The sequence below is a fragment of the Sphingomonas sp. IC-11 genome (genome assembly GCF_021043365.1).
GTDB lineage: Bacteria > Pseudomonadota > Alphaproteobacteria > Sphingomonadales > Sphingomonadaceae > Sphingomonas.
Genome location: NZ_JAJNDU010000001.1, coordinates 995,951 through 1,218,104, shown reverse-complemented (window position 1 = coordinate 1,218,104; position 222,154 = coordinate 995,951). Strand labels below are relative to the sequence as shown.

The following is a 222,154-nucleotide window of genomic DNA, read 5'->3' as shown; positions in this document are numbered from 1 at the left end:
ATCTCTTCGCCAAGCACCCGCGCCTGCTCACGCGTCAGCCCGCCGCCGCCGTACTCGCTCGGCCAGGTCGGCACTCCCCAGCCCTTTTCGCCCATCGCTTCGCGCCAAGCCTTCTGCTCCGGAGTTTCATCCGTCGGCCCGTCCACCGCGGACATAGCGTTGTCCTTGCCGCGAAGACTTTGCGGAAAATTGGCCTCCAACCAAGCGCGCGCTTCCAGGCGGAAACTATCGAGCGAGTCGGTCGGACGGTCTAGTTCGGCGGCACTTGCCATTAATCGGTTCTCCGGAGCCCATTCTGAAGATCGGGTATGGTCGAGACATGGCACGTTTTACGTGCCAAGCAAAGGGACAAGGTAAGCCTGCTCGGCTAGTGGAACCATGGGAGCGCCAGAGCGATGCGATTCGAACACCGAGCCGTCCCGGTGGCTGTTATTGCCATGCTGATCGACTCGATAGGCTTCGGGATCGTATTGCCGGTACTGCCCTCACTGATCGTTGAGCTCGGGAAAATATCCCTTGCGGACGCCTCTAGGATCGGCGGCTACATGTTGGCCGTTTATGCGGTCACGCACTTCTTCGCCGGGCCGGTGATCGGGAGTCTTTCGGACAGATTTGGTAGGCGGCGTGTATTGCTCGCCAGCTTGGGTTGCTTCGGCATAGACTATGCCCTCATGGCGGCCGCACCTTCGCTCAACTGGCTATTTGCGGGGCGCGCGATCGCTGGCATCGCAGGGGCGACGTACGGGCCGGCGAATGCGGTGATCGCTGACGTCACTCCGCCCGAAAAGCGCGGCGCTGCATTTGGGCTGCTGGGCGCCGCATTCGGAGGAGGCTTTATCCTCGGTCCGGCGATCGGCGGACTGTTGGCGGATTTCGGCTCGCGAGCGCCGTTTTTGGCCGCCGCCTCATTGGCGTTTTTCAACATGGGCCTGATTGTGGCGTTCATGCCGGAAACCCTGCCGGAAGAGCGTCGTCGCCCCTTTGATTGGAAGCGTGCCAACGCCATCGGCGCCTTTGCTCCACTGTTCCAGAGCCGGGGAGCCGCCGCCCTGCTCGCGGGCGCACTTGTCTGGCAAATCGCTCATATGGTTTACCCCTCCACCTGGACTTTCTTTGCCGAAATTGCACTTGGCTGGGACGCGAAAGCGGTCGGCTGGTCGCTCGCCGCCAGCGGGCTGGCAATGATGTTCGCCCAGGTCGCCCTGATCCGTCCGGCCATCAAGCATTTCGGAGAAGAGCGCACCGTGCTAATCGGGTTGGTCAGCGGCGCACTTGTATTTGGCGGATACGTTTTCGCGCGCCAGGGCTGGCAGATATACACTCTGATCGGCGCGGGAGCGCTCACCGGCCTCGTTTTCCCGTCAGTCAACGCGCTCTTGTCCTCTCGCGTCGACGTTTCGAACCAGGGGGCGCTTCAGGGCGGAATGGCCAGCCTAGCGAGCGTCGCTGCGATTGTCGGCCCGCTGGCAATGACTCAGGCTTTGGCGTTCGGAGCGGAACGAGGGCAGCCAGGCAGCGCCTTTATCCTCGCCTCCTCGCTGTGTTGCATTACTTTTTGCATCTTCTTGTTTGGCGTCGGTCATCAGCGAAGACAGCTTGCCTGACAAACCATGCCCGACCATCTGTTGCGAGACGTGAAGGAGGGACGCATGATCGATCTATATTATTGGCCCACGCCGAATGGTCACAAGATCACGCTTTTTCTTGAGGAAACTGGCCTCGATTATACCATCAAACCAGTGAACATCGGCACTGGTGAGCAATTCCAGGCAGACTTCCTGAAGATCGCTCCGAACAACCGTATGCCCGCCATCGTTGATCATTCGCCCGTCGACGGGCGCGCCCCGGTATCCGTCTTCGAGTCAGGCGCGATACTGCTGTACCTCGCCGAAAAAACCGGGCTGTTCGGTGGCGGCGATGTGCGTGCCCGTGCCGAAGTGAACCAGTGGCTGATGTGGCAAATGGGCGGTCTGGGCCCCATGCTCGGACAGAACCACCATTTCCGGAATTATGCGCCGGAGAAGGTGCCTTACGCGATCGAACGCTATCTGAAGGAAACCAATCGCCTTTATGGGGTGCTTGATCGGCGATTGGCCGACCGGCCGTACGTGGCGGGGGAACGATATTCCATTGCCGACATGGCCAGCTATCCTTGGATCCTGCCCGAAGCGCAAGGGCAAGACCTTGCCGACTTTCCGAATGTGGCTCGTTGGCATGCCGACATCAAAGCACGGCCTGCGACCGAACGAGCCTACGCCAAGGGCAAGGAGGTCCAGCCGCAACCATCGCCGATGAGCGACGAGGCAAAGAAGGTGCTGTTCGGACAGACGGCGAAAACTGGACGCTAAGCATTGCGATCTAGCTGGAGGGTGACCGCATCTCCTTAACGCCAGAGATGCGGTCATCGTCAGTGGATCACGCCTGCCTTCGTGTGAGTTTCGGCCCTCGCCTCTTGTTCAACCTTCACGTCCAGGTCGTCGGCTTCCACCGGTATCCAGATGGAATCCGGCATCTACCCGCAGGACCTCTCCAGTGATCGCCTTGCCTGCGGGTTCCAGCAACATTTGGATCGGCCCGGCAATATCCTCCGCCTGCGGTGCCATTGCCATCGGCGTGCGGCGGACGATCGTCTGGTCCAGCTTGGCCTTTCCTTCCTGGCCTAAAGCTTTCTCGAACCATCCTGTTCCGACGTAACCAGGCGCTACGGCGTTAACACGGATAGCTGGGGCAAGAACGCGCGCCAGACTTTGCGTCATGGTGATCAGCGCCCCTTTGGACGCAGCATAGGCGATGGACGAGCCGACCCCATGAAGACCGGCAATAGAGGCCACATTCACAACGGCGCTCATTGGACCTTCCTGCATGGCCGGCACGCACGCCCGTACCATCTGAAAGGCGGCAATGGTGTTCAGCCTGTAGATATCGACAAAATCTTCCGCATCGAGGCCATGCAGATCCTCATGAACAACGTGCTTGGTTCGGCCTGCATTGTTCACCAGAAAGTCGATGCGCCCGAACGTCTCCTGGGCCGCCTCCGCAAGTTTCCTGCACTCCGCGTCGTCAGCGATATCGGCCTGAACCGCGATGGAGCCGTTCGCGAGTTCGCGCGCCAGTGCCTCCGCTTCGTCGCGGCTATGTGCGTAGTTAATGACGCATCGCACACCGCGCGCTGCAAGCCGGCGGACCACCGCGGCACCGATCCCGGTTCCGCCACCGGTTACGATCGCAACCCCTCCCTGCATATCACCCTCCATGAATTTGAATGTCGCGTATGGCATTCGGAAGAGCCTGCCGCTAGCGACGTCGCATGGAGAGTATCGCAGACCAGCTGGCACAGCCTTTCGGCACGCTGCCCGATCTGATCCGGCGCCACGCCGCCGTTCAGCCAGACAAGATCGCCATAACCGATGGCGATGACGAACTGACCTATCGCGAGTTGGACTCGGTGATGGATCGCGGTGCAGCAGCGCTCCAGCGCCACGGCACAACTCAGGGCCAGGCAGTTGCGATGGTGAGCTATCCCAGCGTAGCGCAAGCGGCTGTGTTCCTCGCAGCTGTGAGAGCGGGCTCGATCGCCGCGCCCATTCAGCCGTCGGCAACCCCCGAACAAATCGCGGGCATGATCAGGGACAGTGGCGCGAACCTCGTGTTCCTTGATGCCGCGAATGCCGGAGCACTTGCTTCCGAAAGTCTGGACGCGAAAGTCGTGATGCTTGAGGAGCTTGAGGGCTGGCTGGCCCCCGAGGGAACAAGCGCGGAAGCAGTGACGATCAAGCCCGACGATGGCTTCAACATCATCTACTCTTCTGGCACCACAGGTATCCCGAAAGGGATCGTTCAAAGCCACGCAATGCGGTGGCAGCATCTGTCACGTAACAGCGCAGCTGGTTTTGACACTGCGGTGACACTGCTCGCCACGCCACTCTATTCGAACACTACGCTCGTCAGCTTCCTTCCCACCGTCGCATGGGGCGGCACCGCAGTGCTGATGAAGAAGTTCGACGCTCATCGATATCTGGAGCTCGCCCAGCATTATCGCGCCACGCACACGATGCTCGTGCCGGTTCAATATCAGCGGATCATGGCGCTGCCGGATTTTAGCAGCTTTGATCTGTCATCGTTCCGGTTCAAAACGTGCACGTCTGCCCCATTCAAGGCCGAACTGAAGCGCGATGTGGTGAACCGCTGGCCCGGCAAACTGGTCGAATATTACGGTATGACCGAAGGAGGAGCTTCATTCATTCTCGTCGCGGACGAGTTTCCGGACAAGCTTCACACGGTAGGTCGCCTGTCGCCCGGACATGAAGCGATCCTCCTGGACGACGAGGGGCGCGAAGTTGCGCCCGGCGAAATGGGCGAGATCGTGGGCCGCTCACCGGCGATGATGAACGGTTACCACAAGCGCGAAGGCGCGACGAGAGATGCCGAATATTATGACGCCGCTGGGAACCGGTGGATCAGGCATGGCGATGTCGGCAGGTTCGATGAAGACGGCTTCCTGATCCTGATGGATCGCAAAAAGGATATGATCATCTCGGGCGGCTTCAACATCTACCCGTCTGATTTGGAGGCTGTCCTTGCCGAACACCCGGCCGTGGCGGATTGCACCGTCGTCGGGGTGCCCAGCGACGAGTGGGGCGAAACGCCCGTCGGCTTCTATGTGCCGCGAGCAGGCGCCACCGAAAGTCCGGAGGAAGTTCGCGCAACAACGAACGCCAAGCTCGGGAAAACGCAGCGACTTTCGGCGCTTTACGTCACGGACGAGTTGCCACGCAGCGCGATCGGCAAGGTGTTGAAGCGGGAGCTGCGCGACCGGCTCGCGGCAGGGGAATTTCGGGGGAAGACTGCATGACAAGCCTGAAGACGATTTTGGACAATTTGGTGCCAGTGGCCGATGGCACCGGGTGGCGCGGCGAGATACCGGAAAGCTGGCTGCAAGGCCGCACGGCCTATGGTGGAATGTCAGCGGCAGTGGCGCTTCATTGCGCGATGCAGTCCGATGTCGATCTACCGCCACTTAGGTCCGCGCAGGTCAGCTTCATTGGCCCACTCGCCGGTCCCATCCTGGTAACGACCCACCGACTGAGGCGTGGGAAAAACGCGGCATTCATTCAGGCAGACATAGAAAGCGAAGCCGGCCTTGGGCTGCGTTGTACTTTCGTCTTCATGCGCGCAATCGACAGCGAAGTCGATTACGCCACCACCACTGTGCCGGACTTCCCACGTCCGGGTGCGGGGGAAAAAACCTTCAAGGGCAATGCCCATGTAGCCTTCACCCAAAACTTCGAGTTCCTTGATCGCCGGGAAGGTCCCAATCTGCAGCCGGCCGAGTGGCTGCGTTGGACACGCCTTAATGAGCGTGAGGGTATCGACCCGATGGTAGAGCTGATCGCGGTGGGCGATTGCTTGCCCCCAGCAGCTCTGCGTCTGCTCGGCCGGAACGTCCCGATGAGCTCAATGACGTGGATTCTCAACGTGCTCGGCCCGACACCTAGCACGCAGGACGGATGGTGGCTGTTACGATCAAACGCTGACTACGCCCGATCCGGAAGCTCATCGCAACAGATGGGGATCTGGAATAGCGCGGGTGAGATGGTGGCGGAACAGATGCAGTCGGTTGCCGTGTTTGCCTAAACGGGTGAGGGTTCGCGCGCAGTCGCGACCCTCTTGTCCCGCCTCCCAGGGCCGACTTGGGCGCGACAAGTTGCGACAGTTTGTATGCGGCACGGCACAGTCGTGCGACAGAGTGGTTTCATATCGGGCCTCATCGACGGACATCTGCTCCGTTCAGACAAAGGACCTGTAGTTAATGAAACGCTTCATCATCGCCGCCGCGCTTAGCGCCACAACCCTTGCCGGGGTGGCGGTTGCACAGAACGTGCCCCAGCCGGGTACCATTTCAGCACGTGGGCCAGCCAAGGCAGACACCAACAGAGATGGCATTGTCACTCGTGCGGAAGCGAGCGCGGCCGCAGATGCGATGTTCGCGCGCATGGACAAAAATCGCGACGGCAAGATCTCCGCGGACGAGCGACGGGGCCGTGGTGGAGCAAACGCGCCGGAGATGACGCAGCAGCAGTTTCGTGAGCGGGCGCTGAAGCGCTTCGAACTTGCTGACGCCAACCGCGATGGTCGCCTTGATCAAGCGGAGCGCCAAGACCTCCGAGGCAAGCGCGGGGAGCATCGCCGCGGTCGCATGGCGCATCAGGGTGGCCGCGGTGAGCACGGCATGGGAATGATGATGCGGGCTGATACCAACCGGGACGGAGTCCTGACGAAGACGGAGGTGATTGCCGCTGCCACCGCGATGTTCGACCGGGTTGATACCAATCGCGACGGCCGCATCGACCAATCCGAACGCGGGGCTGCACGCGCGAAGATGGGACATCGGCCGAGCGCAAGTACCGACGCCCCGCTAGCGAAATAAGCTCAATCACAATCAGCGCGCCGGGCGACAACGCCCGGCGCTTTTCGTCGGAGAGCGACATGCTAGACGGCAATCCCATGTCCGATACGCCTCACCTGCTGCTCGTGGATGACGAGCGTTCGATCCGCGAGCCACTCGCGCAATATCTCACGAAACAGGGCTTTCGCGTTACGCAGGTCGGCGACGCCGAGGCAGCTCGCACTCGGCTGGGAGCTTACGCCATCGATCTGGTGGTGCTCGACATTATGATGCCTGGCGAGGATGGGCTCAGTCTCTGTCGTTACATCCGTGCGACCAGCGATACGCCAGTTATCCTCCTTACCGCTCGAACAGAAGAAACTGACCGGATCGTCGGACTGGAGATGGGCGCCGACGATTACATGATAAAACCCTTTTCGCCGCGCGAGCTGGCCGCACGCATCAAGGTAGTGCTTAGGAGGCTTCAGGCCGGAGGCACACGCCAGCACGCGCCCGACGCCGCGGCTTACGCGTTTGCGGGCTGGGTACTGAAGACCGGAGAACGCACGCTGGTGGACCAAGAGGGCGTCGCAGTTCCGCTTTCCACAGGGGAGTTCAATCTGCTGCACGCCTTGGTGACACGCCCCCGCCAAGTGCTCACTCGCGATCAGTTGCTGGACCTCACCCAAGGGCGAGAAGCCGCGGCTTTCGACCGAGCCATCGACAATCAAGTGAGCCGACTTCGCAAGAAGATCGAAACCGATGTGAAAAATCCGCAACTGATCAAGACAGTATGGGGTGGTGGTTACACGCTGGCTACGGAAGTCACTCGCTTGTGAGACTACCCTTCCCTCGTAATCTCTCGGGTCAGCTGGCACTTCTGCTGGCATTGGCGCTATTCGCTGCCCAGGCGATCAATCTGGCGCTGGTACTACGGGAGCGAGCGAGCTTCCGATTAGCGCAAGCGACGCGCCCAGCAGCGGTTCGCATCGCTGATGCCCTCGATCACAGTGGTAATCGGACCGCCGTTGCCGAGCGTAGCCGCGTGCGCCGGCACAACATCAATCCGATTCCACCTGAACTTCAGAGGATGCCCGAAGTTGCGGCAGAACTGAAAGCCCAGCTGTCGGAACTGGGCGTCTCTGTGGATCGCATCGACACAGGCATCCGTCCACGCGAGGTAAGACCAAGCCGTCATGATCATCGTTTGATCGGCCGCACCTCTGACACGCTGATGATCGCCGTGCAGCTGCGTGGAGGTACATGGATCACGACGAACTCATCCTGGCCCCGGCGAGACAATCGAATTTTGTGGGCCCTACTATCCCAAACTCTCATCATCTATATCCTTATTCTGTTGCCGGTTCTGTGGATTGCGCGGCGGATCTCACGCCCCTTGAGAGGTCTGGCGGGCGCAGCGCGAACCTTTGCTCCGGGCAAGGGAATGCCGGCACTAGCTGTAGAAGGCCCGGGAGACGTGCGGGACTTGATCCTTGCATTCAACGGGCTCGCGCAGCGCGTAGCCGCCATGCTCGATGAAAAAGATCGGATGTTGGGAGCGATCGGGCACGATCTCCGCACTCCGCTCGCTGCGCTGCGCGTCCGCATCGAATCGGTCGAGGACGAGCAGGATCGTGCACGAATGGCGGAAACAATCGCGGAAATGAGCCGAACGCTAGACGACATCCTTTCGCTCGCGCGACTGGGACGCCCCAGCGAACCGATCACCGAAGTTGATCTGGCGGCGTTGGTCGATGCCGTCGTGGAAGACTTTCGCGATTTGGGCGCAGAGGTGCTGTTCGAAGACAGCGAGCGGTTGCGTATGCAGCTGCGCCCGACTCTATTTCGACGCGCAATACGGAACTTGATTGAGAATGCGATCAAATACGCGGGATCTGCCGAAGTGATGATCTCACCGGAAGCAAGCCAGATCCGAGTGAGTGTAGCCGATCGAGGACCAGGTATTCCCGAGGCCGGCCTTACATCCGTTTTTGATCCGTTCACTCGCCTGGAAACGTCCCGAAATCGTGAGACCGGCGGTATCGGTCTTGGTCTCGCGCTGGCTCAAGCCATTGTACAGGACGCGGGCGGTACAATCCGCCTTTCCAACCGAGCGGGTGGTGGGTTGATGGCGGTTATCACTCTCCCGCTTCCCCCAACTGCGCACCCCTGAGCGCACTCGCGCCGACACTGGTGCAGGGACTTGCCAGCAGGCCGATGGACAGCGAAGAGCGCCGCCAAGGGAGCCTGCACATGTCCATCCTATCCGACCGCTGGATTCGCGAACAAGCGCTTGCGCACGGCATGATCGAGCCGTTCGTCGAAGCCCAACGGCGGGATGGATGCATCAGCTTCGGCCTCAGCTCTTATGGCTATGATGCTAGAGTTGCTGACGAATTTAAGATTTTCACTAACGTCGATTCTGCAACGGTTGATCCCAAGGACTTCGCCGCCAACAGCTTCGTCGATCGTAAGACCGACGTATGCATCATCCCGCCGAACAGCTTTGCCCTTGCCCGTACGGTCGAGTATTTTCGCGTGCCGCGCGATGTGCTGGTGATCTGCCTCGGGAAATCGACCTATGCACGCTGCGGCATTATCGTGAACGTGACCCCGCTGGAACCAGGATGGGAGGGGCATGTGACGCTGGAGTTTTCGAACACGACCCCGCTGCCGGCCAAAATCTATGCCAATGAGGGAGCATGCCAGTTCCTGTTCCTGCAGGGGAACGAGCCCTGTGAGATCAGCTATGCTGATCGTGCCGGCAAATACATGGGACAGCTTGGGGTCACACTGCCGCGACTTTGACGCCGCGGGCCAGAGCGGTTCAACTGCAACGCGAAAGCTTAGCCCGTCCTGCCCGACGAAAGAGGGTCTCCGCGCGCGAAAGCTCCGCGTCAGGTACCGCGCCCGGTCGGCTCGGCCCGGCTCGCATGATCAGTGCGAGTTAGCGCGGCTCTGCACCTAATCAGTTAGTTCGTCGACCTTGATCGGGAAGGTGATCGAGCAAAAGGCGCAATCAACGCCGATCACCCCGTTCGCGTCCGCCATTGCAAGCCGTTCATCATGCGGGAATTTCGCAAGAACCGAACGGATGTATGTAGCGTCGCAGCGGCAGCCACGGGAAAGGTCCGTGCTCGCCAACACGCGAACTTCGTCCTCCTCGTTGAACAAGCGCCAGATCAACGTTTCCAGTGGCAGTGTCGCGTCCGCAAGCTCCTCTGAGCCAACCGTAGCGCCCAGGGCGGCGACATGCTCCCACTCGGGATGATCCATTTTAGCGTGTAGCCGCTCGCGGCCTTCTTCGCCCTCCGGCAGATGCTGGAGCAGCAGTCCACCTGCTATGCAGCGGCCATCCTGTTTCGCAAATCCGACCCGCACCTGCGTTGGGATCTGTTCCGACTGAGCGAAATAGCTTTGCACGGCGTCTGCAAGCCGGTCACCGTCGAGCGGCACTATGCCCTGATACCGCTCCCCAGTGGCCGCAAGGTCAAAGGTGATTGCCAGGTAACCTTGGCCGAAAAGGGCAAACAAGGTGGGGTCGGCCGGCGCTTCGGCGAGGCGATCCGCATCGAACTGAACATAGCCCCGGATTTCGCCGCCACGATAATCGCAAACCAGCAGCCGCACCACGCCCTGCTCGCTCTGCGTCTGCAGAGTAAGCTGCCCGTTCACATCCTTCAGAGTGGCGCCGACCAAGGCAGTCAGCGTCAGCGCCTCCGCCAAAAGCGCTTCGATCGCAGGTGGATATGCGTGAACGGAAAGGATGGTGTCGAGCACCGGACCAAGGCGCACCATCCGCCCGCGCGCGTTACGCGCCGGGATGGTGAAGCCAATGGCGCGGTCGAAATCGGTCCTGATTGTGTTGGGCATGTCCACCATTGGGGCTGAGCTTGTCGAAACCGCGCCCGCTTCCTTCGACGAGAGAAGTGCAGCGCCTCGACAAGCTTAGCGCGGACCGGAAACTTGTTGGCCTTAGATGGGAAGCAGCCAGCCTGTGATCAACCGATCTGGCCCAAGCACCAACGCAGAATGGACTTTTGCGCGTGAAGGCGGTTTTCCGCCTCTGCCCAGATGAGCGATTGCGGGCCATCGATCACATCGGTGGTGACCTCCTCCCCACGATGCGCCGGGAGGCAGTGGAGGAACTTGGCATCGGGCTTGGCAGTGGCCATCAGCGCGGCGTCGACCTGGAACGGCATCATCGCCGCCAGCTTGGTGTCGGCGTGCGCCTGCCCCATCGAGATCCAGGTGTCGGTCACGACGACATCGGCACCCTCGACCGCTTCGCGGGCATTGCCCACGACCTTCGCCCGGCCCTTTCCCAGGGCGAGATCGGCGTCCGAGGGCTGGAAGCCCTGCGGGCAGGCGGCGACGACGTCGAAGTGCATCAGGCCGGCTGCCTCGACGATCGAGGCGAGCACGTTGTTGCCGTCGCCCAACCACGCGACCTTCAGGCCCGGCAGCGCCTTGCCCTGCTCGATCACGGTCAAGAGGTCGGCAACGATCTGGCACGGGTGCGAGGCGTCGGTCAGGCCATTGATCACCGGAACGCTGGCGTAATGCGCCATTTCCTCGACCTTGGCATGGTCGTCGGTGCGGATCATGATCGCGTCGACATAACCCGACAGGACGCGCGCGGTGTCGGCCACTGTCTCCCCGCGGCCGAGCTGCATCTGGCCCGCTTCCATCACGATCGACTGGCCGCCGAGCTGACGTACCGCCATGTCGAAGGAGACGCGGGTGCGGGTGGAATTCTTCTCGAAGATCATCGCCAGGACGTGGCCGGCGAGCGGGGCGTCGGCGTCCACGCGGCCCTTGGTCCAGCCGGCGCGCGCGTTCTTGCGATCGAGGGCGTCCGCGAGGATGGCGGCGAGGCCATCGGCACCGGCGTCCGACAGGTTCAAGAAATGGCGGGTCACTTCAGCTCCTCCAATGGCCTCATGCGCATCATGGGCGGCCGCTATCCGGCGAAGATTGGCCTCGATCGCAAAGGGGTCGGCCAGATCAGGTCGAACGGCCCCGGCGCGGTGCGCCAGAGCCTGTTCCATCAATCGTCGCTGGCGGGAACGTAGACGCGCGCCGCCTCGCTCAGCTTCTCGATACACTCGGCGATGTGGCGTTCGTCGATCACCAGCGGCGGCAGGACGCGCACGACATTCTCGCCGGCCGAGACCAGCAGCAGGCCGTGGTTGTCGCGGGCGAATTCGACGAAACGACGGCTGTCGCTCTTGAGCTTCAGGCCGAGCATCAGGCCATGGCCGCGCACGCTGTCGAACAGGTGATCGTAGTTCGGGAGCATCTGTTCGAGACCGGAGCGCAGCCGCTCACCCATCTGCGTCACGCGATCAAGGAAGCCGTCTTCCAGGATCACGTCGAGCACGGCCTCGCCCGCAGCCATCGCCAGCGGGTTGCCGCCATAGGTGGAGCCGTGCGTGCCGATCACCATGCCCTTGGCCGCTTCCTCGGTGGCGAGGCAGGCGCCGAGCGGGAAGCCACCGCCGATCCCCTTGGCCGAGGCCATGATGTCGGGCGTGATGCCGTACAGTTCATGCGCGAACAGCTTGCCGGTCCGGCCGTAGCCGGCCTGCACCTCGTCGAGCACCAGCAGCAGGCCGTGTTCGTCGCACGCCTTGCGCAGCCCCTGGAGGAACTCCGGCGTGGCGGCACGGATGCCGCCCTCGCCCTGGATCGGTTCGACCAGGAAGCCGGCGGTGTTCTCATCGATCAGCGCCAGCGCGCCTTCGAGATCGTTGAACTCGGCATATTTGAAGCCGGGCAGCAGCGGTTCGAAGCCGTCACGCATCTTGGCCTGGTTGGTGGCCGAGATGGTGCCCATGGTGCGGCCATGGAACGCCATCGAGAAGGTGATGAGGTCGTGGCGCTGCGGATTGCCATTGGCGAAGTGATAGCGACGCGCGGTCTTGATCGCGCATTCCACCGCCTCTGCGCCCGAGTTGGTGAAGAACACCGTGTCGGCAAAGGTGTTGTCGACCAGCCGCTGCGCGAACTGTTCACCCTGCGGGCTGCCGTAGAGGTTGCTGACGTGCATCAGCGTGGCGGCCTGATCGGCGATCGCCTTCACCAGCTTGGGATGGCCATGGCCGAGCGCGTTCACCGCGATGCCGCTGGCGAAATCCAGGAAACGGCGGCCATCCTCGCTGATCAGATGGCACCCCTCGCCTCGCACTGGCCGCACCCCGCAGCGGGGATAAACGGGCATCAGGGCGGTGATCGACACGGGGCGTCTCCTTGAAAGAGCAAGGGCGGCCCAACAGGGACCGCCCTGCCCCCTGATACGGATTCGGTGCGGGGGGCGTCAACACCGCGAAAGGGCGTGACGCCATAACCCCGGGGGATCAGCCCTTCGCCGCGTCCAGCGCCTGCGCCAGATCGGCGAGGATGTCGTCGATATGCTCGAGCCCGATCGAAAGGCGGACGTAGCCGGCCGAGACTCCGGTCGCGAACTGTTCCTCCTCCGACAATTGCGAATGGGTGGTCGAGGCGGGATGGATCGCGAGGCTGCGCGCGTCGCCGATATTGGCGACATGGTAGAAGAGCTGAAGCGCATCGATGAAGCGGCGGCCGCCGTCGCGACCACTGGCAAGCTCGATCCCGATCAGGCCGCCGAGGCCGCCGGTGAGGTAACGATCCGCGCGGGCGCGCTGCTCGCCCTCCTGCACCGAGGGGTGGATGATGCGGGTGACGTCGGCGCGGCCCTTCAGGAAATCGACCACCTTCAGCGCATTGTCGCAATGGCGCGGCATGCGCAGCGGCAGCGTTTCCAGCCCCTGCAGGATCTGGAAGGCGTTGAACGGCGAGAGCGCGGCGCCGAGATCGCGCAACAGAACCGTGCGGGCGCGCAGCGCATAAGCGATCGGGCCGAGCGGCTTGGCCGCCTCCGCCCAGACAGCGCCGTGATAGCTGGGGTCAGGCGTGTTGAGCAGCGGCTGACGCTGAGGGTGCGCCGACCAGTCGAAATTGCCGCCGTCAACGATCATGCCGCCGATCGAGGTGCCGTGGCCGCCGATATATTTGGTGGTCGAATAGACGACGATCGCTGCGCCATGATCGAGCGGGCGGGCAAGCAGCGGCGCGGCGGTATTGTCGACGATCAACGGGATGCCGAGGTCGCGGCCCGCGGCGGCGATTTCCGCGAGCGGCGAGACGACCAGCTTCGGATTGGGCAACGTCTCGACATACCAGGCGCGGGTGCGGTCATCGGACGCCCTGGCAAAGGCGCCAGCGTCGCTCGGGTCCACGAAGCGCGTCTCAATCCCCATGTCGCGCAGCGTGTTGGCGAAGAGATTGTAGGTGCCGCCGTAAAGGTCGGTCGCGCTGACGATATTGTCGCCGGCGCGGGCGAGGTTCTGCACCGCATAGGCCGAGGCCGCCTGGCCCGAGGCAACCGCGACCGCCGCCGCGCCGCCCTCAAGCGCGGCGATGCGCTGTTCGAGGATGTCGGTCGTCGGGTTGCCGATGCGGGTGTAGATGTTGCCGAGTTCCTGCAACGCAAACAGCCCGGCGGCATGATCAGCATCGCGGAACTGGTAGGAGGTGGTCTGGAAGATCGGCGGTGCCACCGACCCGGTGGCGGGATCCGCGCGCCAACCGGCATGCAGCGCCAGCGTTTCCGGACGGTATTGGGCCTTGCTCACGAACACTCTCCCTTGGCTTGGTTGCGGTGAGGCTATCGCCTCGCGCCGCGATCGCGAACCTAGAAAGGGTTTCGATCCCCCAAGATGGGATCGCCGTGACGCCAGGGCGAGCGGGGCGCGCGACGATCGGCCCTTTCCCGCCGATGCCTCGTCGCGCTATCCCCCGTGTGTTAAGTGATCAACACAGACGAATGGAGCATGTCACATGGCCGGTCCCTGGTCCCATCACGCCCGTACCGGGCTGTCGGACGACATCGATTTCGAGATCAAGGGACAGGAACTGCAGTTCGTCGAGATCGAGCTGGACCCGGGCGAAAGCGCCGTGGCCGAAGCCGGCGCCTTTGTGTGGAAGGATGCGTCGATCGAGATGACCACCGTGTTCGGTGATGGATCGGGCGGCAGCGACGGCGGGTTCATGGGCAAGCTGCTGGGCGCGGGCAAGCGCCTCGTCACCGGCGAGAGCCTGTTCACCACCGTCTTCACGCATCGCGGATCGGGCAAGGCGCGGGTTGCCTTCGCCAGCCCGACGCCGGGCACGATCCTGCCGATCCGGCTCGCCGACCTGGGCGGCACGCTGATCTGCCAGAAGGACAGCTTCCTTGCCGCGGCGAAGGGCGTGTCGATCGGCGTCGCGTTCCAGCGGCGGATGATGACCGGGCTGTTCGGCGGCGAAGGCTTTATCATGCAGAAGCTGGAGGGCGATGGCTGGGTGTTCGTGCAGATGGGCGGCACGCTGGTGGAGCGCGAGCTTCGCGCCGGCGAGCAGTTGCACGTCGACACGGGCTGTCTTGCCGCCTTCACCCCATCGGTCGAGTTCGATCTGGAGATGGTGCGCGGCGTCAAGAGCATGATCTTCGGCGGCGAGGGCATGTTCTATGCCCGGCTGACCGGGCCGGGGAAGGTGTGGGTCCAGTCGCTGCCGTTTGCGCGGCTTGCCGGCCGGATGCTGTCGGCGGCGCAAGGCGGCGGCGGAAATCGCGGCGAAGGATCGGCGCTGGGGGGCCTCGGCGACCTGATCGGGGGGAACCGCTAACGTCAAAGCTCGGGCGGCGGCCGAGCCGTCGTCCGCTATTCAGGGAGGTAACCATGCTGGATCATGTGAGCATCGCGGTGGGCGACATCCGACGCTCCCTCGCCTTCTATGACCAGGCGCTGGCGCCGCTCGGCATCACCCGCGTGATGGTGCAGGGTGGCACCGATGAGCTGCCCGACCAGGTGGGCTATGGCGTCGGACCCAAGCCGTTCCTGTGGATCGCCAGGGGACGCGCGATCAGCGGCAATATCCATATCGCGGTTGCGGCGCCCGACCGGGCCAGCGTCGATGCATTCCACGCGGCGGCGCTGGCGGCGGGCGGACAGGACAATGGCGCGCCCGGCCTGCGCCCGCAGTACCACCCCGGCTATTACGGTGCGTTCGTGCTCGATCCCGACGGATGCAACCTGGAGGCCGTTCACCACAGTTTCTGACGAGCGGCAGAGGCGCTTGCCGGGCTGGCGGTGCTGTGACTGACATCGTTGCGGCCGCCATCGCGCAAGTAAGCGGACGGCATCACGCGCGGGAGAATGCGATGGCCCGGTGGCATGGTGTGCAGCGATACAACAATGTCGCCATTGCCCTTCACTGGATCATCGCCGCCTTGCTGCTGACCCAAATCTATGTTGGCTGGACGTTCGAGGACATGCCGCGCGGCCCCTCGCAAGGCATGTGGTTCACCTGGCACAAGACGCTTGGCATGCTGATCCTGCTGCTGAGCGTGGCGCGGCTGGCATGGCGGTTCATGAACCCACCGCCCCCGCTGCCCGCCGAGCTGCCGCAATGGGAGCGGACGGTGGCGCGGATCAACCATACGCTGTTCTATGTGGTGATGATCGGCCTGCCCCTGACGGGATGGGCCGCAATTTCGACGGTTCGGGCAGCAGCGACGAGCAGCGCGACCACGATGCTGGGCAGCATCCCGCTGCCGTTCATTCCGGGCCTGCCGCTATCGAGCCATGACGCGTTCGAATTCGGCCATGGCGCGCTCATCAAGCTGACCTACGCGCTGATCATCCTGCATGTGGGCGCCGCCTTGCAGCACCAGTTCGTGGACAAGCGCGCGACCGCCGGGCGCATGCCGCCATTTGGCACCGGCAGGCGGTAAAGCCGGCGCGCAGCGGGTCGGAGCTACCGGAGGACCGCGCCCGCGCTGCCTGCTCGGCGTGCCGGCAGCCCTCAGCCGTCGGCGGCGTCGATCACCGCGGCAAAGGATCGGCGCTGGGGGCCTCAGCGACGTGATCGGCGGTAACAACTGACGCCCGGATCGAACCATGATGCGAATAGCCGGCGGAAAGGGCGGTTTACCCGGTCGTTAGCTTTGTTTCTTCAGACAAACCTCAGGCTCCTTTTGTAACGTCGGACATGAGGGGGCCTGACAAAGATGTTGATATTACTGGCTATTCATAGTCTGTCCGCTCAGACGGCGAACGTACCTGCGTTGCCGCCCACCGTATCAACGACACGGTTTATAACCGGACGGAGCACGTTCGATCGGCAAACGCCATCTCGAACGACAGATGTCGAGATTGTGATCCGCGGGCCGGCCGGTGTGCTTTGGCAAGGATCGCTTCGCGTCAGCGAGCAGGGGCGGCAGAGCAACTGGTCTCAGAGCCGCTCCGAGCCGCCGTCCGCCGACTGTCCGGCAGCGCCTAATCAATTCGGTAGCGAGCCGGAGATGCTCAGCCTGTCGCTATTACCCAGGGAAACGGACGGCGAAGATACCTTCGTGATCAACATCAAATGGGCGCGTCGGGATGGGCGCGGCTGCGATGGCTTAAGAACGGTTGAGCTTCGCCAAACCGTTGCGTTGCCTGAGCGCGAGACAGTTGCGCTCACCGCCGACGGCGGATTGCGCGTGGAGCTACGCCGCAGGTCGTAATCGATCACGCACGTAGATCGCCGATGCACGCAGCCAACCGAATGACATTTCAGGGCCGCCCTCCGAGCCGCAGCACGACGGCGCATTACCCCGCCGCGGCGTCGATCACCGCGGCGGTCATACGCGAGAGGCAGATGAGCTTGCCCGCATCATCCTCGATCCGGATCGTCCAGACCTGAGTGGTGCGGCCGAGCTGTTCCGCCTTTGCGGTGGCGTGGACATAGCCGTCGCGCGCGGCGCGGACGTGATTGGCGTTGATGTCGAGCCCAACCGTCACCTTGCCCTCCGGCACGGCCATCGCACCGGCGACCGAGGCGACGGTTTCAGCCAGCACCACCGAGGCGCCGCCGTGGAGGCGTCCGAACGGCTGATGCACCTTCTTGCCGACCGGCATGCGGGCACGCAGCCAATCGTCTCCATGGCCGGTGAACTCGATCTCGAGCAGCCCGGGGAGGACGCCCTCCCCCAGGGTGTTGAGCTGCGCCAGGTCGATCGGGCGGGTCCAGATCGCCATCAGTAGGAGCGTCCGATCAGCACCCGCTCGACCGCCGGGCCGCCGGTGAAGATGCAAGGCGCGCCGGGGTGGCCGGTCTGCCCCATCGGCGCGTTGCGGATGGTGAGCTTCAGCGCCTTCAGCCGCTCGACCACCTTGTCGAGCTCGGCGCCGGTCGGACGCGACCAAGCGACGTCGGCCCAGCCGGGCTTCGCGGCGCTGTCGGCGAACATCGCCTCGACCCCGGCCCAGTCGTCGACCGGGCTGATGCTGGCCTTCAGCCGCTCGGACGCCTCGGCATGGAGCGCGACCTGAATGTCCTCGAGCATGGCGCCGGCCTGTTCGACGAACGTGTCCTGCGTGACGATCGCGCTGTCGAGCTTGCCATCCTCGCGATAGAGGCAGTCGCGGCGGACGACCGAGACGTTGCCGCCGGCCATGTCGCGCGGGCCGACCTCGACGATGATCGGCGCGCCCTTCTTCACCCAGCCCCAGCGCTTCGTCGCGGCCTTGGCGGGCTTCAGGTCGAGCAGCGCGCGGACCGGCTCGCCCAGCGCGGTCTGCTTCGCCAGCGCCACCTGCAGCGCCTTGCAATAGTCGACCAGTTCCGCGTCCTCGGGCTTGTCGCGCAGCATGGGGACGATCACGATCTGCCACGGCGCGATGCGCGGCGGCACGCGCAGGCCATCGTCGTCGCCATGCACCATGATGACGCCGCCGATCATGCGGGTCGAGACGCCCCAGCTGGTGGTGTTGGCGAACTCAAGCTCGCCACTGGCATTTTGGAAGCGGATGTTCTGGGCGTGCGCGAAATTGGTGCCGAGGAAGTGGCTGGTGCCGGCCTGGAGCGCCTTGCCATCCTGCATCATCGCCTCGATCGAATAGGTCGCGACGGCGCCGGGAAAACGCTCATTCTCCGGCTTTTCGCCGGCGACGACCGGCAGCGCGAGGCAGTTTTCGGCGAAGTCGCGATAGACCTCGAGCATCTTGAGCGTCTCGTCGCGCGCCTCGTCGGCGGTGGCGTGCGCGGTGTGCCCCTCCTGCCAGAGGAATTCGCTGGTGCGCAGGAACATGCGGGTGCGCATCTCCCAGCGGACGACATTGGCCCATTGGTTGATGAGCACGGGGAGGTCGCGCCACGACTGGACCCAGCGCGAGAAGGCAGTGCCGATCACCGTCTCGCTGGTCGGGCGCACGACGAGCGGCTCCTCCAGCTTGGCCTCGGGATCGGGAGTCAGGCCGCCCTTGCCGTCGGCGACGAGGCGGTGGTGAGTGACGACCGCCATCTCCTTCGCGAAGCCTTCGACATGCTCGGCCTCCTTTTCGAAATAGGAGAGCGGGATGAAGAGCGGGAAGTAGCAATTTTCGTGGCCGGTCGCCTTGATGCGGTCGTCGAGCAGGCGCTGGATGCGTTCCCAGATGCCATAGCCCCATGGCCGGATGACCATGCAGCCGCGCACGCCCGATTCCTCGGCGAGGTCGGCTTCCGAAATGACGGCCTGGTACCAGGCGGCGAAATCCGCCTCGCGCGTGACGGGGAGTGCATGCTTGATCATCAGGCGCGGATAGCGGTGGTTCTCGTCATGTGCCAGATGGGACGTCTTCACGTGCCGCGCTTAACCAAAAAGTTGCGGATCACCTGGAGGCGGCACGGTCACAATTCCTGCCACCATTTGCGCACGGAAGAACCGAAGGCGCTTGCGATCCTGGTAATCGGCCTCGTGGACCATCCAGCCTAGGTCGCGCGTCTCATTGATCGGCACCGCCTCTTCCGGCGCGACGTCCTCCAGTAATCGTATCTCTCCTAGATGCTCCTCTCCCCCCAAGAAAACGGATGCGCCGCTTCGAACCTGTCGTCTGAACATGCCTCGGTGGCGTTCCGGTTCGTCCGAGGGGCCGGCCCTCGCGGTCAGATCGAAATGGGCGTCGATAAGGTAACTCACGTCGCGCAAGATGATGGAGCGGGAGTGAAGTTGCCTATCTGCGGAGGTGCGATCCTCGAAAGTACAGATCGGACGAAGAACGCTGATCGCATTGATCACCCAGCGGATTGCCGGACGCCAGTGCACACGATCTAAAATACCCCGTGCCGCCGAAGGTGTCAGTACGTCGTAGGTGACTTCATCACGGCGGAAATCAGGCCTCGGGAAGCACGCGCTATCGCAGTGAGCAACACCCGAACTGCCCTTAAATTCTCCATACGTTCTTTGTATGTTCATCCCCGGCAGCCGCAAACAGGTAGCTGATCCAATCCGGAGCTTTTCTCCGTTGCGTCGACTCTGATCCGTAAGGGGCACATTTCGATAGCCCTATGGCTTTGATCAGGAGGTTGCTGTGAGTTCAGCCAAGATTGTGGTGACCATCGTGGCAGATAGCCCGTCGGCATACTCAATCGGCATACTCAATATGTATCGCGACCGGTCCGCAGCCCTCAACCGCTCCATTCGGCGTCCGCAGAACCACTCGCGTAGCGCCGAAATCAAAATCCTGCGGATGCTAGCGGCGATACAGTTTTCCTAAGCAACAATCGTCGCCTATGCGCGAGCGCAATGCCCGCGCCTCCCGAGTCTCTTTCGCGCGCCATCGGCCTGCGCCTGATCTCGGTTGCGCTATTTGCGACGATGAATGTCGTGATCAAGGTGGCGGAAGCGCAGGGTGCGGGCCTCGGGGAGATCCTGTTCTGGCGGCAGTTCGGCGCGGCGTTGCTGGTCGGGGCGATCGTCGGTGCGGGGCCGGGGTTCGCCTCGCTCAAAACGCAGCGGTTCGGCGCGCATGTGCTGCGCTGCGTGATCGGCCTCACCGCGATGTCGCTGACGTTCTGGACGCTGCTGCTACTGCCGCTGGCGGAGGCGACGACGCTTGGCTTCTCGATGCCCATCTTCGCCACGGTGCTGGGCGCGTTGCTGCTGCACGAGGCGACCGGGTGGCGGCGCTGGGCCGCGGTGCTGGCGGGGTTCATCGGCGTGCTGATCGTGACCCAGCCCGGCGACGGGCATATCCCGCCGCTCGGCATCCTGACCGGCCTTGGCGCGGCGTTCTGCACCGCTTGCATCTCGATCCTGCTACGCACCATCGGCAAGACGGAAGCGGGGCTGACCACCGTGTTCTGGTTTTCCAGCCTGTCGCTGGTGCCGCTGTCCGTCGTCTATGCCGCGTCGGTGAAGGCGCACCCGCCGCTCGTCTGGGCGCTGCTGCTCGCCATCGGGCTGCTCGGCGGGGCGGCGCAGATCGCGATGACGCGGTCGCTGCAGCTTGGTGACGTCAGCCTGGTGGTGCCGATGGATTATACCGCGCTGCTGTGGGCGACGCTGTTCGGATGGCTGGTGTTCGGGATGCTGCCGGTGCCGAGCACGTGGCTGGGCGCGCCAGTGATCATCGCGTCGGGGCTGTACATCGTGTGGCGCGAGCATGTGCGGCGGCAAAAGGATACGCGCGGGGCCATTCCGCAGGAGTGAGCGCTTGCGATCGGCGCGCTGATCGGACACCTAGCCTAGCCATGCCCTTCCTTGCCCCGCTGGCACTCGTCGCCACCGCCGTCGCCCTTGCCCCTGCCGCCACACCCGCGGATGCCGCCTTTGACGCGATCTGGCGCGCGGAATGGGCGTGGCGACAAAGCGAAGGACTGGCGGATGCCGGCCCGGGCGTGGTCGATGACCGCCTGCCCGACGTGTCGGCCGAGGCGCATGCGAAGCGGCTCGCCTATTGGAAGGGCACGCTGGCGAAGCTCGACGCGGTCGACACCAAGCGCCTGTCGCCCGACACGCTGATCGACTGGCAGGTCTATCGCGCGCAAATCGCCGCGCTGATCGACGAGGAGCAGTTCCGCGAGTGGGAAAAGCCGCTGAACGGCGACAGCGCATTCTGGAGCGACCTGCATTATTCCGCGCGCGGCAACTTCGCCGGGGGCGAGAAGGATTACCGCCGCTACCTGAGCTGGCTGCGCACCGTGCCACGCTACCTGGGCCAGCAGACCGACAATATGCGGCTGGGCCTGAAGCGCGGCTTCACCCCGCCCGCCGTCATCATGAAGGGCCGCGACAAGGCGGTGGAGACGATCGCGACGGCGACTGATCCGACGACGGTGGTCTATTACGAGCCGTTCGCCAAGCTGCCTGCGTCGATCCCGGCGGATCGCCGCGCGGCGTTGCAGGCCGAGGCGCGCGCGATCATCGCCGAGCAGATCGTACCCGCGCACAAGACGCTGCTGACGTTCCTGCGCGGCGAATATTTCCCGGGCATGACCGACGAGCTGGCGGCGACGCGCTACGACAATGGCGCGGACTATTACCGCAGCCGGATCCGCGCCTTCACCACATTGGACATGACGCCCGACGCGATCCACGCGCTGGGCTTGGCAGAGATCGCCAAGATCCGCGCCGAGATGGAGCAGGTGAAGAAGGACGCGAAGTTCGACGGCGACCTGCCGGCGTTCCTGAAGTTCCTGCGCACCGACCCGCAATTCTACCCCAAGACCGCCGACGAGCTGATGAAGGAGGCGGCGTGGCACGCCAAAAGGTTCGACGCGATGTCGGGCAAGTGGTTCGGCCGGCTGCCGCGGCAGCGGTTCGCGATCATCGAGGTGCCGCCCGATATCGCGCCTTTCTACACCGCCGGGCGCGGCGGGCCGGGGACGTATCTGGTCAACACCTATGACCTGCCGTCACGCCCGCTGTTCCAGCTGCCGGCGCTGACGCTGCATGAAAGCGCGCCGGGGCACGCATTCCAGATGCCGTTGTCGATCGAGAACACGACGCTGAAGCCGTTCCGGCGCAACAGCTATATCTCGGCGTTCGGCGAAGGATGGGCGTTGTACACCGAGCGGCTGGGCGACGAGATGGGTTTCTATCGCACGCCCTATGAGCGGTTCGGGATGCTTTCGTATCAGGCGTGGCGCGCGGCGCGGCTGGTGATCGATACCGGCATCCACGCCAAGGGCTGGACGCGCGATCAGGCGCTGCAATATTTCCGCGAGAATACCGCGCTGAGCGAGCATGAGATCACCACCGAGGTCGATCGCTACATTGGCTGGCCGGGCCAGGCGCTGAGCTATTATCTGGGCCAGCTGGCGGTGCAGCGATCGCGCGCCAAGGCGGAGAAGGCGCTGGGCGACCGGTTCGACATCCGCAACTTCCACGATCTGGTGCTGAGCCTTGGCAGCGTGCCGATCCCGGTGCTGGAGGCGCGCGTCGACCGCTTCATCGCGGAGGGCGGCCCGTCGCCCTACCCCAAGGAACCCGCCGCCTGACGCCAAGCGTTTAGCCCGGCATGGATGACAATCTGGCGCTGGGCCTAAAACGGTCGGCCGAAATGGCCGCGGTGTTCATGATCGGCGACGATCTGCTTGGGCTGCTGCAGCCCAAGCGCCATGTTGCGCTGTGGCGATCGGAGGTGGACGCGGTGGACGCGCTGGTCCGCCCGTTCGGCGGCCATCCTGGACGGCGGCGGCTGTACGGGTTGGCGCAGATCGGCGCGGGGATCGTGCTGGCGGCGTCGCTCAGGCCGAAGCGAAGCAGCGACTGACGGTTGTCCGTGTGGCCGGCGTACTGATCAGGAGATGATCGCGATGAGGCCGGCAAGCGTGACGGCAAGCGCGAGGCCGAACAGGATCAGCCACGGCCGCAAGGACTGCCCACGCCGCACGCGGCGCACCATCCCGATGGTGCCAAGTAGCGCACCCAGCGCCATCGAGATCGGCACCACGCCGCCGAGCATCGCAATGCCGGGCTTGGGATCGTCGTTGAGCGGCGGCAGGCCCAGCACATTGTGCCACAGGTGAACGAAGAGCAGCGCGGCGAGCAGCCCCAGCGCCGCGCCGCCGACAAGGCCGGCGGTGCCCGCGAGCACCGCCCTGCCCGTCATTTACTCGGCCGCCTCGCTGGTGACGACCGGCGGTTTCCACACCAGCTTCGGCTTGCGCGCGGCCAGCGTCTCGTCGAGGCGGCTGCGCGGCGCGAAGTGCGGCGCGGTCTTGAGGCTCTGGTCGCCGGCCTTCGCGCGTTCGGCCACCGAGCGCAGCGCGCCGATGAACTGATCCAGCGCGGCCTTTGACTCCGTTTCCGTCGGCTCGACCAGCATCGCGCCATGGACGACCAGCGGGAAATACATGGTCATCGGATGGAAGCCCTCGTCGATCAGCGCCTTGGCAACGTCGATCGTCGAGAAGCCCTCAGGGAAGCCTTCGTCGGAGAAGATCGCCTCGTGCATGCACGGGCCGGAGAAGGCGAACGGCGCGTCGAGCGTGTCCTCGAGGCTGCGCAGGACGTAGTTCGCGTTGAGCACCGCATCCTCGGCGACCTGACGCAGGCCGTCGGCGCCGTGGCTGAGGATATAGGTCAGCGCGCGGGTGAACATGCCCATCTGGCCGTGGAAGGCGGTCATGCGGCCGAACGTGTCGGGGTGATCGTCGCCCGCCGTCTCTTCCTCGATCAGCGCGATATGGCCGTCCTTCATCCGCGCGGTGAAGGGCAGCGGGCCGAACGGCGCCAGCGCCTCCGACAATACGGTCGGGCCGGAGCCGGGGCCGCCGCCGCCATGCGGGGTGGAGAAGGTCTTGTGCAGGTTGATGTGCATCGCATCGACGCCAAGGTCGCCCGGACGCACGCGGCCGACGATCGCGTTGAAGTTCGCGCCGTCGCAATAGACGTAGGCGCCCGCCGCGTGGACCGCGTCCGAGATCGCCTTCAGGTCACGCTCGAACAGCCCGCAGGTATTGGGGTTGGTGATCATCACCGCCGCCACGTCCGGCCCGAGCCGCGCCTTCAGCGCCTCGGTATCGACGCGGCCCTCCGGCGTTGCGGGGATATCCTCGACGCTGAAGCCGGCAAAGGCCGCGGTCGCGGGGTTGGTTCCGTGCGCGCTTTCCGGGACCAGCACGACCTTGCGATGCCCCTCGCCGCGCTTTTCCAGCGCTGCCTTGATGCACAGGATGCCGCACAATTCGCCATGCGCGCCGGCCTTGGGGCTCATCGCGACGCCGTGCATGCCGGTCAGCTCGATCAGCCACACCGCCAGTTCGTTGATGACGCCGAGCGCGCCCTGCACCGTATCGACCGGCTGGAGCGGGTGAACGTCGGCGAAGCCGGGGAGCCGCGCCATCTTCTCGTTGAGGCGCGGATTGTGCTTCATCGTGCACGAACCGAGCGGGAACAGGCCGAGGTCGATGGCGTAGTTCTGCCGGCTGAGACGGGTGTAGTGGCGCAACGTTTCGGGCTCGCTAAGGCCCGGCAAGCCGATCGGCGCCTTGCGCGTGAGGTTGCCGAGCCGAGAGCCGGCGACATCCCCTCCCGCGAAGTCGACGCCGGTGGTCTGATCGTCGCCGATCTCGAAGATCAGCGCCTCTTCCAGCATCAGCGCCTTGTTGCCGGTGAAGGTGGCGGGGGCGCCGCCTTCATTGGCCTGGGGCGACGTGGGCTTCCAGCCGCTCTGGTTGATGGTCATGCCAGCACCTCCTGAAGCGCGGTGGCCAGCGCCTCGATATCCTCGTCGGTCACGGTTTCGGTCACCGCCACGACCAAGCCATTCTCCAGCGCGCCTTCGCCGGGATAGAGCCGGCCGAGCGATACGCCGGCGAGCACGCCGCGATCGGCCAGCGTGCGGACCAGCGGCCGCGCCTCCTGGCCGAGATCGAGCGTGAATTCGTTGAAGAAGCTGTCGTTGACGACGCGCACGCCGGGCACCTTCGCCAGGCGGTCGGCCGCGCGGCACGCCTGGGCGTGGTTGATCCCGGCCAGCCGGCGAAGGCCAGCCTCACCCAGCAGCGTCATGTGGATCGAGAAGGCCAGCGCGCAGAGGCCGGAGTTGGTGCAGATGTTGCTGGTCGCCTTCTCGCGGCGGATGTGCTGCTCGCGGGTGGAGAGCGTCAGCACGAAGCCGCGGCGGCCGTCGGCGTCCACCGTCTCGCCGCACAGGCGGCCCGGCATCTGGCGGACATATTTGTCCTTGCAGCCGAAGAGGCCGACGTACGGTCCGCCGAACTGGAGGCCGACGCCGATCGACTGGCCTTCGCCGACGACGATATCGGCGTCCATCTCGCCGGGCGACTTGATCGCGCCCAGCGCCACCGGCTCGGTGACGACGGCGATCAGCAGCGCCTTCTTGGCGTGGCAGGCGTCGGCCAGCGGCTGGAGATCGGTGATGCGGCCGAGGATGTCGGGATATTGGACGACGACGCAGCTGGTGTCGTCATCGATGCTGGCGATCAGCGCGTCGACGTCGGTCTCTGCGGTCAGAGCAGGGACCGAGGTTTCCAGCGAGTCGCCGGTGTATTTGGCCATCGTCTTGGCGACGGAGACGTAGTGCGGGTGGAGGCCGCCCGAGAGGATCGCCTTGGCGCGCTTGGTGATGCGGCGCGCCATGCCGATCGCTTCCCAGCAGGCGGTCGACCCGTCGTACATCGAGGCGTTCGCCACATCGGTCCCGAGCAGGCGTGCGACCTGCGTCTGGAACTCGAACAGCATCTGCAGCGTGCCCTGCGCGATTTCGGGCTGGTAGGGCGTGTAGGCAGTCAGGAACTCGCCGCGCTGGATCAGGTGATCGACGCTGGCGGGGACATGGTGGCGGTATGCGCCGCAGCCGAGGAAAAACGGCGCCTCGCCCGCGGACAGATTCTGCCGCGCGAGCTTCGTCATGTGGCGTTCGACCGCCAGCTCGCTGGCATGCGCGGGCAGGTTCGCGATCGGGCCGGACAGGCGCGCGGATTCGGGCACGTCGACGAACAGGTCATCGATCGAGCCCGCGCCGATGACGGCGAGCATCTCGCGGCGATCGTGGTCGGTAAGCGGTAGGTAGCGCATTCACATGTCTCCGCACTTACCCCGAAGGGAAGCGCTGCTGGATCGGCGTCACCGCACCAATCTTGTGCGGACAGGCCCCACCCCGGCCCCTCCCCCGAAGGGAGCGGCCGGTTAAATCTTACAGCTTCTCGACGAACGCCTTGTAGGCGGTTTCGTCCATCAGCCCGTCGAGCTGTGACGCGTCCGACAGGGTGAGCTTGAAGAACCAGCCCTCGCCTTCCGGATCGGTGTTCACCAGGCCAGGCTCATCGGCGAGCGCCGCATTGCCCTCGATCACCGAGCCCGAGACCGGCGAATAGACGTCGCTGGCGGCCTTCACGCTTTCGACCACGGCGGCCTCGTCACCCTTGGCGAGCGACTTGCCGGCTTCCGGCACGTCGACGAACACGATGTCGCCGAGCTGGCCCTGCGCATAATCCGAGATGCCGACGGTGCCGACATCACCGTCGACGTCGATCCACTCATGATCCTCGGTGAAATAACGGCTCATTTACTTCGCTCCTCGGACATAGCGGTGGGGGACGAATGGCATAGCGGTGACGGTGCCGGCGTGGACCTTGCCACGCTGCGACAGCTGGATGCGGGTGCCGGGGGTGGCCATCGCGAGCGGAACGTACGCCATGGCGATCGGTGCCCCGACGCTGGGCGCGAACCCGCCGGACGTGACGCTGCCGACGGTGCTGCCGTCTTCATCGAGAACGCTTGCGCCCTCGCGCACCGGCTGACGCCCCTCGACCAGCAGGCCGACCCGCTTGGTGATGGGGCCGCTCTCGCGTTCGGCGAGGATGCGCTCGGCACCTGGGAAGCCACCTTCCTCGCGGCGGCGCTTGAACAAAGCAAAGCCGAGGTCCGCCATCACCGGGGTCGTCTCGGGCGAGAGGTCATGACCGTAGAGCGGGAGCCCAGCCTCAAGCCGCAGCGAATCGCGGGCGCCAAGGCCGATCGGCTTCACCTCGGGCTGTTCCAGCAGCGCATCGGCGAACGCCTCGACGGCTTCCGCCGGGATCGAGATCTCAAAGCCGTCCTCGCCCGTGTAGCCCGAGCGGCTGATCCACAAGTCATGCCCCTGCCAAGTGAAGGGCGCGGCCTGCATGAACACCAAAGCGTCGACGCCCGGGACGAGCCGGACCAGCGCCTCCACTGCCTTGGGCCCCTGCAGCGCCAGCAGCGCATGGTCCTCCATCAGGTTCAGCGTGATGTCGTCCGGCAGATGATCGAGCATGTGCGCGATATCGTCATACTTGGTCGCGCCGTTGACGACCATGTAGATGCGCTCGCCATCCTCGTCGGCGGGGAGGCGCGTGAGCATCAGATCGTCGAGGATGCCGCCGTTTTCGTCGAGCAGCAGCGAATAACGCGCGCGGTTGAGCGCGAGGCCGGCAATGTCGGCGGGCATCATCGCCTCGAGCGCGGGCACCAGCCCCTCGCCGCGGAAGGTGATCTGCCCCATGTGGCTGACATCGAACAGGCCGGCGCTTTCGCGCGTCCACAGATGCTCGGCCATGATGCCTTCGTACTGCACGGGCATCCAATAGCCAGCGAACTCGACCATCCGGCCGCCGCGCGCACGATGCCAGCCGTCGAGCGGCAGCGTCATGGTTTCGATGATTACGTCTTCGTCGTCGTGATCGCTCATCGCGGATCGTCCGTCTTCAAGGGCGATCGTCCCGCCGTGGTGGCGAAACGAACCGAACCCCCTCTGTCACGGAACCTGAGAGCTTTCGCGCGAGGAGGCCCGCGCTTACACCTTCGGTGGGCCACGCGCGTCGGCGGGGCCGCTTTCCAGAGCGTCGATGGGTATGCGCGGTCCCTGCTGCCTGAGAGATTCCGGGGTGGTTGCTCCTTCGGCGGCGGATCGTGCCTGAAAGGCCATCCGCGCTCTCCCGCGCGCCCACGCCGGTTGCCCGGCATCGACATTTGCGCCTGTGGCGGGGTGCGCGGGGCGAGTCAATCGCCCACGCACGGCCGCTACATTGGGTAAGCCTTCAGCGCTGCGCGTTGTAGCGCAACTGATCCGGTGTGAGCTGGAAACCGACCAGTGCCTCGAAGCTGGCGGAAAGCACCGCCTGCCGCACTTCCGGCGTGGAAAGCGGATCGATGGCGGCATCCTGATCGCCCGCCTTGCGCTTGCGGGTGAGCTGTTCGCGCACCGATTCGGGGAGAGTCGCCGCCGCGCGGTTCACATTGGCGCTCGCCTGAGCCGACGTGCTGGCAAGCGCCTGGCCCGGCTCGAACCGGATCGCGACGGCGCCGACGCGCTTGGCCACCACCTGGCTGCCGCCGCGAACGACGGTGATGAAGTACGGCAGGGTCACTTCACGCGGGCCGTCCGTCCGAGTGCGACGAGCGCGAACGTCGAAGGTGACAGTGCTGACCACTTCGGCACCGCTGTCGTCGCAGGTGCTGCGAACATTGGTGATCGCGGCCGTTACGTCGATGGCGCTGGCGTCCTGGCTGGTCGCCGGGTCGAACAGGGTGATGTCTCCCGTACCGGTCGGCACGCCGACAACCGGGCAGGCGGTACGCACCGCGGTAATCCCGACGCCGCCCTCCAGAGAGATGTCGCCGCTCTTGGCGCAACCGCCAGCGAGCAGGACCAGGGCGAGCGGGGCAACGCCAAACGCGGGGCGAAACGCGGAGGTGCGAAAGGACACGTGCGGAGAAACCTTATGCGAACGGGTACGAAGTGCCCGCGCGCTCATAACCGCCTTCCGTGCAGGCAGGCAATCGCGTAAGCGGCAGGGATGACCGACAAGCCAGCGCTCGAACTGCTGATTGCCGCCCCGCGCGGCTTCTGCGCCGGAGTGGACCGCGCGATCCGCATCGTCGAACTGGCGATCGAAAAGCACGGCGCCCCCGTCTACGTCCGCCACGAGATCGTCCACAACAAGTTCGTCGTGGACTCGCTGAAGGCGAAGGGTGCGATTTTCGTGGAGGAGCTGGACGAGGTGCCCGATGGCGCGCCGGTCGTCTTTTCCGCACACGGCGTGCCCAAGTCGGTACCCGCTAATGCCGAGGCGCGCGGGCTGGAATATCTGGATGCGACCTGCCCGCTGGTGTCGAAGGTCCATCGCCAGGCGGAGCGGCTGGTAGCGGCCGGCCGGCATATCCTGTTCATCGGCCATGCCGGCCACCCCGAAGTGATCGGCACGTTCGGGCAGGTGCCGGATGGCGCGATGACGTTGATCGAGGACGTGGCCGACGCCGAAGCGCTGCAGCCCGCAGATCACGACAACCTCGCGTTCCTGACGCAAACCACGCTGTCGGTGGATGATACCGCCGAGGTGGTGCGCGTGTTGCAGCGACGCTTCCCGAACATGCAGCCGCCGCGCGGCGAGGATATCTGCTACGCCACCTCAAACCGGCAGGCGGCCGTAAAGGCGATCGCCAGTGCGTGCGACGCGGTGCTGGTGATTGGCGCGCCGAACTCGTCCAACTCGCTGCGGCTGGTCGAAGTGGCCGAGCGCGAAGGCGTACCCGCGCGGCTGATCCAGCGTGCCGCGGATCTCGATTGGTCGTTCCTTGAGGGTGTCGGTACGCTGGGCGTCAGCGCGGGGGCGTCGGCTCCCGAGCTTCTGGTGCGCGAACTGGTGGACCTTTTGTCCACTCGCTACGAGGTGACCGAGCGCGAGGAAGAGACGACGCGCGAAACGATCGCGTTCAAGCTGCCGCGCGCGCTCGACGCGGCTGCCTGACGCGCTGCGTCTGACGGCCGGCAGGCGAGCGGAAGATCGGCCTATTGATGTGTCAGGGGGATGCCGGCGTGCCGGCATGACGATCGCATATGGCGGTTTATACTCATGTGTCGGCGGAAGCACTTTCCGCCTTTCTGCGGCGCTATGACGTTGGCGAGCTGGTCTCCGCGAAGGGGATCGCAGAGGGGGTCGAGAACTCCAACTATCTCGTGGATACCACGCGTGGGCGGTTCATCCTGACGCTGTACGAAAAGCGGGTCGCAGCGGACGACCTGCCCTTCTTCATGAGCCTGCTCGATCATCTGGATGCCAAGGGCTTGCCAGTCCCGCCGGCGATCAAGGATCGCGACGGACGCGAGATCCAGGAGCTGGAAGGGCGTCCGGCTTGCCTGATCAAGTTCCTGTCGGGCGTATCGCTGTCCCACCCGACCGCGGCGCAAGCGCTGGCGGCGGGTGATGCCATGGGCGCGATGCACCGCGCCGTCGCCGACTTCACGCCGACACGCCCGAATTCGATGGGTGTGGAGACATGGCGACCGTTGTTCGAACGGTGCGGGCGCAGCCTTGATGATATCGCGCCGGGGCTCCACGACGATCTCGCCTTCGCCTTGGACAATGTGGAGGCGAATTGGTGCGGCGCGGACTTCGAGCGCAGCGCGATCCACGCCGACCTCTTCCCCGACAATGTCCTGATGCTTGGCGACAGGGTCACCGGGCTTATCGACTTCTATTTCGCGTGCACGGACATCCGCGTCTATGACCTGGCAGTGATGCACACCGCCTGGTCGTTCGATGCAAAGGGCGGCAACTATGATGCACAGGTCGGCGATGCGCTCATCGCCGGGTACGAGCGGCACTTCTCATTGTCCTCGCTTGAGCGGGCAAGGTTTGGCACGTTCGCCAGCGGCGCCTGCATCCGCTTCGCCCTTTCGCGTGCATGGGACTGGCTTAACACCCCGGCTGACGCGCTGGTCGTTCGCAAGGACCCGCTCGCCTATATGCGGCGCCTCAAACATTATGATCCGGAACTGGTGACACGCGTTCGATGACCGAAATGACGAAGGTGGAGGCGTTCACCGATGGCGCGTGCAAGGGCAATCCGGGACCGGGCGGCTGGGGCGCGGTGCTGCGCATGGGCGCGCATGAAAAAGAGCTGTCCGGCGGCGAAGCGCTGACCACCAACAACCGGATGGAGCTGACTGCCGCGATCGAGGCGCTGAACGCTTTCACGCGGCCCTGTCACGTCACCTTGTACACCGACAGCCGCTACGTGATGGACGGGCTCACCAAGTGGATCCACGGCTGGCGGCGGAATGGCTGGAAGACGGCGGACAAGAAACCGGTGAAGAATGCCGAGCTATGGCAGGCGCTGCTTGAGGCGGCGGCACGTCACCGCGTGGAGTGGCAATGGGTGAAGGGCCACGCCGGCCATCCGGAAAATGAACGCGCGGATCGCCTGGCGAGCGACGCCGCTGTGGCCGCCGGCAAGCGCGGCTGAAAGGCCCTGGCGCTCCGGCGGGCCCCGTCCGCCACCCTCGCCGCGACAACGTGGCTCAGACGCGGGCGAAGCGGGTCGGGGCGTAGCGTTCGATGTCGATCGTACCGGCGAGCGCAGGAACTTCGCTAAGCAGAAGCGCGGCCCCGATCATGGCAGCGGCTGGTGCGGTCTGAATACCGAAGCCACCCTGCCCCGCAAACCAGAAGAAGGCGGGTGTGTCGGCAGCAAAGCCATAAACGGGCAAGCGATCCGGCGCGAAACTGCGCAGTCCGGCCCATTTGCGCTCAAGCTGGGTTATCCGCCAGTCTACCGCCTGTTCGAAGCGATCGATCGCAATCGCGACATCGAGTTCTTCCGGCTGAGCGTCCGCAGGATCGGAAGGCGTTTCATCGTGCGGGCTGAGCCACAGGCGACCGCCAGCCTCGGGCTTGAAGTAGAAATCCCCGCCGATGTGAACAACGTGCGGAACACCCGGCGCTGGCGCGGGATCGGTCTTCAACTGCACCATGGTGCGTCGGTAAGGCTGAATGTTCAGGGGCGATGCACCAGCCAAGCGCGCTACGTGGTCGGCCCAGGCCCCGGCGGCGTTCACCAGCACCGCAGCCTCATACACGCCAGCCGTGGACTCCAGTCGCCAGAGGCCGCGAGTGCGGGTTGCACCCGTCAGCGCGGCACGCAGGACCAGTTCCGCACCGGCCCGGCGCGCGCGCGTCAGGGCCTCGGCATGGAGCGCGGCCACGTCGATATAGGCGCAGGTCGGCTCCATGATGCCGATGGTCCAGCCAGGGCGAAGCCCGTGCACGTGATCTCGCGGATCAACTGGGACAAGCGGAACGCCGCTGTCCGCGAACGCCGCGAGGAAGGCCTCGGCCTCGGCAGCTGCCGAGGCGCGGCCGATGTGAAGCGAGCCCAGCGGATCAAGGAAGCCTCCGGCCCGGAGGCTCTCGCCCGAGGCGGTGGTGAGCGGCTGTATTCCGGGCCCGCCGTAGGTTTCGGACCAGAAGGCCGCCGATCGCCCGGTCGCGTGGTAACCCGGAACCTCCTCAGCCTCGATCAGCAGCACGCGGGCGCGCGCGCCAAGTTCCGCCGCAAGCGACGCTCCCGCCATGCCGGCGCCGACGATGGCGATGTCGTAGGTCACGGCAGACGAGTCGCGAGGTATTCGTCGATAGCGGCGAGCGCGCGGTTCCTGACAGGATCAGCCTCGCGCAGGATCTCATGGGCGCATTCGCGACCAAACTCACGCAACTCCGCGTTCGGGAGCTTGCCGGCCACCCTCGCCGCTGCGCGAGGGTCGACCAGCCCGTCTTCGGCCGCGATCAGCATGAGGATGGGAGTGCTCAGCGTTGCCAAGCGGGGGTCACTACGCTGCCGGCGGGTCGAGGCGAACGCCTGAACCAGCCAGGACCAGCTGGGCGGCCCCAATCTGATCTCGGGCACCTGATCATACCACCATTGCTCGTCGGCATAGCGGCTGGCGTCGCTGGTCAGGAGTTGTTGCCGCTTTCTTCGGCTCGCGGGCCGCTCATTGCCCTTCCAAGCGGCGCGCGCCGGATCGCCCAACCTGCACATGATCTGCGCCAATCCCTCGCCAAGCCGCGCGGCGATCGGCGCCTTCAGCCCGAGCATCGGAGCGATCAGGACCGCTGCGTCTGGATCGATCACCTGATCCAGCAGCGCTTGCAGAATAAGGTGCCCGCCCATGGAATGACCAATGGCGACGCGCGGGCCGGCAACGTCCCAGTCGTCCCAGAAGGCGGCGAGATCACTGAGAAACGGCGCGAAGTCTTCGGCATGGCCGACATGCGGATCGGGAGAGAGCCGGCCGGAGCCACCCTGCCCTCGCCAGTCGAATGCCGCGATCGACCAGCCCGCCCGGTGCCAGTGTTCGAACGATTCGAGATATTTCTCGAACACGTCGCCGCGCCCCGTCTGAAACAGGATCCCGCCACGACCGGAGCCGCGCCAATCGAAGCGACGAAGTTGCCACCCGTCCGGAGCGGACCAGCACGCAACGGTCGCGTCGGCCGGGATGGCCCGGCGGATCGGAGCAGGCATATTCATGGCGAGGCGGCTTGGTTACGGTTTCGCAAGCCATTCCGTCTAGTGCCGCCTCTTCATGGGGTTGAATTTTCTTTCCTGGGCGCTGCCGGTGATTCTCGGCCTTCTGCTCCTGTCGGCTGGCATCGAAGACGCCCGCGTGCGTGAAATCGCCAATTGGAAGAATGCAACCATCGCGCTGCTCGCGCCGCTGTGGTGGTTCGCGATCGGTATTGCGCCCTGGCCCGGCATGGTCGTTCAGATCGGGGTGGCGCTGGTGGTGCTTGTGCTCTTCTGCGTGGCTTTTCACTTCGGCCAGATGGGCGGCGGCGACGTGAAGCTGATCGCTGCGCTGGCGCTTTGGATGCCGGTGGGAGCTTTGGTTCAGCTTTTGCTGGTCATGTCCATCATCGGCGGCGCTCTCACAATAGTGATGCTGATTGATCACAGGATCCGTAAAAACAGCGGAAATCCCGAGATCCCTTATGGGGTGGCGATAGCTATCGCCGGACTGATCGGGCTGCGCGAACCGCTTCTTAACCACTTCACCTAATCATACGCCAGCATGGGCAACACTGGCCAGCGCTGATGCGAAAGGCACGATAATTCATGGATAGTCGCAAGGTCATATTGCTGATTGGCGCGTTGTTCGTCGCAGCGATCACTGCCTTCATGGCGCGCTCGCTCATCATGGGCACCAGCGCGCCGCAGGCCGGTGCCGTTCCCGGCGCACCGGCGCCGGTCCCGGCCGGGCCCAAGGTGCTGGTCGCCACGCGCGCCCTGCCCGTCGGGACCATCCTGGACCCCGGTTCGGTGAAGTTCCAGCCTTGGCCAGCCGAGCTCGTCGAAGGCGCCTATTATCAGGAAACGGCCGATTTCGACATGCGCAGCGTGCTCGGCACGGTGGTGCGCAATCAGATCACCGCCGGTCAGCCGATCACGCAGGGCGCGCTGGTGAAGCCCGGCGATCGCGGCTTCCTGGCGGCGGCACTCGGCCCCGGAATGCGGGCGGTGACCGTTCCCGTCTCGACCCAGTCCTCCGTCGCCGGCTTTGTATTCCCGGGCGATCGGATCGACCTGCTGCTGACGCAAAGCGTGGAAGGTGGCGGCGACGGCCCGCCGCTGCGCGTCGCGGAAACGATCCTGCGCAACCTGCGCGTGCTCGCGACCGACCAGCGCACCAACCAGGAGAAGGACGAAACCGGCAACACGGTGGTCCACGCCTTCTCCACGGTGACGATCGAGGCGACGCCGAAGATCGCCGAGCAGATTGCGGTTGCCCAGACCATGGGCACCATCTCCCTGTCGCTTCGCTCCATCGCGGACAACACAGCCGAGCTGGAACAGGCGATTGCCTCGGGGGACGTGAAGGTGCCGGAAGGCAGCGATCCCAAGGCCGAACGAGCGATGATCCTGCAGCTTGCGAGCGCGCCCCAGGCCGGCGATCCCACCTATGCCGTTGGCGCCGACGTATCGCGCTTCCAGCGTCGGACGGTTCCCGGTCGCCCGCAGCAGCAATCAATGATGGTGCCAAACGCCCCCAGCGCGGTCGGACCGACGCCCTACCCCGGCGCACCGGCACGCGTGTCCGGCCCGGTCGTGAGGATCGCGCGCGGCAACAACGTGACCGAAGTGCCGGTCGGAGGGAAGAACTGAGATGCGCGCTTTTTCAAAGCCGGTTCGCCTGTCACTCGCGATCGCGCTTGCAGCAACGACCAGCGCGATCGTGCCAGTGGCAGCGTCGGCGCAGACCGCTGCGGCTCCGGGCACCACGCTTCAGGTCGCGACCAATCGCGGCCGCCTGATCAATCTGCCCCGCCCCATGAGCGATCTGTTCGTGGCCAATCCAGACATCGCCGACGTTCAGGTCCGCTCGCCAACGCAGCTTTATGTGTTCGGCAAGAAATCCGGGGAAACGACGATCTCGGCCACGTCAAAGGCGGGCGCGGTGGTCTATGCCGCGACGGTTCGGGTGGGCAACAATTTCGATTCGCTCGGGCAGATGCTGTCGATGGCGATGCCGGAAGCGGACATTACGCCGACCACGATGAACGGGGTCGTGCTGCTGACCGGTACCGTCGGCAGCCCCGAAGATGCCGCCGAGGCCGAACGGCTGGTGCAGGCATTCGTTGGCGAAGACACCAAGGTGATCAGCCGGCTGCGCACCGCCACCCCGTTGCAGGTCAACCTTCAGGTTCGATTTGCGGAGGTCAATCGCAGCTTCGTGAAGAACATCGGCGCGAACCTCACCACGATCGACGGCACTGGCGGGTTCAAGTTCGGTATCGGCAGCGGCCGGCCGGTCGGCAGCATTACTACCGACCCGCGTCTGCCACTTGGCATTGGCGGGACCGTGCAGGGCTACACGATCGATCCAACCGCGATCACGCTTCTTCCCAACGGCCAAATCGACCCAGCGTCGATCAAATGGGTTCAGAAGGCGGGCACGACCATCACGCCGGGCACGCAGCGCACCACCGTCGGCTTCCTGACGAAGCTCCTCGGTCTCGATCTCGCCGGCGCGCTGGATCTGGGCGAGCGGATCGGCCAGGTCACGAGCCTCGCCAATCCGAACCTGACGGCGCTGTCGGGGGAAACCGGCACCTTCCTGGCAGGCGGTGAAATTCCTATCCCAATCACGCAGGGGCTGGGCGGCGTTGGCGTCGAGTACAAGCAATATGGCGTCAGCCTCGCCTACACGCCCACCGTTCTGTCGGACGGGCGCATCTCGCTTCGCGTGCGCCCCGAAGTGTCGCAGCTGGACTATTCGAACGCAGTGACGGTCGGCGGCGCGCAGGTGCCTGGCCTCACCACGCGCCGGACTGAAACCACCGTGGAACTCGGGTCCGGCCAGAGCTTCATGATCGCCGGCCTGCTGCAGAACAGCCATAACAACTCGATCGAGAAGACGCCGGGCGCGGGCGACATTCCGATCCTGGGTGCGCTGTTCCGCTCCAACGGGTTCCAGCGCAACGAGACCGAGCTGGTGATCGTGATCACCCCTTATCTCGTGCAGCCGGTGAACGGTAATGACATCAAACTGCCGACGGACGGATACAAGTCACCGACCGACGTGGAACGGGTGCTGCTTGGCCAGCTTTCATCAGGCACCAATGGTGGCGAACGGCCCAAGCCGACGATTGAGGCCGGGCCACCGGCCGCACCGGCGATCGGCGCGACCACGCCGATCATGCCGACGGCAGCCGTGCCCCTGGCCGGCAACGGTGCGGACGAAAAGGCCGTCAGTGCCGCAAACGGCGGCAAGGGCAAGAAGAACAAGAAAAACGATGCGCCCGCCCCGGGCTTTTCGTTGAACTGATGGTGACGGTGAGGAACAGCAACATGCTCAAGCGCACTCTCCTCCTCGGCATGGCGCCGGTTCTGATGATCGGCGGATGCGGCGGCGGCACCATCAATCGCGGGCTGGAATCGGTGCACCAGCCGGTCGTTGCCCGCGCTGATTACGCGTTCGACGTTGGCTCTGGTCCGGGCGGGCTTGCTCCGGGTGAGGCAGAGCGGCTGAGCGCGTGGATGGGTTCGCTGAGGGTCGGCTACGGCGATCGCGTCGCGGTGGACGATCCGGCCCGCGACGCGGCGACGCGCGCCGACGTGGCGGCTGCCGCTGCGCGCTTTGGCCTGCTGGTTTCGGACGAGGCGCCCGTCACGCCAGCGTCGATCGCCCAGGGCACCGCTCGCGTCGTCGTCAGCCGTGCGCGCGCCTATGTGCCGGGTTGCCCCGATTACAGCCGCATGTCCGAGCCGAACTTCGGGGCGCACACCTCCTCCAACCATGGTTGCGCCGTGAATTCCAACCTGGCCGCCATGGTCGCCAACCCGACCGACCTGGTTCGCGGCGAGGGCACCAACAGCTCCTATGATCCGGCGGTTGCCAGCAAGGCCATTGACCGGTTCCGCAGGGCAGAGCCGACCGGACGCGGCGGCACCGTCGTCAACGGCGAAAGCACCAGCGGAAACGCGGGGGGCCGTTAAGATGAACGCACCATGGAAGCTTGCAGGCGCTACGAACCGGGAGCCGTTCGTTGCCTATGTCTGTGATGAGAACACCGCCGAGACGCTGCGCCCGGTGGTCAGTGAGATGGGCTGGTCCGCCGAGAAAGTGAACAAGGGCGGCCTGCGCAACGCGGTGCAGTCACTCTCGGTATCCGCCTCCCCGCAGATCCTGTTCGTCGATCTTGCCGAATCCGGCGATCCACTGAACGACATCAACTCCCTCGCCGAAGTCTGCGAGCCGGGCACGATCGTCATCGCCTCTGGCCAAGTGAACGACGTCCGCCTGTATCGCGATCTCGTTTCCAGCGGGATCCAGGACTATCTGCTGAAGCCGCTCAGCCCCGACATGCTGCGCGACGCGTTCAGCCACGCGCAGTTGCTGCTCAACACGCCCAAGGTCGTGGAGAGCGCCAGCGAGCACCCGCATTGCTCGGTTGCGGTGATCGGAACTCGCGGCGGCGCAGGCGCGTCTACCATCGCGACCTCCCTCGCCTGGCTGATGAGTGAGCGCGAGCGCAGGTCCACCGCGCTGCTGGATCTGGATGTCCATTTCGGCACGGGCGCCCTGGCGCTTGATCTCGAACCTGGCCGCGGGCTGACCGACGCCATCGAGAATCCCAGCCGCATCGACGGCCTGTTCATCGAACGGGCGATGGTCCGCGCCTCGGAAAAGCTGGCGGTATTGTCGGCAGAGGCACCGATCACCGCGCCCATCGTGTCCGATGGCGGCGCCTATCTGCAGTTGCAGGAAGAAATGCGCGCGGCATTCGAATGCACGGTGGTGGACCTGCCGCGCAGCATGCTGGTGAGCCATCCGCAGCTCATGAACCAGATGCAAACGGTGGTGATCGTCACCGAGCTGACCCTTGCCGCGGCGCGGGACAGCATCCGCCTGCTCTCCTGGCTGAAGTCCAACGCTCCCGAAGCACAGGTCCTGGTGCTCGCCAACAAGGTGCACCCGTCGGCCCAGCTGGAAATCAGCCGAAAGGACTTCGAAACCTCCATCGAGCGCAAGATCGACTATGTCGTGCCGTTCGACCAGAAGCTGGCCGCGCAGGCCGCGAAGCTGGGCAAGCCGCTCGTCGAAGCTGGCAAGACCACCAAGACGGTCGCGGCAATCGCCGAGATCGTAACTCACCTGTGCTTCATCACCCAGGACGACGCGACGCTCGGCAAGGGTGCCCGCCGTGGCAAGGCCGGCACGTCGCTGATGGGCAAGTTTGCGGATCTTAAAGGGTTGATGCCCAGAAGGCCGGCCAAGAGCTGATCGCGCTCAGGCCCGGAACGTAGGAGAACGGAACCCGACATGCCCCTGTTACCGGTGATTACCTTGGCGGTCGGCGCGCTCGTCACCTTGGGGCTGGTGTACTTCGCCCTGGCCGGCCCTTCCCCCGAACGAGTGGCATCGCGCCGCCTGGATGCCGTGCGGCAGCGTTATTCCGAGGCGCCCGGCGACGCGGTTGAGGCGCAGTTGCGCCGCATCACCGGGCGGGGCGCCACCAAGGCAGACCGCGCGGCCATGCGGTTCCTGCCGCGGCCCGAAGAGTTGCAGAAGCGCCTGAACATGACGGGCAAACCGTGGACGGTTGGCCGCTACGGGGGCATTACCCTTGGCATCTTCGTCGCAACATCGCTGCTCCTGCTGCTGCTGGGCTTTCCCCTGTTACTTGCCCTCTTCCTTGGCTTGGCAGCCGGCGGCGGCATCCCGCACTTCGCCGTGAGTTATGTCATCGGCCGGCGCATCAAGGCCTTCAACGCCAAGTTCCCCGATGCCATCGAGCTCCTGGTCCGTGGTTTGCGCTCGGGCCTGCCGATCACCGAAACCATGTCGGTGGTGGGAAGCGAAGTGAGCGGGCCGGTGGGTGAGGAATTCCGCGCGGTCGCCGACAAGATGAGGATCGGCCGTTCCATGGACGTGGCGCTTCAGGAAACCGCGGATCGCCTCGGCACCGCTGAATTCCAGTTCTTTGTCATCACCATCGCCATCCAGCGCGAAACCGGCGGCAATCTGGCGGAGACGTTGCAGAACCTTGCCACCGTGCTTCGTCTGCGTGGTCAGATGAAGCTGAAGATCCGCGCGATGTCGTCGGAGTCCAAGGCGTCGGCAATGATCATCGGCGCGCTGCCGTTCATCGTGTTCGGCCTGATTTGGTTCATCAACGGCAGCTACATGCAGAAGTTCTTCATGGACGAGCGCCTGATGGTGGCCGGCGTGGGCGGCCTCATCTGGATGAGCATCGGCGCCTTCATCATGTCCAAGATGGTCAATTTCGAGATTTGATGATGGATCCGACACAAGGCCCGACGCTGCTTGGCGTGGACGTAATCTGGGTGGCCACCATCCTTGCGGCGGTCGCGGCGGCAGCGGTGTTCGTCGCCATCTATGCCGCGGTCAGCGTGCGCGATCCGATGACCAAGCGGATCAAGGCGCTGAACGATCGCCGTGAACAGCTGAAGGCTGGCATCACCGCCTCGACCAGCAAGCGGCGGGCGAAACTGGTGCAGAAGAGCGAAAGCGCAGATCGCATCCGGCAGCTGCTGGAGTCGCTCAAGGTCCTTCAGGACAGCCAGCTGAAGGAGGCGCAGACCAAGCTGCTGCAGGCCGGCATTCGAAAGAAGGAATGGGCGGTCGGCGTTATCTTCGGCCGAATGATGCTGCCGATCGTGTTCGGCGGCTTCATGCTCTTCCTGGTTTATGGTACCGACAATTTCGCCCATTGGTCGGCGCTCAAGCGCTACCTCGTCGTCGCGGGCACGTTCATCCTGAGCTACAAAGCGCCGGACATTTACCTCAAGAATCAGATCACCAAGCGATCCGACGCGATCCGCAAGGGATTGCCCGATGCGCTGGATCTGCTCGTCATCTGCGCGGAGGCTGGGCTTACTGTCGATGCTGCTTTTCACCGGGTGGCGAAGGAACTTGGCAAAGCGTACCCCGAACTCGGCGACGAATTCGCGCTGACCGCGATCGAGCTGGGCTTCCTTACCGACCGACGTCTCGCCTTCGAAAACCTTGCTGGCCGCGTCGCGCTGGAGGAAGTGAAAGGCATCGTCACCACGATGGTGCAGACGGAGAAATACGGCACCCCGCTTGCGAGCGCGCTGCGGGTGCTGTCGGGCGAGTTCCGCAACGAACGGATGATGCGCGCGGAAGAAAAGGCAGCCCGCCTGCCCGCCATCATGACGGTGCCATTGATCCTGTTCATTCTTCCGGTGCTGTTCGTCGTCATCCTGGGCCCAGCGGCCTGTTCGATCAGCGACGCGTTCATCGGCGGCAACTTCTAAGGCCTCGCGCCGGCGGAACGCGGACCGTGAACCATCGTTTGACCTGCGTAACAGGAGGAACGCGATGCTCTTCACGACGCCTACGCAATGGCTGGCGCTCGCCGTAGCGCTGATCGCTGGCTGGCTGCTGGGACTGGCGAGCCATCCGGGCGGCCGCAAATGGAAGCAGCGCTACGCCGACGAGCGTGATGTGCATGGCCGCACGCGCAAGGATCTGGACGCAAGACTGGCGGAACGAGACGCGCGCATTGCGGAACTCGAACGCGAGAACGCGCGGTTGGCGCACGCCGCCCCGGTTGCAGCGACGACAACCACGACCACTCCTGTCGCGGCCACGCGGGCGCCCTTGGCGCAGAGCGCGGCACGGCCCGCCGGCACCATGCGCCCGCGGTGGTTTGACTGGAAGAACCGGGTAGGTGCGAACGGCTGAGCGGCCGTTCGTGATCTGAGCTTTGGCTGGTGCCGGGTGGAACTGCCATTCACTCCTGCAATAGCCTGTTTGTGACTTAGGGTCGTGCCCGCCGGAGAGCCGTGGGCTCCGCGGCTGCGCTGCCTACTACGCCTGAAGCCGTGATGAGCGTGCGCGCGGCCTGATGCGTCAAGCGCACTGGACGCCCGCATCGGCTGAGAGAGCTCAACCGCTCGGGCGGACGCCGGTGAACGGCCCCCGCCCTTACCTCTCGTATCAGCCGCGAGCCTTCAACGCTGCCTGCGCTGCGGCGAGGCGAGCGATCGGCACGCGATAAGGCGATGCCGACACGTAATCGAGCCCGACGCTTTCGCAGAAGGCGATCGATGCCGGGTCGCCGCCATGCTCGCCGCAAATGCCGAGCTTCAGCTTCGGCTTGGTCGCCCGGCCGCGCTCAGCCGCCAGCTTCACCAATTCGCCCACGCCCTCGACATCCAGGCTGACGAAAGGATCCTTGGCGTAAATACCCTGCTCCACATAGGAGCCGAGGAACCGGCCAGCGTCGTCGCGGCTGACGCCCAGCGTCGTCTGCGTCAGGTCGTTGGTGCCGAAGGAGAAGAACTCTCCGGCTTCAGCGATCTCCCCGGCGCGCAGCGCAGCGCGGGGCAGTTCGATCATCGTGCCGACCAGATAGTCGATGGTCTTCCCACGTTCCGAGAAAACCGCCTTTGCGGTACGATCGACCACGGCCTTCATCAGCTCCAGTTCGCGCTTGGTGGCGACCAGCGGGATCATGACCTCCGGGATCGGCGCCTCGCCGGACTTGTCCGCGACATCCAGCGCCGCCTCGAAGATCGCCCGAGCCTGCATCTCGTAGATTTCGGGATACGTCACACCGAGCCGGCAGCCGCGATGGCCGAGCATCGGATTGAACTCGTGCAACTCGGCAGCGCGACGCTTCAGCACGTCAATGTCGACACTGGCCGCGGCGGCCACCTCGCTGAACTCCGCCTCTTCATGCGGCAGGAATTCGTGCAGCGGCGGATCCAGCAGGCGCACCGTTACGGGCAGGCCAGCCATCACCTCGAAGATCTCGGCAAAGTCGCTGCGCTGCTCGGGAAGCAGCTTCTCGAGCGCAGCACGGCGACCGGCCTCATCCTCCGCCAGGATCATCTGGCGCACAGCGGTGATCCGGTCAGCCTCGAAGAACATATGCTCCGTGCGGCACAGACCAACGCCTTCCGCGCCGAAATCGCGCGCGGTGCGGCAGTCCAGCGGAGTCTCCGCGTTGGCACGCACCTTCAGGCGGCGAACTTCGTCGGCCCATTCCATCAGCGTCCCGAAATCGCCCGCCAGCTCCGGCTGGATCGTCGCGACTTCGCCCGCCATCACCTCTCCGGTGGCGCCGTCGATCGTCAGGAGGTCACCCTCCCTCACTTCGCGTCCGCCGACACGGGCGATCTTTGCCTTGCTGTCGATCGAGAGCGCACCCGCGCCCGACACGCAGGGACGGCCCATGCCGCGCGCCACCACGGCCGCGTGGCTGGTCATGCCGCCGCGCGCCGTCAGAATGCCCTTCGCGGCGTGCATGCCGTGAATGTCCTCCGGCGAGGTTTCGGTGCGCACGAGGATCACCGCCTTGTTCTCGGCAGCCCACTTCTCGGCGGTGTCCGCATCGAAAACCGCCGCGCCGCTTGCCGCGCCCGGTGATGCCGGCAGGCCCTTGGTCAGGACGTCGCGCGCGGCCTTGGGATCAAGCGTCGGGTGAAGCAGCTGATCAAGCGCCTGCGGGTCGACGCGCGCGATCGCTTCCTCGCGGGTGATCAGGCCTTCGGCCGCCATGTCGACCGCAATCTTCAGCGCGGCCTTCGCCGTCCGCTTGCCCGAGCGCGTCTGGAGCATCCAGAGCTTGCCCTGCTGCACCGTGAACTCGATGTCCTGCATGTCGCGATAATGACGCTCAAGCCGGTCGAACACGGCAGCGAGCTCCGTGTAGGCGTCAGGCAGCGCTTCTTCCATGCTGAGCGGCTTGGCACCCGCATCTTCACGCGCTGCCTTCGTCAGATATTGCGGCGTGCGGATGCCGGCCACCACGTCTTCGCCCTGCGCGTTGATCAGGAACTCGCCGTAATAGGCATTGTGGCCGGTGGACGGATCGCGCGTGAAGGCGACGCCAGTCGCGGACGTATCGCCCATGTTGCCGAAGACCATCGCCTGCACATTAACGGCAGTGCCCCAGCTGCCGGGGATGTCGTTCAGACGGCGATAGACCTTGGCCCGGTCCGACTGCCACGAGCCGAACACCGCGCCAATCGCGCCCCAGAGCTGGTCGTGCACATCCTGCGGGAACGGCTTGCCCTGCTGTTCCTCGACCAGGCCCTTGAACTCGGCGACAAGCGCCTTCCAGTCGGCAGCGGACAGTTCCGTGTCGAGCGTGAAGCCCTTGTCTTCCTTGGCAACCTCCAGCGCTTCTTCAAAGGCACCGTGGTCCAGGCCGAGCACCACGTCCGAATACATCTGGATGAACCGGCGATAGCTGTCCCACGCGAACCGCTCGTCGCCGCTCGCGCTGGCGAGCCCCTCAACCGTCTCGTCATTGAGGCCGAGGTTGAGAACGGTGTCCATCATGCCTGGCATCGACACGCGGGCGCCCGAGCGAACGGAAACCAGCAGCGGGTCCGACGCATCGCCGAACTTCTTGCCAGTGATCCCCTCGATATGGGCGATGCCGTTGGCCACTTCGTCGCGCAGGCTCTGCGGGAAGGCTTCGCCCTCCTCGTAATAGCGCGTGCACATGGCGGTGCTGATGGTGAAGCCCGGCGGCACCGGCAGGCCGATCGACGCCATTTCGGCGAGGTTCGCACCCTTGCCGCCCAAGAGGTTCTTGTCCCCGCTCCCGCCGTCGGACACGCCGCCCCCAAAGCGGTAGACGTACCGTTCATCCGCCTGGGTCTTAACCGCGGTTGCCATGGGTTATCGCCTCCTGAATCTCGTTATTGCGCCGCAACACACGTCCAGACGCCGGATTGCAAGCGCAAAGCGGCACCTAAGTAGATGTAACCGTTTACCCGCTCATCCCTCGATGCGGGAGAAATCGGCAACACCGTGAACGGCAGCCCGAACCCGCGCCAGCAACGCCAGGCGGCCGGCACGCTTGTTCGAATCTGCATCGTTTACGGTGACTTGATCGAAGAACGAGTCAATGGGGGCGCGCAAGGTGGCCAGTGCCGCCATTGCTGCTTCGAAATCCTCGTTCGCGATCGCGTTGGCTGACGCAGGTTCGGCCGCATCCAACGCGGCGACCAGCGCCGCTTCGGCCGGTTCGCGGTCATAATCGGCCCCGGATGGCGCGCCGTCGGCCAGATAATCTTCCTTCTTCAGGATATTGGCCGCGCGCTTGTATCCGGCGAGCAGGTTCGCGCCATCCTCGGTCCCAACGAACGACTGCAACGCCTTCACCCGCGCGAGCAGGCGGACGAGATCATCCTCGCCGCCGAGCGCGAACACCGCGTCGATCAGGTCGTGGCGAACGCCGGCTTCGCGCTGTTGGACCTTGAGGCGGTCGGCGAAGAAATCGAGCACGTCGCCGTTGGCGATCCGCGACAGCGAGAAGCGGAGGCCGTTGTCGAGGATCAGCGCAAGGATGCCCAGCGCGGAGCGGCGAAGCGCGAACGGATCCTTGGAGCCGCTGGGCTTCAGATCGGCGCCGAAGAACTGGGTGATGCTGTCGAGCTTGTCCGCCAGCGAGACCGCGACCGTCACCGGGGCGGTGGGGACGTCGTCGCCCTGCCCCACGGGCTTGTAGTGGTCGCGGATCGCCTCGGCGACCTCGGCGGGTTCGCCCTGCGCGGCGGCGTAATAGCCGCCCATCAGGCCCTGGAGCTCGGGGAATTCGCCGACCATGCCGGTGACGAGATCAGCCTTGGCGAGGCGCGCGGCGCGTTCGGCGAGGTCGGGGTTGGCGCCCTTGACGATGCCTTCCTCGGCCAGCCAGCGGGCGAGCTTCGCCACGCGATCGACCTTGTCGGCGACGGTGCCGAGCTTTTCGTGGAAGACGATCTTTTCGAGCTTTGTCGCCTGATCGGCGAGCGGAACCTTCAGGTCCGTCTCGTAGAAGAAGCGCGCGTCGGAGAGGCGCGCGGCGAGCACCTTGCGGTTGCCCTCCACGATCCGCTCGCCGCCATCGGCCGCGTCGATGTTCGCGGTGCAGACGAAGGCGTTGGCGAGCTTCCCGCCGGCGTCGCGGCAGACGAAATACTTCTGGTTCACGCGCGCGGTGAGCTGGATCACCTCGGGCGGCACGTCGAGGAACGCCTCGTCGAAGCGGCCGAGCAGCGGCACGGGCCATTCGGTGAGGCCGGCGTTCTCGCTGACCAGCCCCTCATCCTCGATCAGCGTGAGGCCAGCCATGTTCGCGGCAAGCTTCGCGCCGAGCGCGATCGTGGCCCGCCGCTCGTTCTGGTCGACGATGACGTGGCAGGCGCGCAGCTTCTCGACATAATCGGATGCGCTGCCGATGGTGAGGACGCCCGGGTGGTGGAAGCGGTGGCCGACGGTGGCCGTGCCGCTTTCGACGCCGGCGATGGCGCACGGCACCACATCGACACCGAACAGCGCGATGATGCCCTGCAGCGGGCGAACCCAGCGCAGGCTTTCGGTCGAGATCGAGGCATCGCCCCAGCGCATCGACTTGGGCCAGGGGAAGGCGCGGATGATCGCGGGGATGGTCTCCGCCAGCACGTCGGCGGTTGCACGGCCCGGCTTGTCGATCACCGCGAACAGGGTGGCGCGGCCCTTCACCTCGCGCGTCTGGAGCGCGTCGCGGGTAAGGCCCGCCTTGCGGAGGAAGCCTTCGACGGCAGCGTCAGGCGCGTCGGCGGGCGGGCCCTTCAACTCCTCGCTCACCGCTTGCGTCTGCGCGGGTAGATCGCGGGCAATCAGCGCGAGACGGCGCGGGGTCGCGTAGGTGACGAGTTCGGCGGCCTTCAGCCCCGCCTTGTCCAGTTCAGCGGCGAACAGGCGGGCGAGATCCTCGCGCGCCTTGTCCTGCATGCGCGCCGGGATTTCCTCCGAGCGCAGTTCGAGCAGAAAATCGGTCATGCCGCGCTCCAGTTCGGGAAGCGGGCTTTCCAGCCCTCGGCATTCTTTTCCATATACGCCGTGCAGGCACCCTTCGCGAGATCGCGGACGCGGCCGATATAGGCCTGACGCTCGGCGACGGAGATGACGCCGCGCGCGTTCAGCAGGTTGAAGATGTGGCTTGCCTCGATCGCCTGCTCATAGGCCGGGATCGGCAGCTTCGCGGCGAGGCAATTCTCGCACTCGGCCGCGGCCTTGCGGAACAGGTCGAACAAGGTGTCGGTATCGGCGACCTCGAAATTCCAGGTCGACATCTGCCGCTCATTCTCGAGGAACACGTCGCCATAGGAAACGCCTGCGTCGTTGAAGCGCAGGTCGTACACATTGTCGACGTTCTGGATGTACATCGCCAGCCGTTCGAGCCCGTAGGTGAGCTCGCCCGCGACCGGCTTGCAGTCAAAGCCGCCCATCTGCTGGAAATAGGTGAACTGGGTCACCTCCATCCCGTCGCACCACACTTCCCAGCCGAGGCCCCAGGCGCCCAGGGTAGGGCTTTCCCAGTCATCCTCGACGAAGCGGATGTCGTGCCGTGTGAAATCGATGCCGATCGCCGCGAGGCTGCCGAGATACAGCTCTTGAAGGTCGGGCGGGCTGGGCTTCAGGATCACCTGATACTGGTAATAATGCTGCAGCCGGTTCGGGTTCTCGCCATAGCGGCCGTCGGTCGGGCGGCGGCTGGGCTGGACAAAGGCGGCGTTCCACGGATCGGGCCCTAGGGCGCGCAGCGTCGTCGCCGGGTGAAAGGTGCCCGCGCCCATGCGCATGTCATAGGGTTGCAGAATGGCGCAGCCCCGCGCTCCCCAATAGGAATGGAGGCGCAGGATCATGTCCTGGAAGCTCAATGGCGCGTCTGTTGAGGTGGCGTTCATCGCGCGGCGGGCAATGGCGGATGGCTCGCCAACAGGCAAGGGCCACGCTAGGCTCGTCCGTGCCCCGATCAGGAAGGTTGCATAAACCCGTGTTCCGTCCCTTCATCTCGCTATTCGCTTCCGTCGGCCTCGCCTTCACCCTGCCCGCATGTGCACAACCCGCCCCGGCGCCGCAGAAGGATGCCGATCCCGCGCTCTGGGTCGTGCGGGACAAGGACACGACGATCTACCTCTTCGGCACCATCCACGTCCTGAAACCTGGACTGACGTGGTTTGATGAAGCGGTGAAGAAGGCGTTCGATCGTTCGGGCACGCTGGTGCTGGAAATGGTGGAGCCGGACCAGGAGACCCAGCAGAAGGTGGTCGTCTCCAAGGCATTCGATCCGGTCGGCCCGACGCTTGTCGAAAAGCTGCCGGCGGAAAAACGGGCGGCGTTCGTGAAGGCGCTGGAGGACAACAAGCTCCCGCGTGCCTCGTTCGAGCGGATGCAGCCGTGGTTCGCCGCGATCAGCCTGTCCGTGCTGCCCGTACAGAAGCTCGGCTATGACGCCGGAAACGGGCCGGAAGGGGTGCTGACCCGCGCGGCCAAGGCGCAGAAGAAACAAGTGATGGGCCTGGAAACGTTCGAGGGGCAGATGTCGATCTTCGACTCGCTGTCGCAGAAGGCGCAACTGCAACTGCTCAGCTCCACCGTCGAGGAACTGCCGAAGGCAGGTGAGACGATGGACCGGATGGTTGAGGATTGGGCCAAGGGCAACCCGGACGGCCTCGCCGCGACCATGAATGAAAGCCTGAAGGACTCGCCGGAGGTGAGCAAGGCGCTGCTGGTCGATCGCAACGCCAAATGGGCCGAGTGGATCGCGGAGCGGATGCGGACCCCCGGCCGGGTATTCATCGCGGTCGGCGCCGGCCATCTGGCCGGGCCGCAGAGCGTCCAGGCACAATTGGGCAAGTACAAGCTGAAGGCGGTACGGGTGAAGTACTGACCGCTGACGCCATGCCGGGAGGATTGCCTTTCGCGCCCCTCCCCGCTATGCGCGCCCGCTTCCGGCCATGGTCATCCCTGGAGGCGTGGCGCGGAAGGACAAACATGAGTTTCGGAGAATATTGATGAGCGACCAGCTGACGCTCGCAGCCGAGACGCGTGACCGGGTTGGCAAGGGAGCCTCCCGTGCACTGCGTCGTGCAGGCCGCGTACCCGCCGTGATCTACGGCCAGAACAAGGAACCCACCTCGATCCATCTCGAGGAAAAGGCGCTTGTGAAGGCGCTGGGCACCGGCCACTTCATGAACACCCTCGTGATGATCAACGGCGAGCGCACCCTGCCCAAGGACGTGCACTTCCACGCCGTGACTGACCGTCCGGTCCACGTCGACTTCCTGCGCATTTCCGCGCACACGACCGTCACCGTTGCAGTGCCGGTGGTGTTCGTTGACGAGGAAGAAGCGCCTGGCCTGAAGAAGGGCGGCGTGCTGAACGTCGTTCGTCACGAGCTGGAGCTGGTGTGCGACGCGGCCGAAATCCCGTCGGAAGTCACCATCTCGCTCAAGGGCCTGGACGTGGGCGATTCGCTCCACATCTCCGCCGTCACGCTGCCGAACGGCACGCAGTCGGCGATCGACGATCGCGATTTCACCATCGCGACCGTTGTTGCTCCGTCGGCCCTGAAGTCGGCCGAGGGCGACACGTCGACCGAAGCGGCTGAGGACGCTGCTGGCGAGTAACATCGCCGTTCGCCGTCTGTTGGCGGCGCGGTTTCGCGGGCGGGTGGCGGCAACGCCCCCGCCCGTTTTCGTTTGGGCGCCAGTGATACGCCAGTGATACGCCAGTGATACGATGGGATCGGTGATGCAGCTATGGGTCGGCCTGGGCAATCCGGGCCCGCAATATGCGATGCAGCGGCACAATGTGGGCTTCATGGCGCTCGACGCGATTGCCGAAGTGCATGATTTCGGCGCCACGGCGAAGAAGTTCCAGGGCTGGGTGCGCGAGGGCCGGCTGGGCAACCAGAAGGTGCTGCTGCTGAAGCCCGCGACCTTCATGAACGAGAGCGGCCGCAGCGTTGCCGAGGCGCTGCGCTTCTACAAGCTGGGCGTCGAGGCGCTGACCGTGTTTCACGACGAGCTCGACCTTGCGCCGATGAAGGTGAAGGTGCGGATGGGCGGCGGCCTCGCGGGGCACAATGGCCTGCGCTCGATCGACCAGCATCTGGGGCCGGAGTTTCGCCGCGTACGTATCGGCATCGGGCATCCAGGGCACAAGGACCGCGTGACCGGCCATGTCCTTGGTAACTACGCCAAGAATGAGGTCGATCCGCTGAGCGATCTGCTGGGGGCACTTGCTGCGGAGGCACCGACGCTGGCGGCCGGGGATGATGTGCGGTTCATGAACGACGTGGCGCTGCGGTTGCAGGGCTGACGGCGCCGCCCGCCCTTCCCGCGGCCTTTCCCATTGACGCGACGCGCGATAACGGATCGAGCCATGTTGTTTCCGCCTGCTTCCTGCCCGCGCCTCGTGGTGAAGATCGGCTCGGCGCTCCTCGTCGACCCATCGGGCGCGGTGCGGCGGGACTGGCTGGCGGGCATTGCCGCCGATGTCGCGGCGCGCGCCGAGGCCGGCCAGCAGGTGGCGATCGTTTCGTCGGGCGCGATCGCGCTGGGCGCGCGGCGGCTGGGGCTGCCGCGTGGCGGTCGGGCGAGCCTGGAGGATGCGCAGGCGGCGGCGGCAACGGGGCAGATCGCGCTCAGCCAGACTTGGGCCGAGGTGCTGGCCGCCAACGGACTGACCGCCGCGCAGATGCTGGTGACGCTGGACGATCTGGAGGATCGCCGGCGCTATCTGAACGCCGCGGCGACGCTGGGCCGGCTGCTGCAGCTTGGTACCGTGCCCGTCATCAACGAGAATGACAGCGTGGCGACGGCCGAGATCCGCTTTGGCGACAATGATCGCCTTGCCGCGCGGGTGGCGCAGGCGGCGGGGGCGGACGGCGTGGTGCTGCTGTCCGACATCGACGGCCTCTACGATCGCAATCCGGCGCAGCCCGGCGCGGTCCACATCCCGGAAGTGGCGCAGATCGACGCACGGATCGCCGCGATGGCGGACGATGGCTCCGCCTCCGGCATGGGATCGGGCGGGATGGTGTCGAAGATCGCCGCGGCGCGGATCGCGACCGGCGCAGGCGTTTCGCTGGCGATTGCCTCGGGCCGGGTTGACCGGCCGCTGTCGACGCAGGCGCGGCACACGATCTTCCTGCCCGAGAAGCGCGCGCGGGCACGCAAGGCCTGGCTGGCGGGACGGCTGACCGCCAATGGCGTCATTACGGTGGATGCCGGCGCGGCGCAGGCGCTGGCGGCGGGGCGCAGCCTGCTGGCGGCGGGGGCGACCGCCGTCTCGGGCGATTTCGCGCGCGGCGACGTGGTGACGATCGCCGGCCCCGACGGGCCGATCGCGCGCGGGCTGGCGGAATATGACGCGGGCGAGATGCAGCGCCTGCTCGGCCGGCGCAGCGAGGAGCAGGAGGCGTTGCTCGGCTATGCGCCGCGATCTGCGCTGATCCACCGCAACCATATGGCGCTGCTGTGATCCTGGCGCTTACCGGCGGGACCGGCTTTGTCGGCCGGGCGACGATCGAGGCGGCGCTGGCGGCGGGGCATGAGGTCCGTGCGCTCACACGCCGACCGCAGCCGGCGCGCGACGGCGTTACCTGGGTGGCAGGCGCGCTGGACGATGCCGCGAGCCTCGCGGCGCTGGTCGAGGGCGCAGATGCGGTCATCCATATCGCGGGCGTGGTCAATGCGCCCGACAAGGCGGGCTTTGTCGCCGGTAATATCGAGGGCACGCGCAGGCTGGTGGCGGCGACGGGCGTGCGGCGGCTGGTGCATGTGTCCTCGCTGTCGGCGCGCGAGCCGCAGCTGTCGATCTACGGCTGGTCGAAGCGCGAGGCGGAGACGATCGTTGCTGAGAGCGCGAGCGACTGGACGATCGTGCGCCCGACCGGCGTCTATGGCCCGGGGGACACGGAGATGCGCGACATGTTCCGGCTGGCGCGACTGGGCCTTGCCTTCCTGCCGCCGCCGGGACGCGTGTCGCTGATCCATGTCGAGGATCTGGCGCGGCTGCTGGTCCTGCTCGCCGAACGACCGGGCGAGCATGAATTGTACGAGGTCGACGATGGCGAGACGCTGACGCACGCCGATCTTGCCGCCGCGATCGGTCGCGCGGTGGGGCGGCGGGTGATGCCGATGCATTTGCCCAAGCCGCTGATGCGGGTCGCGGCGCGGATCGACCGCAAGTTGCGCGGCGACGGCGCCAAGCTGACGCTCGACCGGGTCGAGTATCTCAGCCACCCCGACTGGACGGCGCGCGCCGATCATCGCCCGGCGCCCACGCTGTGGACCCCGCAGATCCCACTCGACCAGGGCATGGCGCAGACCGCGCGGGCGTACGCCATCGCAGGATGACCACGCTACCGCCGCATTCGATTGGCACCTCGCCCGCTTGCAGCTAAGGACCCGGCATGAGCGACCGCGACAGCATCTTCGACACCGTGAAGGCCCAGATCGAACCCTTCAACAAGAAGGGCGTGACGGTGACCGAGGCCACCACGTTCCAGGGCGATCTCGAATGGGATTCGCTGACCGTCATGGATTTCGTCGCCGCGATCGAGGACGAATTCGACATCATCATCACGATGAACATGCAGGCAGAGATCGAAACGGTCGGCCAGCTTGCTGATGCCGTCGCCAAGCTGAAGAGTTGAGCGCCCGTCCCGCGGGACGGACATTGATGACATTCGGCCGGGCGCGTGGCGCCCGTTGAACCGACACGACCCGAGTTGAACGGTTGGGAATTGAACACATGACCGAAACCGGCCTCCAGGCTGAAGCCCTGCCCGTCGAGCCTGCCACCGTGGCTCCGGAACGCGACCTGTTCGACAAGTTCGCACCATTGATCGCCGAGCGCCAGGCGCTGCTCGACAGCGGCGTGCGCGATCCGTTCGGCATCGTGATGGAGGAGGTGAAGAGCCCCACCGTCGCGGTGATCAAGGGGCGAGAGACAATCCTGCTGGGCACCTACAATTACATGGGCATGACGTTCGATCCCGACGTCATCGCCGCCGGCAAGGAGGCGTTCGACAAGTTCGGCAGCGGCACCAACGGGAGTCGCGCGCTGAACGGGACGTTCCACGACCATATGGAAGTCGAGCAGGCGTTGCGCGACTTCTACGGCATGTCGGGCGCTATCGTGTTTTCAACGGGTTACCAGGCGAACCTCGGCATCATCTCAGCCATTGCGGCGAAGGGCGAGTATATCATCCTGGATGCCGACAGCCATGCGTCGATCTATGACGGGTGCGCGATGGGCAATGCGGAGATCGTCCGCTTCCGCCACAATTCGGTCGAGGATCTCGACAAGCGGCTGGGCCGCCTGCCCAAGGAGCCGGGCAAGCTGGTCGTCCTGGAAGGCGTTTACTCGATGCTGGGCGACATTGCCCCGCTGAAGGAGATGGTCGCCGTCGCCAAGAAGCATGGCGCGATGGTGCTGGTCGACGAGGCGCATTCGATGGGCTTCTTTGGCCCCAACGGTCGCGGCGTCTATGAGGACCAGGGGCTGCAGGACCAGGTCGATTTCGTGATCGGCACCTTTTCCAAGTCGGTCGGCACGGTGGGCGGCTTCTGCGTGTCGAACCACCCGAAGTTCGAGATCCTGCGCTTCGTCTGCCGCCCCTATATCTTCACCGCCAGCCTGCCGCCCGCGGTGGTCGCGTCGGCCACGGCATCGATCCGCAAGCTGATGCACGCCAAGGACAAGCGCGAGCGGCTGTGGGCCAATACGCGGCAGCTGCACGGCGGGCTGAAGCAGCTTGGTTTCCGCCTGCCGACCGAAGAACCGGAATCGGCGATCGTCGCCGTCATCCTGAACGACCAGGAACAGGCGGTGCGGATGTGGCACGGGCTGCTGGAGGCCGGGCTGTACGTCAATGTCGCGCGTCCGCCCGCGACGCCGGCCGGCATGTTCCTGCTGCGCTGCTCGGTCTGCGCGGAACATACGCCCGAGCAGATGGCCAAGGTGGTGGCGATGTTCGAGGCGGCCGGGCGCGCCACCGGAGTGATCGCCTGATCCGAACCCGGTGAGCGCTTCCGCCAGTTCCACGCATCTGCTAGGTCCCGTGCCCGTGATCGCGGACGAGGGCGTCGATGCCCCGGAGGGGGTGGCCTCGGCCTGGCGCACCCTCACGCTGCTTGTGATGGGTGTTCTGGGCCTGGGCGTGCTGGTGGCGCTGATCCTGGCGCTTGGGGAAGCCAATCGGCAACGCGACCGAGCGGTTTCGCTGCAATCCCACAGCTATGACGTGATGATCCTGGCGCGGACACTTTCAGGCACGATCGCGCAATCGGAGGCCTCGCTGGGCCGCTACGTTATCTCAGGCGACAAACAGCTGGGGCAATTATACTTCGACGATTGGCGCCGCGCGGGAGATCAGATCCAGCGGCTGGCATCGCTGACCCGCGATGATCCCGAGCAACAGCAGTTGGTGGCGCGCCTGAGCGCTGCCTATCGCGATCGCGGCGAGGAACTGTCGCTAACGGCGCTTTCGACCACCTATGGCAAGAACGAGCAGGCGCTTTCGCGCTATTACGCCGCCCGCAAGGCGCCATCGCTGGATGAGATCCGCGTTGTTCTCGACGCGATCATCACTGGCGAGCGAGCGGTGCTGGGCCGCCGCACCGCCGCTGCCATGGCGCTCGTCAACCGGTCGACCAAGGCGGCGTTCGTCTTCTCCGTTTTCGGTGTCCTGCTGCTGCTCGGGGCGATCGCGCTCGGCTGGCTCACGGTTCGCGCGCTGACCGAACGCGCGATCGCGCAGGCCGAAGCGGACGCGCAACGGGCACGCGCCGCTGAACTGGCCATAGCGGTTGATGAGGCAACCGACGAGCTTCGCACCCAGGAGGCTCGACTCCGGCAAGCGCAAAAGATGGACGCGGTCGGCCAGTTGACCGGTGGCATCGCCCACGATTTCAACAATATGCTAGCCATCATTATTGGCGGACTTGAGCTTGCCCAGCGCTCAATGCCGGGGAATGCCGAGGACGCTGTCCGCCATGTCGAAAGTGCGCGCGAGGGCGCTCTTCGGGCGGCGGAGCTTACTCGCCGGCTCCTGGCGTTCGCTCGCGAGGGGGCCATCGATCCGCAGCCGATCCATATCGGCACCCTGCTTGCCAGCATGCGCGATCTTCTGGATCGGACCCTTGGGGATGGAATACGGATCGAGATCATCGATGCCACCGAGGGCGCTTACGTCCGGGCGGACAAGGTTCAGTTGGAGAATTGCATCCTGAACCTGGCAGTCAATGCGCGTGACGCCATGGAGGGTCGCGGGCTGTTGACCATCACCGCTCGGCTTGAATGGTCCGACGACGGCGACTTCGTTGCCATCGCCGTGCGCGACACCGGCTGTGGCATGTCACCGGAGGTCGCGGAACGGGTGTTCGAACCGTTCTTCACCACCAAGCCGGTTGGCAAGGGAACAGGCCTGGGGCTGAGCCAGATCTTCTCGTTCGTTCGCCAGCTAGGCGGCGACGTGGCGATCGACTCAGCGCCGGGAGCCGGCACCACCGTCCACGTGAGGATGCCGCGAGACACCAGCGCCGCGAGCGAGTCCGAGGCCGATACGGCAGAAGAAATCGCTCCCGTCGAGATCGGGTCGCTGACGATCCTGGTGGTGGAAGATGATCCGCGCGTGCTTTCGGCCACGATCGGGGCGCTTGAGGAACTTGGCCATCGGCCGATCCCTTGCTCGGACCCGGCCGAAGCGCCTGCCAAGCTGGATCTTCATTCGCCCGTGAATCTGATCATCAGCGACGTATTGATGCCGGGGCAGACCGGACCGGAGATGGTTGCCGCGCTCGATCCCCGCCACGCAGGGGTCGCGGTGCTGTTCGTGACGGGATTTGCCGGCGAAACCCGCGATCCGGAGCTCTTCAACGGGCACCATGTCCTGCGCAAGCCATTCACGCTCGCCGGCCTGGAAGCCGCCATCGCGGAGGCGATGTCACGTCACCAATCGAATGGACCGCACAGGCTGGCTGCGGAATGACGCAGGAGCGACGGCACCAATTCGCCGTGTCATCGTTACCCTTGCGACCGGTTCGGTTTCTCGCTGTCCCATGAGCTGAAGTGTCGCGGCGACGACGCGATAGCAAAGGGGGTGGCGCTTGCCGTCTGGTCGCCTATACCCGGCCCCCCACCCGCTAGTTCGAGCTTCCCAGCCGCGCCCATGAAATCGATCGACCGCTACATGGCCCGGCTGATCGCGCTGCCGCTGTTCTCCACGCTGGTGATCGCGGCGATGCTGCTTCTGCTCGATCGCATGCTGCGCCTGTTCGACTTCGTGGCGACGGAGGGCGGGCCGGTCAGCGTGGTGTGGCAGCTGCTTGCCAATCTGCTTCCCGAGTATCTCGGACTTGGGATCCCGATCGGCCTGCTGCTTGGCGTCCTGCTGGCCTTTCGTCGGCTTGCCACCTCGTCTGAGCTCGACGTGATGCGCGGCGTGGGCATGAGCTACGGTCGGCTGCTCAGGGTGCCTTACATGTATGCGGTAGGGCTGGCGCTCATCAACCTGGCGATCGTAGGCTTCATCCAGCCACGCGCACGCTACGCTTATGAGGGTCTGCGCTTCGAGCTGCGTACCGGCGCGTTGGGCGCCTCCATCAAGGTGGGCGAATTCACCCATCTCGGCGATCGCATGACGCTGCGGATCGAGCGCAGCCGAGACAAAGGGCGTGAGCTTTCGGGCATCTTCGTTCGCGCACAGACACCGCAGGGTGACTGGATCAGCGTTACTGCCCAGCGCGGTCAGTTCTTCGCGACGGACGATCCCAACACGATCATCTTCCGCCTGACTGACGGCACGCTGATCCACAATCGCCCGAACTTTCCGGCGCCGCGCGTCCTGACGTTCAGCGCCCATGACCTGCCGATCGACCTGCCCAAGTTCGAGCAATTCCGGGCGCGCGGGGGGCGCAATCTGGAATATACCATTCCGGAGCTTGCGCGCATCGGCGCGACAAGCGGCAATGAAGAAGCCCGCGACGGCAGCCAGGCGGAATTGTACTTCCGCTTGGCGGAAGTGCTGATGATGTTCCTGTTGCCCCTGCTCGCCGTGGCTTTGGGGGTGCCGCCCAAACGATCAACGTCGGCGCTCGGCGTCTTCGTCTCGATCGTGATGGTCGTCGCTTATCACAAGGTGAACCAATATGCCGCCTCGATCGGCGAGCTGGGGCGCGTGGATCCCTTCATCGCGCTGTGGACACCCTTTGCGATCTTCGCCGCGCTGATCATCTGGATGTACTACACCCTCGCCTATGTGCCCGGCGGGCAGCCGATCGGCGCGCTTGAGCGTGGCGCGAGCAAGGCGCTGAAGGCGATCACTCGGCGCATGCCAGGCCGTCGCCCGCGAGAGGCACGCGCATGATCTCGTTTTTCCCGTCGCGCACCGTTGCTCTGTACATGGGCAAGATGTTCCTGGTCCGCACCTTCGGCATTCTGGCCGGCCTGGTGCTGGTGCTTCAGGCGCTCGATCTGCTCGGAGAGTCCGGGAAGATACTGGCGGTGCCAGGCAACACGGACGCGCAGGTATGGCAGTATATGTCGCTGCGCGTGCCGCAGATCATCGCGCGCTTTCTGCCCTTTTCCGTGCTCCTTGGTACCATCCTGACGCTGATCACGATGAACCAGAACAGCGAGATCGTCGCGCTGAAGGCATCGGGCATGTCCGCTCATCAGGTGCTGGCGCCGCTGATCACTGCCAGCATCGGCATCGCGGTTCTGAGCTTCGCCTTCAACGACCGCATTGTTGCCCGATCGACCGCGACGCTCTCGCAATGGCAGAAGGTGAATTACGGGCCGATGCCGATTGATCGGGGCGACCGAGCCAATGTGTGGGTTCGCACCGGCGACGATCTCATCCAGGTGAACCAGATCCGCGGCCGTGGAGACCAGGCACAATTGGGCGGCATCACCCTGTACGAGCGTGATGGCGGATTGCTGAGGGCGATCGTGACGGCGCCGAACGGCCGCCGTAGCGGCGAGGGCTGGTCGATCGGGCCGGCCCGTCGCTTCGATGTGGCGAGCGGAGCCATGACCGATCTCGGCACGGTCGTGGTTGCCCAAGGCGTCACGCCGGATCAGTTTACCTTGTCCACCATCAACGCCGACGGTCTGTCCTTCCGCGCGCTGAACGAGGCTATCGACGATCTCGCCGCCGCGGGGCGGCCGACGAAGGCGCTCGAGGGATCCTTGTGGCACAAATTGTCGGGGCCGCTGTCATCCGTGCTGATGCCGTTGCTGGGCGCAGTGGCGGCCTTCGGTATCGCACGCTCGGGCAAGCTCTTCATCCGCGCGGTGATCGGCATGGCGCTGGGCTTCGCCTATTTCGTGGCTGACAATTTCGCGCTCGCGATGGGCAACCTGGGCGCCTATCCGCCCTTCCTGGCCGCTTGGGCTCCGTTCCTGCTGTTCCTGCTGATTGGGGAAGCAGTGTTGCTGCGCACCGAGGAATAGCCCTGCTGCGGCTAATTCTGCGCGGCTAAGGCACCGCACAGCCGCAAATCACTGACGGTACGCTGGTGCGGGCGGAATGGCTGGCCATCGCCGCACTGCGGTCGTCCCGATCGAGCGCAGCCTTGTTGTGAATAAGCAAACGGCCTGCCCGAGGATCCGCTCAGACAGGGCCTCATCGTCCAATCATCGCCGCGTCCGCTGAGGCGGCAGCGCCGACCGGCGTTACCGCGGCAGCATGGTGCTGCGGGCGATCTTGGCGACCAGCCCCGGCATGCCTGCGTAGTTTGCCTTGTAGTAAGGCGAGTCCTTGTCGAGCACTGCGCTGAGCCGTCGATGCGCCTCGCCCAGCGCGTGATAGGGAAGCCCCGGCAGCAGGTGGTGCAACGCGTGATAACGGAGCCCGACGGGCGCCCACAGTGCCGGAAGCGTGGCAGGCGGCGGCACGTTGACCGAATCGAGATACTGCGCCGTCACCGTCATCGCCTCACCCTCATTCTCCCAGAGATGGGCAACAAGCGTCCGGAGCTGGTTGATGACAGCAACGCCCGAGGCCACCACCATGACGATCGCAAACGCGCGCAACGACATGGTTCCGGTCGCCACCAGCGCGATCAGCGACATGGCCCAGATCGCGCAGGCCGCTTCGATCCGGTTCCACTGCTTCGCCGCATCACCCTCCGGCATGCGACGGCGGAACTGCGGATTGATGGCCAGCGCCGAATAGCGCTCCACCACGACGCGGCGAAGACCCGGGATGATCACCGACAAGGGCGACAGCACGCCATAGCGGAAAATCAGCGCCACCGGCGCGAGCGCGGCGATCAACACGAACACCGGCAGGGACCAGGGCTTCATCAATGCCAGCGGCAGATATTCCGGATCTTCCGACGTGCCATAGCGGGTGCGCGCGTGGTGCAGGTTATGCACCCCTTCGTACATGAAGGATGGCACCAGCATCGGCACGCCGATGAAGGCGTTGTACCCGAGGCGGAAACCCGGCAGCGCCGCATGTTTCACATGCGTCAGTTCGTGGATGAAGCTCATACCGCGATACAGCGCGAGCATGGCGACGACGCCCGCCACCAGCGTCAGCCACAAGGGGCCAGCAGCAATCGCCACTCCCAGCGCGGCATAACCGACCAGCGCCGACGCAAGGAAGTCCGCCCAATACACGCCGGGCCGCGGCGCATTGAGGTCGCGGGTCAACTCCGCCGCCGCCTTCAGCATGGCACGATCATCTGCGATCGGCACACGAGGCGTGGTCGCAGCGTTGGTCCGGGCAAAAGTCATGGTCGTCATAGGCATGTCCATTACCGGGAGATAATGGCGACACGGTGGCTGCAACAGTGGCGCATGTCGCGGAAAGGCCGCTCGCCATGATCGCTTCAGGCGATTACAGGGCCGGTCATGGCAGGCTCCCTCACCATTCGCCCCGTTCAGACCAAGCGCGATCGCCGTGCGTTCGTCGATTTGCCGTTCCGCCTCTATCGCGACGACCCCAATTGGGTGCCGCCGCTGAAAAGCGAAGCGCTGGGCCTGATCACGCCTGAGAAGAACGGCTGGTACAGCCATGCGAAGGCACAGCTTTTTCTCGCCGAGCGGGATGGACGTGTAGTCGGCCGCATCTCGGCCCACATCGACACGTTGGCGCTGGAAATGCCTGCGACACAGGGGTTCGGACCTGGGACCGGCCAGTGGGGGCTGATGGAAGCGGAGGACTCCGGCGTCTTTGCTGCCCTCCTTCAGGCCGCCGAACGATGGCTGCGCGATCAGGGCATGAGTCGCGCGCTGGGCCCGATCTCTCAATCAATCTGGGAGGAGCCGGGACTTCTGATCGAAGGCTATGATCACCCGCCGACGGTGATGATGGGTCATGCCAAGCGCGAATATCGCGAGTGGATCGAAGGTGCGGGTTATCGGCCAGCCAAGCAGATGATGACCTATGAACTGGACATCACGCAGGACTTCCCTCCGATTGTTCAGCGCATCATCAAGTCGGGCGAGAAGAATGGCCGCATCAATGTTCGCGAAGTCGACAAGTCGCGGTTCGACGAAGAGGCGGCAATCATCCTGTCGATCCTGAACGATGCCTGGAGCGACAATTGGGGCTTTGTACCGCTGACGCCGCCGGAGATCCGGGACGTCGGGGTCAAGCTCAAGCCAATCGTGTTCAACGATCTCATCCGAATCGCCGAACTCGACGGCAAGCCTGTCGCGTTCATGATCACCCTGCCCGACCTGAACGAGCCGCTTGCCAAGCTGAACGGCTCTTTGCTGCCGTTCGGCTGGGCGAAGCTGCTGTTGTGGCTCCGCCGCCCAAAGGTACGGACGATGCGGGTGCCGCTGATGGGCGTCGTGAAGGAGCTGCAATCCTCACGCATGGCGAGCCAGCTGGCCTTCATGATGATCGAATATATCCGCCGCGCTTCCGTGACCCGCTACGGGGCGACCCGTGGGGAGATCGGCTGGATCCTGGATGACAACCAGGGGATGCGATCAATCGCCGAGACGATCGATAGCCGCGTCAACAAAGTGTATCAGGTGTACGAAAAGACGCTGTAGCGCTCAGCATCCATTACGCGACCTTGCCCTTCGCTTTGCAAATCGCGGGATGCTGTCAAACTGTCGTAAAAGCCCTGTTCGTCCCATGTATCGGCTCGGGTCCGGGCTTGCTGAGGCCCGCGGCCGAGAGCGGGGCGCTTCTCCGGTCCGGCCCCATCCACATGGATCACCGGACCGGCCGTAGCCGCTGCTCTCATCGCGAACCCCAGCGCCTTCATTCTCTCTTCTCCTGTTTGCGGCAGGCTCCGTCTTGCCCCTGATGAGGGGCGACATTCAGCGCTTCGCCAGCGGATCGGTGCCCTGCGCAACCCAAAGCGCGCGAGTCTGGCAGTAGCGGCGGGCCGAACCCGGACCAGTGATCGTGTCGACAACGCAAACGCGGCGCGTGTCGGTTTCCGGATTGATGCCCTGAGCCAGTCGCTGTTCAGCCGGTGCAGTGACAGGCGCAGGAGCCGGGGCCGGCGCGGGTTCGGGAGCAGCGGTGCCGAACGCGAGGGCAGCAGCGAGAGCGATCATCGTCATGGCAGTTCCTTTCAGGTCCGGCAGCGCTCGACTGCGCTGCCACTGAACCTATTGCAGGCACCGTGCCAAACTTGTTGCCGACGTAGTTTCAACCACTTAGCAAATGGCCCCGCGCTGGCCATCCTGATCTTCGGCGAAGTTCACCAAGTGGCGGCGGATCTTGCCAAATATCAACTGTGCGCATCCGGACGCGCGCATCGATTGCGTCCGCACACGAACGTCTCGATTCAAATATTTGGCTGACCGCCGCTCGGGCGGGCGTGCCGCCGCGCTTTTCTTCTAGCGCAGCCGAACCCAGGTGGGTGCGTGATCGCTCGCCTTTTCCCGGCCGCGATATTCCTTGTCCACGCCCGCTTCCGCCAAGCGGTCCGCCGCGGCTGGAGAAAGCAACAGATGGTCGATCCGGAAACCGGCATCTCGCTGCCACGCGCCGGCCTGATAGTCCCAGAAGGTCCAGACCCCGCCCGCCGGATTGCGCGTCCGCAGAGCATCGGTCCACCCCTGCGCCAAGAGGGCCCGATATCCCGCCCGGCTTTCCGGCTGCATCAGCGCGTCACTCGCCATCGCGCGAACGGAGAATGTATCGTCGTCATTCGGGATGACGTTATAGTCGCCGGCCAGCACCGCCGGCACCTCAGCCGACAGCAGCTCGCGAGCACGCCGCGACAGACGCTCAATCCAGCGCAGCTTGTATTCGAATTTCGGGCCAGGCTGCGGATTGCCGTTCGGCAGGTAGATCGACGCAACCGTCAGCCCGTTGACTACACATTCGAGATACCGGCTGTGTTCGTCCTCCGGCTCGCCTTCAAGCCCGCGCTGCTGCTCGACCGGATCGGCACCACGCGCGAGAACCGCGACGCCGTTGAAGCCCTTTTGCCCGTGCCAGCAGGCGCCATAGCCGGCGTCCCGCACGTCCTGGATCGGAAAGGTCTCGTCGGAAGATTTCAACTCCTGCAGGCAGACGATATCCGGCTGCTGCTCGGCGAGATACTCCAGCAGGCGCGGCAAGCGCGCCTTGATGCCGTTGACGTTGTAAGTGACGATTTTCACGCCAGCGGCATTACACCGAGAAGCTTGTCCCGCAACCGCAACCCGACGCAGCGTTCGGATTGTCGACCTTGAACGCGGCACCGCCGAGCGACTCCACGTAATCGACCGATGCACCCCGTACGAGATCCAAGCTCACATCATCGACCACGAGGCGAACGCCATCCGTCTCCGCCACTACGTCGCCGGCCTCCGGCGCATCGGCGAAACCAAAGCGGTACTGAAAGCCGGAACAGCCGCCGCCCTCCACCGAAAGCCGGAGGATGGCGGGCTTGTTCTGCTTGCCTGCAATGGCAGCAACCCGAGCCGCTGCGGCAGGGGTCAGGGCGATGTCAGCGGCGAGAGTAGCCATGGGGATGAGATAAGCCTCCCCCACCCTGCCCGCAACCCGCGATCACCGCGGGTGCGGTCTGCCAGTGGCTTAGTGGTCCAGCCCGTCCTGAGCGGCGGGCCCGCCGGTCGACACCGGGATTTGCCCGACCGTCCGGTCCTGCGCCGCGAGCAGATAGTCAGCCGTGGTCAGGAACGGCACCGGGTTCACGGCAGCGCCGTCGATGCGGACTTCATAGTGGAGGTGCGGGCCGGTCGAGCGGCCGGTCGATCCCATCAGTCCGATGATCTGCCCACGACGTACACGCGCATTGTCGCTGATGATGATCTTCGACAGGTGGCCGTAGCGGGTGGTGATCCCCTTGCCATGATTGATTTCAATCATGTTGCCATAGCCACCCTGACGGCCAGCATGGTTCACCACACCATCGGCGGTGGCATAGATGGGCGTGCCCGTCGGTCCGGGAATGTCGACGCCGGCGTGCATCGCAGCGGTACCGCGGAACGGATCGCTACGGACGCCGAAGTTGCTGGTGAAGGTAAGATGCTGAACCGGCTGAACGGACGGGATGGAGATCACCCCCTGTTCCAGCGTGTCGAGCTTCTTCCAGGTCATGAACAGCGAGCGGAACTGCGCATCTGCGTTCAGGTCAGCCGTCGCCTCGGCGCTGGCGGCGGGGATCAGCGGACCGCCCATGGCGGCTTGCTTGCGGCCCTTCACCAGGCGTTCCGGCCGCAGTCCACGCTGGCGGATTTCCTGAGTGGCGAGCTGGTAGCGCTCCTGCAACTGGTCGAGCGCGACATCGGCCAGCATTGCCTGCCGACGCTCAACCTTCCCGAACGGCGCGAGGGCGAAGGCGGCGAGACGATCGCCGGTGGGATCGATCTTCAGGGTCGCGAGCGCCAGCTTCTTTTCGTCGCCGACGCCGGTCAGCGCAGCGGCGAGCAGCGCCTGGCGCTGCTCAAGCCGGGTCGCATGCTGTTCGGCGGACTTGCGGATCGTCGCGACGCGGGTCTGCATGTGCGCCAGCTTGCGCTCCATGGTCTCGATACGCTGTTCGGACTTGGGAGCGGCCGTCAGGCCAGCGGCGACCGCAGCCTGGCCGGTCGCGGTTGCGGCACCATAGCCAGCGAAGGCGACTACAACGGCGGCAGCGCCGACGACCGCGCTCTGCGACGCCCGGCCCAGGCGCATCCGACGAACCGAGCGGCCATCGTGGAAAACCACGTTCCGCGGCGAAAACAGCAGGCGAGCGCCAGCAGCGATGCGATTAGCCGGCGCGGAAAAAGATTTAGTCATCGAACCCCAAACGAGATCGTTGATACGGCAGCCGTCGAGACACGCCCGACGCGCTTGATCTAAACTGGTCTGGATTGCGGCCCCCCGCACCCGGACGCCGATCTCTGGCTCCTTCTACGTCTCTTAGGCAATAGCGCCGTAATAATCCCGCGTTAGGCCGGCAGAGTCGCGCGCTGAGTCGTTGAATGGACCTTTCACCACGCCGCGAAAGTGCGTCCCGATCAACGATTGCCAATGAGCCGCGGGAATCAGGCCCAATTCTTCGCAGCTTGCCTCAAACCACTTCGTGCCGAAGCGAACGTGGCGGATTTCATCGGTGTAGATGCGCTGCAAAATGCGCGCGCTCGCCTCGTCGCCCGCGGTGCGGAACCGCTCCACTGTAACCGGCGTCACGTCCAGCCCGCGTGCTTCCAGCGCCATCGGCACAACAGCCAGTCGGGCAAGTGGATCTTTGGCGGTGACGCTTGCCGCCTCCCACAAGCCGGCATGAGCGGGAAGCGCGCCATAGAAGCTGCCGAGCGCCCGTAACCGCCGCTCGAGAATGGCAAAGTGCATCGCTTCATCGGCGCCAACGGAAAACCAGTCATCGACGAACGCGCGCGGGAACCCGGCGCCGAACCGCCCGGCCATGTCGAAGGCGAGGTCGATCGCCACGAACTCGATGTGCGCCAGCGCATGCAACAAGGCGAGCCGGCCGCGTTCGGAACCGCCCTTGCCGCGCTTGGGCATCCGGTTCGGCGGCAGCAATTCAGGAAGCGACGGACGCGCCGGTGCGTCGGGCATGGCCACCGCGAACGAATGGTCCAGCTTGCCGAGCCGCCATGCACGTGCAGCCGCTCGGGCAGCCTTCACCTTTTCGTATGGATCGGCAGCCTCAAGAACGCGGCGCGCTGCCTCGGCAACGCTGCTCACAGGGCGCAGGCCGCTTCCAACACAGCCGCGGCGTGACCAGCGACCTTCACCTTGCGCCATTCCCGCGCGAGCCGCCCATCACGATCAAACAGAAAGGTCGACCGCTCGATGCCCATATAGGTGCGGCCGTACATCGACTTCTCCACCCATGTGCCGAACGCTTCGCAGGCAGAGCCGTCCTCGTCGCTTGCGAGGGCAACAGCCAGATCATATTTGGCGATGAACTTCTGGTGCTTCGACGGAGTATCGCGCGAGATCCCGAGCACGGAGATGCCGGCAGTGGTGAACTCAGCCGCCAGCGCGGAGAAATCCTGGGCTTCCCGGGTACAGCCAGTCGTATCGTCCTTGGGATAGAAATAGACCACCATCGGAAGCGGGCGCTCGCGAAGGCGCAACACCGTTCCGTCAGGTGCGGTCACCGTCACGTCGGGCAACATGTCCATCAGTCACTCCTTTCCATGCCGCCGTAACCTCCTGTCGTGCACTGTCCAGCGCCGCGACCACCGCCGGCCAATCGTCCAGCCGGAGCGCGCGGGCGATCAGCGCGCGGGTTGCCGGCATGTCCGGTTGGGTCGCGTCCGGCGCCACCAGCCGCAGCGTCACGATCATGCGTGTCAGCAGGTCGTGCGCTGGACCAAGGCTTGGCGCCAGATCAAGCGCCTCGATGGCACGGCCCAGATGCGGATCGAAACCGCGGTGGGTTTGCAGCTGTCGCACATGCACGGCGAACTCCAGATCGACGAGGCCACCGGGCAGCAACTTTGCATCGAGCGGCCCGGCGGGCGGCTTGTGCGTCGCCATCTCGGCCCGCATCTTCAGTGCGTCGCCGACGATGTCCCGCTCCGGACGATTGCCGGCAAGCACATCCGATATGATCGCCTGCAACGCCGCGCGGGCGGCGGGAGAGCCGAATACCGGCCGCGCCCGGGTGAGCGCCATATGCTCCCACGTCCACGCGCTCTCCCGCTGGTAGCGCGCGAACGACTCGAAGTTGACGACCAAGGGGCCTTGGTTGCCCGAGGGCCTGAGCCTCGTATCGATCGGATACAGCGGACCGGCGGCGGTAGGCACCGACAAGGCCGCACTCACTCGCTGTGCCAGGCGGTTATAATAAAGCGTCGCGCCCAGCGGTTTAGGGCCGTCGGACTCCGCGGCGAAGTCGCCAGTGAACAGATAGACGAGATCGAGATCGGAGGCGTGGGTCAGCGCCCCGCCTCCAAGCCGGCCAAGCGCCAGGATCACGAACTCGCTTTCGGGAACCAAGCCATGAGGGCGGGCAAATTCATCAACCGCGGCTTGCGCCAGCACGTCAATGGCGGCCTCCGCTACCCGCGAATAGCCCGCAGCAACCGCGAGCGGGTCAGAAGCGCCTGCAATGATCTGGGCCCCCAAGGCAAAGCGCCGGTCGGCGACGATCCTGCGAACATGATCGAGCTGCGCCTGATAGTCGCTCCCCCTGCGAACTCGCATCTCGGCCGCGAGTTCGGCGATGTCCGGCACAGGTTCGAATGCCGACGCGTCGATCAAGCCATCCAGCAGATCCGGTCGCCGCGCGAGCTCGTCCGCCAGCGTCGGCGCATGGCTGAGCAATTGCACCAGCAGCACCGCCAGCGCGGGTCGCGCCTCCAGCAGGCGGAAGATGTTCACGGCGCTTGGCAGCCGCTCGAACAATCGATCCAGCCGGTTGAGCGCCGCTTCGGGCTCCGGCGCTTCGGCAAGCGCACCGATCAGGCCGGGCAGCACTGCCTCGAGTGCCGTCTGTGCGGCGGCGCTGCGGAGCGCCGGATAGCGACCGGCACGCCAGCTGCGTATCCGCGCCAGCGCCACCTCAGTGTCGCCAAAGCCGGCATCCGCCAACTGCCCGCACAGCTTGTCGGGATCGGTCGAGAGTGCCGCCGCCCCGGGCGCAGCCAGCCGGTCGAATATTTCCGCGACACGCGTAACATGGGGCAGCAGATGCGCGAGCAGCGCCGCACCATCCTCGCGCCCGTCGAGCCGCGCCACCCGATCCAGCGCCTCCCCGGTGGGAAGCGAGTGGGTCTGGCGGTCATCGATCATCTGCACGCGATGTTCGGCGGTGCGTAGCGCAACATAAGCGTCCGTCAGCGCACGCGCCTCCGCCGGATCGATCCGGCCGGCAGCGGCCAGCGCAGCCAGCGCCGAGCGCGTATCGCCAATGCGCAGCGCCGGATCACGGCCGCCGTGAATCAACTGGTGGATCTGGGCGAAGAACTCCACCTCGCGAATGCCGCCCCGGCCACGCTTGAGATCATAGCCCGGCCCGAACGTCTGCCCCTGCGAATGGTGGTCGCGAATCCGGCGGGTGATCTCGACGATCTCTCCAATGGCGCCGAAGTCGAGGCTTCGGCGCCAAATGAACGGGCGGATCGCGTCGAGAAACGATTGGCCTAGCGCCAGATCACCGGCGGCCGGGCGCGCACGGATGAATGCCGCCCGCTCCCACGGCAGCGCCTGCGATTCGTAATAGACGATGGCGGCGTCGACCGGCACGGCGATCGGCGTGACTTCAGGCGTGGGCCGAAGCCGAAGGTCCACCCGCAGAACGTAACCATCGGCATCGCGCGCCTGGAGCAGCTCGATGACGCGGCGGCCGATCCGCACTGCTGCGTCCACCGGCTCCTCGTTGTGGCGGGTCGGCAACGTGCGGGGATCGAACAGGAAGATCGGATCAATGTCCGACGAATAATTCAATTCACGACTGCCCTGCTTGCCCAGGGCGATGGCCACGAACCCCTTTGGGGCCGCACCAGGCGTCCGCTCGAGGATGGCCGTGTGAATTGCCTGATCCAAGGCCAGGTCGGCAAAATTCGTGAGGCGGTGCGTCACCGCGCTCAGATCGAACATGCCAGAGAGGTCACCGATCGCTACCTGAAGGGCCAGGCGCCGACGTGCGAGCCGAAGTGCCTTTCCAGTCCCCAGGTCAGCTGAGATCAGCGGCGGATCGGCGAGCGTACCCGCGCCCTGCTCCCCTTCGCGCTCAAGCAAAATCGCCAGAAATGGCGAATAGTCGCGGGCTCGCGCCACCGCATCGCTTACTGCTCGATCAGCAATAATTTCGCTTGACAAACGATCCACCACGAAAAAGACGTTGAAACCTTATGGCTTCGTCGCCCGTTCTAGCGGCTATGATGGGACATGAACATCACACAGGAGAGCGCGGCGGAGGCGGCTATTACGTCCCCCGCCCGCGCGTGACCGACGCGGTCGGCGAGTCGCTGCGATATGCCTATGCGGAAACGCGCAGGGTGCCGGATGAACTCGCCCGTATTCTGGCGCAGCTGGACCGGCTTACCACGCAACACTGACAAAGGTAGGCCAGCTCAGCGATCCCTGCTGAGCTCGTCCACCTCGTCCATGATCTCATCCAGCGTGGGCTTCACGCTGGCGATGGTGTGGTCGGTACGCGACGTCATGTCGTTACCGCTCATCAGTGTCTCGAGCGCGACACGGCCGCGAGCCACCCGGCTCTTGATCGTGCCCACCGCGACGCCGCAGATCTCCGCCGCTTCCTCATAAGCAAACCCGCCAGCGCCAACCAGGATCAGCGCCTCACGCTGGGGCTGCGGCAGATGAAGCAACGCGCGCTGCATGTCGGCCAGCTCGACATGTTTGTCCTGACTGGCCGGCGCGGCCAGCAGGCGATCCGCCACCAGATCGTCCCACTCGCCCTTGAAGCGAGCGCGCCGCATCTGGGAGAGATACAGGTTGCGCAGGATGATAAAGGTCCAAGCGCGCATGTTGGTGCCGGCCTGGAACCGCTTTCGAGCGGCCCATGCCTTCAGCAGCGTTTCCTGCACCAGATCGTCGGCGAGATCGCGGTTCCCGGACAGCGACCGGCCGAACGCGCGAAGGTGTGGGATCACCTGCGCCAACTGCTTCTTGAACTCGGGATCGGACAAGGAGACGTGTTCGACCGATACCTCATCGGCCGCGTCCGTGGCGCGCGGTTCAGCTTCGGTCATGTCGTGTCGTTCGATCCCCGCGCCGGGATGTTCCGGCGTCCTTTGCGCAAGATAGGTGTCGCCGGCGCGCTTTGCCAGCCGCTCCGTTAGCATCGGTTGTTACTTACTGCCGCGCAAACAGGATGAGGGCGAAGATCACCACAACAAGGACGAGCGATATCGGCAGGATGTAGCGCGTCATGTGCGGCGTGCTACCGGCCCGCGCCTCGTCCGTCGTCACTTCGATCCGTTCGTTTTCGTGTGCCATGCGTGCTCAACCCCTCAGCCTCGTTTTGGCTCCGTATCGAATTACGAAACGGGCGCGGTTGATTGATCGAAGAACAGAGCCTGGCTGATCGCAGCCTTAACGGTGGAACGCTGGAACGGCTTGGTGATCAGGAAGGTCGGCTCCGGCCGCTCACCGGTGAGCAGTCGTTCCGGGAACGCGGTGATGAAGATCACCGGCACCTGGAACTCGTGCAGAATGTCCTTCACTGCATCGATGCCCGAGCTGTCATCCGCGAGCTGAATGTCCGCCAGCACCAGACCGGGGCGATCCTCCATGGCGAGCGCAACGGCCTCGTCGCGAGTGACGGCAACGCCCGTCACCTCGTGACCGAGATCGCGAACGATCGTCTCGATATCCATGGCGATAATCGGCTCGTCTTCGATGATCAGCACGCGTGCACGGGTCTGCTTCTCGATCTCCGACAGCGCCTCTGCGACCAGCGCTTCCACCTCGCTCGGCGCCACGTCGACCAGATAGGCCGCGTCCTCGACGGTGAACCCCTCCATGGCGGTCAGCAGCAGGGCTTGGCGCGACAGCGGCGTCATCCGCGCCAGGCGGGCGCGGGCAATCGCCTCCTGATCGTCGACATCGCCTGGATCGGCCTGCTCGCCGTCGTTGGTCGAATTCCAGATTACCTGGAACGTGCGATACAGACCAAGCCGCGGATCCACGTCGCGCGGAAATTCGTTGGGCGCGGCAACGATGGCCTCAAGCGTGGCGCGCACATATTTGTCGCCGTGCGACTGGCTGCCGGTGAGCGCCCGCCCATATCGACGCAGGAAGGGCAGGTGCGGGGCGAGCTGTTGTCCAAGCGACATGAGGCGGAACGACTCCCAATAGATGAAGGCATGGCTTTGCGCGCCATGCCCTGATTGATCAACTTCATCGACAAACCCCCCGCGGGCGCCAGACGCCCGACGACGCAATTCGTCGCCGATATGTGGAACCAACGAGCGGCTTTTTGGTTTCACCGTCGTCAGCCTTGATCAACAGGCTGGCGCCGCGGCCCGTATCCGGCCAAGGAAATCTCATCGTCACGCGGAACGGGTGGTTCAGGGGGCTTAGAGTTGGTTTCGGATAAGGAAGCGCCAAAAAAGACGGTCAAGACGAAAGGCGGCACGGCGGTGCAGTCCAAGGACCGGGACATGGGTGCGGCGCTGCGATCGATCTATCAGAAGACGATTGACGAGGCCGTGCCCGACGAGATGATTTCCCTTTTAGGCAAGCTAGACTAGACCCACCTTATGGTTACGAAGGCGCCAGAAGAGTCGCGCGACGGCGCGATGGCGCCGACGTTCATGATGCGGTGGCCGACGGGCGCAAAGCTGCTCGTCATCATCTCCATCGCCCTCCTTCCCCTCGCGATCATTGCTGTTTTCGCGACGCTGCGCATAACGCAGATCGCAGACGCCGAGGCCCGGGCGAGCCTCCGCGTCGCCTCGGCGGAGAGCAGTCGGGCAATCGCCATTGAATTGATCGGCGACATGACGGCGCTTCGGGTTGCCGTTGACGCGCTTGAAGCCGATCCGCTCGACACGCCCAGCTGCGCCCGCGTTCAGGGCGTGTTTGCCCAACAGGCGTTCAACGGTGCACGCTTTGCCGTGTTCGACGCGCGCGGCCGCTTGCTATGCGGCAGCGGCTTTCCGCAGGCGCTGGAGGTAGCGCGCGCTGCCAGGGACTCCGCCGTCGCCGCCCGGATCGTGCCGGGGAGCGGATTGCTGCTGGGCGTGGTCGGCCGCACTGGCCGTGTCGCTGCGTCGGCCTTCTTCCCGAAGGACTTTATTGCCGACCTCAGTCGCCCAAGCGGTTTTACCCCTGCCTATGCAGCCAAGCTGACGAGGCAGGGCGAGGAACTGATCCTCGAGCCATTGCCCCGGGAAAACGCCTTTGAGCGGCGCGAAAGCAATGTGACGGATCTCGGCATCGGCGAGTTGGGTCTGGCCATGCAGGTGCGCTCGGCACCGATCACCTCGCCGCTGGTCATTGCTTTGCTTCTGCCCCTTGTCATGTGGGCCGCGGCCGCCGGCATCGCCTGGTTCGTGGTCGACCGGCTGCTGATCCGCCCGTTGCGGCAATTGCGGGCGCATGTGGCGGCCTTCACCCCTGGCGAGGAACCGGATCCAGCTGCCATTCGCGCCCTCCCCGCTCAGGAGCTTCGCGAGCTCGGCGACACCTTCCGCGCGCTTACCCGCACCGTCGCGATTCACGAGGCCGGACTGGCTGAAGGTCTTGTTCGACAGACGAAGCTGACGCGCGAAGTTCACCACCGCGTGAAGAATAATCTTCAGGTCATCTCTTCGCTCATCAACTTCCACGCGCGCGGTGCCCGCTCACCCGAGGCAGCGCAGGCCTATGCCTCCATCCAGCGGCGCGTTGATGCCCTGGCCGTGGTTCACCGCAACCATTATGCGGAGATGGAAGAAAATCGCGGTTTAGGGCTCCGCCCCATGCTGGGCGAGCTTGCCTCGAACATCAGGGCCACCGCAGCCGAGGGCATTCAGCTGCGCATCCAGCTGGATACCGATCCGTATCTGGTTTCCCAGGACGTGGCGGTCGCCGTGGCTTTCCTTGTCACGGAACTGATCGAACTGGCGGTGACATGTGATCCCGCTGCCCACCTGCGCGTGTCGGTCAAGGAAGGCGCGGAAGCCGATCGGGCCACCCTGCGGGTATCGTCGCCGGCCCTCATCGACAGTCCCGCGCTGCGCGAGGGGCTGGCCACGCGCTTCGGCAGGGTCACGGAAGGGCTCTCGCGTCAGTTGCGGGCGCCGCTTCACCATGATCCGCTTACGGGCGCTTACGAAATCTCGATCGCAGTTCTCGGCCGCGATTGATCTGCCCCGCGGGGTAGCGCCCGGCGTTAACCACGCGATAAAAAAACCTGAACTTTGTTGGAACTGCGCTTCAGAAGTCGCGTTCTACACTTCGGATAGCGACCTTATGCCCCCCCGCTCTCGCTATCCACGACATAGGCCCGGAAGCGTCAACCCTCCCCCCCCCGGTGACGCTTCCGGGCCTTATTACATCCGGGGTCGCTCATAACGTTAATGGAACGAACGGCGCCATCGCGCATTTGCGATCTTGGTAGATCATTTGCGCTCAGGAGGAATTATGAAGAAGCTGGTGGGGATGCTTGCAGTCGCGGGTGCATTGCTGGTCGCAGCGTGCAACACGGTCGAAGGCGTCGGTCGTGACGTCTCCTCGGCCGGAGACACGGTCGCCAAGACTGCCGACGACGCTAAGTAAGCCTGAAGCCTTTGGAAACGGCGGGGGCGATGAAGGTCGCGTCCGCCGTTTTGCTATTCGGCGGACAATTGCTCGCGCTCACGCGAGCGCTTCCGCTCGGTGAACCAGATCCCGATCAGCGCGAGTTCGTAGAGGAAGCACAACGGGATCGCGAGCAGCAGCTGCGAGCCAACGTCGGGCGGCGTGAGCACGGCGGCAATCGCAAACGCACCGACAATGGCGTAGCGGCGCGCGGACACCAGCTGCTGCCGGGTCACGATGCCGCCGCGTTCCAGCAGCATCAACAGCACTGGCAGCAGAAACGCCACGCCGAAACCAAACAGGAACTGCATGATGAACGACAGGTAGTTGCCGATGCCTGGCAGCGCTTCCTGATTTACCCCGCCAACTTCGCCCTGGAAGCTGAGCAGGAAATGCAGCGCCATCGGCACTGCGATATAATACGCCATCGCCGCCCCGCACAGGAACAGCACCGGGGTGGCGAGAATGAACGGCAGCAGCGCGCGCTTCTCATTGCGATAAAGCCCGGGCGCCACAAACTGCCAAAGCTGGTTTGCAATGATCGGGAACGACACCATGATGGCGGCGAAGAACGCCACCTTCACCTGAACGAAGAAGGCCTCGAAGATTTCGGTGTAAATCAGCCGGGTCTGTCCTGCCGCCAGCAGCGGCTGAACCAGGAACGAAAAGATCGCCTCGGCAAAATAATAGCAGACGAAAAACGCCACCACGATCGCGCCAATACAGTAGAGCAACCGGCGACGCAGCTCGATGAGATGATCAAGCAGCGGGGCGCGGGTGTCGTCCAGGTCGTCGGCGGTGCTCACGAGGCTGCCTTGTCTTGGGGCGGCGCAGGGCTCGTCACGGGGGCCGCAACGATCGTCGGTCGCTCAACCATCACGGGCTCGTCCGTTTCGGCCGAACGATGATGCACTCCTGAACTTGCCGGCTCGGCAGGCGAAACCTGGCTGCCCGGGAATTCTGAAGCACCGGATTGTGAGCCTGGAGCGTCGGGCAGCACCGGGTCGGAAGCGACGGGTTGAGCAGGCGTCAGCATCGGATGCTCACGCATGATCCGCTCGTTCTCCTCCTTCCACTTCTTTTCCATCTCGGCGAGCTCGGCCTCCCGGACCATTTCGTCGAAGCCGGCCCGGAACTGACGTGCCACACCTCGGGCCTTGCCGACCCAATAGCCAAGGACCCGCAGCGCCTTGGGCAGGTCCTTAGGGCCAATGACGATCAGGGCCACCAGGGCCACGACCGCCATTTCCGAGAAGTTGAAGTCGAGCATGCGCCGCGATGCTTCCGGCAGTCGTCAGATCAGCGGGCCACCTTGTCGTCCTGGACGACCGTCTCGGACGCTGGCCGTGCTGCCTGCTGAGCTTCGATGCGCTGCGCCGGCTTGGCCGGCGTCTCATCGTCATCCTCGCTCATGCCCTTCTTGAAGTTCTTCACGCCCTTTGCGACGTCACCCATCATGCTCGAGAAGCGGCCGCCGCCGAGCAGAAGGATCGCCACGATGGCGAGAACAAGAATATGCGGGAGGCTGAAGCTACCCATAAGGAATCTCCTGAAGTCCCGCCCATCTAGTCGCCCTCGTCCGGCTTTTCCACCGCGAGTTCTTCCAATGCGAGATCAATCGGGTCGAGCAGGCCCGCCGCCTTCAGATCCTCGATGCCGGGCAGATCGCGCCGCGACTCCAGGCCGAAATGCGCCAGGAAGCTCTGGGTCGTACCATAGGTTAGCGGCCGCCCCGGCACCTCGCGTCGCCCCGCCGGGCGAACCCAGCCGGCGTCCATCAGCACGTCGAGCGTCCCCTTCGAGATCTGCACGCCCCGGATCGCCTCGATGTCGGCACGCGTAACCGGCTCGTGATAGGCGATGATGGCCAGAGTCTCGATCGCCGCCCGGCTAAGCCTGCGCACTTCGTCCCGATTCCGGCGCAGCAAGTGTGCCATGTCGCCCGCGGTCTGGAAGTGCCAGCGATCACCACGACGGACCAGGTTGATCCCACGCCCCGAATAATCCTCGGCGAGCCTGGCCAGTGCGCCGCGCACGTCGCCCTCGCCCACGTGCGCACGCAAGCTGTCGATCGAAAGCGGTTCGTCCGCGGCAAATAGCACCGCTTCCACCGCGCGCGTGAAATCGTCGAGCGGGTTCACGCCGGTGCGCGCAGATACAGCGGTTCAAAGGGGCCGCGCTGCTGCAACTCCAGCTTGCCTTGTCGCGCGAGCTCAAGCGCCGCCAGGAAGCTGGACGCCAACGCCGATCGTCGGAACGATCCGGCCGCACCTTCCGGCAGGAAGCTCTGGATCGCCGCCCAGTCGATCGCCGTTCCGATCAATGCCGCAACTCGCGCGATCGCCGCCTCCAGCGTCATGACCTCTCGATCGTGCACCACGTGCATGACGGGTCGGGTTCGCGCGCTCACCTGCCCGTAAGCGGAGATGAGGTCGAAAATACCGGCCGACCAGTTCGCCTTGCGCACCCTACGCAGCCCCTCCGGAGCGCCGCGCCGGAACACGTCACGGCCAAGCCGATCACGCGCCATCAGCCGCGCCCCGGCCTCCCGCATGGCCGACAGCCGTTCCAGCCGAAGCTGGAGTCGAAGGGCAAGCTCCTCGGGGCTCGGCTCCACCGCAGGATCCCGCGGTAGCAGCAATGCCGATTTCAAATACGCCAGCCACGCCGCCATGACGAGATAGTCGGCCGCCAACTCCAGCTTCAGAGTTCGCGCCTGCTCCACATAGACAAGATACTGCTCGACGAGCGCCAGGATGGAGATCTGTTTCAGGTCCACCTTCTGCGCCCGCGCCAGGTTCAGCAGCAGGTCGAGCGGCCCCTCCCACCCCTCCAGGTCGAGCGTCAGCTGCTCTCCGCTCACGCCGCCAGGGCGAGCAGTGCGTCGCGTTTGGCGATCAGCGCCGCAAAGTCGCCCTCCTCCGCCACCACGCTGCGCATCGCATCATCCAGCCGCTGGCGAGCGCGAGGCGCGATCTCGTCGAGACGGTCGGCAATCGCGACCATCTCCTCCATCCGGGCCCAGCAATCAAGCACCAGGTCGCATCCGGCGGCGATCGCCCCGGCCGCCTTGTCCGACGGTGTGCCGGACAAGGCTTTCATGTCGATGTCGTCAGTCATCAACAGACCGTCAAAGCCGATCCGTCCACGGATCACATCCTCGATGATTGTCGGAGACATGGTGGCGGGCCGCTCGCGGTCCCATGCTTCGAAGATGATATGGCTGGTCATGCCCATCGGGGCCTCGGCGAGCGCTCGGAACGGCGCCAGATCCTCCTCCAGCTCCGCTTCGCTTGCAGTGACAGTGGGCAGCAGGTGGTGCGAATCGACCAGTGCACGGCCGTGGCCCGGCATGTGCTTGATCACGCCGACCACGCCCCCGGCTGCCAATCCTTCCAGCGTCGCCCGGCCCATCGCGCCGACCCGCATGGGTTCGCTGCCGAAAGCGCGAATGGTAATCGCCTCGGTGGTTTCCGGGCGAATGACATCGAGGATCGGATGGCAATCGACGGTAATGCCAACCTCGGCCAGCATCATGCCAAGTGCGGTGGCGTTGGCGCGCGCGGCCTCGATCGCGGACATCGGGGCAATGTCATAAAGGCGGTCGAAGTCCGGCCCTGCCGGAAACGCCGGCCACTCTGGCGGCCCCAGTCTCGCCACTCGGCCGCCCTCCTGATCGACCAGGATCGCGACGTCGTTTCGCCCTTCGAGTTCGCGCAGCGAATCCGTCAGTGCACGCAGTTGCTGTCGATCGACGCAATTGCGCTTGAACAGGATATATCCGGCCGGACGCGCCTCCGCGAAGAACGCGCGTTCGTCGGCAGTCAGGACCGGACCCGAAAGGCCGAAGATCACAGGTTTCATTCGGCGCTGTTAGCGAATGCTCGCCCGCTTTTCACTAGGGAGCAGGGCCTTCGCCGCGGCAAAAAGCCGGCCTGGCGGCGGGCGGCTATGCCGATCGGGGCAGGCGAACCGCCCGCCCCTTGGTCGTCAGCTTGTGACGAAGCACTTTTCGCCAGCCACCGTCAGTCGCCCGCAAAGATCCGCCGCGGCATCGGCGCTGCCCGCGTTCACCTTGAGGCGATACACCTTGCGCCCGTTGACCTCAGCGGACTGAACCGTCTTCCCCAGTGTCGCGACGTAGGAGAAGCGCTTCGCCACCGCGCTCCATGCGGCGTTAGCGGCCGCCTCGCTCGGGAAAGCGCCCAGCTGAACCAGCGACCCTCCGGATGCCATCCCAGGCACGGGTTTCGTCGGTGCGGACATGGGAGCCGTGGCCGTCAGGCGCCCGCCCGAGCCCGGCACCTCGGCGACGGTACGCGCACTGCCACCCGTCACAGGCGCCGGCGCACCTTCTGCACGGCGGCCGTCGATCGGCGTTTCGGGCACCGCCTTCAGGTCAATCGCCGCTGGCGCATTGGCACCGGCGCTCACGGCGATCGCAGAATCGCCTTCACCCTCCACTTTCAGGCCGCCGGGATCATCAGGCCTGACCTTGTAATCGCCCGCTGGCGCCGCGATCAGTTCCCCCTGCCCGTCGGGAGCGCGCTGCTGGAAGGTCAGCACCGCAAAGACGATAGCAGCGAGCAGCACGAGACCGACGACCACGAGAACGACGACCCTGAACAGACCAGGGCCTTCCGGCTCGTCCGCCTCGACGGTTTCCAGCCACGGAAGCCGGTCCTCGTCCCGAAGGTCGATTTCGTTGCTCGCCATGCCTTACATCTCCGAAACCGCCTCCACGCCCATGATGGAGAGGCCGTTTCGAATAATTTGCCCGACGCCTTCCGCCAAGAAAAGACGCGCAGCAGTCAGCTGATGATCGTCAGGCAACAGGAAGCGCCGGTCAGGTCGATCATTGCCCACATTCCACAGCGCGTGAAAAGCCGCTGCCAAGTCATAGAGATAGAAGGCGATCCGGTGCGGCTCACGAGCAGCAGCGGCCGTCTCCACAACGCGCGGGAACTGCGCCGCAAGCTTCACCAGCCCCAGTTCCTCCGTATCAAGGCGGGACAGGTCGATGCCGCCGGTTTCAATACCGGCTTCTGTGGCGCGGCGGCGAAGCGATGCGACACGTGCGTGCGCATATTGCACGTAGAATACCGGGTTGTCCTTGGACGCCTCCACCACCTTCGCGAAGTCGAAGTCCATCTGGGCATCCGCACGACGCGTCAGCATCGTGAAGCGCACCACGTCCTTGCCCACTTCACGCACCACGTCGGCGAGCGTCACGAAGTTGCCGGCGCGCTTTGACATCTTCACCGGCTCACCGCCACGCAGCAACCGGACCATCTGGACGAGCTTCACGTCGAAGCGCGTCTTGCCCTCCGTCAGCGCGGCCACGGCGGCCTGGATCCGCTTAACCGTCCCGGCATGGTCAGCGCCCCAGATGTCGATCAACTCGTCCGCGCCCTGCGCCTTCTGGAAGTGATAGGCGAGGTCGGCACCGAAATACGTCCACTGGCCGTTCGACTTCTTGATCGGGCGATCCTGATCGTCACCGAACTGGCTGGAACGGAACAGCGGCAGCTCGACCGGCTCCCAGTCCTCGGGCGTCTCGCCCTTGGGCGCCTCGAGCGTGCCGTCGTACACCAGATCGCGAGCGCGCAGCCACGCCTCGGCAGCCTCTGGCTTGCCCGCTGCCTGAAGCTCGGCCTCTGACGAGAATACGTCGTGGTGGATACCCAGCAGGGCAAGATCCGCCTTGATCAGGTCAAGCATCGCCGCAACCGCGCGGGTGCGGAACAGCGGCAGCCAGTCCGCCTCGGGCGCCGTTACGTACCGATCGCCGAACTCGTCGGCGAGCATTTGGCCTACCGGGACCAGATAGTCTCCGGGATAAAGGCCCTCCGGGATCGCACCAACGTCTTCACCCAGCGCTTCGCGATAGCGCAAGTGCGCCGATCGGGCGAGCACGTCCACCTGCCCGCCAGCATCGTTGACGTAATATTCGCGGATAACGCGATGACCTGCAAACTCCAGCAGGGCCGCCAGTGCGTCGCCGACAACAGCGCCGCGGCAATGCCCCATGTGCATCGGCCCGGTCGGGTTCGCGGAAACATATTCGATGTTCACGCTGGTCCCAGCGCCGCGCGCGGAGCGGCCATATTCTGCGCCGCCATCGATAATGGTGGAGAGTTCGGCACGCCAGCTGTTATCGGTCAAACGCAGGTTGATGAAGCCGGGTCCAGCAACCTCCACCGCGGACACTTCGTCACGCTGCTGCAGCTCTTCCGCAATCTTTTCAGCAAGCGCGCGCGGGTTCGTCTTCGCCGCCTTGGCCAACACCATGGCGGCGTTGGTGGCAAGGTCGCCATGGGAAGGGTCGCGCGGCGGCTCCACGGTCACGGCGCGCCGGTCAATGCCGGGCGTCAGCACACCGGCAGTTTCAAGGGCGTCCAGCGCCGCGTCGATGTGAGCGGCAAAACGTGAGTAGAGCGTCATGGCAACCAATCGTGTTCGTGAAGCCGCGCGCGATAGACCAACCCGCCGCAACCGACAAATGCCGGAGCGATTGCATCCGTTGCAACTGTCAAAAAGATTTTTGCGATCGTCACGCCGCAGTGCAGCACATATTGTGCATCTGCGAACAGATTAGGTTTTCAACCAAGGATTTCTCCAATGCGCAAGCTGATCACCACCGCCGCCGTCCTGACCGCCCTGGCGCCGCTCGCTGCGCAGGCCGAGGCTGAAAAGACGTTCCAGCACGGCAAGCAGACCTATGTGTACAAGACCAGCGAAGGCCGTGGCGGAGCCACCGTCATCACCGGCCGCCGCATTGGTGGCGATCGCTTCCGCCTGGTCCTGAACGGTCAGCGCGTGACCGGAAACGTCGGCGGCACCCCGGTTGCGTTCCGCGCACCGCAGGACGGCTCGGTTCAGGTTCTGACCGCCAACTAAGTTCGAGACTTCCCTCTCGAAAAGCGTGAGCCGTCCGCGTTTCCAACGCGGGCGGCTTTTCGTTTGAGCATTGTCGCGATCAGGCGACTAGGCCCGACATGGGTGTCCGGCGCGCCACCGCCGGGAACAACACGGCTCCCGCCCGCTCGGCGTCGAGGCCGAAATGCTCCGACAACGCGCCGGTGATGACGTCGTGGAGACCGGATGTAGGCCGAAGGTCCCGCCCTTCATACAGCTGGCCGGCCGCTATCCCGGGCCAATCCGCGACAACTCTACCGCCACGTACTCCGCCGCCGAACAGCATGGCTGCAGCGCCGGTGCCATGATCTGTACCCCCTGTCCCGTTCACGACCACGGTTCGGCCGAACTCCGTCGCGACCAGCACCAAGGTTTGCTGCCACGAAGGGCCAAGCCCCGTCTGGAGCGCGGCCAGCATCGCGTCCAGGTTCTTGAGGCCATTGGCGAGCCGCCCCCGCTGCGCGCTGTGCGTGTCCCACCCTCCGGTCTCGATCATCGCGATCCGCGCTCCGTCCGCCGGGGCCAGCAGCTGGGCGGCCAAGGCGCCGGTTGCAGCCGCCTCCCGTCCGGATCGATCCGCCAGGTCTCCGGCTAACTGGCGCGTGTCCATCGCCTCGCTCCACAGCGCGTGGAGCTGCGCATCTCCCTGATACAGCATGGTTACCCGCTGAAGCAGGTCGTCCGAGGCGTCCGGCAGCACGGATGGTGCATAGCTCGCCACCTCGTGGCCGCCTCGCAACGCTGCCGGAACGGTTGCAGAAACGGCAATCGCCCGAGAGGCATCCTTCGGAAGCAAGCTGAGCAACCGGTTCAACCAGCCGTCGCGTATCTGATAGGCACTTACCCCACCCGTCTCGAGCACATTCTGCCCGTCAAAGTGCGAGCGATCGCGGTACGGTGACGCAACCGCGTGAACGAACAGCGCCTGCCGTCTACGATACAGCTCCGCGGACGTGGACATTGCCGGGTGCAAGGCGAACAGATTGTCCAGCTTGGCACCGCTTGCCGCATCTTCCGCAAAGGCTCCTCGTACTGCGGTAAAGGCAGGATCTCCCACCGGTATCACCGTTCCCAGACCGTCTGCAGCACCCCGCTGGATGATGAACACGAAGCGTTGCTCAGTCGCAGCGCGCGCGAATGCCATGGGAGCAATCGTGCCCGCCGCCAGCGTCGCGAGCGTTCCGCGAATGATAAAGGAGCGGCGATCGAGCATGGCTTACCTCCGCATCATTTCAGGCGAGACAAGCAGAAGGGCGAGTGCTTGACCGCCGCTCTCCGCCCTCTTCAATGCCTCTAATGTCGCGACGCTGACCGCCCCGGGAAAGATCTTCTCTGCCAGGCTCACCGCATCAACAGCGCCGCTGCGCTGAGCCAGACGCTCAGCGGCCTCTACGCGGCGCATCAAGGCATCCGATCCCGCCCAGGTCGCAGCCATATCGTCAAATCCGCTCGGCTGCCCGGGCCGCCATACTCTTTGGCCAAGCTGCTCCTGCAAACCAACAGCCGACCCTGCGTCAGCAAGATGCGAACCGAGCGCTCGTAATACTGCCAGGGACCAATCCCACGGACTGCGAAACTTCACTGGCGCCGCGACCCACGCCTCGCGAGAGCTTATCAGGGCCCGATATACTGTTGGAAGGTCTCCACCCGAGCGAAGGAATGCGTGCTCCAGACGCGCAACCATCGCTGGCGCAGGTGTGTCGCCAGCGAAATGACGCGCCAGCTTGGTGGCGATGTGGCGAGCCGTGGCCGGATGGTGCGCAAGATCCTCCAGCACCGCCTCCGCCTGCGCTTGCCCCTCCTCCGGATAGGTTTTGCGCATGACTGTGCGTGCGCCCGGCTCGTGCAGCTCGGGTACGAACTCAAACCCGCCGGCCACGCCCACCGCACTGGTGCGCGGCCCGATCCCTGGCACCGTCCACCCTGTGAGGGCGCGTGCGAGTTCGACCACGTCGTTCTGGCCGTAGCCCGTCCGCACACCCAGGGTGTGCAGTTCCAGGATCTCGCGGGCCAAATTCTCGTTCAGTCCGCGGTTACGGGCAATCACGCGCGGGCGCTGCCCGAACGGGCTTCCCGGGCCAATGGAACTCGCCTGATCGAGATAGAGCAACATGGCCGGGTGCCGCTCGACCGCCTTCAGCATGTCGCTGAACTTCCCCATGACATGCGGGCGGATCGCCTTGAATTCGAATGCCCCTGCCAAGGGCGACACGCTGATCTTCTCGACGGAGACGGCGAAGTGATTGGACCAGAAGTGAACCAGGCGTTCCGCAAACGGCGTGGACGTGCTCACGGCCGATTCCACGCGCGCATTCACGGCACGCACATAGTGCTTCCGCAAGCTACCGCGAGCCTGCCGCCGCAGCTCCAGGGCAGGTCCGAAGTCATCGGGCATCGTTGCCGTCACACCGGAGACGGCGCGATCGCCCGCCGGCTGGCTATTCTTGATAGCGCGTCCCTGAGCTTGATAATCAGCCAGGTCGCTCAAGATCACTGGAGTACGAGCAGCGTTTCGGATCGGAGCAGGCTCAGGATCATAATTGTCCAACTGAGCAAGCAGCCACGTCCGAGGCGCGTCAGATCTGGAAGCAAGGTCCGGCTCGTCCGGCCGCGCTCCCAGTCCGAAGCGGTTCAGTGCGATGGATCGCTCATTCACGCGGACCTCCATTGGCAGAGGGCGCAGTCTATAGCGGGTCGCCTGTACCTGCGGTGGACGATAGCACCGCTTGCTTCAGGTAACCTTCGGCGACGTCAGCGGGCGCCCGCGTGAGAGGTCTGGCTGATCGGATGCTTGGGTTCAGGCGACAAGGTCCGCGCCAAGGTCTCGAATCGGCCAGCGTCAATCCGGATCTCATTGAAGGCCGGGGGCGAACTGCGGAGTCGTTTGGACAGGGTGCCCGCCCCAATCATCCGTACGGTCCATTCTCCGTGCTGAACCGGCTTGTCGAATGGGTCGTGGACGTGGCCGGACAGGATCGCGTGGACGCCGGCTTCTGCCAGCGCGGCCAAGGCTTTTTCCCCATTGCGCGTCTTTGCCGTGCCACGGGTTCCGCCTTCGATCAGCGGATGGTGCCCCGCTACGAAGATCAGGTTACCCTTAGGCGCCGCATCGGCCAGTTCGAGCGCGTCGCGCAACGCTCCTGAACTCACATGCCCCTTGGACCAATTCCATCGCCATTGTGCCCGCGCTGTGGTCTTCAGCGGAATGATCGACACACCTGGCAAATCGAGCGTTTTCTCGATCAGACGCTCTGCCGCACCGTATCGCTTGTACGGGCTGAACAGGCGGCGCAGCGGATCCCAATAGTAAGGCAGATCATGATTGCCGACCTCAATGGTGACCGGCACACCCAGCGACTGCAGCCACTTTCCGCCTGCATCGAACTCGCTCGGCCGAGCGCGCATCGTGAGGTCGCCTGTCATGATGACGGCATCCGGTGCCTCATCTGCGACACAGCGGGCGAACCAATCAAGCGCCTTCGGGTCTTCTGCGCCGAAGTGCACGTCGCTGACGTGGAAGAGTTTCATGGCCATGGCAAACGCGCTGCCCGCAAGAAGGTTCGCGGGCAAGCACCGCTGTCAGGGAATCGGTTCAGATACGCCGGTGTTTCCCACCGTAGTGCGCACCAATGTAGCCGCCGATCCGCGCCATCTCCGCGGCGGCATTGCGGGCTGCTTCCGCCGCGCAAGGGAACGGATCGCGTTCCGCCTGGCTGGCGCGCATCGCCACTCGATCGCACAGTGTTTCAATGTCAGCGCGGGTCAGCACGTTCTTTTCCCGGAGCAGGCAAAGCAGGCTTTGCAAGATCACCAGTGTTTCGTCGCCCGCGCGCTCTTTCGGCACCATCGGCTCTCTCCTCGTCCTAACTACGGGAGAGTATCGAATTCGTTCCCACTTGCAAGAGCTTGGCCGAACTCAGTTGAGCCCGCCTCCAAGTGAACGATAGAGTTCAACAAGATTGCTCCCGCGCGCCAGCCTAGCAGTTACTAATTGCTGCTGCGCAGCATATGCCGTTCGTTGCGCGTCCAATGACACCAGGAACGAATCAACACCTGCACGGTACCGCGCTTCGGATAAGCGAGCCGCCACGCTAGCGGCCTCTGCCCGGGCAGTCTGCGCGGCGACTTGTTCGTCAATCGTCCCACGCTGCGCTAACGCGTCCGAGACTTCGCGGAACGCGGTTTGCACCGCACGTTCATAGGTCGCCACAGCCACCTGTTGAGACGCCTTGGCATAGTCGAGATTTGCGGCGTTGCGCCCCCCATCGAACAACGGCAGACCGATCGACGGAGCCGCATTGTAGGTGAAGCTGCCACCGGCAAAGAGCCCGGACAGTGCCGTTGAAATGGTTCCAATCGTCGCCGTCAGTGAAATGCGGGGGAAGAATGCGGCGCGGGCCGCACCGATGTTTGCATTCTCTGCAATGAGCTGATGTTCGGCCTGGAGAACATCCGGACGGCGCAGCAAGATGTCCGACGAAAGATTGCCGGGCAGCACGTCACGCGTGACGGGCTCAGCACCTAACCCTTGCGGCAACATCTCCGCTGGGACCGTGGTGCCAACGAGCAGGTTCAGCGCATTCTGATCCTGCGCCACGCGCGTCTGCAACGTCGCGATGTCGTTCCTAGCCGCCTGATAGTTCGTTTCGGCCTGCCGAGCCTCCAATTCCGACGCAACGCCGATGCGGAACTGAGCGCGAGTGAGGTTCAGCGACTGCTCAAACGTCTTCAGCGTTTCGCGGCTGATCCGCAGCTGTTCCAAGTCAGACGCCATCGTCAACCACGCGGTCGCAATTTCAGCGATAAGGCTGATGCGAGCCGCCCGCTGCGCTTCCTCGGTAGCGAAATATTGCTCCAGAGCGGCCTGAGACAGGTTCCTCACCCGCCCGAACAGATCAAGCTCGAACGCCGAGAAGCCGGCGTTGACCGAATAAATCTCCAGGTTGGAAGATCCGCCACCAGTTCCGGCGCCGCCTGCCCCGGCTCCTGCGCCGACGCCGCCGCCAGTGCCAGAGCCCACACCGCCCCCGACCGCACCGGTCCCGCCCGCACCTCCGGCTCCGAAGATGTTGTTAGTGTAGGTGCCGGAGCCCGAGACTGTCGTGTTCGGCACCTGGTTGGCGCGCTGGACCCGGTATTGCGCGCGGGCTTGCAGCACATTGCCCGCGGCGATCCGCAAGTCGCGATTATTGGCGAGGCCGCTCTCGATCACTTGCTGCAAGCGGGGATCAAGAAAGAAGTCACGCCAGCCTATCTGCGAGACGTCCGGAGCGTCGCTGGCGGCACGCGGATAGATGCCGCCCTGAGGCAAGGTAGAAGGCACTGCCCCGATTGGACGCTCGTACTTCGGCGCCAGATTACAGCCCGACAATGCGGTGGCGAGAGCCAATGCTGCCAGAACGGAACGGCTCTTCATGTCAATCATGCTCCCCGCGGCGCGATCGTATCGCCCCGCGCCCCGTCACCATCACCCTCGGGATCGCGCAACGGTTCGTAATTGTTCACATTCTGATCGCCGTCATGGTCCTTCCCGTGGCCGAACAGGCGCGAGACCACGACAAAGAACATCGGCACCAGGAAGATCGCGAGCACCGTCGCGGACAGCATGCCCCCGACAACCGAGCGGCCGATCGCATTCTGTCCGCCAGCGCCGGCGCCGGTGGATAGCGCTAACGGCAGCACGCCAAATACGAAGGCCAGGCTGGTCATCAGGATCGGCCGCAATCGAAGCCGTGCCGCTTCAACCGCGGCATCGAACGGCCGCATCCCTTCGACGATCCGCTCCTCGGCGAACTCCACGATGAGGATCGCGTTCTTTGCCGCGACGCCGATCGTCGTGATCAGGCCCACCTGAAGATAGATGTCGTTGTTCAGCCCCGTCAGCGTGGCCGCCAGAAGCGCCCCGATGACGCCAAGCGGCACCACCAGCATGACGGCGATCGGCACAGACCAGCTTTCGTAAAGCGCAGCCAGGCAGAGGAACACGATCAGCAGCGACAAGGCATAAAGCGCCGGCGCCTGGCCGCCCGACAGCCGTTCTTCATAGGACAGACCAGTCCATTCCAGCCCCGTACCCGGCGGCAGCTTGGCGTGCATCTCCTCGATCGCTTCCATCGCGCCGCCGGTGCTGACACCTGCGCCAGGCGACCCCTGCAGCTGCATCGCGGGCTGACCGTTGTACCGCGTCAATTGCACTGGTGCGTTCGCCCATGAGATGGTGGAAAAGGCGGTGAACGGCACCATCTGCCCCTCGGTGCCCCGCACATAGAAGCTGGCGAGATCCTCCGGCTTCAGTCGATACGGCGCATCAGCCTGGACATAGACCCGCTTCACGCGACCGCGGTCGATAAAGTCATTGATGTAGACGCCGCCCCAGGCCGTCGCGATCGTGGAATTGATCGACGCGATATCGAGCCCAAGCGCACGTGCCTTGTCCTGGTCGATGTCGATCTTGAGCTGAGGCGCGTCCTCCAGGCTCAAGGGTCGCACTTGCGCCACCCGCTGATCCTGCATGGCCATGCCAAGGAGCATGTTGCGCGCCTGCGTCAGTCGCTCATGTCCGATCCCTGCAGTGTCGACCAGTTGAACGTCGAACCCGGTGGCGTTCCCCAATTCCTGAACGGCGGGCGGCACCAGCGCGAAGATCATGCCGTCCTTGTACTGAGAGAACGCGCCCATCGCCCGGCCCACGATCGACTGCGCCTTGTTCTCGGCGCCTTCACGCTCGTCCCAAGGCTTCAGGCTGACGAAGGCGAGACCCGCATTCTGCCCCTGGCCGGCGAAGCTGAAGCCGTTGATCGTGAAGACCGACTGGACGCCGGGCTCCTCCAGGAAATGGCTGCGGATCAGATCCAGACCCTTGTCCGTGCGCGCGCTGGTCGCGCCCGCAGGGCCCTGCACCAGCGCCACGACGGTGCCTTGGTCTTCATCCGGCAGAAAGGCGGTGGGAAGACGCATGAAGAGGAACGCCATTCCACCCACGATCAATGCATAGACCAGCATCGAGCGCTTCCAGCTGCGCGCCGTCTTCTTCACGCCCCTCTCGTAGCGGACCGTGCCTTTCTCAAAGGTCGCGTTGAACCAGCGGAAGAACCGGGCGAAGATGCCATTGCCCTCATGCTTGCTGGGATCGTGCGGCTTCAGGATTGTCGCGCAGAGCGCTGGCGTGAGGATCAGCGCAACCAGCACGGACAGGATCATCGCGGATACGATGGTGATCGAGAACTGGCGATAGATCACGCCTGTCGACCCACCGAAGAAAGCCATAGGAAGGAACACTGCGGAGAGCACCATGCCGATGCCGACCAGCGCGCCCGAAATTTCGTCCATCGATTTGCGGGCGGCGTCCTTGGGACTCAATCCTTCGTCAACGATGAGGCGTTCGACGTTTTCCACGACGACGATGGCATCGTCCACCAGCAAGCCGATCGCCAGCACCATGCCGAACAGGGTCAGCGTATTGATCGAATAGCCTGCCACCGACATCACGGCGAAGGTGCCAAGCAGCACCACCGGCACCGCGATGGTCGGGATGATGGTGGCTCGCCAGTTCTGCAGGAACAGGAACATCACGAGGAACACGAGGACGACCGCTTCGACGAGCGTGTGGACGACCTGTTCGACCGAAAGCCGCACGAACGGCGTCGTGTCGAACGGGTAAACCACCTTCACGTCAGCCGGCAGCCCCTTCGCGATCGACTCCACTTCTGCCTTCACGGCATCGACGGTCGACAGCGCGTTTGCGCCCGCCGCCAAGCGCACGCCGAAGCCCGAGGCCGGCTTGCCGTTGAACAGTGTATCAAAGCCGTAGTTCTCGGCTCCAAGTTCAACCCGCGCCACGTCGCGCAGCCGAACCACGGCGCCGTCCGCATTCGTCTTCAGACGAATGGCCCCGAACTGTTCCGGCGTTTGCAGACGCGACTGCACGGAGACAGTGGCGTTGAGCATTTGCTCGGCAGGCGCCGGCTTCGCACCAATCTGACCGGCCGATACCTGCGCATTCTGCGCGCGCACCGCTGTCGAAACGTCAGCGATCGTCAGCTGATAGTTGTTCAGCTTGATCGGATCGATCCAGATGCGCATCGCATATTGCGAGCCGAACACCTGGAGCTCACCCACGCCGGTCACACGGCTGACAGGATCCTGAAGGCGAGCCACTACCATATCGGCGAGATCGGTCGCGGTGTGCGATCCATCCTGCGAATACAGGCCGACGATCACGAGAAAGCTGGCAGCGGACTTCTGCACCTGAATGCCCTGCTGCTGCACCTCTTGTGGAAGCAGCGGCGTGGCAGCCTGTAGCTTGTTCTGAACCTGGACCTGGGCGATGTCAGGGTCTGTGCCCTGTTCGAACGTCAGCGTGATCGACAGCACACCCGCCGATGATGACGACGACGAGAAGTACCGCAGGTTATCGATGCCGCGAAGCTGCTGCTCGATAATCTGCGTGGTGGTGCGCTCGAGGGTCTGGGCGTCGGCACCGGGATAAGTGGCAGTAATCGACACCGTCGGCGGCGCGATCTGAGGGAATTGCGCGACCGGGAGTGATCGGATGGCAATCACGCCCGCCAACATCATGACGATCGCGATCACCCATGCGAAGATGGGTCGATCGATAAAGAAACGTGCCATGTGTGGTTACTTCGCCTGTGCCTGGGCGCCCTGCGCCGGCTGTCCCGCACCGCCGGGCTGTCTCCCACCACCGGGCTGCGCAGGCTTTGCGTTAGGGTTCCATGGCTGCGGCGTCACTGGCATGCCCGGGCGAAGCATGCTTCCACCCTCGATGATCACCCGATCGCCCGCCTTTAGGCCAGCCGTGACCAGCCAGTTATCACCGATCGTGCGTGGCGCCGTAAGCGTCCGCTGCTCGACCTTGTTGCCCTGCCCCACCACCATCACGGTAGGCTGGCCCTTTTCATCCCGCTGAACGGCACGTTGCGGCACGAGCAGGGCGTCAGGCTCGGTACCCTCGACCAGCTCGGCACGGACGTACATGCCCGGAAGCAGCAGACCGCGCGGATTGTCGAAGATGGCGCGGATCGTCTGGGTACCCGTAGCTGGGTCAACCGTCACGTCGGCGAACTGGAGTGTTCCTTCGATCGGATAAAGCGAGCCGTCCTCAAGGCGGAGCCGAACACGGGCAGCGCCGCCGTCCCGGGAAAGATTCCCGGCTGCAATCTGCTGACGCAGCCTCAAAAGGTCCGCACTGGATTGAGGCACATCGACGTAAATGGGATCGAGACGCTGGATGGTGGTAAGTGGCGTCGTCTGCCCGGACGTCACGAGCGCGCCCGTCGTAGCAAGGGCGCGACCGATGCGGCCGGAAATCGGAGCACGCACCGTTGTACGCTCCAGGTCGATCTGTGCGCTTCGAAGCGCAGCCTGCTGCGCGGCTACATCCGCCTGCGCCTGCTGAGCGGCAGTGATCGAGTTTTCATACTCCTGGCGAGAAATCGCATTGATCTTCACCAACTCACCATAACGCCGCTGTAGCGCCGCGCTGGAGGCAATGGCGGCTCGCGCACGCGCCAGCGCCGCCCGGGCACTAGCCACCGCGGCGCGATAAGGCTGAGTGTCAATGCGGTAGAGCGGCGCGCCCCGCCTGACCTGATCGCCCTCACGGAACAAGCGCTCAAGGATGAGGCCATTCACCTGCGGGCGCACTTCGGACGTTTCATACGGCGCAGTCCGTCCGGGCAGCGTCGTCGTAAGCGTCACCGCTTGCGGTTGCACGGCCACGAAGCTGACGGGCGGCGGTCCCGCCTGCTGTTGTCCCTGCTGCACCTGGTCGTTCTGCCCCCCGCATGCAGACACGGAGGCCAGCAGCAGCGCCGAAAGCGCGACCCTCTTGAATGACATATTGTTCTCTGTGATATGTGAGTGATCGTTCACTCACGTTTGCTGCTACTGCGAACTAGGTGAAGCGTCAAGTACGGGAGATGAGCCATCAACCAGTGCAGCACCGCCCCGCCTAGTGCGCGCACCAGCCGGGCAAACGCACGACGTGAAAACTTGATCCAGGCAGCGCGTCAGGCATTCGCCGCGCACGGTTTCCACGGAACGGGCATCGCTCAGATCGCCCAAGCCTCCGGAATTGCCGTGGGGCAGATCTATCGTGACTTCGCCAACAAAGAGGCGATCGTCGCCGCGATCGTGGAGCGCGATCTCGAGGAATTTCTGTCAGAAAGCGGCTTGTGCGCGGCGGGCGCGTCCGGTGATCCGGAAGCAGTGCGCGGCTGGATCCGCGACTTCGTGGCGTGTGAAGAGCCGGCAGATGGGGGACGCTTGGTCGCGGAGATCATGGCTGAAGCCACCCGAAACGAGCGGATCGCAGACATCGCGCGCAATCTGCAGCAGCGATTACGGCGTGAGCTTACCGCCGCCTTGCAGTTGCTGGTGCCGGCCGGCACCGATCCGGAGCGCTTCAACCGTCTGGCGGAGATGATCCACACGATCGCGTCGGGCGTTTTTCACCGCCGGATCATCGAGCCCGATGAGCCCTGCCCTGCGGTGATCGACGCGTTGATGAGCTGCATATACGCCAAGATCGACCAGCTTCGGGAGGATGCGGGATGACCTGCAACGCTCCCGAGGGCTCAATCTAACGACGCACGCGCATGCCGATCCAGAGCGTACGCGGGGTTGCCCGTTCTACGATGTCGGCGCCGCTGATGCCCGCCTCAACCTGCTGGTCGAACAGATTTTCCCCGCGGAGCTCAATAGCCAAACCCGGGGTAACGGGTACGGCCAGGTAGCCGTCCAGCGTCGTTGCGGGCGCGAGCGTCCGACTGTTCTGGTCGTCCTCAAACTGACGTGCGACGTGCCGCAAGGTTGCAGAAGCGGCCCATCCGTCCTTGTTGAATCCCAAAGTTCCGGACACCTGATCCAGAGGTGTCTGCGCCGGCCGAAGGTTGTCTAGCGCCCTCGCCGAACCTGACGATTGCACTCGCGGGTCCACGTGGCTCCAGGAGGCCGCGACCGAAACGGGTCCCGCCGCCCAGCGAGCGTCGAATTCGAAGCCTGTGGACTCGATCGCATCCAGATTTTGCCTGATCCGGTAGGTTCCACTGACAAAGCCGACGCCGGGGAAGTTGCCCGGGCCATTTCCAGCGGTCACGTTCGAAATCGCGTCTTCGAGCCGGTTCCAAAAGGCGGTAGCGCTAAGAGACAGGCCGACGACCGGCGTAATCGACAGGCCCCCGTCGACGCCGGTCAAACGCTCGGGGCGCAGCGATGCGTTGGCCGAAGTGGCATCAGCGCCGACGCGAAAAGGACGGTACAGTTCGTTCAGCGTCGGCAATCGCCATCCGCGATAGCCACTCGCGCGCAATACAACGCTGTCGGCAGCAGCAAAGGCGGCGCCCACCCGGCCCGTCCACTCCGTGCCCGTACGGTCGCGGTAGTTCGCAATCGTGATCGGAACGCCAGTCGCCAGCGTATATTCGCTCAGCCGCCCGTCGGCGATCCGCCAACGATCCACCCGGCCGCCTAGTGTGAGCGTCAAGGCACCGGTCTCCACCGTGCTGTCAAAAAACAGCCCCGCGGTGCGGCTGTTCCCGCCGGCGATGCGGCGCCGGGTCGGAAGGCCGGCTACATAAGTGTAATTTTCCTGGGTGCGCCCCTCGACATCGCGCACGTCGACGCCAAGCCGCAGGTCCCTTCCCTCACCGACAGGAGGCACGATCTCGAAGCGGGCGCCCAATCCTGTTGCAGGCGTGTTGTACTGGTCCAGCGTCTGCGTGGCGGAGGCGCGATCAGCAGGGACACTCGCAAACTGCGATGCGAACGCGCGCGCTTGCAGATAGGCGAGCGCGGAGAAGCCCCACGCGCCGCGACCAACCACGCGAATGCTGGCATCCGCCCCCTCGCTGCGATTGGCGGTAAATGCCGTCCCCCGATCACGCTTGTCGGTGAAGGCACTGACATTTGCCTGGAGCTCCGTGTCGGCTGAAAGCTGCACCACCCCCCTCAGAGCCGCGGATGCTTGCTCGTAAGCCGCGGGACGATCAGCGGCGCCTCTGGAGCGCGCAACAACCGGCACGAAGCCGTCGCCACTTGCATAAGCCGCGGAGATCGACGCAAATCCTGGACCGGCGACAAAAGCGCCAGACGCCTGGGCATCGACAGAGTCGCGGCTGCCGTAAGCGATAGAGCCCGAATATATCGACTGCTCGCGCGGGCTGGCGCTCTCCAGTTCCACCGTGCCGGCGAGTGCGCCAGGACCGAAATAGCCACTTCCGCCCCCGCGCGTCACGCGAATGCGGCCGATGCGATCTGTCGCATAAGCGGGGAATGGCACCCATCCGCCAAACGGGTCAGCTTGAGGCACGCCATCAAGCACTAGCAACGCGCGACTGGAGGCATTGCCGCCGATGCCACGAAGCGAGATGCCCTGGCTCGTCGGATTGGCGGAACGAGAATCCGATCGACGGAATTGCTGGAGGCCGGCAACGTCCGCCAGCACACTCTCAAGCCGATCACTCGCATTCGCGGCGACGCGGCCTGCGTCGATCGTCACCACGCTGGCCACTCGGTCTCCAGCTCGATCGTCAAGCCCGCGTCCGGTGACGATGATGTCGGGCGCAGTTTGCCCAATGGCAGGAGTGGCGAGAAGCAAAGCGCCAAATGCGCCGATTCGACAGGTCATGACCGCGCCTTGCCTATGACCGCTCAACAAGCGCAAGCCATACCGCGGTCCCGGGATCTAAGCTGGCGTCAACTCGACTGCGGCCAGAGCATCCGTGAAGCGGCGTCTCCACCAGATTACGTCCTCACGCCGGACATTGTCGTACATCTTCTGCCAGCGCGCGATCCTCTCGTCCCGCGGCATGGCAAGCGCGTGCTCGATGGCGTCCGCCGTCTCGTCGGGACTGTAGGGGTTGATCAGAAGTGCTTCACCCAGCTGCTCTGCCGCGCCGGCGAAGCGCGACAATATCAACACACCGGGATCTTCAGGATCCTGCGCAGCGACAAACTCCTTCGCCACCAGGTTCATTCCGTCGCGCAGCGGTGTCACGAGTGCGACACGAGCAGCGCGATACACGCCAGCGAGCACGTCCCGTGGCAAACCGCGGTTGACGTAACGAAGCGGCACCCAGTCAATCTCTGCAAACGCGCCATTGATGCGTCCTGAAAGCGCGTCGAGGCTCGCGCGGATCTCCTGATAGCTTTGAACAGTAGCGCGGGAGGGAGGTGCGATCTGTAGCAGCGAGACGTTGGTCCGCCGGTCTGGCCGGGTTTCGAGAAAGCGCTGATAGCCATTGAAGCGCTCTTCGATCCCCTTGGAATAGTCGAGCCGATCCACTCCAACGATCAGATCACGCCCGCTGACGCTTTCAACCATTCGGCTCAGTGTTGCGGCGGCCTTTTCTCCATTTGCGGCAGCAATGAATTCGCGAGCGTCGATGCCGATGGGGCAGGCTATCGCCTTGATGGTTCGCCCGCCAACGGTGACATCGTCATCCGGCCCAATCGTCCCACCCATTTCACGTTCCACGTAGTCGTGGAACGTCTCGAGCCATTCCCTGGTCTGAAAGCCGATTACATCATAGGCAAACAGTGCCTCTACCAGCCGCTTGTGTTCCGGCAATGCGATCAGCAGCCGCGTCGGTGGCCACGGGATGTGGAGAAAGAAACCGAGCCGGTTCTTGATCCCCTTCTGCCGCAGCATCCATCCGAGCGGCACCATATGGTAGTCGTGGACCCACACCAGATCATCCGGCTCGATGTGAGGGCTGATGACTTCACTGAAGAGGCGGTTCACTCTCTCATAGCCACCTTGGAAATCCCGTTCGAACTCGGTCAGCCCAAGTCGGTAGTGGAAGAGCGGCCAAAGAGTGCGGTTGGCGTATCCGTCGTAATATTCTTCGACGTCCTGTTCGGGCAGGTCGATCGTGGCCGAGGTAACGCCGTCATAGGTTTCGAAGCGGAGTTCGCCGGTATCACCGGTCTCGCCCGACCAACCGAACCAGATCCCGTCCGCCTCCCGCAGCGCCGCGGTTAGCGCGACGGCCAGTCCGCCCTGCGCACTTGGTTGTTGCGCAGTGGGCGCTGACACCCGGTTCGAGATGACGATCAGACGGCTCATCGGATTGCGCTCCACGGCTTGCTGAGAAGCACGGCACAATTGATCACGCCGACGAGGGAATAGGTTTGCGGGTAATTGCCCCACAACTCACCGGTAACCGGATCGATGTCTTCGGATAGCAAGCCGGCGGGCGTGCGCCGCGACAGCATCTCCTCGAAGAGGGCGCGCGCATCAGCATCCCGCCCGGTGAAATGAAGCGCCTCAATCAGCCAGAACGTGCAAACATTGAATGCAGTATGCGGCAGGCCGAAATCGTCTTCGGTTGCGTAGCGGAGCATGTGCGATCCACGCCTCAACCCTCCCTCCACCGCATCGAGGGTCGATCGGAAACGCGGATCGTCCGGAGCGAGGAAGCGGAGATCGAGAAGCTGCAACAGGCTGGCGTCGAGGTCATCACCCCCGAACGTAGCTGACATCCGCTCCGTTTCAGGACGCCAGGCGGCCGCTTCGATCCGCGAGCGCATCTGGTCCGCGCGGTCGCGCCAGAAAATAGCACGCTCGAAGAGGGCCAAGGCTTCGGCAGCATTTGCAAGCCGGTCACACGCCGCCCAGCACATCGCGGCCGAATATGTGTGAACGTGACTCTTGGTGCGCAATTCCCACAAACCCGCGTCCGGCTTGTCAAACTTCTCCCATGCGCGTTCGCCTACCGGCTCAAGAGCTTCGAAGTCATCAAGCCCGGCCACACGCAACAGCCGATGATCGAAAAACGCCTGAGCATTGGAGAGGACGATCTGTCCGTAGGCATCATGCTGGATCTGCTCATACGCTTGATTGCCTACCCGCACTGGCCCCATGCCGCGATAGCCATTGAGCGCCGGGGCCTCACGCTCGATGAGCGTCGCCTCTCCACCTACGCCATAGAGCGGCTGGATGTGCCCGTCCTTCGCGTTGTCCACGATATTACGGAGATATTCGAGATAGCCCTCAAGCACGTCCAGGGCGCCAAGACGGTTCAGCGCCTGCACGGTATAATAGGCATCGCGGACCCAGCAATAACGATAATCCCAATTCCGCTGGGATCCAGCATGCTCAGGGATGGAAGTAGTCAAAGCGGCAACAATCGCGCCTGTTTCTTCATGCTGGCAAAGCTTCAAGGTGATGGCCGAGCGGATGACCGCTTCCTGCCATTCATGGGGCGTGGCCAAGCTCCGCGTCCAATGCTGCCATTCCTCTACGGTACGATCGAGCATGTTCTCGAGCGACATGGCGATGTCGTCGGAAAAGCTTTCGTCAGGGCCCAGGAAGAAATAGAGCGGCCGCTCTACCCGGAACATTCGTTCGTCTTCGATCCAGCCAACGGGCGCGGTGGTCGACAAGCGGACGACGCCATTGTCCAAGAGGTAGCGGATATGGTTTGAACCGCGTGTGGTCTGCGCTTGCCTCTCGCCCCAATTTGCGGCGGGTCGCAGGCGAATACGGACCCGAGGACTGCCGGCTACTGGTCGAACGATGCGTACAAAGGCGACAGGGCGGTACTTTCGGCCGTTCCGCGCAAAACGCGGACAAAAGTCGATCACCTCAATGGCACTACCATTCTCATCCTCGTGGCGTGTCACGAGAATGGGTGTGTTTCGCAGATAGCGTTGCGTCGTTTCGCGGGGCCGATCGATGTCGATCTCCCAGAAACCGAACGCATCCTGCCCTGCAGGCGGCTTGTCGTCCAGCAACGAACAGAATGCCGGGTCGCCATCCACTCGGGGCAAGCAGCCCCACACGAAGCGGCCAGCACGATCAACCAAGGCCGAGACCTGGCAATTGCCGATTGGCCAGAGATCCATTGTGGCGGTCATGCAGCGGCTCCCAGCCATGTCCTGACAGCCGCCACATCATCTAACCGATGGTTCGCAGCCGTGGCTCTTGTCGGCCCCACCAGGACCCCAACGCCATTTGCCTCCGCAACCGCGACGAAGCCGGCTTCGTCAGTCACGTCGTCGCCGACGAAAACGGGAATATGGCCGGCAAAGGTCGGGTGGGTGAGCAAAGAGGTGATGCCGGTTCCTTTATCGTGGCCACCTGCACGAAGCTCCACCATCATCTTGCCAGATTGCAGAACCAACCCGTCCCTGCCGGCAAATTGCTGGGCCAGCCGGCGAGCGGTCGCGTCTTGCTCCGGCGCCATCCGGTAGTGGATTGCAACTCCAAGGGATTTCACTTCGATCAACACCCCCTGCTCGTCCGCGAAGGCCGCGGAAAATGTCCTCTCCGCCTCATCAAGGGCGGCGGGGCGGGCCGGAGTGATCCGTTTGCCGAGGACCTGCAGCTCGGCGCCGTGGCTGCCAACAACCGCGATCCCCGGAACCGCATGCCCGAGGAAACCCTCGATCTGCGCCACCGACCGCCCACTCACTAAGGCCAGACGCCCCTCAAAGGTTCCAGTAAGGCACTGCAGAAGCTCAATCAGAGCGCGGTCCACAACAACAGCATCGGGCCTGTCGACCAGGTCGACCAGCGTGCCGTCGAAATCCAGAAGGAGACAATGACCGGCCGAAATCAAGGCCGGTGGCGGAGGAAGCGTGGGTGCCGTCACCATGGAACATGGCTGTAGCGGCCGTTGAACCCTTAGTCAGCGCCTCATGCGCTGGCGCGATGCCGCCAACTCTGTCATCAGGATGACAAAAGCAGATGATGGGGCGGATTGCCGATGTTCCTCAACTTCCTTGATGAGCTGCGCGTGGCGGGGATACCCGCAAGCATGAAGGAGCACCTGCTCCTCCTGGAGGCGCTTCAAAAGGACGTGATCGATCGCACGCCAGAGAATTTCTACTATCTGTCTCGATCGGTTTACGTGAAAGACGAGGGCCTCCTCGACAAGTTCGACCAGGTCTTTGCCAAGGTATTCAAGGGCATCGAAACCAGCTTCGCCCAGGAAGGCGCTGAGATCCCGGCGGACTGGTTGAAGGCGATCACCGAGAAGTTTCTTACTCCGGAGGAGATGGAGGCGATCAAGTCGCTCGGCTCCTGGGAGGAGATCATGGAGACGCTGAAGAAGCGCCTCGAAGAGCAGCAAAAGCGGCACCAGGGCGGCAACAAGTGGGTCGGCACCGGCGGCACCTCACCCTTTGGCAACTCCGGGTACAATCCCGAAGGCGTCCGCATCGGCGGCGAATCCAAGCAGAAGCGCGCGCTGAAGGTTTGGGACCAGCGCGAGTTCAAGAACCTCGACAACACGCGCGAACTTGGCACGCGCAATATCAAGATTGCGCTCAGACGCTTGCGCAAGTTTGCTCGCGAAGGCGCCGCAGACGAACTCGATATCGACGCCACGATCGATGGGACTGCGCGTCAGGGATGGCTTGACGTTCACATGCGTCCGGAACGCCGGAATGCCGTGAAGTTGCTCCTGTTCCTCGACGTCGGCGGATCCATGGACCCGTTTGTGAAGCTCTGTGAGGAATTGTTTTCAGCAGCAACCAGCGAATTCAAAAACCTCGAGTTTTTTTACTTCCATAACTGCCCCTACGAGGGGGTCTGGAAAGATAACAAGCGGCGCTTCTCCGAACGCACGCCTATGTGGGATGTGCTCCACAAATTCCCGCACGATTATAAGTTGGTGTTCGTCGGCGACGCCTCGATGAGCCCCTATGAGATCACCCATCCCGGCGGCTCGGTGGAACACTTCAATGAAGAGTCGGGCGCGATTTGGATGAACCGCCTGACAACAACCTATCCCGCTGCGGTGTGGCTGAACCCCGTCGCACAGGCGCAATGGGGTTATTCACAATCGGTGAAGGTCATTCGTGAACTGATGAACGACCGTATGTACCCGCTCACTTTGGCAGGATTGGACGATGCCATGCGGGAGTTGACGCGGAAGCGCTGAACTTCTTTTGGAGCCGGCCAGCGTAGCTCGGTCCGGCTCCACTACTGTTCTTTCTGAATTCGCGCGGGCCTGGATCAGCGCGGGCCGCGCCAGATCCGAACGCGCGCGTTCGGCTTCACGCCGCCCTGATGCGCCGGGCATCGAGCATATTGAAACCGCTTGTTCATGCAGATCCACACCTCGTCGAGCCAGCCCTGGCGATCGGTGGTGATCTTCATCATGTCCGCGCGCATACCGGGGTTTACACGAGCGATGGCGGTTGCGAGCTTTCCGGCCGATAGCGGCTGACGGGACAGCGACACCATGTCCGGGTAGCGCAGCTTACGGTAAAGGCCAGTGGCCTTCGCGAAGTAGCTGTCGGGGGTTTCTCCGGCCATGCAAGTCCCGTGCTTTGCCCATTCATGCTGCAGCAACTGTGCCGAAGGAGTGGAGCAGATGTTCGCCCGCACGGTTCGCTCAGAAAGCAGCGACGTGGCTTTGCAATATTGCGGCCACTCCTTGCCCACACCATCAGGCCATAGCCCATGCAGGACAAAGCCAAAGCGATTGGAGCCGCCACACTGAAAGCGGGACCGCGCTGCCCGGTCTGGCTGGCGGCAATATTGCGGGGACCAGCTGATCGCGAGCGTGTAGTGACCGATCGGCAGCAAGCGCTGTGGCTCACGCTCGCTTGGCAGGTCCGGTCGGACCGTCAGCATCGTCGCGTCCGGCACATTGCACTGGTACGCCTGCGCCGTTGCCACACCCGGCACCATGGCAAGCGCCAGACCCAACCAACGTATCATTTACCTCACTCCACTCATTGCAGCGTCGCCAACGGCCCTCTCGATGCGGATTAACCCGCGGCTACGGCTCGAGCCTGTCATGTGCGGCGGCCACGTGAAGGCCACAATCGTCATGCGCTGCGCAACCTCGATGTGCTCGCCGTTCAAGCCAACGCGAAGTCAAGACCGATGTCTGCGGCGGGAGCAGACTGGGTGAGCCGGCCAACGCTGATGAAGTCCACACCAGTACCGGCAATGTCGCGGATCGTTTCGAGCGACACCCCTCCTGATGCTTCCGCAGGAACGCGGCCGTTGATGAGGCCAACAGCGTCGCGGAGAACCGCGGCTGGCATATTGTCCAGCAGGAGGCGTGTCGCGCCAGCGCTTATCGCGGGCTCGATTTGGTCGACACGATCAACCTCAACGATGATTTCGGCGATACCCGCGGTGCGAGCGCGACGGACTGCTTCCGCAACGTCGCCTGCAACGGCAACGTGATTGTCCTTGATCATCGCAGCGTCCCAAAGCCCCATGCGATGATTTCTGGCGCCTCCCATTCGGGTCGCGTATTTCTCCAGCACGCGAAGGCCCGGCAGGGTCTTGCGCGTGTCGAGCAAGACAGCACCGGTTCCAGCGATACGATCGACGTACAAGCTCGTCATGGTGGCGATACCAGACAGATGCTGAACAGTGTTCAAAGCCGAGCGCTCGGCAGTCAGCAGAGCACGAGCAAGCCCGTTGATCCGCATCAAGCCAGTACCGCTGGATACTCTCATGCCGTCCTCAACCAGCGGCTCTATCGTAGCTGCGGGATCGAGGTGCCGGAAAAAGGCCGCTGCGATGTCGAGCCCAGCGACGGTGATTGCATCGCGCGTGGCCATGAGCGCATCGAAGCGAGCGTCAGCCGGGATGACCGCCTCTGACGTGACATCCACGCCGGGGCCAAGATCCTCCGCCAAGGTTGCGCGAACAAACGCGCTGATGTCAAAGCCCTCGATCACGGCAGCGTCTCCTCAGGCGAAACTCCCCACAGGCGCGTTGCCTCGACATAGCCGGCTTGGCCGCGCACATCGAACCGACACCATCCTCGGGCGCACTGGCTTACCCGACCCACCACGCCGGGTTCTGCACGCCAGAGTACGCGCGCGCCAAAGGCGGGCCGGTCCCGCATCTCCGTTACTGCGCCTTGCACGATCGCAGTTCGCGTACTGCTGATCAGCGTTCCCAGCATCCATCCCTGCTCGCCGCCGGGGTCTTCCACCTTCCGCCATTCCTTGAAGACATCAACCACCCGTACCGGCAGGTCGGCACGCACATAGAGCCATGTTGCAGGGTAGGATCGGCCCGGCCCGGAACGCATCCGCGCCTTTCCGGCACTGATCGAGGCGAAATAGGGTGGCTTCGGCCGCTCTTTCCCGGCTTGCGCAGCGACATCGCCCCCCGCCAACGCGGCAATAACGGCAAGTGCCGTCAGTCCCGCGGTCCATCGCTGCATCGTTGCCCCCCTGTCGATAACACCCTCCCCTAGCCCGGTGGACTGCGGGCATTCAACCGATCGTTGACGCGGATGCACAGCTTCGCCAAGCCAGAACCATGGTTGAAACCCGCCGATGCCCCAACCCTCGGGTCGTTGTAACCCGCGAGCTGCCGGACACCACAATGAATCGGCTGGAGGCACTGTTCGACACCGTCAACAATCGCTCCGATCTCGCCATGTCGCGAGAACAACTCGCCTCCGCGATGGCCGATTGCGATGTGCTGGTGCCCACGGTCGTGGACTCCATCGACGCCGAACTGATCGCGGGCGCTGGCGAACGGCTGCGGTTGATCGCCAACTTCGGCGCGGGCGTGAACCATATCGATCTTAAAGCTGCCCGCGCCCGTGGGATCATCGTCACGAACACGCCGGGCGTGCTTACTGAAGATACGGCCGACATGACCATGGCGCTGATCGTGTCCGTGCCGCGCCGCCTCGCCGAAGGAGAGAAGCTGGTACGCTCCGGCGAATGGAAGGGCTGGAGCCCCGGCGGCATGCTGGGCCATCGCATCGGCGGCAAGTCGCTCGGCATTGTCGGAATGGGACGGATCGGACAGGCGGTCGCACGTCGGGCGCGAGCCTTCGGGCTATCCATCCATTACCACAACCGTCATCGCCTGCCCAAGGTGGTGGAGGCGGAGCTCCAGGCGCAATGGCATCCCAATCTCGACGAGATGCTGAGCGGGATTGATATTCTGACGATCCACACGCCCCGAAATGCAGATAGCGAAAACCTGATCGACGCGCGCCGGATCAGCCTTCTGCGATCACACGTCTATCTGATCAACGCCAGCCGTGGCGGGATCGTCGACGAAGACGCGATGATCGATGCACTGGAACAAGGAAAGCTGGCGGGGGCAGGTCTAGATGTCTGGACCCACGAACCGGTGATTGATCCACGGCTCTTGGCACTTCCCAACGTGGTGATGACCCCGCACATGGGATCAGCGACCTACGAGGGTCGGCTCGCCACTGGCGAGAAAGTTATCGCGAATATCCGGATGTGGGCGGACGGCCATCGACCGCCCGACCAAGTGCTTGAGGGCTGGATCTGAAATTAGCGACCGAGGCTCCGCGCCTCGCCAGCATCAGATATGGGCGGCGGACCATATTCCGCATGTCGCGGATGACAGGCAGATGAGGGGCCGTTCCCCACCTCTGCCTGCCTGAGCCAAACGGCGTCGCCGCTGCCGAAGGATCAATCGCCCGTCAGGATCCGGTCGACCAACTGCTTCACCGTCGGCACAAAGCCGTTGGAATAGAAGGGATCGCGCTTGAAATTATAGGCAGCGTGACCCGCGAACATCAGGTTGGCCTCCGTGTCACCGCCATGGGCAATTTCCTGCAGGGTTTTCTGAATGCAGAAGCTGCGCGGATCCGCCAGGCGCCCGGTGGAATTGGTTTCGGTATCAGCCCAGCTTGAGAACAGGCACTGGCTGAGACAGCCCATGCAGTCCGCCTGATCCTTCCGGATCTCTGCCTTTTCCTGCGGCGTGACAAAGACCAGCGTGTTGTCAGGCGTCTTCAGGGCATCGGTGAAACCGTGGCCGAACCATTCGCGCGCACGGAGCAGGTCGTTGCGGGTCACCCAGAAGTTCTTGCCCTTCACACCCACGTCCAACTGGAAGACGTGATCACCGGCCTCTTGTGTCGAAAAGGCGATCTGCCGCTCGGAGCGTGCTTCAAGGCTGCGCAGAAACGGATTGCGCACCGCCGAGGAATAAAAACCCGTCGGCGAGAAACGGTGCAGGAGGACGTCGCCCTCCTCGATCGTCATCAGCCGCTCCTTCCACGCCTGAGGAATCGGGCTTTCCTGGGTGAGTAGCGGACGGGTGCCATATTGGAAGGCGATCGCGCCGAGTTCAGGATTGTCGATCCAGTGGTTCCAGTCGCGCAGGTACCACACGCCACCAGCCATGATGATCGGCGTGGTATCGGGAATACCACCTTCACGCATGGTTTCACGAAGCGCCTTCACGCGGGGATAGGGATCCTCCGGCTTCAGCGGGTCTTCGGCATTGGAAAGGCCATTGTGACCGCCGGCGAGCCAAGGATCCTCGTAAACCACCGCACCAAGAAGGTCCGCGACCTTGGAATAGGCGCGCTTCCAGAGCGCTCGGAAGGCTCGTCCGGACGACACAATCGGAAGATAGTTGACGTTGTAGGAGGCAGCGATCTCGCTGAGCTTATAGGGCATGCCAGCGCCGCAGGTGACGCCCGCGACGAGCCCACGGGTCCGCTCAAGCACGCCCTGCAACACGCGCTGCGCGCCACCCATTTCCCAGAGCACGTTGATGTTGATCGCGCCCTTGCCGCCGGCGATTTCCCAGGCGCGCTGGACCTGCTGCACAGCGCCTTCGATGGCGTAAGCAATCAGTTCTTCGTGCCGCTCCCGCCGCGTCAACGCGTGGTATACCTGTGGCACAATCTTGCCCTCGGCATCGTAGCTGTCGGCATTGACGGCGCTTACCGTCCCGATGCCACCAGCCGCCGCCCATGCGCCGGCCGATGCGTGGTTCGTTGCCGCAACTCCTTTTCCGCCCTCCACCAGCGGCCAAACCTCGCGGCCGTTGTAGACGATGGGCTGCAGCCCCTTGAACACGGCAGATGCCACGACTTTGCTTTACCTCCAATGAGACGGATAAGGCGCCCTAGCCGGAAAGGTTGCGTGGCGCGAGAAAATTACGTGGATCAGGAAAGCGCACCCGACCGGCCCATCGCCGCTTCGTACAACGCGGCGTAGCGAGCGATCATGCGCTGTTCGTCATATTCGGCCTGCGCCTTGCGCCGGTTTGCCTCACCGACGCTGCGTCGAAGCTCCGGATCAGCGATGAGCGCCTGCATCGCATCACGCAAACGAACCTCACCATGATATTCAGTGATAAACGGCGCGTTCGCGGCCGACACCATTGCCGGCACGTCACCGACAGGTGGTGAGACGATCGGGAGGCCGGCGGCCATCCCTTCCACCACGGAGATCGGGAACTGCTCTGAGCGGGAAGAAAGTGCGAGCATGTCGAAGTGACCGAGGAAGCGGTAGGGACGGTCCAGGAACCCGGGCAATACCAGCTGATCCTCGATCCCCATTGCCATTGCGGCCTGTTCGATGGCCGCCCTTTCGGGGCCCTCGCCAACGATGACCAACCGGAAGCGGGAGGACAACCCGCCCGCCGCACGGACGAGCGCGGGAAGGTCTTTAACTGCCCTCAAGCCAGCTACCGCGCCGATCACCGTCTCCTTAGGCTTGCGCACGAAGCCGGGGATGCCCTTAGGGTCGGGCTTGCCGGTATACAGCCCGGTGGCAATCCCGTTGATGATACGGTGAACTTTCGACGCCGGTTGCTTCCATGTCTCCAGCGCGATCCGCTCCAGGGACGAGGATGGCACCGCCAGTCCGTGCGCGGCCGACAGCGCCAACCTGCGATACAGGTTGCGCTCCCGCTTCAGGCCATTGGCTTCATCCTCGTTGAAGCCGTCCTCATGATGCACCACCGGCGGCACACCACGGCCGAAGACGCGCCGTGCCATCACGCCATCAATGGCGCCCCAATTGTAGGTGAGCACAAGATCAAAGCGTCGCATGTAGCGGGCAAGAGCGTCGTATCGGGCCACTGATGGGCGCCCCTGCAGCGGGGGGGGATCCTGAGCGATCTCATATTTGATCCCCTTCGCGATCCGATCCCGCGCGCCATAGCGACCCGGCATTCCCGAAACGATAGTGTGGCGCGCGCGATCTCCGAAGGCGTTCATAAGCCGGACGGCGCGAGCCTCCTTGCCACCCAGATCGAAGGTGGAGTGGAGGTGAAGGATGGAGACTGGCTGAGGCATCAGGCGACGCGATGTAGCTGCGAACGGCAAAAAAGTTGAGACACTCGCGCATTGTTCTCATCATTCGTGCGGGAGCAGGGAGTACGGCCTATACTCGTAGCTTCGGCATCGCACAGAGCATGCACGTGAAACAGGGTCCGGAGCATCGAACCGACGATCCGATGCGGCCGAACCTATACCCATGTTAATGCAATTTCGCTCTTCTTGACAGGAACGGCGCCGGTCGCCGCCGGGTTGATGCTCAGGCTATTTAGGAGAGCCAAAATGCCTAAAATCAAGATGATCGGCCTGGCAGCCTTGCTCCTGCCAGCGGCTGCGATTGCGCAAAGTACCGGCGGTACTGGCGGTACTGGCGGTACTGGCGGGACAGGAAGCTCGACGGGACAGACCGGCACGACCACGGGCACCGACATGGGCCAAACAGGTATGCCGACCGGTACCGGCGGGACGATCAACCAAACGGGCCCGCTTACCGGCACGGGCAGCACAACTGGTCAGACGAGCACCACGTCACCACAAACGGATCTGTCCAGTCCCACGATGACCGATCGAGCGGGGCAGACCGGGACGTCGGACGCCACGATGAGCCGGCACGGTCACACTGACGCAACGACCTCGACATCCCGGCGCGGCTCGGAGCGCAACTCCCGCCGCTCTGGTACATCAACGACGCAATCGAGCACCGGCTCGACCAATAGCTCGGGAACCGACCGCACTGCCGAGGAACGGACATCGTCGGATCCGCGGTCCAATGAACCGCGCGGCTGATTAGCAATTCAACACCGGGCGCGGCGCGGATCCGTCTCTGCGCCGCAGCTCCCGGTCGGGTACTGACCGTAGCCGCATAGGCGATCAAGGCGCTTGATCAACGTTCAACAGCGGCAAGTTGCGCCTGAACGTGGCGCTTGCCTGGCGCTACGCTGGCGAGATCACGTCCTTCGGGATGTGAGTGATCCGGCAGGCGAGATCTGCCTCCCCGCTGGCGACGATCCAGTGATCACCACCGTCAACGAGACCCGTCGTGAATACGACGTTATCAAGGTACATCTGGTCCTTAAGCGGGGCGGTGAGTTCGGCATTCGGTTCCAGGAGCGCTTGGTGCTGCGTGTGCAACGTGCGCCACGGCTCATCCTTGTCGAGCAGGGTCCAGTATGTCCGGTAGATGCCGACAACGCCGGACGGTTCGACGCCATGCCACAAGGTAAGCCATCCCTGGTCGGTCAGGAGGGGCTGCGCACCGCCACCCATTCGTGCCGTGGCGACGGTCGCAGCGTGCGGGCGGATGCCCGGATGATCGCTGGGCTTCCAGTGCAAGGCGTCGGGCGAAGACGCGAGATTGATCGATGGCCCGGCGCGCCATTCGCTGCCGGGGGGATAGGCGAAATAGAGGTCGCCGAGCGGACGGGTCTGCGCCCAATAGCGGTCGCCGATCAATCCTTCGAAGATCAGCATGTCCTTGTTCTGATGATCGAGGACGATGCCTTCTAGCTGCCAGTCGGCGGCATCGGCACTGGTATAGAGAGTAGTAGAGTGGCGCTCCGGACTGACGGAACAAGTCGTCATCAGGTAGCGATCCCCAACCCGGCTGATGCGGGCGTCCTCGACCCCATAATTCTGGTAACTGGCTCGCGGGGCGATGGCGCGGTCGTAGTGGACAGCTTCGACCCGCCTGCCCTCCGCATCCAGCTCGACCGGGAGAAGCCATGACAGCGAGGTCAGCGCCATCACCTTCCAGCCGCCGCCCCGCATCAAGAATTTGCGCGGATCCGCCGTGTCGACGAGCTGCAGCGGCCAAGGATCGAGCCTGTAGGCGCCACGATCCCAGCGGATCGCCCGAACGTGGCCGTCGCGAATGGGAGTCCGGAGAGCCTCGGCGATGCGAACCATCAGCAGGAGATTGCCATTCGGCAACCGGGTCATGCCGGGGTTGAAGGCGCCGAGTACGTAGGTTTCCTCATCGATCTGCCCCGCCAATGGCGAGCGGGACAGATCAACGTCGTTGGGTGTGAAAACCAGATGATCGAGCGGGAAGGTCATTCCTCATCCTGCATTCGCGGCGAGATGGTCACTTGCTGCACAACGGCGCGGCGCGGCTGGGTGAGCAAATAGTGAACCCCGACGGCGATGTCCTCGGCGCGCAGCATTTCTTCCTTGCGGATACGCTCGGCCTGCTCCTCGCTGGTGCCTTCGACCATGTCGCTGCCCGTCAGGCCGGGCTCCACGAGCGAGACACGGATGCCCTTGGTTCCGAGTTCCCGCCGAAGCGCGATGGCGAAGCCCTGGATGCCGTATTTGATGCCGGCGTAGACGGTCGACTCCTTGCCGAGAACATAGGCGCTCATGGATCCAATCAGGACGATGTCCCCCTGCCCCTTAGCATCCTTGCCATGGGCACCCATCGCCTTCGTGGCGGCTTGAGCCGAGAGCAGATAGGCGGTGAAGTTGCTGCCGATCGTATAGCGCAAGTCCGCCTCGCTCGTGTCGGTCAGACCTTCGGCGCCGCGCGCGGCATTGATCACTGCGATGTCGAGCCCGCCGAGATATTCCTTGGCCGCGTCGAACAGGCGATCGACGTTGCTCTCCTCGGCAAGATCGATGGAGATACCATCGCCCTCCCCAACCTCGCGAATGCGTGTGAGGGCATCCTGTAGATGTTGTTCGTCGCGACCGCAGATGAAGACGCGCGCACCCTCGCTTGCGAGGAGGACGGCGATAGCTCGCCCGATACCCGTTGTTCCGCCAGTCACCAGGACGCGGCGGCCGGCCAGCGGCGTGACGGCGGTATGCGCGTCGGATCGATCGAACATGAAAGCTCCTTTTGAGCGGGAGCTTCCTTGACGCCTCAAGTGCTTGCCGGTTCCGCCGCCTGGGCGAGCAGTCGATCAATCGCCCCCTGAACTCCGGGTTCCGAAAGCGTTGGTGCGTGACCGATGCCCGGCAGGGTGACCAACGCCGCATTCGGTAGCGACGCCACCATGCGTTCGGCAACGCGTGTAGTGAGGATGTCGGACCTGCCTCCTCGCACCACCAGGACCGGAGCGGTGCCGAGCGCAGCCAGTGCGCGCCAGAGATCCGCACCGGCTTCATTTCCGGGAACGCGGAACGGCTCGGCGATCTTGAGGTCGTAGTCGATGACTACGCGGCCAGCACTGTTGAGCCTGTAAAGCCGCTTGGCCATCGCCAGCCAATCCTCGATGCCCCAGTCAGGGTAAATATCGGCGTGAGCCTCCTGAACGGCGCGGGCAGCATGCATCCAGGTCGGCCACGTGCTGGAGCGCCCAACATGGCCACGTACCCTTGCCAAGCCGACAGGATCGACCTCAGGCCCGACATCATTCAGCAATGCGCCCGCGATCCGCCCGGGCAACATGCCCGCGAGCAACATGGTGACGATGCCACCCAGCGACGTGCCAACCGCAATGAAACGGTCGATCTTCTGCTCTTCCAAAAAGCCGGCGATGTCCTGAGCATAGGTGAGCGGGACATAGCTCATCGGATCCTTCGCGTAGGCGCTCTCGCCTCGTCCGCGCAGGTCGATCGCCAGGACCCGATGGCGGGCGGAAATCCGCCGTGCGAGCAAATCATAGTCGCGCGCGTTTCGCGTAAGCCCGGGCAGGCACAGCACCGGCGGCGCGCCCCTTTCGCCAGGATAATCACGCGCGTGGAGCCGCAAACCATCCCTGGACCACCAATATACATCTTCAAAGGCGGTCATGCTTGCACCTTCACTCACCCTAGGCCCATATCCACTCATGGCCTTCGACCCGCAAGCGTACCGACCCGAGACGACCATCCAATCGCTCGGGAACGAGTTCTATGACGTGGTCGAGGCAGCAGCGTTCCCGCACACGATCATCCGGTTCCGCAACAATCGGGCAGCGGCCGAGATCGGCCTCGATGGACTGGATGACAGCCGCTGGGCGGAGCATTTCGGCCGCTTCCGGCCGCTATCCGGCTCGCTCCAGCAGCCACTCGCCCTGCGCTATCACGGACACCAGTTTCGCGCGTACAATCCCGATATCGGCGATGGTCGTGGCTTTACCTTTGCCCAGCTTCGCGACCTCGACGGGCGGCTGATGGACCTTGGGACCAAGGGATCGGGACAGACACCATGGAGCCGGTTCGGCGACGGTCGCCTGACGCTGAAGGGCGGAGTTCGGGAGGCGCTGGCGACGGAGATGCTGGAGGCGCTGAACGTCCCGACATCGCGCACCTTGTCGCTGATCGAAACGGGGGAAGAGCTGCGCCGCGAGGACGAACCCTCGCCGACCCGCTCGGCGGTACTGGTACGACTGAGCCACAGCCACGTTCGGGTGGGCACCTTTCAACGGCTGGCGTTCGAGCGCAACGCGGCGGACATGCGGCGGCTTGTACAATATGTGCTGGCCAATCTGTATGGCGAGGACAGCGACGATCCGGTTCAGCTGCTGAAGCTGGTGGTCGGCAGCACGGCGCGGCTTGCCGCCAGCTATATGGCGGCCGGATTTGTTCACGGCGTGCTGAACACAGACAATATCAACATCACCGGCGAGAGCTTCGATTACGGCCCCTGGCGGTTCACGCCGACATGGGAGCCCGCCTTCACGGCCGCGTATTTCGACCACAACAGCCTGTACGCCTTCGGCCGGCAACCCGAAGCGATCCACTGGGCGGTCATGCAGCTGGCCTCTTCGCTGCGGCTGCTGGTTGAGGCCGATCCTCTCATCGCGGCCCTGGAGCAGTTCGCGCCCGCCTATCAGCCGGCGATTACCGATGCCATGCTCTGGCGGCTGGGTCGCAAGGCCGTCTCGGCAGAGGCAGACCGGGCGCTGGTGCAAGCAACCGAGCGCGCGCTGCGCGAAAGCAACGCCAGCATCGACCGCTTCTTCTTCGATGCCTTCGCCCAACCACTTCCGGCAAGCTATGGCCCGGAATGGGACGAGGCACGAAAGCTGCTGGATGCAGCGCCCCTACGCAGCGACCGGTCGCATCGCTATTGGGCGAGTGAGCCGTGCTCCATGCTGATCGAAGAGGTCGAAGCGATCTGGTCAGCGATCCGCGACCATGACGATTGGGCGCCGTTTCATGCGAAGATTGCGGCCGTGCGGGCCATGGGCGAGGCTCTTCGCTGAACTTGTTTCACGCGGCCGAATACCCATAAGGCCGAATAATCGGATGTTGAGGGCAGTACGTGAGCGAAATCATCTCCTTCGAGCCCGCAACCGGCGCGGAAATGTGGCGCGGGGCGATCGGAGACGTGGATGCGGAGGTCGCAGCTGCCCGTGCCGGCTGGGCGACCTGGGCGGCGCGGCCGCTGACCTATCGGATCGAAACCCTGCGCCGGTTCGCCAATGTGGTTCGGTCCCGTCAGGATGATTTCGCCGATGTAATCGCCCGTGAGACCGGAAAGCCGCTATGGGAAGCGCGGACGGAGGTGGACACCGTTATCGGCAAGGTGGACATCTCGGTCTCCGCTTATGCGGACCGCACCGCGCAGCGGCGCCTGGATGCGCCGATGGGATCGCGCATGGCGCTCCGCCACAAGCCGCACGGCGTGCTGGCGGTGCTGGGCCCGTACAACTTTCCCGCCCACCTGCCCAACGGCCACATCGTTCCCGCGCTGATCGCCGGCAATGCCGTGGTGTTCAAACCATCCGAGAAGACGCCGGCCACCGGCGCCTTTCTGGTGGATTGCTATCGCGCCGCGGGTGTGCCGGAGGATAGCATCCGGCTGGTAATCGGCGGACCAGATGAAGGCCGCGCCTTGGCCGGTCACGACGGGATTGATGGGCTGCTCTTCACTGGCTCGGCGCGCACCGGGATCGCGCTGAACCGGGCATTTGCGGAAAAGCCGGAGAAGATCCTGGCGCTCGAAATGGGCGGCAACAATCCGATCGTCGTCTGGGACACGCCGGACCTGTACGCGGCGGCGATCATCATCATCCAGTCTGCGTTTACCACGGCGGGTCAGCGGTGCACGGCTGCCCGGCGGCTCATCGTGGACGAGAAGCTGTGTGTGCCGCTGATGGAGCAACTCAACGGATTGCTGAACCGCGTGATCGTTGGCGCTCCCCACGACGACCCCGCCCCTTTCATGGGCCCGGTGATCGACAATGAAGCGGCGGACCAGCTGACCGAAAGCTTCCTTGCGCTGTTGATGCGCGGCGGGCGGCCGATCCGCCACCTCGAGCGGCTCGTTCCGGACAAGCCGTTCCTGCTGCCGAGCATCATCGACATGACGGCGGTGACCGAGCGACCCGACATGGAGCTGTTCGGGCCGATTCTTCAGGTGGTGCGCACCAACACCTTCGACGAGGCGATCGCCGAGGCGAACAACACGCGGTATGGCCTGTCGGCTTCGCTGATCAGCCAGACCCCTGCCCTGTACGATCGGTTCTGGGCAGGCGCGCGCGCCGGCATCGTCAACTGGAACCGTCCGACCAACGGCGCCTCGTCCTCGGCGCCGTTCGGCGGCATCGGCTGGTCGGGCAATCACAGGCCGAGCGCATATTATGCCGCCGACTACTGCGCCTATCCGGTGGTCTCGAACGAGGCGGATGCCGCGCGGGCATCGATCGGCATTGGGCTGCGCGACGCCTGATCGCGGCCGCACCGTGGTCCAGCAATTGCTATCTTCCAGTCGGTCCGGGGTGGCCGGCGCGGGGTCGGGCGGCAGCGGCAGGGAGTGGCCGGGGAAACCACCTTTGCCTTCGCGGGGTTGTGTTGGCATGCGAACACTCGCCTGCGCCCTTGGCCTTAGCCTATCGCTCGTTGCCTGCTCGTCCGAGCCCGACGCGTCGAATGCTGCTCAATCGGTCGACGCAACGCAGGACGTGCCGGAGGCGGCTCCGCAGCCGGACGCGCAAGTGGCGCCCTCTCCTGCGCCTGCGCCGGTATCTTCGCCGGTGCCCACACCGACGCCGACCATGTCGAGTGCGCCTGACAGGATCCTTGCCCTAGAAGGGCTTGGTGATCTGCGCATCGGCGCCGCCGTTCCTTCGGGTGGCAGCTGGGCCGAGCGCGGCGCGCAGATCGACGGTGATTGCAGAACCGTCAGCTCACCGCGCTTCCCCGGTGTTTATGCCATCGTCACCGCCGGCAAGGTCCGTCGGATCACTGTTGGGGAACGATCGGACGTCAAGCTGGTCGAAGGCATCGGCGTCGGCTCTCGCGAGCAGGACGTCAAACGGGCGTTTGGCGGGTTCCGTGAGGAACGCCACGAATATGAGCAGGCGCCAGCCAAGTATCTGACCGCACCCAACGCACGGAGCGGCGACCCGGCGTTGCGCTTCGAGATCGGGCAGGATCGCAAGGTCAGCCTGATCCACGTCGGTACCATGCCGGTGCTCGGTTATGTTGAGGGCTGCGCGTGAGGCGCACTTAACCTTTTGGCATAGCTATCCTACGGCATCGTCAAGCATCGCTCGGTTGATGCGGACAGGCGGGCACGCCATCTTCCCGAGCATGGCAAGCCTTCTCGATCCCGATGCGCGTGGGCGCGTCATCCTAGTCGGTGCTGGCCCGGGCGATCCCGGGCTGTTGACCGTGCGTGCGGTGGAAGCGCTGAAGTCAGCGGACGTGATCGTTCACGATGGCCTGATCGACATGCGCGTGCTGGATCTGGCACCCGCCGACGCGCACCGCATTTCGGTGGCCAAGCGGCGTGCGCGGCATACGTTGCCGCAGGAGGCGATCAATGCGCTTATCGTCGCGCATGTACGTGCCGGCAGCGTGGTCGTTCGGCTGAAGGGCGGCGACCCGTTCATCTTCGGGCGCGGCGGCGAGGAAGTGGAGGCGGTGCGCGCCGCTGGTCTTCCCGTCGAGGTGATCCCGGGTGTCTCGGCGGCGCTCGGCTGCGCGGCGGAGGCGATGCTGCCGCTGACGCATCGCGACCATTCCAGCGCGGTCAGCTTCGTCGCCGGCCAGTGCAAGGGGCTGACCGAGCAGGACTGGTCGGGCCTTGCCGGCCAGGGACGCACGCTGGTGATCTACATGGGCGTCGCGACGGCGGATGCGATTGCGGACAAGTTGATCGCCGATGGCGTCGCGCCCGACATGCCCGTCGCGGTGCTGGAAAAGGGCACCTGCCCCGGCCACCGGGCGCTGAAGACGCTGCTGGCGGACCTGGGCGCGATGGTGACGCGCGAGAAGGTGGCGAGCCCGGCGATCATCGTCGTGGGCGAAGTGGTCGAACTGTCGGATGCGGAGGACAAATTGGTGGCCTGGGCGCGTGCTGCGGAGAGCATGAACGGATGAAATTGCTGACGGGGAATGATCTGGTGACCGGCGACGTCACATGGTGGACCGGCGAAGGCTGGTCGCGCCATGTCGAGGATGCCGTCGACGTGGGTGATCGCGGCGAGGCGATCGCCAAGGCGGAGGAAGGCGCCCGCCGCGTCAACGTGCCCTATGTGATCGATGCGGTGGCGACGCCCGAGGGGCCGCGGCCGGCGCATATCAAGGACCGGATCCGCGCGCTGGGCCCCACCGTCCGCCCGGACCTGACGCTGAAGCCGGCTGATCCCGACGCGGGCAGCTGGGTAATTTAACCCTCGATCCCGCCAGCGACCGGCGGGGACCAGGAAGACACGATGTATCAGTATGACCAGTACGACCAGTCGATCGTCGACGCCCGGGTGGAGGAATTCCGCGACCAGGTGAAGCGGCGCCTCGCGGGTCAGATGACCGAGGACCAGTTCAAGCCGCTGCGGCTGATGAACGGCCTGTACCTGCAATTGCACGCTTATATGCTGCGCGTGGCGGTGCCCTATGGCACGCTGAGCAGCCGGCAGATGCGGATGCTGGGGCATGTCGCGCGCAAGTATGACCGCGGCTATGGCCATTTCACCACGCGCCAGAACATCCAGTTCAACTGGATCAAGCTGGAGGATGCGCCCGATATCCTCGCCGAGCTGGCAACGGTGGAGATGCACGCCATCCAGACCAGCGGCAATTGCATCCGCAACATCAGTTCGGACCAGTTCGCCGGCGCGGCCGCCGACGAAGTGACCGACCCGCGCCCCTGGGCCGAGCTGCTGCGGCAATGGTCGACGTTCCACCCCGAGTTCACCTACCTGCCGCGCAAGTTCAAGATCGCGGTGATCGCCGCCGCGGAGGATCGCGCGGCGATGCGGCTGCACGATATCGGGATCGAGCTGCTGAAGAAGGACGGCGTGCTGGGCGCCAAGATCTTCGTTGGCGGCGGCATGGGCCGCACCCCGATGATCGCGCACGAAATCCGCGATTTCGTCACCGCCGACGAGCTGCTGAGCTACCTCGAGGCGTGCCTGCGCGTGTACAATCGCTACGGCCGGCGCGACAATATCTACAAGGCGCGGATCAAGATCCTGCTGCACGAACTGGGCCCCGACGAATATCGCCGCCAGGTCGAGGAGGAATTCGCCCATGTGAAGACGCTGGGCATCGACCCTCCGGTGGCAGAGCTGGAGCGGATCAGCGCCTTCTTTGCGCCACCCGCGTTCGAGAGCGGGCTGTCGGATGAGGTGGATCGCAGCGATCCCGATTTCGCCGTCTGGCTGGATCAGAATGTGAAGGCGCACAAGCAGCCGGGCTATGCGATCGTGAACGTGTCGCTGAAGCCGGTCGGCGGCATCCCGGGCGACGCCTCGGCCGACCAGATCGACGTGATGGCGGACCTCGGCGAGCGTTACTCGTTCGACGAGCTGCGCGTGACCCATGCGCAGAACATCGTCCTGCCGCATGTGCGCAAGGCTGACCTCTATGCGGTGTGGCAGAAGCTGACCGAGGCGGGGCTGGCCGAGGCGAACCTCGACCTCATCAGCGACATCATCGCCTGCCCCGGCCTCGATTATTGCAGCCTCGCCAATGCGCGGTCGATCCCGCTGGCGCAGAAGATCGCGCAGCGCTTCAGCGATCTCGATCGCCAGCGCGACCTGGGCGAGCTGAAGCTCAAGATCTCGGGCTGCATCAACGCCTGCGGCCACCACCATGCCGGGCACATCGGCATCCTCGGCGTCGATAAGAAGGGCAAGGAGAATTACCAGCTCTCGCTCGGCGGATCGGGCGCGGAGGACGTGAGCCTCGCCAAGATCACGGGCCCCGGTTTCGACGAGGATGGGGTCGTCGACGCGATCGAGCGCGTGACCGACCGTTTCGTTCAGGTGCGCGAGCCGGGCGAGCGCTTCCTCGACACCTACCGCCGTGTTGGCTTCGAGACGTTCAAGGAAGCCATTTATGGTTGACCGCGTGCCGCTCCCCGGCGGCGGCTACAGCGGCGCGAACGTCAGTTCGCTGTCCTGTGGCACGGCGAACACGCCCCACCCTTCGCTCCTCTCGCGTTCATCGCGCAAGTGATCAGAACATGGCAGATATGACCCAAGACAATCTTCTGCGCTTTCGCGACGATGAAGCCCATGACGAGCCGGCAGTGACGCTGGACTCGTTCCTGGACGGCCAGACCAACGCCGGGGCCGTGCGGCTGGAGGCCGGCGACGATGCGCGGGCGCTGCTCCCGCTGCTCGGTCAGCTTGCCCTGGTGGAGGTCAGCTTCCCCACGTTCCGTGACGGGCGGGGTTATTCCGCCGCACGTATCCTGCGCGAGGCCGGCTACACCGGCGAATTGCGCGCGGCGGGCGACGTGCTGGTCGACCAGATCCCGCATATGCGCCGCTGTGGCTTCGACAGCTTTGCCCCCGAGGCGCCGGTCGATGGCGAGACCCTGCAACGCAGTCTGGATCGATACGATCACCCTTATCAGCGCGCCGCCGACCAGACGGTGCCCATATGGAAGTTACGTCATGGCTAATGCCGCTCGCCGCCTCGACATGATCGACGTCGCACCCGCCTTTACGAGCGCGGATGCGGCGGCGATGGAGGCGCGCTTCGCGGGTGTTTCTACCCAAGACATGCTCGCTGACCTGCTTACCGGCGAGCTCAAGGGCCGCGTGGCCGCTGTTTCCTCCTTCGGCACCGAATCGGCCGTGCTGCTGCACATGGTGGCACAGGTCGACAAGGATGTGCCGGTCATCTTCACCAACACCCAGAAGATGTTCGGGGAAACGCTTGAATATCGTGATGAACTTTCCGAGCGGCTGGGTCTGACGGACTTGCGCGTCTTTCGGCCTGATCCCCGCATATTGGCCGCAAAGGACGCGACCGGGCTGCGCTGGTCCTATGATCCGGACGGCTGCTGCGAGATCCGCAAGGTGGAGCCGCTTCGGCGCGCGCTGCTGCCGTTCGACGCGTGGATTTCGGGACGCAAGGGTTTCCAGTCCGCAACGCGGGCCGCATTGCCGCGGTTCGAGATCGATGACGGTCGATTGAAGCTGAACCCGCTCGCCGACTGGAACAAGGAGCGACTGGAAGCTTACTTCGCGGAGCATGAATTGCCGCGGCACCCGTTGGAGGCGGACGGTTATCCCTCCATCGGCTGCAAACCGTGCACGTCCAAGGTGCTGCCCGGCGAGGATCCGCGCGCGGGCCGCTGGCGCGGTTGGGAAAAGGTGGAGTGCGGCATTCACGTGCCGGAGAAGCCGGGCGAAGAACCGGTTTTCTGAGCCACCTTCCTCAGGGAGCGGGCACCCCGGCATGGGCCGGGGTGCCACTGCCCAACAAGCGAAATGCTACGTAGCGGGATCCGGGAACCAAGTCCGGGACAACGGATGGGGATCAGTAGCCGGCATAGTCGCTGAACCGGGTTACGGCAGGGTCGAACTTCATCGTCACCTTGCCGGTCGCGCCGTGACGCTGCTTGGCAATGATCAATTCGGCAAGGCCGAAGACGCGCTCCATGTCGCTCGCCCATTGCGCGTGATCCTCGAAGATCTTTGCCGCGTCGCCCTCCGTCGGCCGCTTGGGCTCCTTGGCGGCGACGTAATAATCCTCGCGGAACACGAACCAGACCATGTCGGCGTCCTGCTCGATCGAGCCGGATTCGCGAAGGTCGGACAGCTGCGGGCGCTTGTCCTCGCGCTGCTCCACCGCGCGGCTGAGCTGCGAGAGGGCGAGCACGGGAACGTGGAGATCCTTCGCCAGCGTCTTCAGACCACGGCTGATTTCGGAGATTTCCTGCACGCGATTGCCGTCGCTGGACTTGCCGCTGCCGGACAGAAGTTGAAGGTAGTCGACAATGACGAGACCAATTTCGTTATTATGGCGACGCTGGAGGCGGCGCACGCGGGTGTGAAGCGCGCTGATCGAGAGGCCGCCGGTATCGTCGATGAACAGCGGCAGGTTCTCGAGGTCGGCCGCCGCCGCGGCCAGCTGGTGAAACTCGGCCCGGCTGATGTCACCGCGGCGCAGCTTTTCGGAGGTGATGCGCGATTGCTCCGCCAGGATACGCGTCGCCAGCTGGTCGGCGGACATTTCGAGGCTGAAGAACGCGACCTTGGCGCCGATCGATTCGCTCGGCGCAATGCCGGCCTTCATGTCCATCATCCAGCGCTGCGCGGCGTTGAAGGCGATGTTGGTGGCAAGCGAGGTCTTGCCCATGCCGGGACGGCCGGCGAGGATCATCAAGTCCGACCGGTGCATGCCGCCGATGCGCGCGTTGACCGTGTCGAAGCCGGTGGTGATGCCGGAGACCTTGCCGCCGGAGTTGAGCGCCGTTTCCGCCATCTTCAGCGCGACCTTGGTGGCCTGCGCGAAGCTCTTGATGGCGTTTTCGGTCGTGCCGTCGGCGGCGACCTTGAACAGTTCCTCCTCGGCGAGTTCGATCTGGGCGCGCGGGTTCACTTCCTCCGAGGTGTCCATCGCGCGCTCGACCAACGTGCGGCCGACCGTCACCAGCGAGCGGAGCATGGCGAGATCGTAGATCTGCTGCGCGAACTGGCGCGCGCCGATGAGGCCAGCGCCCGAGCCCGTGAGCTGGGCCAGATAGGCCGGGCCGCCAAGCTCCCGCATCCCCTCGTCCGCCTCGAACATCGGACGCAGCGTGACCGGGGTGGCCAGCATGTCGTTCGTACGCAGCGTCTTGATCGCAGCAAAGATGCGGCCGTGCACCGGTTCATAGAAGTGCGCCGGGTCGAGCCGGTCGACGATATCGTCGGCAAGCCGGTTGTCGATCATCATCGCGCCGAGCAACGCGGCTTCCGCCTCGACGTTGCGGGGCAGCTGAACGGGTTCGGCCGGAGCCGGTTGCGGGAATGCCAGAGTCGCCATGATTGATCTGCTTGTATCGCCGCCGAGCCGAAACGGGAACCGGCGGGGCTGTGGATTACGAGAATTGTCGGCGGCGCCTTTGGCCTCTATCGCGGCTTAATGCCCGATCCGCGGATCATCGACATCGAACTGGACGAGCGCACGATCCTGTGGCGCTCGGCCGATATCGAGCAGGAACGTCGGATTGCGATCTTCGATCTGATCGAAGGCAATCATTTCGCTCCGCAGAAGCAGCATGCCGATGGATATGCGGGGCCATACCGGCTCGCTCTTTCTGTCGAGGAGGGCCGTTTGATCCTGCAGATCAAGCGGGAGGACGGGTCGCACCTGGAAGCGCACATCCTGGGCATGGGCAGGTTCCGCCGTCCGATCCGGGATTATTTCGCCATTTGCGACAGCTATTATCAAGCGATCCGCCAGGCAACGCCGCAACAGATCGAAACGGTCGACATGGCGCGGCGCGGCATCCATAATGAGGGTGCCGAGCTGCTGATGGAACGGCTCAAGGGCAAGATCGAGCTGGATTTCGATACCGCACGGCGGCTCTTCACGCTGATCTGCGTCCTTCACATCAAGGGTTGAACTTACGTGTTTCGGGTGAGGCGATTCCTCCTGATCTTTGCCATGCTTGCTGTTCTGGGAGCATTCGGTTGGCGCGAAGCCGTTCGCTGGCGCCCAGCAAGCGAGAAGTTCGCCGTCCAAGGTGTCGACGTGAGCGAGGCCAATGGCGCCGTCGAATGGAAGGTCGTGGCCGGCGGCGGGGCGGACTTTGCTTATGCCGTCGCCACGTACGGTGGGCGGCGCCGTGATGCGCGATTCGAGGAGAACTGGCAGAACATGGCAGGTGCCGGGCTGCGCCGTGGCGCCGTCCACGTATGGTCGCTGTGCGAGCCCGGTATCGATCAGGCGAATGCGTTCAACACAATGGTGCCGCGCGATGATGATGCGCTGCCGACCGCGATCGATTTCGACTTTGCCGAGGGTTGCACTGCCCGTCCCGAGCGGCAGGCTTTGATCGAGGACGTGCGTCGTGCCGCGGACCTGATCGAGGCCCATACCGGAAAGCCAGTGCTGCTGCGCGTGTCGCGACAGTTCGAGAAGGAATATGAACTTGCCGGCGCGCTGCCCCGTCCGATCTGGGCAATGGGCAATTTCTTCATGCCTGATTATGCCTCCCGACCGTGGCGCATGTGGCGGGCGAGCGACATCCGCCGGATCGACGGCATCATGGGCCCGGTGAACTGGAACGTAGCAGCATCATGAACGACGAAGCGACTCACCTGATCGCGCTGGCCCGATCCGCGGCGACCAACGCCCATGCCCCTTACTCCGGATTTGGGGTCGGAGCAGCCGTGCTGCTGTCGGACGGATCCATCGTGAACGGCGCCAATTTCGAAAATGCAAGCTATGGCTTGTCGCTGTGCGCCGAGACGGTGGCACTGGCCACAGCCAACGCGCAGGGGCGGCTTGCCCAGGTGGTGGCGATCGGCGTCGTGGGCGGCATGATCCGGGACGGTGCGATCGTCGGCGAGGAAGTGGTGCGGCCCTGCGGTCGATGCCGCCAAGTGATCAACGAGGCGGCGCAGATTGGCGGCCGAGATATTCGGGTCCACTGCGCCGGCGCCGAGGGCGACGCGGTGAACAGCTATCTATTGTCGCAGTTGCTGCCGGACGCCTTTGGCCCGGCTGACCTGGGGATCGGCCCTACGAAGGGCTGAGACCCGGCGGGGGTACGAAGAGGCTGACGGCCCCTCCGCACCCCGTATCAACGAAAGATCAGCCGAGCGCGTTTGCGCTGGCGTCGCCGAGGTCGCTGCCGCCATCGACATTGATGATCGCGCCCGTGACGTATTTCGCCTGCGGACTCGACAGCCACAATGCGGCTTCGGCGATGTCGGCCTTGGTGCCATAGTCACGCAGCGCAAGGCGGCTCTTGATCTGCGCTTCTCGCGCCGGGTCGCCGCCCAGGCGCTTCATGCCTTCCGTGTCGCCGATCGGTCCCGGCGAGATGCCGTTGACCCGGATCCCCGCGGGACCCCACTCAAGCGCCAGGCACTTGGTGACCATGTTGACCCCAGCCTTTGCCGCGCAAGCGTGGATCTGGAAGGCCGAGGGGTGCACAGCCTGGCCAGCCGTGATCGCGATCAGCGACGCGCCCGGCTTCGTCAGGTGATCGTAGCTGGCGCGGAAGACGTTGAACGTGCCCAGCAGGTCGATGTCCACCACCGTCTTGAATGCATTTGCCGACAGCTTCACGGCCGGCGCCAGGAAATTGCCAGCGGCGCCTGATACGAGAACGTCGACGGAGCCAAACTTGCCGGTTGCTTGGGCGTAGGCGGCCTCCAGCCCTTCATAGTCGCGCACGTCGCACGAAATGCCGAGCGCCTCCGCACCTGTCTCGCGAATGCCGGCAGCAGCGGCCTCGATCTTTTCTGCGCTTCGGCTGAGCACCGTCACCTTGGCGCCAGCGCGGGCAAAGCCGTGCGCAATTTCCAGATTGATGCCGCTCGATGCGCCTGCGACGAATACATGCTTACCTGCGAAGTCTCCGCTCATGCCTCTCCCTTTCTCACCATAACTATAGTTACGGACTTGGATGACGCGATCTGGCGATCAAGGCAAGAGGCGGCCTTGTCGCGAGGCGAGCCGGCGTCTAGCGGTCCTCCCCGGGAGCGGGAGCGCACATGCAATCTTTCATGCCGGCAGGCCTGTCATGGGATGATGTCGACGCCTTGGCCGCGCAAGTGGTCGCGGTGGGCGAACGCGCTGGCCTGCCGTTCGTGGCCGCGCAAAGCGACCTGGGCGATGCGGCACCCATGGCCGACCGGAACGGCCAAGCCTATGCCGAACGTATGCCGTGGCTGGCTTCCGCCTCTTGTTATTGGCGCAACCGCAGTCTGGCACTGCGATCTACCTTCCTCCACGCCGCGCGGATCTTTGCCGAGCCGATCTGGTATGCCGACGGGCGTCTCGGTTCATGGCGTGATACCAGCGCACTGGACGGGATAGATTGCTCTCACGTCTGGCAAGAGTTCGGGTTCACCGGGGCGATCATCGCGCCTGTTCACCTGGCGGGCGGCCAAGTGGGTACGGTGTTGTGGGTGGCCGCGGAGCCGATCGACATCGCCGACAGCTTCACGCGCCACGCGGAATCGATGTTCGCCCTCGCCTATCGATTTCTCGCGGCCCACACCGAACTGACGACGCGACGCGCCCGCAAGCCGCCGGGACAGCTTTCCGCACGCGAAGCACAATGCGTTCGCTGGGCCGCAGCCGGCAAAACCAATGCGGAAATCGGAACGATCCTGTCGCTGTCCGTTTCCACCGTGCGCTTTCACCTGCGCAATGCCGCGGAAAAGCTGGGGGCGACGACGCGGGCGCGGATGATCCAGATCGCGACCGGCCACGGCTTTCTCGGGCCGCACGCCTGAACGGTGGGCCGTTTCCGCCTGGATCCTGAAACCTGACAGGAGCGTCAGGTGCGCCAGCCAGCGCCGCGGCGCACGGTGGCGTGCATGGAGAGCCTGAACAGCGCAGAAGCGCGCACCTTTCGCGAGGAGGTGCGCCAGTTTCTATCCGAAAAGCTGACGCCGGAGCTGCGCCGCGGTGCACGGCGGGGAACCAGCGTTTTCCTGCACCCAGACATCGCCGACGCGTGGCAGCGCATTCTTCACCAGCAAGGCTGGGCGGCGCCCGACTGGCCAGTCGAATATGGCGGCACCGGCTGGAACGAAATCCAGCGCTACATCTGGGCAGAAGAATATGCTCGCGCGCATGCGCCGGGCCTATCCCCGATGGGCCTGAAGATGGTGGCGCCCGTTATCATGCATTATGGATCGCCCGAGCAGAAGGCGACGCTGCTGCCACGCATCCTGTCCGGCGAGGATCGTTGGTGCCAGGGGTATTCGGAGCCGGGCTCGGGATCGGACCTCGCCTCGCTGAAGCTGCGTGCGGTGCGCGATGGCGATGATTACGTCCTGAACGGTTCCAAAATCTGGACCACGCACGCGCATTTCGCAAACCGCATGTTCTGCCTGGTTCGCACCAGCACCGAGGGCCGGCCGCAGACGGGCATCACCTTCCTGCTGCTCGAAATGAAGACGCCCGGCATCACCGTGTCGCCGATCCACACTCTCGCTGGAGAACATGAATTCAACCAAGTGTTCTTCGATGATGTGCGGGTGCCGGTCAGCGGCCGGCTGGGCGAGGAGAATGATGGCTGGACCGTCGCCAAGCACCTCCTCACCTTTGAGCGTTCCGGGCGATATGCGCCCGGGCTCGCCGCATTTCTCGACATGGTGCGCGAGGCGGCGCAGGCAACAGGCTGGCTGGAGCATGAGGGCAATCGCGAGCGGCTTGCCCGGGAAACAATAGCGGTGGACGCGCTTCGCGCCATCGAACTCGCCGGCCTGGAAGGCGGCGGCCCGAGCGATGCGGTGCGCCCGTCGATGCTCAAGGTACTGGGCACCGAGACGTCGCAGCGCATCGACTTGCTCGCACTGGAAATCGCGGCAGGGTGGGAGGGCCACATCGAGGACGCACCCGACGCGATTGCCATCGCCATGCCCAAATATCTGAACAATCGCGCGGCCAGCATCTACGCCGGATCGAACGAGATTCAGCGCGACCTGATCGCCCGCGTCGTGGTGGATCAGGCAGCTTAGCATCCTCGCCGCGCCCTTGATCAGCCGCACCGTTTCTGCCCCGATTGCCTGGCCCGGCAATCGGGCATAGGGCTTGCGTCAGTGGTTGATCGGCAGAGGTCGAAGTGCGGCTTCTCCAATGGCGTCAAGGATCGGACGATGAGGCATCACCTGCGAATCGCGGCGCTGATGCTGGGAACGGCGGTGGCGCCGGTTCCGGCGCAGGCGCAGACGGTGCAGGATCTCCAGCGGCAGATCGACGACCTGAAGGCGCAATTGCAGGAGCTGATTGAGCTTCAGAAAGCGAAGATCGGCAGCGCGCCCTCGCCGGAGGCGAATGCATCATCATCGCAGCCGGCCAGTGCGGCGGCGGTTGGCGTCCGTTCGTCGCAACCCCCGGCTGTCGCAAGCGCACCGCCCCCGGTTATGGGCACCGCTGAGCGGGCGCCTACCGCCCTGCAAACCGCAGAGGGGACGGCCGAAGCGCCGGTTTCGACGGCGACACCAAGCGTCCTGGCGGATGCCGGCACCGCAGAGAAGCGGCCATGGTACAAGCGGATCAGCCTGCGCGGTTACACGCAGGTGCGGCTGAACGAAATCATTTCTGGCGATGCAAGCGCCCCTGCCGGCCGATCACGCCTGCGCACGCCCGGTGACAGCGGAATCACCGATCAGGGCAACTTCACCTTCCGACGCATACGGCTCGTATTCTCCGGCGACATCTCGGACGAAGTGTCCTTCTACTTTCAGCCGGATTTCGCCAATGCGATCAGCAATCAGTCAAACGATGAGCGTCGGGAAGGCTTCGCGCAGCTCCGGGATGCCTATGTGGACTGGTTTCCCAACGGCGACCGTCGTTTCCGCCTTCGCGTTGGGCAGTCGAAGGTACCGTTCGGTTGGGAGAACCTGCAATCGTCTTCTAATCGTCTGACGCTCGACCGGTCCGACGGCATCAACAGCGCGATACCATCGGAGCGCGACTTGGGCGTCGTCGGCTTCTTCACACCACCCTCCGTCCAGCAGACCTGGGATCGATTGGCGCACGACGGGCAGAAGTTGTTCGGCAACTATGGCGCTTTTGGAGTTGGCTTCTTCAACGGCCAGGGCGTCAATCGAACGGAACGGAACAATGGTCTGATGACCGTGGCGATGGCGACCTGGCCCTTCGAGCTGGACAGCCTGGGCCCCGCCTTCCACGGGCAGGTGCTGGAACTGGGTGGTGCGGTGATGCGGAACCGCGTGCGGCCGGAGGTGCGGACCGGAGGCGTCAGCGCGAAGGATTTTCAGGACGATCGGGTTGGCTTTCACGCCATCCTCTATCCCCAGCCGTTCGGATTGCAGGCCGAATGGAATTGGGGCCGTGGGCCTGAGTTCGACCCTCTGAGTGGCACGATCGTCACGCGTGACCTGAACGGTGGCTATATACAAGGCATGGCGCGAGTTCGGCAAAGTCCGCTGGGCCCGTTCATGCCCTATTTACGGTGGCAGCGTTACCGAGGCGGGTGGAAGGCCATCACGAATGCGCCGCGGCTGGAAACAAACGAACTGGAACTCGGGATCGAATTTCAGCCGATCGAGCCGCTCGAAGTCACGATCGCCTACGCTGACATGACGCGCCGCGAGCCTGACGAACGACGCCTCGGGCGTGCCGAAGGACAGCTAATCCGCACTCAATTGCAGTGGAATTATTGATTTAACCGACCGGAGAGGCGCTCCCTCGCACCGCGCGGCCACCCTTCAGACTCATGAGCCAGCCGGTGAGCCACCTGCGGAGAGGCTGATCCGCGGCCTGCCTTTACGTCTTTCGCGGAGCAGCTTGCTTGCCCCTCGCCTTTTTCAGAGGTGCCAGCGGGTTAGAGCAAGGCGCCGCTGGCCGGCATGTTGTTCGCGCTTCGGCCGCTTCTCGCCGTCTGCCTGCTGTATCGAGGTATGCTACCGATCCACGGCAGAACGAGGCTGCCGGCAAGCCGCCGGCAGGCCCCTGGTCCTTCTATGCTGCGTAGCGACGCAGATGGGCGCGGGCTGTGCCATCGCCCTGCGCGAGTGTCCGCGCGCGACGAAAATAGCCGCCCAGCCGCAATTCCGCGGTCAGGCCCATGGCGCCGTGGATCTGCACCGCGCCCTCGCCCACCAGCCGCGCTGCGTCATCACAGACGACACGTGCTGCGGATACGGCGCGGGCCCGTACATCGTCCTCACCATCAAAGGCGGTGATCGCGAGGGCAGTTATCGCGTCCGCCTGCTCAAGGATCATCGCCATGTCGGCCATGCGGTGTCGCAATGCCTGGAAGGAGCCAATGGCCACCCCGAACTGCTTGCGCTCCTTGGAAAACAGCGCAGCATCACGCAACATCGCGCGCCCCAGGCCAACGATCTCCGCACAATGCAGCACCGTCAGCGCGTCTTCCGCCCAGCGACGGTTGCTGTCTGCGCCCGCCATTACGAGCACCGCTTCCCGCGTATCCGCGCGTGGGCCGTCCTCCCCCCTCGCACCGAGCCGCGTCGCCACCCAATGTTCCGCCCAGGGCAGCACCACGTTCGCCCGGCCAAGCGCCGCTGCGACTACCGCGGCGTCACGCAAGTCGGTGCCGAGTCCGTCTTCCTCAGCCGGCACCCCCAGCGCGCCCAGTCCTGTCGCCACCACCGCTGCGTTCCAATCAGCGACCCCGCCCGCCAGAGACGCATCCAGCGTCTCGGCCAGCATCCGCTGTTCGTCGGTTCGTGCGAAAGCCGTCAATTCACTCTCCGTTCGTGTCCTGCCCAGAAAGGCTCGCGCAGGGTCCGCCGCAAAATCTTGCCCGATGGGTTGCGTGGAAGCGCTTCGATGAACTCCACGCTCTTCGGGCATTTAAAGCCGGCAATCCGCTCCCGCGCGTAAGAGATAATCATCGCTTCATCGCAAGGCGTGTCCGGCTTCAGCACCACCATGGCTTTCACCGCCTCACCCCACTTCCGATCAGGAACGCCGATGACGGCGACATCAGCCACGGCGGGATGGCCATAGATGGCGCTTTCCACCTCCGCCGGATAGACGTTCTCGGCGCCAGTGATGATCATGTCCTTGATGCGATCCTGGATGTAGAGATACCCTTCCTCGTCCAGGATGCCAGCGTCGCCGGTGCGCAACCAACCGTCGCCGATGAGGGCCTTGGAGGTCTCCTCCGGCTTGTTCCAGTAACCGCCCGTGTTGTTGGGGCTGCGAATCGCGACCTCGCCGATTTCGCCCGGCGGCAGTTCGTTGCCATCCTCATCAATGATCTTCAGTTCGACGCCGGGCAACGCCTTGCCGGCGGCCGTCATCTTGTGCTCGCGCCCGGGGAGATGATCCTCGGGCGGCAGCGCCACGATCGATCCCCATGTTTCGGTCATGCCATAAACCTGCACGAACCCGCAGCCGATGCGTTTGACCGCCTGCTGAAGCAGCGGTAGCGGGATTGGGCTGGCGCCGTAGGACAAGGTTTCGATGGAGGAGAAGTCGGCTGTTGCTGCCTTTGGATGCTGAAGCATCAGGCCAATCGCAGCCGGCACCAGGAACAGGCGACGCACGCGATGCGCAGCGATTGCGTCCATGACGTCGCCAGCGTCATATTCGGCATGGATGATCAGTTCCTGACCACTGTTCACCGCACCAAGCGCCACACCGACGCCGCCGATATGACCGTAGGGCATCGCGATAATCGTGGTGTCGCCAGGATCTGCGAGCAACCAGTCGATCTTCGCCTCGAGTTGGTTCTTGCGCTGGCGGATGCCGTTTGCATGGCTGAGCATGACGCCCTTCGGCGCGCCCGTGGTGCCGGAGGTGTAAAGCTGGAGGACGATGTCCTCCTCCGTGACCGAAACAGGTAGCGGCGCGTCGCTCTGCATATCGCGCCAGCGAGCGAAGCCCTCATCCATGACAACGACCTGCTCGGCAGCGAACTGGCGCTGAAAAGCCGGCTCGACGAACAGAACGGCGGCGCCAGAATCGTTGAGGATCCCGTCCACCTCCGCCGGCGCGAGCCGCCAGATCACCGGCACCAGCACCATTCCCGCCCGGGCGGTGCCGAGCGCCAGTTCCACCGCCCAGTCGCTGTTCTTGCCGAGATATGCGACTCGATCGCCCTTCTTCAGGCCCAGGGCGAGGAGGCCATTGGCGATCTGAGTGACGTGTCGGTCAAACGTCGCATAATCGGTAACCCGATCCTCGAAACGAAGAGCGACCTGATGCGGCCTTTCCGCCGCGTGCCGGGCCAGCGCTTCGCCAAAGGTCGTCGGCAAGTCAGTCATGCTGATTTCCGCTCCTTTTCGCCGTCAGAACCGGAATGTCGCAGTCGCGCCATAAGTGCGCACCTGGCCCGGGAAACGAACCACAATGTTGGCATTGCTGGCTACAGCATTCCAATAATATTCGTCGAACAGGTTGCGTGCCCAGACGTTCAACGCCCAGCTCTCATCGGTCGCCTTGACGCCAAAGCCAGCGTTCACCACCGTATATGCCTTGATGTCGTAAAGCGGGTTGCGTTCGAAGATCGTGGTCTGACGCGACTGCCAGCGCACGTTGGTGTTCGCCGTGAAGCTGAGATCATTGGTCAGCGGCTGATCGAAGAGTGCGGTTCCGGAGAGGGTCCACTCGGGACTGTAGATGAAGCGCGCGCCGTCGAAATTCTGCGACTGGCCGGCGGCGTTGGTGCCGACATAGCCGTTGATGCGCGTCTTCAGCCAAAGCGCGTTCGCCATCAGGGTCAGCGGACGCGCCGGACGAACGGTGAGTTCACCTTCGACGCCGTAGGCCTCTGACTTCGGGATGTTATCGAGGCGCGCAAGCGCGGTGTAGATCGGATCAGCGAAGTAGGCGCTGATCTGCTTGTCCTTATAGTCGTAATAGAAGCCAGCAAGATTGAGCTGCACCTTGCGATCCAGCAGACCGAGCTTCGCGCCGATTTCATACGCGGTCAGCTGCTCCTGACGGGCCGGCAAGTTCTGACGAGCGTTGCTGGCAGCGTTGATCGGCGACGTGCCCGACTTATACCCACGCGAGATTGAGGCATAGATCAGCGTCGTCGAGTTCGGCGTGATGTCAAGCGAGCCGCGCCATGCGAAATTGTCCTCTTCCAGGCGCGAGTTCACCACACCGAAGCTGTTCGTGGCCGGGTCAAACGTGTTGCACTCGTTCAGCCCGATTGGCGCCGCGAGCGGCCCGGTCGGATTGAAGAGACGCTGATAAAGACCGCGGTTGAACAGGTTGATGTTGGTCAGCATGCTGCCGTTGAAATCACGCGAGCAGCCCGTGAACTTCTGCAAGTCCTGCGTATAGCGCGCGCCGAGCGTCAGCTTGATCAGATCGGAGAAGGCGTAGTCGCCGTTGGCGAAGATGCTCCACGTGCGAGTGTCGAACGAGCCCTCGTCGCGATAGGTACGGAATGTCGTTGCGGCATCGGCGAGCGTGTAGCCGAACGTGTTGATCGGGGTATTGATCAGCTGCGACGTGGCGAAACGGATCAGCGCCGAGTTCGCGTTCTCGCCCAGCAGCGTGCGGTTGGTGTCCGCGATCTTGTCCTTGGCATAATAGCCGCCGACCAGCCAGTTGTAGCCCGGCCCGTCACCCTCGACACGCAGTTCCTGACCGAAGCTCTTGATGCGGCCGTCCGCCTCCTGGATCAGGACCTCGTTGGGAATACCGGACCAGTCGAACGTCGCGTCACGATCAAATTCATTGTAGCTGGTGAGCGACACAACCCGCACGTTGTCGGCGACTTCAAGCTGGACCCGGCCTTTGAGGCCGAGGAAGTAGTTGTTCTCAGCCAGCGGATCCTTGAGGCCTGCGCCGCGGCCAATGTCGGACGAACGCCGTGCATAGGGCGCCCAATCCGCCTGACTGCCGCTGGTTGGCCGATTGGCAGCGATATAGGCCGCCGCGCCCGGTGCGTTGAAGTTACTGGCCGCGCCGCCACCGCCGGGCGTGGTCGCCGGGGTGAAGCCGATCGCCTGGCCAGCGACCGTGTCCGACTTGTTGACCCAATAGGTGGCGGACAGATCGATTTCGAACGGCCCCGGCTGAAGCGCCAGCGAGCCGCGGAGGCCGTAGCGCTTCACGCGGCCAAGACGCTCGTTGGGACGGCTGTTGCTCACCTGCCAGCCATCGTTGCTGAGATCCACGCGATAGCCGATGCGGGCCTGAATGCCCTCGGCGATCGGGCCGGTGACATAGCCACCGACATTGAACGTCTCGTAATTGCCGACGTCCACGCTCATCGCGCCCGAGGCGTCCTCGCTCGGTTTACCCGTGACGAAGTTGATGAGGCCGGCGGTGGTGTTGCGGCCGTAAAGCGTGCCCTGCGGCCCCTTCAGCACCTCGACCCGTTCGATATCGATCAGCGGGCCGGTATTCATGATCGGATAAGCGTACGCGACTTCATCGACATAGGTGCCGACGGTCGATTGCGCGGACAGGTTGATCGAGTTGAAGCCAATGCCGCGCAGCGTGTAGGTCGGCACGCCTTGATAGCTTTGCGCAACCGTGAAGCTCGGAACGACGGCGGCAAGATCGCGCACGTTCTGGACCCGCAGCTCCTGCAGCGTTTCGGACTCCAGCGCCTGAACGGAAATCCCGACCCGGTTGATCGATTCCGCGCGGCGCTGTGCGGTGACGACGATCTCGCCGATCCCTACATCATCGCGCGCCGTCTGCTGCGCGGGGGCACCGGCGGTACCTGCAGCCGCGGGCTCCGCGACCGCGTTCGTCTGATCCGCCGCGGCATCCTGCGCGTGAGCAGTGCCGGCCATGACCACGGCAAGCAAGCTGGCACCGATCTGCAGCCCAGTGCGCGTACGACCCATTTTGGCCATAAATCCCCTCCCAATAGTAGCCCAGCACCCTATTTCGGGCGTCTTGATTGATCTCCTGTAGCAGCGCCGATCAGACGCACTCCCTGACACCTATGTCAGGGTTGCAGCGTGCCCCGGACGCACCGATGCGCGCCCGCCAACCATCTTTCGTTGCTTCGCGGGCGAGAGCCACGCAAACTCCCCGGGCAAGCCCAAGCGTTGCGCCGCCTGCCACGCAGGTGACTGACGGCTACGCACCTTGCCCGCCAGCTTTCCGGCGGTTCGCAGCAACAACCTGTCGGTCACAGTCAGGTCAAACTCCGCGCCCAGCTCCAGCCGGTCCCGCACGGCGTCCGGCAAGAGCGAAATGGCCGCGCGGGCGAGCGCGCGATGCAGGATCTTTGGCACGGCCGAAGCTGCCTTGCCGGACTGAATGATGGCAAGGAATTCGAGATTGATGGGATGCGCCTCAAACCTTGGCAGCAGCCTGTCGAGCATGGCGAAGAAGTCAGCGTCGCTGGAAAGCGGATTTTCCACCCCGTAGAGCCGGGCGATGGGCTCCCCGTCGCGATAATAGGTGCGCCGATCCTCCTCGCTCAGGGGCGAAACGAAGCAATGGTAAGCTTCCAGAAAGCCGTATGCGGCGGTAGCGCTGACCCAGTCCAGCAGTTCGGGATCGAGGGCGCGATAAGCCTCCCCGTTCGGCGTTTCGCCCACGACCTTGCGGTGCATTCGGTTGACGCCGCCAATGATGCGCCGCGCCGCACTTGCTGGCCCGAAGACGCCTGCCATGGCAGCAATTCCCGTACGCTTTGACCGGCCGATCGGATCGAGCTTGTACGTCGAATGGTCCCAAACACCGGACCGGATCCGCGCGTCAGCGAACTCCAGCAGGACTGCGGCTACACCGCCGATTGCGATGGCGATGGGGTTCTTGAACACCCGCCATTGCGGCGATGTTGGTGCAACCAGGGCCGGCTCCCCCAACGGCCGCCGATAGTCAATCTGGTACCCCTTATATCCCACCGCCATCAGATCCGCCCCTCAAAATCGATCACGCGATAGAAGTTGGCTTATGCCGGCGCAGGCTGTTCCGCAAGCCCGGCATCTTCTATGCGCCGTGCGTGACGGATGGATCGGCTTCTCGGAAAAGCAGCCCTCGCGGGCCGTATCGCAGCAGCGCGGAAACGCGGCAGCGCCTAATCGATGCTGCCCTTGCCCTGTTCGGCAGCGATGGTTTCGAAGCGACAAGCACTCGCGACATCGCAGCGCGGACTGGCGTTGCGCTGCCCGCCATCGCCTATCACTTCGGCGGCAAGGAAGGCCTTTACCGCGCCTGCGCCGAGCACGTCGTCGAACAATATCGCGAGCGGATGCGTGTCGACGCGATCAAGAGCGACCTGACGATGCCCACGACGCCGGCGGCTGCGCGCGGCGCCCTGCGGCGGGTAATGGCGATACTGGCCGCCATGCTGCTCGACACAACGGGGAATGAGGGCTGGCTGACGTTCATGATCCGCGAGATGAACGGAACCGGCCTGGCACATGAGCTACTTTACCGGGACTTGTGGGAGCCCGGGCTTTCTTTGGTCGCCGCGCTGGTCGCGGCCACCCGGGGGCGCGGCGCGGCAGAGGAGCAGGACAAGCTGGAAGCGCTCCTTCTCCTCTCGAGCTTCAGCGCGTTCAGCGCTTCGCGGCGAGTGGCACTCGATTTCGGTGGATGGCCGTCGATCGATGAGCGGCTGGTCACGGCGATGCTGGCCCGGCTGGACGAACGTATAGACGCCCTCTGACTGGCAGGCAGTCGCATCCGCGACGCGCCGGCTCGAGGCCGAGCGCGCCCTCGATACGGACCCTATTCTTCCTTGTCCGCCTTGCCGCTCCCGGGCTCCGCCATTCCGCGGTGTAGCTCCGCTAAGGCGGCCTGCGGCACGACGCCAGATGCCAGCACCTGGAGCTTGTTGGTCAAGCCGGATACGATATGGCCCTTGCCTGCCATCAGCGCGTCCCAGCCATCCTTGGCCACTTTCTCGGGATCAGCTTTCTTGCTCTGTCCAACCGACGTGTCGAGCATGTCGGCACGCGCAAAGAACTCCGTCTCGGTGGCGCCGGGCATAAGCGTCGTCAACGTGACCCCATCGACGTCCTTCAACTCGTTGCGCAGAGCTTCAGTGAAGTTGTCAATGAACGCCTTGGTCGCGTTGTAGATCGCGTTGAAACTGCCGGGAATGTAGCCGACGATCGAACCCGTCACCAGCACCTTGCCGGAGTTTCGGGCCACCATGTCGCGCAGCGCCTTCTGGAGCAGGTAGACGGTACCGGTGACGTTGGTGTCGATAGATCGTCGCCAGTCAACAACGCTCTCGTCCAGGAACGGCCCGCCTTTGCTGATCCCGGCATTGGCGCATACCAGATCGATGCGGCGATCGCCGGCTGCCGCAAGCACCTTATCCACGCCGTCAATCGTGGAGAGGTCCGCCTCAACCGCCTCGATCTGTGTACCGAATTGTTCGAAGTCACGGGCGGCAGCTTCGATCAGCGGCTCGTCCGCAACGACGATAAGGTCGTATCCCTCCCGCGCAGCAATTGTCGCTAATTCAAAGCCGATGCCGGTGGAGGCACCAGTCACGATGCCGAGCTTTCCAGCCATTTCGTCTCTCCTCAAATATCGAGTTCGACGCGCTCGAGGCCGGGTTTCAGCACGACCTTGGTCACTTCGTTCTGCTTGTCATGGAAAATGCGATAGCCGTCCGGGGCGTTTTCCAGCGGCAGCGTGTGGCTGATCAGGAAAGTGGTATCGATCTTCTCTTCCATGATCGCGTTCAGCAGTCCGGGCAGATAATGCTGCACATGGGTCTGTCCGGTTTTGAGCGTGAGGCCCTTCTGCATGAATGCGCCGAGCGGAAACTTGTCCACGAAGCCACCATAAACGGCCGGCATCGACACGCGCCCGCCCTTCCGACAGGCAAGGATCGCCTGACGAATGGAGTGGGGCCTGTCAGTTCCGAGGAAGGTAGAGGCCTTGATCTGATCGATGACGTTGTCGACGAAGAAGCCGTGTGCCTCGAGGCCGACCGCATCGATGCACGCATCCGGCCCGATGCCGCCTGTCATCTCCATCAACGCCTCGTAAGTCGCGCTCTCCTCGAAGTTTATGGTCTCCGCCCCGAACTTGCGGGCGAGCTCCAGACGACGCGGAAAGTGATCGATCGCAATTACGCGCTCGGCACCCATCAGGAACGCGGATTGAACCGCGAACAGGCCAACTGGCCCGCAGCCCCAGACGGCCACGGTATCACCAGGTTCGATCTCGGCGTTTTCGGCTGCCATCCAGCCGGTGGGCAGGATGTCCGAGAGGAACAGGACCTTTTCGTCTTCAACTCCATCGGGAACGACGATGGGCCCGACATCGCTGAACGGGACGCGGACGTATTCGGCCTGCCCGCCCGAATAGCCGCCCGTCATGTGGCTATACCCGAACAGACCAGCCATTGGATGGCCATATAAGGTCTGCGCGATATCCTGGTTTTCCGCCGGCAGACCATTCTCACAGGCGGAATATTGGTGCTTCCCGCAATGATAGCAGCCACCGCATGAAATGGTGAAGGGAACAACAACGCGCTGCCCCTTCTTCAGCGTTGATTTGGCGCCGACCTCCACCACTTCACCCATGAATTCGTGGCCGAGGATGTCGCCGGACTGCATGGTTGGGATGTAGCCGTCGTAGAGGTGAAGATCCGATCCACAGATGGCGGTCGACGTAATCTTGATGATGGCGTCGCGCGGGTTGAGGATCTCAGGGTCATCCACCGTATCGACGCGCACGTCGTGCTTGCCATGCCAGGTAAGCGCTCGCATCAGTTCTTCCCCTCTTCCAGAAGGCGGCGATTGCGCGCGCCGGTGGCCACTTCGCCGGTTTCCATGAGCTGCTTGAAGCGTCGCAGGTCACGTCGCGCCTGGATTGCGGGCTCCCGCTGGAACATCTTGGCGATGACCTTGCCGATGATCCCCGCCGGCGGATCGTAAAGGATCGTCGCGGTAACGATTGTCCCCCGTCCCGCCTGTGCGTCACGAAATTCGATGCGGCCACTGTTGGGGACCTCCGCGCCTTCTTCCGATGCCCAGGCGATATACTCGCCGTCGCTCTCCTCCGTGATCGCCGCGATCCACTCCACGTGCGATCCTCCCGGACCTTTTACGGTCCAATGTGATCGGCGGTCGTCGAGCAAGTCGATACGCTCGACATTGTCCATGAAGCTGGGCAGATTGGTGAAGTCGCGCCAAAAGGCATATAAGTCGCCCCGAGGTCGGTTGATAGTGACCGTGCGGCCGATCAATTGATCTGGATCACCGGTGTCCGGCGAACCGACATTGCGAGTAGCGGCGTCAATTGCCGCACTGTGATGTTTCGAAGTGGAGAGCGGCGCATCATCTGCGCGCGCCGGGTCGATCGTCTCGGCCATCTCATCCTCCTGGTGAATGGCCTGTCAACGATGCGCGACGCCTGCGCGTTCCGACCCTTGGTGCTCAAGCAGCGTTATTGCCGAGATATTCTGATGCTGCTGCCGCTTGGGCGACCGCAAATCTCAGCAGCACTGCCGACGTCGGCTCGACCTTGCGACAAGCCGAAGCGCTGAACGATCACGATGCACGATCTGCGTTTTAGCGCTCACGGGCTTCTTTTGGCGAGTGATCAGCGAACACCCGAGTTCGCCCGAGCGGCGTTGAGCCTAACACCAGGGGAATGGAACAACGCTCGTGAACGGTCGAGGCGATCAACGGCCGCGGCGACCGCCACGATCGCGCGTCAGCGACGCCGATATGCTCTCCATCATGGTTTCGTAATGGCCAACCGTGAAGCCGGCTTCGAAGAAGGCGCGCAACTCACTGGCCGGCACCTGAAAGCTGTGGTGCCACGCGAGCACTGCCATTCGGCGAAGCGCTTCGAGCTTGGGGTCTGCGAGCCGCGGATTGCTCTGGCGGAAGATCGTGGCCATCGCCATCGACAGTCTGCCGGGCTGTCGCAGTGACGACAGGCTATCATTGCGGGCAAGCGCCACTACCGACCATTCAAGCGCACTCAGCGGCGAAGTGACAGCGTTGGCCTGATCAGCTGCGGTTGTAATTGGCTCCACACGCAGACAGGCAGCGCCGCTTGGCGGAAGGCTCGCGGCCAGCGTGTCAAAAGCCATGTAAGCCATGCTGCTTCCCCTTCTGTTGTTCGCACCGGATGACCAAGGCGGGAGCAGAGAGGCTCGCCTATGCGCTGTTCATTGGTTGACTGACGTCAGGCTAGATGTCGCTTTGCGTCACCGCCTTGTGTACCAACCGGTATATTGAACAGCCGAAGCGGCGTCAACAGCTTTCCGTACCAATTGGTACGCAAAGTCGCAGATCGAAAATGGGAGCGTGCCACCAGAGAACACTGCCCTCACTGCAGCCAAGTAGGAGCGCCCCGACGGTTGCAGACGCCCGCCCACCAGCCTGCCATTGCATGCTTCCACTGCCGCATCGCCCCGCGCCGAGCAAAGCGCGCGCAAGCCAAGATGAAGGCCATTGGTGCGGCTACAAGGAGGCGGAACGGCGCCGTGTCCCTGATGACGTGGAGCTTGTTACGCTCGTCCAGGTAGATCGGTAGGGGCGGCCGCGCTCGTAAACTCGTGGCTGATCCCGTAGTGCCCCCCTGCCCATGACAGACACGCGCGCCGGGGGCAAAGCCAAGTCGCAAACCCTTAGCCTGAGCTCGAAGACACCATTCAATCTCCTCCGCATAGAGGAAGTAATCATCCCGCATCAGGCCGGCCGTGGCCACGAAGGAACGCCCAATCAACATGCACGCACCGAGCAGGTAGTTCATGCGGCTTTCGACAAAGCGCGGATCCACGGGCGCGGTCACAGGAGCGCCGAAGCCGATGGACTCTGCGCGCGCGCACCAGGTGTTCCAGCGCCCGCCATAGGCCTGCACTCGGCCGTTTGGGTGGTAGAGCACTCCGCCCGCTGCTTCACAGTCGCCGCGCTGAAGTCGCTCAACCAGCGCCTCCAGCGCCTCTGGATCAGCTCGGGTATCGGGGTTTAGAACCCACCAGAAATCAGCATCCGGGCGCGCGGCCAGGCACGCATTCACGCCACCGGCATAGCCGAGGTTTGCGGCCTGTTCGAGCAACGCAATCGGCTGGCCGGCGGGCAGCCGGTTCGGCAGCGTTGCGGCAAGCCGTTGTCGCGCGTCATCTCCGCCATTCTCGCAAATGACCACCTCGAAATCGGTGAACGTCGATTGTGCGAGGGCGGCGAGACAATGCGCAATTAGCGGCGGATCGCGAAAGGAGACGATACAGACGACAACTTGAGTCAAGCGCGCGCTCCCACCAACCGCAACATTCCATCGGCGAACCGCCACAATCGCAAGCGCGCCAAGGTCGCGGCACCGCGCCGCCGCTCAACGGTGCCGGCAAGTGCAGGGCTCGTCAGTACCCGCGGAAGGTGGGCGAGGATCGAGAGCGGCATCGCTGCGGTCGATGCAAGCCAGCGGAGCCGGCCGCGTGGCGTCATCAGCGTGTTGGCATAAAGCTCCGCGTTGAGGCGGTGCCATTTTGCATGCAGTGCGCGCCAGTCACTCCGCGCAGGGTGCGCGACCCGTGCAGCGGGCGCATAGCCGAGCCGAAAACCAAGCGCACGAGCTCGCAGGCACCAATCCCGGTCCTCGGACATGCCGACATGAAATGGCCCTGTTGCGGAATAGACTTCGCGCCGGCAGAACAGGTTTGCCGTAACGGAAAAGCCCTCGCGCTCCACATAGCGGCGGTTATTGAATGCAAAGACCGCCTCATAGGCTTCGGCGCCCGATTTCTCGCGGCCGCTGAACAACAATGACATCGCCCCTCCGACGATGTCGTAAGCTTCCAAGGCGGCCACTCCGGCAGCGAGCCATCCAGAATCAGGCACACAATCGGAGTCCGTGAAAGCGAACAATCGGCCCTGCGCCACCGGAGTGGCGGCGTTGCGCGCTGGCCCTGCGCCCTTTTCACGCGCCAACACCAGCTGCGCGCGCTGTCCGATCACTTCGCGCACCGCGGCTTCACCCCGGGGACTCATGTTGTCCGCCACGACAATCTCGTAACGATCGCGCGGCAACGATTGTGCGGTTAGAGCCGCGAGACAACGATCCAGGCCCTGTAGATCATTGTAGTGCGGCACGATGACGCTGACCTCGACCATAAGCGTTACGCGGCCGCAGCGAGGCCAGTCCATGCACGCAGCATTCCACTGGTGGGATGGAAGATCAGCGCGGGATTGTCCTGCACCAAGGCACGCAGGTCGGTAAGGTCGAGTTCCCACCAGCGGCTTTGCTCAAGTGCCGCCTGCACGTCGCGCGGGAAGCGCTCCCGCACAACCCGCGCCGGGTTGCCGACGACCACAGCGTAGCGAGGAACATCACGGGTGACGATTGCGCCCGCCCCGATGACGCTTCCGCGGCCGATCCGTCGGCAGCCGGGTAGGATGATCGCGTGGTGCCCGATCCACACGTCGTCCTCGATCACCTGGGGATCATCATAGTGGATGTCGGCATCCACCACGCCGAACTTGCGCTCATACAAAGCAGGATGGGTGGTGATCGCCTCCAGAGGGTGGTTGATCGGCGCGGAACGGACCGTCTTGGCGATGGAACAGTAACGGCCGACGATCAGCGGGCCCGGCATCCGCCACTGATCGAAGCAGCCGTAGCTGTACAGGCCAACGTCGATCCGGTGTCGTTCGCAGAACCAACGCCGCAGCGCCATGCTGCGGAACGGGTCGCGCTGCCATCGCCAGATCCTCGCCCGCTCGATGGCGCGTGATGCCATGCTCAACATTGTCGCCCCCGCCTGCGTTCCTTGACGCCTTGGATAGCGGAAGCCGCAGGAATGAAGTCGCTAGAGCATTCAAAACGGATGCAATTTCAGGCGCGGATCGCGAGTGCCCCGAGCACGAGCGCTGCCGCGATCGCGATCAACTGCAAGGTCCGCCAATCGACCAGGCCGACCGCATCCGGATCGTGCCGGCGCGTCCGTCGGCTGTCCCCCCATGCCGCCCCTGCTGCTGCGACTGCGCAGGATGCCGCCGCCCCGAGCAGCACCGCTTGCGTTGCCATTCTTCTGCCTCCAAACCGACGCCAATGAACTTGCCCCAGGGAGAGAGATAATGCGCACTATCGGCATTGCGACCATCTTGCTTGCGAGCGCCGCGGCAGCCACGGCACAACATGCGGCCCATCAGCATGCGCCGATCTCCGCCGAGGTCCGGGCGGCCGTTCAGAACCCGCAACGCAGCGACGTCAACCGGCAGCGGGATGAGTACCGCCATCCCGCAGAAACACTGTCGTTTTTCGGAGTGAAGCCGACCGACACGGTGGTGGAGTTCAGCCCCGGCGGGGGCTGGTATACGGAAATCCTGGCGCCCTTGGCCAAGGGTAAGGGACGCTACGTGGCCCTGGTCAGTGCGCGCGGGGTCGCCAGCACGGAGAAGATGCTAGCCGACAAACAGGCCTGGTTCGGCGCTACTACTGTTGCGACCGTTGACGGTGCGAACGGCACCAGCACCGTTCCGGCAGGCAGTGCGGACGTGGTGCTGACCTTCCGCAACGTCCATAACCTGCTGATGAACGACGATCCGGCGGTCGCCGGGCGTACCTTTGCCGCATTCTACGCGATGTTGAAGGCGGGCGGCACGTTGGGCGTTGTCGATCATCGCCTGCCGGAATCCATGGATTCCGCACTCGAAAAGAAGAGCGGCTATATCAAGCGGTCGACCGTCGTGCGGCTGGCCGAGGCAGCGGGATTCAAGCTGGCGGGCGAGAGCGAGGTGAATGCCAACCCCAAGGATACTCACGATCACCCCGGCGGTGTCTGGACCCTGCCACCCACCTTCGCGTTGAAGGACGTGGACCGGGCCAAATACGCCGCGGTCGGTGAAAGCGATCGGTTCACCCTGAAGTTCGTGAAGCCAAAGTAAGAGAACGATCAATCATGGTGAAAACCGCCGACGAGCTCGACCTGATGCGGGAATCTGGCAGGCTGCTGGCATCCGTCTTTGAGATGCTGGATCAACAGCAGCTTGCAGGCATGTCGACGCTACAGGTCAATGATCTTGTTGAGCGGTTCATCACCATCGACCTGCAAGCCCGGCCTGCGAGCAAGGGACAGTATGGTTTTGCCTATGTCCTGAATTGCTCGATCAACCATGTGGTTTGCCACGGTGTCCCCGATGCGAACGAGATCATTCGCGAGGGGGACATCATCAACCTGGACATCACGCTGGAAAAGAACGGCTTCATCGCTGATTCCAGCAAGACGTATCTGGTTGGCCAAACGTCGCCGGCGGCCCGGCGTTTGGTGCGCGTAGCGCAGGAAGCCATGTGGAAGGGCATCAGACAGGTTCGTCCGGGCGCTCGCCTGGGAGACGTCGGCGCCGCGATCGAACGCCATGCCAAGAAGAACGGCTATTCGGTGGTCCGAGAGTTTTGCGGGCATGGCATCGGCCGCAAAATGCATGAAGAGCCGCAGGTGCTGAACTTCGGCCGGCCGGGTACGGGACCGATGCTGCGCGAGGGCATGACCTTCACGATCGAGCCCATGATCAATCAGGGAAGCCGAAAGGTTTCCACTCAGGATGACGGATGGACCGTGGTGACGACCGACCGTAAACTATCAGCACAGTTCGAACATACCGTGGCGGTCACAAGCGGCGGCGTGGAAGTGCTCACCCTGCGCAGCGACGAGAAGCCGCTGGTGGCGATGCGCGCCTGATCTTTGGGAACTAACGGAAGTGACGGTAAGCGGGACGGCCACCGATAATGGGATGACGTACCAGGTTGATCAGCCAACCAGCTTGTCAACCTTGTCCTGCAGCCTAGCGAGTTCCGCCTTCAGCGCGGCGATCTCGTCATCCTTGTTGGCTACGGGCGGAGGCGTGGCCGGCTTGAAAGCGCTGGTTGCGGCTTCAAACATCGCCATGTTGCGCTTCGCCATCTCGGCAAAAGGCGAGCCGGCGAAAGCGCCCTCAACGGCGGATTTGAATTGGGCCTGGTTGCGACGGAAGCTGTCCATGGACGCCTCCAGATAACCGGGCACCATGGCCTGCATCGAATCGCCATACATGGCGATCAGCTGCCGCAGGAAATTCACCGGCAGCATCGGCTGTTCCCCACGTCCCTCCTCTTCCATGATGATTTGGGTAAGGATGTTGTGGGTTATATCCTCGTCAGTTTTGGCATCAACGACCTTGAACTCGCGTCCTTCGCGGGTCATCGCGGCGAGATGCTCAAGGGTGATGTATGACGAGCTTTCGGTATTGTAGAGTCGGCGGTTGGCGTATTTCTTGATGATGATCGCGCCCTCTCCGCTGTGCTGCTTCTTCATCGCGATGCCCCGCTCATGACTTCTTACTGCGCTACAGCATCTGTTATGGCACCGCAACACGGCCCAAGGCCACTACCCCTGTTCCTCGACATGCTGCGCAACGAAACTGCAGCATCCCCATCCAGAATGAGTAGTGCGCTCGCCGGTCTGCGCCGCTATCAGGAAGCGCCCCGTACGAAGAGGCGAATGGCCAGAGCGGTCAAGCGGCAGGGCCACGCGCGCCTGCGGGATTATGGCGGCACAGGGCGCCCGGTGCTTTTTGTACCATCGCTGATCAACCCACCCTTCATCCTCGACCTGATGCCAGGGCGATCTCTGATGCGGTGGATCGCACAGCAGGGCTACCATGCCTGGCTACTTGATTGGGGAGAGGCACAACCGACGGATCGCGACCTCGACATCAGCGGTCATATCGAGCGGGTTCTGATCCCGCTGATGCGACGCTTCGATACTCCGCCGGTGCTTGTCGGCTATTGCCTTGGCGGCACGATGAGCATTGCCGCGGCGGTATCGGGGGCCTGTGCGGGCACGGCCGTAATCGCCGCACCTTGGCACTTTAATGGATATGGTGACACGCGCGGGGACATTGCTTCGCTCTGGGAAGCTGCGCAGCCCGGCTGCGAGCAACTAGGGCTTGTCCCGATCGAGGTACTCCAGACTGGCTTCTGGAAACTCGATCCGGCGCGAACGATCGCCAAATTCGAGGCGTTTGCGACAATGTCGGGTGACGAGGCCGCGATGTTTGTTGCGATGGAAGATTGGGCGAACAGTGGCGCCCCGCTCACTTATGCGGCCGGTGCGGAACTGTTTGAGCAACTGATCCTGGCGGACGCACCCGGTTTAGGGAACTGGCATGTCGCGGGCAAGTCGATCGATCCTGAAACCCTGCCGTGCCCCGCTATCGAGTTCGTCTCCCTTGCCGACCGGATCGTACCGGCCGCGACGGCGATCGGCCTTAGCAATCGCCGAGAGTTGGGTGCTGGACATGTGGGTATGGTCGTCGGGAGCCGCGCCAGAGAGCAGCTTTGGGAACCGCTGCGCCACTGGCTGGCTACCCTTCCCTGATCAGACCCAGATCCGGTCGAAACGTCGACCAAGGCCGGTCAGCAGCTCATACTGCGACACCTCCGATACAGCCGACGCATGAGGAAGGTCGGAGTCGAAGGAGATCCAGTCGCCTTCACCGACGTCGAGGCCAGTGACATCCACTGCCGTCAGATCCATCGAGACGCGGCCAATGACTGGAACAGCGACGCCTTCCAGGAACGCTGTTCCGCGGCTGGAGAAGGCTCGTCGATAGCCGTCGGCATAGCCGAGGTTCAGAACCGCTACGACGCTGTCTCGCTCAGCGACCCAGGTGAGATTGTATCCGACACGCCCACCCGCCGGGACCGCACGGCGTTGCAGCACTTCTGCCTCGATCGTCGCAACGGGGCGGATCACGCCCGCCAGAGCCGCGCAAGGCACGCCACCGTACAGGGCGATGCCGGGGCGCGTGAGATCAAAGGCATAGTCTTTGCCCAAAGTGATCCCTGCGGAATTTGCCAAGCTGATCCGTCTTGCATTTGAGCGATCAGCGATGGCCTGCAAACCCGCGCGCTGGCGCTCGTTGATGGGGTCAGCCTGCTCCTCCGCCGAAGCGAGATGACTCATCAGCGTTTCCACATGGAGCCCGTCCAGCAAGCCGGAAGCAATCTCGTCCGTGGATACTCCCAACCGGTTCATGCCGGTGTCCACCATCACGTCGCACGCGCCCATACCGGCTTCGCGCCAGCGCTTGATCTGCGCACTCGTGCTCAGAACCGGCCTTGCCGGCACGCTCTTCGCGAGGACCATGTCCGCGGATCGCGCGCCGTGAAGCACCGACACTGACACGTCGGCTCGAGCAAGAGCCGCAGCCTCTGCCCAGGTTGCGACGAAAAAGTCCCGGCAGCCCGCATTCGCGAGACGGCGCACCACTTCTGCGGCGCCGAGGCCGTAACCATCAGCCTTCACCGCCGCGCCGCATGAAGCGCGACCACTCATCCGTGCCAGCGATTGCCAGTTCTCAACAAGGGCGGCCCCGTCCAGCCGCAATCGGTTCGGTGCATTCATGCGCAGGCGGATAGCGGCGAGATGGGCTCGACGCTACCGCAGCGCTTCATGCCACCGGCTTATGCCGCGGCACGCCTGTCTTCAAAGTAAGGCCTAGTCCTTCATGGTTGCTGGAACGATGCCGCCATTCTTCTCCAACTCACGCATTACTGCCTTGTGGAGCCAGATGTTCATCTCAGCCGAGCCATCCTTGGCACCGGTGTAGCCGAGTTCGGTGGCCAGTTCCTTGCGGTTCGCGAGGCTCGAGTCGATACCCAGCAGCTTCATCAGATCGACAATCGAGGTACGCCAGTTCAGCGTCGGCCCCTCGTGTTTGGCGGCGAGGTCAGACAGCACCTTCTCCACATCCACGGGGGTGGCCGGCGCTGCCGTCGCTTGAGAAGGTGCGGGCGACGCTGGCTGCGCAGCAGGCGTCGGGGCGGAAGGCGTCGGCACCGGCTTTGGCGTGGCACCCGGGGCTGGCGCCGCCTGAGGCGCGGGTTTCCCGGAGAACTGGCCACCTAGTGGGCCCCGGTCCCCAAAGATGGCCTTCTTGATCGCGCCAAAGATGCTCACGCTGATACTCCCGATCATTGCTGACGACCGTAGAACGTCGAAACGCCCGAATTGGTGCCGCGGGAACGGGGCAGACGAGCGCGACGTTTAGCTAGCGAAATGAAAAAACGGATCGCCGGATTGTTGCTCCTTTCGCTCGCGGCATGTGACGCCCTGCCTCGAGATCCGGATCGTACCAGCGATCGACTTCGCCAAAGCCGTATCTTGCATATCGGCATCAACGGGGAACCCGTTGCGCCACAAGCTCAAAGTCTGGTGGCAGAGTTGGCGGGGCACAACGGCGCGCGCATCTCGATCCGCAGAGCGGCGCTCGAGCCGCTGATTGTCGATCTGAACGCCGGGCGGCTCGATCTCATATTAGCGCCCATGGCGAAGGATTCGCCTTGGAAGAAGCTTGTTGCACCAGGGCCTGCGCTTTCGATCGAAGGAGCCGGGAAGCAGAGGATTGAGTGGCGGGCGCTGATGAAAAACGGTGAGAACCGCTGGATCATGCAGGTTGAGCGCCTCAGCCGACAGGTAAGCGGGGCGCGCTCATGAGCTCCTCCCATGATCCTGCCGCCGCGCTACATCGCGCCAAGCGGCTTAACTGGCATCAACTGGTTTGGTTTGCCGCAGTCGTGATCGTGATGGGTTTGGTGATGGGCCAAAGCCAAACGATGAAGACGGCGTGGATTGAGGACATGCTCGGCTTCGTTCCGCCGATCGCCTTTCTAGCCGCGTCACACCTGGAGCAGCGACCACGAAGCGCCCGTTTTCCATTCGGCTTCACCCGGGCAAACGGACTTGGCTTCTTCGTCGCAGCGGTCGCCCTGGCAGCAGTCGGCGTCTTGCTGCTGATCAACGCCGCCATGACTCTGGTGATGGAAGAGCATGCAACTGTCGCCTCGGTCCAGCTGTTCGGACGCGATATCTGGCTGGGCTGGCTGATGCTGGCCGCTCAACTGTTCGCGCTGATCCCGCCAATGGTGATCGGGGCCAAGCTGCTCCCGCTCGCACGCGCGCTCGACGACAAGCTTCTTCACACCAATGCGATGATGAACAAGGCGAACTGGCTGACCGGCGCCGCTGGGCTCGCCGGCGTGATCGGGCTTGGCCTTGGCTGGTGGTGGGCGGACGCTGTTGCCGCGGCGCTTATATCCGTGGATATCATCAACGACGGATGGAAGGCGATGCGCTCGGCCGCGGCGGAACTGATCGACGGTGCCCCGCGCTCGCTTGATGCCCCAGAGGTCGCGAGCGATGCACGCGCGCTTTACGAAGCCCTGGATCAGCGGTTTCCCGGCGCCACCATACTGATGCGTGAAACCGGACGCCTGATCCACGTCGAAGTTCACGGGGTAGCGCCGCCGGCTCCAACCCCGTCGCGGGAAGATTTATGGCCTTGTGGGCCCGACAGCGCCTGGCGCCTTGCGCAGGTGACGTTTACCGGGCGTCCGCTGGAGGCCGATCGTCACCAGCAGCTTTTCAGATCGGGCTGACGGCAAGGATCTCGATGGCGTTGGCGCGACCATTGAAGTCGACCAGTTCGCCCTCACCCGCACCCATCATGGCGCGCGCGAGCGGGGCCGAAAAGGCAACTAGCCCAGCCGCGGGATCCGCCTCGTCATCACCGACGATGGCAATTTCTCGCTCCGCACCATTGAGGCGGAACCGCACTCGTGAGCCGAACGCCACTTCGTCATCCGGGGCAGGTGGAGCCGGGATCGCCGTAATCCGACGCGTATTCCAGTATCTGAGCTCGCGCGCGATCTCTTCCCGGCGCCCCTCTTCGGCGCCGTTCTGCTCAGCCTCCAGCGCGGCGATGCGCTCTGCGATCAGCGCCTGGCCGCGGGGCGTGACCAGATTGGGGCCGGCCGGCAACGGCAACTCGAACCGAGGCTCGAGATGTTCCTCGTCGCTCTCCCGGCGAAACGCGACGCTCATGCCGTACCCTGAAAGGTCTTGATGATGCCGGAGAAGTCGGTCGAGCCATGACCGGCGTCGTTGAAGGCGCTGTAAAGTTCGGTTGCGCGCGTTCCCATCGGCAGGTCAGCGCCGGCCTCTCCCGCCGCTGCCATGGCGAGCCGAAGGTCCTTCAGCATCAACGCCGCGGCAAAGCCGCCCTCGTAATTGCGATCGGCGGGGCTTTCGGGACCAACACCAGGCAACGGGCAATAGGTGTTCAGCGACCAACTCTGTGCCGTGGCCTTGCTGGCGATGTCATAAAAGACCTGCGGGTCCAGCCCGAGCTTCTCCGCCAGGGCGAGCCCTTCGCAGGTGGCGATCATCGTCGCCCCCAGGATCAGATTGTTGCACATCTTCACGGCCTGCCCCGCGCCGCTGGCACCAGCATGGATAACCGCCTTGCCCATCGCTTCGAGATAGGGCTGTGCCCGGCTGAAGCCGCTTTCGGTACCGCCAACCATGAAGGTCAGCGCACCTGCATTAGCCGCAGCGATGCCGCCCGAAACCGGGGCATCGACCGCTTCGAGACCCTTGGCCGTTGCATCCTGCGCCAGCTGCCGTGTGGTAGCGACGTCAATGGTCGAACAGTCGATCAGGATCGTTGAGGGGGCGGCGTTGGGGAACACCGCATCCGCATAGACGGCCGCGACATGCGTCCCGGCCGGCAACATGGTAATGACTGCCTCCGCACCCTCCACAGCTTCGGCAGCGCTACTCGCCGGCAAGCACCCCGCCTTCTTCGCCCGCTCCAGCGCTTCCGTGCTGAGGTCGAAGGCTCGCACGTCATGCCCCGCCTTGGCGAGGTTTGCGGCCATGCCGCCGCCCATGTTGCCCAGTCCGATGAATGCGACGCGTGCCATGCCAAACTCTCCAGATCTCGAAGTCCCTCTCCTTCAGAGGAAAGGTTAGGGGTGGGGTGTCTCAGTCTCACCAAGACTACGATCAAAAGGACCGCCCAGCAGACAGGCCCCACCCCGACCCCTCCCCTGAAGGAGAGGGGCTGATTGCCTGATTTACCGACCCTTCCAGACGCCCTGGCGCTTCTCGATGAAGGCGGCCATGCCCTCGGCCTTGTCCTCCGTCGCGGTCAGGATCTGGAACAGGCGACGCTCGGTCAGGATTCCCTGCGCGAGGTTCGTTTCGAACGCGGCGTTGACCATCTCCTTGTTCACCATCGCGGCCATCGGCGGCATCGAGGCAATGAGTTCGGCAGTCTTGAGCGTCTCTTCAAGGAGCGAGGCGAGCGGCACGACCTTGGCGACGAGGCCCGAGCGCTCCGCTTCGGCGGCATCCATCATCCGGCCAGTGAGGCACATCTCCATCGCCTTGGCCTTGCCGATCGCGCGGGTCAGCCGCTGCGAGCCGCCCATGCCCGGCGCGACGCCGAGCTTGATCTCGGGCTGGCCAAACTTCGCGGTGTCCGCGGCGTAGATGAAGTCCGCCATCATCGCGAGCTCACAGCCGCCGCCCAGCGCGAAGCCGTTCACCGCCGCGATCCACGGCTTGCGCGTCGCCACGACGCCTGTCTGCCAGCCGGCGAAGAAATCCTGCAGGAAGAAATCGGCCGCGGCCATGTCGGCCATCTGCTTGATGTCCGCCCCCGCGGCGAACGCCTTCTCGCCCGAGCCGGTGAGCACGAGGCAGCGCTGGCTGCCGTCCTTGTCATAGGCGCCGAACGCCGAAGACAGATCGGCAAGCACATCGCTGTTGAGCGCGTTCAGCGACTGCGGGCGGTTGAGTGTGACGAGCGTGACGGCACCGCGCTGCTCGACGAGGATGTTGGCATATTCGGTCATCGGTCTCTCCCCTTCCCTCGCCGCGGCACCGCCGGCGGCGCTGGGTTCATTGGTCAATCGTGCGGCGTCCATGCCTCGGCGCCGGGCAGCGGCGCGAAGATCTGGTCAATCACATGATCGCTGACGCCTTCGGGCGTCGCCGGTTCCCACTTGGGCGCATTGTCCTTGTCGACGATCACCGCGCGCACGCCTTCGAGGAAGTCGTGGCGCTGAACGACCCGGGCGCCGACGGCATATTCCTGGCGCATCTCGTCGGCGAAAGTCGCCATTCCCTTGCCGTCGTGCAGCAGCTTGAGGCTGACCTTCATCGTCTGTGGCGACTTGGTCCTGAGCGTCGCGAGCGTCGCGGCGGCGAACTCACCGCCGTCGGCTTCCAGCGCGGCGTAGATGTCCTCGAGCTTGTCCGACGCGAACAGCCGGTCGATTTGGGCGCGCTTGTCGAGCAGCGCGGCCGGACCGGGCTCGGCGGAGAGGGCGTCCAGCGTCGCGGCGATCGCGGTGGGAGCGGCAGCGATGCGGCGCTTGGCCTCATCGACCTGATCGGCCGGCAGGTAATGCGTTGCCAGCCCCAGCGCGAACGTCTCCGCGCCGTCGAGTCGGTGGCCGGTCAGGGCGAGATATTGCCCGATCCGCCCCGGCAGGCGGGAAAGATACCAGCCGCCGCCGACATCCGGGAACAGGCCGATGCCGGTCTCGGGCATGGCGAACTTCGTGTTCTCGGTCGCCACGCGATAGCGGCACGGCTGCGAGATGCCGACGCCGCCGCCCATGGTGATGCCGTCCATGAAGGCCACCGTGTCCTTGGCGTAGGTGAACAGCCGGTGGTTCATGCGGTATTCGGTGTGGAAGAACTGGCGCGCCTCCGCCCCGTCCTTGGCACCGCTGTCGGCCAGCATGCGAATGTCACCGCCCGCGCAGAAGCCACGCCCCTCTGCATGGTCGATGATGATCGCCCGGACCGCATCGTCGGCGCGCCATGCCTCAAGTGCGTCGAGCACGGCGACGCACATCGGGGTGGTGAGCGCGTGGATCGCCTTCGGGCGGTTCAGCCGGATGCGGCCGATCGGGCCGTCGACAAAGGTCAGAACGTCACTGGTCATCCGCAAAATTCCCGAAACTTGTGCGTGTGAGAGAGAAGATAAAGACGTTCGTTTCGCAGGCGATCCTATCTTCTCTCACACGAGCCGCGTGTAGGACAGTTACTGGCGCGTCAGTTCGCGGCCGACGATCATCCGCATCACCTGGTTCGTGCCTTCAAGGATCGAATGGACGCGCAGGTCGCGCCAGAAGCGTTCGATCGGGTAATCCATCAGATAGCCGTAGCCGCCGTGGAGCTGCAGCGCGCGATCGACCACCGACGACCCGGTGTCGGTCGCCAGCCGCTTCGCCATCGCGGCAAAGCGCGTCTTGTCCGGCGCGTTGGCCGTCACCTTCGCCGCGGCGACGTAGAGCAGGTAGCGCGCGGCCTGAAGCTCGGTATCCATGTCGGCGAGCGTGAACTGGGTGTTCTGGAAGTCGGCGATCGGCTTGCCGAACTGCTGGCGGTCCTTCGTGTAGGCGATCGCCTCGTCGAGGCAGCGCTGCGCCCCACCAAGCGAGCAGGCGCCGATGTTGAGGCGGCCACCGTCGAGGCCCATCATGGCGAAGCGGAAGCCCTCGCCTTCCTGCCCGACCCGGTTTGCCACCGGCACCTTCACGTTATCGAACAATACCTGGCGCGTCGGCTGTGCATGCCAGCCGAGCTTGCGCTCGTTCGCGCCAAAGGAGACGCCGTCCGTGTCCTTGTCGATGACGAGGCAGGAAATGCCCTTGGGCCCCTCAGCGCCGGTGCGCACCATCGTCACATAGACCTCGTTCTCCCCGGCGCCGGAGATGAACTGCTTCGATCCATTGACAATGTAATGATCGCCCTCAAGCCGCGCGCTGGTCTTGAGCGCCGCCGCGTCCGATCCGGAGCCGGGCTCCGTCAGGCAATAGCTCGCCATCTTGTCCATGGTGACGAGGCTGGGGAGATAGCGGCCCTTGAGATCGTCCGAGGCGAAGCGGTCGATCATCCACGACGCCATGTTATGGATCGAGATGAACGCGCTGGTGGCGGGGCAGCCATAGGCCATCGCCTCCATGATCAGCGCCGCCTCGAGCCGACCGAGGTTGATGCCGCCGCTTTCCTCGCTGACGTAGATCGCCGCGAAGCCGAGCTCGGCCGCCGCCTTGATCGTGTCGCGCGGGAAGATGTGCTTTTCGTCCCATTCGGCGGCGAACGGCGTGATGCGATCCGCGGTGAAGCGGCGCGCGAGATCCTGAATCTCGCGCTGGTCGTCGGTGAGATCAAACTGGTCAGTCATGGGTAGGGCCTTAACGGAAGACGACGGTGCGCGCACCATTGGCGAGGACGCGCCGCTCGGCGATCCAGCGCACGGCGCGCGCGAGAACCTGCGCCTCGATATCGCGGCCGATCGCGATCAGCTCGTCCACAGTGGCGCGATGGTCGACGCGCTCGGCGGCCTGTTCGATGATCGGCCCCTCGTCGAGGTCGGTAGTGACGAAATGGGCGGTAGCGCCGATCAGCTTCACCCCGCGGGCATGCGCCTGATGATAAGGTTTCGCGCCCTTGAAGCTGGGCAGGAAGCTGTGGTGGATGTTGACGCAGCGGCCGGCGAGTGCGGCGACGAGATTGGGCGAGAGCACCTGCATGTAGCGGGCGAGCACCATCAGTTCGGCGCCGGTGGCATTGAACAGATCAACGATCTGCCGCTCCTGCTCCGCGCGGTTCGCGGCGGAGACCGGCAGGTGGTGGAACGGCAACCCGTGCCATTCGGCAAGACCACGCAGCGTTTCGTGATTGGAGACGACGGCGACCGGATCGATCGGCAGCGCACCGATCGACCAGCGGTGCAGCAGGTCGTTCAGGCAGTGCGAGGTGGTGGAACAGGCGATCACCACCTTGGGGCGGTAATTGGCCGGCACCAACGTCCAGTCGAAACCGAAGCCCTGTGCCACCTCATTGAGGCTCTCGCGCAGATCGGGACCGGTGAAGACCAGCCGCATGAAGAAGCGCGCGGTATCGAGATCGGCATATTGCTGGCTATCGAGGATGAACCCGCCGGCCTCGGCAAGGCGACCGGTGACCGCCGCGACGATCCCCGCGCGGTCCTGGCACGAGAAGGTGAGGATCCAGCTTTGCTCAGCCATCAGGCTGGGCACCGGGTGTAGCGCAGCGTCTGGCCGTCCGCCTCGCGCGTCAGCATCGCGCCATCCTCTTCTAGGACAAGCGGTGTCTGCTGCGTCCATTCCTGCCCTTCGCCGGTGAAGGCGAGCGTCGCGCGTAGCTGCGTAGGCGAGACGGCCTCCAGCTTTTGGATGGTGGCGCGCGATTCGTAGAAGCTGAGGCGATCGGGCATGACCGTCATCAGCCCCTTTGCGTCACCCGCCGTGGAGGTGCAATCGGCCGGCACCAACCCCCAGCGGCCGACGAACGCCGCCGGCAAGCGGCCGTCCGTCACGATGCTCGCGGCGCCCGAGGCAGGCGGCGGGATCACCGCCGCCGCCTGCTCGTTGCCGGGCGTGGCGATGGCATTGGCCGGCGGCGCGGTTGGCTCGCCGCAACCGGCGAGCGCGGCCAGACCGCAGCAGAGGGGAAGGTAGCTGACCGATCGCATGGGCGTCATCCCATCGTCGGGATGACGAACGCGTCCTGGATGCGGCTGGGCCCGCCATCCTCGCTGCCGCGCGGCAGGTCGGCGGCGCCGTCCGGCCACCGCTGCGTGATCGTCTTCACCTTCGTCCAAAACTTCACGCCTTCCATGCCGTGCTGGTTGGTGTCGCCGAACGCCGAACGCTTCCAGCCGCCGAAGGTGTGATAGGCGACCGGCACCGGGATCGGCACGTTGATGCCCACCATGCCGACATTGACGCGCGCCGCGAATTCACGCGCGGCGTGGCCGTTGCGGGTGAAGATCGCGACGCCATTGCCGTACTGATGCTCGCTCGGCAGGCGAAGCGCGGTCTCGAAATCGGGCGCGCGGACGATCTGCAGCACCGGGCCGAAGATCTCTTCCTTGTAGCTCTGCATGTCCGGCGTGACATGATCGAATAGCGACGGGCCGATGAAGAAGCCTTCCTCATGCCCCTGCAGCTTGAAGCCGCGGCCATCGACCACCAGCTCCGCGCCCTCGTCGACGCCGGTCTGGATCCAGTTCTCCACGCGCTGCTTGTGCGCGGCATTCACCACCGGGCCGTAATGCGCCTCCGCATCGGTGGAGACGCCGACGCGCAGCGCCTCGATCGCCGGCAGCAGCTTTTCGCGCAGCGCCACGGCGGTCTTCTCGCCGACCGGAACGACGACGGGGAGCGCCATGCAGCGCTCGCCAGCGGAGCCGAAGGCAGCGCCCGACAGATCCGCCACCACCTGATCGAGATCGGCATCCGGCATGACGATGCCGTGGTTCTTGGCGCCGCCCATCGCCTGGACACGCTTTCCGGCCGCGACACCGCGATTGTAGACGTAATGCGCGATGTCCGACGAACCGACGAAGCTGACCGCGCCGATCGCCGGGTGATCGAGGATCGCGTCGACCATTTCCTTGTCGCCATGGACGACCTGGAAGATCCCTTCCGGCATCCCCGCCTCGCGCATCAGCTCGGCGAGGCGCACCGGCACCGACGGATCACGCTCGGACGGCTTCAGGATGAAGGCATTGCCGCAGGCCGTCGCCACCGCGCCCATCCAGAGCGGGATCATCGCCGGGAAGTTGAACGGGGTGATGCCGGCGCCGATGCCGATCGGCTGGCGCATCGAATAGACGTCGATGCCCGGGCCAGCGCCCTGCGTATATTCGCCCTTCAGCACATGCGGGATGCCGCAGGCGAATTCGACGACCTCGAGGCCGCGCTGAATATCGCCCTTGGAATCGGCGATCACCTTGCCGTGTTCGGACGAAAGGAGGTGCGCGAGCTCGTCCATGTTCGCTTCGACCAGCGCCTTGAACGCGAACATCACGCGGGCGCGGCGCTGCGGGTTGGTCGCCGCCCAGGCCGGTTGCGCCGCCTGCGCCGCTGCCACCGCGCGATCAAGATCGGCTTGGGTGCCCAAGGTCACGCGCGCCTGGACCCGCCCGGTGTTGGGATCGTAAACGTCGGACACACGCCCGCCTGCCGCGCTCCCAGAGCCGACGATGTGATGATCAATGACGCGCATGCTGCCTCTCCGTTACTCTGGCCCGCGGGCCTTTAGCCGGGGGCGGTTGATTGTCACAAGCCACCCCGGTCGTGCGGTTGACGTTGGCGCCTGACCGGTCAAAGCCCCCATCACGGAGATGCGTGATGACCGATGATCCACGGCAACCTCAACACGAGCGCCCGCCGCGTATACCGCACCCGGACGACCCGGTTACCTTTGTTGATCGGCCGGAGCGTGATCCCGACAGCGGCAGACATCTCATCTTCGTCGCAATCGCACTGGTCACGATGGTGCTGTTCTGGTGGGGCATATGAGCGCCCTCAGGCGGGAACGCTGACCTTCACCACTTCCGGCAGGATCGCGTCCAGGAGCAGCATTCCGGCTTCGGTGACCCGTAGTCGGGTCCCTTCGCGGCAGATCAGGTCCGGAAGGCGCGCGATCGCACGCTCATCGACAAGTGCGTCAACCTCCAGTCCGGCGAGGCTGGCGATTCGCGAAAGATCCACGCCCTCCCTCAACCGGAGGCCCATCAACAACGCCTCTGACGCCTGGGTAGCGGGGGCGAGTGGTTCCTCGCTCTCGATACCGTGGCCGTTGCGGGCGACCGCCGACAGCCAGTTTTCCGGCTTCTTCCGGCGGACGGTGGCCAGTCCGCCGCGGCGGCCGTGCGCGCCAGGACCAACGCCTGCGTACGTCTGGTAGCGCCAATATGCCAGGTTGTGACGGCTTTCCGCGCCGGGCCGCGCATGATTGCTGATCTCATAGGCGGGAAGTCCGGCGGCGGCCGTGATGGCGCGGGTAGCCTCGAAGAGATCCGCCGCCGCGTCCCCATCGGGTATCGTGAGACGGCCGGCAGCAGCCTCCGTGGCGAAGCGCGTGCCCGGCTCGATCGTTAACTGGTACAGCGACAGATGCTCCGTTCCATACGCCAGAGCACGCCGCAACTCGGCCTCCCATGCCTCCAGTGACTGGTTCGGACGGGCATAGATCAGATCGAAGCTGACGCGGGCAAACGCCTTCTGAGCGACGGCGAGCGCGCCCAACCCTTCGCTCACATCATGCGCACGGCCGAGAAAGCGCAGCGCCTGATCGTCCATCGCCTGAAGCCCGAGCGAGACGCGGTTCACGCCCGCCGCGGCGAGATCGGCGAAACACGCCGCCTCCACGGAGGATGGATTGGCCTCGAGCGTGATCTCGATACCGGGCGCGAAGCCCCAGTGGCGCTCGGCCGCTTGCAGGACGGCCGCCACCGTCTCGGGGGGCATCAGCGACGGCGTCCCCCCGCCGAAGAAGATCGAGGTGAGGCGATGGCCCTTCAGGACCGACGCCTCCTGGGCGAGATCGGCCAGAAGCGAATCGCGCCATACTTCCTGATCAACATTGGCACGGACGTGGCTGTTGAAATCGCAATAAGGGCATTTCGAGACGCAGAACGGCCAGTGGACGTAGAGCGCCAGAGGATTGTCGGGGATCATGATCATGCCGATATGGTCGCGATGAAGCTGCAACGCCACCTTATCGCTCTGGCCCTTCTGTTATCTGCTTGCGCCCAGGGGCCCGAACGCGTGGTGGAGGAAACACTGTCGGAGGTGCCGGCACCTCGCGGCTCAGCCTTGCTGCGGCAAGTAATGCTGGAGGGGCATAATCGCACGCGTGCCGATACCGGTGTCCCGCCGCTCCAGTGGGACGAATCGCTTGTTGCCTCCGCCCGCAGCTATGCCGAGGAAATGGCGCGGAGCGGGCGCTTCGCGCATGCCGAGCAGCCGCACGGCCCGACACGCCAGGGCGAGAATCTGTGGACCGGGACTCGGGGTGCATATCGGTTCGAGGAAATGCTCGGGCATTGGGCCGCGGAAGGACGCGACTTCGTGAACGGGATCACGCCTGCCTTCAGCCGTACCGGCAAATGGCAAGACGTTTCGCACTATACCCAGATGATCTGGCGCAACACGACGCGTGTCGGCTGTGCCATCGCCTCCAACAGGCGCGATGATTATCTGGTGTGCCGATACAGCCCGGCCGGCAATGTGGTGGGCGAACGAACACTTTGACCCGGCGCGCCGGATAGGTCGCCGGGTCAGCGCTCGGCGCGCCATGATCTGCAGGCTGCCGTGACCATCGCCGGGCGCACCACGTGCGCCGGGATGCTCAGAATACCGCGGCGACCAGTTGCCGGAATGCGTCCGCCCGATGGCTGATGCCGTGCTTCGCGTCGGGGTCCATCTCGCCGAATGTCTCGGTCCCACCCTCCGGCAGGAACATGGCATCATAGCCAAAGCCGTTATCCCCGCGAGGTGGCCACACCAAGGTGCCATCCACCCGGCCCTCGAACCACTCGACGTGCCCATCAGGCCATGCCAGCGCCAGAGCGCAGATGAAGTGAGCGTCGCGGGATGCGTCCTCGATCGCGTCCACCTTTTCGTGCACGCGGCGCATGGCTTCGTTGAAGTCCTTGCTTTCGCCAGCCCAGCGGGCGGAAAAGATCCCCGGATCACCGCCCAAAGCCTCAACGCACAGGCCGCTGTCATCAGCCAACGCGGGCAAACCGGAAAGGTCAGCCGCCGCCCTTGCCTTCAATTCCGCGTTCATCACGAACGTGGTGCCGGTCTCTTCCGGCTCCGGAAGGTCGAGATCCTTGGCCGAGACCGCTTCCACGCCATGGCCCTGAAGCAAGGCCGCGATCTCGCGGACCTTTCCGGGATTGTGGCTGGCGATCACGAGCTTGCCCGGTTGCAGCTTGCGGATAGCTTGCGGTTCGCTGCCCTCCCCGCTCATGCCCGGATCGCCCGTTCCTGAGCCGCGAAGATGTCGGTGCAGCCGATCCGGGCCAGACGCAGCAGCCGGAGCAAGGCCTCCTCATCATAGGTGGCATGTTCCGCCGTGGCCTGCGCTTCGGCAATATGGCCGTTTTCAAGAAGGACGAAGTTGGCGTCCGCGTCCGCGTTCGAATCCTCGTCATAATCGAGATCGAGCACCGGATTTCCCTTGAAGATGCCGCAGCTTACCGCCGCAACTTTCTGAGAGATCGGATCTTTCTCGATCTTTCCGGCCTTCATCAGGCCGTTCACCGCCAGGCGCAGTGCGACCCACGCACCCGAGATCGATGCAGTGCGGGTGCCGCCATCGGCCTGGATCACGTCGCAATCGAGCACGATCTGTCGCTCGCCCAGCACAGCCATATCTGTCACGGCGCGCAAGGATCGACCGATAAGTCGCTGAATTTCCTGCGTCCGCCCCGACTGCTTGCCCTTGGCCGCCTCGCGGCTGCCGCGGGTGTGCGTGGCGCGGGGCAGCATGCCATATTCCGCAGTGACCCAACCCTGCCCCTTGCCGCGCAAGAAAGGCGGTACACGCTCCTCGACGCTGGCGGTGACGAGCACGCGCGTATCGCCGAAGCCGATCAGCACGGACCCTTCGGCATGGCGGGTAAAGTTCGGCTCAATGGTGATGGCGCGCATCTGGTCGGGCGCACGGCCGCTGGGACGCATTCGAAACAACTCCTGAAGCCGCTCGGTTGGAACCTGACGCACCCTGCGGCTTTGTTCAAGCGCATGGCAGTCTTCGAAAGGCTTCTGGCGAGCAGCGGTGATTTGTGCCGGCCGTAGCCGCTACGTGATTGCCGCGCCAGTATGTGCAGCCTAGATTTGGAACGTGACACCTTCCCCGCCCATCGCCGAACTGTCCGATAGAGCGCGAGACATCTTCCGCCGGGTGGTGGACGGCTATCTCGCGAGCGGCCATCCGGTTGGGTCGAAGACGCTGGCGCAGGCGGGGCTCAACCTCTCACCCGCATCGATCCGCAGCGTGCTGGCGCAGCTCGAGGACGCGGGCTTATTGGCGGCGCCTCATACATCCGCCGGCCGCATGCCGACCGAGCTCGGCCTGCGATTGTTCGTCGACGGAATGATGCAGGCGCTTGAACCCTCCGCCGAGGAGCGCGCCACCATCGAAGCGCGCGCAGGGCTTGGCGGGCCAGTGGAAGAGGCACTCGCTGCTACCACCGCCGCGCTTTCGGGGCTTTCCGCGTGCGCAGGACTCGTGATGGTGCCCAAGCACGAACAGGTGCTTCGCTCCATTGGGTTCGTCCCCCTCTCCCACGGCCAGGCACTGGCGGTCCTGGTGAGCGAGGATGGCGCGGTGGAGAACCGGGTCGTCGACCTGCCGCCTGGTGTCGGCGCCGGCGCACTGATCGAAGCGGGCAATTACATGTCCGCGACCCTGTCGGGCCTGACGCTCGGCGCCGCACGCGTCCGGATCGAGCGCGAGCTTGCGCAAGGACGGGCCGCCGTCGACAGCGCGGCACGCGCACTGATCGAGCGCGGCATCGCCGTCTGGAGCGAAGATGGCGAACGGCGGCCCGTGCTGATCGTGCGGGGACAGGCACGCCTTCTTGATGACGCGGCCACGGCCGATCTTGAGCGGGTGCGCGACTTGCTTGACGATCTGGACGGCAAACAGGAAATCGCCGCGTTGCTGGATTCCGCAAGCGCGGGCGATGCGACCCGAATTTTTATCGGCGCCGAGAACAAGCTGTTTGCCCTTTCGGGCTCGTCCGTCATTGCAAAGCCGTTCCGCGGCAGCGACGGTCGCGTGGTCGGCGTGGTCGGCGTGATCGGGCCGACCCGGTTGAACTACGCGCGTGTCGTGCCCATGGTGGATTTCACTGCCGCAACGCTCGCCCGCTTGATGGGTTGAGCTGCCAGCAAAGACAGGGAAACGATGACCGATACCGAGACGAACACCCCGGGCGAGGATCTGCGCGAGGAAACCGCTGCCGCCGCCCCCGAGGTTGCCGAGCATGATCGCGTTGCCGAGCTGGAGGCCCAGCTTGCCGATGCCAAGCAGCAGACGCTTTATGCCCAGGCGGAGACCCAGAATGTCCGCCGCCGTGCGGAAAAGGACGCGGCAGACGCGCGCGCATATGCAGCGACTGCGTTTGCGCGCGACGTGCTGAGCGTGAACGACAATCTGGAGCGCGCACTCGCCGCGATTCCCGCCGATCTGCGTGAAGACGAAAAGCTGAAGGGGCTCATCACCGGTCTGGAAGCCACCGGCCGGGAGCTGACAAGCGTCTTCCAGCGCCACGGATTGACCCGGATCGAGGCGATGGGACAGCCGCTTGATCCCAACCGGCATCAGGCGATGGTCGAGATGCCCTCCGATGCCGAGCCCGGCACCATTGTTCAGGAGATGCAGTCCGGCTGGATGATCCGCGACCGCCTGTTGCGCCCGTCATTGGTCGGAGTGGCGAAGAAGCCTGCCTGACCTGCGGCGCGTCTGTTCGCGTACCGGGGCCGGGACTGGCTGTTCGCACGGCTTCATGGCTCCGGTGCAGCGGATCGGCGCGAAGCACGTATGGGCGATGGCTGCTCCGCGATGACTAAGACATCAATCGCCTAACCACGACGCCATCGGTGAGATTCGCCGTAATCAGCGGAGGGCGTGATCGGGCGCCGGCTTTTACCCGCGTGAGCCACTCGGCGGTCTGGCGAGCCGCAGCTCGGGTTTGCGCAATTGCTTCCGCTTCATCGACCAGTTCAAAGCGGATGCCTGCGCCGACAGGCAATTGCGCAATGCGATCAATGTCAGGTTCAATCACCACGGCGACGCGCGGATAGCCGCCGGTGGTCTGATGATCGGCGGTCAGAAGGCTCATTCGTCCATCACCGTCGATCTGCAGCGCGCCGCGAATGGCGGGCTCACTGGGCATATCGATCCGCGAGGGCGGGAGCCTGGGACCGTCAAGAATCATTCCCATGCGGTCGAAACGCGGGCTGGCCATGAAGCGCTCGCCTTCAAGCTGTTCCAGCACTTCGCCGGAAAAGAAGCGCTGTTGCGGACCCAATATGGCCCGCGCCACCGTGATCGCAGCGGATTGAGGGGGTCGGGGGATTGCCACCGAGGCAAGATCGCCCTGAGCGTCCCGAACTGTCAGGACGCCTCCTGGCGCAATCCTGCCGCCGCCTAGACCAGCGATCAAATGAGTGGAGCTGCTGCCCAGCCACGCATCGGCCACTATTCGTCCGGCCGGCGCGCAATAGCCCCAGTTGCCCCCGCTCTCGCGGATACGACAGCGGGCTCCTGGTTGCAGGGTCACCACGCACCAGCCACCGACGTCAACGCCGTTCACCTCAGCCGTTGCAGCGCCGGTAATTGCCACGGCGACCGGATGACCTTCCGCTTTGAACGTCAGGCCGCCCAACGAAAGCTCAATGACGCTGCCATGCCCCCCACTTGCGCTTACGGCAGCAGCGAAGGCGCGCCGGTCGACCGGACCGGACGGCGGCACGCCGAACCGCCGCCAACCCGGCCGGCCCGCATCCTGAACAGTGGTGAGCGGCCCTGCCGCTTCGATCAGGAGCCGCGCTTCACTCATTGAAGCGCCGCCAGCCCCACGCGAGTGAAGCGAACGCGGTCTCCTGCCTCGAACAGAAACGGCCGCTCCGAGGCGGGATCAAGTACGCGAAGCGGGGTGCGCCCGATCACCCACCACCCAGTGGGCATCGGCAAGGTGGTGATCAGACATTGTGGGCCGGCCACCATGACGCTTCCCACCGCATGACCGCGCACTGCAGCCACTTTGCGCGGCAGCCGCAGCTCATTGGGGACACCGCCGAGATAAGCATAGCCGGGCGCGAAGCCGTACATGAAGACCCGGTAGTCGCCGGCGAGATGGGCGGCGATGACCGCTTCTTCGGAAGTACCAAGCGTCGCCGCGACCTCGGAGATATCGGGCGCGGCCTCCCCTTCATAACAAACAGGCACGACGTGCGTGGTGGTTGTAAGAAGATTGACCGGCGTCGGCTCCAGCGCGCGGACATATGCCATTACCTCGCCGTGATCGACGGCAAGAGGATCGAACACGATCAGCAGGCTGGTATAAGCCGGCACTGTCTCCTGCAGCCAGTACGGCCGCGCGGTCGCAAGCGCACGATCAAGAGACAGCACGCGCCCGAAAAGGGCTTCCTCGATCACACTCCCGAAGTCCGCCAGCAGCGCACCGGAACCGGCGGAGCGGAAGACCGGATCGCTCATGCGCGATCAAGGAACGGAGCAATCTTCAGCCCCTGACCTTCCAATGCAGACCGCACCCGAGCCGCCATCGCCACGGCGGCCGGATTGTCACCATGGACGCAGATCGAGTCTGCTGCGAGCTTGATCGACGCGCCGTCAATGGTGGGCATCGCGCCACCATCGAAGAAGGCGAGCAACCGGGCCGCGGCGGCATCGGCATCGTGGATAACCGCACCCGGTGCGCTACGCGGCACGAGTTGCCCGGCAGCCGTGTAGGCCCGATCGGCATAAATCTCGCTGAACACGCGCAGACCGGCCCGTGATGCAGCGCTTTCCAGTTCGGTGCCGGAAATGGCGAGAATGGCGAGGCGGCGATCCACGGCCTGAACGGATCGGACGATCGCCTCGGCAACGGCGCGCTCTGCCGCGGCGACATTGGCCAGTGCGCCATGAGGCTTCACATAGCGCACAGGGTGGCCCGCCAGCGAAGCAACCGCGAGGATGGATCCGATCTGAGCCGCCACGAACCGCTCGACCTCCGCCTCGCTCACCGGCAATCGGCGGCGGCCGAAACCGGCAAGATCGGGATAGCTGGGGTGCGCCCCGACAACGACGTCGTTATCGCGTGCGAGGCAGAGCGTCCGGAACATGGTTTCGGGATCGCTCGCATGGCCGCCGCACGCCACATTGGCGCTGGTGACGAGCGCGAACATCGCTGCGTCGTCGCCCATGGCCCATGGGCCGAAACCTTCGCCAAGATCCGCGTTCAGGTCGATCGTAACCACCCGGCAGCTCTACTCCCTGGCGTTGCGCTTGTCTAAGCCGGCGGAGAAGGGACGATAGGCCGCGGTACATCCGTCCGCGATCCGCGTGCGACGACGGTTAGAGCGACTGACCGTCGTCGATGTCGATGACCGAGCCGGTGACCATGGCGCTGGCATCGGAGGCGAAGTAGAGCAGCTGCGGATCCAGGACATCGATTGGCATGAAGCGCCGGCGGTGCCAGCCGGCGATCTGCTTGGCGCCGCCTTCACTCTCGAACCAGTCGCCGGCGATTTCCGTCTGTATGTAACCGGGCTGGATCACGTTGACGTTGACGCCCTGCCTCACCCATTCACGAGCCAGGTTCCGTCCGAGATGCGCCACCGCAGCCTTGGACGCGGCATAGGCACTATCACCATGGCCAGTCACATGGGCGGTGATTGAGCCCACCAGAACGATCCGCCCACGCCCGCTTTCCCGCGACCCCGCAGCGATCATGCGACGCGCGCCTTCGCGCGCCGTCAGCAGCACGCCGGTGAAGTTCGTGTCGATCGTCTGTCGCAGCTTGTCCGGCGAAACATCAACGGTGCGGCCCCCGTTCGCCACGCCGGCATTGGCGATCACGGTGTCGACCGCCCCAAAGTGGGCCTCGGCGGCATCGAACGCCGTCGCAATGGAAGCTTCATCCGTCACGTCGATCGCGATGGGCAGCGCCTTGTCACCTAAGCGCGAGGCAAGGGCCTCAACCCGATCAACGCGCCGCGCGCCGATCACCACCTGTGCACCGGCGGCCACGAACACTTCGGCGAAATGGGCGCCCAGGCCAGAGGAGGCGCCCGTGATCAGCGCCGTGCGCCCGCTAAGATCGAAAGCCACGCATCCTCCCCGTTCTGCCGCCCTTTTGGCGCCGAACGGAGCGATCGGGCGAGGTGCTGGTGACCCCTACGGGACTCGAACCCGTGTTTCAGCCGTGAAAGGGCCGCGTCCTAACCACTAGACGAAGGGGCCAGCGGGGGTGCAGCTAGAGGGGGTCGAGGCGCCTGTCAATCGCCCCTTTCCACTTCTGCTGCATTTCATGCTGCAATGCTCAATCCGCCCAAGCTGCATCGTCGATGTGAAGCTCGGCTGCGGACCGCTGCGACCAATCATCGATCTTCGGACGCCCGGCCAGCCAGAGCTTGCGGTGGGAGGCAGCCCCGAGCAACGCCGCACCCAGCGGCGTATCCGCCGACCGAAACGCCATGGCCTTCAGGCTGCGTCCGTCATCACCAGCCACGATTGCGCGGACATGGCCGTTGCCAACCACATCGACGCGCACCGGCCGAACCGGCCCGATCGCGACGCGCGGGCTTGGCCAGCCGACACCATAGGGCCCGCCCGTTTCCATCGCGGTGACGAGATCTGGCGTCACACCGCCGGGGGCATGGACGGAATCGACCAACAAGGCGCGGTCGGCGATGGCGGCCGTCACGCGATCGCCGAGCAACTCTTCGAGGAAATCAGCGAATGCCGGCACCTTGTCCGCCATGATCGTGAGACCGGCAGCCATGGCGTGTCCGCCTCCTGCCACCACGATGCCAGCCTCCTTTGCTGCAAGGATCGCCTGACCCAAGTCGACGCCGGTGATCGACCTGCCGGAGCCCTTCCCCACCCCGTCGCCGTCGACAGCAATCACGATGGCAGGCTGGCCGAGCTTCTCCTTCAGCCGCCCCGCGACAATCCCGATTACGCCCGGGTGCCAGTTCTGACCTGCAACCACCGTTACCCGGCGGCCCGAGGCGTACATCGCCTCCGCCTCGACCTGAACGGCAGCCTCGATCGCGCGCCGTTCCTCATTGAGCCGATCCAGTTCCGCCGCGATCGTTCGGGCCTCAGCCGGATCGCGCGTGGTGAGCAGACGCAGGCCCAGATCAGCTCTCCCCACTCGGCCGCCCGCATTGATGCGAGGACCGAGCGCGAACCCGAGATCGGTCGCGGTGGGCGCACGCGTCAGGCGGGACGCCTCGATCAGGGCAGCAAGACCGATGTTGCGGCGACCCGCCATGACCTTCAGACCCTGAGCGACAAAGGCACGATTCAGCCCGCGCAACTGGGCCACGTCAGCGACAGTGCCCAAGGCCACCAGATCAAGCAGATCGAGAAGCTTCGGCTCAGGTCGCGCGGCGAAAAAGCCCCTGCGCCGCAGGGTCCTGAGCAAGGCGGCACCGAGCAGGAAGGCGACGCCAACGGCTGCGAGATGACCATGGGCCGCGCCTTCGGCCTCATCAAGGCGATTGGGGTTCACCACCGCATGTGCCACCGGCAGTTCGCTGGCGCATTGGTGATGGTCGACCACGATCACATCGACCGGCGCAGCGCGCGCGGCCGCCAGCGCCTCGAACGCCTGGGCCCCGCAATCCACGGTCACGATCAACGACGCCCCCTCACCGGCCAGTCGCGTCATCGCTGCGGCGGTCGGCCCGTAGCCCTCGGTAAGGCGGTCGGGAATGTAGCCGCGGGCCTCCAGCCCAAGCTGGCGAAGCAACAGGATCATCAGCGCAGCGGAGGTCGCGCCATCGACATCATAATCGCCGAAAATCGCGATCTTCTCGGACCGCTGAACCGCGTCCGCCAGTCGTTCAGCCGCCAAGTCCATGTCGCGAAAGATCGACGGATCCGGCATGAACGCCCGAATGGAGGGGCTGCGATGATCCTCAAGCGCCTCGGGCGTGCAGCCGCGCGCGAGAAGCAACTGCGTGACGAGATCTTGCGGCGCCAGGTTATCGGCGGCAGTGGCGCGCCATCGCCACGGCTGGCCGAGTATCGACCGTTCCACCCCCAGAACATGCATCATCGCGTCAAGATCCAGGCGTCCAGGGTGCCTCTCGAAACCATTTCGTGATGATGTACTTCACCCCTTCGGAAACGGCAGTGCCCTCGTGGAGGGTAGCGGTGTTCGGGCTGCCGTCGGGGTTCATGTTGTTCCACGCGAGCAAGGTACCCCGCTTTGGCTTCACGCGTACGCCGGCCTGGGGAAACCAGGTGGCCCCACCCTCCTCGACGTCGTTCAGGAAGATCATCGCTGTCCACACGCGCTGGCCGCCGGATGCCTTCATCGAGGGCCAATAGCTCTCGCCTTCGTGGAAGTAATCATGGTGCGCCTTGAAATATTGTCCCGGCGCGTAGCGTTGACCCTGCATTGTCTCGCCCCACGCGGGATCCAGCCCGAGAAGATTGGCGATCCCCTCGTCAATCGGCTGAATGTCCGGCGAACGACGGTTCATGTCGCAGCTTTCGGAGGTGCGAAAGGACGTGTCGCCATGATCGGACAGCAACGTAGAGGGCCGCCGGTTCGCGTCGATCATCGCGACCAGCCGCTTGCACGTCGCCACGTCGAGATAGTTCGGGATCTTCCACGCTGCAGCTTGCTCGGTGGGAAGTCGGATCGCTCGCGGATCTGCACTGAGCCGATCGGCGACAATATTGCCGATTCGGGCGCGATGATCGGAGGGATGACCGGGAACGCTGGTGATCGCCATGAGGCACCTATTTGCGCGCGCCACCCCGAATGGCAAGGTCCGCGCCAGTGCCCCTCGTTGCAGGGCGAGCATGCATGAGGTGGGGAGCTTCTGTTGCCCGGCGCTCCCCGTGCCGCTGGAATCCGCTTCTGTTGCCCGGTGCGGCCCGACCGCGCTATTTTGGAGTAACCTTAGGCCGTTAAGCCGTCAGGTTACGCCGCAATCGCGAGTGCTTCGTTATCGTTGGCACTTGTGTATGGGCCGTCACGGTGGTCCCATTCCGAGCAAAAACCAGCGCTTTTCAACACACGTCGATCCTGGTTCGGCCCCGTCAACGAAGCTGCTGAAAGCAGCTGCGATGGTGGAGCCGCCGGGTACTGCCCCCGGGTCCGCTGTGCCTATTCTTCGCCGGCGTTTATCGCCATAGCCGTGGGGCAAGCCCCGCGAGCCCGACCGATATAGGGACCCGAACAGAAAGTTGGAAGAGGCGCCTTTCGGTCGCCATAATGCGGGTGCATATAACAGAGTATCATGCTTACCCAGCGTTCCCGTTACGCCCTGCGCTCGATGCTGTTCCTCGCGACCATGCCAGCCGGTGGCCCGCCTACCCCGATGAACCGCATTGCGGCCGAAGCGAACGTGCCGCGCAAGTTTCTGGAGCTGATCCTCGCGGACCTGCGGGACGCCGGCCTGCTGCACAGCCAGCGTGGCAAGATGGGTGGCTATGTGCTGTCGCGGCCGGCCCATCTGATTTCGCTGGGCGAAGTGATCCGCGTGATTGAAGGGCCGCTGGCACTTGTACCCTGCGTCAGCCGCACCGCCTATCGGCCGTGTAAGGATTGCAAGAGCGAAGCGGATTGCGCCATCCGCCACGCGATGGCCCGGGTGCGCGATGAAACAGCGCGTATCCTCGACGGTACAAGCCTGGCAGACGCCACGGCAGAGGAGATGGCGGCGGCATAATCCGCCGCTCGCCCCCGCGCGACGGCGAGAAGAACGCCCGCGCTCGTCAGACCTTTGGGCGCGCCTTCAACTCATCGCGGATCTCCCGCAGCAGTGCGACGTCGGCTGGCTCTGCCTTGGGCTCTTCGGCGGCCCTGGCCCTTTCATGCTCGAACAGGGCCACTGCTCGGTTCACCGTGCGTAGCAGCATGAAGATGATGAACGCCACGATCAGGAAATTGACGGCCTGAGTAACGAACGCCCCATAGCCCAGCAGGGGTACGCCAGCCTTCTTGAGCGCGGCGTAATCCGTCGAGCCTTTCAACGCGGCCGGCACCTCACCAAGCACCAGGAAATAGCTGGAAAAATCCAGCCCGCCGAAGATCTTCCCGATCACGGGCATCAACACGTCCTCGGTGAGAGACGTCACGATCTTGCCGAATGCCGCGCCGATGATCACGGCCACGGCGAGATCAAGCACGTTGCCACGGGCGATAAACGCCCTGAATTCCTTGAGCATCGTCATTTCCCCGTCTTTTGATCAAGGTTAATCGCTGATTGCCCCTTCGCCAAGCGACACGGCTGTCCTATATCGATGACACAGTTATTGGAGAGCCAAGCCCATGACGTTCCGCCCTGTCGTCCTCCTCGCACTGTCTGCCAGCCTTGCTGGGTGCGGGATCAACAGCGTTCCGACGGCGGAGGAAAATGCCAAGGCGCGGTGGGCCGACGTCCAGAATCAGTATCAGCGCCGCGCGGACTTGATCCCCAACCTGGTGTCGACCGTGAAGGCGGCGGGCGCTCAGGAGAAGGAAGTGCTGACTGAGGTCACTCAGGCTCGCGCGTCGGCGACCCAGATCCAAGTGTCTGGAGATGATCTGGCCGATCCCGCGAAGATGCAGGCTTACCAGCGTGCGCAGGCGGGGCTTACGCTTTCGCTGCAGCGGTTGCAGGAGGCGTATCCCGAGCTGAAGAGCCAGGCGAATTACACCACGTTGATGAGCCAGCTGGAAGGCACCGAAAACCGGATCACCATCGCCCGCAACGACTATAACACCGCGGTTCAGGCTTATAACACGCGTATCCGCACCTTCCCCGACGCGATCGGCGCCAGGATCTTTTACGGCGCGAAGCCGATGGTACCGTTCCAAGCCACGACGCCGGGAGCGGAGACGGCCCCCAAGGTTGATTTCGGCGGCTGACGATCAGGATGAGCGCACCACTCGCTGCCACCCGAAGGCGGATCGGCGCACAACCTCGTGCGTCCTGGCGATGGATCGCCGCCCTGATTTGGGGGGCACTCCTGCTGACCGTGTCGCTCGCAGCGGGTGCCGCCAACGCGCAGACCTTCCCGAAATTCACCGGCTTCGTCGTGGACGCCGCAGATATTCTGCCGCCACAAGTAGAGGCGGACCTTACCCGCAAGCTCGATGCCGTGCAGCGGGACACCAAGCGGCAATTGATCGTCGCCACGGTGCCCAGTCTGGAGGGTTATCCGATCGAGGAATATGGCTACAAGCTGGGCAGAGCCTGGGGCGTCGGGCTGAAGGACGTCAATAACGGCGCCATTCTTCTGGTCGCACCCACTGACCGCAAGGTGCGCGTGGAGGTGGGCTACGGTCTTGAGCCGATACTGACCGACGCTCTTTCCAGCGTGATCATCAACCAGCAGATCCTCCCGCGCTTCAAGGCTGGAGACCTGCCGGGCGGGGTTGTCGCTGGTGCGGATGCTCTCGAGGCGCAGCTACGGGCGTCGCCTGAAGAGGCTCAGGCGCGCCTTGATGCCGCCATCAAGCAATTCGACGCGACACAGACCAGCAAGCGCCGCAGCGGTGGCGGCCTTCCCGTCGGACTGATCTTCTGGGGCATGGTCGCGCTCTTCGTCCTGCTGTCGCTGGGGCGTCGCGGCGCGGCAAAGGGCCGCCGCTATCGCAGCGACGGCGGTCTCGAATCCGTCATTCTGTGGAACATTGCCGCCAATGTGGCGAGCGCCGCACTCAACAGTCGAAATGACGACGACGGCTGGGGCGGCGGCGGCGGCTCATTCGGAGGCGGCGGCGCCTCGGGGAGCTGGTGATGCGGCTGTCCCCTGAGGATCACGCAAAGGTAACAGCGGCTGTTGCCGCTGCGGAGCAGAACACGGATGGCGAAATCGTCACCATCGTCGCTCGCCGGTCCGACGCTTATCATGACGTCGGCCTGCATTGGTCAGTATTGGCCATGCTGCTCGTGCTGGCGCTGCTTGCCACCTTTCCGGGCGCAATCGACACCGTTCACTTGCTGACCGGGGATCCGTGGAACGAGCATGTATCCACCGGTACCGCGCTAACCGTCGCCACTCTCCTTGCGGCATCGACGTTCCTGCTCGTCCGCTATGTGCTCGCCATCGGGGGGCTGCGGATGGCACTGACGCCTGGTGCCACCAAGACGCGGAGGGTTCATGCCCGGGCCCTGACGCTGTTCCGGGCGAGCGCAGAGCATCGCACCGTCGCCTCGACGGGTGTGCTCCTGTACCTGAGCCTCGATGAGCATCGAGCCGAGATCGTGGCGGACGCAGGCATACACAGCCGCGTCTCTCCGGACGTCTGGGGCCATGCCATGGCGGTGCTGCTCGAAGCGGTGAAGGACGGACGTCCTGGCGACGGCATGGCTGCTGCCGTGGCGGAGATCGGTATGGTCTTGGCGGAGCACTTCCCACGCCAGGGCAGCAATCCCAACGAACTGCCGGATCGATTGATCGAACTATGACCGACGACACCGTGCGCGAGACCGTATGGGAAGGCCGCTTCATCAAGATGGTGAAGCAGGGCAAATGGGAATTTGCCTCGCGCTGCCGGGGGATCGGGGCCGCGGTGATCGTCGCAATCACCGATGCTGACGAGGTGATTCTGGTCGAACAGTATCGCGTTCCCCTAGGCCGAACTTGCCTGGAACTGCCGGCTGGGTTGATTGGCGACGTGGAAGCCGGTGAACCTCTGGTGGAAGCAGCAGGTCGGGAGCTGGAAGAAGAGACCGGCTATCGCGCAGGCTCTATCGAGCCGCTCGGCTTTTTCCATTCGTCGCCGGGGATGGTCAGCGAAGGCTTTACCTTGGTGCGCGCGCGCGAATTGGTGAAGGTCGGCGAAGGGGGCGGAGACGCAGAGGAGGACATCACCGTCCACGTCGTCCCACGCACCACGCTACCGGCGTTCGTGGCGAAGAAGCGCGCCGAAGGTGCCGCCATGGACGTGAAGCTCCTGTTACTGCTGGCAGACGAATTGCTGATCTGACCGGCAGGTTCGCGGGCGAGAAGCGCGGCCCAGACAGCGGTCGTCAGCAGTTTGTACTCTTCAACCGCCCTTCCCCCGCTGCGCCAGCGCGTCTATCTCCGCCGAATGCGCAAACACATCCTGATCGTGCTGGGCCTGCTCGTCCTTGCGGGCATCGGCATCTTCACCTGGCTGAGCTGGCCCGACAAGGCTCGGCTCGACGTCGCTGACGTGACTGGCCAACGGCCGACGATTTCGGAGCCCCGCAGCCAGATGATCCCGACCGTCAAGGTCGCGGACGCGGTTGGCTGGCCGGCCGGAGGTAAACCGCAAGCCGCAGCCGGCCTTACCGTGACCCGCTTCGCCGACGGCCTCGATCATCCACGGTGGATGTATCGCTTGCCGAATGGCGACGTGCTTGTCGCCGAAACGAACTCTCCGCCACGCGGGCGCAGCTTTGTCGATCGGGTGATGCGCTATCTCATGGGCCGCGCCGGTGCGGGCGTCCCGTCGGCCAACCGGATCACGTTGCTGCGCGATGCCGATGGTGATGGCCGCGTCGAGTTCCGTTCCGTGTTCATGACCGGGCTCAACTCGCCGTTCGGCATGACGTTGTTCGACGGTCAGCTGTACATCGCCAACACCGACGCCTTGGTTCGCGTCCCCTATACGGAGGGAGCGACCAAGATCGACGCCAAGCCCGAGTTGGTGATCAAGCTGCCGGGTGGCCAGAACCACTGGGCGCGTAACGTCATCGCTGCCGAAGATGGCCGCACGCTTTATGTGTCAGTGGGCTCGGCTTCGAACATCGCCGAGAAGGGCATCGAGCTGGAAAAGCGCCGCGCCAACATCCTGCAGGTGTGGCCGAAGGAGAAAACGTCGCGCATCTACGCGGCGGGCCTGCGCAACCCCAATGGCATGGCGATCAACCCGCAATCGAAGCAGCTGTGGACCGTGGTCAACGAGCGCGACATGCTCGGCTCCGACATCGTTCCGGATTACCTGACCGCCATCGAACTGGGCGATCACTTCGGGTGGCCCTGGTATTATTGGGGCGGCTATCCCGACAAGCGGGTGGAGCCAGCCAATCCCCAGCTGCAGCAATATTCGAAGCGGCCGGATTACGCGCTCGGACCTCACGTCGCTGCACTGGGCCTGACGTTCGCAGGCGACGTGAACCTCGGCCAGCGCTTCTCCCATGGCGCCTTCATCGGCGAACATGGCTCGTGGAACCGCGTCCCTCCATCCGGCTATAAGGTCGTCTTCGTTCCTTTCACGGACAAGGGCTGGCCGGTCTCGGGCGCAAAGCCGGTTGATGTGCTCACCGGCTTCCTCAACGCAGACGGTGAGGCACAGGGACGACCGGTGGGCGTCATCGGTGATCGCACCGGCGCGATGCTGGTCGCTGACGACGTGGGCAATGTGATCTGGCGCGTTTCGGCGGCAAAGGAAGCCACCCGCTGAGCGTCACTTCTCGAACTGAAAGGGCGGGTGCACGGATCAGCCACCTCGGCTGAGCCGTGCGCCCGCTCTTCCTTCTTAAGTCTGGCTTATCAGCAATCCTTTGGGCGACAGCGACCACTCTGATCGCTACCGAAGCGGCATGTTGCGCCGACTGATTCCCGCGCTCGTCGCGGTCTCCGCCCTTGCCGGATGCGCCCATCTCGGGACGCCCGCCGCTCTCCCTTCCGCGACCACGCCGGCGCCGACCGCCGCGATATCGGCGCAAGGTGAAGTTCGCGCTCCCGTTACTATCCTGGTGGCGATCGATGGTTTCCGCGCCGACTACTTGACGCGCGGCGTCACCCCCAATCTGTCGCGCTTGGCCGCAGACGGTGTCACCGGCCCTATGCGCCCGTCGTTTCCGTCCAAGACCTACCCCAACCACTGGACGCTGGTGACCGGCCTTCGCCCGGATCGCCACGGCATCACAGCCAATATGATGGAAGATCCGGCGCGGCCCGGCGAAGTCTTCACCATGGCGACTGATGATCCCTCCTGGTGGAATGCAGCCCCGCCGATCTGGGTGAGCGCGGAACAAGCCGGTATTCGTACGGCGTCGATGTTCTGGCCGGGGTCGACCGTGGCTTGGGGTGGCACGCGAGCGGCCGAATGGCCAAATCTGCTGACTGGCGGCGTGCGGCCGAGCGACTGGCAGGCATTCAGCCAGCAAATGCCCGGCGAAAACCGGGTCCGACAGGTCATCGACTGGATGCGTCGCCCAGCGGCGATCCGGCCCAGGTTCGTGACCACTTACTTTGACGTGGTGGACACTGAGGGCCACCGCGCCGGCCCAGACTCGCCGGGCGTGCGCAGTGCACTGGCCGAGGTGGACCGCCAAATCGGCCAGCTCGTCACCGGGCTCGCCGAACTGGGGCAGCCCACCAATCTGATCATCGTGTCGGATCACGGGATGGCCGCAACATCGAGCGAGCGAGTCGTTCCCCTCGACAAGATCGTTCCCGCGACCGACGCCCGTGTCGTTGAGAGCGGCCCCTACGCGACATTTGCTCCCCTGCCGGGACGCGAAGGCGCAGTCGCCTCGGCATTGCTGAAGCCGCACGCCCACATGGAATGCTGGCGCAAGGAGAATATCCCTGGGCGCTACCATTATGGTCGCAACGTTCGGATCCCGCCCTTCCTCTGCCTGGCGGAGGACGGTTGGGAACTGATGAAGACGGCGCCGACCCACACTTACGCCCGCGGGAATCACGGTTTCGACCCCATGCTCCCGAGCATGCGTGCCCTCTTCATTGCCAATGGACCGGCGTTCGCGCGTGGCCGGCAACTGCCGACCTTCGACAATGTCGCCGTAGCCCCGCTGCTTCGTACGTTGCTCGGCCTGCCTGCGGATCCTACGCTGGACGGCACGGACGCGGTATTTCGTCCCGTGCTGCGGAAAGAATAGGAGAGAGCATGCAATATTTCGAAGACATCGCCGTCGGGAGCAAGGCGAGCTTCGGCAGCTATCATGTCACGCGGGAGGAAGTGATCGACTTCGCCTCCCGCTATGATCCGCAACCTTTCCACCTCTCGGACGAGGCTGCGGCACAAACGCACTTCGGGCGGATCTCCGCGAGCGGTTGGCACACCTGCGCGATGGTCATGTCGATGATCGTCGAGAACCTGAAGAACAACAAACAGGCGGGCCTCGGCTCTCCCGGCGTCGACGAGTTACGCTGGCTCAAGCCCGTTTACCCCGGTGACACCCTGCGCTGCGAAACCGAGGTGATCGAGAAGCGGCAGTCGCAATCCCGTCCGGAGATGGGGATCTTCAAGAGCCGCATGGTCGTGTACAATCAGGACAACGTCGCCGTCATGTCGATGGTGTCGAACGGGCTGATCGCCACCCGTCCGACCTCGTAAGCGGGCGAGTTACTTAGACGCGAGCCTTACCGTGGGCGTTCGGCGCCACGTGGGTTCGCGCCCCTGCCGCCGCTGCCGCGGTTGATCCCCGGACCCCGGTTGAAATCACGCCCGCGGTTCAAGCCGGGCGTCCGGACGCCATCTGCACGATTGTCTCGCCGCAGTTCGCGCCAATCCTGGCGCACATCACGGCGGAACTCCCGGCGTGCGTCCTGCCGCCCCTGGCGGAACTGATCACGATTGATGGTCCCGTTGCGGAAATCCTGGCGATTCTCTCTCAGGTCGCGACGGAGATCGCGCCGCTCCGCGCGATAGTTCCGGCGGAAGTCGTTCCAGTTTGCTCGTGCGCCAGGCTGGTTCCAACCCGGGCGCCCTTGCCAATAACGCCGCTGCGCATCGTTCCAGCGGTGGGGACGGCGGAACCGATCGTACACGTACACTCCGGTGCCGGGATAGTAGAAGTCGTTATACCAGCCAAACGTGCTGCCATATCCCGGGCCGTACCCACCCCAGCCTGCATCGGCATAGTAAGGATCGGCATAATAAGCGGAGCCATAGCCAAGAGAGGCACCGCCATAGCCGTAGCCATCCGTACAGGCAGCTGTGCCAAATGCGAGGCCGCTGATTAGCGCGATTAGGCTGAAGCGCTTGAAACCCATGATCCAACTCCCACACGCTGGAGGGGCGGCAAATACGCGCCGCGACCAGTTCGAAACGAGGGCTATAAAGCGAAGTTCCTTAATGGCCGGGGAACGAAATCAGCGCATCGACGTCCACGCCGTCTGATCGCAGCAGCTCCGCACCGCCAAGATCTGGAAGGTCCACCAGGAACTGCGCCTGCGTGACCACAGCGCCTGCCTTCCGCAGCAGCCGAATAGCGGCCCGTGCGGTTCCGCCGGTCGCAATCAGATCATCGATCAACAGAACCCGCGCTCCGGGAGCACAAGCATCCGCATGGACGGCAATACGGTCCTGTCCATATTCCAGCGCATAATCCTCCGCGATCGTTGCGCCCGGCAGCTTTCCGTCCTTGCGAATCAGCAAGACCCCGGCCTTCAGCGGCAGGGCGAGCGCGGCCGCGAACAGGAAACCCCGTGCCTCGATGCCCGCAACAAGGTCGACGGGGCCGCGCGTCGCCGCCACCATGCGCTCGACGGTCAGTGCAAGGCCGCGCGGGTCGAGCAGCAAGGTGGTGATGTCACGAAACTGAATACCCGGTTTGGGGAAGTCCGGGATCGTTCGGATCAGCGCCTTGAGATCATCGTTCGGACTCGCATCGTCCGCACGGATGGCGTCGGCCACGGGATTGTCGCTGGAGGTCATGAGAGGCTCATGCCCTTCGCGCTTTTGCCTCGCAAGCAAGTTGACCGCACCGAGCGAGAGTGGGCTAGCCAAAAAGAAAGGGCCCCGCTCGCCTAACGCGCGCGGGGCCCTTTCCTATTTGGCCACAACTGCCCTCAGGTCGTCAGTGCTTCACCCCACGCCAGACGTTACGATACGCACCGATCGTCAAGAAGACGAAGATCGCCAGGAAGATAACGCTCGCGAAACCAGCCGCATGGCGCGTTTCCAAGTTCGGCTCAGCCGTCCAGGTGAGGAAGGCAGCAACGTCCTTGGCCATCTGGTCGCGAGTGGCCTGAATGCCGTCCTCATAGGTCACCTGACCGTCCGACGTGATCGGAGGCGGCATCGCGATGTTGAGGTTCGCGAAGTACGGATTGTAGTGCAGGCCCTGCGGCGTCTTCGCATCCGGGAACTTGCTCAGCAGTTCAGCTGGCTGGTTCTGATAGCCGGTCAGCAAGGACGCCACATAGTTGGCGCCGTCATGCCGTGCCTTGGTCATCAAGGAGAGATCCGGCGGAAGCGCGTTGTTGTTCGCGGCACGAGCAGCAACTTCATTCGCATACGGACTCGGGAAGCGATCCGACGGAATGTTCTTGCGAGTCATTGCCTCGCCCGTGTCCGGGTTCACGCTCGGCTGCTCGATCGGCCATGCCTGCGCCAGCGCCTTCACCTGGCCTTCGCTATAGCCGATCTGCTCGAGATCGCGGAACGAGACGTACTTCAGGCTGTGGCAGGCGGCGCAAACCTCCTGATAAACCTTCAGGCCGCGCTGCAGCTGTTGCTTGTCGAACTTCCCAAAAACGCCTGCCGACGAGAGGCCTGCGTCCTTCGGATGCAAATGGAACTCATGTTCCGCGGTTTCCGGTGCCGGATCGGAGATCGCGGTCGAGATCGTCCCGAACAGCGCGATACCGAGCACGAACACGAAGCCCGCGCCGATCAGGAGTGCGATGGTACGAACCATTTTCTTCTTATTCCCCCGTATCGGCTCAGTGCGCCATCGCGGTCTGTGCAGGCGACGTTCCGCCATGCTTGGCGAGCACCGCTTCGGTGATCGAGTTCGGCAACGGGCGCGGACGCTCCGAGCGCGAAACGATCGGCAGGATGATCAGGAAGTGCGCGAAGTAGTAAGCCGTCGCGATCTGACCGATGATGACGTTGCGGGCGGTTGCCTCTGCGCCGCCGACGTAGCCGAGCACCAGCACGTCGAGCAGCAGGACCAACAGGAACCAGCGGTACGTCGGACGATAGTTGGCCGAACGAACCGGCGAGCTGTCCAGCCACGGCAGGAAGAACAGCAGCAGGATCGAGCCGAACATCGCCAGCACGCCCCACAGCTTGCCCGTCAGGATGAAGTCCGCGGTGAAGCTCTTGAGGATCGCGTAGAACGGCAGGAAGTACCATTCCGGAACGATGTGCGCCGGCGTCGAGAGCGGGTTCGCTTCGATGTAATTGTCCGGGTGTCCCAGCAGGTTTGGCGAGAAGAAGACCAGCGCGGCGAAGATCAGGAAGAATACGGCCACGCCGACGCCGTCCTTGGCCGTGTAATACGGGTGGAACGGAACGGTGTCCTGCTCACCCTTCACGTCGACGCCGGTCGGGTTGTTCGAACCCGGGATGTGCAGCGCCCAGATGTGCAGGATGATGACGCCCGCGATCACGAACGGCAGCAGATAGTGCAGCGAGAAGAAGCGGTTCAGCGCGGCGTTATCCGGCGCGTAACCGCCCAGCAGCAGCACGCGAATGGGCTCGCCCACCAGCGGAATTGCCGAGAAGAAGCCGGTGATCACCTGCGCGCCCCAGAAGCTCATCTGGCCCCACGGCAGCACGTAGCCCATGAAAGCGGTTGCCATCATGAGAAGGAAGATCACGACGCCCAGCAGCCACACCATCTCGCGCGGCGCCTTGTACGAGCCGTAGTAAAGGCCGCGGGCGATATGGACATAAACAACGGCAAGGAACATCGATGCGCCATTGGCGTGCGCGTAACGCAGGAACCAGCCAGCGTTCACGTCGCGCATGATGCTCTCCACCGAAGCGAAGGCCACGGTGCCATTGGCGGCATAATGCATCGCCAACACCACGCCGGTGACGATCTGCACGACCAGCGCAAGGCCGGCGAGCACGCCGAAGTTCCACCAATAGTTGAGGTTGCGCGGCACCGGATAACCAGCGCCAATAGCGTTGTAGACGAGGCGCGGCAGCGGCAGCTTCTCGTCCATCCACCGCATCAGCGGCTGCTTTGGCTCATAATGATTGGCCCAGGGAAAGCTCATCTGTGTGCTACCTCAACCCACCGTCACGACGGTGTCGGACGTGAATGCATATTCGGGAACGACGAGGTTCGTCGGTGCCGGTCCCTGGCGGATACGGCCTGCGGTGTCATAGGCGGAGCCGTGGCACGGGCAGAAATAGCCACCGAACGGTCCCTTGTTCTCACCCTCGCCAGCGCCCAGCGGCACGCAGCCGAGGTGGGTGCAAACGCCCAGGGTGATAAGCCAGTTCTTCTTGCCTGCCTTGGTGCGCTCTTCCAGCGTCTGCGGATCGCGCAGGTCGCTGACCGCTACCGCGTCAGCTTCCGCGATTTCCTTCGGCGTCAGATTGCGCACGAACAGCGGCTGCTTACGGAACGTGGACTTGATCGCCTGCCCCGGCTCGATCTTGCTGATGTCGACCTCGGTCGTGGACAGCGCGAGCACGTCGGCCGACGGGTTCATCTGATTGATGAGCGGAAGAACAACCACGCCCGCGCCGACACCGGCCCAGGCGACTGCGGCAATGTTGATAAAATCCCGGCGACGGGGATCATGCCCGTCCTCTTCGTTTCGGGCAGGATAATCGCCCGGAGTAATCGTGTTGTCGACCGTCGCCATTCACCAACCCTTGTCCAACCGGCCCCGGCGGGGAGCGCATGTGGAAAGAGCCTCCCCCGACGCCCGCCTGAAAACCCCCATCGACCCGCGGGGTGGGCGGTTGATAGCTGCGCACCCTGCCCCTGCCAATGGTGATTTTTGCCTCCGTTCACCAAGCCTTCATCCTGTCGGCGCCGGGGAACCGCGTTAAGGGAGCAGAATGCGCATCGCCCTGTATGAGCCAGACATCGCCGGGAACGTCGGCACCATCCTGCGGACGGCCGCGTGTTTCGGCGTCCCAGTTGACCTGATCGAACCGATGGGTTTTCCCTGGGGGGACCGCGCGTTGCGGCGATCCGGCATGGATTACGCCGGATCTGTAGAGGTTGTGCGCCATGCGGACTGGGCTGCGTTCAACGGCAAGAGGGTTGGCAAGCTGGTTCTCGCCACTACGCGCGGCGCCGTTGATCTATGGGATGCTCGCTTTCAGTCGGACGACATTCTCTTGTTCGGAAGCGAAAGCGCGGGCGTTCCCGACCACGTCCACGCGCAGGCAAGTCTCGCCGTCCGGATACCGGTTCAACCGGGCTTCCGATCACTGAACGTCGCAGTCAGCGTCGGTATCATGCTCGCCGAATCGCTTCGCCAGACGCGCGGTGCATCGGCCTGAATGGCCGATTCTCGGCGAGGCTGGCGGCCGATCACCCCGACACCTCGACAGGCCGGCTCACCAGCAAGTATCAGCCGCTCATGAACACGCTCGACAACGAACAAATGACCGCCCGCGCTTGGTTCGAGGAGCTTCGCGATCTCATCTGCGCGGAGTTTGAGGCTATCGAGCGTGAGGCCGGCTCCTCTGCGGCCTTTGATTATACAGCTTGGGACCGGCAGGACCCGTCGGGCGAACATGGCGGCGGTGGCGTGCGTGGCGTGATGAAGGGCCGGGTATTCGAGAAGGTCGGGGTGAACGTGTCCACGGTCGGTGGGCGGTTCGAAAACGAATTCGGCAAGACGATCCACGGCGCCTCGGAGGATCCCAGCTTCTTCGCGACCGGGATCAGCCTCGTCGCTCACATGAGCAATCCGCATGTCCCCGCGGTGCACATGAACACCCGTTTCCTAGTGACCACCAAGCGTTGGTTCGGAGGCGGCGCTGACCTGAATCCTCCGCTGCCGATCGAGGAGGACACCGCAGACTTCCACGGCGCGCTGAAGGCGGCGTGCGATGCTCACCATCCAGAGCATTACGGACGCTTCAAGAAATGGGCCGAAGACTATTTCTACATCCCGCATCGCAAGGTTCATCGCGGCGTGGGAGGCATTTTCTATGACCACCTCGAGGGGGATTTCGCGGACAATTTCGCCTTTACGCAGGACGTAGGCCGCGCCTTCCTCGACGTCTTTCCCCGCATTGTTCGCCGCCGAATGAACCTGCCCTACACGGACGCGGAGATCGCGCAGCGCAACGCGTGGCGCGGCCGATATGCGGAGTTCAATCTCGTCTACGATCGAGGAACGCTGTTCGGATTGAAGACCGGCGGCAACATCGACGCCATCCTGATGAGCCTTCCACCCGTGGCGACATGGGCCTGATCGCTGTTCCAGACGAACAGGTGGCGACCGTCGTCACCACGCTGGAGATGTCGAGCAGGCCGCCGCGGCGACCCATGCCCACATCTCCGTTCCGGCTGGTGCGGTGGACGAGGCCGGCGGCCGAAGGTTATCGAATGCTGTTCCGGCGCGTCGGCGGTCCGTGGCTCTGGTTCTCTCGCCTCGCGATGCGGGAGAGCGAACTGTTGGCGATCATCCACGACGAAGCCATCGAAGTGTATGCCGTCACAGATCGGTTCGGCATTGAAGTCGGCATGCTGGAGCTGGACTTCCGACACCGGAACGTATGCGAGCTGTCATACTTCGGGTTTATACCGGAGCTTGCTGGCCAAGGGCATGGCCGGTGGCTGATGAGCGAGGCCATGGCGCGAAGCTGGCGCGCGGGGATCGAGAGGGTCGTGGTTCACACCTGCACGCTTGACCATCCTTCCGCGCTCAACTTCTACCGGGCACAAGGGTTTGTGGCCGTCAAGCGTACGTTCGAAACGTTCGCTGACCCGCGCATTGCCGGACTGTTGCCGCCCGAAACGGCCCCTCACGTGCCCCTTCTGGCGAAGCGTCGATAAACCACGATCCCGAGTAAGAGCAGCCCGACATTGTAGAACGTGCCGGCGGCCGTCAGCAGAATGGTGACGAGCGATATAAGAAATGGGTTATCGTGCCCCGGTTGCCGGAGCCAGCTATCCATCGAGAAGAGCGGGCTGACTGCCAGCCACTGGGCCAGAAACAACGCGACCACGGCGCCAAGCACCGGCCAGCCGACACCGCGCGTCAGGTGCCAGCTCTTCCGTAGCGCCCGGGCCGCACTCTGGCCGGGCTCGGCCGCGACCACCGGCACCGATGCGACAAGCCGGGCCTGCAGATAAAGTCCAGGCAAGACAAACAGCCACAACCCCAGGCCGACCGGGATCGCAACCAGCAGGTTCACCAGAATGAACCGCCCTATCCAACGCAGGGCAACGGAGAGGCTCGCGCCCACCGTTAACTGCCCAGGTGCGACAAGCAGCATCGCAATGGCAGCGAGCCCGACCATGCCCACGACATCAGCCAGCAAGTACCAAAGGGCATTCCCCTGCCCCCAGGCCGAAACCGCCTCCATCCACTGTGCCATTACCGCTTCGTCGCCGGGCTGCGCAGGGAGCGGCGGCATAGGATCGCACAGGAGTTGCACTACAAGAGCCGGCAAAAAGACGAGAGCGCCCGCCAACGCGAGGACCAGCTCCGCCTCACGGCGAAACACGGCCCAGCCGTCCGCCAGCAGACGCGCGAAATTGATTGTCATGCCTCGTCGTGCGCCTCTAGCGCGGCCGCGTAAAGCTGCGCCGAAAAGACCGCCTGTACCACGCTGAATAGTCCCGCGACCAAAGCCGCAACGGCGGCGACTGTCACGGAGACGACGATTGCCCCGTCGGATCCCGCAAGCAGGCGCGCAATCAATCCGACGACCGAGGTAGACGCCGTAAGCACGACAACGAAAACGATCGCATACAGGATAAGAACACCGAGCAGCTTCAGCGTCATTCCGCGGGTGAGCGCAAAGGACCGCTGGATGGCGCCGATGCCCCGACGCTCGTTCACGATCACGGCACCGAGTGGAACCAGCCGCGCCGTGGCCCAGAACATCACCGGCACGAGAACCAAAAGTAATACCATACCGATGCTTAGGACGCCCATGTTCAGCCCATCCTGAGGTCCGCCGGCCTGTGCCTGTGCTACGCTGAAGCCGGACGTGGCGACCAGAATCAGACCGGGCAGCGCCGCCAGTACGAAGCAGAGGCCGACAATTACCCACACACCAATGAACGCTCCTAGCCGAGCCCGCCCGATCGCCAGCGCCGATCGCAGATCTACGTCAGGATCGCTTGCCACGGCGGTGATCGCGATTGCTCCGATCGACGCTGAAACAAAGACCAGGAGCGATGCCGCCATCTGCGTCGAGCGCAGCATGAAGGACGATCCACCCACCGCGTCGATCGCAGCCTGTCCGATCGGCGGCACGATAATCAGGCCGACAGCCAGCGACAGCAAAATGCTGAATCGGCCGGAAATTACCGCCATCGCGCGGTCCCAGACCATTCCAATGCTGATCATGACCGACCTTGTGTGTGCATCATGCTGGCGACGCTACCCGATCGAACAGCCGCTTGCCAATCTCGCCGGGCGACCGCATCTGCTGCCATGTGAATGAAGGTCTGAACATGGAATGGCGGGTGACGCCAGGGTTGACCGATTACGCAACGGCGCTTGACGAAATGGAGCGCCGCGCCGCTGCCGTGGCGGCCGGAACGGATCGCGAGCTCATTTGGCTCCTGGAACATCCCCCGGTCTACACAGCGGGCACCAGCGCAGATTCAGCCGAGTTGATCGATCCGCGCTTCCCGGTCGTCCGAGCCGGGCGTGGCGGCCGCTATACCTATCATGGCCCAGGGCAGCGTATTGGCTATCTGGTGCTCAATCTGGCGAACCGCGGGCGGGACGTGCGCTGCTTCGTGCACGCGGTCGAAGGCTGGGTGATTGCGGCCTTGGCGGAGATGGGAATAGCCGCCTTCCGCGCACCCGGCCGGATTGGTATCTGGACCTACGATCATGCCGGCACAGAGGCAAAGATCGGCGCCATCGGCGTACGCGTCCGGCGCTGGACCACCATGCACGGCTTCTCCGTAAACCTGTCACCGGACCTTTCGCACTTCGGCGGGATCGTGCCCTGCGGGATTGCGGAATTTCCCGTCACCAGTGCAAAGGCGCTTGGGGCGGAATACGCGCTTGAAACCTTTGACGCGGCGCTGGCGTTAACGTTCGGCGCTTTCCTCGAAAGCCTGACTTGTGCGCGTGAAAACGAGGCTTGAGGGGTCGGCGTTCTGTGACTAATATCCACTCTGATTTGGGTATTAAGGATCCGTCCGCCGTCCAAATCCTTTATCTAGGGAGCTTTCCATGCGTGCTATCTCGAAGATCCTGACCGGTTCGGCCATTGCCGCAGCCGCGCTCGCCGTGTCGGCTTGCGGCTCGAAGACCGAAACCACGGTCGACAACACCACCATTACCGACATGAACGCGACCGAAGGTCTCGACACCATGAGCGACAACATGACGGCGGTTGATGGCGCCATGAACGGCGGCATGATGGCGAACGACACCATGATGTCGAACGACATGATGATGACGAACACCACCACGAACGCGATGTAATTTCGCTTCAAGAAGGTGTTTTGACAGGCCGTCCGGGCGACCGGGCGGCCTTCGTCATTTCAGAGCGTCAATGATCGCCTGATTGTTCGCGCAGCATGACGAACGGTGTTGGATGATCGCCAGAAAACGCGTATGAATCCCGCGCGTTGCGTTTGGGGGAAGTCATGCGAATGGTTGGGTTGCGGATCGTCGGGGTAAGCTTGGCAGCCGCCGCGGTGATGGGTGCGTTGCCCGCTTCGGCGCAATTCTTCATGAAGTCCAAGGATCTGTCGGGCTCAGTTGTGAGGGGAGATGAACCTGGGGTCGCCCAGCCGCTGCCGGGGGCCACTGACAAGGAGATCAAGGCCGGCCTCACCTGGACGCTCCGCGCTGCGCTGAACGTCGCGGCGCTTCAGTGCCAGTTTGAGCCGACGCTGCTCACGGTCGACAACTACAACGCCGTGCTGACCGATCACCGTAACGAGCTGAAGGAAAGCTACGACACGCTGACCGCTTACTTCAAGCGCGTCAACAAGACGGCAAAGGCCGGGCAGACCGCCCTCGACCAGTTCGGGACCAAGACTTACTCGAGCTTTAACGCCGTCGCGTCGCAATATAACTTCTGCCAGACCGCGGGTAAGATTGGCCGCGCCGCCATTTACACGCCCCGGGGAAGCTTCGGTACCTTGGCGCAGGAGCGCATGCGCGAGTTACGGAACAGCCTGTCGCCTTGGGGCGAGCAGCAATTCCCTCGCTATTTCTACGCTGAGTCCCGCGTGCCGCGGCTCGATAGCCTCTGCTGGTCCAAGAAGGGCGAATGGCAGACGAAGAAGTGCGGCCCGCTCGACTTCCCGCCGCCGGTCGGCGCCGTCAGCCTGGCGCAGCGCTGACGAATACAGGCGGGCCTGACGATCGGGCCCGCCTTCGACCGTCGTGATGTCGAGCACGGACTGAGTTAAGGCCAAAGAGCAGTTGTCGGTCGCGCGGTGTCGCACCCGCGCTCCGTTTCTTCGGCCGAACATCAAGGCACCTCTGGTCGCACACCCGCGCTGCGGCTAGCGTTCACTCCACCGCGACAAAGGCGTTGGCAGCACGGTCCTTCCGGACGCGCAATCCGTCGAACACCGTGCCGTTCATGGCAATCCAGATTCCCGACGCGGCGACCTGAGCCGTGGCGAAGGCCATGCCGAGGTTGAAGGTCGCATCACTCTCCGCAAAGCGAGCCGGTGATAGGGCACCCACCAGAACAATCGTCTTCCCCGCAGTACTGCCAAGGGCCTGCGCCGTCTGCGCCATCGTGTCGGTACCGTGAGTGATGATGATGCGCTGTTCGGGCGCATCCGCCACGGTTCTGGCGATCAGCGCTCGATCATCGTCGGTGAGTTCCAGGCTATCCTTCCGCATCACCTCGGCGATCCGGTAGGACAAGGTAACGCGTGCCGTCTTCAGCACCCGATCAACAACGCTCTCGCCAATCTGATACGTGCTCAGCGCGTCGAAATAGAGCTTGTCGATCGTCCCACCGGTGGTGAGCACCAGCACATCGGCCACGGCGCCGTTCTCCTTTGCTGCGAAGACGCGGGCCATACCGCGTTCGCAGCGTCAAGAAAGACCGGAATGTTCTTCGGTCCCAACTAAGCCGCCGCGCGAACCGAATTTGGCTCCGGATTTGAGAATTCCATGCTGTCGTCGACGGAGCCAAACCGCAGCGCCATCACGTCAAGGGCATAATTCTGGTTGAGTCGCCAGGGCTTCTTGCTTCCCTGCTTGGGCAACTGGTCCGCGACCCGCTGAATGTAGCCGGAGCTGAAATCGACGAATGGTTCAGTCGCAATCGGCTGATCGCCAATCCGCGGCGTCACTTGGCGCACACGGCGCTTCTTCATCGTGTTGAGAAGCCGGCAGAGGTACATGGCAACCAGGTCCGCCTTCAGCGTCCAGGAGGCATTGGTGTAACCAAAGGTGAACGCCAGGTTCGGGATGTCCGAGAACATCATTCCCTTGTATTGCAAAGCGTTGGCGATCTTCTTTTCCACCCCGTCGACAATCGGGTCGATCCCGCTCAACAGCTTCACCCGCAGACCGGTCGCCGTGACGATGACGTCGGCCTTCAATTCCTGTCCAGAGCTAAGCATGATCCCGCCCGGCGTGAACCGCTGGATCGTATCGGTCACCACGGTCGCCTTGCCCGCCTTGATGGTGTCAAACAGATCCGCATCTGGCACCAGGCACAACCGCTGGTCCCAGGGATTGTAGCGGGGCGTGAAATGGGTCGCCACGTCATAGTCTGGACCAAGATGCTCACGCACCTGATCGAGGAGCTTCTGCTTGACCTTTTCAGGCTGCTTGCGAGTCATTCGGTAGAAAAGCATCCCGAACATCACGTTCTTCCAGCGAGTCAGCCCGTAAGCCGCCTTGCTGGGAAGTTTTGCGCGCAGCCAATTCGCATAAGCGTCCTGCGCAGGTCGTGACACGACATAGGTGGGTGAGCGCTGAAGCATCGTCACACTGGCCGCCGCCTTGGCCATTTCGGGCACAAGCGTCACGGCAGTTGCGCCGCTTCCGATCACGACGACATGCTGACCGGCATAGTCAAGGTCTTCCGGCCAGAATTGCGGATGAACGATGCGGCCTGCGAATTCCTCCTGACCCGGAAACTCTGGGGCATGCCCTTGCTCATAGTCGTAGTAGCCGGAACACATGTGCAGAAAGGAGCAAGTGAACGAAGTTGGCCCCTGCGGTCCGTCCACGCTTACTGTCCACCGCGCCTCCGGCGTCGACCATTCCAGCCCAGTGACCCGATGACCGAACCGAATGCGCCGGTCGATTCCGGCGTCTCGCGCGGTTTCTTCGATATATTCGCGGATTGAAGGACCGTCGGCGATTGCCTTCGCCTTCGTCCAAGGCCGGAAGTTATAGCCGAGCGTGTGCATGTCGCTGTCGGAACGGATGCCGGGATAGCGGAAAAGATCCCAGGTTCCCCCCATCCCTTGGCGCGCCTCTAGTATGAGGTAGCTTCGATCGGGACAGCGCTGCTGCAGGTGGTGCGCCGCACCTACCCCCGACAGCCCCGCTCCGACGATGATAACGTCGATGTGCTCGCTCATGGACGATCCTCTCTCCGGCGCGAGCTTAACGCATCGAGAGTGGTCAGGAAAGAACCTGACTTACCACGGTGTCAGTAAGTGCTGAACGTACCCGGCTTAGAGCGTCCAGATCAGCACGTTGCCGACCAGCACCGTCGCCATCACGATCATCAACCATCCGCGCTTCGGATCTTGCCCGGTTTTGATCAGCCAGCCCCCACCGAACAGACAGGCGAAGGCGGCTAACATGGCGGCGGCGGGGGCGGCGCTGGCGATCGAATTCATGGCGTCCCCTTATCGTTCGGCGCCGCCACGGCAAAGCGCGTCACCTATGCTGCCGGCCGGACAATCACGAGCCGATCGCCCGGGCATATGCATCAATGTCGACGTTGCCGCCGGACAGGATCACCACCATCCCAGGCGATGGCGCAACCTCCCCAGCCAGCAGAGCCGCAAGCGCCACGGCGCCGCCCGGTTCAACGACCAGACGAAGCCGCTCGGCCGCCCAGCGCTGTGCCGCTTTAACATGAGACTCAGACACCGCCACTCCGGTCGCGTCACGGCGTGACAATACGTCAAAGGTCAGCGGCGAGACTTCCTTGGTCATCAGCGCGTCGCAACTGGTCGAAGGCGGCGCATCACCGACGGGAAGGATCCAGCTTGCCTCCAGGCTTCGCCGCATATCGTCCCATCCTTCGGGCTCTGCGACGGTAATCGACGCATGAGGAAGCGCGAGCGCCAGACCGGCTGCAAGCCCCCCGCCCCCGCACGGCACCACTATATGAGTCGGTTCACCCGAGCCCATCGCCTCCAGCTGTGACGCTATCTCGATCCCAGCGGAGCCTTGGCCTTCGATAATCCAAGCGTCGTCGAAGCTGGGCACCAAGGTCGCTCCCCGCGCCTCCGCCAATTGGGCCGCGATCTGTTCGCGGGACTCAGTGTGACGGTCATAACCCACCACCTCGGCACCCAACGCCAGGGTACCGTCCACCTTCGCGCGGGGCGCGTCCAAAGGCATGACGATGATGGCAGGCATACCGAGTCTCTTTGCCGCCCACGCGACTCCCTGCGCGTGATTACCACTCGAGAACGCAACCACCCCGCGCAAACGCGCGTTCTCATCCAGCGCAGTCAATCGGTGCCAAGCACCCCGGATCTTGAACGCCCCAATAGGCTGCAGCGACTCTGCCTTGAAGGCAACAGGCACACCTTTGATTTCGCTCACGAAAAGCGGTGTTGGTGGGAGGATCGCCGCGATCTTTGCCGCGGCGTCGCGCACACCGGCGCGGGTGGGTTGTCGCACGATTGTCACGGCCTGTCCTTGCCGCAATTTCGGACCGGCGAAAACACACTTTACACGGGGGGTGAGCGACCCTAAGTGCGCGCCTCCGCTGCCCCATGGGACTTCCACCGCAAGGCAGTGATTTCGCAACTGAAGACCGGGGGCTTGCCCTCTGGCATTGGAGGTCCCTTGAATTGCATCAGGATCATTGCGCGCTGGGGCTAGCGCCCCTCTCGACCGTTGCTCGCAACTCTGTTTCGAGCGCCCTCGACATCGCACAGGCAAAGCCGGTCCAGCCGGTCACGCTCGTGCGTCCGCACGCCGCGGCACGCGCCGCCCGGTTCTTCGTGGAGAAGTTCCCGGGCCGGTCGATGTATGCCGTGAAGGCCAATCCGTCGCCCGAACTCATCCAGATCCTCTGGGACAACGGGATCACGCATTTCGACGTCGCCTCGATCGCCGAGGTGCGTCTCGTCGCGCGCACGCTGCCGGATGCCACCTTGTGCTTCATGCACCCGGTTAAGGCCGAGGAAGCGATTGCGGAGGCGTATTTCACGCACGGCGTCCGCGTCTTCAGCCTTGATTCGCTCGAAGAGCTCGAGAAGATCATGCGCGCCACGCGCAATGCGTCGGATCTGACGCTCTGCGTCCGCCTGCGCGTGTCGTCGGAGCATTCGAAGCTCAGCCTCGCGTCGAAGTTCGGCGTGCCGGCGCAGGATGCGAAGCCGCTGCTGTTCGCCGCTCGCCAGGCGGCTGATGCACTCGGCATCTGCTTTCACGTCGGCAGCCAGGCAATGACGCCGGAGGCTTATGCCGAGGCGATGGAGCGCGTGCGTGCAGCGATCGTTGACGCGGCCGTCACGGTCGACGTGATCGACGTCGGCGGTGGTTTCCCGTCGTCCTACCCGGACATGGCCCCGCCGCCGCTGGAGCGCTACTTCGAGACGATCCACCGCGCCTTCGAGAGCCTGCCGATCAGCTATTCGGCTGAGCTGTGGGCGGAGCCGGGCCGTGCGCTCTGCGCCGAGTACAGCAGCGTCGTCGTTCGCGTCGAAAAGCGCCGCGGGAACGAGCTGTACATCAACGACGGCGCCTATGGCGCGCTGTTCGACGCGGCGCACATCGGCTGGCGCTTCCCGGTCACGCTGCTGCGCGAGCCGCAGTCGACCGTGCGCGATCATCCCTTCTCGTTCTACGGCCCGACCTGCGACGATCTCGATCACATGGCAGGCCCGTTCCTGCTCCCCGCGGACATCACGGCCGGGGATTATATCGAGATCGGCATGCTCGGCGCCTATGGCTCGGCGATGCGCACGGCCTTCAACGGCTTCGGATCGGACGAGACGGTGATCGTCGAGGACGAACCGATGGTCTCGCTCTACGCCGAGGTGGAACGCGAGGCCGCTTCCAACGTCGTAAAGCTGTAACCGACTGCTTACATTGGAATAGACGGCGGCGCTCGCAGGGGCGCCGTCGTTCTTACGGGTTAACGCGTCCCCTTCCGAACGACGTGTGCCATCATGCGAGAAGCAACCCATGACTGACACCCTCACGAAGACCGCGGCGGCAAACGCGCCGATCAACGACACCCGCAAGGCGGAACTGCTGTCGAAGCAGGTCAAGCACATCGACATCAAGTCGTTCGACGCGCGCCCGATTGTCGACGCGATGAGCGACATGAGCTTCACCAGCCGCGACCTCGGCCGCGCGACGAAGATCTACAACGAGATGCTGGCCGACAAGGACTGCACCGTGTGCCTGGTGATCGCCGGATCGACCAGCGCGGGCGGCTGCATGGACCTTTATGCCGATCTGGTGCGCAACAACATGGTCGACGTGATCGTCGCCACCGGCGCCACCATCGTCGATATGGATTTCTTCGAAGGCCTTGGTCACAAGCACTATCAGGCGCTTGAAATCCCTGACGATGATACGCTGCGCTCGCTGTACATCGACCGCATCTACGACACGTATATCGACGAGGAGCAGCTGCAGGACTGCGACTTCACGATCAACAAGATCGCGAACGAGCTGGAGCCCAAGGCCTATTCCTCGCGCGCCTTCATTCGCGAGATGGGCAAGTATCTCGTCGAGCACGGCAAGAAGGAGAACAGCCTCGTCAAGCTCGCGTATGAGCATGACGTGCCGATCTTCTGCCCGGCGTTCGTCGACAGCTCGGCGGGCTTCGGCCTCGTCAAGCACCAGGTGGATCGCGCCAAGGAAGGCAAGCCGTACATGATGATCGACGCGGTCGCGGATTTCCGCGAGCTGACCGAGATCAAGATCAAGGCGGGAACCACCGGCCTCTTGATGATCGGCGGCGGCGTGCCGAAGAACTTCATCCAGGACACCGTCGTGTGCGCCGAGATCCTCGGTCACGAGGATGTCGAGGTGCACAAGTACGCGGTGCAGATCACCGTCGCCGACGTGCGTGACGGCGCCTGCTCGTCCTCGACGCTGCAGGAGGCCGCTTCGTGGGGCAAGGTGAACACCGGCATCGAGCAGATGGTGTTCGCGGAAGCCGGCTCGGTGATGCCGCTGCTGGCGTCCGACGCGTATCACCGCGGCCACTGGAAGGATCGCGCGAAGCGGGGCTGGGCAAAGCTGTTCGCCTGATCGACTTGGCCTGACGATAGGTTTGCGCCACACCCCTCCCCTGGGAACAGGGAGAGGTGTGGTGCAGATCGATCGTCGGATGATGCTGGGCGGCGCACTCGGCGCCGCGATGATGCCTGCGCTTTCCCCCGCACAGGCTGCGGCCCAGCAATCGGGACTAGGTGGGGCCGTGACCGCCTGGCCTCCGGCCGATCATATCAGATTATGGCCCGGTCGTGCGCCGGGTGCCTCGCGGGTGCTCCCGCGCCCCGATTTCACGATGAACGGCACCCCGCCACGGCGTGAACTTCACCTGCGCGGCGTACTCGATCCGGTCGTCGGCATCTATCGCGCGCCGCAGCCGGACGGCCGGGCGCTGCTCGCTATCCCAGGCGGTGGTTATCGTTTCATCTCGGTCGAGAATGAAGGCATCAACGTCGCGCGGACCTTCAATCCGCTTGGCGTGACCGTCTACGTCCTCGGCTATCGTCTGCCCGGCGAAGGCTGGGCCGAGCCGCAGGACGTACCGCTTCAGGATGCGCAGCGCGCGATGCGGTTGGTACGCGCACGCGCCTCTACCGACGGTTTCGAGCCGACAAAGCTCGGCATCGTCGGCTTCTCCGCCGGCGGCCTGCTCGCCGCAAGCCTGTCGGTCGCGCATGACGATCCCGTCTACACCAAGGTCGACGCCGCGGACGAAGGCTCGGCCCGGCCCGCGTTCGCCGGGCTCGTCTACCCGGTCGTTTCCGGCGACGTGATGCGCGTCGGCAAGGATGCCGCGGGCCGTTTCGACACCGCGCGCCGGATCCGCCGCGACAGCCCGCCCGTGTTCATCGCTCATGCGATCGACGATCCGGTCGTGCCGCTCGCGCAGCCGCTGTCGATGATGCAGGCCTGCCAGACGGCCGGTGTGCCGGTGGAAGCGCACTTCTTCCAGGAGGGCGGCCACGGCTTCGGCCCGGCGTATCTGCCGGCCGAGCTGCCGGGATCGCGCTGGCCGGACCTGTTCGATCGCTGGATGAAGCGGACGCTCGCGGCGCCGCGCGCTGCGTGATCAATCGGGCGGGCGGAGCATCGACCAGAAGCGCGGCCCGCCCCCCGGCACCACCCATTCGTCGGTAACGTCGAAGCCGAGCGAGCGGTAGAAGCCGAGGTTCCGCTTGGTCGCGGTCTCGAGATAAGCGGGCAGTCGCCCAGCGGCGCGCGCCAGACCGGCACGCACCACCGCGCCGCCAAGCCCCTTCCCCTGCGCAGCCGGATCGCAGCCTGCGATGTGGAGGTACCAGAAGTCGCCGGCCGGCATGTGTGCCGCTATGGCGTTCGAGACCTTCAGCGCGCGCGGGATGTTCGCTCCCAGCGCGCGCCACAGCGGCCACGCCTGTCTCAGCATCGCCGCGGTGCTGGTGTTTGCCTTCCCCGGCCCCCGCCACAAGGTCGCCGCCTCCGCGCCGCCTGCAACGATCCGCATGCCGGCAGCGTCCTCATCGAACAGCAGCGCAAACAGCCGCGGCAAGCGACGCGCCCGATCGACCGGATCAGGAAAAATCCAGCTCATCGCGGGATCGTCCGCGAATGCCCGAGCAAGCATGGTGGAAACCCGGGCCCGGTCCGCCCGTCCGGCGATGCGCATCCCGGTCACCGGCGAACGCCCCGCAGCCTGACAGGTTCTGCGAATCCGCCGATCATCGCACCCTCCTCGCTTCGTCACCAGCGTGGCGTACCCTGCCGCAAACGAAAAGGGCGCCGATCGTTCGGCGCCCTTCGTCGTTTACGTTGCATCACGCCGCTTACGCCGCGTCGCTGCCGGCCTTCTTCTTCTCGGTATAGACGCGGATCGGCTCCTTGCGGCCCTCCACCACGTCCTTGTCGATCATCACCTCGTCCACCGAGTCCATACCCGGCAACTCGAACATCGTGTCGAGCAGGATCGCCTCCAGGATCGAACGAAGGCCGCGCGCGCCGGTCTTCCGCTCGATTGCCTTCTTCGCAATCGTGACCAGCGCGTCGTCGGTGAAGCCAAGCTTCACCTCCTCCATGTCGAACAGCTTCTGATACTGCTTCACCAGCGCGTTCTTCGGCTCGCTCAGGATCTTCACCAGCGCCGTGACGTCGAGATCCTCGAGCGTCGCGATCACGGGAAGGCGGCCGACGAACTCAGGAATGAGGCCGAACTTCAGCAGATCCTCAGGCTCGGTCTGGCGCAGCACCTCACCTGTGCGGCGCTCCTCGGGCGACGCGACATAGGCGCCAAAGCCGATCGACTTGCCCTGCAGACGATCGCCGATGATCTTCTCAAGGCCCGAGAAGGCGCCGCCGCAGATGAACAGAATATTCGTCGTGTCGACCTGCAGGAATTCCTGCTGCGGATGCTTGCGGCCGCCCTGCGGCGGCACGGAGGCGGTGGTGCCCTCCATCAGCTTCAGCAGCGCCTGCTGCACGCCCTCACCCGACACGTCGCGCGTGATCGACGGGTTCTCGGCCTTGCGGCTGATCTTGTCGATCTCGTCGATATAGACGATGCCGCGCTGCGCCCGCTCGACGTTATAGTCAGATGCCTGGAGCAGCTTGAGGATGATGTTCTCGACATCCTCGCCGACATAGCCCGCTTCGGTCAGCGTCGTCGCGTCGGCCATGGTGAACGGCACATCGAGGATGCGGGCCAGCGTCTGCGCCAGCAGGGTCTTGCCGCAGCCGGTGGGGCCGACGAGCAAGATGTTCGACTTCGCGAGCTCCACGTCCGCGCCCTTGGCGCCGTGGTTAAGCCGCTTGTAGTGGTTGTGCACCGCGACCGAGAGCACGCGCTTGGCCTGCTTCTGCCCGATCACATAATCGTCGAGAACGTCGCAGATCTCCTGCGGCGTGGGCACGCCGCCGTCCTTCTTCGAGACGAGCGCCGACTTAGTTTCTTCGCGGATGATGTCGTTGCACAGCTCCACGCATTCATCGCAGATGAACACCGTCGGTCCCGCGATGAGCTTGCGAACCTCGTGCTGCGACTTGCCGCAGAACGAGCAATAGAGCGTGCTCTTCGAGTCACCGCCGCTGAGCTTGGTCATTCAATCACATCCTTTTCGGCCGGGCATGGTAACCCGGCCGGTCACAATCCGGCAATGCCGGAAAAGGGCTAACGCGCGTCAGGCCGCCGCAGCCACGTCGTCGGCCGGGGCAGGCCGCTTGTCGAACACCTCGTCGATCAGGCCGAATTCCTTCGCCTCGTCGCTGCTCATGAACTTGTCGCGGTCCATCGCATTCTCAATCACTTCCAGCGGCTGACCGGTGTACTTGGCGTACAACTCGTTCATCCGGCTGCGGATGCGTAGAATTTCGCGCGCCTGAATCTCGATGTCGCTAGCCATGCCCTGCGCACCGCCCGATGGCTGGTGGATCATGATCCGCGCATTGGTCAGCGCCACGCGCATGCCCGGCTCGCCGGCCGAAAGCAGGAAGCTGCCCATCGAAGCCGCCTGGCCGATGCACACCGTCCCGACCCGAGGCCGAATATACTGCATCGTATCATGGATTGCCATGCCCGCCGTCACGACACCGCCCGGCGAGTTGATGTACATGAAGATGTCCTTCTTCGGATTCTCCGACTCAAGGAACAGCAGCTGAGCGGTGATGAGGCTGGCCATGCCATCCTCCACGCCACCCGTCACGAAGACGATGCGCTCGCGCAGCAGGCGGCTGAAGATGTCGAACGAACGCTCGCCGCGGTTCGACTGCTCGATCACGATGGGAACGAGGCCGGCCTGCGTCTGCTGCATACCGACTCCGGCGCGCGCCAGGGCGCCTGCGAAGTCGCCGGTCTCGAACGGATTGTGCATGAAAACTCTCTCTTATGCCTCAGGAGCACCTATGTCGCGCGCGGGTGGCGCGACTTCAAGCCCTGCCTATTGGTCCTTGCGACGCCCGAAAATTGTATAGGTCAGTGCCAAGCCGCCCGACCATTGGTCCCGCGAACCGTAGCGCGCAACAACGGGCGAGTCGCCGGCGTCATTCACCAGCCGATCATATTTGCCGTAAGCGTAGATGCCCCATCGCGGGCTGAGTTGCATCAGGTAGCTCGCGTTCGCGCCGATGGCGTGGATGCCACCGGAGGGACGAAACGCCGGCAACCCCGATGATGCCACAGATTGCTCGGGGACACCGAAGTACGCTCGCTGATACTTGCCACCCGAGTAAGTAACGCGCGGACCGATGGCGAACAGCCACTCGTCGCGATCACGGGCTACATAATCGATGCCGGCCATCCCGATCAGCCCCTTGTGACCGCCGAGTCCTTGCCGAAGCTCTACCCGAGCACGGACTGGCGCGGTGAATTGATATTGAACGAAGCCGCCCGCTTCGACCGTGAAGCCGACCTTTGGCACACCTGGCACTTCACGGGTGCGGCGCGAGCCTTCAAAGCCCACCGCCGGCCCCAAGGAAAAGCCGTTAGTGGAAAATACCGGAAAGCCCGAGCTCTCGTCCGCAGCCTCGAACCGGAAAGGTGCATCGCCGCGCGCACGGCTGAAATCGATGAAGGGCCGAACCACCACTTCGTCCGATCCAGGATAGCGAGGGACAAGTTGCGGCCCGAGAGCGATCCTGGTTCGGCGCGGTTGTTCCTGAGCGGCGACGCCTGTCGCCCAAGCTGCACCAAGGGCGAAAAGGGCCGCAAGTCGGCCGAAGTGCGATGTTGCCATGACCTCAGCCTAAGCCAGTTGTTTGATATAGACTAGCTAGATTAGTGTTCGCCGGGTGCTCGGTACGCGAGATAGGCTAGTCGACGCACTTCAAGCCTGCCACGCACCACAGTATCCAGGATCAATCCGGCAAACACAGACAAAGCGGCCAATATAGTAAGGCCGGTTGCCAGGATGGCAGTTGGGAAGCGGGGCACGAGACCCGTCTGTGCATAAGTGATCGCCAGCGGCATCGCTAGAATGATTGCGAGAGCCAGCAGCGCCGCGCCAAAAGCCCCGTAGAACCACAGCGGTCTTTCGATCCGGTAGAGGGTCGCAATCGTGCCAAGGATGCGCCACCCGTCGCGATAGGTACTGAGCTTTGACACCGACCCTTCCGGCCGGGCAAAATATGGGGTATCCAGCTCACCAACAGGCATTTTCAGTTCGAGCGCATGAACTGATATCTCGGTCTCGATCTCGAAACCGACCGACAGCACCGGAAAGCTCTTTACGAACCGGCGCGAGAACACACGATAGCCACTGAGAATGTCCGTGAAGCTGCGGCCAAACAGCCGCGCGAGCATGCCCGTGAGCATGGCATTGCCGAAACGGTGACCGCGGCGGTAGGCGGCCGCGGCTTCGCCGACGCGACAACCGACGACCATGTCCAGCTGTTCATCAAGCATGCGCTGCACAAGCGCCGGCGCGGACGAGGAGTCATATGTCGCATCACCATCTGCCATCACGTAAACGTCGGCATCGATGTCGCCGAACATGCGACGGACAACCGCCCCTTTTCCCTGGATGCGCTCGGTCCGGACGGTCGCGCCGGCAGCCCGGGCCACCTCTACGGTCCGATCGGCCGAGTTGTTGTCATAGACGTAAATTTTGGCGGACGGCAGCGCGGAACGGAACCCGGCGATCGTCTGCGCAATCGCGGCCTCTTCATTGTAGCACGGCAGCAGTACCGCGATCGTTGGCTCGTACTTCACGTGATCCCGATCCGTTCGGACTAAACCGGACAAGGCCGCAGCGATGAGTTCATCGCTGCGGCCCTGAAGGTGCTGCCATCCTAGGGAAAAGAACGCCCGTTCGACAAGCGCCGGGCGAACGGCATGGGATGATGGCCGAACCGGAGGTTAGCCCTCGGACTTGGCGGTGCTCTTCTTCGCCGTCTTCTTGGCGGGCTTTGCTTCTACGTCGGCAGTCGCTCCGTCGTCCTGCGTCGCCGCCTTGGCCGCCTTCTTCGCAGCCGGCTTCTTGGCAGGAGCCGCAGCCTCGGCCTCTTCTGCTTCCGCGGCAGGCTCAGCCGCCTTCTTCTTCGCCGTCTTCTTCGCCGGCTTCACCTCTTCGCCCTCCGCAGCCGCAGCGTCTTCGGCTGGAGCTTCGTCGGCCTTCTTCTTGGAAGCGGCCTTCTTCTGCTTCGGCTTGTGGTTGTCGTGATCGTGATGGTGCGTGCCAGTCGCGAAACCGTCCTCGCTCTCGATCGCGGCTTCCAGCTCCTCGCGGGTCGTTTCGCGCTCGGTCACCTCAGCCTTCTCGAACAGGAAGTCGACGACCTTGTCCTCGTACAGCGGCGCGCGCAGCTGGGCAGCAGCCATCGGTTCCTGCTGGATGTACTGGATGAAGCGCTGCTGGTCCTCGCCGCGATACTGCTGGGCAGCCTGCGCGATCAGGCGGTTCATTTCCTGCTGCGTCACTTCGACGCCATTCGCCTGGCCGATCTCGCTCAGCAGCAGGCCCAGACGGACACGGCGCTCGGCGATCTTGCGGTAATCGTCGCGCTCCTTCTCCATCTCCTCCATGGCCGCCTTAGGATCCGGCTCATGGGTCGCTTCATGCTCGAGCTGCGCCCAGATCTGCTGGAACTCGGCCTCGACCATCGAGGGCGGCACTTCGAAATCGTGGCCGGCGGCGAGCTGGTCGAGCAGCTTGCGCTTCATGTGGGTGCGGGTGAGGTTGCCGAGCTCGCTCTCGACCTGGCCGCGGATCAGGCCGCGCAGCTGCTCCAGGCTCTCGAGGCCGAGATTCTTCGCCAGATCCTCGTCAACCTTGGCCTCACCTGCCGTCTTTACCGACTTGATGGTGAGATCGAAGGTCGCGTCCTGACCAGCCAGTTCCTTCGCCTGATACTCTTCAGGGAAGGTCACCTTGATCTGACGCTCTTCGCCGGCCTTCGCGCCAACAACCTGATCCTCAAAGCCCGGGATCAGGCGGCCGGAGCCGAGCTCCACAGCCATGTCGGTGCCCGTGCCACCATCAAAGGCAACGCCGTCCATCGTCTTGCCGACGAAGTCCATCGTGACCAGATCACCGTTCTGCGCGGCGTAGCCCTCTTCGGTGTCGTCCCAGCTCTTGGTCTGATCGGCAAACTTCTGAAGCTGTTCGTCGATTACCTCGTCGGCCGCCGGTACGACCAGCTTCTCGAGCTTGAGACCCTCAATTGCCGGCGCCGGCACCTGCGGCAGCACTTCGAGCTCGATCTTCAGCTCGGCATCCTTGCCGGGCTCATATCCTTCGGTCAGGGCGACCGACGGCTGAACAGCGGGACGGAGCTGCTTCTCGGCGATCAACGCCTGGATGCTTTCCTGAATTGACGTGTTGAGCGCGTCCTGCATCAGCGCCGGACCATGCATCTTGCGCACCAAGTTGGCCGGAACCTTGCCCGGGCGGAAGCCGGGCATCCGCACCTGCGGCGCGACACGTGCCAGCTCGGCATCAACGCGGGACTGGATATCCTTGGCGGGAATGGTCAGCGTGTAGGCGCGCTTCAGGCCCTCGTTCAACGTCTCGACAGTCTGCATCTTCGTGCCTTGAAAAGAATTTCGTGGATGGTGCCTGTCCGCGGGCACGCCGCGGATAAACTGGTGCGGGCGAAGGGACTCGAACCCCCACATCTTGCGATACTGGAACCTAAATCCAGCGCGTCTACCAGTTCCGCCACGCCCGCATAAAGGCACCGCCGGTCGCGGGCCTCTATACTGCGCGGCGCCTCCCCGCAAGCTTTGCCAGCAACCAGGACGAACGATCGCGCGTTGTTGGAGGGAAAAGGACGAACAACAATGGCCACAACGCCCCCACCTGAACAACCCGTGCCGCCAAGTCAGCCGGCCGAGCCGACTTCACCGCCGCCCGAGGTTACCCCTCCGAGCCCGGACTTTGACCAGCCCGCCCCCGCCGCGCCAGGCAACGATCCAGCTCCCATCCAGCCGAGCGTGTGACATGATAGAACAAGGCGGAGACCCGCACCCCGATAGCATGCCAGAAGACGGAGTAGACCAGTCGCCGGACAGCGCTCCGGCTGCCTGGGACGACGCTGCTCGCACCGATATCGAAGGCCAAGGAGCAGCCCGGAACGAAGCGGTGGAAGATGGCGTGCGGGTCGAGCCGCATGATGCCCCGGCGCGATTCAGTGAGCCCGACGGTCCAGGTGAGAGCTCCGACGATCCGCGGTTCAACTGACGTGATCGAGTGTAGCGCTTGGCAGAACTTCATAGCCATACCGCGGGGAACCGGTAAGCTCGCGTCAGCTGTGGGCAGCGGTCCGTGAGTTCATTAACATGCAGATGGTGATCACCTGATCACAGCGGATCCACCTGTGGTGGATGCGGGAGTGAACAGACGGAAGCCGCGTGGCAGTCGCCTAGGTGCCTTGCCTTCTCGCGCAGCTTCGACGGCGCCAATCGCAGCCAACAAGTCACGAGGCGCGTAAGGCTTCGACAAGCAGCCAACCGCCAGCGCTTCGGCGTCGCCCGGACAGTTTCCGGTCACGAACATAACCGGAATTCCCAACTGTAAGGCAGTGCGCGCCACCTCGATTCCGCTGCCGTCCGCAAGCGCCAGGTCTGCGAGCACGAGATGAATGTCGGAGGCCTTGTTGAGGATCGCAACCGCGTCTGCGACACGATCGACCGTAGCGATGATCTCATAATCCTGTTCGCTCAGCATATGCTCGGTGTCAAACGCGACCAGAGGCTCGTCCTCCACCACCAGGAGCCGTACGATCGACCTCTTTTTCCGGCTGAAAATCATCACCAGTTCCGCAATGTCCGCTACGGTTCACGCCTGACCAGATAACGCTGCTGAACCCGCAGCGACGCAAATAATTTCGCCGCAGGCGCACAACGCATGTATCAGGTGCGACATGTCGAGTTCCTCCCGCGCCGGATCGCCGTCCACGGCGCCACTGCACCGCATTGCCAAGCTGCTCGCCCGCGCCGGGGTCGCTTCGCGACGCGAGATTGAACGCATGATCGCCGACGGCCGAGTCGCCCTGGCTGGTGTGCAAGTGGAAACGCCCGCCACCCTCCTGCCTTCTCTGGAAGGCGTCACTGTTGATGGCGCTCCGGTTGCCGCTCCCGAGCCAGCCCGCCTCTATTTATTCCACAAGCCTACGGGCGTGTTGACGACCGAGCGCGATCCGAAAGGCCGGCCGACGATCTACGACCGGCTGCCAAAAGGCCTCCCGAGACTGATGCCAGTAGGTCGGCTCGATCTGAATACCGAAGGCCTTCTGTTGATGACCACTGATGGTGGCTTGAAGCGTCAGCTCGAGTTGCCCGCGACCGGGGTCGAGCGCGCTTACCGCGCTCGTGCTTACGGCAAGGTGAGCCAGCCTCAGCTGGAGGAACTCATTCACGGCGTAGAAATCGAGGGCGTTCGCTATGGCTCCATCGACGCGAACATCGAACGTCGCACGGGAGCCAATCTCTGGATCGAACTGGTCCTGAAAGAGGGCAAGAACCGCGAGGTTAGGCGAGTCCTGGAACATCTCGGCCTGCAGGTGAGCCGCCTGATCCGAACCCGCTATGGCCCGTTCGTTCTCGGTGACCTTGCACCAGGTCAGATCGGGGAAGTTCGCCGCCACGACGTGGAAGCATTCCAGGCTGACCCCACCCGACGTGAACTGCCTCAGCCGGCGCGGCGCCGCGGTGTCGCCCCTGTCGAGGAGCAGGCGCAGGTTCATAAAGAGAGGCCAGCAGCACGTGCCATCGCTGCGCCGCAACGCACGGTACCACGCAAGGCCGAGGAAGTCGGCGAACGAAAGGCGGCAGCAAAGCCCGTAAAGGGTCCGCGGCGCCGAGCAGACGGCTCTCTTGCCGTTCGTGACAGCGGCAGCCGGGGTGCACGGACGCGCTCTTTCCGACAGGATCGTGGCGAAGAGGCGCCGCGCCCTGCCAAGCCTCGTCCGACACGGCCCACAAAGCCGAAAGGCTCCCGCTGATGCGCATTATCGCGGGACAGTGGCGTGGACGACGACTTGTCTCTCCCAAGGGCGACACGACAAGGCCGACAGCGGATCGCACCCGTGAGGCTCTGTTCTCGATGCTCGTCAGCCGCCTCGGCAGTTTCGAAGAGTTGTCAGTGGCCGATCTCTTCGCGGGATCGGGCGCTCTTGGCCTTGAAGCGCTGTCGCGTGGTGCCGCATCGTGCCTATTCGTCGAACAGGATCGCGACGCGCTTGACGCGTTACGCGCCAACATTGCGGCCTTTGCTGCGCCGAGCACAGAGGTGCGCGCTGGTAGCGTGCTGGCACTGGGACCGGCACGTGCGCCCATGGACCTGATCATGATGGACCCGCCGTACAGCACAGGCGCCGGCGCGGTGGCGCTACACAAACTGGGCCGGCTAGGCTGGGCAGGCCCGGCTACGTGGATCAGCATCGAAACGGCGCGTGACGAGCAAGTGGCCGTTGATGGCTTTGTCGAGGATGCGACTCGCGTGTACGGCAAGGCCAGATTGACTCTGCTTCGTCGGGCCTAGTGCCTGATCAAATAGGCCCTCGCGGCCGTGGGAAGCCTTACCACATCGCGTTGTCCCGGTACGATGGCAGCGAAGCCGCGGGACCTATTCGCGGTGGCACTGCCGCGACCGTTCATGGCTGAACGACCACCGCATGCGTGCGAGCGCGCGGCCGAGTCGCGATCAGGGCCACGAGGCTCAATGCGGCTGCAACGCTGCCGTACCAGCCAACAGCGGCAAGCCCCACGTTTTCTGCCAGCGCCTGCGCGAACAGCGGCGTAAGACCGCCACCCAGCACGCCGGCAATGTTGAAGGCCATCGAAGCGCCTGTGTACCGGACTCGCGGCGGAAACAGACCGGGCAGCCAGGCGCCGAGCGGCCCATAAACAAAGCCCATCAGCAACAATGCCAGAGAAAGATAAGCGAACACCAGCAGTAGCGAGCCCGATCCAAGCATCGGCCCCAACAGCGGCCCGGCGATCACCACGCCGACGCAACCACCGGCAAGCACGCGACGTTCATCGAACTTACGGTCCGCGAGCCATGCCGAGCCGTAAATGCCCAGCGCCATGAACAGGATGGCGCCAAGCTGAACCAGCAGCATGGATTGCATCGAATAGCCAAGCGTCTTGGTGCCGTAGCCCAGCGTGAAGGCGGTGGTGATGTAGTAGAGCGCAAAGCAGGCAATCGCACCGATCGTGCCGGCGATCGTCGCCAAGCCATGATGGCGGACCAGTTCCGCAAAGGGCACCGCTGGCGGAGGCGCTTCCTCCAGCGCAGCCGCAAATTCCGCCGTCTCCGTAAGCTTCAACCGGATCCACAGGCCCAGGCCAACCAGCAGCGCGCTGATCAGAAACGGAATACGCCAGCCCCATTCGCGAAACTGCTCAGGCGTCAGCCAAAGTCCGAGAAGCAGAAACAGCCCATTGGCCGCGATGAAGCCGGCGGGCGCACCCATTTGCGGCGCGCTGCCGAATCGTGCGCGCCACCCCGGTGGTGCGTTCTCCACCGCGAGCAGGGCCGCGCCGCCCCACTCGCCACCCAAGCCGAAGCCCTGCCCGAATCGCAGCAGGCAAAGAATGAGCGGGGCCCACCATCCGGCATCGGCATAGGTCGGCAGGAAAGCGATCAATGTGGTGGACAGACCCATGGTGAGCAGGCTGGCGACGAGCGTGGACTTGCGCCCGATGCGATCGCCAAAGTGTCCGAAGAAAGCGGCCCCGACCGGACGAGCGAAGAAGGCCACAGCCAAGGTGGCAAAGCTGGCCATCTGCTGCATGCCCGGCTCCGCCACCGGGAAGAAGATCTGTCCGAATACGAGGCTCGCCGCGGTCGCGTAGATGTAGAAGTCGTAGAATTCGACCCCGGTGCCGACGAAACTCGCCAGTAGGACACGGCGAGGAGAATTGGCGCTGGTCGCAGTCGTCGTCATGGCCCCCTCTCCTCCCGCCGATGGCCGGCGTCAACATCGTGCCTGCGCGATACCCTGCCCGGCACGGGCCGGGAGTTGCTGGCAACTACCGTCCGTCCGGCTAGGCCGTTTTCTGGGGAGAACCAAACTTCTCTAAATCAGTCCATACCGGGATAGGTTTGAAAAGCGGGAAGTTCGGCGATGCCGGCCGTCCAGCTCAGGCGATCCTTGACCATGATCTGCGCGCCCGGCGGCTGGCTTTCGGGATCGTCCAGCGTCCCCGAATGAATGTCGACAATCCCCGGCAGCGCTTCGGGATTGCGGTAGAACAGCCCGGTACCACAGGTGCCGCAGAACTCACGCGTGCCATGTTCGGAAGAATGATAGGTCGTTGTTTGACCGTCTATCGTGACACGATCCGCCTGCCACGCGATCCAGCCGACGGCCGGCGCACCGGACCAGCGCCGGCAATCGTCGCAGTGACAGATCGCGTGATGCTCCGGCTCGCCCTCGGCCGACCAGCTGACTGCACCACAGTGACATTTGCCTGTCGTCGCCATCGAACCCTCCTGCGTGTTTCTACTATGTTCTCATAGATGGTGACACCCTGCAATATGCATTCCGGGAGCGCGATCGTGCGCGAAGTACGTCCGATCTTGCCCCTAAGGGCCCGGCCCTGCCGGCCTTGAAGATGCACGCGCCTCATCGGCTCGCGCTTGCTCACGTGGCTCTCGTTCCCTAACTGTTCGTGGGTGACCGATACCCAGCTTGCCGACCCTCCGTATCTCAGGGGCCTCAATCCGCAGCAGCGTGAGGCGGTGCTCACCACCGACGGGCCAGTGCTCGTGCTCGCCGGCGCTGGCACGGGCAAGACCGCAGCGCTGACCGCCCGGCTTGCTCACCTGCTCTATACCCGGCGCGCTTACCCCAGCGAAATCCTGTCGGTGACCTTCACCAACAAGGCCGCGCGCGAGATGCGCGAACGGGTCGGCCGTCTGGTCGGAGACGCTGTGGAAGGAATGCCGTGGCTGGGCACGTTCCACGCCATCGGCGCGAAGATGCTGCGCCGGCACGCCGAACTGGTCGGATTGCAGAACAATTTTACCATTCTGGACACCGACGATCAGCTGCGCCTGCTAAAGCAGCTGATCGTTGCGGCGGACATCGACGAGAAGCGCTTCCCGGCGCGCAGCCTCGCCGGGCTGATCGACGAGTGGAAGAACAAGGGGCTGACCCCGCGCGAGATCGATGCCGGAGAAAGCGAGCGCTACGGTAACGGCCGCGGCGGCGAGCTGTATGAACAATATCAGGATCGCCTGAAGGCAGTGAACGCCTGCGATTTCGGCGACCTGCTGCTCCACGTCCTGACGATCCTGAAGACCAATCGCGGGGTGCTGGAGCAATATCAGCAGCGCTTTCGCTACATCATGGTGGACGAATACCAGGACACCAACTCCGTCCAATATCTCTGGCTGCGGCTGCTGGCGCAGGAACGGCGCAACATCTGTTGCGTGGGTGACGACGATCAGTCGATCTATTCGTGGCGCGGCGCGCAGGTGGAGAATATCCTGAAGTTCGAGAAGGACTTTCCCGGCGCCAAGGTTATCCGGCTGGAGCAGAACTACCGCTCCACGCCACATATCCTGGGCGCGGCCGGCGGCGTGATCGGCAATAATTCCGGACGCCTTGGCAAGTCACTGTGGACCGAACTGGACGTTGGCGAGAAGGTTCGCGTGATCGGCGTCTGGGACGGGCCGGAGGAGGCCCGGCGCGTTGGCGACGAAATCGAGGCCTGCCAACGGGCATTTCGGTCGGACGGCGACAAGTCACTGGACGATATCGCTATCCTGGTGCGCGCCCAGCATCAGACCCGCGAGTTCGAAGATCGCTTCATCGCCATCGGCATGCCGTACCGTATCGTTGGCGGCTTCCGTTTCTATGAGCGCCAGGAAATCCGCGACGCTCTGGCTTATCTGCGTATCGTCAACCAGCCGGCGGACGATCTCGCCTTCGAGCGGATCGTCAACACGCCCAAACGAGGACTTGGCGACAAGGCAATCGCGAAGCTGCATCAGCTCGCCCGCGCGGAAGGCTTGCCGCTGAGCCTTGCGGCCGCCCGTATTCTCGACACGGACGAGCTGACCCCGCAGGCGCGACGCGCGCTTGGCAATTTCATCGGCGACGTGGCCCGCTGGCGGGACATGGCGCGCGATCTACCTCATGCCGAGTTGGCCCGGCAGATCCTGGACGAATCCGGCTATACCGCGATGTGGCAGGCCGAGAAATCGACCGAAGCGGCCGGCCGGCTGGAGAACCTCAGCGAATTGGTCCGCGCCATGGAGGAATATGAAAGCCTCGGCGCGTTCCTTGAGCATGTCAGCCTGGTGATGGACAATGAGGGCGCGCGCGAGGATCCCAAGGTCACGATCATGACCATCCACGCGGCGAAGGGCCTGGAATTCGACACCGTGTTCCTCGCCGGCTGGGAAGAAGGAATCTTCCCGTCCCAGCGCGCGCTGGACGAAGGCGGCACCCGCAGCCTGGAGGAGGAGCGCCGCCTAGCCTATGTCGCGATCACGCGCGCGCGGCGACGGGCGGTGATCCTGCATGCTGCGAACCGCCGTATCTATGGCCAATGGACCAGCTCCATCCCCTCGCGCTTCGTCGGCGAGCTGCCGCCGGACCACGTGGACAGCGAAACCACCATGAGCGGCGGCGAAAGCCTGTGGCGGGCAAATTGGTCCGAGCGGGCCGACCCGTTCTCCGATGTCGGGCGCGGCACCGGGCGGGGCCCGGGATGGCAGCGAGCGGCGGGCACGCTTGGCGGCAAGCCGGGCGGTGATTGGCAGAGCCGCACCTTCAACCGCGAACCGACCCGCGTGGTGGAGAGCCGCGCGCCATCGGTCAGCCTGGGGAACAAGGGCCGTTCCGACCTTTCCGTCGGTCTGCGCGTGTTCCACCAGAAGTTCGGTTACGGCACGATCGAAAGCATTGAGGGTAACAAGCTGGAGATCGAATTCGAGAAGGCCGGGCACAAGCGCGTGATGGACAGTTTCGTCTCGCTACCATGACGCCGGCCTGCTTTACGGGGCCGAATGGAGCCGCGATAGAAGCGGCATGACCATGACCCGCGCCGAAGCCGAACACCTCGCCAGACAAGGGGTGGAGGCGCTGCGGCGTGGGGACGGCGGGGCTGCGCGCGCCAGTTTCGACCGCATCATCGCATCGCAGCCGGAGGGCTTTCCGCTGCCCTGGCTGGCGCTGGCGCAGGCCTGCCGGATGGCCGGGGACACGGCGGCAGAGACCCAGGCCTTGCAGGCCCAGCTGCGAGAACAGCCGCGACACATCGCCGCGCTGCTGCTGATGGGCGATCGCAAGCGGCTGGACGGGGACGATCGCGCTGCTTCTAACTTCTATACCGCAGCGCTCAATCAGGCCGCGGTCACGCGGGATGTACCGCAATCACTGCACCCGCTGCTGCGACAGGCGGAGTTATTCAAGCGCGAGGCGAGCGAGCGGTTCACGGCGCATGTCGAGACTGCGATCGCCAGCCCGCGGGCGCCCCGGGTGGCGCAGTCGATCGATCTGCTGCTCGGCCGGCGGGAATTGCACCTGCAACAGCCAAGCATGTTCTATTTCGAAGGATTGCCGCAACGCGCCTTCTATTCGCGCGACGAATTTGCCTGGGTGGCTGAGTTGGAAGCAGACACGCCGGCGATCCGGGCGGAGCTGGAAGCCGTGACGGAGGGCTTCGCCCCATACGTGGAGGGCGACCCGGATCGGCCGCTGCCGAACAATCCCCTGCTCGACGACCCCGCCTGGAGCGCGCTTCATCTGTGGCGCGGCGGCGAGATAGTGGAGGCCAATGCTGCCCGCTTTCCCGCCACCATGGCGGCGCTTGCCAAATTGCCGATCCCGCGCATCGCCGGCCGCTCCCCAATGGCGCTGTTCTCGCGATTGACGCCGGGCGCGCACATCCAGCCGCACCACGGCCTGCTCAACACGCGCCTGATCTGTCACTTGCCGATCATTGCGCCCCCCGGATGTGGCCTGCGCGTCGGCGCCGACGTGCACGAATGGCGCGAAGGCGAGTTGGTGATCTTCGACGATTCGTTCGAACATGAGGCATGGAACAGGGGAACGGAAACCCGCACCGTCCTGCTGTTCGAGATCTGGAAGCCCGAGATCGATGAGGCGGAGCGGATTGAATTGACCCGTTTGTTCGAAGCCATCGACGCTTATGGGGCCCCGATGATGGATCAGGGCTGATCTGGCCGAGAGAATGCTGAGAGGGTGATGGTGCGTCGGGATTGAGCGGTTCAGGTGCCGCGGTTCACTTCCGATCGGCGCGACCTCCTGTTCAGGAACGATATTGCTGGGCGGCCGTATCCTCCCCTTGCCCACTCTTGGGCGTGGAGAGAAACGTCACATGCTTACTCGTCGCATCGCGATCGCCGTCGGCGTAGCGGCTGCCGCCTTCGGCACGCCGGCCGTCGCTCAATCCAGCGCTGACGATGCCCGCTTCCGCGCCGCACAGGAGCGGTTCGAGCGCGAGCTGCAGGTCTTCCGCAGCGAGTTCGACCGCTATCAGTCCGTTCGACGGGTGCCGGGATCAGGCTATCGGGATCCGCGCTGGGATGACGGACGGACCGCACCGCCACCGCCTGCCTCCGCGTACGATGACCGGGACTGGCGCGACGAGGGCGACTATGATCCTTCCCGTTATTACCGGTCCGGCTCGCAGTATCAGGAGCGCGCACTTGCGCCCACCGACCGTGTCTATTCGGGGTCGGACGGCCGCTATTACTGCCGCCGCTCCGACGGCACGACCGGGCTGATCGTTGGCGGCGCGCTGGGCGGCGTTCTTGGCAACGTGATCGATGGCGGGCGCAGCCGTATTGTCGGCACACTGTTCGGTGGCGCGGCAGGCGCGCTGGCGGGTCGGGCCGTGGATCAAAACAACCAAGTCCGCTGCCGGTGAGCGAAGCGGCCGCCCTCATCGCCCGGCACGGCCTGTCGCCGCACCCGGAGGGCGGCTATTACCGCGAGACGGTCCGGCTGCCGGCGCGGCCGGGCCAGCGATCGCCGATGACGGCTATCCTGTTCCTGCTCGACCGAGGCGAACGATCGCACTGGCACCGCGTCGACGCGGCAGAGCTGTGGCTGTGGCACGCGGGCAGCCCGCTGCTGCTGCATATCGAGGAAGACGAGCAGGTCACGACCCGTCACCTTGACCCGGACACGCCGCAAGCGCTGGTTCCGGCGCATGGCTGGCAGGCAGCGGAAGCGCCAGACGGGTGGGTGCTTGTCAGCTGCGTCGTCGCGCCCGGCTTCGACTTCGCCGGGTTCGAGCTCGCACGGTCCGGCTGGTCGCCCTCAGGCTTCGATCGATAGCAGCGTCACGCCCTGGTACCGCTCTTCCTTCGGGTTGAAGAGCTCGCTGGGGGTAAACCGCCGGGGCGTCACGCGCATGCCCCCGAGACCAGCAATCTTGAAGGCGCCGATCTTCGGCTCGCGCGGCGGCTTGCCATCCCGCTCCAGCGTGATCGCGTCGAGATAGAATTCGCCGTGCTTGGTGTAGACGATATGCGGTGCCAGCGTCACCGATCCGCGATTGTACGTCGCGGCGATGGCCTGTTGTTTCACGATCGCTTCAAAAACGGTCGGCATGCTGACGGGCGGCGTTGCCGGTGCGGCGACCCGATCTTCGTCGGTGTTCAGCTTCATGCTCACCGGCAATACCCATGCTGTTGCAGCGCAGCAATAACTGTTTTGTGCAACGGTCCGTTCCCCGTTTGCATCCGCAAACTCACGTAGCGAAACCAGTCGCGCGCCACTGCATGCCCATGGTAGCGTTCGGCATGGCCAATCTGCTGCTTCCGGGCGATCAGGCGCCGTGGTTCCATGCGCCGGCGCTTTCGGGCAACCCGCGCTACGCTTTCGACACGGCAGCGGGCCGGCCGATCCTGATGCTCTTCGCGGGAAGCGCGTCTCATCCGGCGCTGGCACCCGCCCTGCGGCTGGTGACCGAGACCCGCATGCTGTTCGATGATCGGCACGCGTGTTTTTTCGGTGTGTCCACGAACCCGGCTGACGCTGCAGACGGGGTGGTACAGCAACAACTGCCCGGCATCCGCTGGTTCCTTGATTATGACGGCGCGGTCTCGAGGCTTTACGGCGCGCTGAACGACGATGCGGGGAGCGCCGAATACCGCCAGCATTGGTTGCTGCTTGATACCACGCTGCGCGTCTGCGGGCGCTTCCCACTCGACGCCGGTACGCAAGCGATCGCCGCCCTGAAGGCGCAGATCACGGTGCCGGACGTCTATCCCGCCGCTCCGGTATTGATCGTGCCCCGCGTGTTCGAGCCCGCTTTGTGCCAGCGCCTCATCACCCTGTACGAAGCCAATGGCGGCGAGGATTCGGGGTTCATGCGGGAGGAAAACGGCCTCACCGTCGGCCGCATCGACCACAGCCATAAGCGGCGTTCCGACTATCATATCGAGGATGACCTGCTGCGCGAGCAGCTGCGCGCCCGCCTCGCCCGTTTCCTTATTCCGCAGATTAAGCGCGCGCTCGGCTGGGAAGCCACCCGGATCGAACGCTGGCTGGTCGCTTGTTACGATGGCGACAATGGTGGCGGTCACTTCCGCGCGCATCGGGACAATACCACCAAGGGCACGGCACACCGGAAATTCGCCTGCACGATCAACCTGAACGCCGGCGAATATGACGGTGGTGATCTCTGCTTCCCGGAATTCGGCCCTCAAACCTACCGGGCACCGACGGGGGGCGCAGTGATCTTCTCCTGCTCGTTGCTGCACGAGGCGCAGCCAGTCACCCGCGGCAAGCGCTATGCCTTCCTGCCATTCCTTTATGACGAGGAAGGCGCGAAGCTACGCGAGGCCAATCTGCGGTTCCTGGCGCCCGAAACGGGCGGCCAGCCGAGAACCGCCACGCCGGCCGACGCCCCCGCCTGATCGCCACGGGGCACGTCGGCGGAGCGGCTCACTTCCCGGCGGGGCCGATCAGCTTCTGTGCGAAATACACGGTCTGCAACGCCTGCAATCGCGCGCCCTGCGCAATGTCGGCATCGCCGGAGTGGCCGCCCGCCATGTCTTCATAGAACAGATACGGCAGTCCATATTCCTTCATCCGGGCAGCGAACTTACGCGCGTGCTGCGGCCCCACCCGGTCGTCCTTGGTCGTCGTCCAGATATAGGGCTCCGGATAGCGGCCGTCCTTGCGCAGCGCATGATAGGGAGACATCTTCGCCAGAAACGCGCGCTCCTCCGGCACGGAAACGGAGCCATATTCGTCGACCCAGGAAGCCCCGGCCGCGATCCCTTCATACCGCAACATGTCGAGCAGCGGGACCTGGATCGTCACGGCGCCCCATAGCTCCGGATGCTGGGTCAGCTGCACGCCCATCAGCAACCCGCCGTTGGAACCGCCATAGATGCCGAGCCTCTTCGCACTGGTGATGCCGCGTGCGAACAGATCCCGCGCGATGCTGGCGAAATCGTCAAAGATCAGCTGACGCTTCGTCTTTCGGCCCGCTTCGTGCCACTCCGGCCCGAACTCGCCGCCGCCGCGAATGTTGGCCAGCACGAAGGCGCCGCCGCGCTCCAGCCACAGCTTGCCGGTGATTCCGGAGTAATAAGGCGTATTCGACACCTCGAAGCCGCCATAGGCCGTCATCAGCGTGGGCGTGCTGCCGTCCTTCGGTGCGCCCTGACGGTGAACAACGAAATAGGGCACCTTCGTGCCGTCAGACGAGCTCGCCTCGAACTGCTCCACCACCAGCCCGGTGGCATCGAACCGGGCGGGCGATGATTTCACCGCAACGGGCGGCTGGTTCCCGGCAGCGTCGAACGCCATCAGCCGTGTGGGGGTGGTGAAGCCCGACACTGCGAGATAGCCGCGATCGCCAGCGCGCTCGGTTGTCACCAGATCCACGGAAAGATTGTCCGGCAGCGCCAGCGTTCGGCTGGTCCAGCCCTCGCCAGACGGCGTGAACACCATGGCTCGGCCGCGCACGTTATCGTAAACGGATGCGATCACCGTCCCGCCGGTGACGCGCACGTTACCGCGATCCACGGACTGGCGCGGACCGGGTGCGAAGATCGTCGTAAGATCGCCCGCCCCGCGCAGCGCGTCCTTCAGCGGCAGCGACGCCAGCGCCCCTTCCGGAACCTTGCCCCACGGTTCGCTGATGCGCACGATCAATCGGCCATCAACCAGACCGTTCACGTCCACCCGATCGGGCAACGGCACTTTCTTTGCCGCGGCACCATCCCACAACAGAATGTCGGAGGTGAAGAAGGTCTTCGCGCGCGTGATCACGACCGCGCGATTACCCTGAGCGTCAACCTCGACCGATGGCCAAGCGCCGATGTCATCGGAAGTGCCGCGATAAATTTCCTGCGCGGACGCCAGCGGCTCGCCGCGCTTCAGGATCTTCACGACGAAGGGATAGCCGGACTTGGTGAGCGTACCCTCGCCCCAATCGCGCGACACAATCAGCGTGTCTGCATCGATCCAGTCGGCATTCTGCTTCGAGACGGGAAGGTCGAAACCGCCGTCGACGAACTTGCCCGTTTCCAGATCGAATTCGCGCAGGCTCGTCGCGTCCTCTCCGCCTTCGCTCAGGGCGACGAGGCATCGGCGCTCATCAGGCTCCAGGCAAGTGACGCCCTTCCACACCCATTTGCGCCCCTCCGCCTTTGACAAAGCATCAAGGTCGATCAGCGTGGTCCAGGCCGGGTTGGCCGAGGCGAAATCCGCTGCATCGGTGGATCGCCAGATGCCCTGAGGATGCGCCTGATCCCGCCAAAGGTTGAAGATGCGCGTGCCGATCATCTCCGGCATCGGTATGCGATCTTCGGCGGAGGCGATCTCCAGCGCCTCCTGATAGAAGGTCTGGTAACGCGGATCGGCCTCCAGCCGGGCCAGCGTCCGCTTGTTTTCGGTTTCTACCCACGCGAGGGGCTTGGCACCCTCGCGATCCTCAAGCCAGATATGGGGATCGTCAGTCACGCCTGCGATTTGGGCGATGCCGGCCGATGCCGCAAGCGCCGCCGCAACGGCAAACACCCCAAGCCTCATTCCCTACTCCGCTTCGTCACCAGCCCCTCCATGCCCGGACAGCTATCCTGTCGCAATGATCGCCCAGTCGGGATCGGCTTGCCGTTTGCGACGTTTGCCTCCCGTCCGATGTGCCTTCGGGCAAGGGCGGCCCCGCGCGGGGTTCGGGGGAGCAAATGCCTCCGGCACAACAGGATATCGGATGCTTCAGCCCCCGCAGAGTAGCTTGCCCGACGAGCCAGGTTCCGTAAGGCAAGCACCCATGTCCGATGGCCTGCCCCTTCCCCGTCGCCTGCTTGCCGTGGCTTCGCTGGGATGCGGGTCCGCGCTGGTCATCATTGATGGCGGCATCGCTAACGTAGCGCTGCCGACGATCGCGCGCGATCTGGGGGTGGCGCCAAGCTCAGTGGTGTCGATCGTCACCGTCTATCAGGTGATGCTGGTGATGTTGCTTCTGCCCTTTGCCGGGCTGGGCGAGCGGATCGGGCTGAAACGCACCTACCAGGCCGGGCAAGTAATCTTCGCCGTCGCGACGCTGCTGTGTTTCTTTGCAAAGAGTTTGCCGTTCCTGCTGATCGTCCGTGCGGTACAGGCGATCGGAGCGGCGGGCGTGCTCAGCGTTTCCTCCGCGCTGATCCGGCAAACCTATCCGTCCAGGCAGCTTGGCCGCGGGCTTGGCATCAATTCGGTCATTGTCACCAGCTCCGCCGCCGCCGCGCCCACGATCGGCGGTCTGGTGCTGGCGGTTGCCCCGTGGCCGTGGGTGTTCGCGAGCTCGCTTCCGTTCGCGGTGATCAGCATCGCGCTCGGCCGTTCGCTGCCCAATCCCAGCCCGCGCCTGGCGCACCTCGACCTGATCGGGGCGATGATGTGCGCAGGCATGTTCGGCCTGATCATCGGCGGGGCGGAAAGCCTGGTGCATGGCGACAGCCCTGTCGTCAGCCTAGCCATCATCGCCACCGGGGCGACGCTCGGCTGGTTCTTCGTGCGGCGCGAAATGGGCGCGCCTGCCCCGATCCTGCCGGTCGACCTGCTCGCGCGGCCGATCATCGTGTTGTCGGCAGTCGGCAGTCTGACCGCCTTCACCGCCTCCATGACCTTGCTGGTGTCAACGCCATTCCGTCTGTCTGCGATGGGCTTTACCGCCACCCAGATCGGCGCGTGCATCGCGCCCTGGCCGCTCACCAACATGATCGTGGCGCCGCTCTCCGGCTTCCTTTCGGACCGTATTCCGGCCGGTATCCTGGGCGGGATCGGGATGGCGGTGACTCTGGTGGCGCTGACCCTGCTGGCCTCCATGCCGGCGGACCCGACCTATTTCGACGTGGCGTGGCGGATGGCGCTCTGTGGATCGGGTTTCGGCCTGTACCTGCCCCCGAACGCCAGGCTGATTGTCGGCTCCGCCCCGCGTGAACGGGCGGCGGCAGCCGGCGGCCTCGTCTCGACGGTGCGGCTCACCGGGCAAACGACAGGTGCGACGCTCGCGGCCGCGCTGCTGGCCGCTGGCATCGGCGCCGGCTCGGTACCGCCGGTCGTTGCCGCAGGGCTCGCGCTGATCGCGGGCCTGTGCAGCATTGCCCGGCTGCGGCCCTCGATCCGCAACCCCTCCGTGACGGAGGTGCGGGACGACGTGCCGGCGTTGCGGCAATCACGTTAGGCCTTCGGCGCGGGACGGAACGCCAGCCGGGCGGTCACCGTTCTTCCGGTCTTAGCCACCGGAGTTGATCATGCCCTACGTCAAAACGCGCGATGGTGCCGATATCTACGTGAAGGACTGGGGCGAGGGTCGACCGGTCGTCCTGATACACGGCTGGCCGCTTTCCGCCGACAGCTGGGACCCACAGGCCATGGCGCTGGCCGAGGCCGGCTATCGCGTGATCGCCTATGACCGTCGTGGCTTCGGCCGCTCCAGCCAACCGTGGAACGGTTATGACTATGACTCGCTGACCGACGACCTGTCGGAAGTCATGAAGGCGGCGGGCGTGGAGCAGGACGCCACCCTGGTCGGCTTCTCCATGGGCGGCGGTGAAGTCGCGCGGTACATGAGCCGGCACGATGGACGCGGTGTGCATGCGGCGGTGCTGGTCGGCTCCGTCGTTCCCTACATGCTGAAGACCGACGACAATCCGCATGGCGCCACCGAGGCGCAACTGTTGCAGATCGGGGAAGGCATTCGGCACGATCGGGCCAATTTCTTCCGCACCTTCTTCAAGGATTTCTTCGGGGTCGGTTACGTGAGCAGCCCGGTGAGCGAGGCGACGCTCGATTGGGCATGGCGGCTGGCAATGCAGGCGTCGCTGCGATCCACGCTGGAGTGCGCGCGCAGCTTCAGCTTCACCGATTTCCGTCCCGATCTCGCCGCCTTCCGGGTGCCGACGCTGGTAATCCACGGCACCGGCGACAAAACCGTCCCCATCGATGCCACCGGGCGAGCCGCGGCGCGCGGGATCAAGATGAGCCAGCTCGTGGAATATGATGGGGCGCCGCACGGTCTGTTCGCTACCGAAAGCGACCGGCTGACTCAGGATCTGCTGACGTTTCTGAGTCGATAGGCGGTAACGAATTGCCGCTTTAGTCCGCGCGAAGGCGATGGGCTGCCATCGCTTCATAGTCCGCCCGGCATGCGTCAGCGACGGCGGCGAGCCCGGGCGGCAGCGGGGCGGGTTCCGGCTCCGGCGCACCGAACCCGCTGGATGCCTCGACCCGGCCGTACCAGTGAGCCGCCCAGACACCATCGTCTGGGTGGCGCCCAGGCGCCCATGACAGCATGGCCTCGTCCCACGGGATGTCGAGCGCCCGGCATAAGGCTGAGAGCGTGCCCGCGGGATCGCGCAACACGTCCGCGGAGTCGATCACCGGTGGCGCGTGGCCGAGCCGCTCGGCGACCCGATCGAAAAAGGCCCGTTGCGCCCCGACGCCAAGATCCTCGGGCGTCACCGCCTCCCGCTTCGCGGCGTAGGACGCTGCCATTCGGGCAGGATCGCGGATCAGAAAGGCGTGGACCACACCGGAAAGATCATCCGGCGTTATTGGCCCGACCATATGGTGGGGCATGTGCTTCTGGTACCAGACCGGCTTTCCTGCCGGAGCCTCGCCGGCCAAGGTGCGAGCGACCGATTGCCAGTTGCAGTCCATGCTGGCGATCACGTCATCGCGCATCGGGTGATCGGCCCCACTCGCGGCCAGGAAACAGCCGTAGAAGGGCTCATCGCTGACCGCGCAATCCGCGCGACTGGAGAAGCTGCGCATCATCGCCGTCGAAATGTTGCGTGGGCCAGACCACATGGCGATTCGCAGCGGCTCACCGACGCGGGAAAAGGCCGCGGAGGTCATGCCAGTTCCCGGTCCACCGCCTCGCGATAGAGCGCTTGCAAGCGCTCCACCACAGGCCCGCGTTCGGTACCGATCACTCGCCCGTCGATCACCCCGACCGCTGCAAGCCCGGCGAACGTGCCGGTGGTGAATGCCTCGTCCGCACCATAAACGTCCGTCAGGGAGAAGTTGCGTTCATAGGTGGGAATGCCCGCCGCCCGCGCCGTCTCGACGACGATGCGGCGCGTGATCCCGTCAAGGCAATAATCCCCGGTCGAGGTCCACAGCTCGCCCTTCCGCACGATGAAGAAGTGGGTCGAGTTGCAGGTTGCGACAAAGCCATGCGGATCCAGCATCAGCGCCTCGTCCACCCCCGCCTGAGCCGCCTGGATGCAGGCGGTGATGCAATTCAGCTTTGAATGCGAATTGAGCTTCGGATCCTGAACGTCGGGATAGCCGCGGCGCACGTGGACGGTGAACAGGTTCAGCATGCGGGTGGCGGTGCCGGCGGCTGGTGCCTTCCACTCAGGAATGATGACGATCGTGGCAGGCGAGATTACCACGCGAGGATCCTGATAGGGCGTCGAGCGCACCCCGCGCGTGACCATCAACCGGATATGAACACCGTCGCCCCGCATGTCGTTGGCATCGAGCACCCGCCGCAGACGCTCGACCAGCGCCTGGCGCGTGATACCGATGTCCATCGCGATCGCCTTCGCACCCTGCCAGAGCCGGTCGAGATGGCGGTCGAGAAACGCCATCTTGCCATTGTAGACCCGAAGCCCTTCCCAGACGCCATCGCCCAGCATGAAGCCCGAATCGAATACCGACACCTTCGCCTCGGGACGCCGGAACAGTTCGCCGTTGACGTCGATCAGGACATTGTCGTTGCGGGGATCAGGCGTGAAGACGTGAGTGCCGGTGGCGTGATCGGTCATGGTCGCTCCCCTGGTTCGGACATCCGCTCCTAACCCGAGGGCGCCGAGATTGTCGAAGCATGTTCGCGCCTGGGTACGGCGACGAGTGCGCATGGGAGCCATGGGGCGCGGGGGAAAGCGGCAGGCTTGCGTCGCAAGAGGCCACACTCCCGCCGGTGCCGGCGACGGCGTACTACCAGCGTAGAGCGCCCGCGCCAACAAGGCAGGCGATCATTGTCGGACCGGCTGCGCAGCACGAACCCCTCAAATGTGCAGCGCTTTTCCATAGGCGCCGAGCACCGCCTCGTGCATCGTCTCGCTGATCGTCGGGTGCGGGAACACCGTCTCCATCAGCTCCGCTTCGGTCGTTTCCAGCGTCTTGCCGATCGTATAGCCCTGGATCATCTCGGTCACCTCGGCCCCGATCATGTGTGCGCCCAGCAGTTCGCCGGTCTTCGCGTCGAACACCGTCTTCACGAACCCTTCCGGCTCGCCCAGCGCAATTGCCTTGCCGTTGCCGATGAACGGGAAGTTGCCGACCTTGACCTCATAGCCGGCCTCCTTGGCCTTTGCCTCCGTGAGGCCGACGCTGGCGATCTGCGGCCGGCAATAGGTGCAGCCTGGGATGTTGCGCGGATCCATGGCATGCGGGTGGCCGCCGGCAATCGCCTCCGCTGCGATCACGCCTTCGTGGCTCGCCTTGTGGGCCAGCCATGGCGGCGCAGTGATGTCCCCGATTGCCCAGACGCCCTCCACATTAGTGCGGCACATGGCGTCGGTCTTCAGGAAGCCGCGCTCGTCCATCTCAACGCCCAGCTCCTTGAGGCCGACATTCTCCGTATTGGGCACGATACCGACCGCAACGATCACATGGCTGAACTCAGCAGTGGTTTCCTTGCCCGCTTTGTCCTTCAGTCGGGCGGTGACGCCGCCGGACTTCACATCAAGCGCACTGATGCTGGCCGAGGTCATGATCGTCATGCCCTGCTTCTTCAGCGCCTTTTCCAGATGCGCGGAGACGTCGACATCCTCCACCGGCACGAGCCGGTCAAGCATCTCCACGACCGTGACGTCCGCGCCCATGTCGTTGTAGAAGCTGGCGAACTCGATACCGATCGCGCCGGATCCGATCACCAGCAGCTTTTTTGGCATTTCCTTGGGCGTCATTGCATGGCGATACGTCCACACCCTTTCGCCGTCGGACTTGGCAAACGGCAGCTCACGCGCCCGCGCGCCGGTGGCGACAATGACGTTCTTGTAGGAAAGCTCGCTCGCCTTCCCGTCCTTGTCGGTGACGGTCAGCTTGCCTTTTCCGGTCAGCTTCCCTTCACCCATGTGAACGGCGATCTTGTTCTTCTTCATCAGGTGCGTAACGCCCTGATTGAGTTGCTTCGCCACCCCGCGCGAGCGCTTAACCACCGCGTCGAGATCAGCCGTGATCCCCTGCGCTGTCAGGCCGTAATCCCCGGCGTGGCTCATCAGGTGATACACTTCGGCCGAGCGCAACAGCGCCTTGGTCGGAATGCAGCCCCAATTCAGGCAGATGCCGCCAAGCAGCTCCCGCTCGACAATGGCGGTCTTCAGCCCGAGCTGCGCCGCCCGAATAGCCGCGACATAGCCGCCCGGTCCGGAGCCCAGGACGACGAGATCGTAAGTGTCTGCCACTTTTCAGTTCCTTGGTTTGCGCGCGGCTTTCACCAGTTCCGGCACGCTCATTGCCAGCAGAGCCAGCATCGTCAGCACGCAGACCGGCTCCAACGAGCCGGCGCCTTGCGGATAGGACCAGATGGCCGCGCGGAAGAAGGCCAACGTCAGCAGCAAGCCCGCGGCAAGATGCAGCAGCTCGGCGGCGACCGCGCGGTTCATTTCAGGCCAGCATGCCCAGCGGATTTTCGCACAACGCCTTGAACGCCTGCATCAACTCGGCGCCGTCGGCTCCGTCGATCGCACGGTGGTCAAAGCTGCCGGTCGCGCTCATCACGGTGGCGATGCCAAGCGCATCGTCGATCACATAGGGCCGCTTTTCGCCAGCACCCACCGCCAGGATCATGCCCTGCGGCGGATTGATGACCGCTTCGAACTGCTTGATCCCGTACATGCCCATGTTGCTGAGCGAGGCGGTGCCGCCCTGAAATTCCTCCGGCTTCAGCTTCTTGTCGCGGGCGCGTGCGGCCAGATCCTTCATGCGGGTGGAAATGGACGAAAGCGAGGACGTATCCGCCTCTGTGATGACCGGGGTGATCAAACCCTCGGCGGTAGACACGGCCACCGAAATGTCGGCGCGCTTGAACGTGACGAGTTCATTGGGCGTGTACATCACGTTGCACTTGGGCACCTGCACCAGCGCGGCCGCCAACGCCTTGATCATCAGATCGTTGACCGACAGCTTCACGCCGCGCGGGGCAAGGCTGTCGTTCAGCTCGGTGCGCAGCTTCAGCAGCTTGTCGAGGCGTACATCGACCGTGAGGTAGATGTGAGGCACCTGCTGCTTCGACTCGGTCAGCCGCCGCGCAATCGTCTTGCGCATGTTGCTGAGCTTCGTCGTCTCGTGCGGGATATCGGGAATGGACGCAACAGCTGGCGCCGGAGCGGAAGCCGCGGCCGGCGCTGGCGCCGCAGCCGCAGCCGCCGCCGGTGCAGCCTGGGCCTGGGGCGCCGCCGAAGCCGCACCCCGGGGCGCACCTTCGACATCGGCCTTCACGATGCGGCCGTTCGGCCCGGAGCCAGTCACTCCGGCGAGATCCACGCCCTTCTCGGCGGCGATACGCCGCGCAAGCGGGCTCGCCTTCACACGATCGCCGCCGGTATTCTGCGGCTTCACCTGTGGCGCCGCCGACTTTGTCTCCGGGTTCTGCGGCGACACCGGCTCGCTGGTTTCCCGGTCCACCGGGGCGTCGACCTGCTCCTTCGAGACCGGCTGGCCTTCCGTCGTGGCAGGCTGCACGCGCGCTGGCGTGCTTTCCTCGCCCTCCGCGTCGAGGAGCATGATCACGTCGCCGACCTTCACCCCGTCCGTGCCCTCGGCTACGACGATCTTGGCGACGACGCCCTCGTCCACCGCTTCGAACTCCATGGTGGCCTTGTCCGTCTCGATCTCGGCCATCAGGTCACCGGCCTTGACGGTATCCCCCTCCTTCACGAGCCATTTCGCCAGCGTTCCTTCCTCCATGGTAGGGGAGAGCGCGGGCATCTTGATTTCGATCGACATGAGGGTTCTCGGCGGTTCCTGGGGAGTGCCTGTCTCTTGCGCCGAGGCCTTGCGCGGTCAACCCCGCACGCGGATAAGGATGGGCTGACTGGAGATTATCGAAGACGCATGCGCATTTATCTGACGGTCATCGATGACGCGCCGGAAGCGGAAATCGCCCTCCGGTTTGCGGCTCGACGCGCGGTGAAAACGGGGGGTGGAGTCGAGATCCTGGCGCTGGTGGAGCAGCAGGAGTTCATCGCTTTTGGTGGCGTGCAGGCGACGATCGAAGAAGAAGCCCGGCGGCGGGCAGAAGGTTTGGTGGCAAAAGCGGCCGGCACGCTGATCCAGGAATCCGGGCTGCGTCCGTCCATTACCGTCAGGCAAGGTGATGGCCCGAAGATCATTCGGGAGCTGATCGCTGGCAATCCGGACGTTGCGGCCCTGGTGCTTGGCGCTGCGGCCGACGGCACCCCCGGGCCGCTAGTGACGCATTTTGCGGGACAGGCAGGGACCTTGCCCATCCCGCTGATGATCATTCCGGGCAATCTTGATCGGGACGCGATTGATCGGCTGAGCTAGGCGCGTGAGAAGCCCGCTCCGCGCTCGCGACGCCACACCATTGCCGGGTGAACTGTGTTGCGACGGAAATCCGGTCAGCGGCCGGTGGTGCGGGGCGTAACGGTATGCACCCGAGTTCCGGATGCGGGCGAGTAAGTTACTCCATCTTCCCAGATGTCGCTCGGCGGGGCTGTCACCATTGGTTGGCCGTTCACCGTGATGATGATGATCGTGGGCGCCGGATAGTAATAGCCGTTGCTGTAATATCCAGCTGACGGGTTTGTCGCGGTGGTGGTCACCACCGTGGCCCCGTTCGAACTGGCGACGATGGGAACAGGCGCTGGTGGAGCGTAGGTCGGAGGCGGTACGGGTTCCCGCGTCGCCACGGCCAGCGGATAGCTGCCGTGCTCTGGGCGCGGATATGCTGCGCCAGGCGCATCAGCCGAGGCGCGGCGACGGCGATCCTTTTTGCGGCTGTGGGTCGCAGCCGCGGGGCTATCCGGCGAGCTTGGGAGCAGTGCACGCCCCTGTTTCACGTCGGCCTGCGCACGTTCCGTCGTGTCGCGGGCGATTGGCACCTGACCGGCCTGCCGATGCGCAGGGACAGGATATGGCGCGCCCGGCGGCGCGGCGGTCGAGGTGAGCTGCTGATCGTCTCGCCCACCCTCCCGGTAGGCGTAATCCGCATGCTTCGAGTCGAAGCGATCCCAGTCTACACCGCCGATCGTGTCGTGGACCGTGCCCCGCTGGTCGACCAGCACCGCATCATCATAATAGCGCGACCAGACATGGGCGGCGGGCGGCGGCGGGAGGTCGAAAGCTGCCCAATCCTCGACCTGCCATTGCGATCCTGCCCAATAGGGTGGCAGCACCGATCCTCTGAGCGGCCGCTGATACGCACTCCAGCCGCCGGGAGCGCGCGCGCCGGCCCACCACCGCCCGTCGATGCGCCCGCCCCAACGTGGCTCATCCGCCCGGCCTGGCGTCGAGAGCGAGCGCACTGCACGCCCCGGCATTCGCCCCCCAGTCGTGGCGGATGCGGCACTCGCACGAGATCCGGTGTCCGCGCGAACAGCTTGAGGCTCGAGGGCGTCAGCCGCTGTCGCCATGACGCCTAGCAAAAGCATTGCCGCTGCCGGATGCGCGCGCATCGATCACTCTCCCCGAAGTCGCGTGTGTTCCCCCGGCGCCTGCCATGGTTGACGGACCGCTTACCAGCCGGTCGGGAGCCTTCGACGTGACGCTTCGTCCCGGAATGATGCAGCCGGAACGCCCGTGTCAGACGATGCGTGAGGCCAGCAGCAAGGCGATCGCCTCCCCGCCCCGGGCATCCTCTTCGTCGAAACGCGATGGCGTCGGGCTGTCGAGATCAAGCACGCCGATCACGACGCCGTCATGGATGATCGGGACCACCAGTTCGGACGCGCTGGCCGCGTCGCAGGCGATGTGCCCGGGAAAGGCGTGAACGTCGGCAACCAACTGCGTTTCACGCGACGCTGCGGCTGCGCCGCACACGCCGGCACCCAGCGCGATCCGGATACAGGCAGGTTTGCCCTGAAACGGCCCGAGCACCAGTTCGCCATCGACCACGCGATAGAAGCCAGCCCAATTGAGATCGGGGAGATACTGCCAAATGAGCGCTGCGGCGTTGGCCATGTTCGCGACCGGATCGGGCTCGCCGGCGGTCAGCGCATCGAGAGCGGACAGGATGTCGCGGTAAAGCTCGGCCTTTTCGCCGGCCTGGATATCGAACTGGTACATGCGTGCGATGTAGTCACGCTGGGATGGGGAAGCGAGAGCCATCCTTCATGCGACGATTACCTTTGCTGTGCTACGCGAGCGGCCCATGCACCAGCACGTCGCGCTCACCCCCACCCACCGCGCCGATCCGCGCCCAGCATCGGCCGTCTCCCATGGCGTTGGGCTCGCAGGGTTGGCGGGCTTGATCACGTGGATCTTTGTTGCGCGGCTCTATGACCTGGATGGCCCCTATGCGGCGCTGGTCAACCTGCTGGCGTCCGGCATTCCCATGGTGATCTGGTCGCTGCTGGTGGACAAGGTCCACCGCCGGCCATCCACAGGCATCGACTGGTCCAGGGTGCGTCCGTGGCGCGAGACGATTGACACCAGCCTGATCAAGCTTGTCGGCCTGTGGGCCACATGGGCGGGCATTGCGCTGATCTATGCGACCGGACGCTTTTATTGGGAGGGCAACTTCCGGTTCGCAATGTGGTGCTTCGGAATGGCGGCGCCGCTGCTGTTCCTTCTCTCCATTCCCTATGTAATCTGGCTCGATCGTCGCCTGGTGGAGCCTCGGGATGGCGCCTGGGCCCTGGGCGCCTGGCTGACGCATACGAACAATGCGGAGCCCGAGCTTATCCATGCTCACCTTCGCGCCTGGGGCGTAAAGGCGTTCTTCCTGGCGTTCATGCTCGCCATCGTGCCGCCGGGCTTTGGCGAGTTCATCCGAACGCCCACGTTCGGCATCCTGGCCAATCCCGTGGCACTCGCGAACTGGCTGATCACGTTCATGTTCGTCATCGACGTGGCGTTCGCGACGGTCGGTTACGTCCTAACCATGCGCCCGCTCGACGCGCATATCCGCAGTGCAAATCCCTATGCCGCTGGCTGGGCAGCCGCGTTGATATGCTACCCGCCATTCATCCTTATGGATCAGGGCGGACCGCTCGACTATCATCCAGGAACTGCGGAATGGAGCCAATGGCTTCATGGTTATCCCGTGCTGCTGGCGATCGTCGGCGCAGCGCTGGTCTTGCTCACCGCGATCTATGCCTGGGCCACCGTGGCGTTCGGGTTGCGTTTTTCGAATCTGACGCATCGGGGCATTCTCACCCACGGCCCCTATGCGTGGTCACGTCATCCCGCGTATCTCACGAAAAATCTGTTCTGGTGGCTTTCCACCCTGCCCCTGTTCACGACGGGCACTCTGGTCGATGCGGCGCGGGCAACGCTTATCCTGGCGGCAGTAAGCGGCATTTATTATTGGCGCGCGCGCACGGAGGAGCGCCACCTGTCTGCCGATCCCGTGTACCGCGATTATAGCGCCTGGATGAGCCGCAATGCGCCGGTTCCGCGGTTCTTCCGCTGGCTGGGCGGCAGATGAGCGAGACCTGTCGCTAGCTTCGCACCTGCCCCGTGCCGCGGCCGATCCATTTGTAGGTGGTCAGGCCCTCCAGCGCGACGGGACCGCGGGCGTGCAGGCGCCCAGTCGCGATTCCGATCTCCGCGCCCAACCCGAATTCGCCGCCGTCAGCGAACTGGGTAGAGGCATTCCACAGCACAATCGCCGAGTCGACCTCCGCGAGGAACCGGTTTGCCACCCCCTCGTCCGCTGCCACGATCGCGTCTGTATGTCCCGAACTATGCCGCGCGATATGCGCGAGCGCTTCGTCAACGCCGTCGACCATCGCCACCGAACAGATCGCATCCAGATATTCGGTATCCCAGTCCGCCGCGTCGGCTGCCGCTACGGACGCGAAGGCCCGCACCCGATCGTCACCCCGAACTGCACAGCCGGCGTCCAAAAGGGCCCGCACCAGTGCGGCGGGATCCGGGTAGCCTGAGTCGATCAACAGCGTCTCCATGGCGCCGCACACGCCGGTCCGCCGCATCTTCGCGTTCCTGACGATCTCTGCCGCCATATCCGGATCGGCGGACGCGTGAACGAAGACGTGGTTGATCCCATCCAGATGCGCCAGCACCGGCACCCGAGCCTCCGCCTGGACACGCGCCACCAGCCCCTTCCCGCCCCGCGGCACGACAAGATCGATGGCGCCCTGAGCGGCAAGCATCGCGCCGACGGCCGCGCGATCCGTCGTCCCGACCAATTGCACCGCATCGGTCGGCAAGTCCGCGACGTTCAAGCCGGCGCAGAACGCCCGGTGAATGGCAGCGTTGCTCTCGGAAGCTTCGCTTCCGCCGCGCAAAATGGCGGCATTGCCTGACATGACGCACAACGCCGCTGCGTCGGCCGTCACATTGGGGCGACTTTCGTAGATGATCCCGATCACCCCGATTGGCACCCGAACACGCGACAGCTCTAGCCCGTTCGGACGTACGGTGGTGTCAATCACCTCACCGACCGGGTCCGGAAGCGTAGCGACGGTCGCGATGCCAGCCGCCATCCCGGCGACGCGCGCCTCGTCCAGCCGCAGTCGATCAAGCATGGCATCGGTAAGCCCTGCTGCTTTCGCACGCGCCACATCTGTCGCGTTGGCGGCCAGGATCTCAGCACTAGCGGCGCGGATCGCCTCCTCCGCCCGCAGCAACGCGGAGCGGCGCTGATCGGTCGAGCAACGGGCGAGCTGATGTGCTGCACGGCGCGCAGCCGCGGCCATGCCAGCGATCATTGCTTGGGGGTTCTGAGTGTCCAGCATTGATCCTGGATAGCACGGGCATGGTCGATCATCGAATTAGCGTTTCTGCCAGCCAACGAAGGTCCGCATCGCTCGCCGCTATCCGCGCAGCAACCGAGATCGCGTCAGCGCATATACACACCGGCCGATCCGTACCCATATTCGGATCCATGAGCCCTCTGCTTGATCGGCGCGCCATGATCCTGGGACTTGGTGGTGGAGCCGCAACCTTGATGCTTGCAGCTTGCGGCGCCTCGCCTGCCGAGGCCGAGGCATTCCCAGTTCAATTGAGCGATGCAGAGTGGCGCAGAAAACTGTCGCCGCAAGCCTATGCCGTGTTGCGCAAAGAGGCCACGGAGCGCCCGTTCTCCAGCCCGCTCGATCGAGAAAAACGGCCGGGCGTCTTCAACTGCGCCGGCTGCAGTCAGGCACTGTTTTCCTCAAGGACGAAGTTCGACAGCGGAACGGGTTGGCCAAGCTTCTGGGCGCCGCTGAATGGAAGCGTGGGTATCCGGCGGGACTTCAGCCTCGGCATACCCCGTACGGAGGTGCATTGTGCCCGATGTGGCGGACATCTGGGCCATGTGTTCGACGACGGCCCGCGTCCGACCGGCAAGCGTTACTGTATGAACGGCGCAGCCATGGCATTCCGGCCGAAGTGACCGGGGCGACCAGCCGCCTCAGTCAAACTCTTCAGTGAGGATGGGGCGCCGCCGAAGCGAACTGATCAGTTGCTGAGAGTAATGGCGCCGCGCACCGGTGCCGCGGCGGCCGAGGCAATCGCAAGATTCGCTAGGCGGGTCTCGTCCGTCCCGTTGTTCTTGTTCGCAATCACGACGGGAGCAACGCTGTCCGCATGGTCGCCGTAGATGAAGCCGTCAGTGGGATAGCTGGAGGTGCCCAGGCCGCCCTGCGGCGCGTACCACACCTTCACGAGGCTCCAGTCGCCCGCGTCCGACACGTCGATCGCGCGAACGTTACGCTCCACGCCGCCCCGACGCGACCAGTTCGCGTGGGTTAGCAGGACCTCGCGATCGCTGACGATCTGGCTGACCATGGCAACATGGCCCACCCGCATGCGGCTGGTCGAGCGAAAGGAAAGCACCGCGCCGACCTTTGGCGCATTGCCGCGCTCGTAACGGCCCGCTGCCTGGCCCCACCAAGTATTGGCGTTACCATGGATCTGAATGCCCGAAATCTCGCGAGCATAGGGCGCACATTGCCAAAACTGCGCATTTGCCGCCGTTGCCGTCATCAGGCTGCACGACATTACGAGCGCGAGGCGCGCCCCGAAAGTCTTGAAATTCACTGCGACCCCCCGGTCAACGGATGTTCGTCGCAGTCCGGCTACGGGGGGCGTTCAAGAAAACCAATAGTCGCGGGAACCAAACCCGATGAACGGTGTTGCGGCGCCGACGAAGTGCCGGCTGCCGACCAAATCACCGCCCTTAAACGTCAGGGAACCGGATCAATTCTCTCCGAATCAAGCGCTTGCATGCGCAATGCTTCAAGGCGCGCGGTATGTTCAGCGCGACCGAACGGAAAGGCCCGATACAGCGCCGCCGCGACCAGCGCGAGGACCGTGGCGGCGACGATATAGATGACGGTGAGCCGATCGAGCACGTCGGCAGGCACCTGTCCCGGCACCGCCTTCGCAGGAAAATTCGCGGCGGCAAGGATCAGACCAGTAACGAAGATGCCGACGCCGCTGGTGCATTTCTGAATGAAAAAGCCGCCGGCGAAAAACACGCCTTCCGAACGCCGACCGGTGCGCTGCTCCGAGTCTTCCACCACGTCTGCCATCATGGAAGCGCCCAGGATGTGCGCAGTCACACTTGCTGCCGTGCCAATCGCCAGCATGGCGAACAGCAGCGGCAGCATCGCAGCGCTGCCAACTTCAGGGAAGACGCCGGCGAGCCGCAGCCAGTAAGGCGAGGTGCCGATGATGATCGCCAGCACCGCCGCCACAGACGCAGCCTTAGGCTTGCTGGTCACCTGGCCAATGCGAGGCGCCAGAACGAAGGCGACCAGCACGCCGCAGAACAACACCATGCTGAGCGGGACGAAGGTCGGCACGGTGAGGCCGGCGATCGTCACGGTCGTGAACCGCCAGACGTAAGTGTAGAGATAGTTGGAGATGGCGTAGGTGATGCCCTGGTTCGTGTACACGAACAGCCCCGCCCCCATCAGAATAAGGAACGCCTTGTTGCGGAGCGTCTGGCCCAGTTCAGCGAAATTCTGCCGGATGGTCTGTTTTTCGATCACTGGTGCGGGAAGATTGGGAATCTCCCGGTGAGTGCCCAAGGCGGATGTCAGGATCGCGACGCCCATGAACAATGCGCCCGCGATCGCGAAACCCTTGTAGCCGTTCGGGTTGAGAAGGCCGTTCGGATATTCCGGCGTTGGCGACAGGAAGATCCAGTAAGCGGCAATCAGCATGACGAGCCCGCCGGCCCAGCCAAACAGATAGCGATAGGCCATGATGCGGGTGCGCTCGTCATAGTCCGAGCTGAGCTCCGCGGCCATCGCCTGGCTCGGCACCTCATAGGCACTGACTGCGCTGCGTACCAACACAGCGACAACGAAAAGCCACGCCAGCGTCGCGCTTTGGGAGCTTTGCGGCGGGTTCCACAACAACACCCAACCCAACATGATCGGCAGGGCCGAACCGTAAAGCCAGGGATGGCGCCGCCCCCAGCGGGTGCGCGTGCGATCGGAAAGAACGCCAACCGTTGGATCGATGAACGCGTCGATGATCAACGCACACATGATCACGAACCCGACAGTTGCAGCCGGGACCCCGATCACCTGGTTGTAGAACAACAACAGGAACGTGCCGAAGCCGGAATCCTTCACGCCATAAGCGGCAGCGCCGAACCCGTAGCTGGCCATGGTGCCGGTGCGCAGCCGCCGGCCGGCCGGCGGCGCCGTCCCAATGGAGGCAGTGCTTGCGATCGTTGCACTCATTGAAAAGCCTCCAACGCGGCAAACAACCCTGGCTGATCCGGGTCCCAGCTCTGGCGGGTGCCGATAGTAATCCCACCGTCCACCACCAGATGCGTGCCAGTAATGAACGCAGCGTCCTCGCTGAGCAGGAATGATACGGCGGACGCAATGTCCTCAGGCCGCCCGGCCCGCTTTACCGGCTGGGCGCCGGCGGCGACCTGCGCGATCACCTGGTTTGCGCGCTCCAGCTTGTCGGCCGGCACATCCAGATGACGGGTGAATATGTTCGTCGTGATGAAGCCGGGAATGACGGCATTCACGCGGATATTGTGCTTGGCAAGATCGGCCGCGGCCATCTTCGACAGGTGAAGCACGCCGGCCTTTGCGGTGGAATAAGCGGTAGGGGCGTAGCCCGTTCCTAGCGCGGATACGGAAGACGTGTTGACGATCGCGCCGCCGCCGCGCTCCGCCATCAGCGGCGCGGCGTAACGCATCCCGAGTGCCACCGAGCGAAGCAACAGCGACTGCGTCCGATCCCAGTCCTCAGGTGCAATTTCGTCGATCTTTTCGGGCGCGCCCCCAGCACCGGCGTTGTTGAACAGAACGTCCAGGCCGTCCGTCGCCTCGATCAGCGACCGGATCTCCTCCGCTTCCGTTACATCGCAGCGCTGGAAGTGGATCTTGCCGTTGGAGGTGGTGGCAAGTTCCTGTCCTCCGACCTCATCGATGTCGCCGATCCAGACCTCGGCGCCCTCCTCAGCCAGCCGAAGCGCCGTTGCACGACCGATGCCCGAAGCGCCGCCTGTTACGACGGCACGCTTGCCCGAAAAGCGCATCCTCTCGTCCTGTCATTTCTGTTTTTCGGCAGCATAGTATGGCAAGGCCGGCCGTCAATCATAACCTGTTCGAAAAAGCGGTAGGCCGCTTGTTCACCGCCGCCGACACCGCTAGCCCAGCCGCCAACACGGAGGGATATGGATGAGCCTGAACAATCTTTTCAGCCTTGAGGGGCGCGTCGCACTGGTCACCGGCGGCAGCCGCGGCATCGGCAAGATGATCGCGAAGGCCTATATCGAGCAGGGCGCAACGGTTTACATTTCGTCGCGCAAGGCCACCGCCTGCGATGAAGCCGCTGCGGAGCTTGGCCCCAAGTGCATTCCGTTGCCGCAGGACGTCTCAACCGTGGAGGGCTGCCGCGCACTTGCCGCTGCCCTCGCAGAGCGGGAGAAACGGCTCGACATCCTCGTCAACAATGCCGGCGCGGCGTGGGGCGTGCCGTTCGAAGAGTTCCCCGAAAGCGGGTGGGACAAGGTTATGGACCTCAACGTCAAATCACCCTTCTTCCTCACCCAGGCCCTGCACGGTTTGTTGAAGACGAATGCCAGCCACGAGGCACCGTCCAAGGTGATCAACATCACCTCCATCGATGGCATGCGGCTGAACCCGTGGGATACCTACAGCTATCACGCATCGAAGGCTGCCCTGATCTATCTGACGAAGCGCATGGCCGCTCGGTTGATCAAGGACGGGATCATCGTAACCAGCCTCGCCCCGGGGGCTTTTGCCAGCGAGATGAACCGCGCCGCGCGCGACCATGGTGATCAGGTGGCGAAGGGGATCCCGATGCGGCGGATCGGCAATTTCGAGGACATGGCGGGTGCCGCGATCTTCCTCGCGAGCCGGGCGAGCGATTACGTGGTAGGCGATACGCTCGTCGTTGACGGCGGGCTGGTGAATGCGTCGCTTGGAACTA

226 protein-coding genes, 2 tRNA genes, 1 other RNA gene and 2 riboswitches (2 of these 231 cut by a window edge) are annotated in these 222,154 nt (G+C 64.2%); of the genes, 100 read left to right on the top strand and 129 right to left on the bottom strand.

Going from position 1 to position 222,154, the window contains the following annotated elements:
* Positions 1–272, bottom strand: the 5' portion of a protein-coding gene (locus LQ954_RS05875) for an acyl-CoA dehydrogenase family protein (protein ID WP_231022327.1). The gene continues 949 nt to the left of window position 1, outside the view; the window shows 272 of its 1,221 coding nt (coding positions 1–272); its start codon is at positions 270–272; its stop codon lies off the left edge, out of view.
* Positions 273–437: 165 nt separating this feature from the next.
* Between LQ954_RS05875 and LQ954_RS05870 the strand changes: the two genes are divergently transcribed.
* Positions 438–1,604, top strand: a complete 1,167-nt coding sequence (locus tag LQ954_RS05870) for an MFS transporter (RefSeq protein ID WP_231022326.1) — start codon at positions 438–440, stop codon at positions 1,602–1,604.
* 45 nt (positions 1,605–1,649) lie between these two features.
* Complete coding sequence (locus LQ954_RS05865) at positions 1,650–2,348, top strand: glutathione binding-like protein (protein ID WP_231022325.1); 699 nt, start codon at positions 1,650–1,652, stop codon at positions 2,346–2,348.
* 108 nt (positions 2,349–2,456) lie between these two features.
* Here the strand turns inward: LQ954_RS05865 and LQ954_RS05860 are convergent, their stop codons facing one another.
* Positions 2,457–3,242, bottom strand: a complete 786-nt coding sequence (locus LQ954_RS05860) for an SDR family NAD(P)-dependent oxidoreductase (protein ID WP_231022324.1) — start codon at positions 3,240–3,242, stop codon at positions 2,457–2,459.
* A gap of 65 nt (positions 3,243–3,307) precedes the next feature.
* On the opposite strand from LQ954_RS05860, the gene LQ954_RS05855 reads away from it, so the two are divergent.
* From LQ954_RS05855 to dcd, 6 genes are all read left to right on the top strand, one after another.
* Entirely contained in the window at positions 3,308–4,852 is a 1,545-nt protein-coding gene (locus LQ954_RS05855; RefSeq protein ID WP_231022323.1) for a class I adenylate-forming enzyme family protein, read from the top strand.
* Positions 4,849–5,634: a thioesterase family protein gene (locus tag LQ954_RS05850; protein WP_227770408.1), complete on the top strand. Its 786-nt coding sequence runs from the start codon at positions 4,849–4,851 to the stop codon at positions 5,632–5,634. Before LQ954_RS05855 ends, LQ954_RS05850 begins: the two co-directional genes overlap by 4 nt.
* Positions 5,635–5,809: 175 nt before the next feature.
* Positions 5,810–6,427 (top strand): EF-hand domain-containing protein, encoded by a 618-nt coding sequence (locus tag LQ954_RS05845; protein WP_227770409.1) that lies wholly within the window; start codon positions 5,810–5,812, stop codon positions 6,425–6,427.
* Positions 6,428–6,504: 77 nt separating this feature from the next.
* Positions 6,505–7,224 (top strand): response regulator, encoded by a 720-nt coding sequence (locus LQ954_RS05840; RefSeq protein ID WP_227770410.1) that lies wholly within the window; start codon positions 6,505–6,507, stop codon positions 7,222–7,224.
* On the top strand, positions 7,179–8,558 hold the full coding sequence (locus tag LQ954_RS05835) for a sensor histidine kinase (RefSeq protein ID WP_231022322.1): 1,380 nt from the start codon (positions 7,179–7,181) through the stop codon (positions 8,556–8,558). Before LQ954_RS05840 ends, LQ954_RS05835 begins: the two co-directional genes overlap by 46 nt.
* A gap of 80 nt (positions 8,559–8,638) precedes the next feature.
* Positions 8,639–9,193 carry a dCTP deaminase gene (gene dcd, locus LQ954_RS05830; RefSeq protein ID WP_227770412.1) on the top strand — a complete coding sequence of 185 codons (555 nt, stop codon included), beginning with the start codon at positions 8,639–8,641 and terminating at the stop codon, positions 9,191–9,193.
* Between the two features lie 156 nt (positions 9,194–9,349).
* Here the strand turns inward: dcd and hslO are convergent, their stop codons facing one another.
* From hslO to LQ954_RS05810, 4 genes are all read right to left on the bottom strand, one after another.
* On the bottom strand, positions 9,350–10,258 hold the full coding sequence (gene hslO / locus LQ954_RS05825; protein ID WP_231022732.1) for an Hsp33 family molecular chaperone HslO: 909 nt from the start codon (positions 10,256–10,258) through the stop codon (positions 9,350–9,352).
* Positions 10,259–10,386: 128 nt separating this feature from the next.
* Positions 10,387–11,307 carry an ornithine carbamoyltransferase gene (gene argF / locus LQ954_RS05820; RefSeq protein WP_231022731.1) on the bottom strand — a complete coding sequence of 307 codons (921 nt, stop codon included), beginning with the start codon at positions 11,305–11,307 and terminating at the stop codon, positions 10,387–10,389.
* A gap of 128 nt (positions 11,308–11,435) precedes the next feature.
* Complete coding sequence (locus tag LQ954_RS05815) at positions 11,436–12,626, bottom strand: aspartate aminotransferase family protein (protein ID WP_231022321.1); 1,191 nt, start codon at positions 12,624–12,626, stop codon at positions 11,436–11,438.
* A 118-nt stretch (positions 12,627–12,744) separates the two neighbouring features.
* Positions 12,745–14,043, bottom strand: a complete 1,299-nt coding sequence (locus tag LQ954_RS05810) for an O-acetylhomoserine aminocarboxypropyltransferase/cysteine synthase family protein (RefSeq protein ID WP_231022320.1) — start codon at positions 14,041–14,043, stop codon at positions 12,745–12,747.
* 205 nt (positions 14,044–14,248) lie between these two features.
* Between LQ954_RS05810 and LQ954_RS05805 the strand changes: the two genes are divergently transcribed.
* From LQ954_RS05805 to LQ954_RS05790, 4 genes are all read left to right on the top strand, one after another.
* Positions 14,249–15,076 carry a TIGR00266 family protein gene (locus tag LQ954_RS05805; RefSeq protein ID WP_231022319.1) on the top strand — a complete coding sequence of 276 codons (828 nt, stop codon included), beginning with the start codon at positions 14,249–14,251 and terminating at the stop codon, positions 15,074–15,076.
* Positions 15,077–15,129: 53 nt separating this feature from the next.
* Positions 15,130–15,510 carry a VOC family protein gene (locus LQ954_RS05800; RefSeq protein ID WP_227770419.1) on the top strand — a complete coding sequence of 127 codons (381 nt, stop codon included), beginning with the start codon at positions 15,130–15,132 and terminating at the stop codon, positions 15,508–15,510.
* Between the two features lie 35 nt (positions 15,511–15,545).
* Complete coding sequence (locus LQ954_RS05795; protein ID WP_231022318.1) at positions 15,546–16,184, top strand: cytochrome b; 639 nt, start codon at positions 15,546–15,548, stop codon at positions 16,182–16,184.
* 570 nt (positions 16,185–16,754) lie between these two features.
* Positions 16,755–16,958 carry a hypothetical protein gene (locus tag LQ954_RS05790; protein ID WP_227770421.1) on the top strand — a complete coding sequence of 68 codons (204 nt, stop codon included), beginning with the start codon at positions 16,755–16,757 and terminating at the stop codon, positions 16,956–16,958.
* An 85-nt stretch (positions 16,959–17,043) separates the two neighbouring features.
* Here the strand turns inward: LQ954_RS05790 and LQ954_RS05785 are convergent, their stop codons facing one another.
* The 3 genes from LQ954_RS05785 to cas5c are packed head-to-tail and all read right to left on the bottom strand — an operon-like array spanning position 17,044 to position 19,670.
* The gene (locus LQ954_RS05785; RefSeq protein WP_227770422.1) at positions 17,044–17,472 is read right to left on the bottom strand and encodes a hotdog fold thioesterase; all 429 of its coding nucleotides are present in this window, start codon (positions 17,470–17,472) and stop codon (positions 17,044–17,046) included.
* Complete coding sequence (gene proS / locus LQ954_RS05780) at positions 17,472–19,007, bottom strand: proline--tRNA ligase (RefSeq protein WP_231022317.1); 1,536 nt, start codon at positions 19,005–19,007, stop codon at positions 17,472–17,474. Before proS ends, LQ954_RS05785 begins: the two co-directional genes overlap by 1 nt.
* Positions 19,008–19,067: 60 nt before the next feature.
* On the bottom strand, positions 19,068–19,670 hold the full coding sequence (cas5c, locus tag LQ954_RS05775) for a type I-C CRISPR-associated protein Cas5c (protein WP_231022316.1): 603 nt from the start codon (positions 19,668–19,670) through the stop codon (positions 19,068–19,070).
* A gap of 330 nt (positions 19,671–20,000) precedes the next feature.
* Between cas5c and LQ954_RS05770 the strand changes: the two genes are divergently transcribed.
* Genes LQ954_RS05770 through LQ954_RS05760 form a run of 3 tightly spaced genes read left to right on the top strand, consistent with a single transcriptional unit; the run spans position 20,001 to position 22,971 of the window.
* Complete coding sequence (locus tag LQ954_RS05770; protein ID WP_231022315.1) at positions 20,001–20,906, top strand: DMT family transporter; 906 nt, start codon at positions 20,001–20,003, stop codon at positions 20,904–20,906.
* 41 nt (positions 20,907–20,947) lie between these two features.
* Entirely contained in the window at positions 20,948–22,696 is a 1,749-nt protein-coding gene (locus LQ954_RS05765) for a DUF885 domain-containing protein (protein ID WP_231022314.1), read from the top strand.
* A 20-nt stretch (positions 22,697–22,716) separates the two neighbouring features.
* Positions 22,717–22,971: a hypothetical protein gene (locus LQ954_RS05760; protein WP_231022313.1), complete on the top strand. Its 255-nt coding sequence runs from the start codon at positions 22,717–22,719 to the stop codon at positions 22,969–22,971.
* Between the two features lie 27 nt (positions 22,972–22,998).
* Here the strand turns inward: LQ954_RS05760 and LQ954_RS05755 are convergent, their stop codons facing one another.
* From LQ954_RS05755 to LQ954_RS05730, 6 genes are all read right to left on the bottom strand, one after another.
* The gene (locus LQ954_RS05755) at positions 22,999–23,310 is read right to left on the bottom strand and encodes a hypothetical protein (protein ID WP_231022312.1); all 312 of its coding nucleotides are present in this window, start codon (positions 23,308–23,310) and stop codon (positions 22,999–23,001) included.
* The gene (gcvPB, locus tag LQ954_RS05750) at positions 23,311–24,888 is read right to left on the bottom strand and encodes an aminomethyl-transferring glycine dehydrogenase subunit GcvPB (protein WP_231022311.1); all 1,578 of its coding nucleotides are present in this window, start codon (positions 24,886–24,888) and stop codon (positions 23,311–23,313) included.
* Positions 24,885–26,243, bottom strand: a complete 1,359-nt coding sequence (gene gcvPA / locus LQ954_RS05745; RefSeq protein WP_231022310.1) for an aminomethyl-transferring glycine dehydrogenase subunit GcvPA — start codon at positions 26,241–26,243, stop codon at positions 24,885–24,887. The genes gcvPB and gcvPA overlap by 4 nt, the downstream gene beginning before the upstream one ends.
* A gap of 118 nt (positions 26,244–26,361) precedes the next feature.
* On the bottom strand, positions 26,362–26,733 hold the full coding sequence (gene gcvH / locus LQ954_RS05740) for a glycine cleavage system protein GcvH (RefSeq protein ID WP_231022309.1): 372 nt from the start codon (positions 26,731–26,733) through the stop codon (positions 26,362–26,364).
* Complete coding sequence (gene gcvT, locus LQ954_RS05735) at positions 26,734–27,879, bottom strand: glycine cleavage system aminomethyltransferase GcvT (protein WP_231022308.1); 1,146 nt, start codon at positions 27,877–27,879, stop codon at positions 26,734–26,736.
* 53 nt (positions 27,880–27,932) lie between these two features.
* A riboswitch (glycine riboswitch) is annotated at positions 27,933–28,037 on the bottom strand.
* Positions 28,038–28,139, bottom strand: a riboswitch (glycine riboswitch).
* Between the two features lie 89 nt (positions 28,140–28,228).
* Complete coding sequence (locus LQ954_RS05730; protein WP_227770431.1) at positions 28,229–28,897, bottom strand: hypothetical protein; 669 nt, start codon at positions 28,895–28,897, stop codon at positions 28,229–28,231.
* 90 nt (positions 28,898–28,987) lie between these two features.
* Here LQ954_RS05730 and ispH point away from each other — a divergent pair, with 90 nt between their 5' ends.
* The 3 genes from ispH (at position 28,988) to rnhA (ending at position 31,436) form a co-directional block, all read left to right on the top strand.
* On the top strand, positions 28,988–29,938 hold the full coding sequence (gene ispH / locus LQ954_RS05725) for a 4-hydroxy-3-methylbut-2-enyl diphosphate reductase (protein WP_231022307.1): 951 nt from the start codon (positions 28,988–28,990) through the stop codon (positions 29,936–29,938).
* 89 nt (positions 29,939–30,027) lie between these two features.
* A complete protein-coding gene (thrB, locus tag LQ954_RS05720; protein ID WP_227770433.1) occupies positions 30,028–30,987 on the top strand; it encodes a homoserine kinase in 960 nt (319 codons plus the stop codon).
* A complete protein-coding gene (gene rnhA / locus LQ954_RS05715) occupies positions 30,984–31,436 on the top strand; it encodes a ribonuclease HI (RefSeq protein ID WP_231022306.1) in 453 nt (150 codons plus the stop codon). The genes thrB and rnhA overlap by 4 nt, the downstream gene beginning before the upstream one ends.
* Positions 31,437–31,491: 55 nt before the next feature.
* Here the strand turns inward: rnhA and LQ954_RS05710 are convergent, their stop codons facing one another.
* Positions 31,492–32,577, bottom strand: coding sequence for an NAD(P)/FAD-dependent oxidoreductase (locus tag LQ954_RS05710; protein WP_231022305.1), 1,086 nt, complete (start codon positions 32,575–32,577; stop codon positions 31,492–31,494).
* Positions 32,574–33,500 carry an alpha/beta fold hydrolase gene (locus LQ954_RS05705; RefSeq protein WP_227770436.1) on the bottom strand — a complete coding sequence of 309 codons (927 nt, stop codon included), beginning with the start codon at positions 33,498–33,500 and terminating at the stop codon, positions 32,574–32,576. The genes LQ954_RS05710 and LQ954_RS05705 overlap by 4 nt, the downstream gene beginning before the upstream one ends.
* A 55-nt stretch (positions 33,501–33,555) precedes the next feature.
* Here LQ954_RS05705 and LQ954_RS05700 point away from each other — a divergent pair, with 55 nt between their 5' ends.
* The 8 genes from LQ954_RS05700 (at position 33,556) to LQ954_RS05665 (ending at position 41,202) form a co-directional block, all read left to right on the top strand.
* Entirely contained in the window at positions 33,556–34,029 is a 474-nt protein-coding gene (locus LQ954_RS05700; RefSeq protein WP_227770437.1) for an A24 family peptidase, read from the top strand.
* 56 nt (positions 34,030–34,085) lie between these two features.
* A complete protein-coding gene (gene cpaB / locus LQ954_RS05695; RefSeq protein ID WP_227770438.1) occupies positions 34,086–35,132 on the top strand; it encodes a Flp pilus assembly protein CpaB in 1,047 nt (348 codons plus the stop codon).
* A gap of 1 nt (position 35,133) precedes the next feature.
* Complete coding sequence (locus LQ954_RS05690; RefSeq protein ID WP_231022304.1) at positions 35,134–36,795, top strand: type II and III secretion system protein family protein; 1,662 nt, start codon at positions 35,134–35,136, stop codon at positions 36,793–36,795.
* A 23-nt stretch (positions 36,796–36,818) separates the two neighbouring features.
* Positions 36,819–37,466: a CpaD family pilus assembly protein gene (locus LQ954_RS05685; protein WP_231022303.1), complete on the top strand. Its 648-nt coding sequence runs from the start codon at positions 36,819–36,821 to the stop codon at positions 37,464–37,466.
* 1 nt (position 37,467) lies between these two features.
* Positions 37,468–38,754, top strand: coding sequence for an AAA family ATPase (locus LQ954_RS05680; RefSeq protein WP_227770441.1), 1,287 nt, complete (start codon positions 37,468–37,470; stop codon positions 38,752–38,754).
* A gap of 39 nt (positions 38,755–38,793) precedes the next feature.
* On the top strand, positions 38,794–39,768 hold the full coding sequence (locus LQ954_RS05675) for a type II secretion system F family protein (RefSeq protein WP_227770442.1): 975 nt from the start codon (positions 38,794–38,796) through the stop codon (positions 39,766–39,768).
* A gap of 2 nt (positions 39,769–39,770) precedes the next feature.
* Complete coding sequence (locus LQ954_RS05670; RefSeq protein ID WP_231022730.1) at positions 39,771–40,772, top strand: type II secretion system F family protein; 1,002 nt, start codon at positions 39,771–39,773, stop codon at positions 40,770–40,772.
* Positions 40,773–40,836: 64 nt separating this feature from the next.
* A complete protein-coding gene (locus LQ954_RS05665) occupies positions 40,837–41,202 on the top strand; it encodes a hypothetical protein (RefSeq protein ID WP_231022302.1) in 366 nt (121 codons plus the stop codon).
* 255 nt (positions 41,203–41,457) lie between these two features.
* Here LQ954_RS05665 and ppdK read toward each other — a convergent pair whose 3' ends face one another.
* The 3 genes from ppdK to LQ954_RS05650 all read right to left on the bottom strand — a co-directional run bounded on the left by ppdK (position 41,458) and on the right by LQ954_RS05650 (position 47,189).
* A complete protein-coding gene (gene ppdK / locus LQ954_RS05660; protein ID WP_227770445.1) occupies positions 41,458–44,151 on the bottom strand; it encodes a pyruvate, phosphate dikinase in 2,694 nt (897 codons plus the stop codon).
* A gap of 102 nt (positions 44,152–44,253) precedes the next feature.
* Positions 44,254–46,281, bottom strand: a complete 2,028-nt coding sequence (gene glyS, locus LQ954_RS05655; protein ID WP_231022301.1) for a glycine--tRNA ligase subunit beta — start codon at positions 46,279–46,281, stop codon at positions 44,254–44,256.
* Positions 46,278–47,189 carry a glycine--tRNA ligase subunit alpha gene (locus LQ954_RS05650; RefSeq protein WP_231022300.1) on the bottom strand — a complete coding sequence of 304 codons (912 nt, stop codon included), beginning with the start codon at positions 47,187–47,189 and terminating at the stop codon, positions 46,278–46,280. Before LQ954_RS05650 ends, glyS begins: the two co-directional genes overlap by 4 nt.
* Before the next feature lie 89 nt (positions 47,190–47,278).
* Here LQ954_RS05650 and LQ954_RS05645 point away from each other — a divergent pair, with 89 nt between their 5' ends.
* From LQ954_RS05645 to lptG, 10 genes are all read left to right on the top strand, one after another.
* A complete protein-coding gene (locus LQ954_RS05645; protein WP_227770447.1) occupies positions 47,279–48,175 on the top strand; it encodes a TraB/GumN family protein in 897 nt (298 codons plus the stop codon).
* A 124-nt stretch (positions 48,176–48,299) separates the two neighbouring features.
* On the top strand, positions 48,300–48,914 hold the full coding sequence (locus LQ954_RS05640; RefSeq protein WP_231022299.1) for a 50S ribosomal protein L25/general stress protein Ctc: 615 nt from the start codon (positions 48,300–48,302) through the stop codon (positions 48,912–48,914).
* Positions 48,915–49,038: 124 nt separating this feature from the next.
* Positions 49,039–49,608: an aminoacyl-tRNA hydrolase gene (gene pth, locus LQ954_RS05635; protein WP_231022298.1), complete on the top strand. Its 570-nt coding sequence runs from the start codon at positions 49,039–49,041 to the stop codon at positions 49,606–49,608.
* A 63-nt stretch (positions 49,609–49,671) separates the two neighbouring features.
* Entirely contained in the window at positions 49,672–50,772 is a 1,101-nt protein-coding gene (proB, locus tag LQ954_RS05630) for a glutamate 5-kinase (protein ID WP_231022297.1), read from the top strand.
* On the top strand, positions 50,769–51,650 hold the full coding sequence (locus LQ954_RS05625; protein WP_231022296.1) for an NAD-dependent epimerase/dehydratase family protein: 882 nt from the start codon (positions 50,769–50,771) through the stop codon (positions 51,648–51,650). Before proB ends, LQ954_RS05625 begins: the two co-directional genes overlap by 4 nt.
* A gap of 56 nt (positions 51,651–51,706) precedes the next feature.
* Positions 51,707–51,949 carry an acyl carrier protein gene (locus LQ954_RS05620; protein WP_231022295.1) on the top strand — a complete coding sequence of 81 codons (243 nt, stop codon included), beginning with the start codon at positions 51,707–51,709 and terminating at the stop codon, positions 51,947–51,949.
* Between the two features lie 98 nt (positions 51,950–52,047).
* Positions 52,048–53,310: a serine palmitoyltransferase gene (spt, locus tag LQ954_RS05615; protein ID WP_231022294.1), complete on the top strand. Its 1,263-nt coding sequence runs from the start codon at positions 52,048–52,050 to the stop codon at positions 53,308–53,310.
* A gap of 127 nt (positions 53,311–53,437) precedes the next feature.
* Entirely contained in the window at positions 53,438–55,288 is a 1,851-nt protein-coding gene (locus LQ954_RS05610) for an ATP-binding protein (RefSeq protein WP_231022729.1), read from the top strand.
* A gap of 180 nt (positions 55,289–55,468) precedes the next feature.
* The gene (gene lptF / locus LQ954_RS05605) at positions 55,469–56,665 is read left to right on the top strand and encodes an LPS export ABC transporter permease LptF (RefSeq protein ID WP_227770453.1); all 1,197 of its coding nucleotides are present in this window, start codon (positions 55,469–55,471) and stop codon (positions 56,663–56,665) included.
* Complete coding sequence (lptG, locus tag LQ954_RS05600; RefSeq protein ID WP_231022293.1) at positions 56,662–57,753, top strand: LPS export ABC transporter permease LptG; 1,092 nt, start codon at positions 56,662–56,664, stop codon at positions 57,751–57,753. The genes lptF and lptG overlap by 4 nt, the downstream gene beginning before the upstream one ends.
* A gap of 222 nt (positions 57,754–57,975) precedes the next feature.
* Here lptG and LQ954_RS05595 read toward each other — a convergent pair whose 3' ends face one another.
* Complete coding sequence (locus tag LQ954_RS05595; protein ID WP_231022292.1) at positions 57,976–59,052, bottom strand: fatty acid desaturase family protein; 1,077 nt, start codon at positions 59,050–59,052, stop codon at positions 57,976–57,978.
* 108 nt (positions 59,053–59,160) lie between these two features.
* Between LQ954_RS05595 and LQ954_RS05590 the strand changes: the two genes are divergently transcribed.
* The gene (locus LQ954_RS05590; RefSeq protein ID WP_231022291.1) at positions 59,161–60,315 is read left to right on the top strand and encodes an N-acetyltransferase; all 1,155 of its coding nucleotides are present in this window, start codon (positions 59,161–59,163) and stop codon (positions 60,313–60,315) included.
* Between the two features lie 273 nt (positions 60,316–60,588).
* On the opposite strand, the gene LQ954_RS05585 is transcribed toward LQ954_RS05590, so the two are convergent.
* The 7 genes from LQ954_RS05585 to LQ954_RS05555 all read right to left on the bottom strand — a co-directional run bounded on the left by LQ954_RS05585 (position 60,589) and on the right by LQ954_RS05555 (position 67,471).
* On the bottom strand, positions 60,589–60,837 hold the full coding sequence (locus LQ954_RS05585) for a hypothetical protein (RefSeq protein WP_227770457.1): 249 nt from the start codon (positions 60,835–60,837) through the stop codon (positions 60,589–60,591).
* 279 nt (positions 60,838–61,116) lie between these two features.
* Complete coding sequence (gene xth, locus LQ954_RS05580; protein WP_231022290.1) at positions 61,117–61,887, bottom strand: exodeoxyribonuclease III; 771 nt, start codon at positions 61,885–61,887, stop codon at positions 61,117–61,119.
* 10 nt (positions 61,888–61,897) lie between these two features.
* A complete protein-coding gene (gene erpA / locus LQ954_RS05575) occupies positions 61,898–62,236 on the bottom strand; it encodes an iron-sulfur cluster insertion protein ErpA (RefSeq protein WP_227770459.1) in 339 nt (112 codons plus the stop codon).
* 69 nt (positions 62,237–62,305) lie between these two features.
* Positions 62,306–63,514 (bottom strand): M23 family metallopeptidase, encoded by a 1,209-nt coding sequence (locus LQ954_RS05570; RefSeq protein WP_231022289.1) that lies wholly within the window; start codon positions 63,512–63,514, stop codon positions 62,306–62,308.
* Positions 63,515–63,637: 123 nt separating this feature from the next.
* Complete coding sequence (locus LQ954_RS05565; RefSeq protein ID WP_231022288.1) at positions 63,638–64,426, bottom strand: ferritin-like domain-containing protein; 789 nt, start codon at positions 64,424–64,426, stop codon at positions 63,638–63,640.
* Positions 64,423–64,869, bottom strand: coding sequence for a peroxiredoxin (locus LQ954_RS05560; protein ID WP_231022287.1), 447 nt, complete (start codon positions 64,867–64,869; stop codon positions 64,423–64,425). Before LQ954_RS05560 ends, LQ954_RS05565 begins: the two co-directional genes overlap by 4 nt.
* Positions 64,832–67,471 (bottom strand): bifunctional [glutamine synthetase] adenylyltransferase/[glutamine synthetase]-adenylyl-L-tyrosine phosphorylase, encoded by a 2,640-nt coding sequence (locus LQ954_RS05555; protein ID WP_231022286.1) that lies wholly within the window; start codon positions 67,469–67,471, stop codon positions 64,832–64,834. Before LQ954_RS05555 ends, LQ954_RS05560 begins: the two co-directional genes overlap by 38 nt.
* Positions 67,472–67,572: 101 nt before the next feature.
* On the opposite strand from LQ954_RS05555, the gene LQ954_RS05550 reads away from it, so the two are divergent.
* Positions 67,573–67,752 carry a hypothetical protein gene (locus LQ954_RS05550; protein ID WP_231022285.1) on the top strand — a complete coding sequence of 60 codons (180 nt, stop codon included), beginning with the start codon at positions 67,573–67,575 and terminating at the stop codon, positions 67,750–67,752.
* Between the two features lie 15 nt (positions 67,753–67,767).
* On the opposite strand, the gene LQ954_RS05545 is transcribed toward LQ954_RS05550, so the two are convergent.
* The 3 genes from LQ954_RS05545 to LQ954_RS05535 all read right to left on the bottom strand — a co-directional run bounded on the left by LQ954_RS05545 (position 67,768) and on the right by LQ954_RS05535 (position 69,495).
* Positions 67,768–68,409 carry a sigma-70 family RNA polymerase sigma factor gene (locus tag LQ954_RS05545; RefSeq protein ID WP_227770465.1) on the bottom strand — a complete coding sequence of 214 codons (642 nt, stop codon included), beginning with the start codon at positions 68,407–68,409 and terminating at the stop codon, positions 67,768–67,770.
* Between the two features lie 103 nt (positions 68,410–68,512).
* The gene (locus LQ954_RS05540) at positions 68,513–68,656 is read right to left on the bottom strand and encodes a hypothetical protein (RefSeq protein ID WP_177179026.1); all 144 of its coding nucleotides are present in this window, start codon (positions 68,654–68,656) and stop codon (positions 68,513–68,515) included.
* A 41-nt stretch (positions 68,657–68,697) separates the two neighbouring features.
* Positions 68,698–69,495, bottom strand: a complete 798-nt coding sequence (locus LQ954_RS05535) for a response regulator (protein WP_227771059.1) — start codon at positions 69,493–69,495, stop codon at positions 68,698–68,700.
* Between the two features lie 249 nt (positions 69,496–69,744).
* On the opposite strand from LQ954_RS05535, the gene LQ954_RS05530 reads away from it, so the two are divergent.
* From LQ954_RS05530 to LQ954_RS05520, 3 genes are all read left to right on the top strand, one after another.
* Positions 69,745–69,912: a NepR family anti-sigma factor gene (locus tag LQ954_RS05530; protein WP_231022284.1), complete on the top strand. Its 168-nt coding sequence runs from the start codon at positions 69,745–69,747 to the stop codon at positions 69,910–69,912.
* 9 nt (positions 69,913–69,921) lie between these two features.
* Entirely contained in the window at positions 69,922–71,511 is a 1,590-nt protein-coding gene (locus LQ954_RS05525) for a sensor histidine kinase (protein WP_231022283.1), read from the top strand.
* A 277-nt stretch (positions 71,512–71,788) separates the two neighbouring features.
* Positions 71,789–71,923 carry an entericidin A/B family lipoprotein gene (locus LQ954_RS05520; RefSeq protein ID WP_227770468.1) on the top strand — a complete coding sequence of 45 codons (135 nt, stop codon included), beginning with the start codon at positions 71,789–71,791 and terminating at the stop codon, positions 71,921–71,923.
* Between the two features lie 53 nt (positions 71,924–71,976).
* On the opposite strand, the gene tatC is transcribed toward LQ954_RS05520, so the two are convergent.
* From tatC to argS, 8 genes are all read right to left on the bottom strand, one after another.
* On the bottom strand, positions 71,977–72,750 hold the full coding sequence (gene tatC, locus LQ954_RS05515; RefSeq protein ID WP_231022282.1) for a twin-arginine translocase subunit TatC: 774 nt from the start codon (positions 72,748–72,750) through the stop codon (positions 71,977–71,979).
* Positions 72,747–73,214 carry a Sec-independent protein translocase protein TatB gene (gene tatB, locus LQ954_RS05510; RefSeq protein WP_227770470.1) on the bottom strand — a complete coding sequence of 156 codons (468 nt, stop codon included), beginning with the start codon at positions 73,212–73,214 and terminating at the stop codon, positions 72,747–72,749. The genes tatC and tatB overlap by 4 nt, the downstream gene beginning before the upstream one ends.
* A gap of 29 nt (positions 73,215–73,243) precedes the next feature.
* Complete coding sequence (locus LQ954_RS05505) at positions 73,244–73,483, bottom strand: twin-arginine translocase TatA/TatE family subunit (protein ID WP_227770471.1); 240 nt, start codon at positions 73,481–73,483, stop codon at positions 73,244–73,246.
* 26 nt (positions 73,484–73,509) lie between these two features.
* On the bottom strand, positions 73,510–74,085 hold the full coding sequence (gene scpB, locus LQ954_RS05500; RefSeq protein WP_231022281.1) for an SMC-Scp complex subunit ScpB: 576 nt from the start codon (positions 74,083–74,085) through the stop codon (positions 73,510–73,512).
* Positions 74,082–74,807 (bottom strand): segregation and condensation protein A, encoded by a 726-nt coding sequence (locus LQ954_RS05495; RefSeq protein ID WP_231022280.1) that lies wholly within the window; start codon positions 74,805–74,807, stop codon positions 74,082–74,084. The genes scpB and LQ954_RS05495 overlap by 4 nt, the downstream gene beginning before the upstream one ends.
* Positions 74,804–75,808, bottom strand: coding sequence for a glycoside hydrolase family 3 N-terminal domain-containing protein (locus tag LQ954_RS05490; protein ID WP_231022279.1), 1,005 nt, complete (start codon positions 75,806–75,808; stop codon positions 74,804–74,806). Before LQ954_RS05490 ends, LQ954_RS05495 begins: the two co-directional genes overlap by 4 nt.
* A gap of 126 nt (positions 75,809–75,934) precedes the next feature.
* Positions 75,935–76,660, bottom strand: coding sequence for an SPOR domain-containing protein (locus tag LQ954_RS05485; RefSeq protein WP_227770475.1), 726 nt, complete (start codon positions 76,658–76,660; stop codon positions 75,935–75,937).
* 3 nt (positions 76,661–76,663) lie between these two features.
* On the bottom strand, positions 76,664–78,388 hold the full coding sequence (gene argS, locus LQ954_RS05480; protein ID WP_231022278.1) for an arginine--tRNA ligase: 1,725 nt from the start codon (positions 78,386–78,388) through the stop codon (positions 76,664–76,666).
* A 177-nt stretch (positions 78,389–78,565) separates the two neighbouring features.
* On the opposite strand from argS, the gene LQ954_RS05475 reads away from it, so the two are divergent.
* Positions 78,566–78,844, top strand: coding sequence for a hypothetical protein (locus LQ954_RS05475; RefSeq protein ID WP_227770477.1), 279 nt, complete (start codon positions 78,566–78,568; stop codon positions 78,842–78,844).
* Between the two features lie 79 nt (positions 78,845–78,923).
* Here the strand turns inward: LQ954_RS05475 and LQ954_RS05470 are convergent, their stop codons facing one another.
* The 7 genes from LQ954_RS05470 to LQ954_RS05440 all read right to left on the bottom strand — a co-directional run bounded on the left by LQ954_RS05470 (position 78,924) and on the right by LQ954_RS05440 (position 88,720).
* A complete protein-coding gene (locus LQ954_RS05470) occupies positions 78,924–80,075 on the bottom strand; it encodes a DUF1501 domain-containing protein (RefSeq protein ID WP_231022277.1) in 1,152 nt (383 codons plus the stop codon).
* 3 nt (positions 80,076–80,078) lie between these two features.
* On the bottom strand, positions 80,079–81,530 hold the full coding sequence (locus LQ954_RS05465; protein ID WP_269142128.1) for a DUF1800 domain-containing protein: 1,452 nt from the start codon (positions 81,528–81,530) through the stop codon (positions 80,079–80,081).
* An 83-nt stretch (positions 81,531–81,613) separates the two neighbouring features.
* Complete coding sequence (locus LQ954_RS05460) at positions 81,614–82,390, bottom strand: metallophosphoesterase family protein (RefSeq protein WP_231022728.1); 777 nt, start codon at positions 82,388–82,390, stop codon at positions 81,614–81,616.
* Positions 82,391–82,454: 64 nt separating this feature from the next.
* Positions 82,455–82,709: a hypothetical protein gene (locus LQ954_RS05455; protein ID WP_227770480.1), complete on the bottom strand. Its 255-nt coding sequence runs from the start codon at positions 82,707–82,709 to the stop codon at positions 82,455–82,457.
* 69 nt (positions 82,710–82,778) lie between these two features.
* Positions 82,779–84,278 (bottom strand): efflux transporter outer membrane subunit, encoded by a 1,500-nt coding sequence (locus LQ954_RS05450; protein WP_231022275.1) that lies wholly within the window; start codon positions 84,276–84,278, stop codon positions 82,779–82,781.
* A gap of 5 nt (positions 84,279–84,283) precedes the next feature.
* Positions 84,284–87,493: an efflux RND transporter permease subunit gene (locus LQ954_RS05445; RefSeq protein WP_231022274.1), complete on the bottom strand. Its 3,210-nt coding sequence runs from the start codon at positions 87,491–87,493 to the stop codon at positions 84,284–84,286.
* A gap of 6 nt (positions 87,494–87,499) precedes the next feature.
* Positions 87,500–88,720, bottom strand: coding sequence for an efflux RND transporter periplasmic adaptor subunit (locus tag LQ954_RS05440; RefSeq protein ID WP_231022273.1), 1,221 nt, complete (start codon positions 88,718–88,720; stop codon positions 87,500–87,502).
* A gap of 153 nt (positions 88,721–88,873) precedes the next feature.
* Between LQ954_RS05440 and LQ954_RS05435 the strand changes: the two genes are divergently transcribed.
* Positions 88,874–89,437 carry a TetR/AcrR family transcriptional regulator gene (locus LQ954_RS05435; RefSeq protein WP_227770484.1) on the top strand — a complete coding sequence of 188 codons (564 nt, stop codon included), beginning with the start codon at positions 88,874–88,876 and terminating at the stop codon, positions 89,435–89,437.
* 25 nt (positions 89,438–89,462) lie between these two features.
* Here LQ954_RS05435 and LQ954_RS05430 read toward each other — a convergent pair whose 3' ends face one another.
* From LQ954_RS05430 to otsB, 4 genes are read right to left on the bottom strand one after another with little or no spacing between them, the layout of a single operon-like run.
* Positions 89,463–91,508: a TonB-dependent receptor gene (locus tag LQ954_RS05430; RefSeq protein ID WP_231022272.1), complete on the bottom strand. Its 2,046-nt coding sequence runs from the start codon at positions 91,506–91,508 to the stop codon at positions 89,463–89,465.
* 57 nt (positions 91,509–91,565) lie between these two features.
* Positions 91,566–92,948 (bottom strand): alpha,alpha-trehalose-phosphate synthase (UDP-forming), encoded by a 1,383-nt coding sequence (locus LQ954_RS05425; protein ID WP_231022271.1) that lies wholly within the window; start codon positions 92,946–92,948, stop codon positions 91,566–91,568.
* Positions 92,945–94,741 (bottom strand): glycoside hydrolase family 15 protein, encoded by a 1,797-nt coding sequence (locus LQ954_RS05420; RefSeq protein WP_227770487.1) that lies wholly within the window; start codon positions 94,739–94,741, stop codon positions 92,945–92,947. The genes LQ954_RS05425 and LQ954_RS05420 overlap by 4 nt, the downstream gene beginning before the upstream one ends.
* Positions 94,738–95,481 (bottom strand): trehalose-phosphatase, encoded by a 744-nt coding sequence (otsB, locus tag LQ954_RS05415; protein ID WP_227770488.1) that lies wholly within the window; start codon positions 95,479–95,481, stop codon positions 94,738–94,740. Before otsB ends, LQ954_RS05420 begins: the two co-directional genes overlap by 4 nt.
* Positions 95,482–95,592: 111 nt before the next feature.
* Here otsB and LQ954_RS05410 point away from each other — a divergent pair, with 111 nt between their 5' ends.
* Positions 95,593–96,771: a vWA domain-containing protein gene (locus LQ954_RS05410; RefSeq protein WP_227770489.1), complete on the top strand. Its 1,179-nt coding sequence runs from the start codon at positions 95,593–95,595 to the stop codon at positions 96,769–96,771.
* A gap of 74 nt (positions 96,772–96,845) precedes the next feature.
* On the opposite strand, the gene LQ954_RS05405 is transcribed toward LQ954_RS05410, so the two are convergent.
* The 3 genes from LQ954_RS05405 to LQ954_RS05395 all read right to left on the bottom strand — a co-directional run bounded on the left by LQ954_RS05405 (position 96,846) and on the right by LQ954_RS05395 (position 99,030).
* On the bottom strand, positions 96,846–97,556 hold the full coding sequence (locus LQ954_RS05405; protein ID WP_231022270.1) for a ribonuclease T2 family protein: 711 nt from the start codon (positions 97,554–97,556) through the stop codon (positions 96,846–96,848).
* Positions 97,557–97,699: 143 nt separating this feature from the next.
* Entirely contained in the window at positions 97,700–98,536 is an 837-nt protein-coding gene (gene nadC, locus LQ954_RS05400) for a carboxylating nicotinate-nucleotide diphosphorylase (protein WP_231022269.1), read from the bottom strand.
* Positions 98,533–99,030, bottom strand: coding sequence for an SH3 domain-containing protein (locus tag LQ954_RS05395; protein WP_227770492.1), 498 nt, complete (start codon positions 99,028–99,030; stop codon positions 98,533–98,535). The genes nadC and LQ954_RS05395 overlap by 4 nt, the downstream gene beginning before the upstream one ends.
* 98 nt (positions 99,031–99,128) lie before the next feature.
* On the opposite strand from LQ954_RS05395, the gene LQ954_RS05390 reads away from it, so the two are divergent.
* A complete protein-coding gene (locus LQ954_RS05390) occupies positions 99,129–100,127 on the top strand; it encodes a 2-hydroxyacid dehydrogenase (RefSeq protein WP_227770493.1) in 999 nt (332 codons plus the stop codon).
* 143 nt (positions 100,128–100,270) lie between these two features.
* Here LQ954_RS05390 and LQ954_RS05385 read toward each other — a convergent pair whose 3' ends face one another.
* Positions 100,271–101,674: an NAD(P)H-dependent flavin oxidoreductase gene (locus LQ954_RS05385; RefSeq protein WP_227771061.1), complete on the bottom strand. Its 1,404-nt coding sequence runs from the start codon at positions 101,672–101,674 to the stop codon at positions 100,271–100,273.
* A gap of 89 nt (positions 101,675–101,763) precedes the next feature.
* Entirely contained in the window at positions 101,764–102,900 is a 1,137-nt protein-coding gene (locus LQ954_RS05380; protein WP_231022268.1) for a glycosyltransferase family 4 protein, read from the bottom strand.
* 264 nt (positions 102,901–103,164) lie between these two features.
* On the opposite strand from LQ954_RS05380, the gene LQ954_RS05375 reads away from it, so the two are divergent.
* Positions 103,165–103,668: a hypothetical protein gene (locus tag LQ954_RS05375; RefSeq protein WP_231022267.1), complete on the top strand. Its 504-nt coding sequence runs from the start codon at positions 103,165–103,167 to the stop codon at positions 103,666–103,668.
* A gap of 147 nt (positions 103,669–103,815) precedes the next feature.
* Here the strand turns inward: LQ954_RS05375 and LQ954_RS05370 are convergent, their stop codons facing one another.
* The 3 genes from LQ954_RS05370 to LQ954_RS05360 are packed head-to-tail and all read right to left on the bottom strand — an operon-like array spanning position 103,816 to position 106,615.
* Complete coding sequence (locus tag LQ954_RS05370; RefSeq protein WP_231022266.1) at positions 103,816–104,937, bottom strand: glycosidase; 1,122 nt, start codon at positions 104,935–104,937, stop codon at positions 103,816–103,818.
* The gene (locus LQ954_RS05365) at positions 104,934–105,707 is read right to left on the bottom strand and encodes an SDR family oxidoreductase (RefSeq protein WP_231022265.1); all 774 of its coding nucleotides are present in this window, start codon (positions 105,705–105,707) and stop codon (positions 104,934–104,936) included. The genes LQ954_RS05370 and LQ954_RS05365 overlap by 4 nt, the downstream gene beginning before the upstream one ends.
* Positions 105,708–105,742: 35 nt before the next feature.
* On the bottom strand, positions 105,743–106,615 hold the full coding sequence (locus tag LQ954_RS05360; RefSeq protein ID WP_227770498.1) for an alpha/beta fold hydrolase: 873 nt from the start codon (positions 106,613–106,615) through the stop codon (positions 105,743–105,745).
* A gap of 37 nt (positions 106,616–106,652) precedes the next feature.
* On the opposite strand from LQ954_RS05360, the gene LQ954_RS05355 reads away from it, so the two are divergent.
* The 8 genes from LQ954_RS05355 (at position 106,653) to LQ954_RS05320 (ending at position 114,416) form a co-directional block, all read left to right on the top strand.
* On the top strand, positions 106,653–108,011 hold the full coding sequence (locus LQ954_RS05355) for a protein adenylyltransferase SelO family protein (RefSeq protein WP_231022264.1): 1,359 nt from the start codon (positions 106,653–106,655) through the stop codon (positions 108,009–108,011).
* A gap of 59 nt (positions 108,012–108,070) precedes the next feature.
* Positions 108,071–109,480: a succinylglutamate-semialdehyde dehydrogenase gene (astD, locus tag LQ954_RS05350; protein WP_227770500.1), complete on the top strand. Its 1,410-nt coding sequence runs from the start codon at positions 108,071–108,073 to the stop codon at positions 109,478–109,480.
* Between the two features lie 127 nt (positions 109,481–109,607).
* The gene (locus tag LQ954_RS05345) at positions 109,608–110,252 is read left to right on the top strand and encodes a hypothetical protein (RefSeq protein ID WP_231022263.1); all 645 of its coding nucleotides are present in this window, start codon (positions 109,608–109,610) and stop codon (positions 110,250–110,252) included.
* A gap of 91 nt (positions 110,253–110,343) precedes the next feature.
* Positions 110,344–111,135 carry a uroporphyrinogen-III C-methyltransferase gene (cobA, locus tag LQ954_RS05340; protein WP_231022262.1) on the top strand — a complete coding sequence of 264 codons (792 nt, stop codon included), beginning with the start codon at positions 110,344–110,346 and terminating at the stop codon, positions 111,133–111,135.
* Positions 111,132–111,428 (top strand): DUF2849 domain-containing protein, encoded by a 297-nt coding sequence (locus tag LQ954_RS05335; protein ID WP_046411012.1) that lies wholly within the window; start codon positions 111,132–111,134, stop codon positions 111,426–111,428. Before cobA ends, LQ954_RS05335 begins: the two co-directional genes overlap by 4 nt.
* A gap of 42 nt (positions 111,429–111,470) precedes the next feature.
* Positions 111,471–113,102, top strand: a complete 1,632-nt coding sequence (locus LQ954_RS05330) for a nitrite/sulfite reductase (RefSeq protein ID WP_231022261.1) — start codon at positions 111,471–111,473, stop codon at positions 113,100–113,102.
* Positions 113,103–113,221: 119 nt separating this feature from the next.
* Positions 113,222–113,665 carry a DUF934 domain-containing protein gene (locus LQ954_RS05325; protein ID WP_231022260.1) on the top strand — a complete coding sequence of 148 codons (444 nt, stop codon included), beginning with the start codon at positions 113,222–113,224 and terminating at the stop codon, positions 113,663–113,665.
* Positions 113,658–114,416 carry a phosphoadenylyl-sulfate reductase gene (locus LQ954_RS05320; protein WP_231022259.1) on the top strand — a complete coding sequence of 253 codons (759 nt, stop codon included), beginning with the start codon at positions 113,658–113,660 and terminating at the stop codon, positions 114,414–114,416. Before LQ954_RS05325 ends, LQ954_RS05320 begins: the two co-directional genes overlap by 8 nt.
* A gap of 112 nt (positions 114,417–114,528) precedes the next feature.
* On the opposite strand, the gene LQ954_RS05315 is transcribed toward LQ954_RS05320, so the two are convergent.
* Complete coding sequence (locus LQ954_RS05315; RefSeq protein ID WP_227770506.1) at positions 114,529–116,019, bottom strand: replicative DNA helicase; 1,491 nt, start codon at positions 116,017–116,019, stop codon at positions 114,529–114,531.
* A gap of 99 nt (positions 116,020–116,118) precedes the next feature.
* Between LQ954_RS05315 and LQ954_RS05310 the strand changes: the two genes are divergently transcribed.
* The 3 genes from LQ954_RS05310 to LQ954_RS05300 are packed head-to-tail and all read left to right on the top strand — an operon-like array spanning position 116,119 to position 117,737.
* A complete protein-coding gene (locus tag LQ954_RS05310; RefSeq protein ID WP_227770507.1) occupies positions 116,119–116,601 on the top strand; it encodes a UPF0262 family protein in 483 nt (160 codons plus the stop codon).
* 15 nt (positions 116,602–116,616) lie between these two features.
* Positions 116,617–117,282, top strand: coding sequence for a GH25 family lysozyme (locus LQ954_RS05305; RefSeq protein ID WP_231022258.1), 666 nt, complete (start codon positions 116,617–116,619; stop codon positions 117,280–117,282).
* Positions 117,279–117,737, top strand: a complete 459-nt coding sequence (locus LQ954_RS05300) for a cytidine deaminase (RefSeq protein WP_227770509.1) — start codon at positions 117,279–117,281, stop codon at positions 117,735–117,737. The genes LQ954_RS05305 and LQ954_RS05300 overlap by 4 nt, the downstream gene beginning before the upstream one ends.
* A 58-nt stretch (positions 117,738–117,795) precedes the next feature.
* Here the strand turns inward: LQ954_RS05300 and LQ954_RS05295 are convergent, their stop codons facing one another.
* Positions 117,796–118,575, bottom strand: coding sequence for an SDR family oxidoreductase (locus LQ954_RS05295; RefSeq protein ID WP_231022257.1), 780 nt, complete (start codon positions 118,573–118,575; stop codon positions 117,796–117,798).
* A 128-nt stretch (positions 118,576–118,703) separates the two neighbouring features.
* Between LQ954_RS05295 and LQ954_RS05290 the strand changes: the two genes are divergently transcribed.
* From LQ954_RS05290 to LQ954_RS05280, 3 genes are all read left to right on the top strand, one after another.
* Positions 118,704–119,450, top strand: coding sequence for a helix-turn-helix transcriptional regulator (locus LQ954_RS05290; protein WP_227770511.1), 747 nt, complete (start codon positions 118,704–118,706; stop codon positions 119,448–119,450).
* A gap of 48 nt (positions 119,451–119,498) precedes the next feature.
* Complete coding sequence (locus tag LQ954_RS05285; protein WP_330999940.1) at positions 119,499–120,683, top strand: acyl-CoA dehydrogenase family protein; 1,185 nt, start codon at positions 119,499–119,501, stop codon at positions 120,681–120,683.
* A 138-nt stretch (positions 120,684–120,821) separates the two neighbouring features.
* Positions 120,822–122,354 (top strand): porin, encoded by a 1,533-nt coding sequence (locus LQ954_RS05280; RefSeq protein WP_227770513.1) that lies wholly within the window; start codon positions 120,822–120,824, stop codon positions 122,352–122,354.
* 298 nt (positions 122,355–122,652) lie between these two features.
* Here the strand turns inward: LQ954_RS05280 and LQ954_RS05275 are convergent, their stop codons facing one another.
* The 4 genes from LQ954_RS05275 to LQ954_RS05260 form a co-directional block, all read right to left on the bottom strand.
* Positions 122,653–123,399 carry an acyl-CoA dehydrogenase family protein gene (locus LQ954_RS05275; RefSeq protein WP_231022256.1) on the bottom strand — a complete coding sequence of 249 codons (747 nt, stop codon included), beginning with the start codon at positions 123,397–123,399 and terminating at the stop codon, positions 122,653–122,655.
* Positions 123,396–124,928, bottom strand: a complete 1,533-nt coding sequence (locus LQ954_RS05270) for a fatty acid--CoA ligase (protein WP_231022255.1) — start codon at positions 124,926–124,928, stop codon at positions 123,396–123,398. Before LQ954_RS05270 ends, LQ954_RS05275 begins: the two co-directional genes overlap by 4 nt.
* A gap of 24 nt (positions 124,929–124,952) precedes the next feature.
* Entirely contained in the window at positions 124,953–127,487 is a 2,535-nt protein-coding gene (locus tag LQ954_RS05265; RefSeq protein ID WP_231022254.1) for a TonB-dependent receptor, read from the bottom strand.
* Positions 127,488–127,577: 90 nt separating this feature from the next.
* Entirely contained in the window at positions 127,578–128,498 is a 921-nt protein-coding gene (locus LQ954_RS05260) for an oxygenase MpaB family protein (protein ID WP_231022253.1), read from the bottom strand.
* A gap of 92 nt (positions 128,499–128,590) precedes the next feature.
* Here LQ954_RS05260 and LQ954_RS05255 point away from each other — a divergent pair, with 92 nt between their 5' ends.
* On the top strand, positions 128,591–129,259 hold the full coding sequence (locus tag LQ954_RS05255) for a CerR family C-terminal domain-containing protein (protein WP_231022252.1): 669 nt from the start codon (positions 128,591–128,593) through the stop codon (positions 129,257–129,259).
* Positions 129,260–129,321: 62 nt separating this feature from the next.
* Here LQ954_RS05255 and LQ954_RS05250 read toward each other — a convergent pair whose 3' ends face one another.
* From LQ954_RS05250 to LQ954_RS05215, 8 genes are all read right to left on the bottom strand, one after another.
* Positions 129,322–130,116: an SDR family NAD(P)-dependent oxidoreductase gene (locus LQ954_RS05250; RefSeq protein ID WP_227770519.1), complete on the bottom strand. Its 795-nt coding sequence runs from the start codon at positions 130,114–130,116 to the stop codon at positions 129,322–129,324.
* A gap of 11 nt (positions 130,117–130,127) precedes the next feature.
* Positions 130,128–131,324, bottom strand: a complete 1,197-nt coding sequence (locus tag LQ954_RS05245; protein ID WP_227770520.1) for a zinc-dependent alcohol dehydrogenase — start codon at positions 131,322–131,324, stop codon at positions 130,128–130,130.
* Entirely contained in the window at positions 131,324–131,929 is a 606-nt protein-coding gene (locus tag LQ954_RS05240; protein WP_231022251.1) for an SRPBCC family protein, read from the bottom strand. Before LQ954_RS05240 ends, LQ954_RS05245 begins: the two co-directional genes overlap by 1 nt.
* 312 nt (positions 131,930–132,241) lie before the next feature.
* Positions 132,242–132,667 carry a hypothetical protein gene (locus LQ954_RS05235; protein WP_231022250.1) on the bottom strand — a complete coding sequence of 142 codons (426 nt, stop codon included), beginning with the start codon at positions 132,665–132,667 and terminating at the stop codon, positions 132,242–132,244.
* Positions 132,668–132,897: 230 nt separating this feature from the next.
* Positions 132,898–133,818 (bottom strand): glycosyltransferase family 2 protein, encoded by a 921-nt coding sequence (locus LQ954_RS05230; protein WP_231022249.1) that lies wholly within the window; start codon positions 133,816–133,818, stop codon positions 132,898–132,900.
* Entirely contained in the window at positions 133,815–134,714 is a 900-nt protein-coding gene (locus LQ954_RS05225; protein ID WP_231022248.1) for a glycosyltransferase family 2 protein, read from the bottom strand. The genes LQ954_RS05230 and LQ954_RS05225 overlap by 4 nt, the downstream gene beginning before the upstream one ends.
* Positions 134,687–135,307: a CatB-related O-acetyltransferase gene (locus tag LQ954_RS16220; protein WP_321576530.1), complete on the bottom strand. Its 621-nt coding sequence runs from the start codon at positions 135,305–135,307 to the stop codon at positions 134,687–134,689. Before LQ954_RS16220 ends, LQ954_RS05225 begins: the two co-directional genes overlap by 28 nt.
* A 95-nt stretch (positions 135,308–135,402) precedes the next feature.
* Complete coding sequence (locus LQ954_RS05215; RefSeq protein WP_231022247.1) at positions 135,403–135,594, bottom strand: hypothetical protein; 192 nt, start codon at positions 135,592–135,594, stop codon at positions 135,403–135,405.
* 50 nt (positions 135,595–135,644) lie between these two features.
* On the opposite strand from LQ954_RS05215, the gene LQ954_RS05210 reads away from it, so the two are divergent.
* Entirely contained in the window at positions 135,645–136,454 is an 810-nt protein-coding gene (locus tag LQ954_RS05210; protein WP_231022246.1) for a class I SAM-dependent methyltransferase, read from the top strand.
* A gap of 14 nt (positions 136,455–136,468) precedes the next feature.
* Entirely contained in the window at positions 136,469–137,248 is a 780-nt protein-coding gene (map, locus tag LQ954_RS05205) for a type I methionyl aminopeptidase (RefSeq protein ID WP_231022245.1), read from the top strand.
* A 69-nt stretch (positions 137,249–137,317) separates the two neighbouring features.
* On the opposite strand, the gene phaR is transcribed toward map, so the two are convergent.
* The gene (gene phaR / locus LQ954_RS05200; RefSeq protein WP_231022244.1) at positions 137,318–137,860 is read right to left on the bottom strand and encodes a polyhydroxyalkanoate synthesis repressor PhaR; all 543 of its coding nucleotides are present in this window, start codon (positions 137,858–137,860) and stop codon (positions 137,318–137,320) included.
* Between the two features lie 126 nt (positions 137,861–137,986).
* Between phaR and LQ954_RS05195 the strand changes: the two genes are divergently transcribed.
* Positions 137,987–138,925 (top strand): alpha/beta fold hydrolase, encoded by a 939-nt coding sequence (locus LQ954_RS05195; RefSeq protein WP_231022243.1) that lies wholly within the window; start codon positions 137,987–137,989, stop codon positions 138,923–138,925.
* Here the strand turns inward: LQ954_RS05195 and alr are convergent, their stop codons facing one another.
* Together alr and LQ954_RS05185 are read right to left on the bottom strand one after the other, a co-directional pair.
* Positions 138,926–139,954, bottom strand: coding sequence for an alanine racemase (gene alr / locus LQ954_RS05190; RefSeq protein WP_231022242.1), 1,029 nt, complete (start codon positions 139,952–139,954; stop codon positions 138,926–138,928). It abuts the gene before it with no gap.
* Between the two features lie 93 nt (positions 139,955–140,047).
* Positions 140,048–140,509, bottom strand: a complete 462-nt coding sequence (locus LQ954_RS05185; RefSeq protein ID WP_231022241.1) for a DUF3597 domain-containing protein — start codon at positions 140,507–140,509, stop codon at positions 140,048–140,050.
* Positions 140,510–140,608: 99 nt separating this feature from the next.
* On the opposite strand from LQ954_RS05185, the gene LQ954_RS05180 reads away from it, so the two are divergent.
* Entirely contained in the window at positions 140,609–141,046 is a 438-nt protein-coding gene (locus LQ954_RS05180; protein WP_231022240.1) for a hypothetical protein, read from the top strand.
* Complete coding sequence (locus LQ954_RS05175) at positions 141,043–141,987, top strand: cation transporter (protein ID WP_231022239.1); 945 nt, start codon at positions 141,043–141,045, stop codon at positions 141,985–141,987. The genes LQ954_RS05180 and LQ954_RS05175 overlap by 4 nt, the downstream gene beginning before the upstream one ends.
* Here the strand turns inward: LQ954_RS05175 and LQ954_RS05170 are convergent.
* The 8 genes from LQ954_RS05170 to LQ954_RS05135 all read right to left on the bottom strand — a co-directional run bounded on the left by LQ954_RS05170 (position 141,974) and on the right by LQ954_RS05135 (position 149,446).
* The gene (locus tag LQ954_RS05170) at positions 141,974–142,432 is read right to left on the bottom strand and encodes a GreA/GreB family elongation factor (protein WP_231022238.1); all 459 of its coding nucleotides are present in this window, start codon (positions 142,430–142,432) and stop codon (positions 141,974–141,976) included. The two genes, LQ954_RS05175 and LQ954_RS05170, sit on opposite strands and share 14 nt — an antisense overlap.
* Complete coding sequence (gene mmsB / locus LQ954_RS05165) at positions 142,429–143,313, bottom strand: 3-hydroxyisobutyrate dehydrogenase (RefSeq protein ID WP_231022237.1); 885 nt, start codon at positions 143,311–143,313, stop codon at positions 142,429–142,431. Before mmsB ends, LQ954_RS05170 begins: the two co-directional genes overlap by 4 nt.
* Positions 143,314–143,466: 153 nt before the next feature.
* Positions 143,467–144,249 carry an enoyl-CoA hydratase-related protein gene (locus LQ954_RS05160; protein WP_227770534.1) on the bottom strand — a complete coding sequence of 261 codons (783 nt, stop codon included), beginning with the start codon at positions 144,247–144,249 and terminating at the stop codon, positions 143,467–143,469.
* Positions 144,250–144,302: 53 nt separating this feature from the next.
* A complete protein-coding gene (locus tag LQ954_RS05155) occupies positions 144,303–145,349 on the bottom strand; it encodes an enoyl-CoA hydratase/isomerase family protein (RefSeq protein ID WP_231022236.1) in 1,047 nt (348 codons plus the stop codon).
* Between the two features lie 99 nt (positions 145,350–145,448).
* Positions 145,449–146,594: an acyl-CoA dehydrogenase family protein gene (locus tag LQ954_RS05150; RefSeq protein ID WP_231022235.1), complete on the bottom strand. Its 1,146-nt coding sequence runs from the start codon at positions 146,592–146,594 to the stop codon at positions 145,449–145,451.
* A gap of 10 nt (positions 146,595–146,604) precedes the next feature.
* Positions 146,605–147,441 carry a formyltetrahydrofolate deformylase gene (purU, locus tag LQ954_RS05145; protein WP_231022234.1) on the bottom strand — a complete coding sequence of 279 codons (837 nt, stop codon included), beginning with the start codon at positions 147,439–147,441 and terminating at the stop codon, positions 146,605–146,607.
* Positions 147,441–147,908 carry a hypothetical protein gene (locus tag LQ954_RS05140; RefSeq protein ID WP_231022233.1) on the bottom strand — a complete coding sequence of 156 codons (468 nt, stop codon included), beginning with the start codon at positions 147,906–147,908 and terminating at the stop codon, positions 147,441–147,443. Before LQ954_RS05140 ends, purU begins: the two co-directional genes overlap by 1 nt.
* A gap of 5 nt (positions 147,909–147,913) precedes the next feature.
* Entirely contained in the window at positions 147,914–149,446 is a 1,533-nt protein-coding gene (locus LQ954_RS05135) for a CoA-acylating methylmalonate-semialdehyde dehydrogenase (protein WP_231022232.1), read from the bottom strand.
* A gap of 125 nt (positions 149,447–149,571) precedes the next feature.
* Between LQ954_RS05135 and LQ954_RS05130 the strand changes: the two genes are divergently transcribed.
* Positions 149,572–149,742 carry a hypothetical protein gene (locus tag LQ954_RS05130; RefSeq protein ID WP_227770539.1) on the top strand — a complete coding sequence of 57 codons (171 nt, stop codon included), beginning with the start codon at positions 149,572–149,574 and terminating at the stop codon, positions 149,740–149,742.
* A gap of 6 nt (positions 149,743–149,748) precedes the next feature.
* Here the strand turns inward: LQ954_RS05130 and hemW are convergent, their stop codons facing one another.
* Positions 149,749–150,903 carry a radical SAM family heme chaperone HemW gene (gene hemW, locus LQ954_RS05125; RefSeq protein ID WP_231022725.1) on the bottom strand — a complete coding sequence of 385 codons (1,155 nt, stop codon included), beginning with the start codon at positions 150,901–150,903 and terminating at the stop codon, positions 149,749–149,751.
* 21 nt (positions 150,904–150,924) lie between these two features.
* Between hemW and LQ954_RS05120 the strand changes: the two genes are divergently transcribed.
* Positions 150,925–151,479: a CAP domain-containing protein gene (locus LQ954_RS05120; RefSeq protein WP_330999939.1), complete on the top strand. Its 555-nt coding sequence runs from the start codon at positions 150,925–150,927 to the stop codon at positions 151,477–151,479.
* Between the two features lie 97 nt (positions 151,480–151,576).
* On the opposite strand, the gene rdgB is transcribed toward LQ954_RS05120, so the two are convergent.
* Together rdgB and rph are read right to left on the bottom strand one after the other, a co-directional pair.
* On the bottom strand, positions 151,577–152,203 hold the full coding sequence (gene rdgB / locus LQ954_RS05115; RefSeq protein ID WP_231022230.1) for an RdgB/HAM1 family non-canonical purine NTP pyrophosphatase: 627 nt from the start codon (positions 152,201–152,203) through the stop codon (positions 151,577–151,579).
* Complete coding sequence (rph, locus tag LQ954_RS05110) at positions 152,200–152,916, bottom strand: ribonuclease PH (protein WP_231022229.1); 717 nt, start codon at positions 152,914–152,916, stop codon at positions 152,200–152,202. Before rph ends, rdgB begins: the two co-directional genes overlap by 4 nt.
* A 163-nt stretch (positions 152,917–153,079) precedes the next feature.
* Between rph and hrcA the strand changes: the two genes are divergently transcribed.
* Together hrcA and grpE are read left to right on the top strand one after the other, a co-directional pair.
* A complete protein-coding gene (gene hrcA, locus LQ954_RS05105; protein ID WP_227770543.1) occupies positions 153,080–154,123 on the top strand; it encodes a heat-inducible transcriptional repressor HrcA in 1,044 nt (347 codons plus the stop codon).
* Between the two features lie 24 nt (positions 154,124–154,147).
* On the top strand, positions 154,148–154,693 hold the full coding sequence (gene grpE / locus LQ954_RS05100) for a nucleotide exchange factor GrpE (protein WP_231022228.1): 546 nt from the start codon (positions 154,148–154,150) through the stop codon (positions 154,691–154,693).
* A 115-nt stretch (positions 154,694–154,808) separates the two neighbouring features.
* On the opposite strand, the gene LQ954_RS05095 is transcribed toward grpE, so the two are convergent.
* From LQ954_RS05095 to ssrA, 8 genes are all read right to left on the bottom strand, one after another.
* On the bottom strand, positions 154,809–155,804 hold the full coding sequence (locus LQ954_RS05095; RefSeq protein WP_231022227.1) for a biotin-dependent carboxyltransferase family protein: 996 nt from the start codon (positions 155,802–155,804) through the stop codon (positions 154,809–154,811).
* Complete coding sequence (locus LQ954_RS05090; RefSeq protein ID WP_231022226.1) at positions 155,801–156,463, bottom strand: 5-oxoprolinase subunit B family protein; 663 nt, start codon at positions 156,461–156,463, stop codon at positions 155,801–155,803. Before LQ954_RS05090 ends, LQ954_RS05095 begins: the two co-directional genes overlap by 4 nt.
* Positions 156,460–157,227: a LamB/YcsF family protein gene (locus tag LQ954_RS05085; RefSeq protein WP_231022225.1), complete on the bottom strand. Its 768-nt coding sequence runs from the start codon at positions 157,225–157,227 to the stop codon at positions 156,460–156,462. Before LQ954_RS05085 ends, LQ954_RS05090 begins: the two co-directional genes overlap by 4 nt.
* Positions 157,228–157,324: 97 nt before the next feature.
* Complete coding sequence (locus LQ954_RS05080; protein WP_231022224.1) at positions 157,325–158,080, bottom strand: SDR family NAD(P)-dependent oxidoreductase; 756 nt, start codon at positions 158,078–158,080, stop codon at positions 157,325–157,327.
* Positions 158,081–158,137: 57 nt separating this feature from the next.
* Positions 158,138–158,212, bottom strand: a tRNA-Glu gene (locus tag LQ954_RS05075).
* 79 nt (positions 158,213–158,291) lie between these two features.
* The gene (gene recJ / locus LQ954_RS05070; RefSeq protein WP_231022223.1) at positions 158,292–160,037 is read right to left on the bottom strand and encodes a single-stranded-DNA-specific exonuclease RecJ; all 1,746 of its coding nucleotides are present in this window, start codon (positions 160,035–160,037) and stop codon (positions 158,292–158,294) included.
* A gap of 4 nt (positions 160,038–160,041) precedes the next feature.
* Complete coding sequence (locus tag LQ954_RS05065) at positions 160,042–160,722, bottom strand: prolyl hydroxylase family protein (protein ID WP_231022222.1); 681 nt, start codon at positions 160,720–160,722, stop codon at positions 160,042–160,044.
* Between the two features lie 117 nt (positions 160,723–160,839).
* Positions 160,840–161,189: a transfer-messenger RNA gene (ssrA, locus tag LQ954_RS05060) on the bottom strand.
* 43 nt (positions 161,190–161,232) lie between these two features.
* Between ssrA and LQ954_RS05055 the strand changes: the two genes are divergently transcribed.
* Complete coding sequence (locus LQ954_RS05055) at positions 161,233–161,664, top strand: RrF2 family transcriptional regulator (protein WP_066781816.1); 432 nt, start codon at positions 161,233–161,235, stop codon at positions 161,662–161,664.
* Positions 161,665–161,710: 46 nt separating this feature from the next.
* Here the strand turns inward: LQ954_RS05055 and mscL are convergent, their stop codons facing one another.
* On the bottom strand, positions 161,711–162,163 hold the full coding sequence (gene mscL / locus LQ954_RS05050; protein ID WP_231022221.1) for a large conductance mechanosensitive channel protein MscL: 453 nt from the start codon (positions 162,161–162,163) through the stop codon (positions 161,711–161,713).
* A 103-nt stretch (positions 162,164–162,266) separates the two neighbouring features.
* On the opposite strand from mscL, the gene LQ954_RS05045 reads away from it, so the two are divergent.
* From LQ954_RS05045 to LQ954_RS05015, 7 genes are all read left to right on the top strand, one after another.
* On the top strand, positions 162,267–162,845 hold the full coding sequence (locus LQ954_RS05045; protein WP_227770551.1) for a LemA family protein: 579 nt from the start codon (positions 162,267–162,269) through the stop codon (positions 162,843–162,845).
* 8 nt (positions 162,846–162,853) lie between these two features.
* Entirely contained in the window at positions 162,854–163,720 is an 867-nt protein-coding gene (locus tag LQ954_RS05040) for a TPM domain-containing protein (RefSeq protein ID WP_231022220.1), read from the top strand.
* Positions 163,720–164,391, top strand: coding sequence for a TPM domain-containing protein (locus LQ954_RS05035; protein WP_227770553.1), 672 nt, complete (start codon positions 163,720–163,722; stop codon positions 164,389–164,391). The genes LQ954_RS05040 and LQ954_RS05035 overlap by 1 nt, the downstream gene beginning before the upstream one ends.
* Positions 164,388–164,912, top strand: a complete 525-nt coding sequence (locus tag LQ954_RS05030) for an NUDIX hydrolase (protein WP_227770554.1) — start codon at positions 164,388–164,390, stop codon at positions 164,910–164,912. Before LQ954_RS05035 ends, LQ954_RS05030 begins: the two co-directional genes overlap by 4 nt.
* A gap of 105 nt (positions 164,913–165,017) precedes the next feature.
* Complete coding sequence (locus LQ954_RS05025) at positions 165,018–166,355, top strand: PQQ-dependent sugar dehydrogenase (protein ID WP_227770555.1); 1,338 nt, start codon at positions 165,018–165,020, stop codon at positions 166,353–166,355.
* A 139-nt stretch (positions 166,356–166,494) separates the two neighbouring features.
* On the top strand, positions 166,495–167,799 hold the full coding sequence (locus LQ954_RS05020; RefSeq protein WP_231022219.1) for an alkaline phosphatase family protein: 1,305 nt from the start codon (positions 166,495–166,497) through the stop codon (positions 167,797–167,799).
* Between the two features lie 8 nt (positions 167,800–167,807).
* The gene (locus tag LQ954_RS05015) at positions 167,808–168,257 is read left to right on the top strand and encodes a MaoC family dehydratase (RefSeq protein ID WP_231022218.1); all 450 of its coding nucleotides are present in this window, start codon (positions 167,808–167,810) and stop codon (positions 168,255–168,257) included.
* Between the two features lie 26 nt (positions 168,258–168,283).
* Here the strand turns inward: LQ954_RS05015 and LQ954_RS05010 are convergent, their stop codons facing one another.
* The 5 genes from LQ954_RS05010 to petA form a co-directional block, all read right to left on the bottom strand.
* A complete protein-coding gene (locus LQ954_RS05010) occupies positions 168,284–168,916 on the bottom strand; it encodes a hypothetical protein (RefSeq protein WP_231022217.1) in 633 nt (210 codons plus the stop codon).
* A 79-nt stretch (positions 168,917–168,995) separates the two neighbouring features.
* Positions 168,996–169,580: an adenine phosphoribosyltransferase gene (locus LQ954_RS05005; protein WP_227770559.1), complete on the bottom strand. Its 585-nt coding sequence runs from the start codon at positions 169,578–169,580 to the stop codon at positions 168,996–168,998.
* A gap of 142 nt (positions 169,581–169,722) precedes the next feature.
* A complete protein-coding gene (locus tag LQ954_RS05000; protein WP_231022216.1) occupies positions 169,723–170,565 on the bottom strand; it encodes a cytochrome c1 in 843 nt (280 codons plus the stop codon).
* Positions 170,566–170,590: 25 nt separating this feature from the next.
* Positions 170,591–171,877, bottom strand: coding sequence for a cytochrome b (locus tag LQ954_RS04995; RefSeq protein WP_227770561.1), 1,287 nt, complete (start codon positions 171,875–171,877; stop codon positions 170,591–170,593).
* A 12-nt stretch (positions 171,878–171,889) separates the two neighbouring features.
* The gene (petA, locus tag LQ954_RS04990) at positions 171,890–172,474 is read right to left on the bottom strand and encodes a ubiquinol-cytochrome c reductase iron-sulfur subunit (RefSeq protein WP_227770562.1); all 585 of its coding nucleotides are present in this window, start codon (positions 172,472–172,474) and stop codon (positions 171,890–171,892) included.
* Positions 172,475–172,673: 199 nt separating this feature from the next.
* On the opposite strand from petA, the gene LQ954_RS04985 reads away from it, so the two are divergent.
* The 3 genes from LQ954_RS04985 to LQ954_RS04975 all read left to right on the top strand — a co-directional run bounded on the left by LQ954_RS04985 (position 172,674) and on the right by LQ954_RS04975 (position 174,630).
* Positions 172,674–173,123, top strand: coding sequence for a tRNA (cytidine(34)-2'-O)-methyltransferase (locus LQ954_RS04985; RefSeq protein WP_231022215.1), 450 nt, complete (start codon positions 172,674–172,676; stop codon positions 173,121–173,123).
* 80 nt (positions 173,124–173,203) lie between these two features.
* Positions 173,204–174,046 carry an oxygen-dependent coproporphyrinogen oxidase gene (gene hemF, locus LQ954_RS04980; protein ID WP_231022214.1) on the top strand — a complete coding sequence of 281 codons (843 nt, stop codon included), beginning with the start codon at positions 173,204–173,206 and terminating at the stop codon, positions 174,044–174,046.
* The gene (locus LQ954_RS04975) at positions 174,037–174,630 is read left to right on the top strand and encodes a GNAT family N-acetyltransferase (protein WP_231022213.1); all 594 of its coding nucleotides are present in this window, start codon (positions 174,037–174,039) and stop codon (positions 174,628–174,630) included. Before hemF ends, LQ954_RS04975 begins: the two co-directional genes overlap by 10 nt.
* On the opposite strand, the gene LQ954_RS04970 is transcribed toward LQ954_RS04975, so the two are convergent.
* Entirely contained in the window at positions 174,600–175,346 is a 747-nt protein-coding gene (locus LQ954_RS04970) for a hypothetical protein (RefSeq protein ID WP_231022212.1), read from the bottom strand. The two genes, LQ954_RS04975 and LQ954_RS04970, sit on opposite strands and share 31 nt — an antisense overlap.
* On the bottom strand, positions 175,343–176,155 hold the full coding sequence (locus LQ954_RS04965) for a hypothetical protein (RefSeq protein ID WP_231022211.1): 813 nt from the start codon (positions 176,153–176,155) through the stop codon (positions 175,343–175,345). The genes LQ954_RS04970 and LQ954_RS04965 overlap by 4 nt, the downstream gene beginning before the upstream one ends.
* Positions 176,156–176,262: 107 nt before the next feature.
* Between LQ954_RS04965 and lipB the strand changes: the two genes are divergently transcribed.
* The 3 genes from lipB (at position 176,263) to LQ954_RS04950 (ending at position 178,122) form a co-directional block, all read left to right on the top strand.
* Positions 176,263–176,910, top strand: coding sequence for a lipoyl(octanoyl) transferase LipB (lipB, locus tag LQ954_RS04960; RefSeq protein ID WP_231022724.1), 648 nt, complete (start codon positions 176,263–176,265; stop codon positions 176,908–176,910).
* Positions 176,911–176,998: 88 nt separating this feature from the next.
* Positions 176,999–177,253, top strand: coding sequence for a hypothetical protein (locus tag LQ954_RS04955; RefSeq protein WP_227770568.1), 255 nt, complete (start codon positions 176,999–177,001; stop codon positions 177,251–177,253).
* Positions 177,254–177,423: 170 nt separating this feature from the next.
* Positions 177,424–178,122: a hypothetical protein gene (locus LQ954_RS04950; protein ID WP_231022210.1), complete on the top strand. Its 699-nt coding sequence runs from the start codon at positions 177,424–177,426 to the stop codon at positions 178,120–178,122.
* Positions 178,123–178,294: 172 nt separating this feature from the next.
* Here LQ954_RS04950 and LQ954_RS04945 read toward each other — a convergent pair whose 3' ends face one another.
* The 4 genes from LQ954_RS04945 to LQ954_RS04930 form a co-directional block, all read right to left on the bottom strand.
* Positions 178,295–178,783: an asparaginase domain-containing protein gene (locus LQ954_RS04945; protein WP_443026602.1), complete on the bottom strand. Its 489-nt coding sequence runs from the start codon at positions 178,781–178,783 to the stop codon at positions 178,295–178,297.
* A gap of 83 nt (positions 178,784–178,866) precedes the next feature.
* Complete coding sequence (locus LQ954_RS04940; protein ID WP_231022209.1) at positions 178,867–180,339, bottom strand: flavin-containing monooxygenase; 1,473 nt, start codon at positions 180,337–180,339, stop codon at positions 178,867–178,869.
* Positions 180,340–180,435: 96 nt separating this feature from the next.
* Complete coding sequence (locus LQ954_RS04935) at positions 180,436–180,603, bottom strand: hypothetical protein (protein WP_227770571.1); 168 nt, start codon at positions 180,601–180,603, stop codon at positions 180,436–180,438.
* A gap of 64 nt (positions 180,604–180,667) precedes the next feature.
* On the bottom strand, positions 180,668–181,597 hold the full coding sequence (locus tag LQ954_RS04930; protein WP_231022208.1) for a threonine ammonia-lyase: 930 nt from the start codon (positions 181,595–181,597) through the stop codon (positions 180,668–180,670).
* 197 nt (positions 181,598–181,794) lie between these two features.
* Between LQ954_RS04930 and LQ954_RS04925 the strand changes: the two genes are divergently transcribed.
* The 3 genes from LQ954_RS04925 (at position 181,795) to LQ954_RS04915 (ending at position 185,249) form a co-directional block, all read left to right on the top strand.
* Positions 181,795–183,027, top strand: coding sequence for a type III PLP-dependent enzyme (locus LQ954_RS04925; protein ID WP_231022207.1), 1,233 nt, complete (start codon positions 181,795–181,797; stop codon positions 183,025–183,027).
* 109 nt (positions 183,028–183,136) lie between these two features.
* Positions 183,137–184,216, top strand: a complete 1,080-nt coding sequence (locus tag LQ954_RS04920) for a 1,9-bis(guanidino)-5-aza-nonane synthase (RefSeq protein WP_231022206.1) — start codon at positions 183,137–183,139, stop codon at positions 184,214–184,216.
* Positions 184,217–184,277: 61 nt separating this feature from the next.
* The gene (locus LQ954_RS04915) at positions 184,278–185,249 is read left to right on the top strand and encodes an alpha/beta hydrolase (protein WP_231022205.1); all 972 of its coding nucleotides are present in this window, start codon (positions 184,278–184,280) and stop codon (positions 185,247–185,249) included.
* On the opposite strand, the gene LQ954_RS04910 is transcribed toward LQ954_RS04915, so the two are convergent.
* The 8 genes from LQ954_RS04910 to LQ954_RS04875 all read right to left on the bottom strand — a co-directional run bounded on the left by LQ954_RS04910 (position 185,250) and on the right by LQ954_RS04875 (position 192,894).
* Complete coding sequence (locus tag LQ954_RS04910) at positions 185,250–185,825, bottom strand: GNAT family N-acetyltransferase (protein WP_231022723.1); 576 nt, start codon at positions 185,823–185,825, stop codon at positions 185,250–185,252.
* A 157-nt stretch (positions 185,826–185,982) separates the two neighbouring features.
* Positions 185,983–187,251 (bottom strand): ATP-dependent Clp protease ATP-binding subunit ClpX, encoded by a 1,269-nt coding sequence (gene clpX / locus LQ954_RS04905; RefSeq protein ID WP_227770577.1) that lies wholly within the window; start codon positions 187,249–187,251, stop codon positions 185,983–185,985.
* A gap of 78 nt (positions 187,252–187,329) precedes the next feature.
* Positions 187,330–188,019 carry an ATP-dependent Clp endopeptidase proteolytic subunit ClpP gene (clpP, locus tag LQ954_RS04900; RefSeq protein ID WP_330999938.1) on the bottom strand — a complete coding sequence of 230 codons (690 nt, stop codon included), beginning with the start codon at positions 188,017–188,019 and terminating at the stop codon, positions 187,330–187,332.
* A 66-nt stretch (positions 188,020–188,085) separates the two neighbouring features.
* A complete protein-coding gene (locus LQ954_RS04895) occupies positions 188,086–188,880 on the bottom strand; it encodes a MipA/OmpV family protein (RefSeq protein WP_269142124.1) in 795 nt (264 codons plus the stop codon).
* 41 nt (positions 188,881–188,921) lie between these two features.
* Entirely contained in the window at positions 188,922–189,854 is a 933-nt protein-coding gene (locus LQ954_RS04890) for a glycosyltransferase family 2 protein (RefSeq protein WP_231022203.1), read from the bottom strand.
* A gap of 147 nt (positions 189,855–190,001) precedes the next feature.
* Positions 190,002–191,666, bottom strand: coding sequence for a trigger factor (tig, locus tag LQ954_RS04885; protein ID WP_231022202.1), 1,665 nt, complete (start codon positions 191,664–191,666; stop codon positions 190,002–190,004).
* 61 nt (positions 191,667–191,727) lie between these two features.
* Positions 191,728–191,812, bottom strand: a tRNA-Leu gene (locus LQ954_RS04880).
* A gap of 623 nt (positions 191,813–192,435) precedes the next feature.
* Complete coding sequence (locus LQ954_RS04875; RefSeq protein ID WP_231022201.1) at positions 192,436–192,894, bottom strand: response regulator; 459 nt, start codon at positions 192,892–192,894, stop codon at positions 192,436–192,438.
* A 112-nt stretch (positions 192,895–193,006) separates the two neighbouring features.
* Between LQ954_RS04875 and LQ954_RS04870 the strand changes: the two genes are divergently transcribed.
* Together LQ954_RS04870 and rsmD are read left to right on the top strand one after the other, a co-directional pair.
* A complete protein-coding gene (locus LQ954_RS04870; protein WP_231022200.1) occupies positions 193,007–194,086 on the top strand; it encodes a pseudouridine synthase in 1,080 nt (359 codons plus the stop codon).
* Positions 194,086–194,625: a 16S rRNA (guanine(966)-N(2))-methyltransferase RsmD gene (rsmD, locus tag LQ954_RS04865; protein WP_231022199.1), complete on the top strand. Its 540-nt coding sequence runs from the start codon at positions 194,086–194,088 to the stop codon at positions 194,623–194,625. Before LQ954_RS04870 ends, rsmD begins: the two co-directional genes overlap by 1 nt.
* A 112-nt stretch (positions 194,626–194,737) precedes the next feature.
* Here rsmD and LQ954_RS04860 read toward each other — a convergent pair whose 3' ends face one another.
* A complete protein-coding gene (locus LQ954_RS04860) occupies positions 194,738–196,036 on the bottom strand; it encodes an MFS transporter (RefSeq protein WP_231022198.1) in 1,299 nt (432 codons plus the stop codon).
* Positions 196,037–196,173: 137 nt separating this feature from the next.
* Positions 196,174–196,575, bottom strand: a complete 402-nt coding sequence (locus LQ954_RS04855) for a GFA family protein (RefSeq protein WP_231022197.1) — start codon at positions 196,573–196,575, stop codon at positions 196,174–196,176.
* Between the two features lie 192 nt (positions 196,576–196,767).
* On the opposite strand from LQ954_RS04855, the gene LQ954_RS04850 reads away from it, so the two are divergent.
* From LQ954_RS04850 to LQ954_RS04835, 4 genes are all read left to right on the top strand, one after another.
* Positions 196,768–199,086 carry an ATP-dependent helicase gene (locus LQ954_RS04850; protein WP_231022196.1) on the top strand — a complete coding sequence of 773 codons (2,319 nt, stop codon included), beginning with the start codon at positions 196,768–196,770 and terminating at the stop codon, positions 199,084–199,086.
* A 52-nt stretch (positions 199,087–199,138) separates the two neighbouring features.
* Positions 199,139–200,284 (top strand): aspartyl/asparaginyl beta-hydroxylase domain-containing protein, encoded by a 1,146-nt coding sequence (locus LQ954_RS04845; RefSeq protein ID WP_443026612.1) that lies wholly within the window; start codon positions 199,139–199,141, stop codon positions 200,282–200,284.
* Between the two features lie 160 nt (positions 200,285–200,444).
* Entirely contained in the window at positions 200,445–200,996 is a 552-nt protein-coding gene (locus LQ954_RS04840; protein WP_227770588.1) for a glycine zipper 2TM domain-containing protein, read from the top strand.
* A complete protein-coding gene (locus LQ954_RS04835) occupies positions 200,993–201,409 on the top strand; it encodes a cupin domain-containing protein (RefSeq protein ID WP_231022194.1) in 417 nt (138 codons plus the stop codon). Before LQ954_RS04840 ends, LQ954_RS04835 begins: the two co-directional genes overlap by 4 nt.
* Here the strand turns inward: LQ954_RS04835 and LQ954_RS04830 are convergent.
* The gene (locus LQ954_RS04830; protein ID WP_227771070.1) at positions 201,392–201,742 is read right to left on the bottom strand and encodes a WYL domain-containing protein; all 351 of its coding nucleotides are present in this window, start codon (positions 201,740–201,742) and stop codon (positions 201,392–201,394) included. The two genes, LQ954_RS04835 and LQ954_RS04830, sit on opposite strands and share 18 nt — an antisense overlap.
* 113 nt (positions 201,743–201,855) lie before the next feature.
* On the opposite strand from LQ954_RS04830, the gene LQ954_RS04825 reads away from it, so the two are divergent.
* The gene (locus LQ954_RS04825; RefSeq protein WP_231022193.1) at positions 201,856–202,995 is read left to right on the top strand and encodes a 2OG-Fe(II) oxygenase; all 1,140 of its coding nucleotides are present in this window, start codon (positions 201,856–201,858) and stop codon (positions 202,993–202,995) included.
* Positions 202,996–203,023: 28 nt separating this feature from the next.
* On the opposite strand, the gene LQ954_RS04820 is transcribed toward LQ954_RS04825, so the two are convergent.
* Entirely contained in the window at positions 203,024–205,123 is a 2,100-nt protein-coding gene (locus LQ954_RS04820; protein WP_231022192.1) for a prolyl oligopeptidase family serine peptidase, read from the bottom strand.
* 241 nt (positions 205,124–205,364) lie between these two features.
* Here LQ954_RS04820 and LQ954_RS04815 point away from each other — a divergent pair, with 241 nt between their 5' ends.
* Positions 205,365–206,759 carry an MFS transporter gene (locus LQ954_RS04815; RefSeq protein ID WP_231022191.1) on the top strand — a complete coding sequence of 465 codons (1,395 nt, stop codon included), beginning with the start codon at positions 205,365–205,367 and terminating at the stop codon, positions 206,757–206,759.
* 70 nt (positions 206,760–206,829) lie between these two features.
* Positions 206,830–207,654 carry an alpha/beta fold hydrolase gene (locus tag LQ954_RS04810; RefSeq protein WP_231022190.1) on the top strand — a complete coding sequence of 275 codons (825 nt, stop codon included), beginning with the start codon at positions 206,830–206,832 and terminating at the stop codon, positions 207,652–207,654.
* A gap of 19 nt (positions 207,655–207,673) precedes the next feature.
* Here LQ954_RS04810 and LQ954_RS04805 read toward each other — a convergent pair whose 3' ends face one another.
* From LQ954_RS04805 to LQ954_RS04785, 5 genes are all read right to left on the bottom strand, one after another.
* On the bottom strand, positions 207,674–208,435 hold the full coding sequence (locus LQ954_RS04805) for a sulfotransferase (RefSeq protein ID WP_231022189.1): 762 nt from the start codon (positions 208,433–208,435) through the stop codon (positions 207,674–207,676).
* Positions 208,432–209,352 carry an aminotransferase class IV gene (locus LQ954_RS04800; RefSeq protein ID WP_231022188.1) on the bottom strand — a complete coding sequence of 307 codons (921 nt, stop codon included), beginning with the start codon at positions 209,350–209,352 and terminating at the stop codon, positions 208,432–208,434. Before LQ954_RS04800 ends, LQ954_RS04805 begins: the two co-directional genes overlap by 4 nt.
* A 243-nt stretch (positions 209,353–209,595) precedes the next feature.
* Positions 209,596–210,996, bottom strand: coding sequence for a dihydrolipoyl dehydrogenase (gene lpdA / locus LQ954_RS04795; protein ID WP_231022187.1), 1,401 nt, complete (start codon positions 210,994–210,996; stop codon positions 209,596–209,598).
* A gap of 3 nt (positions 210,997–210,999) precedes the next feature.
* Positions 211,000–211,197 carry a hypothetical protein gene (locus LQ954_RS04790; RefSeq protein WP_227770597.1) on the bottom strand — a complete coding sequence of 66 codons (198 nt, stop codon included), beginning with the start codon at positions 211,195–211,197 and terminating at the stop codon, positions 211,000–211,002.
* Position 211,198: 1 nt separating this feature from the next.
* Entirely contained in the window at positions 211,199–212,539 is a 1,341-nt protein-coding gene (locus tag LQ954_RS04785) for a pyruvate dehydrogenase complex dihydrolipoamide acetyltransferase (RefSeq protein WP_231022186.1), read from the bottom strand.
* Between the two features lie 108 nt (positions 212,540–212,647).
* Between LQ954_RS04785 and LQ954_RS04780 the strand changes: the two genes are divergently transcribed.
* Complete coding sequence (locus LQ954_RS04780; protein ID WP_227770599.1) at positions 212,648–213,100, top strand: universal stress protein; 453 nt, start codon at positions 212,648–212,650, stop codon at positions 213,098–213,100.
* A gap of 74 nt (positions 213,101–213,174) precedes the next feature.
* Here LQ954_RS04780 and LQ954_RS04775 read toward each other — a convergent pair whose 3' ends face one another.
* Positions 213,175–214,095 (bottom strand): RcnB family protein, encoded by a 921-nt coding sequence (locus tag LQ954_RS04775; protein ID WP_231022185.1) that lies wholly within the window; start codon positions 214,093–214,095, stop codon positions 213,175–213,177.
* Between the two features lie 262 nt (positions 214,096–214,357).
* Positions 214,358–214,840 carry a GAF domain-containing protein gene (locus tag LQ954_RS04770; RefSeq protein WP_227771071.1) on the bottom strand — a complete coding sequence of 161 codons (483 nt, stop codon included), beginning with the start codon at positions 214,838–214,840 and terminating at the stop codon, positions 214,358–214,360.
* An 85-nt stretch (positions 214,841–214,925) separates the two neighbouring features.
* On the opposite strand from LQ954_RS04770, the gene LQ954_RS04765 reads away from it, so the two are divergent.
* Positions 214,926–216,203: a methyltransferase family protein gene (locus LQ954_RS04765; protein ID WP_231022184.1), complete on the top strand. Its 1,278-nt coding sequence runs from the start codon at positions 214,926–214,928 to the stop codon at positions 216,201–216,203.
* A 13-nt stretch (positions 216,204–216,216) separates the two neighbouring features.
* Here LQ954_RS04765 and LQ954_RS04760 read toward each other — a convergent pair whose 3' ends face one another.
* Positions 216,217–217,476 carry a glutamate-5-semialdehyde dehydrogenase gene (locus tag LQ954_RS04760; RefSeq protein WP_231022183.1) on the bottom strand — a complete coding sequence of 420 codons (1,260 nt, stop codon included), beginning with the start codon at positions 217,474–217,476 and terminating at the stop codon, positions 216,217–216,219.
* Between the two features lie 149 nt (positions 217,477–217,625).
* Here LQ954_RS04760 and msrB point away from each other — a divergent pair, with 149 nt between their 5' ends.
* Positions 217,626–218,117, top strand: a complete 492-nt coding sequence (msrB, locus tag LQ954_RS04755) for a peptide-methionine (R)-S-oxide reductase MsrB (protein WP_231022182.1) — start codon at positions 217,626–217,628, stop codon at positions 218,115–218,117.
* Between the two features lie 65 nt (positions 218,118–218,182).
* Here the strand turns inward: msrB and LQ954_RS04750 are convergent, their stop codons facing one another.
* From LQ954_RS04750 to LQ954_RS04740, 3 genes are all read right to left on the bottom strand, one after another.
* On the bottom strand, positions 218,183–218,725 hold the full coding sequence (locus LQ954_RS04750; RefSeq protein WP_231022721.1) for a CHAP domain-containing protein: 543 nt from the start codon (positions 218,723–218,725) through the stop codon (positions 218,183–218,185).
* 185 nt (positions 218,726–218,910) lie between these two features.
* Positions 218,911–220,422, bottom strand: coding sequence for an MFS transporter (locus tag LQ954_RS04745; protein ID WP_231022181.1), 1,512 nt, complete (start codon positions 220,420–220,422; stop codon positions 218,911–218,913).
* On the bottom strand, positions 220,419–221,237 hold the full coding sequence (locus tag LQ954_RS04740) for an SDR family NAD(P)-dependent oxidoreductase (RefSeq protein ID WP_231022180.1): 819 nt from the start codon (positions 221,235–221,237) through the stop codon (positions 220,419–220,421). The genes LQ954_RS04745 and LQ954_RS04740 overlap by 4 nt, the downstream gene beginning before the upstream one ends.
* Positions 221,238–221,379: 142 nt before the next feature.
* Between LQ954_RS04740 and LQ954_RS04735 the strand changes: the two genes are divergently transcribed.
* On the top strand, positions 221,380–222,154 hold the 5' portion of the coding sequence (locus LQ954_RS04735; RefSeq protein ID WP_231022179.1) for an SDR family oxidoreductase. 14 nt of this gene lie beyond the right edge of the window; only the first 775 of its 789 coding nucleotides appear in the window; its start codon is at positions 221,380–221,382; its stop codon lies beyond the right edge, outside the window.

What these genes read in the sequence shown, in the direction of transcription:
- LQ954_RS05870 (WP_231022326.1), top strand. Translation starts at nt 438, where the DNA reads ATGCTGATCGACTCGATAGGCTTCGGGATCGTATTGCCGGTACTGCCC.
- LQ954_RS05865 (WP_231022325.1), top strand. Translation starts at nt 1,650, where the DNA reads ATGATCGATCTATATTATTGGCCCACGCCGAATGGTCACAAGATCACG.
- LQ954_RS05860 (WP_231022324.1), bottom strand. Translation starts at nt 3,242, where the DNA reads ATGCAGGGAGGGGTTGCGATCGTAACCGGTGGCGGAACCGGGATCGGT.
- LQ954_RS05855 (WP_231022323.1), top strand. Translation starts at nt 3,308, where the DNA reads ATGGAGAGTATCGCAGACCAGCTGGCACAGCCTTTCGGCACGCTGCCC.
- LQ954_RS05850 (WP_227770408.1), top strand. Translation starts at nt 4,849, where the DNA reads ATGACAAGCCTGAAGACGATTTTGGACAATTTGGTGCCAGTGGCCGAT.
- LQ954_RS05845 (WP_227770409.1), top strand. Translation starts at nt 5,810, where the DNA reads ATGAAACGCTTCATCATCGCCGCCGCGCTTAGCGCCACAACCCTTGCC.
- LQ954_RS05840 (WP_227770410.1), top strand. Translation starts at nt 6,505, where the DNA reads ATGTCCGATACGCCTCACCTGCTGCTCGTGGATGACGAGCGTTCGATC.
- LQ954_RS05835 (WP_231022322.1), top strand. Translation starts at nt 7,179, where the DNA reads ATGGGGTGGTGGTTACACGCTGGCTACGGAAGTCACTCGCTTGTGAGA.
- dcd (WP_227770412.1), top strand. Translation starts at nt 8,639, where the DNA reads ATGTCCATCCTATCCGACCGCTGGATTCGCGAACAAGCGCTTGCGCAC.
- hslO (WP_231022732.1), bottom strand. Translation starts at nt 10,258, where the DNA reads ATGCCCAACACAATCAGGACCGATTTCGACCGCGCCATTGGCTTCACC.
- LQ954_RS05805 (WP_231022319.1), top strand. Translation starts at nt 14,249, where the DNA reads ATGGCCGGTCCCTGGTCCCATCACGCCCGTACCGGGCTGTCGGACGAC.
- LQ954_RS05800 (WP_227770419.1), top strand. Translation starts at nt 15,130, where the DNA reads ATGCTGGATCATGTGAGCATCGCGGTGGGCGACATCCGACGCTCCCTC.
- LQ954_RS05790 (WP_227770421.1), top strand. Translation starts at nt 16,755, where the DNA reads ATGCTCAGCCTGTCGCTATTACCCAGGGAAACGGACGGCGAAGATACC.
- LQ954_RS05785 (WP_227770422.1), bottom strand. Translation starts at nt 17,472, where the DNA reads ATGGCGATCTGGACCCGCCCGATCGACCTGGCGCAGCTCAACACCCTG.
- proS (WP_231022317.1), bottom strand. Translation starts at nt 19,007, where the DNA reads ATGATCAAGCATGCACTCCCCGTCACGCGCGAGGCGGATTTCGCCGCC.
- cas5c (WP_231022316.1), bottom strand. Translation starts at nt 19,670, where the DNA reads ATGAACATACAAAGAACGTATGGAGAATTTAAGGGCAGTTCGGGTGTT.
- LQ954_RS05770 (WP_231022315.1), top strand. Translation starts at nt 20,001, where the DNA reads ATGCCCGCGCCTCCCGAGTCTCTTTCGCGCGCCATCGGCCTGCGCCTG.
- LQ954_RS05765 (WP_231022314.1), top strand. Translation starts at nt 20,948, where the DNA reads ATGCCCTTCCTTGCCCCGCTGGCACTCGTCGCCACCGCCGTCGCCCTT.
- LQ954_RS05760 (WP_231022313.1), top strand. Translation starts at nt 22,717, where the DNA reads ATGGATGACAATCTGGCGCTGGGCCTAAAACGGTCGGCCGAAATGGCC.
- LQ954_RS05755 (WP_231022312.1), bottom strand. Translation starts at nt 23,310, where the DNA reads ATGACGGGCAGGGCGGTGCTCGCGGGCACCGCCGGCCTTGTCGGCGGC.
- gcvPB (WP_231022311.1), bottom strand. Translation starts at nt 24,888, where the DNA reads ATGACCATCAACCAGAGCGGCTGGAAGCCCACGTCGCCCCAGGCCAAT.
- gcvPA (WP_231022310.1), bottom strand. Translation starts at nt 26,243, where the DNA reads ATGCGCTACCTACCGCTTACCGACCACGATCGCCGCGAGATGCTCGCC.
- gcvH (WP_231022309.1), bottom strand. Translation starts at nt 26,733, where the DNA reads ATGAGCCGTTATTTCACCGAGGATCATGAGTGGATCGACGTCGACGGT.
- gcvT (WP_231022308.1), bottom strand. Translation starts at nt 27,879, where the DNA reads ATGAGCGATCACGACGACGAAGACGTAATCATCGAAACCATGACGCTG.
- ispH (WP_231022307.1), top strand. Translation starts at nt 28,988, where the DNA reads ATGACCGACAAGCCAGCGCTCGAACTGCTGATTGCCGCCCCGCGCGGC.
- thrB (WP_227770433.1), top strand. Translation starts at nt 30,028, where the DNA reads ATGGCGGTTTATACTCATGTGTCGGCGGAAGCACTTTCCGCCTTTCTG.
- rnhA (WP_231022306.1), top strand. Translation starts at nt 30,984, where the DNA reads ATGACCGAAATGACGAAGGTGGAGGCGTTCACCGATGGCGCGTGCAAG.
- LQ954_RS05705 (WP_227770436.1), bottom strand. Translation starts at nt 33,500, where the DNA reads ATGAATATGCCTGCTCCGATCCGCCGGGCCATCCCGGCCGACGCGACC.
- LQ954_RS05700 (WP_227770437.1), top strand. Translation starts at nt 33,556, where the DNA reads ATGGGGTTGAATTTTCTTTCCTGGGCGCTGCCGGTGATTCTCGGCCTT.
- cpaB (WP_227770438.1), top strand. Translation starts at nt 34,086, where the DNA reads ATGGATAGTCGCAAGGTCATATTGCTGATTGGCGCGTTGTTCGTCGCA.
- LQ954_RS05690 (WP_231022304.1), top strand. Translation starts at nt 35,134, where the DNA reads ATGCGCGCTTTTTCAAAGCCGGTTCGCCTGTCACTCGCGATCGCGCTT.
- LQ954_RS05685 (WP_231022303.1), top strand. Translation starts at nt 36,819, where the DNA reads ATGCTCAAGCGCACTCTCCTCCTCGGCATGGCGCCGGTTCTGATGATC.
- LQ954_RS05680 (WP_227770441.1), top strand. Translation starts at nt 37,468, where the DNA reads ATGAACGCACCATGGAAGCTTGCAGGCGCTACGAACCGGGAGCCGTTC.
- LQ954_RS05675 (WP_227770442.1), top strand. Translation starts at nt 38,794, where the DNA reads ATGCCCCTGTTACCGGTGATTACCTTGGCGGTCGGCGCGCTCGTCACC.
- LQ954_RS05670 (WP_231022730.1), top strand. Translation starts at nt 39,771, where the DNA reads ATGGATCCGACACAAGGCCCGACGCTGCTTGGCGTGGACGTAATCTGG.
- LQ954_RS05665 (WP_231022302.1), top strand. Translation starts at nt 40,837, where the DNA reads ATGCTCTTCACGACGCCTACGCAATGGCTGGCGCTCGCCGTAGCGCTG.
- ppdK (WP_227770445.1), bottom strand. Translation starts at nt 44,151, where the DNA reads ATGGCAACCGCGGTTAAGACCCAGGCGGATGAACGGTACGTCTACCGC.
- glyS (WP_231022301.1), bottom strand. Translation starts at nt 46,281, where the DNA reads ATGACCGATTTTCTGCTCGAACTGCGCTCGGAGGAAATCCCGGCGCGC.
- LQ954_RS05650 (WP_231022300.1), bottom strand. Translation starts at nt 47,189, where the DNA reads ATGAACGCCACCTCAACAGACGCGCCATTGAGCTTCCAGGACATGATC.
- LQ954_RS05640 (WP_231022299.1), top strand. Translation starts at nt 48,300, where the DNA reads ATGAGCGACCAGCTGACGCTCGCAGCCGAGACGCGTGACCGGGTTGGC.
- pth (WP_231022298.1), top strand. Translation starts at nt 49,039, where the DNA reads ATGCAGCTATGGGTCGGCCTGGGCAATCCGGGCCCGCAATATGCGATG.
- proB (WP_231022297.1), top strand. Translation starts at nt 49,672, where the DNA reads ATGTTGTTTCCGCCTGCTTCCTGCCCGCGCCTCGTGGTGAAGATCGGC.
- LQ954_RS05620 (WP_231022295.1), top strand. Translation starts at nt 51,707, where the DNA reads ATGAGCGACCGCGACAGCATCTTCGACACCGTGAAGGCCCAGATCGAA.
- spt (WP_231022294.1), top strand. Translation starts at nt 52,048, where the DNA reads ATGACCGAAACCGGCCTCCAGGCTGAAGCCCTGCCCGTCGAGCCTGCC.
- LQ954_RS05610 (WP_231022729.1), top strand. Translation starts at nt 53,438, where the DNA reads ATGGGTGTTCTGGGCCTGGGCGTGCTGGTGGCGCTGATCCTGGCGCTT.
- lptF (WP_227770453.1), top strand. Translation starts at nt 55,469, where the DNA reads ATGAAATCGATCGACCGCTACATGGCCCGGCTGATCGCGCTGCCGCTG.
- lptG (WP_231022293.1), top strand. Translation starts at nt 56,662, where the DNA reads ATGATCTCGTTTTTCCCGTCGCGCACCGTTGCTCTGTACATGGGCAAG.
- LQ954_RS05595 (WP_231022292.1), bottom strand. Translation starts at nt 59,052, where the DNA reads ATGACGACCATGACTTTTGCCCGGACCAACGCTGCGACCACGCCTCGT.
- LQ954_RS05590 (WP_231022291.1), top strand. Translation starts at nt 59,161, where the DNA reads ATGGCAGGCTCCCTCACCATTCGCCCCGTTCAGACCAAGCGCGATCGC.
- LQ954_RS05585 (WP_227770457.1), bottom strand. Translation starts at nt 60,837, where the DNA reads ATGACGATGATCGCTCTCGCTGCTGCCCTCGCGTTCGGCACCGCTGCT.
- erpA (WP_227770459.1), bottom strand. Translation starts at nt 62,236, where the DNA reads ATGGCTACTCTCGCCGCTGACATCGCCCTGACCCCTGCCGCAGCGGCT.
- LQ954_RS05570 (WP_231022289.1), bottom strand. Translation starts at nt 63,514, where the DNA reads ATGACTAAATCTTTTTCCGCGCCGGCTAATCGCATCGCTGCTGGCGCT.
- LQ954_RS05560 (WP_231022287.1), bottom strand. Translation starts at nt 64,869, where the DNA reads ATGGACATGTTGCCCGACGTGACGGTGACCGCACCTGACGGAACGGTG.
- LQ954_RS05550 (WP_231022285.1), top strand. Translation starts at nt 67,573, where the DNA reads ATGATGGGACATGAACATCACACAGGAGAGCGCGGCGGAGGCGGCTAT.
- LQ954_RS05545 (WP_227770465.1), bottom strand. Translation starts at nt 68,409, where the DNA reads ATGACCGAAGCTGAACCGCGCGCCACGGACGCGGCCGATGAGGTATCG.
- LQ954_RS05540 (WP_177179026.1), bottom strand. Translation starts at nt 68,656, where the DNA reads ATGGCACACGAAAACGAACGGATCGAAGTGACGACGGACGAGGCGCGG.
- LQ954_RS05535 (WP_227771059.1), bottom strand. Translation starts at nt 69,495, where the DNA reads ATGTCGCTTGGACAACAGCTCGCCCCGCACCTGCCCTTCCTGCGTCGA.
- LQ954_RS05525 (WP_231022283.1), top strand. Translation starts at nt 69,922, where the DNA reads ATGGTTACGAAGGCGCCAGAAGAGTCGCGCGACGGCGCGATGGCGCCG.
- LQ954_RS05520 (WP_227770468.1), top strand. Translation starts at nt 71,789, where the DNA reads ATGAAGAAGCTGGTGGGGATGCTTGCAGTCGCGGGTGCATTGCTGGTC.
- tatB (WP_227770470.1), bottom strand. Translation starts at nt 73,214, where the DNA reads ATGCTCGACTTCAACTTCTCGGAAATGGCGGTCGTGGCCCTGGTGGCC.
- LQ954_RS05505 (WP_227770471.1), bottom strand. Translation starts at nt 73,483, where the DNA reads ATGGGTAGCTTCAGCCTCCCGCATATTCTTGTTCTCGCCATCGTGGCG.
- LQ954_RS05490 (WP_231022279.1), bottom strand. Translation starts at nt 75,808, where the DNA reads ATGAAACCTGTGATCTTCGGCCTTTCGGGTCCGGTCCTGACTGCCGAC.
- LQ954_RS05485 (WP_227770475.1), bottom strand. Translation starts at nt 76,660, where the DNA reads ATGGCGAGCAACGAAATCGACCTTCGGGACGAGGACCGGCTTCCGTGG.
- argS (WP_231022278.1), bottom strand. Translation starts at nt 78,388, where the DNA reads ATGACGCTCTACTCACGTTTTGCCGCTCACATCGACGCGGCGCTGGAC.
- LQ954_RS05475 (WP_227770477.1), top strand. Translation starts at nt 78,566, where the DNA reads ATGCGCAAGCTGATCACCACCGCCGCCGTCCTGACCGCCCTGGCGCCG.
- LQ954_RS05470 (WP_231022277.1), bottom strand. Translation starts at nt 80,075, where the DNA reads ATGCTCGATCGCCGCTCCTTTATCATTCGCGGAACGCTCGCGACGCTG.
- LQ954_RS05465 (WP_269142128.1), bottom strand. Translation starts at nt 81,530, where the DNA reads ATGGAGGTCCGCGTGAATGAGCGATCCATCGCACTGAACCGCTTCGGA.
- LQ954_RS05460 (WP_231022728.1), bottom strand. Translation starts at nt 82,390, where the DNA reads ATGAAACTCTTCCACGTCAGCGACGTGCACTTCGGCGCAGAAGACCCG.
- LQ954_RS05455 (WP_227770480.1), bottom strand. Translation starts at nt 82,709, where the DNA reads ATGGTGCCGAAAGAGCGCGCGGGCGACGAAACACTGGTGATCTTGCAA.
- LQ954_RS05450 (WP_231022275.1), bottom strand. Translation starts at nt 84,278, where the DNA reads ATGAAGAGCCGTTCCGTTCTGGCAGCATTGGCTCTCGCCACCGCATTG.
- LQ954_RS05445 (WP_231022274.1), bottom strand. Translation starts at nt 87,493, where the DNA reads ATGGCACGTTTCTTTATCGATCGACCCATCTTCGCATGGGTGATCGCG.
- LQ954_RS05440 (WP_231022273.1), bottom strand. Translation starts at nt 88,720, where the DNA reads ATGTCATTCAAGAGGGTCGCGCTTTCGGCGCTGCTGCTGGCCTCCGTG.
- LQ954_RS05430 (WP_231022272.1), bottom strand. Translation starts at nt 91,508, where the DNA reads ATGACCTGTCGAATCGGCGCATTTGGCGCTTTGCTTCTCGCCACTCCT.
- LQ954_RS05425 (WP_231022271.1), bottom strand. Translation starts at nt 92,948, where the DNA reads ATGAGCCGTCTGATCGTCATCTCGAACCGGGTGTCAGCGCCCACTGCG.
- LQ954_RS05420 (WP_227770487.1), bottom strand. Translation starts at nt 94,741, where the DNA reads ATGACCGCCACAATGGATCTCTGGCCAATCGGCAATTGCCAGGTCTCG.
- otsB (WP_227770488.1), bottom strand. Translation starts at nt 95,481, where the DNA reads ATGGTGACGGCACCCACGCTTCCTCCGCCACCGGCCTTGATTTCGGCC.
- LQ954_RS05410 (WP_227770489.1), top strand. Translation starts at nt 95,593, where the DNA reads ATGTTCCTCAACTTCCTTGATGAGCTGCGCGTGGCGGGGATACCCGCA.
- LQ954_RS05405 (WP_231022270.1), bottom strand. Translation starts at nt 97,556, where the DNA reads ATGATACGTTGGTTGGGTCTGGCGCTTGCCATGGTGCCGGGTGTGGCA.
- LQ954_RS05395 (WP_227770492.1), bottom strand. Translation starts at nt 99,030, where the DNA reads ATGCAGCGATGGACCGCGGGACTGACGGCACTTGCCGTTATTGCCGCG.
- LQ954_RS05390 (WP_227770493.1), top strand. Translation starts at nt 99,129, where the DNA reads ATGGTTGAAACCCGCCGATGCCCCAACCCTCGGGTCGTTGTAACCCGC.
- LQ954_RS05380 (WP_231022268.1), bottom strand. Translation starts at nt 102,900, where the DNA reads ATGCCTCAGCCAGTCTCCATCCTTCACCTCCACTCCACCTTCGATCTG.
- LQ954_RS05375 (WP_231022267.1), top strand. Translation starts at nt 103,165, where the DNA reads ATGCCTAAAATCAAGATGATCGGCCTGGCAGCCTTGCTCCTGCCAGCG.
- LQ954_RS05370 (WP_231022266.1), bottom strand. Translation starts at nt 104,937, where the DNA reads ATGACCTTCCCGCTCGATCATCTGGTTTTCACACCCAACGACGTTGAT.
- LQ954_RS05365 (WP_231022265.1), bottom strand. Translation starts at nt 105,707, where the DNA reads ATGTTCGATCGATCCGACGCGCATACCGCCGTCACGCCGCTGGCCGGC.
- LQ954_RS05360 (WP_227770498.1), bottom strand. Translation starts at nt 106,615, where the DNA reads ATGACCGCCTTTGAAGATGTATATTGGTGGTCCAGGGATGGTTTGCGG.
- LQ954_RS05355 (WP_231022264.1), top strand. Translation starts at nt 106,653, where the DNA reads ATGGCCTTCGACCCGCAAGCGTACCGACCCGAGACGACCATCCAATCG.
- LQ954_RS05345 (WP_231022263.1), top strand. Translation starts at nt 109,608, where the DNA reads ATGCGAACACTCGCCTGCGCCCTTGGCCTTAGCCTATCGCTCGTTGCC.
- cobA (WP_231022262.1), top strand. Translation starts at nt 110,344, where the DNA reads ATGGCAAGCCTTCTCGATCCCGATGCGCGTGGGCGCGTCATCCTAGTC.
- LQ954_RS05335 (WP_046411012.1), top strand. Translation starts at nt 111,132, where the DNA reads ATGAAATTGCTGACGGGGAATGATCTGGTGACCGGCGACGTCACATGG.
- LQ954_RS05330 (WP_231022261.1), top strand. Translation starts at nt 111,471, where the DNA reads ATGTATCAGTATGACCAGTACGACCAGTCGATCGTCGACGCCCGGGTG.
- LQ954_RS05325 (WP_231022260.1), top strand. Translation starts at nt 113,222, where the DNA reads ATGGCAGATATGACCCAAGACAATCTTCTGCGCTTTCGCGACGATGAA.
- LQ954_RS05320 (WP_231022259.1), top strand. Translation starts at nt 113,658, where the DNA reads ATGGCTAATGCCGCTCGCCGCCTCGACATGATCGACGTCGCACCCGCC.
- LQ954_RS05315 (WP_227770506.1), bottom strand. Translation starts at nt 116,019, where the DNA reads ATGGCGACTCTGGCATTCCCGCAACCGGCTCCGGCCGAACCCGTTCAG.
- LQ954_RS05310 (WP_227770507.1), top strand. Translation starts at nt 116,119, where the DNA reads ATGCCCGATCCGCGGATCATCGACATCGAACTGGACGAGCGCACGATC.
- LQ954_RS05300 (WP_227770509.1), top strand. Translation starts at nt 117,279, where the DNA reads ATGAACGACGAAGCGACTCACCTGATCGCGCTGGCCCGATCCGCGGCG.
- LQ954_RS05295 (WP_231022257.1), bottom strand. Translation starts at nt 118,575, where the DNA reads ATGAGCGGAGACTTCGCAGGTAAGCATGTATTCGTCGCAGGCGCATCG.
- LQ954_RS05290 (WP_227770511.1), top strand. Translation starts at nt 118,704, where the DNA reads ATGCAATCTTTCATGCCGGCAGGCCTGTCATGGGATGATGTCGACGCC.
- LQ954_RS05280 (WP_227770513.1), top strand. Translation starts at nt 120,822, where the DNA reads ATGAGGCATCACCTGCGAATCGCGGCGCTGATGCTGGGAACGGCGGTG.
- LQ954_RS05270 (WP_231022255.1), bottom strand. Translation starts at nt 124,928, where the DNA reads ATGACTGACTTGCCGACGACCTTTGGCGAAGCGCTGGCCCGGCACGCG.
- LQ954_RS05265 (WP_231022254.1), bottom strand. Translation starts at nt 127,487, where the DNA reads ATGGCCAAAATGGGTCGTACGCGCACTGGGCTGCAGATCGGTGCCAGC.
- LQ954_RS05260 (WP_231022253.1), bottom strand. Translation starts at nt 128,498, where the DNA reads ATGGCGGTGGGATATAAGGGGTACCAGATTGACTATCGGCGGCCGTTG.
- LQ954_RS05250 (WP_227770519.1), bottom strand. Translation starts at nt 130,116, where the DNA reads ATGGCTGGAAAGCTCGGCATCGTGACTGGTGCCTCCACCGGCATCGGC.
- LQ954_RS05245 (WP_227770520.1), bottom strand. Translation starts at nt 131,324, where the DNA reads ATGCGAGCGCTTACCTGGCATGGCAAGCACGACGTGCGCGTCGATACG.
- LQ954_RS05240 (WP_231022251.1), bottom strand. Translation starts at nt 131,929, where the DNA reads ATGGCCGAGACGATCGACCCGGCGCGCGCAGATGATGCGCCGCTCTCC.
- LQ954_RS05235 (WP_231022250.1), bottom strand. Translation starts at nt 132,667, where the DNA reads ATGGCTTACATGGCTTTTGACACGCTGGCCGCGAGCCTTCCGCCAAGC.
- LQ954_RS05225 (WP_231022248.1), bottom strand. Translation starts at nt 134,714, where the DNA reads ATGGACTGGCCTCGCTGCGGCCGCGTAACGCTTATGGTCGAGGTCAGC.
- LQ954_RS16220 (WP_321576530.1), bottom strand. Translation starts at nt 135,307, where the DNA reads ATGGCATCACGCGCCATCGAGCGGGCGAGGATCTGGCGATGGCAGCGC.
- LQ954_RS05215 (WP_231022247.1), bottom strand. Translation starts at nt 135,594, where the DNA reads ATGGCAACGCAAGCGGTGCTGCTCGGGGCGGCGGCATCCTGCGCAGTC.
- LQ954_RS05210 (WP_231022246.1), top strand. Translation starts at nt 135,645, where the DNA reads ATGCGCACTATCGGCATTGCGACCATCTTGCTTGCGAGCGCCGCGGCA.
- map (WP_231022245.1), top strand. Translation starts at nt 136,469, where the DNA reads ATGGTGAAAACCGCCGACGAGCTCGACCTGATGCGGGAATCTGGCAGG.
- phaR (WP_231022244.1), bottom strand. Translation starts at nt 137,860, where the DNA reads ATGAAGAAGCAGCACAGCGGAGAGGGCGCGATCATCATCAAGAAATAC.
- LQ954_RS05195 (WP_231022243.1), top strand. Translation starts at nt 137,987, where the DNA reads ATGAGTAGTGCGCTCGCCGGTCTGCGCCGCTATCAGGAAGCGCCCCGT.
- alr (WP_231022242.1), bottom strand. Translation starts at nt 139,954, where the DNA reads ATGAATGCACCGAACCGATTGCGGCTGGACGGGGCCGCCCTTGTTGAG.
- LQ954_RS05180 (WP_231022240.1), top strand. Translation starts at nt 140,609, where the DNA reads ATGAAAAAACGGATCGCCGGATTGTTGCTCCTTTCGCTCGCGGCATGT.
- LQ954_RS05175 (WP_231022239.1), top strand. Translation starts at nt 141,043, where the DNA reads ATGAGCTCCTCCCATGATCCTGCCGCCGCGCTACATCGCGCCAAGCGG.
- LQ954_RS05170 (WP_231022238.1), bottom strand. Translation starts at nt 142,432, where the DNA reads ATGAGCGTCGCGTTTCGCCGGGAGAGCGACGAGGAACATCTCGAGCCT.
- mmsB (WP_231022237.1), bottom strand. Translation starts at nt 143,313, where the DNA reads ATGGCACGCGTCGCATTCATCGGACTGGGCAACATGGGCGGCGGCATG.
- LQ954_RS05160 (WP_227770534.1), bottom strand. Translation starts at nt 144,249, where the DNA reads ATGACCGAATATGCCAACATCCTCGTCGAGCAGCGCGGTGCCGTCACG.
- LQ954_RS05155 (WP_231022236.1), bottom strand. Translation starts at nt 145,349, where the DNA reads ATGACCAGTGACGTTCTGACCTTTGTCGACGGCCCGATCGGCCGCATC.
- LQ954_RS05150 (WP_231022235.1), bottom strand. Translation starts at nt 146,594, where the DNA reads ATGACTGACCAGTTTGATCTCACCGACGACCAGCGCGAGATTCAGGAT.
- purU (WP_231022234.1), bottom strand. Translation starts at nt 147,441, where the DNA reads ATGGCTGAGCAAAGCTGGATCCTCACCTTCTCGTGCCAGGACCGCGCG.
- LQ954_RS05140 (WP_231022233.1), bottom strand. Translation starts at nt 147,908, where the DNA reads ATGCGATCGGTCAGCTACCTTCCCCTCTGCTGCGGTCTGGCCGCGCTC.
- LQ954_RS05135 (WP_231022232.1), bottom strand. Translation starts at nt 149,446, where the DNA reads ATGCGCGTCATTGATCATCACATCGTCGGCTCTGGGAGCGCGGCAGGC.
- LQ954_RS05130 (WP_227770539.1), top strand. Translation starts at nt 149,572, where the DNA reads ATGACCGATGATCCACGGCAACCTCAACACGAGCGCCCGCCGCGTATA.
- hemW (WP_231022725.1), bottom strand. Translation starts at nt 150,903, where the DNA reads ATGATCCCCGACAATCCTCTGGCGCTCTACGTCCACTGGCCGTTCTGC.
- LQ954_RS05120 (WP_330999939.1), top strand. Translation starts at nt 150,925, where the DNA reads ATGAAGCTGCAACGCCACCTTATCGCTCTGGCCCTTCTGTTATCTGCT.
- rdgB (WP_231022230.1), bottom strand. Translation starts at nt 152,203, where the DNA reads ATGAGCGGGGAGGGCAGCGAACCGCAAGCTATCCGCAAGCTGCAACCG.
- rph (WP_231022229.1), bottom strand. Translation starts at nt 152,916, where the DNA reads ATGCGTCCCAGCGGCCGTGCGCCCGACCAGATGCGCGCCATCACCATT.
- grpE (WP_231022228.1), top strand. Translation starts at nt 154,148, where the DNA reads ATGACCGATACCGAGACGAACACCCCGGGCGAGGATCTGCGCGAGGAA.
- LQ954_RS05095 (WP_231022227.1), bottom strand. Translation starts at nt 155,804, where the DNA reads ATGAGTGAAGCGCGGCTCCTGATCGAAGCGGCAGGGCCGCTCACCACT.
- LQ954_RS05090 (WP_231022226.1), bottom strand. Translation starts at nt 156,463, where the DNA reads ATGAGCGATCCGGTCTTCCGCTCCGCCGGTTCCGGTGCGCTGCTGGCG.
- recJ (WP_231022223.1), bottom strand. Translation starts at nt 160,037, where the DNA reads ATGATGCATGTTCTGGGGGTGGAACGGTCGATACTCGGCCAGCCGTGG.
- LQ954_RS05065 (WP_231022222.1), bottom strand. Translation starts at nt 160,722, where the DNA reads ATGGCGATCACCAGCGTTCCCGGTCATCCCTCCGATCATCGCGCCCGA.
- LQ954_RS05055 (WP_066781816.1), top strand. Translation starts at nt 161,233, where the DNA reads ATGCTTACCCAGCGTTCCCGTTACGCCCTGCGCTCGATGCTGTTCCTC.
- mscL (WP_231022221.1), bottom strand. Translation starts at nt 162,163, where the DNA reads ATGCTCAAGGAATTCAGGGCGTTTATCGCCCGTGGCAACGTGCTTGAT.
- LQ954_RS05045 (WP_227770551.1), top strand. Translation starts at nt 162,267, where the DNA reads ATGACGTTCCGCCCTGTCGTCCTCCTCGCACTGTCTGCCAGCCTTGCT.
- LQ954_RS05040 (WP_231022220.1), top strand. Translation starts at nt 162,854, where the DNA reads ATGAGCGCACCACTCGCTGCCACCCGAAGGCGGATCGGCGCACAACCT.
- LQ954_RS05035 (WP_227770553.1), top strand. Translation starts at nt 163,720, where the DNA reads ATGCGGCTGTCCCCTGAGGATCACGCAAAGGTAACAGCGGCTGTTGCC.
- LQ954_RS05030 (WP_227770554.1), top strand. Translation starts at nt 164,388, where the DNA reads ATGACCGACGACACCGTGCGCGAGACCGTATGGGAAGGCCGCTTCATC.
- LQ954_RS05025 (WP_227770555.1), top strand. Translation starts at nt 165,018, where the DNA reads ATGCGCAAACACATCCTGATCGTGCTGGGCCTGCTCGTCCTTGCGGGC.
- LQ954_RS05020 (WP_231022219.1), top strand. Translation starts at nt 166,495, where the DNA reads ATGTTGCGCCGACTGATTCCCGCGCTCGTCGCGGTCTCCGCCCTTGCC.
- LQ954_RS05015 (WP_231022218.1), top strand. Translation starts at nt 167,808, where the DNA reads ATGCAATATTTCGAAGACATCGCCGTCGGGAGCAAGGCGAGCTTCGGC.
- LQ954_RS05010 (WP_231022217.1), bottom strand. Translation starts at nt 168,916, where the DNA reads ATGGGTTTCAAGCGCTTCAGCCTAATCGCGCTAATCAGCGGCCTCGCA.
- LQ954_RS05005 (WP_227770559.1), bottom strand. Translation starts at nt 169,580, where the DNA reads ATGACCTCCAGCGACAATCCCGTGGCCGACGCCATCCGTGCGGACGAT.
- LQ954_RS05000 (WP_231022216.1), bottom strand. Translation starts at nt 170,565, where the DNA reads ATGGTTCGTACCATCGCACTCCTGATCGGCGCGGGCTTCGTGTTCGTG.
- LQ954_RS04995 (WP_227770561.1), bottom strand. Translation starts at nt 171,877, where the DNA reads ATGAGCTTTCCCTGGGCCAATCATTATGAGCCAAAGCAGCCGCTGATG.
- petA (WP_227770562.1), bottom strand. Translation starts at nt 172,474, where the DNA reads ATGGCGACGGTCGACAACACGATTACTCCGGGCGATTATCCTGCCCGA.
- LQ954_RS04985 (WP_231022215.1), top strand. Translation starts at nt 172,674, where the DNA reads ATGCGCATCGCCCTGTATGAGCCAGACATCGCCGGGAACGTCGGCACC.
- hemF (WP_231022214.1), top strand. Translation starts at nt 173,204, where the DNA reads ATGAACACGCTCGACAACGAACAAATGACCGCCCGCGCTTGGTTCGAG.
- LQ954_RS04975 (WP_231022213.1), top strand. Translation starts at nt 174,037, where the DNA reads ATGGGCCTGATCGCTGTTCCAGACGAACAGGTGGCGACCGTCGTCACC.
- LQ954_RS04970 (WP_231022212.1), bottom strand. Translation starts at nt 175,346, where the DNA reads ATGACAATCAATTTCGCGCGTCTGCTGGCGGACGGCTGGGCCGTGTTT.
- LQ954_RS04965 (WP_231022211.1), bottom strand. Translation starts at nt 176,155, where the DNA reads ATGATCAGCATTGGAATGGTCTGGGACCGCGCGATGGCGGTAATTTCC.
- lipB (WP_231022724.1), top strand. Translation starts at nt 176,263, where the DNA reads ATGGAATGGCGGGTGACGCCAGGGTTGACCGATTACGCAACGGCGCTT.
- LQ954_RS04955 (WP_227770568.1), top strand. Translation starts at nt 176,999, where the DNA reads ATGCGTGCTATCTCGAAGATCCTGACCGGTTCGGCCATTGCCGCAGCC.
- LQ954_RS04950 (WP_231022210.1), top strand. Translation starts at nt 177,424, where the DNA reads ATGGTTGGGTTGCGGATCGTCGGGGTAAGCTTGGCAGCCGCCGCGGTG.
- LQ954_RS04940 (WP_231022209.1), bottom strand. Translation starts at nt 180,339, where the DNA reads ATGAGCGAGCACATCGACGTTATCATCGTCGGAGCGGGGCTGTCGGGG.
- LQ954_RS04935 (WP_227770571.1), bottom strand. Translation starts at nt 180,603, where the DNA reads ATGAATTCGATCGCCAGCGCCGCCCCCGCCGCCGCCATGTTAGCCGCC.
- LQ954_RS04920 (WP_231022206.1), top strand. Translation starts at nt 183,137, where the DNA reads ATGACTGACACCCTCACGAAGACCGCGGCGGCAAACGCGCCGATCAAC.
- LQ954_RS04910 (WP_231022723.1), bottom strand. Translation starts at nt 185,825, where the DNA reads ATGCGCATCGCCGGACGGGCGGACCGGGCCCGGGTTTCCACCATGCTT.
- clpX (WP_227770577.1), bottom strand. Translation starts at nt 187,251, where the DNA reads ATGACCAAGCTCAGCGGCGGTGACTCGAAGAGCACGCTCTATTGCTCG.
- clpP (WP_330999938.1), bottom strand. Translation starts at nt 188,019, where the DNA reads ATGCACAATCCGTTCGAGACCGGCGACTTCGCAGGCGCCCTGGCGCGC.
- LQ954_RS04895 (WP_269142124.1), bottom strand. Translation starts at nt 188,880, where the DNA reads ATGGCAACATCGCACTTCGGCCGACTTGCGGCCCTTTTCGCCCTTGGT.
- tig (WP_231022202.1), bottom strand. Translation starts at nt 191,666, where the DNA reads ATGCAGACTGTCGAGACGTTGAACGAGGGCCTGAAGCGCGCCTACACG.
- LQ954_RS04875 (WP_231022201.1), bottom strand. Translation starts at nt 192,894, where the DNA reads ATGATTTTCAGCCGGAAAAAGAGGTCGATCGTACGGCTCCTGGTGGTG.
- LQ954_RS04870 (WP_231022200.1), top strand. Translation starts at nt 193,007, where the DNA reads ATGTCGAGTTCCTCCCGCGCCGGATCGCCGTCCACGGCGCCACTGCAC.
- rsmD (WP_231022199.1), top strand. Translation starts at nt 194,086, where the DNA reads ATGCGCATTATCGCGGGACAGTGGCGTGGACGACGACTTGTCTCTCCC.
- LQ954_RS04860 (WP_231022198.1), bottom strand. Translation starts at nt 196,036, where the DNA reads ATGACGACGACTGCGACCAGCGCCAATTCTCCTCGCCGTGTCCTACTG.
- LQ954_RS04855 (WP_231022197.1), bottom strand. Translation starts at nt 196,575, where the DNA reads ATGGCGACGACAGGCAAATGTCACTGTGGTGCAGTCAGCTGGTCGGCC.
- LQ954_RS04845 (WP_443026612.1), top strand. Translation starts at nt 199,139, where the DNA reads ATGACCCGCGCCGAAGCCGAACACCTCGCCAGACAAGGGGTGGAGGCG.
- LQ954_RS04840 (WP_227770588.1), top strand. Translation starts at nt 200,445, where the DNA reads ATGCTTACTCGTCGCATCGCGATCGCCGTCGGCGTAGCGGCTGCCGCC.
- LQ954_RS04830 (WP_227771070.1), bottom strand. Translation starts at nt 201,742, where the DNA reads ATGAAGCTGAACACCGACGAAGATCGGGTCGCCGCACCGGCAACGCCG.
- LQ954_RS04825 (WP_231022193.1), top strand. Translation starts at nt 201,856, where the DNA reads ATGCCCATGGTAGCGTTCGGCATGGCCAATCTGCTGCTTCCGGGCGAT.
- LQ954_RS04820 (WP_231022192.1), bottom strand. Translation starts at nt 205,123, where the DNA reads ATGAGGCTTGGGGTGTTTGCCGTTGCGGCGGCGCTTGCGGCATCGGCC.
- LQ954_RS04815 (WP_231022191.1), top strand. Translation starts at nt 205,365, where the DNA reads ATGTCCGATGGCCTGCCCCTTCCCCGTCGCCTGCTTGCCGTGGCTTCG.
- LQ954_RS04810 (WP_231022190.1), top strand. Translation starts at nt 206,830, where the DNA reads ATGCCCTACGTCAAAACGCGCGATGGTGCCGATATCTACGTGAAGGAC.
- LQ954_RS04805 (WP_231022189.1), bottom strand. Translation starts at nt 208,435, where the DNA reads ATGACCTCCGCGGCCTTTTCCCGCGTCGGTGAGCCGCTGCGAATCGCC.
- LQ954_RS04800 (WP_231022188.1), bottom strand. Translation starts at nt 209,352, where the DNA reads ATGACCGATCACGCCACCGGCACTCACGTCTTCACGCCTGATCCCCGC.
- LQ954_RS04790 (WP_227770597.1), bottom strand. Translation starts at nt 211,197, where the DNA reads ATGAACCGCGCGGTCGCCGCCGAGCTGCTGCATCTTGCCGCGGGCTTG.
- LQ954_RS04785 (WP_231022186.1), bottom strand. Translation starts at nt 212,539, where the DNA reads ATGTCGATCGAAATCAAGATGCCCGCGCTCTCCCCTACCATGGAGGAA.
- LQ954_RS04780 (WP_227770599.1), top strand. Translation starts at nt 212,648, where the DNA reads ATGCGCATTTATCTGACGGTCATCGATGACGCGCCGGAAGCGGAAATC.
- LQ954_RS04775 (WP_231022185.1), bottom strand. Translation starts at nt 214,095, where the DNA reads ATGCCGGGGCGTGCAGTGCGCTCGCTCTCGACGCCAGGCCGGGCGGAT.
- LQ954_RS04770 (WP_227771071.1), bottom strand. Translation starts at nt 214,840, where the DNA reads ATGTACCAGTTCGATATCCAGGCCGGCGAAAAGGCCGAGCTTTACCGC.
- LQ954_RS04765 (WP_231022184.1), top strand. Translation starts at nt 214,926, where the DNA reads ATGCACCAGCACGTCGCGCTCACCCCCACCCACCGCGCCGATCCGCGC.
- LQ954_RS04760 (WP_231022183.1), bottom strand. Translation starts at nt 217,476, where the DNA reads ATGCTGGACACTCAGAACCCCCAAGCAATGATCGCTGGCATGGCCGCG.
- msrB (WP_231022182.1), top strand. Translation starts at nt 217,626, where the DNA reads ATGAGCCCTCTGCTTGATCGGCGCGCCATGATCCTGGGACTTGGTGGT.
- LQ954_RS04750 (WP_231022721.1), bottom strand. Translation starts at nt 218,725, where the DNA reads ATGTCGTGCAGCCTGATGACGGCAACGGCGGCAAATGCGCAGTTTTGG.
- LQ954_RS04745 (WP_231022181.1), bottom strand. Translation starts at nt 220,422, where the DNA reads ATGAGTGCAACGATCGCAAGCACTGCCTCCATTGGGACGGCGCCGCCG.
- LQ954_RS04740 (WP_231022180.1), bottom strand. Translation starts at nt 221,237, where the DNA reads ATGCGCTTTTCGGGCAAGCGTGCCGTCGTAACAGGCGGCGCTTCGGGC.